The following is a 228168-nucleotide window of genomic DNA, read 5'->3' as shown; positions in this document are numbered from 1 at the left end:
ATGGGGCGTGCTCCTGACGCCGGCCGCGAGCCGGACATTGCCGTCGCAGCCCTGCGTCATGGGTGTCAGCGATCTGCTGCGCGCGCTCGTCAGGCGCGCTGCGGGTTGGACGAATGCGGATCGGCTGACGCCGGCGCAGACGCGCGTCGTGGCCGTGCTGCTCGACGAAATCCGCGGTGCGCCGCAGGAGCCGCTGCATCTGCCGATGCCGACGGATATCCGCGCCTTGCGTATCGCCAATGCGCTGATCCGGCGGCCGCATGACGCGCGCACGCTGCATGAGCTTGGCGAATGGGCTGGCCTGTCGGAACGAACGGCACGTCGCATCTTCATGACGGAGACCGGCATGGGCTTCACGCAGTGGCGGCAGCAGGCGCGTCTCACGCTGGCGTTGGAACGGCTGGCCGCCAATGAACCCGTCGCGGATGTCGCCGAAGCGCTCGGCTATGCCACGTCCAGCAACTTCATCGCGATGTTTCGTCGCGCCTTCGGCGAGCCGCCCGCGCGCTATTTTGCAAAACAGCGCAGGACGCGCGACGCCGGGTGAAGTCCGCGCACGTCTCACCGCACCGCAGCACCTTTCTCATCTTGTCAGCCCTCCCGGACACCCTCACACTCTCCGTAACTAAAAATAATCGAAGGGAGGGAGACACATGTCCGTTGCGGAAGCGGCCACGCTGGCCGATGTCATTCGCGTGCAAGCACAGACGCGCGGCGATTCAATTGCTCTGGTATTCGAGGGCCGCGAGACCAGCTACAGATCACTCGATCACAATGCCAACCGCGTCGCCAACGGGTTGATCGCGCTCGGCGTCAAGCCGAACGAACGTATCGCCTATCTCGGCAAGAACAGCGATCTGTTTATCGAACTTCTTGCCGGCGCCGTGAAGGCCAAGGTGGTGACGGCACCCGTAAACTGGCGGCTCGCCGGACCGGAGATCGCCTTCATTGTCGACGACGCCAAGGCAAGCGTCCTGTTCGTCGGACCGGAATTCGTCGATCTCGTCCGCAGCCTCAAGCCACAAATGCCGGGCGTGCGCATCGTCATGACCATGGAAGGCGGCGCAACCGAGTGGCAGGATTTTACGGCCTGGCGCGACGCACAGAGCGAGCGCGACCCGAACCTCACCATGACCAAGGACGATGTCGCGATCCAGCTCTACACGTCGGGCACGACAGGCAAGCCGAAAGGCGCGATGCTGTCGCATCAGAATTTCCTGTCACTGCTGCGCATCGGCGGCACCGACGAGAACCCTGACTGGAATGTCTGGACCGCCGACGACGTCTCGCTGGTGGCGATGCCGGTATTTCATATCGGCGGCGTCGGCTGGGCGGTGTTCGGCCTCTATCACGGCGCCAAGAGCGTGATCGCGCGGGAGTTCGATCCCAACAAGGTGCTCGATTTCTTCCGGGACTACGGCATCAGCAAACTGTTCCTGGTGCCGGCAGCGATGCAGTTCATCGTGCGGCAGCCGCGTGCGCGAGAGATGGATTTCAGCAAGTTGCGCTACATCATGTATGGCGCATCGCCGATCCCTGCCGCCCTGCTCAAGGAATGCATCAGCGTATTCGGCTGCGGCTTCGTGCAGATGTACGGGATGACCGAGACCACCGGTACCATCGTGGTGCTCGCCCCGGAAGATCACGTCGAGGGCCGCGACTGCATGCGTTCCGCCGGCAAGGCGCTACCGGGAATCGAAATCGCCATCCTCGATGTCGACGGCAAACAGCTGCCTATGGGCGAGGTCGGAGAGATCGCGACGCGCTCGGCGTCCAACATGGTCGGCTACTGGAATCTGCCGGACGCCACCGCGCGCACGCTCGGCCGCGACAACTGGCTGCGCACCGGCGACGCCGGCTATCTCGACAAAGACGGCTTCCTCTACATCCACGACCGTATCAAGGACATGATCATCTCCGGCGGCGAGAACATCTATCCCGCCGAAGTGGAGAGCGCGATCTGCGATCATCCGGATGTCGCCGAAGTTGCCGTCATCGGTATTCCCGACGATACATGGGGCGAAGCGGTGAAGGCCGTGGTGGTGCTGAAGCCCGGCAAGGAGCTCGGCGCAACCGAACTGATGAAGTTCACGCGCGAGCGCATCGCGGGATTCAAGGCGCCGAAGACCATCGACTTCATCGCAGCATTGCCACGCAATGCGTCGGGCAAGATCCTGCGACGACAGTTGCGCGATCCCTATTGGGTCGGGAAAGAGCGGCAGGTGAACTGAGAACCTGTGTAGCTACCGCCTTATTCTATCGGCGCCGGGTATATCGATACAGCGAATGCGAGGAACGTCGTCATCTCGCTACCGCGCGGCTCCTCCGGGATCAGCCAATTTGCGTTTTCAGCTAATTGTCTGACGGAGACGTTGAGCGTAGCGTCATGACGGTCGGCCGAACGGCTAGTGAACCTCGTGTGTCCGTTGTAGAGGCGCGAAGTCATGCGCGGCGAGATTCGTGACATCAGTTCAGGCAGGGGTAAGGACCCCGCCGCCCCGCGCGTCGGAACGCCGCGTCGCCTTGCGGCGATCGTTGTGGGGGACATCTGCGGATATAGCCGCCTCATGGAACTCGATGAGGAAGAAACGCATGCGCGCGTCAAACGCATCGAGCGTGACCTCATCGAGCCGAGCATTGCCGAGCACGACGGCAAACTCGTCAAAAGGACTGGCGATGGGTTCATTGCGATATTCGACAGTCCGGTCGAAGCCGTTCGGTGCGGCATCGTCATCCAGCAAAGCATGATCGGGCGCAACGCTGCGCTGCCAAAGAGCTCCTGGATCGAATATCGCATTGGGGTCAATCTGGGAGACGTGATCATCGAGCCCAATGATGTCTTCGGCGATGGCGTCAATATCGCCGCGCGCCTCGAGGGGATCGCCGACCCCGGCCAAGTGTACATCTCGGGTGGCATCTACGAGCAGATCAAGCACAAGCTCGTCTGCGGTTACGAGTCGCTTGGAGACCGCAAGATCAAGAACATTACCGATCCTGTGCGCGTTTACCGGGTGCTTCCTGATCCCGCGGCATTCAACAAGGCGCGGAAGCGGCGTGAACATGTTCTGATCATTTCGTTTTGCGCAATCCTGCTGGCTCTCGCAGGCGCCGGCGTCTGGTACATGAGGGCTTACCCGCGCGGTGAAATCGGCAATCAGGCGTCAGCTCCCGCGGCGCCTCCGCAAGAGACAGGAAATGCAAGCACCCGATCAGCGCCCGCGCCCGCCGCCAAGCAAGCCCGGCCTGAACCTGCGCCGGCGGTAACGCCTGCCCCGCCCCCGCCGCCAGCACCACCAAAGCCGGTCATAGAGCCCATCATGGTCCCTCTCCCCGGCGGGACCTTCGCGATGGGCAGCAATGACGACATATCGGAAAAGCCGGTCCATCAGGTCACGATCAAGCCTTTCGCTATCAGCAAGTATCCGGTCTCGGTTCGGGAATGGAACGCGTGCGCTGCTGCGAATGCATGCGCGTTTCTGGTGACAGGGCGGGACGACATTCCGGTCACGGATGTGAGCTGGACCGATGCCAAGCAGTTTGTCGCATGGCTCGCGAAGGAAACGCAAAAAGCCTTCCGGCTCCCGAGCGAAGCTGAATGGGAGTATGCCGCGCGTGGCGGCACGCAAACGAAATACTGGTGGGGCGATCAGCTCCAGCCCGGCATGGCCAATTGCAAGAACTGCACGGACGCCGCCGCCGAACAGCCGCTCAAGCTCGGCAGCCTGAAGCCAAATCCATTCGGGCTCTACGATATGGGTGGCGGCGTCAATCAATGGACAGAGGATTGCTGGCACAAGAACTATCAGGGTGCCCCGCAGAACGGCGCGCCATGGGTCGAGAACGACTGCGTCTCGCACGTCATTCGATCCGGCTCCTGGAAAAACGATGCGCGTTACGTCCGACCCGCAAGCCGCGATGGCTACGACACCAATGTGCGATATCCGACCCACGGCTTCCGGATTGCCATTTCGTCCTGAGACCGCCCCCGAAGGAAAGGCTGCTTCATGAGGATCACCGGGCTCATCGTGTTGTCCGCCATGCTGTCAACGGCGCCCCTTGCAGTCCATGCGCAAGGAAAGTCCGCACCGAAGGATGCGGTCCTCTATTTCGTGTGGCCGCAGGACAAAGCGGTGATCAAGGGCGGGTTCTGGTGTCGTTTCGGTTTGCGCAATATGGGTGTCACTCATGCAGGCGATAATTTCCAGAACAGCGGCCATCATCATTTGCTGATCGATGTGAATGACCCGCTCGATCCCAAGGAGCCGATCCCGCAGGACAAGTCGCATCTCCATTTCGGAGCCGGCCAGACCGAAGCACGCATCGAATTGCCCCCCGGCAAACATACGCTCCAGCTCGTGCTGGGAGACGGCGCTCACTATCCCTTCAACCCGCCCATCGTCTCGAACAAGATCACCGTGACAATCAAGTGAGCGTGCTTCCGACGCCGGGACGTGCGGCCTGCTCTGCCAGAACAAAAAAAGGCCCGCTTGCGCGGGCCTTTCGAATTCATGTCGCTTGATCGCGTGTGGATCAGGCGGTCTTAGCGAACGACGTCGCCTTCGAGAAGTTGTCCTGCGCGCTCTTGGCGCCTTCCGACACGAGCTTGCCGAGATATTCGGTCGACGCCTTGGCGCGCGAGCTCAAAACTTCGCCATGGGCACGCACGAGATCGGTCTGCACCTGGAAGGCTTCGGTCAGCGATTTCGCCGAAGCGAGCTTGTCGATACCAGCGAAGAACGACTGGACGTCGGCATAGAACGCGTCCTGAACGTTGCGGCTGATCTTGGTCGCCTCGGAGACCGAGTTCGACACAGCGGTTTCGATGGCGGAGGTCACCTTTTCGGAATTGGCCTGGAAGTCGGCGGCCTTGTCCTTGGCAGTGCCGGCAGCGCGCTTGACGAAGTCACGGGTCGCTTCGGGCACTTCCAGATTCTGCAGCTTGGTGAACGCCTCGGTGACGGGCGCGAAAGCCTGCTTGACGTTGTTCAGCACGGAATTGGTTTCGGTTTCGATCGTCATGTTCGTCTCCATCCTCGGGTTGGGCCGCCTCTGCAAAGCTCATGCTTGCACTCAGGCTCGGCTCACCCCGTCCCGCCGTTGTGGGCCCGGGGTGCAACTTCTATGACATAGTAAATAATGCACCGCAACATCGATGGTGCATCGCAACATCACAAACCCGTGATCTGCCCTGTAATCAGGCGGCGCCTGATGCATTAACGGGCTACCGCCAGAGCCCAGAAGAGAAAGATCAACCGACGTGTTGATTTAGCTTTATAATTTAGCCTTTCGAGCCACGGATTCTCCGGATATCCAACTGGGCAAGGCAAATGGCATCTGCCCTTTAAGTCGGCAAACCGACTTCCCAGCGCCTCGACGACCCCAGCCTTAAGTCGTGGGCCTAGCCGGTCTCCGGCCTCGCCTTTGCCATTGCATATTCGCCCCGCGCGCAGGCACACTCATCGGTAGAGCGCCGCAAAGGCGTCGGTGACCATGCGAGGGAGGGACGTATCATGGCGGAAGCCAGCAGGAAGCTGTCCTCAATGGACGCGTCGTTTCTGTATCTGGAAACGCCGGAGATGCCGATGCATGTCGGCAGCATGGCGATCTTTCGCCTGCCCGACGACTACAAGGGCGACTTCTTCGAGGACTTCAAGGCGATGATCGCCTCGCGCCTGCATGTGGCGCCGATCCTCAAGGCCCGGCTGGAAAAGGCCCCGCTGGATATCGATCACCCCTCCTGGGTCGAGGACGACCAGTTCGACATCGACCGTCATATTTTTCGCGGCAGCCTGCCCGCGCCCCATGACCGTCCCACGCTGGAGCGCATCGTCGGCTGGATGCATGCCAAGCTGCTGAACCGCGCCCGGCCGCTGTGGGAGTTCTATGTTTTCGAGGGCATGAAGGACAACGAGATCGGCCTGTATTCGAAGATGCACCATGCCTGCATCGATGGCGGCGCAGGCGCCGCACTCACCAGCATGATCTATGACGTGACACCGATCCCGCGCGAGATCGAAAAGCCGGAAGTGCGCGCCAAGCAGCGTCAGGAGCCGCGCGATATCGCAGCGAGCTTCATTGACTCCTACCAGCAGCTCTGGCGTCAGCCGCTGGAGAATTCCGGAAAAGGCATCGAACTGCCCCGCTCCGGAAAGAGCGATATCGGCTCGATCCTGTTCGACAACGCCATGTTCCAGATCGAGAGCGCGGTGAAATTCGCCGGCTCGATCCCGACCATGGTGAAGAGCGCCTCCGACGTGATGGCCAAAATCGCCGATCCGAAATCGCGCGACAGTCTCAACAGCATGTTGTCGCCGCCGACGCTGCTCAACAAAACCATCTCCTCGGAGCGCAGCTTTGCCGGCGTGTCGGTGCCGCTGTCAGCCGCGAAGGCCGTTGCCAAACAAGCCGGCGGCAAACTGAACGACGTTGTGCTGGCGCTCTCATCAGGCGTGGTCCGGCGCTACCTCAAGGAAAAAGGCGCCCTGCCCGCCAAGTCCCTGACTGCCGCGGTGCCGATCTCGCTGCGCGAGGAAGGCAACACCGATTCCAACAATCAGGTGTTCGGCATGATCTGCTCGATCGCCACTAATATCGAGGACCCAAAGGAGCGGCTGGAAGCGATCATCGCGCAATCGACCAAGTCCAAGGAGATGTCGCATCCGCTACGCGCATTGATGCCGCAGGTCTCCAACATCTCCATGCTGGGCGCACCGATCATGGTGCAGATCCTGGCGCTGCTCTACAGCCGCACCAACCTCTCCGACGTGTTGCCGCCGGCGGCCAACATCACGGTGTCCAACGTGCCCGGTCCGCGGCAGACACTCTATGCGGCCGGCGCCGAGCTGCTGCACATCTTCCCGGTGTCCATCGCCACCCATGGGCTGGCGCTGAACATCACCGTGCAGAGTTATCGCGACCAACTCGATTTCGGCTTCATCGCCGGCGCCAACATCATCCCGCATGTGCAAGTGCTCGCCGACATGATGCCAGATGAATTCGCGCTGCTGCAGGCGGCCTTCGCGTCACCCGATGCTCTCAAGACCGCCAGCTAAGGACTTATCATGATTGAAATGCCTCCCTTGCAGTTCGCCAAGCTGAACGGCATTCGCATGGGATATTACGACGCCGGCCCCATGAGCGACACACCGCCTGTGGTGCTGTGCCATGGCTGGCCGGAAATGGCGTTCTCCTGGCGGCATCAGATCAAGGCACTGGCTGCCGCCGGCATCCGCGTGATCGCGCCGGACCAGCGCGGCTATGGCGCGACGTCGCGGCCTGACGCGGTCGAGGACTACAGCATCGAACATCTCACCGGCGATCTCGTCGCATTGCTCGATCATCTCAAGATCGACAAGGCGATCTTCGTCGGCCACGACTGGGGCGGCTTCATCGTCTGGCAGATGCCGCTGCGGCATCGCGATCGCGTCGCCGGCGTGGTCGGCGTGAATACGCCGCATACCGATCGCGCACCGGTGGATCCCTTGCTGATCTACAAGAAGCGCTTCGGCGAGACGATGTATATCGTCCAGTTTCAGGATCCCGCACACGAGCCGGACCGCATCTTCGGCGAGAATGTCGACAAGGCCTTCGACTTCTTCATGCGCAAGCCGATGCCGCGCAAGCACGCCAATGTTGGCGAAGCGCCGGTCGGCGGCATCGGCGCGTCGTCAAAGACCAATCTGGCGTTTCCGCAGATGGTCGCTGCTTACGATCCCGGGAAGGACCCGCGCCAGAAGATTCTCTCCGACGAGGAAAAGAAGATCTTCGTCGATGCCTTCAAGGAATCCGGCTTCACCGGCGGCATCAACTGGTATCGCAACATGAGCGCCAACTGGGCGCGCGCCGAAGGGCTCGATCACACCGTGCGCGTGCCCTCGCTGATGATCATGGCGGAGAACGACGCGGTGCTGCCGCCCTCCTCCGCAGATGGCATGGAAAACATCATTCCCGATCTGGAGAAATATCTGGTGAAGGACAGCGGTCACTGGACCCAGCAGGAAAAGCCCGACGAGGTCAGCCAGGTGCTGATCGACTGGCGGCGAAGACGGTTTGGGTAAGAATGAAACCTTTCAACGTCATTGCGAGCGCAGCGAAGCAATCCAGAAAGCAACAAAGAAAAACTGGATTGCTTCGTCGCCAAGAGGCTCCTCGCAATGACGAAAGAGACGAAGCGACAGCGGGGAGAAGACGACCACATGCCATCCACCAACAAACTCGCCCCGATCCCGCATCCGCCGAAGAAGCCGGTGGTGGGCAACATGCTGTCGCTGGACGCCAATGCGCCGGTGCAGGATCTGGCGCGGCTAGCCAAGGAGCTCGGGCCGATCTTCTGGCTGGACATGATGGGCTCACCCATCGTGATCGTCGGCGGCCACGATCTGGTGGACGAACTCAGCGACGAGAAGCGCTTCGACAAGGCGGTGCGCGGCGCGCTGCGCCGGGTCCGCGCCGTTGGCGGTGACGGACTGTTCACGGCGGATACCAAGGAGCCGAACTGGACCAAGGCCCACAACATCCTGCTGCAGCCCTTCGGCAACCGCGCGATGCAGTCCTATCACCCGAGCATGGTGGATATCGCCGAGCAGCTGGTGAAGAAATGGGAACGCCTCAACACCGACGAGGAGATCGACGTCGTCCATGACATGACGGCGCTGACGCTCGATACGATCGGGCTGTGCGGTTTCGACTATCGCTTCAACTCGTTCTATCGCAGCGACTATCACCCGTTCGTGGAATCGCTGGTGCGCTCGCTCGAGACCATCATGATGACCCGCGGCCTGCCGCTGGAGAGCCTGTGGATGCAGAAGCGTCGCCGCGATCTCGCCGGCGACGTCGCCTTCATGAACTCCATGGTCGACGAGATCATTGCCGAACGCCGCAAGGCCGCCGAGGCGGCGGACGGCAAGAAGGACATGCTGGCGGCGATGATGACAGGCGTTGACCGCGCCACTGGAGAACAACTCGACGACGTCAACATCCGCTACCAGATCAACACTTTCCTGATCGCCGGCCACGAGACCACGTCGGGTCTGCTGTCATGCGCGATCTACGCGATGCTGAAACATCCGGAGGTGCTGAAGAAGGCCTATGAGGAAGTCGACCGCGTCTTCGGCCCCGATGTAAACGCCAAGCCGACCTATCAGCAGGTCTCGCAACTTCACTACATCACGCAGATCCTCAAGGAGTCGCTGCGGCTGTGGCCGCCGGCACCGGCCTATGGCATCGCGCCGGTGCAGGACGAGACCATCGGCGGCGGCAAATACAAGCTCCGCAAGGGCACCTTCGTCACCATCCTGGTGCTGGCGCTGCATCGCGATCCCTCGGTCTGGGGACCGAATCCGGATGCCTTCGATCCCGAGAATTTTTCGAAGGAAGCCGAAGCCGCACGGCCGATCAACGCCTGGAAGCCGTTCGGCAACGGCCAGCGTGCCTGTATCGGCCGCGGCTTCGCCATGCACGAAGCCGCGCTGGCGCTCGGCATGATCCTGCAGCGCTTCAAGATGACGGACCACAAGCGCTACCAGATGGTGCTGAAGGAAACGCTGACCATCAAGCCCGATGGTTTCAAGATCAAGGTGCGCCCGCGCCACGATCACGAGCGCGGCGCCTATGCCGGACAGACGGCTGCTGCCACCTCTGCTGCTACGCCCCTCGCGCCTGTCGCCACCGGTCGCGCGCGGCCCAGCCACAACACGCCGCTGCTGGTGCTATACGGCTCCAATCTCGGCACCGCCGAGGAACTGGCGACGCGCGTCGCCGATCTCGCCGAAGTCAATGGCTTCGCCACCAAACTCGCGCCGCTGGATGACTTTGTCGGCAAACTGCCGACCGAGGGCGGCGTTCTCATTTTCTGCGCGTCCTATAACGGCGCGGCACCCGATAACGCCACGCAATTCGTCAACTGGCTCGGCACCGACCTGCCGAAGGACGCCTTTGCCAAGGTGCGCTACGCCGTGTTCGGCTGCGGCAACAGCGACTGGCTGGCGACCTATCAATCGATCCCGCGCACTATCGACGACAGACTGCGTGAACATGGCGCGACCAACGCCTATGTGCGCGGTGAAGGCGATGCGCGCGACGATCTCGACGGCCAGTTCGAGGACTGGTTTGCGAAACTGCGTCCGCTCGCGGTGAAGGAATTCGGCCTCGATACCGGCTTCGAGCGCAGCGCCGACGATGCGCCGCTCTATCAGATCGAACCTGTCGCGCCGAGCGCGGTGAACACCGTCGTGGCGCTCGGCGGCGTGGTCCCGATGAAAGTGCTGGGCAATCGCGAACTGCAGAACGGCGCATCCGATCGCTCGACGCGGCATATCGAGATCGAGCTTCCTGCCGGGACCAGCTACCGCGTCGGCGATCACCTCAGCGTGGTGCCGCGCAACGATCCCGCGCTGGTCGATGCGGTGGCGCGCCGCTTCGGCTTCCTGCCGGATGACCAGATCCGGCTGCAGGTCGCGGAAGGCCGCCGCGCGCAACTGCCGGTCGGCGATATCGTCTCTGTCGGCCGATTGCTGACGGAGTTCGTCGAGCTGCAGCAGGTCGCCACCCGCAAGCAGATCCAGATCATGGCAGAGAACACCCGCTGCCCGATGACCAAACCGAAACTGCTCGGTTATGTCGGCGACGATCCCGCTGCAAGCGAGCGCTATCGCAGTGACATCCTCGCCAAACGCAAATCGGTGTTCGATCTGCTCGAGGAACATCCGGCCTGCGAATTGCCGTTCCACACCTATCTGGAAATGCTGTCGCTGCTGGCGCCGCGCTATTACTCGATCTCGTCGTCACCGCAAGGCGAGACGTCACGCTGCAGCGTCACCACAGCCGTCGTTCAAGGCCCGGCGCATTCGGGCCGCGGGATCTATCGAGGCGTCTGCTCCAACTATCTCAGCGGCCGCCGCGCCGGCGATACCGTGCATGCCATCGTGCGCGAGACCAAGGCCGGCTTCCGCCTGCCCGCCGATCCCCTTGTGCCGCTCATCATGATCGGACCCGGAACAGGTCTCGCGCCGTTCCGCGGCTTCCTGCAGGAACGCGCCGCACTCAAGGCGCAAGGTGCGACGCTTGGCCCCGCGCTGCTGTTCTTCGGCTGCCGCCATCCCGATCAGGACTTTCTCTATGCCGAGGAGCTGAAGGGTTTCGCCGCCGATGGTATCTGTGAACTACACACCGCCTTCTCGCGTGGCGATGCGCCGAAGACTTATGTGCAGCACCTCATCACCCAGCAGAAGGACCGCGTCTGGGATCTGATCCAGCAGGGCGCCATTACTTATGTCTGCGGCGACGGCGGCAAGATGGAGCCGGACGTGAAAGCGGCGCTGATGATGATCCAGCGCGAGCGCAGCGGCGGCGATGAGACTGCGGCGCTGACCTGGATCGACGACCTCGGCACACGTAATCGCTACGTGCTCGACGTCTGGGCCGGGAGCTAGCGAGAGGCTGATACCAGTTCCATTGTCACAATCGCTGTCACAAAAGCCCGCGCGCACTGTCACAATTGCCATACGCGCAATCTCTCATTAATCGCTGCGACGATTTGTTTGGCGCATGACGCGGTTGTCACTTTTTCGCAGGGACTTTCCGTGTCATATGTTTGACATGAGCCCACGTTCCGCCCGATCCCCCGAACCGATTGATGTTCCGTACGAGCCGCCACAGCTGGCGCGCGCGAACGGGATCGATATCTGTTACGACATCTTCGGATACTCGGACGCGGAACCGATGGTGATGATCATGGGCCTCGGCGCCCAGATGATCCACTGGGACGACGACTTCTGCCGCGAATTGGCCAGCAATGGCTTTCGGGTGATCCGCTTCGACAACCGCGACATCGGCCTGTCCTCCAAGATGGCCGGCGGCAAGCCGTTCACTCTGTACGAACTGGCCAAGCTGCGCTTCCTCGGTACGCCCGTCTCGGCCCCCTACAAGCTAAGCGACATGGCGACCGATGTGGTCGCCCTGCTCGACGTGCTGCGCATCCGCTCCGCGCATGTGGTTGGCGCCTCCATGGGCGGCATGATCGCGCAGGAAATGGCGATCACCTATCCGGAACGCCTGCGCTCGCTGACCTCGATCATGTCGACCACAGGCAATCCACGCCTGCCGCAGCCGAGCCGCGCGGTGTCACTGCTGCTACTGAAGCCGCAGCCGACCGGTTATGAGGCGTTCCTCGAACGCTTCAAGCAGACCTGGCTGTTCCTGCGCGTCGGCAGCTTCCCCGACGACGAAGCCAGGGATCTCGACCGCGCCGAGCGAACCTATGCGCGTGGCCTGAGCCCGGCCGGCGTCGGCCGGCAACTCCGCGCCATCCTCGCTTCGGGCAGCCGTAAAGAGAGGCTCGCCACAGTCACCGCGCCGACGCTGGTGATCCACGGCAAGATCGATCCTCTGGTGCATCCGGCCGCCGGCCGCGACACGGCGGCGTCGATTCCCGGCGCAAAGCTGATGATGGTCGACCGGATGGGCCACGCTCTGCCGATCTCGATGTGGTCCCTAGTGATCGACGCCATCTCCCGGCATGCGCATGGGGCGAAACTGCAGCAGTCGCTGCAGGTCAATGCGCGCCGCGCGGGCTGAGCGCGCGCCTACTTCTTGTCCTTCGGCCGTGCAGCGCCGAGGCCCGCCATGTTGGCGAACATCTCCTGGAAGCGCTCGCCCATCTTCGGGTCGAACGAGAACCAGCTCTGCATGATCGACTCCGGCGAGAACTTGTCGATGTTGTCCATCATCTTCTTCTGCATCTGATCCATCATCGCCGACTGCATCGGCTGCACATCAGGCAGCCCCAGGAATTCGCGCGCCTCAAGCGGCGTACAGTCCACGGTGACGATCACTTTCATTATCAGCTCCTGAGGCAAACCGGCCGCTCACGCGAACATGGCGGCGCAGCGGCAGTATCGCCGCTGACGCCTGCCCGATGCAAGCGATGTGACATCTACATTGCAGTTGCGAGATGTCAGCCGAAGCGTTCGGCCGCGAAGGCCTTGGGATCGGTGAAGGGCGTGACGCCCGTCACCATGTCCGCAATCAGACGGCCGGTCACCGGCCCGAGCGTGAAGCCATGATGCTGGTGGCCGAAATCGAACCACAGGCCCTTGTGGCGTGGCGCCTTGCCGATCACCGGCAGCATGTCCGGCAGGCATGGCCGCGCGCCCATCCAGGGCTTCGCCTCGACGGGATTACCGAGCGGGAAGGTCTGCCGTGCGATCGGCAGCGCCCGTTCGATCTGCGCCGGCGTCGGCGGCGCATCGCGGAGCGCGAATTCGGCGCCGGTGGTCAGCCGGATGCCGCGATTCATCGGCGCCAGCAGATAGCCGCGATCGGCATCGAGAACCGGATGGCGCAGCACCGCATTGCCGGATGGCGCCAGATGGATGTGATAGCCGCGCTTGCTCTTGAGCGGGATGTTGTAGCCGAGCGGCCGAAACACCTGATCCGACCATGGCCCGAGCGCGACCACGACATCGCGCGCGACCAGCGCCCCGTTCGGCCCGGCCACGCGCCATTTGCCGTCGCTCTGCTCCAGCGTACGCGCATCGGCGGCGATGAAGCGACCTCCCTTGCGGATGAACAGTGCGGCATAGGCTTTGGCGAGGCCGCCCGGATCGGGCACGAAGCCCGGCGACGTCCAGTGGATGGCACCCGCAAAATCGGTAGACAGGTTCGGCTCCTGCTCCGCAATGGCGGCGGCGTCCAGAACGTCGCCCGGTACGCCATAGGCGCGATGGCGTTCGAGATCCGCGATGCCTTTCGCCAGCGTAGCCTCGGAGCGAAACGCGTTGATCCAACCCATCCGGCGCAGCAACTCCGGCACGCCGGCCTCCGCGATCAGGGCCTCGTGCTCGATCAGGCTGCGCTGGATGAGCGGCAGCGCCGCCATCGCACTGCGGAGCGCTCCCTCAGGCGACGAGTTCAGGAAATATCTGACGATCCACGGCAGCATGCCGGGCAGCGCGTTGAGATGATAGTGCACCTCCGGCGCGCGGTTCAGCGCATATTTAAACAGCTTGCTGAGGTCGCGCGGCAGCATATAGGGGAAAACCGAACAGCACTGGATCAGCCCGGCATTGCCATAGCTGGTTTCCTCGCCGGCCTTCTCATGCCGGTCGACCAGCACCACATTGCGGCCGCGCGCCTGCAGATGCAGCGCCGCCGACACACCGACCATACCTGCGCCGAGCACAAGCACATCAGCCTTGAGTTCCGCCATTCCTGCTCCGAAATCTTGCCGTTCTGGCGGTCCTGTTAGCGCTGTGTCGTGACCGAATGATGCACGCACACAATGCGTAGAATTGCTTATACCCAATCCTAGCAAGGATTGCGCCAGCCACTTCATTGTGCAGCGCATGCCTGCCAAATGCCGCTTGCGTGGCGTGCAATCTCCGCCAACAATGTGACACTCGCTCAACTGTCGGGCGGCCGCGTGGTGATGCAATCGCGGTTATGCAATGGAGAAGCTCAGTATGTCGATCCGCCAGACTTTCATTGCCGCCGCTGCATCGCTGATCGCCTTCGCCACACTTTCTGCCCCCATACTGCCCGCCTCCGCACAAACGCTGCGCTATGCCAATCAGGGCGACCTGAAATCGCTCGATCCCTATACGCTGCGCGAGACCACGACGATCGCTCATCACGGCCAGGTCTATGAAGGCCTTGTCGGGCGCGGCAAGGATCTGCAGATCATCCCCGCACTCGCCGAGAGCTGGGAAACACCGGAGCCGACACGCTGGCGCTTCCATCTGCGCAAGGGTGTCAAATTCCACAATGGCGACCCCTTCACCGCCGATGATGTCGTGTTCTCCGCCGACCGCGTGCGCGCCAAGGGCTCCGACTTCACCACCGTCATTCCGGCCGATGCCAAGGTGCTCAAGATCGACGACTACACCGTCGATTTCGTGCTGACCAAGCCCAATCCCATCCTGACGTCGCAATGGGACGTCTGGTACATCATGGACAAGAAATGGGCGGAGACGAACAATGCGAACGCGCCGACACCCGCCGCGGCGACCTCGCCAAGCTTCGCGTCGTTGAATGCGAATGGCACGGGGCCCTTCACCATCGAAAGCCATCAGCCGGGCGTGAAGACAGTCTTCAAGGTCAACCCGAACTGGTGGGGCAAGCCCGAGCATAATCTCAAGGAGATCATCTTTACGCCGATCGCCTCCGACGCCACCCGCGTCGCGGCGCTGCTGTCCGGCGAAGTCGATATCATCGAGCCGGTGCCGGTGCAGGACATCGCCCGCGTCAACGGATCAGCCAACGCCGCCGTGATGGCCGGGCCGGAGCTGCGCACCATCTTCCTCGGCATGGACCAGATTCGCGACGAGCTTCTTTTCTCGAATATCAAGGGCAAGAACCCGTTCAAGGACATCCGCGTCCGCGAGGCCTTCTACAAGGCCATCGACATCGAACTGATCAAGAGCCGCGTCATGCGTGGCCTGTCGACACCATCCGCCTTGATGATCGCGCCGCCGCTGTTCAAGCTCTCCGGCGACTTCACGCGGCCGAAATACGACGCCGACGGCGCCAAGAAACTGCTGGCCGATGCCGGCTATCCCGACGGCTTCGAAGTCGGCATGGATTGCCCGAATGATCGCTATGTCAATGACGCCGCGATCTGCCAGGCGGTGGTCGGCATGCTCGCGCGCATCGGCGTCAAGGTCACGCTGAACGCGCAGCCGAAAGCGCTGTATTTTGCCAAGGTGTTCAAGACCGGCGGATTCAACACCTCATTCTATCTGCTCGGCTGGACACCGGGCACGCAGGATTCGCACAATGTGATGCATGACATCATGGGCTGCCGCGACGATCCCGCGAGCCCGCGCGGCGCCACCAATCTCGGCGGCTATTGCAACAAGGATTTCGACGCCCTCACCGACAAGGTGCTGCAGGAGACCGACACCGCCAAGCGCGACCAGCTCATCAAACAGGCCTATGAGATCGCCGCCAAGGACTGGGCCTATATCCCGCTGCATCAGCAGGCGCTGGCCTGGGGCGTCTCCAAGAAGGTGAAAATCGTGCAGCGCCCAGACAATCAGGTCCTGCCATACTGGGCGGTGAAGTCGGAATAGGTTTGGCATCCGCGTGGAAGGCCAGGTCGCCCCGATCTCAGTCCTCATCCTGAGTAGCGGCGCCTTCGCCGCGTCTCGAAGGATAGTGGCCTGCATTATCTCATGGTTCGAGACGGCGCTGAAGAAGCGCCTCCTCACCATGAGGTCCCAGATGTTTCAATAACAGAAAGCGAAATAGTCCATGCTCGCTTTCATCCTGCGCCGCGCCTTGCAGTCCATTGGTGTGATGATCGCCGTCGGCATCATCGCCTTCACCATGTTCCGCTTCGCCGGCGATCCCGTGAACCAGATGGTGGCCATCGACACCACCCCGGCGCAGCGCGCCGAGGTGCGCGCGTCGCTTGGCCTCGACGACCCCGTCCCGGTGCAATTCGCGCGCTACTTCATCAATGCCGTGCAGTTCAAGTTCGGCGTCTCCTACCAGTTTCGTCAGCCGGTCTCGGCGCTGCTGAAGGAGCGCATGCCGGCGACGCTGGAGCTCGCCACCTGCGCCACCGTGATCGCCATGGTGTTCGGCATCCTGATGGGCATCTATTCGGCGCTACGCAGGGATTCGTTCTTCGCCAAGGTGCTGCAGGCAGTGTCGCTGATCGGCATCTCGCTGCCGACCTTCCTGATCGGCATTCTGCTGATCTATCTCTTCGCGGTCACTCTGGGCTGGCTGCCCTCCTTCGGGCGCGGCGACGTCGTCAAGTTCGGCTGGTGGACCACCGGTCTGCTGACGATCTCCGGCCTGAAGGCGCTGATCATGCCGTCGGTGACGCTCGGCCTGTTCCAGATGACGCTGATCATGCGCCTCGTCCGCGCCGAAATGCTGGAAGTGCTGCGCACCGACTATATCCGCTTCGCCCGCGCCCGCGGATTGACCACGCGGGCAATCCATTTCGGTCATGCGCTCAAGAATACGCTGGTGCCGGTCATCACCGTCGCCGGGTTGCAATTCGGCTCGGTCATCGCCTTCGCCATCATTACCGAGACGGTGTTCCAGTGGCCGGGTATGGGGCTGTTGTTCGTGCAGGCCGTGCAGAATGTCGATATCCCGATCATGGCGGCCTATCTCCTGGTGGTGTCGCTGATCTTCGTCACCATCAACCTGATTGTGGACATCCTCTACACCATCGTCGATCCGCGCCTGCGCGCGACGATCAACCGGCCGGCATGAGGGGGGGGGAACGCATGACTCAAGCACGTTGCAACCTCATCCCTCGCGTTCGCGCAAGTTCTCTCAGTCTGTCGTCCCCGCGAAGGCGGGGACCCATAACCACGATAAACGTGATTGAAATGCTGCGGCGGCCACAGCGCATCACCGCGAATTCAGTGTGTATGGATCCCCGCCTTCGCGGGGATGACGTGGAGAGGTTGGGCGCTAATCCGCAAGCTACGATTTCGCGGAGTACCCGATGACCGACACCCCCATCCCCCGTACACCCTCCCTCCTCGCCCGCACCATCGACAGCGACATCTTCTATTCGTTCCGCCGCTCCAGGCTCACAATGGTCGCCGCCGTGATCGTGTTCGTGCTGCTGATGATGGCGCTGTTTGCGCCTTTACTCGTCGTGCAGAATCCGTTCGACCCGGCGCAGCTCGAACTGATCAACTCGCGCATTTCGCCGCTCTGGACGGCGGAGGGCCAGAGGCCGTTCCTGCTCGGCACCGATGAACAGGGTCGCGATATCTATTCGGCGATCCTCTACGGCATGCGGATCTCGCTGGTGGTTGGCGTGCTCGGCGTCAGTTTCGCGGCGGTGCTCGGCATCGGGCTCGGCCTGATCGCCGGCTATGTCGGCGGTGCCGTGGACAGCCTGATCATGCGCATCGCCGATGTGCAGCTCACCTTTCCAGCGATCCTGATCGCGCTCTTGATCGACGGCGTCGTGAAGTCGGCGCTCGGCAATCATCTCGATGCCTCGACCACGTTGATCGTGCTGGTGGTGGCCATCGGGCTGAGTTTCTGGGTGCAATATGCCCGCACCGTGCGCGGCTCGGTGATGGTCGAGAAGAACAAGGACTATGTCGCGGCAGCGCAGCTGATCGGCCTGCCCGCCCGCGTGATCATGATCCGTCACGTGTTGCCCAACACGATGGGGCCGATCCTGGTGATCGCCACCATCAATCTCGCGCTCGCCATCATCACCGAGGCGACGCTGTCGTTTCTGGGCTCCGGCATGCCGGACACGATGCCGTCGCTGGGCACGCTGATCCGCATCGGCAACAATTATCTGTTCTCCGGCGAATGGTGGGTGATCGCCTTTCCCGGACTCGCGCTGGCCTCGCTGATCCTGTCGATCAATCTGCTCGGCGACTGGCTGCGCGACGCGCTGAACCCGAAGCTGCAATGATGCCTCACCTCAAGCAGTGCCCGACATGAGCGTACCCGTTCTCTCCGTGCGCAATCTGCGCGTCGAATTCGCCAGCCGGCGCGGCGCGCTGCGCGCCATCGACGGCGTGTCCTTCGATATCGCCAAGGGCGAGGTGCTGGGCGTGGTCGGCGAATCCGGCGCCGGTAAATCGGTGACAGGGCTCGCAGCCATCGGCCTGATCGATCCGCCCGGGCGCATCTCAGGCGGCGAGATTCTGCTATCCGGACTGCGCATCGACAATCTGCCGGCGGAGGCGATGCGCCGGATTCGCGGCAAGCGCATCGCGATGATCTTTCAGGATCCGCTGACCAGCCTCAATCCGCTGTATCGCATTGGCGACCAGCTGGTGGAGACGATCCGCACCCATCTCAACATGAACGAGACGCAGGCGCGGAGGCGCGCGGTGGATCTGCTCGCCGAGGTCGGCATTCCCGCGCCGGACAAGCGCGTCGATGCCTATCCGCATGAATTTTCCGGCGGCATGCGGCAGCGGGTGGTGATCGCACTGGCGATCGCGGCCGAGCCCGAACTGATCATCGCGGACGAGCCGACCACCGCGCTCGATGTCTCCGTGCAGGCGCAGATCATCGCGCTGATCAAGCGGCTCGGCCGCGACCATGGCACCGCGGTGATGCTGGTCACCCACGATATGGGCGTCATCGCTGAGACATCCGACCGCGTCGCCGTGATGTATTCCGGGCGCATCGCCGAGATCGGCCCAGTGCGCGACGTGGTGCAGACCCCGCTGCATCCCTATGCCAAGGGATTGATGGGCGCGATCCCGACGCTGACCGGCGATGCCTCGCAGCGGCTGGTGCAGATTCCAGGCTCGATGCCACGGCTGTCGGCCATTCCGCAGGGCTGTGCGTTTAATCCGCGCTGCAGTTTCGCGTTCGACCGCTGTCGCGTGGAGCGGCCGGAGCCGATCAACGTGGGCACGCAGCAGGTCGCCTGTCATCTCTATGACCCCCTCCATCTCCATGACCACGCCCCTGCGGAGAGCGCGGCATGACGGCGCTGGTGCAGGCACGCAATCTCAAACGGGCCTTCGACGTCTCGAAGCCCTGGCTCAACCGCGTCATCGAGCGCAGCCCGATGGAGTTTTTGAAAGCGGTCGACGGCGTGTCGTTCGAGATCAGGCGCGGCGAAACCTTTGCGCTGGTCGGCGAATCCGGCTCGGGCAAGAGCACGGTGGCGCGGATGGTGGTCGGACTGCTGCCGCCGACATCCGGCGACGTCATCATCGACGGCGTCTCGATGAGCCATCCCGGCCAAGCCGCCGCGCGAAGACTGCTGCGCAAGCGCATCCAGATGATCTTTCAGGATCCCTATGCGAGCCTCAATCCGCGGCTGCGCGTCGATGCCATCATCGCCGAGCCGATCCGCGCCTTCGATCTCATTCAGGGCGAGCGCGACATTCGCGCCCGCATTGGCGAATTGCTGACTTTGGTGGGCCTGCATCCCGACGACGGGCAGAAATATCCGCACCAGTTCTCCGGCGGCCAGCGCCAGCGTATCGCGATTGCCCGCGCACTTGCATCGGAGGCGGAGTTCATCGTCTGCGACGAGCCGACCTCGGCGCTGGATGTCTCGGTGCAGGCACAGATTCTCAACCTGATGCGCGAGCTGCAGGACAAATTCGGCCTGACCTATCTGTTCATCAGTCACAACCTTGCTGTGGTCAGGCACATGGCTGACCGGATCGGCGTGATGTATCTCGGCCGCATCGTGGAGATTGCGGAAGGGCGCGAACTCTTCCGCGCGCCGCGCATGCCCTATACGCGCATGCTGCTGGGCGCTGTGCCGGATCTGGCCATGTCAGGCCGCGCACGCATCGCGGTCTCCGGCGAGATTCCCAATCCGATCGATCCGCCCTCCGGCTGCACGTTTCATCCGCGCTGCCCGGAAGTGTTCGATCTCTGTCGCAAGGTGGTGCCGGATCTGGTCGACGGCGTCGCCTGTCATGCGGTCAACAAACTGATCGCACCGCCGGCCGAGGCCGTTCCCGCCGCGCGGCGATAGTTGCGATCAGCGCGCACTCAGATCAACATGCCCTGAAACGACAACGCGGCAGGCACCGCAGGGTATCGGCAACAGACCCCCACAGCACCCACCGCGAAATCATTCAGCCGAAAATCTCGGCTGCAAGATCGGCCCGGCAAGATCACTGCGCATGAACGTCAGTGCGTCTCCGGACCCGATCCGATCAATCTTCTGCCGGCTCCTCGCCGTCACCACCGTCTTCGTCGCGCTCGATGGGACCGGCGAGAATCTGTTCGGCGATCAGGCCGGAATTCTGCCGGATCGAGGCTTCGATCTTGGCGGTCATGTCCGGATTGGCCTTCAGGAAGGCCTTGGAATTCTCACGGCCCTGGCCGAGACGCTGGCTGTCATAGGAGAACCAGGCGCCGGACTTCTCGACGATTCCCGCTTTCACGCCGAGATCGAGGATCTCGCCCATCTTGGAGACGCCTTCGCCATACATGATGTCGAATTCGACCTGCTTGAAGGGCGGTGCCAGCTTGTTTTTCACGACCTTGACGCGGGTCGAATTGCCGACCACTTCGTCGCGCTCCTTGATCGCGCCGATGCGGCGGATGTCGAGACGGACCGAGGCGTAGAATTTCAACGCATTACCGCCGGTAGTGGTTTCCGGCGAGCCATACATCACACCGATCTTCATGCGGATCTGGTTGATGAAGATCACCATCGTATTGGATTTGTTGATCGAGGCAGTCAGCTTGCGCAGCGCCTGGCTCATCAGACGGGCCTGCAGGCCGGGCAGCGCGTCGCCCATTTCGCCTTCGAGTTCGGCGCGCGGCACCAGCGCTGCCACGGAGTCGATGATCAGCACGTCCACCGCGCCGGAGCGCACCAGCGTGTCGGCGATTTCCAGCGCCTGTTCGCCGTGGTCCGGCTGCGAGATCAGGAGTTCATCGACATTGACCCCCAGCTTGCGGGCATAGACCGGGTCGAGCGCGTGTTCAGCGTCGATGAAGGCGCAGATGCCGCCCTTCTTCTGGGCTTCCGCGGCGCAATGCAGCGCCAAAGTCGTCTTGCCCGAGGATTCCGGTCCGTAAATCTCGATCACCCGGCCCTTTGGCAGGCCACCGACGCCGAGCGCGATATCGAGGCCGAGCGAGCCGGACGAAATCACCTCGATATCCATCGACCGGTCGTTCTTGCCGAGCTTCATCACCGAGCCCTTGCCGAACTGGCGCTCGATCTGGGAGAGCGCGGCCGACAGGGCCTTGGTCTTGTCCATGGAGGATCCTTCAACGATACGCAGGGCAGTCGGAGTGGTAGCCATTGATCTAGCTCCTTATGAAGGGATTCGCGACAGGACAAACGGCAAGCGCCAAAGGATGGCGGGCTGTTCGGGTTGAAAACAATGTACCCTATCTGTTCTATGTTCGCAATATGTTCTTTTGAGAATTTGGGTACTGGCCTGTTTTTCGGCTGCCGTGGCCTGGTTTGATTTGAGCAGTGGCCTGATTTGATTTCGCCGCAATTATAAAGTTCCGTTAACGCAACCAGAGGAGGTTGCATTGAACAACGACACTCCAGTTTTCCACGCATTCAAACACGGTATCTGGATGGGTATAGGCACTCGCGCTGCAATTGCTGCGCGAGGTTATGATTGCGATGGCATCGTTCATTGGTGCCCGAACAACCTGTTGATAGGCGGCTGGCGCGATCGGTGATTGATCATGACCAACGACAACCCGACAAGTCTTCGTATGGGGTTCGGCTACCATCAGGCTCGAAAATCCGGCCTAGGCGGCATCCGCGCCGATCGATCTCCCAACCAAGTAAACCGGGACACGCGCGAAAATAAAGCTGCGAGGCAGTTGCGCGAGGAAGCCGAAGCCGATCCCGACTGGGGCCCGTTTATAGAGCATTGGATTTTGGACGGTATCAGCGCAGAGGTCACGCTGAATGCTCTGTGGCGCAGCCAAGCTTATATGAGCTTTAAGAGTCGGGGCTATTCCCGCAAAACAACGTCTCGTTATTGGTGGTAAGGTCGCCTTAGTGGGCGGCCTCTTTCATTTTTTGCTTTCCGGCGGCATAGGCCATCAGTGTCGCAGATCAGGCTTGGAGCATTGCGCAGTTAGCGGATATCACACTCGCTGTAGCGCCCTCGATGCAAAAAGAGACGCCGCCGGACCGGCGCCGAGAGTTCTTGGTAATTCAAGGCGGCAAACAATAGCGTCCCCAATGCAATTGCCGTAGCCTCACCCTGCAACTAGGGGGAGGCTTTGCCATGGCCGCAGGAGAAATCGCCGCTGCCGTTACTGGCATCCGCGCGGCGCTTGATATCACTAAGGCAATGGTAGGTTTGCGCGACGCTGAGGCTTTTCGCGCCAAGTCCATTGAGCTTCAAGCTGTTGTCTTGGACGCTTTCGAGAAGGCCATAGAAGCCCGCGAGACTTATTCCACGCAGGCTGATCGCATACGCTCGCTTGAAGCAGAAGTGGCGAATCTTGCAACATGGGACGCTGAGAAGCAGCGCTATGAACTTAAGACTGTCGGGCATGGGGCGGTGGCTTACATGTTGAAGCCAGATGCACGGGGCACCGAAACACCGCATTGGCTCTGTCCTAACTGCTTCGCGAAAGGTCAAAAGGCTTTTTTCCAGCCGGACGGAAGAAAAGTTGGTCGCGATAGCATCTACCTTTGCGCGGGATGCAGAGGGCAAATGATCGTCACATATGCCGCTACATGGGATCCGACTTAGTGGCCCATTTTGATTTTCAGAGTGGCTAATTTCGGCCAGTACCAGAATTTGGATACTGGCCTAATTGGAATATGCGAGTGGCGATGACAAACCCGAGAATAGCCATGGCTTGTTTGATTATTGTCGTCCTGACGGCAGCCTTTTTCGTCGTCGATGCGCGCACCTCTTGCCAGCAACAGCATGGGCCGGACTATCGCTGCGTTCCTAGCGGCCGGAATCTGGTCAGGTAATTATCGCCTGAAGTTGCCCCTTTTGCTTCGGGTGCCGGATTGATGAAGAAACTCACGACCATCATTCACTTCATCTGGGCATTCTCTGCGGTTACGTTGGGTACGACAATCGGCGCTCTGTACGGGTGGGAGCATCATGGGTGGATTGGTGTCATCGCCCTTGGCTTCGTTGGATTCTGTTTCGGCGCGCTTGCTGCGGCTTCCCCTCAAATGGTCATGCAACTCCTTCGCTAGCCTCAGTGGCCTGGTTCAAAAACGACAGCCACCCGATTTGGACTAATCGAGCCACTTTTGAACCTTCCTGCACGTTTCCCGCACAACAGGATGTCCGCATCGCTCATGCGTTCAATCCGACATGGGAAGGTCACACGCCGTGAAGACGATCGCACTGCTCTCCGCCGCTGCCCTGTTGCTCGTCGAACTCAGTGGCGCGATGCCCAGGTCGAGCGTGGGTGGCCCGCTGACCATCATGCTGATCATGGTTATCGCCATGCTGGCGGTGGGAATTCACGAGGCCTGGACAAAGAAGCGCGGCCCGCTTGGATGGATCGCGAGTATTGTCGCGTCGGTCATCGGCGGCTTCGTGGCGGCGAGCCTGGTCGGTATGGTCATGGACATGATCCGCCCGCACCTGCACCTCAACGGGTCGCTCGTATCCTCGCAACATCCTCTGCTCTATATCTCGCTCGCGGGCATGGCGATCCTCACGGTGCTCGGATCATGGATCACGCTGCAGATCCCAGGCTGGTTCCTGACGCGCAGCGAAGCACCCCATAGCGGTGCATGAGGCGGATCACCCTTCATTGAACCTTCTTGCAGCTTTCCTGCACAACAGGGGGTGAAGCCAGCGAGTAAAATCCGATGAATAGAAATCAGCGCATGGTAGTGGCAACAGCACTCTGCGTGATCGCAACCGTGCTGGCATTTACATTTCTCGTGTGGTCACACGGGCACATATCCAACGCCGCAAAATTTGTCGTCTTCTATACGAACACCGATTCCCGTTACCCCGGCCTCGTCAACTATTGGGGCATCTACATTCGACACGGCCTTGCCGGATACCTGCTCGGTCTGATTGCGCCCATCTGCCTTCTGGCAGTCGCAGCATTCGTTGCCCTGGGCAGGCCTTCATCGAGCGATCTGGGAACATTGCCAAGGTAAGGCCGCCTCGGGGCGCGGCCTCTTTTGGTCAGTGCAGCGGTTGAACCGGCCGGACGCCCGGGTCACCCCAAGACAGGCAAGTCGGGTCACACAAATTGCGAGCCCGGCACGCTCTGGACAGTTCCCTGCCACCACTTTAGAACGCTTCTAGCCAGGGAGCGTGGATGCCCAAGCCAAAGAAAACCGCCGCCGAACTTCAGAAGATCATTCGAGAAGCCGCCGCCATCGCCGGGCCATGGCCCAAGAACATGAGCGTGATCATCTATTCGCTGGATGACAGCTGGCGCGTCATCGTCAGCTACTCGGATCCGGCCCAGACCCCCTTTCGAGACCGGTTGATGGAGATCTGCCGGGGGCTCGCCCATTTCTACGATCTGGACGAGCCAGCCTAGAGGCGCCCGGCGCCGCGCACCGGCCCATGTCACCTGTGCCTTATCCCGCGAGATGCGTTTCGCGCGTGGCGATCAGGTCGCGGATCGGTTGCGCGATCGGCACCGGGCGATGGGTCTTCTGATCGGTATTGACCCAGACGATCTCGCCGGTGGCAAACAGATCGTCGGCTGCGCGCGCGAAGATGCCGAGTTCGAACACCAGACTGGAATTGCCGATTCGCGCCACGCGCGCGGCGACGTCCAGCTCCTGATCGAACAGGATCGGCGCCTTGTATTCGATCACCGATTTGCCGACGTGAAAGTCGACGCCGCTCGCCTTGGCATCGGCAAACTGGTCATAGCCGAGCGCACGAAAATATTCGGTGATGGTCGTGTCGAAGTAAGTGAGATAGTGCGCGTTGAACACGACGCCCTGGCCGTCGATCTCGGAATAGCGCACCCGAAACGGGTGGAAGAACCAGAACCGGTCGCGTGACATATGCCCCTCGCCTATGACGGCGGCTTCGTTCTCCGCCCTGATGCTCCCCTAGCCTCTCTTGCGCGGCGAAGCCAGCCGCCGCAGGGAGACGTCATGCCGCAACTCAGGTCCGCTTGATTGCTTTCAGCACAATGAAAATGTGCGACGCTGCGATGATCACCGACGCCAACATGAGTCCGAGATTGGCGCCGTGAACCTTCTCCGGTGCGAAGGTCGTCGCCGTCCAGATGATCAGGCGCACCGTCAGCATAAAAACGACCATGCCCCACAGTGCAATCCGCTTCGGCGCATCCCATGTCGGCTTGCCGTCGAAGCCCCACTGCATCGCAACGCGCTCACCTGCAATCCGCGGCTCGCCATAGAGGTTGCACCCGATCATCACGACCAGAGCACACGCAAAGACGATATCGGCCGACAACATGATGGCCCCTATGTGAAACTGCGGCCGGATGACGCCTGCATCTCACCTAATCATACCGCAACGATCTATGGCGCCCGATACCATGGCCGCCTTCGATGACGACCCAGAGATGCATCACGGTTCCGAAAGCGGATCCCTGCACGAGAACTGCCTGCCAAAAAAAACCGTTTATTTGCCGCAAATTTTGCACATTTCTATCGACGCACGGAACAAGTTGGTTTAGCGGTATCATTGTCTTACAGCAACCTCAGGTGCTGCAAGCCATTTACACGCGCGCCAGATGTGGTCGTTTCCCGTGCCTCGATTTTTCTTTCATATTATCGCCGAAAACACGTTCCTCGACGATGAAGGGACGAGCTTCAAGGACGATCAGGAAGCGATGCTGCACGCACGTCAGCTTGCATCGGAGATGGTGCGCAGTATCGGCGTCGTGAAGGGCGCGATCGTCGTCGAGAACGAAGACAGCGGCGGATTGTTCGAAGTGCCGCTGTCCTGGAGCAACTGACACAGGCGCATATGTCAGTGGCCGCGCGCGGGCTTCAGTCCATTTGCGCGCCGGCGGCACGGGCCGCCGATGCCACGGTCATCACCTGATCAATTCGCAGCGCTGCCGGTCTTGGTGCGCGGCTGTTTCGCGGGTGCAGCCGCCTTCGGCGCATCGCTGCGCACATTGCCCCATGGATCGGCCGCGGCCTTGGTGTCGGGAATCTTGCGCAGCGACTCGCGATACGCCTTCTCGGTGATCGCGTCCTGCTCCTTCTCCTCCGCCGACTTGGACTTCACCTCCGGCATCAGGTTCATCATCTGCGCGGCGGCCGGGCCGGTCAAAAGCGCGAGCACTGCGACGACGCTGAATAGTTTGCTGGATCGTTTCATGGCACCAAAGCTCCGTGAATTTCGGAGGCGTTATACCACTGGCCATTCGGGCACGCCAAGCGCCTGACGCAAGGCACCCCGTCGTGCCTCACGCAGGTTGAAACCTTCGGAAACCGGGAAACCCGGGCGCTGGCCCGGACTGGAGCCTAGTCGCCCAGCACTTTCTCCGCGGCCGTCACGATGCTGATGGTCGGGTGCGCCGCGCAATAGGTACCGAATTTCTTGGCGTTCTCGACGAACACCTCGGTGTCGATGATCGCATCGTCCGAGTCGCCCTTGTACCAGCCGTCCATCCAGGTCAGCACCATCTTGATCTCGTCGGGACCGGATTCGACGAATTGCTTGCAGGACATGGTGGACAGATCGAGCACGACGGCCTGGGCCGGCGCGGCAGAGAACATGGCAGCGGCAGTCAGAAACGCGCAGGCGAATTTCATCATGGTCCCCTTCCCCGAAAAATGACGCCGGCCGATGACTGGCTGAGCGTCCAACGGCCAGACGGTATCATGGAGTCCATTTCCTTGATTTGATATTTTTATGAAATCTTCTGATCCTCCAGAACTTCACGAAGGATGAACAGGCGGGTCCGGATTTCTGCGATCGGCTTTATCGGCCGGCAAGATCGCGGTGCTAGGCATGGCGCGTGCAGACGATGCGGACGACGACCATGATCGAGAAACGAACGGCTCCACGACACCGGGTTCTGAAGCGCGGCACGCTGGCCTTTGGCGGCGGCGGTATCGATTGCACCGTCCGCAACCTCTCGGCCTCTGGCGCGCGTGTCGATATCGCGAGCCCGCTCGGCTTGCCGTCGAATTTCATGCTGGTGATCGAGGCGGATCACTTCATCCGCCGCTGCCGTCCGGTCTGGAATAACGACCGCCAGCTTGGCGTGGCGTTCGAGTAGACGCCCGTCAGTAGCGCCCGCGGCCGCCATAGTTGCCGCCGCCGTAACCGCCATAGCCTCCACCGCCGTAATAGACGCGCGGTACCGGCTCGTAATAGACCGGCGGCGCACGGCGGATGATGACCTCTTCCTCCACGATCTCGCGGCCGCGCCGCGGTGGTGGCGATGGCTTGTCGGCGCGCTTCTTCGTGGACTCGGTGGTTTTCTCCGCTTTCTTCGATGCAGGCGCTGCTGCGGGCGGCGTGCCGCACGGGCATGTCGGGCCCGGTCCGGCCAACGCGACATTGGTCGGCGCGTTCGCTGCCGCAACCGGCACCGGCTTGTTGCGCGTGCGCTCCTCGAGCTTCTGCGCGGTCGACGTCAGATCGCTGTCGGGATATTTCGCCAGGAAGTCGCGATAGGACGGCGCGGTGTTGGTGATGACGGCGTTATTCCACGCCACCATCTTGTAGTGACGGTCGAGCCATTCTTTCGCCTGCGGGCCGAGCGGCGGCTCGGCATAGAGGCCGACAAAGGCCTCATAGGCTTCCACCGAACCGTCCGACACGATCAGATTGTTGGCGTCCTGCACCGGCTTGCCCTGCAGCTCCTTGCGCCATTGATCGACGGTCTTCTTCGTCACGGCCGGCTTGGCGCCTGCATCAGTGCCAAAGAAGCGAAAATCATTGACCAGCGACGAGCTCTCCCACGGCGTTTGCCGCCCTTCGGTGGCCTGATTGACCGACAGCCGCACGCGCTTGAACGCATCCTCGATCGGCAGGCCCGGCTCGCGGCCGGCCTTCAGCAGCGCCGTCGTATAGGGGCTATTGCCGTCTTTGCCGTCTTCGGCTTCGGCGCCCGGCGACGTCGAGAATGATAACAGCGTGCCGGGCGTACCGAATTTCACGTCGACCTGGGCGAGCCCGCGGCCGGTGGTCTTGCTGATGGCTGGAAACGGATTGTTACGGCAGGCATCGAGCAGGATGATGCGGCTCTTGCTCGGCACGGATGTCAGCGTGTTCAGGATGTCGTTGAGGCGCACCGCCTGCAGCGGAATATCGGCTTCGCGCTTCGGATCGATATCGACCGGCACCAGATAGTTCTCGCCGTCGATCTGCAGACCGTGGCCGGCATAGAACACCAGCGCCACCGTGTCGGGCCCCTTGGCGGACACATTGGCGGCGAAGCCGGCGATCCTGGCGCGCAGATCGTTCTGCGACAGGTCCGTCGCCGACTGCACCTCGAAGCCGGCATCGCCGAGCATCTGCGCCATGGCCTTGGCGTCATTGACAGGATTGGGCAGCGGCGCGATGGACCGATAGGAGGATTGCCCGATCACCAGCGCCAGCCGACTCTCCGCCCATGCGGCTTGCGAGCCGAGCATTACCGTGGCTGCAACGATCGCGCTGCGAATGACAGGACGAACCATCGAACAGTCTCCCCGGCCTGGGCCGGCTCGCGCGACGGATAATTCCCCGCCTGATTCAACTGAAATCAGGATGGCCGCACGCCAACAATGCGACGGCCTGCCGCTGCCCAATTTGGTCGCTGTCAACGCAAGCGCGGTTCACGGGAACTGCGTGCGACGTATACAGTAGAAGATTACTTTTTCTTCGCCGCCGTTGTGGGCGCGGGTGCAGGCGCGACGCCGCCCCACGGATCGTATTTTTCCTTGGGAGTCGGAACGCGTTCCAAGGCGGCCTTGTAGGCCTTCTCGTCGATCTTCGGCTTTTCGGGCGCGGGCGCATGATCGCTACCGCCGCGTTTGCCGCCGCCCACCTGTGCGTTCGCCGGCGCAGCCAGAAGCGCCACTGCCGCGATCGCCAATACCAATGCTCTCATCATGGGTCCCTCCGGCGCCTTGATAGCCTGACGTAGAGGCCATTTTCCAGCCCCAACATGGCGAGGCCGCGACCATCGACCGCAGGTCCGCCCGTCCGCGGAAACGCGCGAATACTCCGGCACCCGTCACCCCGGCCGGCCCATATCCACTGAAAACACAGGCTTTTCAGCGACCGTTTGGTGAACGATCGGTTGCACATTCCCGTCAAATTTCGCGTCCGGAAAAACCGGATCTTGGAATGTTTCTCCTAGTCTCCGCAGACAGCAATGGAGAAGCGGCCTGCGCCGCCTTCCTTGCGACGGGGATCGGGGACGTGGTCGACATTGCGAACTCAGCCGGCATGCATGGCAGCAGAGCAACGGGCGCCGGGATGACCGCAGCGAGCCGCCCAGCGTCTGCGCCCAATGCGCTTGTGCCGCTCTCGGCAATCGCGCCGGAGCTATGGCGTGCTCTCGCGCAGCAGGCCGTCGAGCCGAACGGCTATTACCTCGCCGACTGGGAACTGGCCGTAAATGCATCAGCGCGCGACCGCACCGATGTCGCCGCGCTCAGCGCCTGGGCGAGCGACACCGGAACGCCCCGCTTGATCGGGCTGCTGCCGGTGATCACCGCGCGGCGCGCCTATCGCATTCCTCTCCCCGTACTGGTCAGCGCCGATCCCTATGGCACGCTGTCCACGCCGCTGCTCGATCGCGACATGGCGCCGGACGCCGTCACGCGCCTGCTGGAACAGGCCCGCAAGGCCGGCGCTCATGCGCTGATCCTCGAAAACGTCTCGCTCGACGGCGCCGCAATGCAGACGATCCGCAAGTCGCTCGCCATGCAGGATCTTGTGCCGCGCATCCTGCAATCCCACGCCCGCGCCTGCCTCGATGCCACGCGCGATGCCGATGACCTGCTGCGCGATGCGCTCGGCGCGAAGAAGCTGAAAGAACTGCGCCGCCAGCGCAATCGTCTCGCCGAACATGGCGGCGTGACTTTCCATGTCGCGCGTACGCCGGCCGAAATCGCGGCGACCATCGACACCTTCCTGACGCTGGAAGCAAGCGGATGGAAGGGCAAACGCGGCACCGCCCTGATGCAGGACGCCGGCGACAATGCCTTCATCCGCAGCGCCACCAAGGCGCTCGCCGAACACGGCCAATGCGAGATCGTCACGCTGCGCGCCGGCGACACACCGGTCGCTTCCGGCGTGCTGCTCAGGCATCTCGATCGTGCCTTCTACTTCAAGCTCGGCGTCGACGAGCGCTTCGCCAAACTGTCCCCCGGCGTGCAACTCACGCTCGACGTGACGCGGCATCTCTGCGCCGATCCCGTGATTGCAAGCGCCGACTCCACGGCCAATGCCGGTCACCCGATGATCGACCCGATCTGGCGCGGCCGCCTTGCCATCGGCGACGTGCTGATTCCGCTGCGCAAGCACGATCCGCTGGTATCGCTGATCCACGGCGCGCTCACCTTGCGTCGCTCGATCCGCGAGCCGCTGCGGCACGTCGCCCGCTCCATCCGCAACCGCCTCCGATAGATATCCAGGGGTTCAACCATGAACGCTGCAACTGACGTCGCGCCGGTGATCTCGGCCGCCAATCAATCGCTCAAGAACGATTTTCCGCTGAAGCCGTTCGCCATCAAGCACAAGCTCGCCGGACATCCGCTGCTGACGCTGCAGCGTATCGCGCAACTCGCATCCGAACTGCCGCGCGATCTCATCGAATACAATTCGGGCAAGGTCGCGATCAGCCAGGACCCCGACGCGATCCCGTCGGTGGATCTCGACCCGGTCGAAGTGGTCAAGCGCATCGAGACCGCTGGTGCGTGGATGGTGCTGAAGCGGATCGAGAACTCGCCGGAGTATCGCCAACTGCTCGAAGACACGTTGCTGTCGGTGGCGCGCGCCCGCGGCTTCAACAGCCTGCTCGATGCCGGTTTCGAACAGCTCGAAGGCTTCCTGTTCGTGTCGTCGCCGAATTCGACCACGCCGTTCCATCTCGACAGCGAGGATAATTTCTTCGTCCAGATCCATGGCGAGAAGTTTTTCACGATCTATGACAACAGCGACCGCGCCATCGTTTCCGACGACGAGATCGAACGCTCGATGACCAAGCATCGCAATCTCAAATTCGACGACAGTTTCGCACCGCGCGCCGTCGAGTTTCACATGTTCGATGGCGATGGCTGCTACGTGCCCTATCAGTGGCCACACTGGGTGCGCACCGCCGGCTCGTTCTCGATCTCGATGGCGATCACCTGGAAGACCAAGGAAGTGCGCCGCGTCAACGACCTGCACTTCTTCAACTCGATGCTGCGCGGCATTGGCTTCCCGCAGAAGCCGCCGGGACAGCAGCCGATGCTGGACACGTTGAAGCTCGCCTTCTACCGGACGGTGACCACGGCGATCAAACCGCTGCGTAGCTCACTGGCCATGCGCAAACTGCTGCGCCGCATCGCGCTCGGCAAGAAGGCGAATTATTATTTGAAGGGCGCGTAAGGCGCGCCCTACTCCGCCGCCTCGGCGTTCACTTCCGCCGATACCTGACGGATCGCGCGCGCGAGCTTCTCCGCATCCTGCGCGCCAGAGACGGCATATTTGCCGGCGAACACGAAAGTCGGCACGCCGGAGATGCCTTTGTCCGCGGCTTCCTTGGCGTTGCCGGAAATCAGTTCGACATCCTCGTCGGTGGCGAGGCGCTTGCGGATATCGTCCGCATCGAGCCCGACATCGGCTGCGGCCTGCACCAGCGTCTCGCTTTGCGTGAGATCGCCGCCATCGCGGAAATACAATTCCATCAGACGCTGCTTGACCTCGGCCGACTTGCCGGAGACTTCGGCCCAATGGATCAGCCGGTGGCAATCGATGGTGTTCGGCTGGCGCTTCACGCTGTCCGGGCGATAGGTCAAGCCTTCCTGCTCTGCCGCATCGACCACCCGGCCGGCGATGCCTTTGTAGGCTTCCACCGATCCGAATTTGGTCTCCAGATAGGTCGAGCGATCGATGCCCTCGCGCGGGATCCACGGATTGAGGAAGAACGGCCGCCAATTGACATGCACTGGCACGTCGGGGACCAGCGCCAGCGCATTCTCGATCCGGCGCTTGCCGATATAGCACCATGGGCACACGACGTCGGAGACGATATCGATCTGAAGCGGCTTGATGGTGCTCATGGGCGGGCTCCCTGTATTTGTTCCGCCCACAAATAGGCGTCATGGACATCACGGACAAGGCCGTTAGTTCCCGTTTGAAGCGATCTCGCGGAGCCTGTTCGCCGTGACCTCATCTGCCGGAAAGAACGTCTCGATGGCGATTTCGGACAGGGTGATATCCAGCGGCGTACCGAAAGTCATGGTCGTCGACATGAAGCTCAGCACATCGTCGCCCAGCCTCATCCGGAACGGCACCACGACGCTGTCAGCCGCGATCGGCGCCGACCGCGCCGGCACCGGATAGGTCTTCAATTCCTGATACAGTTTGAGCAATTCAGGATCGGCCGTCGCCTCGCATTGTCGATGCAGACGTTCCAGCAGATGCGCGCACCATTCGCCGAGATTGACAGTGCGCGAGGCCAACGCCTCCGGATGAAAGCTCAGCCGCAGCACGTTGAAGGGCTGCCCGAGCAAGCGCGGCGCGATGCCTTCCAGCAGCGGCATCACCATGCGGTTGGCCGTGACCAGATTCCAGTGCCGATCGACCGCCAGCGCCGGATTGGGCTCATGGGCCTTCAGCACGAGGTCGATGGCCTGTCGCGCTGAATTCAGCGCGGGATCGTCCAGTTCACGCTGCGGAAAGGCCGGCGCGAAGCCTGCGGCCACCAGCAAGACGTTGCGCTCGCGCAGCGGCACGTCGAGCCGCTCGGCCAGCCGCAACACCATCTCGCGCGACGGCGAGGCGCGGCCGGTCTCCAGGAAACTCAGATGACGCGTGGAAATCTCGGCATCGCCGGCCAGATCGAGCTGGCTCAGGCGGCGGCGCTGCCGCCATTCGCGCAAATGATGGCCGATCCCGGCGGGCCGGGATGTTGCGGAGGACGCTGCAAGCTGTGTGTTCATGGCAAAAAGCTAACACGCGAATTTCGCAGCTTCCATGACCTCACAGGTAATCGATTTGGCTCTGCGGCGTCGTCATTGTCGGGACATCCACAACGACCAACCGAAGGACGACGACCATGATCAATCCCTCTCTGTTGCTCCGCCGCGCCATCCAGATCGACGCCGTCGTCAGCGGCGCCATGGCGCTGCTGCTGACCTTTGCCGCGGCCATGCTGGCGCCGCTGCTGCATCTGCCTGAAGCGCTGCTGCTGGAATCCGGCCTGTTTCTGATCGCCTATGCGGCGCTGGTTGGCTGGCTCGGCACCCGCGCGACCATGCCGAAGCTGCTGGTGCTGGTGATCGTCGTCGGCAACGCGCTGTGGACGCTGGGCAGCATCGGCCTGCTGTTTTCGGGCGCGGTGACGCCGAACCTGCTCGGCCAGATCTTCGTGGCCGCGCAGGCGATCGCAGTCGGCGTGTTCGCGGAGCTGCAATATATCGGGCTGCGCCGAAGCGCAGCGGCACAGGCGGCTTAAGCCGCCTTGCTCTTGACCTTGCCGGCCTTTGCCTTGCTAGCCTTGGCCGACCTGGAGTTAGTTGACTTGGCCTTAACAGACTTGGCCTTGGTCGCTGCGGAGGTCTTCTCCGCGGCGGCCTTGGTCGTTTTGGCTTTGCCCGAAGCCGCTTTGCCCGAAGACTTGGCCTTCTTGGCCTTATCTTTGGCCCTCTTGGCCTTCGCCTTTTCTTCCTTCTTCAGCGCCTTGCGCTCGGCCTTCTCCTTGGCCTTGAGCTTCTCGGCACGTGCCTCGGCGCGCTTCTTCTTGCGCTTCTTCTCGCAGGAATCGCACTTGCAGCCGATCGGCTTCAGGTATTCCTTGAAATACTCCGTGCCGTAATCGTAGTTGATCTCTTCGCCCGGCTCGATCTTCTTGATCGAGCGGATGATGATCTTCTTCTTCGCCGCATTGACGTCGGACTCAGCGTTCGGCTTGCAGGCGTGGTTGATATAGCGCGCGATGTTCTTGCGGATCGAACCATCGACGGTCCAGCGCTTGCTGATCTGGAACAGATACTTGTTCTCGATCGCGTCGTGCTTCTCGTTCTTCGAATCCAGCAGGGGCCCGAAGTATTGGACGATCTTGACGCCCTTCTTGATCGGCTGGGTGGCGAAAAGACCGAGACCGGTTTTGGAACGGCCGATGCGATATGGCTTAGCGGAAGTCGAGGCGGGCATGGGATGAGGAACTGACGCTGCTGGAGACAAAATGAAGGCTGACCAAGCTGTCTAGCGCGATTCAACCAGCCCTGTCAGCCGCTTCGGTTGAACCTTCCCCAGCTTGTGAACGTCAAAGCAGCACCTTTCCCGTGCTGGATGCCCTGAAATGCCCCGCCTGCCCGCCCTCGCTGTCGCCACACTGACGATCCTGCTCGGCGCGCCCTCGCTCGCCGCGGCCAACACTATCGGCAGCGTCTACACGTCGACGACCGACAACGACTGCCGCAAAGCGTCCAACCTCAAAATCGATGGCGATGACTACGCCGCGGAACGGACTTGCCGCGGCCCAGCTGGTCTCGTCGTGGTGAAGAACGAGGACGACCTGCGCGAGACCATCACGGTCGGACGCAGCGCCAGCGCCGCTGACAAGGAGCCGGCGGCATCGCAAGGCTTCGGTCCGTTCAACTCCACCACCAACACGATCGAATGGCGCGTCATTGGCGGCAAACCATTCGCGATGATCCAGCGCTGGCACATCGCCGACAACGACGATCCCGAGAAAAATGGCCGGCCAAAATCCAAACAGATGCTGGTGGTCACGCGGTTGCCGCCGGGCGCCGTGTGCCATGTCGCCTATATCGACGTGACGGCCAATCCGGAGGCCAACGAGCTGGCCCGCAAAGCCGCTGACGAACTCGCCCGCGGCTTCGATTGCAAGACGGACAAGGTCAGCGTGATCGGCATCGGCGGCCGGGCTACGGCACTGGCGATGGCATCGCGCAACATCCCGGGCCCGGCCAAGTAGGTTCAGATCGATCGTGCGGTCAAAGTTTCGGTATTTTCGCCGCGTCGATCACCGCCGTCCATCGCGCGATTTCCGACGTGACCAATTCGCGCATTTCCGGCGGCGTGCTTCCCCGCACCTCGCCACCGATCGCCGCTTCCAGCCGCGCCCTGATCCCCGGGTCGGCCAAAGACTTCAGAACGGCCGCGTTGAGTTGGGCGATGATCCCCGGTGGCGTCCCCTTCGGCGCCAGCAGCCCGGCCCACGTCCTGACATCGAACCCCTTCAGACCTGCCTCGCGGGCCGATGGAACATTCGGCAGCAAAGCACTCCGGGTCGATGATGTGACGGCGAGGCCGCGCTCCGCACCACTCTCGATCTGCGGCGCAACAAGCACGCTGGTGCCAACGATCAGGGGCACATCGCCCGCGAGCAACGCGGTAATCGCCTGAGAGTCGCCGCGGTAGGGCACGTGCAACACGTCGATGCCGGCTGCTACTTTCAACAATTCGCCAGCAAGGTGATGCGTGCTGCCGAAGCCGACCGATCCGAAGCTCAACGATCCCGGCTTGGCCTTTGCGAGCGCAATGAGCTCTCCCAGCGTCTTTGCTTCATAGTCGCTGCGGGTAGCGACGACGAGCGCATAATAGACGATCGTGGAGATCATCTCGAAACTATCGACGGGTTGATAGGACAACGATTTGTAAAGCCCTGCCGAAATCGCATGGCCTCCGGTTACAAGGCCGAGCGTGTATCCGTCAGGCGCTGCCTTGGCGACCGCGTCCGATGCGAGATTGCCGCCTGCGCCAGGCTTCGCTTCGACGATGACGGTCTCATTGAGCTGTTTCGCCAGCCCGTCGGCAACGACGCGGGAGAGCGTGTCCGCCGCCCCCCCCGATGCGAAACCGTGAACGATACGAATGACACGATTTGGGTATACTTGCGCTGAGGCGCCAGGCACGTCGATCGACGAGACTATAAATATAGACACCGCGAGGCATGCGAGAACTCTGCCCCGAATAGATTTCGACAGCTGGCTCATTATTTCCTCCCCTTTTATTTCTTCAGCACTGATCGCCGTGGTGCCGATCTGTCGCTTCATGGCGGCGACTTTGTCGGCAGCGATGTCATGTCGCCTTGCGTTTGAACTCCGCGAGCTCCGGCGATGGAGCCGGCCCCCAGATATCTCGGGGGAGACCTACCCAGACCTTGGGGCGCTGCGGACGATCCCGGTGCCATGGGCGTGGTTCGAAATAGCCGAGATCTTCATCGATCATCTGATCGAGATCGAAGAACAGTTCGATGAGATGGCCATCGGGGTCGCGGTGATAGATCGCAACATTGTGGCCCGGGCCATGACGCACCGGCCCCCACAGGATCTGTATCTTCTTGCGCCCGAGCAGGTCGCAGGCGCGATGCATGTGCGAGGCATCACGGAGCTCGAACGCCGCGTGATGCAATCGCCGACCCGGGCCGCGCGCGAAATTGACGGAGTGATGATCAAAACCACACCGCATGAAGACGAAGGCGTCCTCGATCCAGTCCGACACCCGGAAATTCAGCACGTCACCATAAAACTTCGACGCCTTCAGCGGGTCTTGCGTGTAGAGCGCGATATGGCCGAGGCGGTCGGCTGCAATGCCGCCGACAGGCTGCTCCGCGACAGCGAATGTCGGCCCCGCAAGCAGCTCGATCTCCATTTCCTCGAAGTCGCGGAACAGCACCGAACGGGACACGCCAGGAAGCGGATCGGACTGGATCTCAGCCGCAATTCCAGCGCGCGACAGTGTAGCCACCAGGTCTGCGAAATCCAAATCGAGCGCCACTTCGAAGGTCAATCGCCGACAGGCCGCCTGATCGCCACGCTGCAGGACGACGGCGAGTTCATCCGAGTCGGTGGCCAGCGATGCGCGACTGGCGTCACGCGTCACCACACCGAGTCCGACCACCGTTTGATAGTAGTCGATCTGCCTGTCGATATCAGGCGTAACGAACGTCACATGCCTGATGCGTTTTACCTTGATCATGTGGTCCTCCGTATCTCGTTCCAGACCGATAGCCGTTCGCCTACGGGGTCATGATGATCTTGCCGAGCGCGCCTCCGGACTCCAGCAGCGTGTGCGCCTGCCGGACCTCGGATAATTTCAGCCGCGCGGAGATTGCGGGCTTGATCTCCCCGCGCCCAAGCAGCGAGATCAACTTCCCCATGATGGCGCGGCGCGCATCGCGGTCATGATCGTAGATGTGAAAGGAGAAGCAGCGCACGGCCGGACAGACGTCGAGATACTTCCGCATCTCTCCCATCAGGTTTTCTTCAGGAAGGCCGGCGAAGGCGTTGTAGGAAACCAGCGTTCCCCATTTGCCGAGCACGCCGAGATAGGAGACGAATTCGGGACCGCAAACATGGTCGAGCACGAGGCCGACACCGCTCCCCTCGGTCAATTCGCGCGTCCGCGCGACGACGTCCTCGTCACGATAGAAGATCACGTGATCCGCACCGTTGGATTTCGCGAATTGGGCTTTTTCCGTCGTGCTGACCGTACCGATCACCGTCATGCCTGCCAGCTTCGCCAATTGCACGATCGACGTGCCGACACCGCCAGCAGCACCAATCACAAGCACACTGCCTGCGGGATTACGCCCACCGCATTCATGCAGCAGCGCCCAGGCCACCTGATAGTTGGCGAGACAGACGGCGTCCTGAAGATCGACGGCATCAGGCAACAGATGAATGGCATCGGCCGGCGCCACCACATATTCGGCGTAACAGCCGCCGCGCTGTGACAGATCGCGGGCGCTCAGCAAAACCTTCTGCCCAACCGAGATACCGACAACACCGTGACCGACCGCGGAGATGCGCCCGGCGACATCATTCCCCGGATTGGCCGGTAGTGGCGGCATCCACTTGTAAACGCCGCGCCGGATCAAGGCGTCCGGCTGGCCGACGCCAAAGGCCTCAGCCTTGATCTGCACCTCTTTCGGGCCCGGAGCCGGAATGGCGACATCGACATAATCGAGCGCGTCGGGACCACCGGGACGATGAACCAGCACAGCCTTCATGAATCCACCCTGCAGAACTTATTTTCGAAAATATGTCCTATTACGAAAATTATTGCAATAGCGGTCATGCGCCGGCATTCTGCAACCAGCCGACGCCATCAGCCGGCGGAATCTGAGGTCCATTCCATGACTGCTTCGGCCGTCAAATCGCGCAAAGAATTCGGCAAAACACTCGCAGTCGATATCACGCACCGACTGCGTCAGGATATCGTCGCTTGCCGGCTCAAGCCTGGCGAACCGCTAAAATTCGATGCCTTGAAGCTCGCTTTCGGCGCAAGCTTCACGACCCTGCGCGAGGCGCTGACATCGCTGACGGCGGACGGCCTAGTCGTTGCCGAGGAGCAGCGCGGCTTTCGCGTGGCGCCCGTTACGAGCGACGACCTGATCGACATCACCCAGACCCGGATCCTGATCGAGATCGAACTGCTCAGCCGCTCCATCGTAAATGGCGAAGATGACTGGGAAATAGCGGTTATGTCGACCCTGCACAGGCTGGGACGCATTGAGGAAAGGCTTCCCGGTAATCACGTCGAGAACCCGGAATGGCAGATCGCCCACCGCCAGTTTCACGAGGCGCTGGTGTCGTGCGGGCGCTCCCCGACATTGTTCGGCATTCGGGCTTCGCTGTTCGAGCGCGCCGAACGCTATCGAAACCTGTCCGCCATGTTTCGCCCGCAACCACGCGACAAGGTCGGTGAGCATCGCGCCATCATGCAGGCCGCGATCGCCCGCGACACGGCACTGGCCACATCCCTGATCGACCGGCACATCCGCAGCACCTCCGACAATGTCGTGAAATACGCATCTCATCTGCTGACTGAATCCTGAGACGGGATCGCCGGCTAGTCGGCGAAGAAACAGACGGCAGGCCCAACATCCCACGTTGAAAGTCGCCGCAGGCGCCGCCAGCCCTCTTGTCAGGCATTATTTTCGAAAATATAATAGATTTACGAAATTTCGATATCAGGGATTACATAGGAAGGCCTCATCATGAAGCTCTTGTCTTTCAGCCATCAGCAGCGCGAGAGCTGGGGAGCCGTCGTCAACGACGCGATCGTCGATCTCGGCAAGGCGCTCCCGCACTATCCGACGCTCGCCGATTTCATCGCCAGCCCCGACTTCGCCAAGCGCGACCAGATCGTTGGCGGACACAAGCCAGACCTGAAGCTGTCGGACATCAGCTACCTGCCGGTAATCCCCCGCCCCGAAAAGATCGTCTGCGCGGTGCGCAACTATCTCGACCACCACAAGGAAGCGGTGGCTCATGGCATGGACCGCCAGATCACCGAATTCCCGCCGATCTTTCTGCGGGTCTGGCGCTCACAGGTTGGCCACAACCAGCCGGTGATCCGGCCGAAAGTCTCCACGCACCTGGACTGGGAAGGTGAACTCGCCGTCGTGATCGGTAAAGGCGGCCGCCATATTCCCGAAAGCGAGGCGATGAACCACATCGCCGGCTATTCGATTTATAACGATGTCAGCGTCCGCGATTATCAGCGACACGCGCAGCAGATCGCGGCCGGCAAGAATTTCGTCGGTACCGGACCGTTCGGCCCGTGGCTGGTGACCACCGACGAATTGCCGGATCCCACCAAGCTCAAGCTCGAAACCCGCGTGAATGGTGACGTCGTCCAATCCTCGGACACATCCTTTTTGATCTTCTCGATTCCCCGGCTGATCAACTACGCGTCGGAAATCTTCGACCTCGTCCCGGGTGACGTCATTGCAACGGGAACGCCTGCCGGCGTCGGCTTTACGCGGAAGCCTCCGATCTTCCTGAAGGCCGGCGACGTCGTCGAAGTCGAGATCGAGAAACTCGGCATCCTCAGCAATCCCGTCATCGACGAGTAGTCGGCGGACGGCTCCCTCACAACGCTCGCAAAACACGGACTGGGTCAGCCATGACATCCTATGACATTCGCAAGACCCAGACTTCCGTCGAAACGATCTGGCACGAACGCGGGCCACGCCTGGCACAACCGCTTCGCGTCGGCACAGCACTGGCGATTATCCGCAATCCTTTTGCTGGTCGATACGAGCCGGACCTGATGGCCTTCCAGGCCGAACTACGCGAACTTGGACGCACACTTGCGGTCGAGCTCGTTCAGGCGCTCGGCGGCAAGGAACGCATCGAAGCTTACGGCAAGGGCATGATCGTGGGCGACGACGGCGAGCTTGAGCACGCGGCCGTATGGCACGAGGCTGGCGGCTGGGCGATGCGCGAGATTCTCGGCCAGCCCAAAGCCATCGTGCCAGCTGCGAAGACCGTTGGCGGAATCGGCACACGGCTGATGGTCCCGCTGGGCCATATCGAAGCGGCCTATGTCCGCAGTCATTTCAGCACCGCTGAAATGACTGTCTGGGATGGCCCGCGTCGCGACGAGATCGCCTTCGGCCTGGTGATGGCCACCGGCGGAAGGCCGCATGCACGTATTGGCGGGCTGGCCGCGTCCGATATCTCGGTGCATGACGGACAGCGATAGCTACCGCAAACGGCGCCTGCGCACGACGCCGGCGCTTCGCGAAGAGTTTCGCTACTTCGGCGTCTCCATCGCCCTGGCGACGGTGATCTTCAACATCTCGACGAACAGCTTCTCTGCGTCGGTGCCATCAGGCAAGCGGCGCAGGATATCAGTGAGCCGGCCATCGAGGGTCAGCATGGTGAAACCATGCACCAGCGACCACGTCCGCGCGATCTGTGCGGCCTGTTCGATGGTCAGCGCATCGGTGGCGACATTGCCCGGATGATGTGCGCCGACCACGCTGGCAAGACCGGCGAAGGATGCATTGGCGGCCTCGCGCAGATTCGGCCGCGTCATGTCGAGCCGCTCGGTACGAAACATCAGTTGATACATGCCGGGCTGCGCACGTGCATAAGCGAGATAGGCCTTGGCGCGGGCGAGCGCGCTTTCGAGCGGCGTCGTGCCACTCGCACCAGCCGCAGTCATTGTGGCGTTGAAGTTGCGGAAGCCGATGGCGGCCAGTTCGCTGACGAGGCCGGTGAGATCACCGAAGTGATGTGTCGGAGCCGCATGCGAGACGCCGGCCTCACGGGCGACGGCGCGCAGCGTCAGGCCAGATAGTCCATCGCGCTCCAGCACGATTTCCGCGGCTTTCAGCAGCGCGCCGTGCAAGTCCCCATGATGATAGGGAGATTCGGCGCCGGCGGTTTTTTTGACCGCGCCCTTCGCTTGCGAATTTCCTGCGACCTTCTTGCGGCGGTCTTGCGGCACGGCGCGCGGTTTCGCGGTCTTGGTCTGCTTCGTCATGGTGATGTTATAGGTCGTCATTTTTACACTGTAAAGATTTTGCTTGACGGGCCGACCGCTCACATCTAGCAATCTAGACAACGTAAAGATAACAGCATGGGAGACGACGATGGCGCTGCTGGACCCGATCGAGGCTGCTCATGACAATCTTGCGCCGATCCCGATGGAGTGCGACGCGCCGTTCCTGATAGTCGTCGGCGAACTGCCACGTGAGCTCAACGGCACGCTCTACCGCAACGGCCCCAATCCTCAATTCGAAACCAAAGGCTCGCACTGGTTTGTCGGCGACGGCATGCTGCATGCCTTTCACATCGAGAACGGCCGCGCGAGCTATCGCAATCGCTGGATCCACACGCCGAAATTTCTCGCCGAGCACGATGCCGGCCGCGCGCTCTATCGCGGCTTCGGCCAGAAAATGCCGGATGCGCCGGCTTCACTTGGCAATGACTCAGGCGCGGCCAATACCAACATCGTCTTTCATGCCGGCCGCCTGCTCGCGCTGGAGGAAGGCCATGCGCCAACCGAGATCGAACCGGGCACGCTGAAGACGCTCGGCTACCAGAACTATAGCGGGCGCATCGGCGGACCATTCACCGCGCATCCGAAGATCGATCCCGTCACCGCCGAAATGAATTTCTTCGGCTATAACGCCCGCGGTATCTTCAGTCCGACGATCTCGTTCGGCGCGATCGATTCATCGGGCATCGTCACGCGTTTCGAACGTTTCGATGCGCCCTATGCCAGCATGGTGCATGACTTCATCGTCACCGAGAACCACCTACTGTTTCCGATCCTGCCCATTACTGGCAGCATGGATCGCGCCCGGTCTGGCCGCCCGCCCTATGCGTGGGAGCCGGACAAGGGGTCTTACGTCGGCGTGATGAAACGCGGCGGCAGTGCAGATGATATCAAGTGGTTTCGCGCCGAGGCCTGCTACGTCTTCCATGTGATGAATGCGTGGGAGGAAGGCGACCGCATCATCGCCGACGTCATGCAGTCCGAGGAAGCGCCGCTGTTCACGCATCCCGACGGCTCGCCGACAGATCCTGCGAAATCCAACGCGCGACTTTGTCGCTGGACCTTCGATCTGGCCGCCAATACCGATCGTTTCACCCGCACCTATCTCGACGACGTCACCGGCGAATTCCCGCGCATCGACGAGCGCCGCTCCGGCCTTGTCAGCACGCAAGGCTGGTACGCCTGCGATAATCCGGCACCAGGCGCCAGCAACGCCTTTTCCGGGATCACACATGTCTGGCGTGACGGCGTCAGGCTCGGCCAATACATGCTGCCACTCGGCGACAGCATCTCCGAACCCGTCTTCGTCGCGCGCGGCAAGGATGCAGCCGAAGGCGACGGCTGGCTGCTCGCGGTGGTGTGGCGCGCCCGGCAGAACCGCAGCGATCTGGCAGTGTTCAACGCCACCGATGTCGCCGCGGGGCCGATCGCTCTCGTCCAACTCGGTCACCGGGTACCGGCGGGCTTTCACGGCAACTGGGTCGATTCCTTCTAAGCCATTGATCCAACGACAGTTATAGACCTCGCCTCAAATAATTTTGACAGTGTAAAGATTTTTGTTGACGAGCCCGTTGGGAAGACCTAAAAGAAATCTTGACAACGTAAAGATGGAGAGACCGGAAAACAGCATGGCGTCCTTTCTCATGATCGACGTGGCTGCCACCGCCTCCTGAAGCACAACGACAAAAGTACTCACTCGACAACAAGCGCGCGGAACCACGCCATGATCAATGTCCTCGCCAAGCTGGCCATCGGCTTCCTTTCCACCATCGCCTTTTTCACGACCTTTGCGGTCGCCGGAGACGTGCTGATCGCGACTGCCGTCGCCATCGCAAGTGCTGCGACACAGTTCGTCCTCACACGAACCGCATATCGCAGGCCGGACATAATGACCCGGGCAGCAAGCTGGAGCAGCCTGGCCCTCGTGCTGGTTGTAACCGGCACTACGCTCATTGGCATCGAACCATCCGACGCGGCCGCCTCGGCCTCTCATGACGTTTTCACGCCGGTCGGCAATGTCTGCCCGCTCTCACAGCAAGACATATGATCGCAGGCTGCTGCACAGCGACGCAACGACTTCATAAGCGAGCCCGCAACGCACCTTCACAACGTCAAGATAGCCCGAACTGGAAACGTCATGGCTTCCTTTCTCATCATCGCCCCGTTCGGTGCTTTCGCCATACTGATGATGGTGTCATCGGTCGCGATCAGCCTCTTCGCCGCAGCCGCGCTGTCGCTCGGCATCGTGGTCTGGGACGTGATCCGCGGCGGCTCGCTGAAGATGCTCGCAGCAGGCTCGGTGCTGATCTTCAGCGCGCTCGGCTGCTACATCACGCTGGTCGACGGCAATTGGAGCGCGGTGGCCGTCCGCCTCGCCGTCGATGTCGGCCTGCTCTCAATCGTGCTGCTGTCGCTCGCGATCCGCCTGCCCTTCACGCTGCAATATGCCCGCGAGATGGTCGACGCCGAAACCTCGAAGCTGCCCGGCTTCATGAAGGCGAACTACATCCTCACCTGGGCCTGGGCCGGCGCATTTGTGCTGATGCTGGTGGCGGACATGCTGATCATCTACATGCCCTCGCTGCCACTGTGGATCGGCTTTGCGGTGGCCTTTGCCGCGCGCAACTCTGCCGTTGCCTTCACCAAATGGTACCCACAGTATCGTCGCGCGAAATATGGTGCAGTGAAACCGGCTGAACCGCTGAAGCCCTGATCCACTTCGCCTGCAAATCGACGCCTGACCATCTCGACTGCATTGGGAGCACTGCGATGAAGGACGTATTCGCCAAACTTGGCCAGGATTTCTTCTCCACCATCGTCTTCCTGGTGCTCTACCTCGTCACCGGTGACGTCCTGCTGGCAACCTGCGTGGCGATTGCGGGTGCCGTCGCACAGTTCGTCTATGCCCGCGTCAAGGGCTCGAGGCTCGACGTAATGACCTATGCCAGTCTCGCGCTGGTTGTCGTCCTCGGCGGCGCGACGCTGCTGACCAAGGATCCGCGCTTCGTGCTGGCCAAGCCCAGCATTGGACATTTCGCCATCGGCGCGATCATGCTGCGCAAGGGTTGGATGCTGCGCTACCTGCCACCCATCGTCAGCGAGACGATCCCTGAATATGTGACCGTTGCGGGCTATGCCTGGGCTGCGCTGATGTTCGCGCTTGGCGCCGGTGTCATCGCTGTGGCCATGACCGGCGATATGAAACTGTGGGCTTTCTATGTGTCGGTCGTCGCCATTGGCGCCAAGGTGCTGGCTTTCGCGATTCAGTATGTCGTGTTCCGGATGATCGTCGGCCGCAAGCTGCGCGCAGCAGCAGCGACGTCGCCGCAGATGGGCACCTAGTCGCCGGCGTGCAACTGCGAGCTTCGCAGACGGGTCACTCCGACATCCACCGTCAGCGGGGGCGATGCCGCGGGCGCATGAACCGTGTCGCCCTCATATTCAGCCGTGATCCAGCGCGTGCCATCCGCCAGCGCCGAGGTGGTGAACGACGCCGTGCCGGCGCGATCGAGGCCGACATGGGTCGCAAGAACCTGCTCGCCATCGCGAAAGGTGACGGCACCTTTCGGAATGCCAACACCGCCGGCAATCGCGGCCGTCAACGTGACCACCGCTCCAGACGGACAAGGATTCTCGGACGACGACAGCGCCACCGCCGGCGTGACGCGTATGGTTTCCTCCACCACCGCGGATTGGCTCGGCTGCACCACGACAGGCAGATAGTTGGACGTCCCCATATAATCCGCACGGAAGCGATGCGGACCCGGCGGCAGTCGCTGGACCACCAGCGACGGATGGGCCACATCGACCCAGCCAAGCACCATGAGCGTCGTCTCATCGACAAAGCGGACGATGCCGCCCGGGACGCCCCCACCGCGTTCACTGGTCACGGACGCCGTCAGTGTCGTGCGGCCGGCTACATCGATGGATGATGCCAGCGTGGTCCGGGTCAGTTCGGAGTGAATGATGGATTGGGCGCGGGCCGCGGCCGGACTTGCGAGCATAACTGCAGTGACGACGACCAGATGAAAATTGTTCACCTGTTACACTCCGGTTTGCCACCCCTGGGATGAGGCGCGCGGCCGGCGAAAAGGTTCAACGCAAAACCGGATGCGGAGAGGCCGCATGCCGATGTGAACAATTCGTCACAGATACTGATAAAACATGATCCCGTTGACGGCACTGGCTGCGGCCAACAACGTCACCACCGTCGCATTCAGCTTCAGAGCATCCAACATGGCGCGGCCTCGAATTCGTCTGCAGTCTGATCGCTATTGGAACAGCGCCGCCTGAGTCGTCACCGCTTTTCTTTTTCCTCCGCATCCTTGCGAGTCACCGGAGAATCGAGTCCCGCGCACAGATCGAAATTCAGCGGGGTTGCTGCAAGCCTGAGTCGCGTTTTGTCGAACCAAATCGCTGGTGCCGCGACACAAAACCATGACCCGAATCGCCATCCTGATCGCCGGCCTCATCACCGCCGGCACCGCCTTTGCACAACCCGTGACGCCGCCGCCGGAGCTGCTATCGCAGGAGACACCGGAGTGGTTTGCGAGCGCCCGTGCCTTCGTGCCGCCGGACCGCGTGGCCGGTCAGGCGTTTCATGTCGACATGTCCGATCCGCAAGCGCCGGTCGGATATGTCGCGACCTATCCAGCCGGTGCTAACGATCCCAAGACAGCGGCAAGCGCCTTCGATGCCGGTGAGATGCTGGTCGCAAAACTCGTGCGCAGAGACGGCAAGCTGACCACCCTGTCAGCCGAGCTGCGCCCGCGTGACGTCACGCTGAACAGCAACATCCCGCGTGTACTGAGCGCCGCGCATGACGATGCGGAATATCGCCAACTCCACGCCGAATTGCTGAAGACGCGCGGCACGCTGCCGGATGGCGCCGTTCCCTGCGATATCCATGGCTGGTCAACCGAGCGCGATCCCAACGGATTGAACGTGCGCGCCGGGCCATCGACGAAGGCCAAGGTGCTCGGCACACTGCCGCCGCCCTACAAATTCAAGAGCAAAGGTGAGAACGTGCCTGACGGAGGCTGGCTGACGGAATTTTCCATCATCGGCTTCAAGGATGGCTGGTTCCTGATCGAAGGCGCAACGCCGCCCGGGAAGGACTACGAAGACGCGAGCGTCTATCCGCGCAATCATCCAAAACCCTATGGCGGCCGCGGCTGGGTCTCAGCCAGCAGGGTCGGCGCGCAATATGCCAATGGCGACACGCGGATGGGCGGACTGTTCCAGGCGCCGCATGTGGACGCGCAGTGGACGCCGGCCAAAGGCGAAGGTGGCAGCGAGATCAGCGCCGACGGCGGCCCCAAGCGCGTTCTCGCCTGCAGCGGCTTTTGGGCGCTGGTGGAGAGCCACGACGGCGTCCGCGGCTGGTGGCGACGGCTGTGCTCGAGCCAGGTGACGAATTGCAGTTGAGCTAGAACCAGATTTGCTGTGGCATGCCTAGCGCATCGCGCGGTGCATTGCCTTCCGGCAGACAGCCCACGCAATCGCGCGCGGCCAGCGCCACCGCGCAGGCATCGAGCACATCATCCCGCTTTGCGCCGGTGCGCGTGCGCCTGGCAGTGAGCCAGTCGTCAAGGTCGCTGAAGCCATTCGCCAGCAACAGATGACGGCGGAGCGCCAGCCCCTCCTCAGTGTTTTTGGACGGCAGCGGTTGATTGTCGTTCAGGCGGAGAAAGACAAGTTCGGGATGGGCTTCGCGGATATCGAGATCGCGCTGTTCCCGCACGAAGCCGTCGACCTCCATGATCTTCGGTCCGAGATGCCAGAGCTGGCGCGAGACTTTCTTCTGCCCGCGCCTCTCGGCCTCCGCGTTGGCGAGGTCGGGATCGGTGAAGTCCTGCCACAGCCAGCGACGTCCGCCGGAAAAGACGCGTGAGCCATGCGGACTGAGCTTCTTGCGCGCGAGTTGATCGCAGCAGCGCACACCGTCATCGCCGAGACCGATGGGAATATCGATGGCCGCACGGGCAAAGCGCTGCGTCGCAAGCCAGGAGATATCGCTGATGAAATCGATGGAGCGGTGGTCGCCGTCGAGTGTGACGGCGACCCAGCCTTTGCTGAAGCCATCGAGGCCAATGAAGGTCACGACATCCTCTCAGCCGTCATCGCGAGGAGCATCTTGCGACGAAGCAATCCGGTCTTCGCTTGTAGCTTTCTGGATTGCTTCGCTGCGCTCGCAATGATGCCAAGAGGTCGCAGCATCAACCGAGGTTCAATTCCTTGAAGAAGTCGTTGCCCTTGTCATCGATAATGATGAAGGCCGGGAAATCCACGACGTCGATGCGCCAGATCGCTTCCATGCCGAGTTCGGGATACTCGACCACCTCGACTTTCTTGATGCAGTGTTCGGCGAGGTTTGCCGCCGAGCCGCCGATCGAGCCGAGATAGAAGCCGCCATGCTTCTTGCAGGCCTCGCGCACCGCAACGGCGCGATTGCCCTTGGCAACCATCACCATCGAACCGCCCGCCGCCTGGAACTGGTCGACGAAGCTATCCATGCGGCCGGCCGTGGTCGGGCCGAATGCGCCGGAGGCATAGCCTTCCGGGGTCTTGGCGGGGCCGGCGTAATAGACCGGGTGGTTCTTGAAGTAATCCGGCAGCGGCTCGCCCTTCTCAAGGCGATCGCGCAGCTTGGCATGCGCCGAGTCGCGCGCGACGATCATGGTGCCGGTCAGCGACAGGCGCGTCTTGGTCGGATAGTTCGACAGCGTGGCGAGAATGTCCTTCATCGGCTGGTTGAGATCGATCTTCACAACCTCGCCGCCGAGCGCCTGCTCCACCTGCGGCAGATACTGTGCGGGGTTATGCTCGAGCTCTTCGAGATAGACGCCGTCCTTGGTGATCTTGCCGAGCACCTGACGATCCGCCGAGCACGACACGCCGAGCCCGATGGGCAGCGACGCGCCGTGGCGCGGCAAGCGGATGACGCGGACATCGTGGCAGAAATACTTGCCGCCGAACTGCGCGCCGACGCCGGACGACTGCGTCATCTTGAGGATTTCCTGCTCCATCTCGAGATCGCGGAAGGCGTTGCCATCCGGCGAGCCCTGGGTCGGCAGCGCGTCGAGATAGCGGGCCGAAGCGAGCTTCACGGTCTTCATGCAGAGCTCAGCGGAGGTGCCGCCGATGACGATGGCGAGGTGATATGGCGGGCACGCGGCGGTGCCCAGCGTCATGATCTTTTCCTTCAGGAAGGCCAGCAGGCGATCCTTCGTCAGAACGGATGGCGTCGCCTGGAACAGAAAACTCTTGTTGGCGGAGCCGCCGCCCTTGGCCATGAACATGAACTTGTAGGCGTCGTCGCCCTCGGCATAGATCTCGCACTGTGCCGGCATGTTGTTGGCGGTGTTCTTCTCTTCATACATGGTCAGCGGCGCGACCTGCGAATAGCGCAGGTTGCGGCGCAGATAGGCGTCGCGGGCGCCTTCCGAGAGTGCCGCCTCATCGTCGCCATCGGTGATGACGTTACAGCCCTTCTTGCCCATGATGATCGCGGTGCCGGTGTCCTGGCACATCGGCAGCACGCCGCCTGCGGCGATGTTCGCATTCTTGAGGAAGTCGAAGGCCACGAACTTGTCATTCGGGCTGGCTTCGCTGTCGTCCAGGATGTTGCGCAGCTGCTGCAGATGGCCGGGGCGCAGATAGTGGTTGATGTCGCCGAACGCGGCCTCCGAGAGCGCCTTCAGTGCGTCGCGGGAGACCACCAGCATGTCCCTGCCCAGCACTTTCTCGACCCGCACGCCCTCGGTGGTCACCTTCTTGTAGGGGGTGGTGTCCGCGCCCAGCGGAAACAGCGGGGTGTGCTTGTAGGGCGGGACGGGCTTTGGATCAGGGAAAGCGGTGGGAGCGTTCATGGGTGTGGCCTCAAAAAGGGAGGGGATTTGAGGCCCTTGTAGGCGGTTTCCGGACAGTTTTGAAGGGTTCAAAACAGAGGGACAGGCCCGCAATCGCGGGGATAATCCCCCCGTTCCAGCAGTAACCGGCTGCGCCCGCCGCGCCTTGCATAAAGTGGCGTCCCGCGTTTCAGTGCGGCCGGGGATTGAGGAGAATTCTGGAATGTCCATCGACCGCCTGCGCGGCATTTTTTCGGCTGTGGCGCTGCTCGCCACCGTGACCCTTGTCGCCTCGCCTGCCCGCGCCGACCGCTGCGATGATCTCGCGCGGCAGCTCAAGAGCCAGATCGACGGGCTCAGCGTCGGGCGCACCGCAGCCAATGTGATCTACCTGTCGCATCCGGCGGCCAAACAATTGCGGCTTGGCTGCGCCAGTCGCAATTTCAGCAACGAGCTCTATGCGGCGTCCGCGACCCGCAAGCCGGCGCCGGCGTTCACGGACCTCGTCGCCAGTGCGGCAGCCGTCATCTTCACGATCCCCAAACCGGATACGGTGAAGGGCACCACGCGATGTCTCGGCCGCATGGGGATTTTCCGCGGCGATGACGTGAAGCTCCGCTATCGCCGGCTCGACCTGCGCTGCACCCGCAACAAAACATCGGCGAACATCACGATCTCCCGCGGCAAGGACGAATGAGGAATTCGTTTCAATTGTAGTGAAGTCCTGGACGGCGCGTTTACCACCGTTTCCAATCCGCCCCGATTGCCGCAAATTGCAGCGCCTGATTTACCAACTCCTTGTTGGCGCATGCGCCATGGTTCGACTGCAAGTGTTGGAAACAGGGAATTTGAAATGAGCGTTTCAAGCGTCAGCAGCGCACCGCCGGTCGCTGAGGTAAAGCAGATCGAGGCAAAGCCGCCGGAGCCGAAGAAGAACGACGACAACGACAGCCGCACCGCGCCGCCCCCACCGCGTGCAGCACTGCCGCCCGGCCAGGGCACCCGGATCGATCAGCTCGCTTAGCTCGGCACCGTCGGACAGAGACCAACCGCCGGTCGCGTTGACGCGAGGCCTGCCCCATCACTGCCGCGAATCTGGTATCGGATGCGGGCCGAAGGAGGCCCGACATGATCGTTCGTCTCGTGATACGGACGCTGGTCTGGTTCGGCGTGATCGGCGCCGTTTTGTTCACCGCCGCCGGGACCTTGCAATGGCCGGCGGCGTGGTCATTTCTGCTCTTCATGATCCTGCTCGGCCTTGGCGGCGGCCTGTGGCTGATCCAGATCGATCCCGCGCTGTTTGAAGAACGCATGCGCCCCGTCGTACAGCAGGGGCAGCCCACAGCGGACCGCGTCTTCATGGTGGCGTTCTTTACCGTAGCACTGGTCTGGCTGATCGTTGCGGGGCTGGATCAGCGCTTCGGTCTTTCGCAAATGACCGTTGGCGTCCAGGTCGCGGGTACGGCACTCGCAATCACGGGAATAGCAATCTCATTCTGGGTACTGCGCGAAAACAGTTTCGCCGCACCGGTCATCAAGCTTCAACGCGACCGCGGCCAGCACGTCATCGATACCGGTCCGTATCATCTCGTGCGTCATCCCATGTATAGCGGCGCCATCCTGTTTTTCCTCGGCACATCCCTCTGGCTTGGCTCGTGGTGGAGTACCGCGCTAACGCTGATCCTAGCCGTGCTGCTCGCATGGCGCACGACGGCCGAAGAGCATACCTTGCGGGACGGTCTCCCCGGCTACACCGACTATACGACGCGCGTCCGCTATCGTCTGTGTCCGGGGCTCTGGTAACCTCGCCACGCGAGCTGCGCGGCGCTATTTGTCCAGCGCCTTGTAGTGCCGGAAGATGCCGTCCTTGTTGAAGGCAATGCGGCGGTCGCTGTCGAGATAGGCCTTGATGTTCGGGCGAGCCGCCACGCGGTCATGCAAATCGATCAGGCCCGGGATCTCCCGCTCGAATTTTTTCATGCGTTTCGGAAATGCGTAGCGCAGTCCTTCGACGATCTGGAACAATGACAGATCCACATAGGTCGCCTTGCGGCCAGTGACATAGGCGCCCTCGCCAGCCTTCAATATCCGCTCGAAATAGCCGAGATATTTCGGCACGCGCTCTTTCAGGAATTCCGCGCTGCGCTTTCTGGCGGGACCTTTCTGATCCTCATAGTAGAGCGACACGCCGATCGGGTGATGGGTATCGTGCACCTCGGCGACGAAATCGGTGATGGTAAGCTGGAGTTCATGCAGTTGCAGCCGCGCCGCTTCCGACTTCGGCGCCAGACCGTGACGTGGGCCGAGATAGAACAGGATGTTCGCTGTCTGGCCGATCATCGTGGCACCCGCCTTGAGAAATGGCGGCGCAAATGGCGGAATGCCTTTCTTGCTGTCGAGCATCCTGGTCATTGCGGCCATGCCGCCCTTGCCGCGCGCCATGTCTCGGTAGTCCGCGCCTGCATCTTCGAGCGCCAGGCGCACGAATTCGCCGCGGCCCTGGATCGTCGGCCAGTAATACAGCTCATATCGCATGCGAACCTCGCCAAATGTCGCGTCAGGGGTGCCAGGGTAACTGCTCACCGCGGAATTCGTTCGCCGCGCTGGTCCGGCGAGAATTCCGCGCCGTCGTCCAGCTAGCGCCGCAAAACGCGCCATGGCCGGGACAGGCCCGGCCATGGCTGAGTGTATTGCTACTTGTTTGCCGCAACAGACCTCAATTCGACGCGAAGCAATACAGCAGCCCGTCGCCGCCGGTGCTCTTCAGGTCGTTCTGCGAGCAGCCACCATCGGGGCCGCGCGACGGATGCGAGGTGTTCCATGACTTGGACGGCGGCTCTTCGTTCAGCCCCGTACGATCGATATGACCGACCATGGCGGCCCCCTGGGTGCTGCTCGTCCAGTTCTTGCAGGTGCGATCCTCGCCGGCGGCAAAGGCTGTGCCGTCGGTCTGCGAGCCGGTCAGCACGTCATGGCGATTCGGCGTATCGCCGCGGCCATTGATGACCTCGCCCTTCTCGCTGAGCGAGGTCTGCTTGGAGAGGTTGTTGCTGGCGCCATGCAGATCGGCGACATCCTTGGCAACGACGACGCCCTTGGCATTCTTCCACGGCCCGTTGCCGATCCGGTCCTTGGCATTGATCGCAGGCTTGCCGTCGGCGGCTTGCGTCGAGAGATAAGCGCGCCATGTCTTGGCGCCCGCGCCTGCAGCCTGCGCCAGCGTCTGGCAGTGATTGTCAGCACCGGCGAGGCCACCGAGATTGCCGCCATTGCCGATGCCATTGCTGGTGACGAAGAAGCTGGTATCCGCGCCCTGCGCGAACGATGGCGACGTTGCTGCAAGCGAGACGGCAACAGCACCGGCACATAGGCCGAAACGGGTCATGGTCGAGAGAATAGTGGGCATCGATTCCTCCAATTTGTTTTTGTAGCCACGCAACGCCAGTCGCGATGGGACGCAACTGACCAACACGTCATCCGGCGGATTATTCCCGCTCTCTTATTGAGATCATCGCCTGGCAATGCACACGCATGAGGCCAACAAAAAGCGCCGCGGAATGATCCGCGGCGCTTGTTCGATTTCAATGACGCAAAGCTTACGCCTGCTGGATCGCCGACAGTTCCCAAGCGGCGCCGCGCGGGCGCACGAAGGTCCAGATCTCGGTCGCTTCGATCGGCGTTTCACTACCAGCCACCAAGCGATTGGTGCCACGCTCCAGCGTCTTGTCGACCAGCGAGAAGCGCATTGCGACGCTCGCATAGTCGGTGTCGCCTTCGCGCCAGGCTTCCGCCAGGTCGCCCTGCAGCAGCTTCACATCCGACACCTTGTTGATGTCGTTGCGGGCCTTGTTCTCGGCGAGGTCCTTGGCGAAGTACGACACCATTTCCGGCGTCGACAGCTTGCCGAGCTTCTCGACATCTTCGTTCGACCAGGCAGCCTGCACGTCGCTGAGCAGCTTCTCGAAAGCTTCATAGTCCTGCGGTGCGATCTCGATCGGCTTGTCATTGTTCGAGCCGCCGAAACCGAAGCCACCGAGACCACTGCGCTGCGTCGGCTGTGCGCCATAACCCTGCTGCGCCTGGTTCATGTGTGCCTGGTTCTGGTCGGGACCATTGGCCGGGCCGGTATAGGCCGAGTTGGCCGGACCGGCATAGGCCGACGCCGTCTGGTTGCGACGTTGCCACCAGGACATTGCGAGGCGGACGACGATGATGATCAGGCCGACCTGCAGCAGCAGGCCGATGATCGACGAGATACCGCCGAGGCCGCTGAACAAACCGCCGCCGAACAGCATGCCGAGCAGGCCTGCGCCGAGGAAGCCGGCAGCGAGGCCGCCGAGCATGCCCATGCCCGGACGGTTGAAGAAACCGCCCTTGCTGGCTGCGCCCGTGGTCGCGCTGTTCATGCCGGGCGACCCCGGCTGTTGCATGGTGCGGTTGAACGGCTGAGCTGCGTTAGGCGCCGTCGACGTGCTCGGCGGGGCCGAGAACGTGCGGTTGCCGCGCGAGCCCGAGCTGCTGCCACCGCCAACGCGGGCGTCGGCAGAGGAGATTGCAATTGTGAGCGGCATCGCCAGCGAAAGGACGACGGCCATCGTCTTGACGACGCCGCGCATGCTGAACGTGAAAGTCATGGTCATTCCCTCAATCCCCGGCAGGGGGAAAACACCCCTAACATGGCTACCCCAGCCTAAAAGGGAAGCACCGTTCGAGGGTAAACGCTGCGGCCCTCGGTCGCGGCTCATCATTGAACCTTTGGCGCAAGAGTCATCTTGCTTTCAAACACTTATGCTGCATTGCGGGGTGAATGCGCATTAGAAGGCAGGATGGTATTGCCAGCGGCGCTCCGTTAATTCGGTGCCATGGTTTCCTTGACCTTGGCGATCAGCGCGCTCAGGGCGAACGGCTTGGCCAGGAAGGCGAATTGCTGGTTTTCCGGCAGGCTCTTTTCGAAGGCTTCCTCGGCGTAACCTGACACGAAGATGATGCGAATATCCGCATTGCGGGCGCGCATCTCCTTCAGCAGCGTCGGTCCATCCATCTCCGGCATCACCACGTCGGAGACCACGAGATCGATGGCGCCGTTCTGCTCGTCGAACAGCTCCATCGCTTCGACGCCGTTGCCGGCTTCGACCACCGTGTAACCGCGCGAGCGCAGACCGCGGGCGTTCAGCGCGCGCAGGCCCTCTTCGTCCTCGACCAGCAGGATGGTGCCCTGCCCGGTCAGATCCGCACGTGGCTTGGCGTCGGCAGCGGCTTCCTTGGCGGCGACGGCGGCCGCAATCGCCGGATCGGGAGCGACTTCCTTTTCCTGATGATGGCGCGGCAGGAAGATGCGGAACGTGGTGCCTTTACCTGGCTCTGAATCGACATAGACGAAACCGCCGGTCTGCTTGACGATGCCGTACACTGTGGAGAGGCCGAGGCCGGTGCCCTTGCCGACATCCTTGGTGGAGAAGAACGGTTCGAAGATCTTCTCGACGATGTCGGCGGGAATGCCGGTGCCGGTATCGCTGACATCGATACGCACATAGTCCGATGGCGGCATGCCCTTATAGGACAGCCGCCCGGCTTCCTCGGCCGAGACATTGACGGTCCGCACAGTCAACGCGCCGCCGTCCGGCATCGCGTCCCGCGCATTGACCGCGAGATTCACGATCACTTGCTCGAATTGCGAGATGTCGACCTTCACCGGCCACAGATCGCGGCCGTGCACGACTTCGAGTTTGACCTTCTCGCCGATCAGGCGCTTCAGCAGCAGATCGATATCGGACAGCGCGTCACCGAGATTGAGAACCGTCGGGCGCAGCGTCTGGCGGCGCGAGAATGCGAGCAACTGGCGCACCAGTGTCGCCGCGCGCGTCGCGTTCTGCTTGATCTGCATGATGTCCTGGAACGACGGATCTGTCGGCTTGTGCGCGTTCAGCAGGAAGTCGTTGGCCATCATGATGGCGGAAAGCACGTTGTTGAAATCGTGCGCAATGCCGCCGGCCAGCTGGCCGATGGTGTCCATCTTCTGCGCCTGGTTGACCTGGTTCTCGAGCGTGCGGCGCTCGGTGGTCTCCAGCATGTAGACGATGGCCGCTTCGGTCTCGCGCTCGTTCTCCTCCACAGCGGTGACGAAGAACTGTCCCCAGCGCTCCTTGGCACCTTCCAGCAGCGCTTCCACCGGCGGGATATCGCCCTGCCCCTGCGCGGCGTGGCCGATGGCCGCGACGAGCTGGTTGCGGTCGCGGTCGCTGACGGCGGCCAGGATCGACTTGTTGACGGCGCCCGATGTGTTGAGGCTCTGCGCCAGCTTGGCGAAACGGGCATTGCCCCGCACCACGGTGCCGTCGCGATCCACCGTCGCAATCGCCATCGGCGTATGATCGAAGAAGCGCATGAAGCGCACTTCGGCGGCGCGTTGCGGATCCGAGCGCTCGTCGCGGGCGCGGCTGATGACAAGGGTGCGCGACGCACCCGGCACGCCGTCGGCGCCGAAAGCGAGCTTGTGATAGAGCCGCACCGGCATGGTCTTGCCGTTGCGCATGCGCAGGTCGATGTCGAAGACTTCGGTTTTGACCTCGCCGGGCATCGGCACAATGGATGTCAGCAACGAGGCACCGTCGCCAGAGACGATGTCGGTCAGCTTCAGGCCGCCGGAGCCGATCTCGGCAAGATCGTGATCGAGCCAGTTCGCCAGCGTGGCGTTGACGTAGACCAGCTCGCCCTTTGGATTGACCGAGAAGAAACCGCAAGGCGCGTGATCGAGATATTCGATGGCGTGCTGCAATTCCTGGAACACGTCTTCCTGGCGTTGCCGATCGCGGGAAATATCGGCCACCGACCACACCGTGGATTTGGCCTCGCGCTTGCCCTCACCCAGTGGACGCACGCGCATGCGCAGCCAGCGGCCATGACTGCCGTCGGGCGCTGCGACACGGACCTCCTCCTGCTGACGCTTGCCCTCGCGGGCAGCCTTGAGCAGACGGAAGACGGCTTCGGAGACATCGGGATTTCCGATGAAGACGCGCTCGACCGGTCGCGCATCCTGTGCGGAGGCCGCGCCGGTCAATGTGAGATAGGCAGCATTGGCATAGACCACATGGCCCCGCGCATCGGTGACCGCGATACCGTCAAAGGCGTGATCGGCCACGGTCCGCATAATCGGATCGTCGGAGGCACGATCGGCAAAGCGGACAATACCGGCGGCAAAGGCGAACAACACGAACAGGCCGACCATCGCCAGCAGCGCCAGCAGGCCCAGAATATAAGGCTGCGCCTGGGCGCGGCCGAGAGTCATGAATGCCACGGCGCAGGCGATGATCGCGGCGGCAATCAGCAGCACCAGCACGATGCTGCCGCTGCGCCGGGCCGGCTCGTGCAGAACCGGATTCTGCGCCGTCATCGATTGGCGATCGTGGTCGGTCTCGGCAGTCATCGGACGGTTCGTCGCCTGTTGGCAGTTGCGGCAGCGCGGGTTTGCGCGCCTCCTGAGTGCATCAATCGGCTGGCCTTACGCAAGCGCCGCGTCGGCCTATTCGCTTCCAATCCGCCGATTCGCAACACGTTCCCGGCCCCTTGCCCGGCCCTTTGCCAGGCGCTTTCCCGAATCATGGCGTACGCCCGGACAGGCCACGCTTCAGGCCCATGACGTAGCCAATGACTTCGGCCACCGCATGGTAGTGTTCGCCCGGAATTTCCTCGTCGATCTCGACGGTGGCGTAAAGCGCGCGCGCCAGCGGCACGTTCTCGACGATCGGAATATCGTGCTTGCCGGCAACCTCCCTGATCTTCAGCGCGATGTTGTCGACGCCCTTGGCGACGCAGATCGGCGCGGTCATGCCGCGCTCATAAGACAGCGCCACGGCGTAGTGCGTCGGGTTAGTGATGATCACCGACGCCTTCGGCACCGCTGCCATCATGCGCTTCTTCATGTTCTGCTGACGCAGCTGCTTGATCTTGCCCTTGATGTGGGGGTCGCCCTCGGACTGCTTGTATTCTTCCTTCACTTCCTGCAGCGACATCTTCAGCTTCTCGTACCAGGTGCGGTACTGGAAGAAGAAGTCGGCAATGGCGACGAAGGCGAGCATCGCCACCACCGAACCCATCAGCTGCAGTGTCAGCGATGTGGTGATGCCGAGGATCGCCGACGGATCGATATGGATCAGCGCATCCAGACGAAACCGCTCGGGCCACAGCACCGCGCACATCACGGCGCCGAGCAGGACGAGCTTGAACAGCCCCTTCAGGAAATTGGCCAGCGCCTGCTTGCCGAAGACGCGCTTGGCGCCTTCCATCGGCGACAGCTTGCTGAACTTGGGCACCAGACCTTCGGTGGAGAACACGAGCCGGTGCTGGATCAGATTGCCCGCAAGCGCGGCGATCACGAGAAACAGGATCGGCATGCCCATGGTGGACAAGATGGACATGCAGAGGCTCTTGGCCAGCATCAAAAGTCCGGGCCCGTCAGTCCGTATCATCCAGGAATTTTGCAGAAGGTTTTTGAGCGGCGTCTGCAGCCCGCCGCCGACCGAGCCGTTGAAGGTCGACAAGACCAGCGTCGCGCCCGCCAGCAGGAACCAGGTATTGACCTCCTGGCTTTTGGCTACGTCACCGCGTTCGTGAGCATCGTCGAGCTTTTTTTGCGTGGGGTCATGTGTCTTCTCGGAATCGTCGTCGGCCATCCGCGCGCCCCTATATCCGCGGCATCATTTGTTGCATGACGCCGGTGACGTATTCGAGGTAGGTCCCCATCATGGTCGCGAGCACAACGGCGAAGATCAGGAATCCGATCATGATCGAAAGCGGTACACCGACGAAATAGACCTGCATCTGCGGCATCAGCCGTGCCAGCACGCCAAGCCCCATGTTGAAGACGAGGCCGAACACCAGGAAAGGCGCAGCAAGCTGCGTGCCGATCTTGAAGGCCGCCGCGAAGGCATTGGTCGCGAGCTTCGCCACATCGCCCGTCGACATGATCTCGCCGGGCGCGAAAATCTTGTAGCTGTCATTGATGGCGGCGATCACGAGGTGATGCGTATCGGTGGCGAACAGCATCGTGATGCCGAGCATCGTGAGAAAATTGCCGATCAGCACGCCCTGCTGACCCTGCGTCGGATCCACCGAGGTGACGAAGCCGAGACCGAGTTGCTGCGCGATGATTGATCCGGCGACCTGCAGCGCCGACAGCGTGACGCGCGCGGTGGCGCCGAGCACGACGCCGATGATGATCTCATGCACCAGCAGAACCAGCATCGGCACGATCGATCCCATATCGACGTTATAAGCGCCGCGATGCGCCGGCAGCATGAGAAGGGTCAGTCCCAATGCGATCGACAGCTTGGCCCGTGCGGGAATGTTGGTTTCGCCAAAGCCCGGCATCAACATCACCATCGTGCCGATGCGGGCGAAGGCCAGCATGAAGGCAGCGGCGAGAGCGGGCAGAAGCGAGACATCGATGCGCATACGGGATTGTGCATCACCCCCCGATGATTCGCGACGATATCCGCAACATGTAGCTCGACAATGCGTCCCCCATGAACGGGAGCGTCAGCATCATGGTGGCAAAGACCGCGAGAATCTTCGGCACGAAGACCAGCGACTGTTCCTGGATCTGGGTCAGCGCCTGCACCAGCGACACGACGACGCCCACCAGGAGGCCCACGACCATCAGCGGACCGGACACGATCACAATCGTCCAGATCGCATCGCGGGCAACGTCGAGAGTTTCGGGGCCGGTCATTGCGGTAATCCTTGTGTTACGCGGTGTTCGTGATGAGGAGGATCAGATCGGCATCTTCATGATGTCTTCGTAGGACTGGATGACGCGATCGCGCACCGAGACCAGCGTCGACACGGCGACGTCGGTTTCCGCAACTGCCGTGACCACGTCCATCACATTGGCCTTGCCGTTTGCCATTGCGATGGTCTGCGCATCCGACTTGCGACCGGAATCGAGCACGCTGCCCAGCGCGTCCTTGAGGACCGCGCCGAACGACTGACCACCACCGGCGTCCGCCGCCTTGTTGAGACCGCCACCGACGCCGCCGGCGTCCATGATGCGCGAGAGGGCCGAGTAAGCATTGGCGGCGACAGAGGGAGTTGCCATGGTTCAGCTGTCCTGTTCAGGCCTTGAGGATGTCGAGCGTGCGTTGGATCATCCGGCGCGTGGCGCTGATGATGTTGAGATTGGCTTCGTAGGAGCGCTGCGCTTCCTTCATGTCCGTCATTTCCACCAGCGAGTTCACGTTGGGGTACTTGACGTTGCCGGCGGCATCCGCCGCGGGATTGCCGGGCTCGTAGCGCGTGGGAAATGCAGATTGATCCGGCCTGATGCGGCCGAGGCCGACGATGCGGGCATCCAGCGAGCGGTCCAGCTCCGATTTGAAGGTCGGCACCTTGCGGCGATAGGGGTCACCGCCCGAAGTCTGCGCTGTGGACTGCGCATTCGCGATGTTTTCCGAAATCACCCGCATGCGGCCCGCCTGGGCGCGCAGACCGGAGGTCGCGATGCCCATGGAACGCGAGAAGTCGCTGATATCGTCTGCCATGATGAGCTCCCTTTATGCGCGCGGCGGCGTCAGCGCTTGCCGATAGCGGTCTTCAACAGACCGAGGCTGCGGGTGTAGAGCGAGGTCGCGGCGGCATAGTCCATCTGGTTGGCCGAGACCTTGAGCATCTCGTCTTCCAGATTGACGGCATTGCCGGCGGGGCGGGTCTCGTAGCCGACCCGGTTGTTCTGGTTGAAGGAGGCCGAGCCCCCGGTCGGCAGGATATTGGTGCCGGAGGCGCGCATCATCGGCAGCGAGCCCATGCCGCCGGCGGTGACGGACGTGTTCCCGGCCTTGTCGAATTTCGGTTCCACGAGATCGCGTGGGCGGAAGTTCGGAGTGTCCGAATTGGAGATATTTTCGGCCAGCACACGCTGGCGCTCCTGATGCCACTGCATCTTGGTGCGCAGCGCCGACAACATCGGCATGTCGCTGATCGCCATCGGCCTTCTCCGCCCGCCCGGACGGAGTGTCCTGAGCTAGGCAGAATTTGCCGCCTGCATGGTTAATACGAAGTTAATTTCCGGCGGTACTTGTTACCGAACCGTAAATGAATGCTGCAAAATTGACGTTTTTCGCAACTGCCAACGCTTTTTCGCCTGAATTGGCCGATTAACCATCCCCATCGGCCATACGACGGGGCGGCAGAAGTCGTTTTGGCTGCGGCGATTCATAGTTTATTATTAACCAACGGCAGGTTCTGCCGTGGGGCGTTAACAGATGGGGCGTGATTCACGCTGCGTGCGGGGCGTGCGGGGGTATGACACCTCCAGCTCTGGACGTGGACGTTGCAGCCACCCTGTCTGGCTGGGGACTTTATGATGCAATCATCGGTGCAATTTATCTTGGCCTTCGTTGTCGTGCTGGCGCTGATCGGGCTTACCGCCTGGCTGGTGCGCCGATTCGCTGGCAACCGGCTGGGCAACAACACCAGCCGCGGGCGCTTGCCGCGACTCGCGGTGATCGATGCCGCCGCCGTGGACGGCCGCCGCCGCCTGGTGCTGGTCCGCCGCGACAATGTCGAACACCTGCTGATGATCGGTGGCCCGTCGGACATTGTCGTCGAGCCCAATATCGTCCGCGCCATGCCCGGCCGCGAGCAGGCCCCGCAGCGCGGCGGCCTCGCCGCCGATGTGGCAAGCCGTGGCCCATCGCTGCCTGAAGCCCCGAGCTGGGCAGAGAGCAACGACTCCGGCTTCGATTCCGAACCGCATGTGCCGGAGCCGGCGCCGCGCCCCGCGCGCCCCTCCTTTATCGAAGAGCCACGCCGCCCGGCCGCGCCTTTGCCGGAGCGTCGACCCGATCCGGTAGCCAGCCTCGCGCCGGAACCTGCACCGCGCCCCGAACCGGGGCCACGCAACGAACTTTTCCCGCAGCGGCCGATTCCGCGAAGTGAAATGCCACGTGCCGAGATGCCACGTAGCGAGCCGATGATGCCGCGCCCGATGCGTGCCGATCCGCCGATCCGCACCATGCCGCAACCCCGCACGCCGGACCGTCCCGTCGCAGCAGCACCGACCCCGCCTGCTCCGGTTGTTACTGCCCCGGCTCCCGCCCCGGTCGTTGCGCCGCCCGTACCGACGCAAGCCCCTACGCCTCCTGCTCCGGCAGTCGCCGTGTCGTCTGCCGATCAGAACCTTGCCGATATGGCGCAGCGCCTCGAAGCAGCCTTGCGCCGTCCTGCCGGCGAAACCCGTCAGGATGCGCCTGAGCCCCGGGTCGGCGCTCCGTCGGTGGCGCCTGAGGCACCATCGATCCGTCCGGCTTCGCGGTCGCCGGAAGTCTCGATCGCCAGCCCTGCCCGTGCGGAGGCGCCGCCCGTCGTCCCGCCGGTCAAATCGGGTTTTGAAAATCTCGAAGACGAGATGGCCTCCCTGCTGGGACGGCCAAAGTCCAGTTCGTGAGTTCGGCGAACCTCCCGCGTAGAGTATTTTTCCTTTCTGTTCTAATCGCCGCCGGGACCTTCGCAGGTCCCGCGATGGCGCAGGACATCAGCATCAATCTCGGCGGCGGTGGCGGCGGCGTCACCGAACGTGCGGTGCAGATGATTGCGTTGTTGACGGTGCTGTCGATCGCACCGTCGATCCTGATCATGATGACGTCATTCACACGCATCGTGGTCGTGCTGTCGCTGCTGCGCACCGCATTGGGTACAGCGACGGCTCCGCCGAACTCGGTGATCATCGCGCTGGCGATGTTCCTTACGGCTTTCGTGATGGGACCGGTGCTACAACGTTCCTATGACGACGGTATCAAGCCGCTGATCTCCAACGACATCACCGTCGAACAAGCCCTGGTGCGTGCATCCATTCCGCTGCGCGGCTTCATGCAGAAGAACGTGCGCGAGAAGGATCTCAAGCTGTTCATGGATTTGTCGGGCGAGCCAATTCCAGCGACGCCTGACGACCTGTCGCTCCGCATCCTTGTGCCGGCCTTCATGATCTCCGAGCTGAAGCGCGCTTTCGAGATCGGCTTCCTGCTGTTCCTGCCCTTCCTGATCATCGATCTCGTGGTCGCCTCGGTCTTGATGGCGATGGGCATGATGATGCTGCCACCGGCGGTGGTGTCACTGCCGTTCAAGCTGATCTTCTTCGTGCTGGTGGATGGCTGGTCGCTGGTCGCGGGCAGTCTGGTGCAGAGTTACGGGCAGTAGCGAAGCTCGCCCCTACCGCGTCATCTCGATCTTGCGGACATTGACCACCGGCTGCGGCTTCAGCGAGCCGGTCGGCATCGGATCGGCACTGGCGCCGGGCAGGATCGCCTTGGCGCTGCTTTCAGGGAAACGCGTCTTCATCTCGCGCAGGAAGCCGTCGAGCGTATCGACGGACGCGGCCATCTTGGCAATGGCGGCGAATTCCGAAGAGTTGGTCGAAGTCGGCTTGCTCGCGGTGTCGAAGGCGATCTTGTCGGCACCGACATTCATCAGCGGCGCATACTTTTCGCGGAAACGCGCGAGACCGAGGGCGTCTTCCGCCAGCGCATAACCCACGACAGCACGGATGATGTCGCTCTTTTCGCTTGGCGTCAGCGGCGAGAAATCTCGCCAGCGGTCGCCATAATAGAGTTCGATCTGTTCGGAGGCCTCGCGCCAGCGCCGCGACGACCAGTAGATATCCGAGCGGAGCCGGATCGCTTCGCGTCCGCTGACATGAGAGATGATGTCGAGCGCCAGCTCGCGGCGGCCGATGTCACTCTGCGCCCGCGCCTCGAGCAGCAGCCGCTGTTGACGCAGCTCGCCATTGAGATCGGCGATCCGCGTAGTGCGCAGCGCGGCGATGGCGCGGTCGGGCTTGCGGCTCATCAGATAGACCATCGCTAGACGCGCAGCGACCTGCGAGCGTGCAGCGCCCTCGAGACGGTGATCGACCTGATACTGCAGAAGCTCGGCGGCCTGATCGAGCAGATCGACGGCCACGAGACGATCTGCAAGACGGCGGATCATTTCGTCGCCGCGGCGGCCGATCGGGGTCAGCTCGCGAAACTCGTAGAACATCGCCAACGCATCGACCGGCGGCAGGCTGTCGCCCTTTGGCGACAGATAAATTTGCGAGAACAGCGCTTGCGCCTCGTCCTGCACCTGGCGCGCGGCTTCGCTGTTGGCCTGGCGCTCGGTGGCTGTACGGGCGGCCAGCAGCGAGTCATTGTAGCGGCCGAGTTCGGCATACATGCGCGACAGGATCTGCAGCACCTGCACTTCCGTGCCGTCGCCTCGCCAGGTCACTGCCAGCACTTCGAGATCATGCAGCGCGTCCTCGCTGCTGATCTCGTTGCGCTTCTGGCGCAAATTGATTTCGCGCAGCTTGGCTTCCGCTGCGGATTGACGATCCACCGACCCGGTGACGTCCTGATACTTCGACAGCGCATCCTTCTCGCGGCCGAGCGCCTCATCGAGCCAGCCGCTGAGCAGCATGGCCGCGGGCTTGATCTCCGGCGAGATGCCGACCGTTTCGAGCTCACTGCCGCGCGACGACGCGCCGGCATAGTCCTTGACCTCGAGCGAGGCCCGCAGCGCGAGCATCAGGGCCGCACGCTGCAGATCGGCCGGCAGCGCGGCGAGCGTGAACTCGGCATTCTTGAAACGCTCGCGCGCCTCGACCCATTTTTCCTGTTTGGCGTAGGCGAGCGCCTTCCACAATTCACCATCGTAACCCGGCCCGAGCACCGGATTGGCGATATCCTTCAGGGTCTGTTCGGGACGCCCCATCATCGCGCTGGCCACCGCATGAACGATCAGCGCGACAGGGCTTTCCTCGCCGACCTTGGTGTCCGCGATCGCGAGATCGGCGACGCCCTTGGCCTCGTGATACATGCCGCGCGCCATGTAGAATTTGGCCAGATCCATTCGTGCCTGCGGCAGCGAGCTGGCTTCGGCTGATGACATCGCGTCGATCAACTCGTCGAAGCGTGCGTTGAATGGGCCTTCCTGATCCTTGCGCCATTGGCCGACATCGAAGATCGGCCGGGCGACCGTCGAGGCGCGCTGCGGCGCGGCATCGGCGGCAGACAGTGTCAGGCCGCCGGGCTTGGTGAGCATCACCTTGTCGATACTGGCTTCAACGGACACGTCGTCGGAGTTCACCTGAACCACCACGCCGTGAATCGATTCCAGCAACGAGAATTCAACGAAGTCCTGGCGACGGATGAAGCCGCGCGATGGTGGCAGCGCGGTGATGATATTGAGCGTATCGCCGGCATCCGGATCAACCAGGCGATGCTTGAGACCGGGCTTGGCCAACGGCACCTGCACGCTGGCGCGCGAGGGATCGGCAATGTTGCGCACGGCGGACAGCGGCTGCGACGGCGTCTGACGTGTATCGGCCAGCATCAGCGACCAGGCCTGTCCCGCGCCGGCAGGATCGTCGGTCGTGAGCGAAGCCAGTTGTGGGCGATTAAGGCGGATGCGGATCGCCTGCCCCTTCTCCAGCGGGATCGTGCTCACATCGGCAATGATCGATCCGCTGTCGCGGCGGATCGGCGCGGTGTCGATGGGCCGCGTCGAATCTGCCACCAGCCACAGGATATCGCCGCGGCGAAACAGGGCGGCCGGCGTTGGCGATGGAAAAGCAAAGGCTATGCGCACGCCGTCGCTGCTGCGCTTGACCTCAACCGGCATGCCCGCCGGTTCGGTCGGCGCAGCAGCAACGGGTGCAGCAGCAGGGGCCGCCGCAACGACAAGCGCAGGCGGCGGTGTTTCTTTGGCAGGAGCTACGACAACAGGCTCGGCTGCCGGCGCAGGTTTGGGTGATTCAGCGACCTTGGCCGCCTCGGGCTTTGGCTCTTCCGGCTTCGCTGCCGCGACGGGCGCTGCCGGTGCAGCCGTCGCAACCTCGACCTTCTTCTCCGGAACGATCTCTCTTGCGATCGTCTCGGAGGTCGGCGGCACGATCTCGCCGGAGCGCTGTGCCGGAACGCTGGCGGGCTTCTCGACCTCGGGAGGCTTCGCCGCGACCGGCGGTTTCTCGTCCGCAGGAGCGGCCACCGGCAGCTTGGCCAGCGGCGACGGCTTTTCATTCTGCTGGAAGCCGATGTCGACGACGTAGCTCTTGTCCTCGCGGAACGACTTCACATCGACGTCGCCGATCAAGCCGATCTCAACGGCGGTCCGGTTGCCGTCCATCGCCTGACCGATCGATGCGACATTGGCGGGTGCAGACAGTTTGGCATCGGCGAGATCGAACACCAGACCGGCATTGAAGGTCAGCGTCAGCGTCTTCTCGTTCAGCACCGACGACACACCGACGCCGCCGGTCTCGAACACGAAACGCACGAAGGTCGGCTGCACGGATGCGCGCACGCGGATCGGCGGCTTCTTCTGGCTTTCCGCGGCAGCGCGTTGCTGTCGCAAGGCGCGCTCTGCCGCGCGCGCACGCTCCGACAATTCCTTGACCACATCCTGCGGCAGACCGGGCGGCATGCCCTTCCAGGTGTCGGGCAACAGATCGATGAAAATGCGCTCGCCCGCCGTCATCGAATTGACGGTCACCCTGCGTGACAAAGCGAGGCGGATCGCCGTGCCATCGGGATCGCGGCGTGCGGAGCCGATATAGTCTGGAGCGGCGTCGCCGAGAATCTCGACAGGAATATCGACCGGCCGCTTGAAGCGAATGACGAGAATGGTGCCGGCCTGCGTCACCTCGGACTCCACGTCCTCGGCAAGCTTCAGCACGATGCGGCCATAGCCGCCCGACGTGCCCATGCTCGCGGTGCCCCTCACCGCTTGCGCAGATGCGGCATCCGGGAACGACAGGGCAAGACAGACAATGCCCGCGAGGACCGCACAACGTCGAACGGCCCGCGTCCATGCGCGAGCTTGCGTCCAACATGCAACGGCAGCCGTCCGTGCCATTCAGAAGTGTCTCTCAGCCCGATGCTCGAAGGACGACCGGTCGTTCGCCCTGTGTCGAATCTAGATTCCGCGCTCTAAGGATTTGTTAATTAATTTCTTTAATTCCGGCCCTGCTGGATCGGCCTGCCTTCGATCTTGGGCAGTTCGACCGCCGCGGCAGATCGTTCGCCGCCCGAGGCGCGGCGCGCCAGTTCAACGGTGAGGCGTTCAGCGGCCTCCGGCTGCATCAGACCGAGAATGTCGGACATCTTCCGAGGCGCAATCTGCGAGGCGATCTCGAACAGCACCGGCATTTCCAGCCGGTCGAAGATCTTCGCCGCGTCCTTCGGCTTCATGCTTTCATACATGGTGACGATACCCTTGAAGCGGGCGGCATCGACTTCGCTCTTCTGGTCGTTCGCCGTCTTGATACCGGCTTCGACGCCCTTCAATTCATCGACGCGGGTTTCGATGCGCTTTTCCGCGGCCTTCAGCAGGCTCTCGCGAATGTCGATCTCGCGTGCACGCGCCTCCAGCTCCTGACGGCGCGCTTGCAGCCGTTCGAGGATCGCCCGTTCGGCCGGCGAGATTTGAGGAGACAGTTCGACAGGTGGGTTGCTGGTCGGTTCGATCGCTGCAGGCGCTGCTACCGCGGGCTTCTGCTCTTCCTTCTTGGCTGACACCGAGCCGGTAATGTCGCCGTCCGCTGGCTTGCCGCCCGGGAAGTTGAACATCTCCTGCGCCCACGAACCTTTCGTAGGCTGAGGCTGCGGATCGTAGTTGAACACGTAGCCGCCATCGATCACCAGGCCGGCGATCTTGAGAATCGCGAGCCCGAAAACCGCCACCAAGACGACAGGAAGAATACGAACGTCCCGAAAAGCTTTCATGCAGCGATGCCGTCAGGCCTCCTCCGCTCGGCAAACGCCTGCGCTGCCGCGGCATTGGCCCGCGCTGCGGACACCCGCGGCGCATCAGGGTCGGTTTCGGTGAGCGGCCGTGCCGCCACCGCGATCTTCGATAGCCGGCGCACGACAGCGTCGCTCTCGGCGAGCTGGGCTTTCAGTTGATCGGCCAGCGCCGTTGCCGCCGAAATCTGGCTGCCGAGATTCTCGTTAACGTCGCGCACGGTAAGCTTGAGTCCGCCGATCGCACGCTCGGCGATCTCGGTCACGGTGATGAGCTCGCCGATCGTGGCCTTCAACGATTGCTCGTCCGCCTTGAGGCGCTTCAGGCGCTTATTGAGCAACATGCAATAGGCGATGGTCAGGATCAGAAGCACCGCAACCAGGCTCTCGATCACAATTCCTAATGAATGACTCATTGTGCCTCCATCAATTTAGTTTGCTCATCAGCCTTCTCAAACATGGCGAAGGTTGTGTTAGGCTTGCGTAATTGTTTCGTGACTCTAATGGCAACGCGGTCGCCGACACGGCCCATGCGACCTTCAGTCAAGGTCACGGCTCCGCAACGCACGGCAACAAGGGCATCCGCCCGCATTTCCAGCGGCAGCGTATCGCCCACTTTGAGAAGCATCAGCTGCTTCAATGGGATCTCCGCCTCATACAGCACGGCGTCGACGGCGATCTCGGCCTGAGCAATTTCAGTGGCGAGATGGCTTTCCCAGATCGGATCACGGCCGAATTTTTCGCCCATGAACATCTGCATGAGCACGGCGCGGATCGGCTCGATCGTCGCATAGGGCAGCAGCAATTCGATATTGCCGCCGCGATCTTCCATGTCGATATGCAGGCGCACCAGGATTGCGGCATTGGCTGGACGGCTGATGGCGGCGAAGCGCGGATTGGTCTCAAGCCGATCGATGTTGAAGCTCACCGGCGACAGCGGCCGGAACGCCTGTTCAGCGTCGGCCAGCACGACTTCGATCAGGCGCTTCACCAGATTGGTTTCGATGGTGGTGTAGGGGCGGCCCTCGATGCGCAACGAAGCCTGGCCGCGGCGACCGCCGAGCAACACGTCGATCATCGAATAGATCAGGCTGGAATCGACGGTAGCGAGGCCAAAATTCTCCCACTCCTCTGCCTTGAACACGCACAGCACGGCTGGCAGCGGAATCGAATTCATATAGTCGCCGAAACGCACCGAAGTGATGCGATCGAGCGAGACTTCGACGTTGTCGGAGGTGAAATTGCGCAGGCTCGTGGTCATCAACCGCACCAGACGGTCGAACACGATTTCGAGCATCGGCAGACGCTCATACGACACCATCGAGGAATCGATGATGGCGCGAATGCCGGAATTCTCGTCGAGATGAACTTCGTTGACGCTGAAGCCGAGGAGGTTGTCGATTTCTTCCTGCGAGAGAACGCGCTCGCCGCCGTTCTTGCCGCCGCCGATATCGCGACCGCCATCCTCGACCATGGCGGCCCATTGCTCCGCCATGGTGCCGGTGAGTTCGTTTTCGGCAGCCGCTTTCGCCGCCTCAACGGGATCCTCTGAATCCAGAGACGCTTCCCATTCGGCGGCAATTGCGTCCTGATCGACCTGTTCGGTAGACATCAGCCTAAATCCAATTCCTCACTGAATGAGGATTTCCTTGAACAGCACAGCGTTCACGTGATGAGGAGAGATCGCGGCATTGACGCGCCGCGTCAGCTCTTCCTTCAGCCGGAACATGCCAACGGAGCCGTTCAGATCGGTGGTGCGCAGTTCGCGCAGGTAAACCTGGAACATGTCGGTGATGCGCGGCATCGACGGCGTGATCTGCGCCACGAGCGGCGCTTCCTTTACCTCGAGCACGATCTTGGCCTTGAGATATTGCACGCGCTCGCCGGGCTGACCGGCAAGGTTCACCAGAATCTCCGGTACATCGATGAAGGCGAGCGGCTTCGCAGCCGGCGCGGCCTCTTTCTTCTCTTCCTTGGGATGTCCCTTCAGGAAGAACCAGCCGCCACCGCCCGCTGCAAGCACCAGCACGCCCACGACGATTGCGATCAGCTTGAATTTGCTCTTGGGAGCTGCCGCCTCGTCCCCAGTCGGGGTGCTTTCTGAAGTTTCCGTATCCGCCATCGCCTGCCCGTCCGGGGTTGGGATGAGCTCGATGCTGCAAAGCAGGCAATAAAGACGCGATACAAATGCTGCCAGCGCCCAAGGCCCTGTGTGATCGTGACGCTAGGTCGCAATGGTTAACGGAATCTTTCTTTTGACGCTCAACTAGGAAAATTCTGCCGGCAATTATGGTCAACAAGACCTTTCTGCCGCCTGCTTTCGCGCCCTGAAAACCACCAACAAATTGAAAAATATCAGCTTTTTGACTTGGCACGGCTTTCGCTAAGTAGTCTGCGAACCGCGGCTTGGGAGAGCTGTGCGGTTTACGGGATCCGCGGCGAGCTTGGGAGAGCGATCCGCGCGAACTTAGGGGAGAACCACCGATGGAGAATATGCTTCTCGTCGGACTGTCACGGCAGATGACGCTTCGGCGTCAGATGGACGTCGTGGCGAACAACATTGCGAATATCAACACGAGCGGCTTCAAGGCCGAGCGGACGATTTTCGAGGAATATCTGAGCCCGGCCGCCCGCGAAGACAACTTCGTCGGCCGCGACCGCCGCGTGTCCTTCGTGCAGGACCGCGCCACGATGCATGATTTCACCGGCGGCGCGACCGAGCAGACCAAGAATCCGCTGGATGTCGCCATCGATGGCAACGCCTTCCTCGCGGTGCAGACCCCGAACGGCGAGCGCTACACCCGCGACGGCGGCATGCAGATCAATTCGCAGGGCCAGCTCGTGACAGCGTCGGGCGCACCGGTGCTCGGCGCCAACGGCCCGATCGTGTTCCAGCAGACCGACCACGACATCAACATCTCGCAGGACGGCACGGTCACGGTGCTCGAAGGCATCAACCGCATCGACTCCGTGCGCGGCAAAATTCGCATGGTCAACTTCGCGCAGCCCCAGCGGCTGGTGAAGGAAGGCTCCAACCTGTTCTCGGCCGGTCCCGGCGCCAATCCGCAGCCATCCACCACGTCGAAGCTCAACCAGGGCTTCATCGAAAAGTCGAACGTCAGCTCGGTCGTCGAAATGACCCGGATGATCGACGTCACCCGCGCCTATACCGAGCTGTCCAACATGCTGCAGTCGCAAGGCGATGCGCGGCGCTCCGCCATCGAAAAACTTGCCGACGTTCCGGCTTAAGGAATCTGACCCATGCGCGCTCTTTACACTGCAGCGACCGGGATGGCGGCCCAGGAACTCAACGTCCAGGTCATCTCGAATAATATCGCCAACATGCGCACGACCGGCTTCAAGAAGCAGCGCGCCGCATTCCAGGACCTCATCTACGATCACGTCCGCCGCGTCGGTGCGCAAGCATCGGATCAGGGCACGGTCATTCCTGTCGGCGTCGACATCGGCGGCGGTGTGAAGACCGTCGGCACTCCGCGCATGATGACCCAGGGCACGCTGTCGGCAACCGGCGGCGATCTCGATATCGCGGTCCGCGGCGAAGGCTTCTTCAAGATCCAGCTCACCGATGGCACCTTCGCCTATACTCGCGATGGCACGTTTTCCACCGACCAGCAGGGCCGCATCGTCAACCCGCAGGGCAACCTGCTGCAGCCAACGATCTCGATTCCCCAGGCATCGTCGCAACTCTCGATCAATGCGCAGGGCCAGGTCTCGGTCATCGTACCGGGCTCGACGACCCCGACCGTTCTCGGCCAGATCAGCCTCACGCGCTTCATCAACAAGGCCGGTCTCAATTCGATCGGTGACAACCTGTTCACCGAAACACCGGCCTCCGGCCCACCGCAGGACGGCGTCGCCAATGCCGACGGCTTCGGCGACATGCAGCAGCGCAACCTCGAAATGGCCAATGTCGAAGTGGTCACCGAAATCTCGGACCTGATCGCCGCGCAGCGCGCCTATGAGATGAACGCCAAGGTCATCAGCGCTGCCGACCAGATGCTGCAATCCACCGCCGGCATGTTCCGCTGAGGAGAATGATCATGACATCAGCCATGCGTTCGCTTCTCCTCGCCACCGCCCTGCTCGCTGCAGCGGCCACTGCTGCGCTCGGCCAGGCGCAGCGCGACGAGGTCATCGCATCGCCAACGCTGCGCGCCAACGTCACGGTCTCCAGCGACGTGGTGCGGATTGGCGATGTCATCGACAATGCCGGCCCCACCGCGCAGATCGCAATCTATCGGGCACCCGATCTCGGGACCGTCGGCACGCTGTCAACCGCGCAGGTCATCGCGGCGTTGCGGCAGCATCAGGTGATTGGCGTTGATACACGCGAGCTCAAGTCCATCACGGTGACGCGGCTGTCGCGCAGCATCGACAGCAAGGATATCGAGAACCAGGTCGCGCAAGCGCTGGAGAACCGCCACGGCCTTGGTGCCGCTGCCAATCTCAGCCTCACTTTCGACCGCGAAGTCCAGGGCCTGCAGCTCGACGCCAGCAATACCGGCGCGTTGCAGCCCGTCGCGGCCCGGTTCGACGCGCGCAGCGGCCGTTTCGACGTCACCTTTGCGATCGGCAACGACACCAACGTGTCTGCCACCAAGCTGCGCTTCACCGGCAGTGCCGTTGAGACCGTGGAAGCGGCGGTGCTGGTCCGCGGCGTCGAACGCAACGAAGTGCTGAAGTCCTCCGACGTCGTCGTCGAGCGTCGCCCGAAAGCCGAAGTCGGCAACGATGGCGTAACGCGCGACCGCGCCGTGGGCATGCAGAGCCGCCGCCAATTGCGCGCCGGTCAGGCAATCCGCAATGCCGACCTCGCCAAGCCAGACCTGGTCACCCGCGATCAGGCAGTAACGCTGATCTACGAAACTGCCGGCCTCTATCTCACGCTGCGCGGCAAGGCCATCGAAGGCGGCACCGAAGGCGACGTGGTCAATGTGATCAACCTGCAGTCCAAGCGCACCGTCTCCGGCGTCGTGGTCGGCCGCGGCCAGGTCGCCGTCTCCGCTCCGTCGCCGCGTCTTCCCGCACAAGTCGAAACTCCAGCACCAACTCCTGTCCCAACCCGCGAGTCTCTCCCGTCTGAAAAAATCTCCCAGGCCAGACCTCCCCTGGCCAACTCTCCCGCTGCCACCTCTCCCGTCGCTCTCGCTGCCAACGACCACGTGCCTGTTTCTCGAAAAGCTGAGTAAAGTTGATGTTCCAGTTCCATCGTCCCTTCGCCACCGGCGCTGCGCTTCTGACGGTCGGCCTTGCTGCCAGCGGCTGTTCATCGATCGACCGTCTCGCGTCCATCGGCGAGAAACCGGCGCTCACGGCGATCGAAAACCCAACGACACAGCCCGGCTACAAGCCGGTGCAGATGCCGATGCCGAAGCCGGAGGTCGCATCCTACAACGCCAACTCCCTGTGGCGTAGCGGATCGCGCGCGTTCTTCAAGGATCAGCGCGCGCGCCAGATCGGCGACATTCTGACGGTGACCGTGAACTTCACCGACAAGGCCAATATCGCCAACGAGACCCAGCGCAGCCGCACCAATACGGAAAACTCGGGGATCACCGACTTTGCGGGCAGCAAGCTGCTGACAGGTTCGGCTGCCTCGGTCCTGCCCGGCCGTCTGCTGACGGCTGACGGATCGTCGTCGAGCGACGGCAAGGGATCAGTCGCACGACAGGAAGCGTTGCAAACCAGCGTTGCCGCCGTGGTCACGCAATTGCTGCCGAACGGCAATCTCGTGGTCGAGGGCAAGCAGGAAATCCGCGTCAACTACGAGATCCGCGAACTGATCGTCGCCGGCATCGTGCGTCCGGAAGACATTCAGAGCGACAACACCATCGACAGCGCCAAGATCGCCCAGGCCCGCATCGCCTATGGCGGCCGCGGTCAGATTTCGGACGTCCAGCAGCCGCGCTACGGCCAGCAAGTGATGGACGTGCTGCTGCCCTTCTAACGTTACGAGCTCCCACATCTCATCGTGCTCCCACGCGATGAGGTGTTCACGCACGGCCTTCCGTCAGCTCCCCTGGCGGAAGGCCGTCGTCGTTCTGGACAGACTGGAAACGCGGCGCAATCATTCGTCAGCTCTTGAAATCCACCTCGACGCTGCCCAGTCCGAGCAATTCCATTCGGACGTGATCTCCGGGATTGAGCCACGCCGTCTGCACGAGACTGCCCGTCAGTACGAAGTCTCCGGCGCGCAATATCTTGTCTCGAGCCGCGAGATGGTTGGCAAGCCAGGCCAGTGCATGATGTGGATGACCAAGAACATCGGCGCCATTGCCGCGCCCCACTTCCGTGCCGTTAACGACGGCACGTCCAATCACCGACAGAAGATCAGGCGCCTTGCCACGAGTAACAGGCGCACCCAGAACACATCCTGCCGCAAAGAAATCATCTGCGATCAGTGTCGGCGCATCCATACTGCGCCAGTCCGCATAACGATCATCGACGATCTCGATAGCCGGATGGTAGGCATCGATCGCTGTCGCTACATCATCAGCTGCGAACAGCTCGCCCGACGGCATCAGATCGCTCGCGAGCTGGACCGCAATTTCACACTCCACGCCGACATGTACATAATCGTTGTAGCGCAGCGACGTTCCGGCGGCATGAACACCACTCATATAGAGTCCGCCGGCGCAAGGGTGCGAAATACCGAGATAATGCTGCATCACCGCGCTTGTGCAGCCGATCTTGTAACCGACCTGCAAGCCGAAATCGGGCGACAGCAAATTGTGAAGCGCGTCCTGCACGCGATAGCCATCAGCTTCGTCATGCGGGACCACGTCTGGCGGCAACACGGCGAGCGGCGTGCGGTTATGGCGGACGTAAGCCAGGATTTCGGCGATCGCGAGATACTTTTCCATCGGCGGTCCCTTCGCTCGTCACACGGCTCATGCCGACATATGACTAACGGGTAGCGACCACCATCCTGCTTGGCAACGGTGCGCAGCGTTGCTAGCGCGAACCGACGCTCGCGCCACTGCAACTCCTCGATTCTGGAGTTCAGCCGAAGACCCTGGTCAGGTCTTCATGAAGTCGCCTCATCCCGGCTGGTCCGGTGAATATCTCCTTCACCTCGGCCAGAGCTTCCGTCGTCAGGACATCTTCGGAACGCCGGCCCTGCGCCGCAGTCGCCAGGATGCGCGAGGCGATCGCGGCCTGATTGCAGGAGGTGCGGTGCTGCTCCGGCACCCTTGCGACGACCTTCTGAAGAACATTCCGCATCAGCGCGATCGTATCGGGATCATAAGAGGCAGGCGCAGCCATTGTTCATCCTCCCGTTTTTTCTGGATCCAGCCTACGTCCTATCGGCAAATGATGACGTTCATATTCCCGTGTTTAAGAATGTCGCCGTGCTGCAGTGCAGTCATCGCAGATCACTGCATCGCACAGCATGCGTGGTTGCCAACCAGAACACCGAAATGAAAAACGGCCGCCCGATGGGCGGCCGTTTGGTATCGGAAAGACTATTCGTCGCGATAGACCTTTTCGCGCTTCTCGTGGCGCTCCTGAGCTTCCACGGAGAGTGTTGCGATCGGGCGGGCTTCTAGCCGCTTGAGCGAGATCGGCTCGCCGGTCTCCTCGCAATAGCCGTAGGTATTATCCTCGATGCGCAGCAGCGCGGCGTCGATCTTGGAGATCAGCTTGCGCTGCCGATCACGTGCCCGCAGTTCGATGGCGCGGTCGGTTTCCGACGATGCACGGTCGGCGAGGTCGGGGTGATTGACGTTCTCCTCCTGCAAAGCCTGCAGGGTGAGTTTCGATTCACGGAGGATTTCTTCCTTCCAGGCCAGCAATTTCGCGCGGAAATAGTCGCGCTGCCGGTCGTTCATGAAAGGCTCTTTTTCGGAGGGGCGATAGCTTTTCAACTTGTCCAAGGCCAATCCATCTATGCGTGCAAGGCGCCGGAAATGACCGGCCGCGCCGCAGCTTATATAGCTAGGTCATGTGACAGACAATAACGTCAGGATACCTCCGGAACGACCATCCACCGCCGGGTTTCAGGGTCGGAACCGTGCTGCTGCAGCATGTAGCAGGCCCCGGCCCGGTCTTTGGTCAAAGGGCTGTGGAAGGGATAAACGGCACTTTGATACGGGCGCCAGCCAGCCTTGGGCCGCTCCGGGGGGATCAGACCTGGCCAGCCTTGGCCAGCTCTACTTCGACCCGGAGCTCGATCTCGGACAGCACGGCGTCCAGACCGGGCTCGCCGGATGATTCCTTGAGGTTGGCTGCCGCACTGCGCAACCGCGCCACCATGGCCGGATTGATCGAGCCCGTGAGCAGGCCGATCTTGAGTTCATCGAGGACATCGAGCGCGCCACGGCCGCGCTTCACCGAGCGCTTGCGGCGCTCCATGGGATCTTCGACGCTCTGCATGGCCAGAAGCGCATCGATGCTGTTGGCCGCCCGGGGCGCTACGGTCGGTTTGGTCTCGGAGGTGGGTGTCGCATCAGGCAACGAAAACCCGGTCGAACTGGTTTTCTTCGCTCCTGACGACGGGGCTCCGAATGTGGTGCCGTTCGGTCCGTAAATGCGCATCGGCGTGTCCAGCAAGGGTAATGGCCGATCCCGGCCCACGGCGGCTTGCCGTTCGCTCAGTACCATCGCGAGCGTAAACGGACCTCCAACCGGAAAGGTCGTCTTTTATGGTTAATCAATCGTAAACGGCCCGGCAAAATCTGCCGCGGGCGGCACTTTCGCCGGAGCGCAAGCCGCTTGTCTAGCCCCAGAGCCTTTATCATTCACATTATAAATCAACATCTTATACCGATTTAGAACGCTGGCACGGCACTCGCATAGTGAAGGCTGGATCGTCGTCATGGGAGTGGCGAGCGGTCCAGTGAAGACCTCAGCGGGGAGCAGAGGATGCCGAGCCTACCATCGATCCGATTCTGTCAGACGGCCTGTGCGGTGCTGCTCGTGCTGCTCGTGCAGGCGGTGTCGGCACATGCGACGTCGCGGATCAAGGATCTCGCCAATATCGAAGGCGTCCGGCAGAACCAGCTGATCGGCTACGGCCTCGTGGTCGGCCTCAACGGCACCGGCGACACCCTCAACAACATCCCGTTCACCCGCCAGTCGCTGCAGGCGATGCTGGAACGCATGGGCGTCAACATTCGTGGCCAGACGCTGCGCACCGGCAACGTCGCCGCCGTCATGGTCACCGGCAACCTGCCCGCCTTCGGCACCCAGGGCACCCGCATGGACGTCACCGTCTCGGCGCTCGGCGATGCCAAGAACCTGACCGGCGGTACCCTGCTGGTCACCCCCCTGCTCGGCGCTGACGGCAACGTCTACGCCGTCGCCCAGGGCTCCCTCGCCATCAATGGCTTTGCCGCCGAAGGTGCCGCAGCCAGCATCACCCGCGGCGTGCCCACCGTTGGCCGCATCGCCAATGGCGCCATCATCGAGCGCGAGATCGAATTCGCGCTGAACCGCCTGCCCAATGTGCGCCTCGCTTTGCGCAACCCTGACTTCACCACGGCCAAGCGTATTGCCGCCGCCGTCAACGACTTCCTGGGATCCAAGACCGCCGAACCGATCGATCCCTCCACCGTGCAGCTGTCGATCCCGCCGGAGTTTAAGGGCAACGTCGTCGCGCTGCTCACCGAGATCGAGCAGCTGCAGGTCGAACCGGATCTGGCCGCCAAGATCATCATCGACGAACGTTCCGGCATCATCGTGATGGGCCGCGACGTGCGCGTCGCCACTGTCGCCGTGGCGCAAGGCAATCTCACCGTGACGATTTCGGAGAGCGCCAATGTCAGCCAACCCAATGCATTCTCCAACGGCCGCACTGTCGTCACGCCAAGTACGCGTGTCGGCGTGACCGAGGACGGCAAGAAATTCGCTCTGGTGAAGGACGGTGTGTCGCTGCAGCAGCTCGTCGACGGTCTCAATGGCCTCGGCATCGGCCCGCGCGACCTGATCGGCATCCTGCAGGCCATCAAGGCCGCAGGCGCCATCCAGGCCGACATCGAGGTGATGTGATGAACGTCAACACCGCCGTCGCCGCCTATCAGGCCAAGCACCCGACCATCAATGGCCGCCCCGATCAGAACCTGATCGATGCGCTGCAGAAAGTATCGCCGCAAGCTCAGGCCAAGACGCGCAAGCAGTCCGAAGATTTCGAGGCGATGTTCATCAACACGATGTTCTCGCAGATGACATCGGGCATCAAGGGCGAAGGCCCGTTCGGCGACACCACCGGCACCGGCGCATGGCGCTCAATGCTGACCGACGAATATTCGAAGTCCTTCGCCAAGGCCGGCGGCGTCGGCATCTCCAACGAAGTTTTTCGTTCACTTATCATCCAGCAAGCCAATCGCGCCAGCTGATCGCAGAGGACACCGCCATGAACAATGCGCAACGCCAGCAAGCCGCCCCGATCGCCGCACCGCGTTCGGTCGCGACGCTGATGGAAGCCCGTCAGCTCGCCGACGAACTCATGAAGGTGATGAACGAGCTGCTCGCCGTCATCGAACAGGAGACCACGCTGGTCCGCAACGGCCATATCCGCGAGGCTATCAAGCTCGAAGCGCCGAAGGCGGATATTTCGCGTCGTTACATTGCGATGATCTCGCTGCTCAAGATCAGCCAGACATATCTCGCGCAGACGACGCCCGACCTGCTCTCCGCCTTGCGCAAGCACCATGACGTGTTCCGTGCGATGCTGCAGGTCAATCTGACCGTGCTCGCCACCGCGCATGCAGTATCGGAAGGTATCGTCCGCGGCGTCAATGCCGAGGTTCAGAAGCGTAATATCCCGCAGACCTATACGGCGGCCGGTCGGCAGGCTCAGCCGGGCCGGGTCAACATGACGCCCATTGTCGTCAGTCGGTCACTTTGATCGTATAATTGGTCATGCGACCGTTGGCCCGTTTGACGCGCCGCGGCATTGTTATCTTTTGACTTAAATTGCAGCGCGCCAGTAAGCACCGGATTCAGCCGTCCGGTGCATAATGTCGTTTGGGAACGGGTCGGGATTTATCGAATGGAGCCAGGAGGGCTGCCATGGGTGCCGACTTCAATATCAAACCGGTGGGGGCACCGGTTGCCACGCCAGTGATACGACCCGCACCAGAAGCGGTGCGTGAAGCTGTGCCTACGCAACTGCCCCCCGACAAGACCGTGTCAGCAGCGCCCCGTGTACTGCAGCCGAACATTTCTGCGGCGAACTATCAGCAGGTCGATAGCGATCGGATTTCGAAGGAAGTCATCATCGACAAGGGCGCAGGCGAGATCGTCTTCGTGTCTGTGGACAAGAAGTCCAACCAGGTGATCGACCAGTATCCTGAGGAATCGCGACTGCGTTCCCGCGCCTATCTGCGCGCCATGGACACGCTGAAGCAGGATGCAAAGTTGCTTGATCGACGTATGGAAACGGATCGCAGCGTCTAACTGCGCCGATCACGTATCGCGCGTAGCGTAGGCCGTATCAAGATAGGTGCTGCCCGTCGCGGCGTCGGTCACGACGGTCTTGATGATTGCCTTGTTGTCGCCGTTGAGCTGGAACTTGGTATCACCCACCCGGAACGCACTGTCCTTGATTAGCACCTGCTGATACTTGACGGTTCCCTCGCTTTTGTACTTCACCTGAGCACGAAAGCCGTCGACCTGCGAGATGGCTATTTCGAACTTCTTGCCGTTGGCGTATTTGCCTTCCCAGCTACCCTTATAGGTTTCGGGATCCACCGCCACATACTTACCTGCCGTGACCGGCACGGTGGTCTTGTAAGCCGTCGAAAGAATGCTCAGAACGTCTGCCATCTCAGCCCCGTCGCGCGCGGTTTCGAATCGCCCGCTGATCCGGCGCTATTAGGCATCGCCGATCATTAAGCTATCGTTACGGATTTCAGGGAGGCTCACGGACGCCCGGACAGACCTGCGGCGATATTGCGATTGATATCGATCAGCGACTGCAGATGTTCGACCTGGCGAACATGCTGCAAGGCGGTGCACTGCGTCAGCACGAAGATGCCGATATTGGCGATATTCTGGCGAATCTCAATCGATTCCGGATTCTGGTCATTGATGGCATCGCCAACGAAGATCGACCAGAGCTTGCGATTGAACAGAAGAGCTTCGTCGAGACCAGCATCGGTATGGTCCCAGTTTGCCACAACGTCCTGCAGCTTGCGCGCTGCTTTCAGAAGGGCTTGCGCTTCGATGTCTCTCGGTGTCGCCGTGGTCTGGGCAGTACGCGCGTAGGCTTGAGCACCGATCGACATTCGCTACCTCAAAAACTCTTCTTCCCGCTTGATCAGCGGACGCAATTCCTTGAGTGCTTTGTAAAGCGCGCCGCTTAAAATAAGCTTACTGACGTCCTCGATCGTCTCGCGAAAACTCGGAACCGCTTCGATCAATTCCTTGATGAAGCCGAGATATAGCTCCTGATAGGCCGGGATATCGTTCTCCAGATACATCATCTGCACGCAGAGATAGACTCGTTTGACCGGCGTCGTGGCAGTCTCCGCCGTGAGAATGTCCTTCTCACGCATGATCGGTGCATCGCCATCAATCAGGAACGCCGTGCGCGTATCGGAATTGGTGATCACGCTCTGACCGATGATGATTCGCTCACCCGGCTTCAGTTCGACTCGCAAAGGCATTCAGCTCTCCTCCCCCGCAGCGGCCGTGAGGCCACATGCAAAGCCAACGGTATCTGGTGCCACGTTTCGGGCGGGCATGCACTATCCAGGAACCCCGAAAATACGCCTGCGATTCGAATAATACCAGCGTTCCGCGACCGGCGTCTTCAGTCTGGGGAAAGCCAGGATGCCGCGCGACACGCCGCTGACTACCCCCGACCAACGAAAAACGGCGGAGTTTCCCCCGCCGTTCGATAATCTTGGTGCGGCCGCCAGACTTACTGGAGCAGCTTGAGTACGCTCTGCTGCGACTGGTTGGCCAGCGCCAGCGCTGAGACGGCGATCGACTGCCGGGTCGACAGCGCCTGGCTGTTGGCGGCTTCCTCGTTGGTGTCGGCCAGCGTCAGGTTGGAAGATCCGGTCTGCAGCACGTTGATCAGGTTCTTGGCGAAGTCCTGACGGATCTGCACGATCGAGAGATTCGAGCCGAGCGCCGAAGCCAGCGAGCGCAACTGCGTGCTGGCCATATTGAGCTGGCTCAGTGTCTGGTTCGTCGACGCGTTGTCGATGAAGTCGCTGCCTGAAATGAGCGTCGGCAGGCCCAGACCGGCGGGCGTCAATTCCGAGCCGGTGATGTTCAGCGTCGACTTGCCGGTTTCGTTGAACACCAGCTTCAGCGTATCGCCGGCCAGCAGGTTGACGCCGTTGAAGGATGCATCCTGCGACGTCGTGGTAATCTGGGTGATGAGGTTATTGTACTGCGCAACCAAGTTGGCGCGGGTCGACTGTGACGGCAGATCGACAAGCGGCGGCGCAGCGCTGGTGAAGCTCAGCGCCGACGTCACGGTGCCGCCCATGGTGCCGCCATCGAGCACCGAGCCCATGGTCGACGACGCGTAGTCGTTGCCCGCCGCGATCACCAGCTTGCCGGTCGCATCGACCGTGGCTGCCAGATTGTTGGCGGCCAGTGCGACGTTCAGCTGCGCGAGCGTCTTGACGGTGCCGTTGGAGCCGTCGCCGAATGTAATATTGACCGGCGTGCCACCCTTGAACGACGTGAAGGTCAGCGTCGTGCCGCTGATGCCACCGGGACCTGCGGCGCGTGCCGCAGTAAACACGGTCGACGTGCCAGTGTTGCCGGCGAGGCCGAGTGCCGAGAGAGCATTGCCGCTGCCGCTGATCGACAGGTCCTGGATCGTGCCGGTGCTGATCTTGAACGTGCCGTTGGCGGCAACGGTCGATGCGGTAGAACCCTGCGTGGTGGTCAGAGCGGCGACGCCAGTCGCGGCGTTATTGACCGCAGTCTGCACGCCGGTAGCGAGATCAATGGCCGTGAGAACGTCGGAGATCTTGCCGCCCTGGAGATAGACCGTCGTGTTGCCACTACCGTCCGTGACGAGGTTGGAGCCGACCGGCGAGCCGGAGCCGGCCGGGATGTTGGCCGCTGCCGGAACGGACGCATCCTTGAACGTGATGGTCTTGCCATTGACGTAAAGTGTCGAGCCGCTCTGGATCAGATTTCCGATGGTGCCCGGAGCCGTCGTGCGCGATTGCGAGACGGAAACCGTTCCGGCGCCGACCGATGTCGTCAGGCCGAGCTGCTTCAGCAAATCCGCCTTTCCACTGATGTTGAGATCCGAACCCGTGGACGTCGACAGCGTGAGGACGCCGGCGGCAATCGATGCGACGGTGCCGGACGACGCTGAAGCCGTCGCGACGCCGTTGGAAATGACGGCTTTCTGCACACCGCTAGCGAGATCAATGGCCTTGGTCAGGTCGGCCACGCTACCGGTCGGGGCGCCCGCCGTACCGAGATAGACCGTAGAGTTGCCGTTGCCATCGGTAACCACGTTAGTATTGACGCTATCGACGCCAAGCCCCACGGGAGCGGTGGCCGCGGTAGGTGCCGGCCCGGTTCGGAAGGTGATCGTCTTGCCGTTCACCATCATGGTGTCGCCGTCGTTCGGCTGTGCCGTGGCGCCGATGGTCGCCGCGCCGGCAGGCGTACCGATCAGTTTCAACGTGCCGGACAGCGACGCCGCAGTACCGGCGCCGTCAGGCGCGGCCGTACCGATCAGCGATGCCGCCACGCCGCCCAGCGTGGTGCCTCCAGTGACCGGCGTCGTACCGCCGGCCGTGCCGTTATACACCGCGTTGCTGGTAGCCGTCGCGCTGGCGAAAGTCTGGGTGCCGCGCAGATCGTCCGGTGTTGCGCCCGCGATGGTGGTGGAGACGTTCGACTTGGTTGAATAGCCCACGGGGGTCTGCAGCGCCTGATTCGCGAGCGACTTCGCGGTATCCACGAGCTTCTGCAGCGAGGTGATGCCGGTATTGGCCGCCTGCAGGATCTGCACGCCATTGCCGATGCCGTCGAGAAGATTATTGATGTCACTGGCGCGGCTATCGAGGCCTGCAGCCGTGAAGAAGTTGGTCGGGTTGTCGAGGGCCGTATTGACCTTCTTGCCGCTCGCCAACCGGTTCTGGGTGGTCGACAACAGATCAGCGGTGGATTGCAGCGAAAGCAGATTCTGACGAACTGACGCCGAGAGAACGACTGACATGTTGTAACCTTCCTGTTCCCCGCGCATGCCGACCTTCGGGTCGCATTGCGCATGGTACGTCTGGGACGAGACTCGGTCTCGCCGCGACGCTGCCGGTGAAGTTTGACGCCCTTCTGGAAGAGGAATCTCGGCCCGCCTGATGGCGATCCCGGATTAAACGCGGTCGATTCTCGACCTACCTGCTTCCTACACGGGCCGAATATGACCGACGACCATTTAAGATATGGTTAACAGCGGATTAAGGCTTTCGTAAAACTGTCCCAAAATGGCAAAGGCCCGAAAAGCGTAAGCTTTTCGGGCCTTTGAGCAGCGATTATGACAACGAAAAACGGCGGGGCTTTCTGCCCCGCCGCCTGGTTTTCGTATGATCAGTGCGCCGTTATTAACGGAGCAGCTGGAGAACGCCCTGCTGCGACTGGTTAGCCAGCGACAGCGCGGAGACGGCGATCGACTGGCGGGTCGACAGCGCCTGGCTATTTGCCGCTTCCTCGTTCGTGTCGGCCAGGGTCAGGTTCGACGCACCGGTCTGCAGCACGTTGATCAGGTTCTTCGAGAAGTCCTGACGGGTCTGCACGATCGAGAGGTTCGAACCGAAAGCCGAAGCCTGGGCACGCAGCGAGCTCGACGCGACGTTCAGGGTGGAGAGCACCTTGTTGGTCGCAGCGTTGTCCAGGAAGTCCGTTCCCGAGGTCAGGTTGGACAGGCCGAGGCCGGCCGGTCCGAAGTCGACGCCGGTGATGTTCAGCGTGGACTTGCCGGTTTCGTTGAACGTCAGCTTCAGCGTATCGCCGCCGAGCAAGTTGACGCCGTTGAACGACGCGTCCTGAGCGGTGGTGGCAATCTGGGTCAAGATGCCGTTGAACTGGTTCACGAAGTTGGCGCGAGTTGCCTGGGCAGTCGCGTCTGCAACCGGAGCTGTTGCGGTCGAGAACGACAGCAGGGTGGTTGCCGTGCCGGCAATGACACCGCCGGCCGTACCGCCCAGCGTCGACGAAGCGTAGTCGTTGCTCGCCGAGATGGTCAGCTTGCCCGAAGCGTCGATCGTCGCCGTCTGGTTGTTCGCCTGCAGCTTGGTGTTCAGCTGGTCGAGCGTCTTGACCGTGCCGTTGGTGCCGTCGCCGAAGGTGACGTCAACCGCGGTACCGCCGTTGAACGACGTGAAGCTCAGCGTCTTGCCGTCCACGCTGCCCGGGGTCGAACCACGGTTAGCCGTGAAGTTCAGCGCGCTGCCGGTGTTGCCACCGAGACCGAGTGCCTTCAGAGCGTTGCCGGTGCCGGAGATGCTGAGGTCGGACGTGATACCCGTGCTCAGCTTCAGCGTACCATCAGCGCCGATCGACGAGTTCGTCGTGCCGGCCGTTGTCGCGAGGGTAGCACCGCCCGCAGCAAGCGTTGCAGTCTGAGTGCCGGTGGCGAGGTCGACAGCCTTCAGGATGTCCGCAACAGTCGCGTCACCCAGATAAACAGTCGAGTTGCCCTTGCCGTCGGTTTCCAGCTTGCCGGACACGCCGGTGTGGGTTGCCGAAGCTGTCGGAGCATTGCCGGCCGCAAACGTGATGGTCTTGCCGTTCACGTTCAAGGTCGAACCAGCTTCGATCAGCGTGCCGAGCGTAGCAGCCGAGGTCGAGCGATAGGCCGTAACAGACGCATTGCCCGAACCGCTCGAAGAGGTCAGACCGAGCGACTTCAGCAGGTCGGCCTTGCCGTCGATCTGCAGGTTGGCGCCGGTGGTCGTCGTCAGAGCGATCGAACCACCAGTGATGGTCGCAGCCGCGCCGCTCAAAGTCGCAACACCGTTGGCAACCGAGCTAACGGTACGAACACCGCTCGCAAGGTCGATAGCGTTGGTGACATCGGCCACGTTCGTCGTGGCGTTCAGGAGGACGGTCTGGTTGCCCGAACCATCGGTTACCGTGTTGCCACTATAGCTAGATCCGGTCGGGATCGTGCCGGCGGTCGGGGCCGCGCCCGTCTTGAAGGTGATGGACTTGCCATTCACTGTCAGAACGTCGCCGTCCTTGAACGCCGAAGCGGTTGCGTCAGCCGCGAGAGCACCGGTCGCACCGTAGAGCAGTGTAGCGCCGGTGATGTTCGCCGGGGTACCCGCGTTGTCCTGGACAACCGAGCCGTTGAACGTACCAGCCACGCCACCGAGCGTGTCGGCGATCGTCGCAACAGTCGTGCCGCCAGCGGTACCGTCGACCAGCACGTTGCTGGAAGCAACAGCGTTGCTGAACGAGGCCGTGCCACGGAGATCAGACGCAGTCGCGCCGGTGATCGTGGTGGAGACGTTCGACTTGGTGGAGTAGCCGCCGGTGGTCTGCAGCGCCTGGTTGGCGATCGACTTCGCAGAGTCGACGAGCTTCTGCAGCGAGGTGATGCCGGTGTTGGCAGCCTGGATGATCTGGACGCCGTTGCCGATGCCATCAAGCAGGTTGTTGATGTCGCTGGCGCGGTTGTTCAGGCCCTGGGCCGTGAAGAAGTTGGTGGGATTGTCGAGCGCCGAGTTGACCTTGTTACCGGTCGAGAGGCGGTTCTGGGTGGTGGAGAGAAGGTCCGCGGTCGACTGCAGTGAGAGCAGGTTCTGACGGACGGAGGACGAGAGTGTAATGCCGGACATGTTTGGTTACCTTCCTGGTAGACACAACGAGCGACCTTCTTGGTCGACGAAGGGAAGATGACGCTGAGGTTCTAAAATTGCGTAAAGGGAATTGTGCGGATTTAGCGCTCCCTGTGCGTGTGTTTGACTACCTGCACCCGTCCCCCAAAACGACAAAGCCCGACTCGTAAAAGTCGGGCTTTGTCGTTTGTTATCAGTGCTTTTGTATCGTTGGGAGGTTGGCTTCCCGGATTTTGACGAGGCGACCAAAACCCGGCGAAGTTGTAAACACGAAGCAATTCGTTAAAGAAACTTAACCAGGCTCATCTGATAAAGATTTGACGTTGTCTGGTACGAAGCCTGCAAAGCGGTCTGCAGCGCCAGGATCTTCGTCGCGACCTCGTCGTCGTTGATGCCCTCGATGGAGTCGAGCATCGTCTGGGCCATGGCCTTGGTCTGCACCTGCCGATCCGTAGTCGATTTGATCGATGCCTGCGCGCCGGCGAAGTCGGCCTGGATGTCCTGAATCGTCTGCTGGCCGGGGATATCCGCCAGGTTCTGCGCCACGCGCTGGTTCAGCGCCGCGATCTGCGCACTGGCGTTCTTGGCATAGGTCGCATTGCCGAGTTGTGCCGGATCGACGGCCACGGCCGCGAACACGGCGACTGTCTGCAATTGCGAGCGCAGGGCCTGCTCATCGGCGCGTGCGCCATATTGCACCGTGATCGATGTATCGACCTGGGAGACTGCCGATCCGCGGGCCGAGCCGTTGGCGGCCGTGTCCTGCTCGCCCTGATACCAGATCACGGTATTGTCGGCCGTGCCGGCAACGAGCGTGGTTGCAGAGCCGAGCGGCGTCGACCCGACGCGCAGCGGCGGCTGGTCGAAGAAATTGTCGCCAGCCTCGATCGCAGAGGCCGCCACCATCGGCCCGTTGGCGAGATCCTTCATGGCTGTGCCGAGCGCGGTATTGAGGTTCGCTGCGGTTGCCGTCGATGACGGCGCCACCGGCGGAACGGCGTTCGGCTGACCGGGATCGATCAAGAACGAATTGGCTGGCAGGGGTGTCTTATCCGATGCGGTCAGGACGATGTCTTCCTTCGTGCCATCCGGCATCGTGAAGGTGAACTTGACCTGATCGCCGACATTCGGGTTGGTCGCCCCAAGATCGATCGACATCGATTTTGCCACCGGCGTTGCCGGCGGCGTCGGCGGAACGGTCGCCGGTAAATCGACGGGCTGGGTGACCGTCGCACCGGCAATCGTGGTGGACACACCGGTGACCTTCATGCCGAAGGGCTGCGCCACAGCCGGCGGTGCCGGTGTCGCGTCCTCTTCGGAGATCACCACCGAGGTCACCGGGGTTCCGACTGCGCTGCCAACGCGCCCGTTTGCGTTGACACCGAGATCGGCCGTCTTGCGCTCGGCGATCACCTGCTTGAGGCCGGCGACGAGCGCACCATTGCCGTTCATGATCTGGTCGGCGGGCGCGACCGGCGCCGTATCGGTGGCGCGGCCGGAAAACAGGTAGCGGTCACCGGACCGCGCATTCAGCATATCGACGGAATCGAAGAAGCCGAGCGAAGCCGTCTTCTGCCCCGGCGTCTGACCGGTATTGTCGAAATTGCTGCCGGCGCTGACGGCGGCGCCTTTGACATCCGATCCGATCGCCACGAGGCGCTGCAGCGACAGGTTCGCCACGCCGATGCGCGTGTTTAGATTGACGGCAGTATCGGCATAGGCCGCGACATTGCTGATCTGCGCGCGCAGCGCGATCGCGAGACTGCGACCGCTGCCCTGCCCTGCATAGGTGTTGGAAATCTTGCCGCTCGACAGCTGCTGCGTCAGCGCGTCGAGCTGATCGCGCAGATTGGTAATTCCGGATCCGATATAGGATGTGCGTGAGCCGACACCACTGATCGTCATGACTACCTCAGAATGCCTGCATCAGGGTTTTGTACAATTCGTTGACCGTCGACATCACGCGCGCATTGGCCGAATAGGCGTTCTGCAGCGACAGCAGATGCGCCATCTCGTCATCCATATTCACGCCGGACGCGTCTGCCATCTTCTTGTCGAGTGTGTTGAGAACGACGTTCTGGCCATCCGCGAGTTGCTTGGCGGAATCCGCCGCAGCGCCCTGTTGCCCGACGAACTGGCGCATATAGCTCGACAGCGTCCCCTTGAACGGCGCCGTATCACTGCCCGTTCCCGTCGCCGGCGAGTAAGTGAAACTGGCATTGTTCAACTGGTTGAGCAGGAGGGCCGACCGCGTCGTGTCGCCTGCTGCCGTCGACCCGCTATAAACCACCAGCTTGGAGGGGTCGGCGACGATCGCATTGTTTATCGTCAGCCGGCCGGCGAGACCGGTCATCTGCGAACCGTTCTTGCTTATGCCACCGCTATAGGCGGCGCCGTTATCGGTGAACAACGCCAGCTCCGGGCTCCCGTTGCTTAGATCAGTGGGACCTTGCGTAACCGTCACCGACGCTGCGTTGATGTTGGCGAATGCGGGATTGTTGACGACGGTGAGCGCGCCAGCCGTGCCGGAGAACGTAGCCTGGCCGCCAAGCGCCGCGTTCAACTGATTCAGAACCGAGCCGAAGCCCGAAGAAAAATCGAGGCCGATGACGGTATCATTCGGATTGGTTGTTGCCGTGTTCGGCAGCGGCAGCACGCTGGGATCATCGACCCGCATGAACGAAATTTCGCGCTGCGTGTTGGTCGCCGTATCCGTATACGTGAAGTGAATGACATTGCCCGGCTTCATTTGCGATACGTCGAGCGTGAAGCCGGTCGGCGTTCCCGGCGGCAGCGTCGTCGGCGGCACCGTCGGCACGGGAAAGACGCTTCCCGCCGTCGTCTTGTCCGAGAGCGCGCTCGAGATCGACGCTGCGAACTGATCGAGCTGGTTCTGCGCCTCGACAAGCGTCTTGTCGCGAAGTTCGGTATATGCGGCGATCGTGCCCGACTTGATAGCGCCGGCAGCAGTCAGGTCGATCGATCCACCGTTCGGAAATTCGATCACCACCGAGCCGAGATTGCTCTTGCTGGGATCCGCGCTCCACGTCGTGCCGGCCGATACTGTGCCTTGGGCATTAAACGCCAGTGTCGCCGCTTCGTTGCCCACCAGCTGCACACCGGAACCGGTGAAGATAGTGACCTGATTGGCGCCATTGGTGGTGACGCGGATATCCATCAGCTGCGATAGCTGCGTGACATATTGATCGCGCTGATCGAGCAGCGCGGCGGTGTTGGAATCCGTCGATGTTCCGCCTTGCGGATTGGCCGTCAACTGATTGTTGATCTTGGCAATCTGCTTCATCAGCGTGTTGGCGGTCGTCACGGAATCCTTGATGCCGCTTTCCGCCGCGCTGCGCAGGCTCTGAATGCCCTGCGTCATCGAATTCAATTGTTGCGCGAGTGTTTGCGCGGCGTTGAGCACGCCGATCCGCGCCGACTGACTGTCCGCGCTCGTTGACAGCGCCTGCACTGCTGTCGTCAGGGCATTGAAGGAATATTCGAGCGAGCCGACTGAACCAGGATCGCCGTAGAGGCTCTGCATCTGCTGCAGGAAGCTCGACCGGAGCGAGGCATAGCCCGCGCCCGACGTTTCGGTACGGAGCTGCGCCTGGATATACTGATCGAGTTCGCGATTGACGCCGACGGTGCGGACGCTGCTGCCGTTGCCGGAATTGACTGCGACCTGATCCGTCGACTTGCGAATGTAGCCAGGCGTTTCCGCATTGGCCACATTCGAGGAGACCAGCGACATCGCGGCCTGATTGGCGCGCAGGCCGGACATGGCGATGGAGAGTGCGTCGTTCAGACTCATAACTAACTGTCGCTCTCAAGGTTGACGCGGGAAGAAGGCCGCAGATGCGACCCTCCGATTAACGCATCACGTTCAGCAGATCCTGAACCATGGTGTTGGTGGTCGTGATCACCTTGGTATTGGCCGAATATGCCTGCTGGGTCACGATGAGCTTGGTGAATTCGTCGGCGATATCGGTGTTCGACGACTCCAGCGACGAGCCGGAAATACTGCCACCCTTGCCGTACAGCGCTTCGCCGGATTCGTTGGTGGTCTCGAACGCGCCGCCATCGATGCGCTTGAGGAAGTTGGCGCCGTTGAAGGTGGCAATGCTGACTTCGGCAAGATCGATGTTGCGGCCGTTGGAGTAGCTGCCGACCACACGGCCTTCATTGCTGACCGACACGCTCTGAAGCTGACCCGCAGCGTAGCCGTCCTGCTCGAGCTGATTGACCTGGACGTTGCCATTGGTGTCGGCGAATTGGGTGAGACCGCCCGTGCCGAACGCCATGGTGACATTGCCAAGGCTCTTGCCGCTGACGGTCAGGCCGGTCAGCGTGATCTGGCCGACAACGGGCTGCATCTGGCCGTTCGGGCCGAACTTGAAGTCGGTGCCGACATTCTGCCAGGCAGGGCTTGCACCCGTGGCCGCTGGATCGGTCTGGTAGAACAGGTTCCAGGTATCCGTTCCGCCCTGCGTGGCGGACTCGACCTTCGCCCACCTGAATTGCAGGCTGACCGGTGCACCGTTGCCATCATAGACCGTCTTGGCGCCACCGCTGATCGATTCATCGAGGAAGGTCTGGGAGTCACTGCCGATCACGACGCCGGTGCCCGCCGTGCCGCCGCCCGAACGAAGGCCGGTAACGGTGCCGGTGAAACCCAAGGCCTGGAATGCGGCGACCGCCGTGGTCGTCGAACCTGCCGCCAGCGTAAAGTCGTTCGCCGTACCGGAGTTCAACGTGATCACGCCGGTGGCGGACACGCTCGATAGCGGCGACGCATTGCCGGTCGCGGTGTCGATGGCGGTGAGCACGTCGCCGACAGTGGCCGTATCGATAGGGATAAAGGTCGTGCCTGGTACGGCCGCAGGAGCAACGGCGCCCGTGTAGAACGAAAGCGTCTTGGTCGTGGTGACACCGGCACTGGTGGTCTTCAGCACGAGCGTATCGCCGTTTGCGAAGCCGACCGGCAGCGTATCGCTGCCGGATACGGGCGCGAGTTTGGTATTCGCCGAGATCGGCGCCGGCGTCGTCGCGAAATTGTTGCGCGCGTTGCCCGGAACAGCAGTATTCCCGAAGGGCGTTGCCGCAGTGCCCAGCACGCGCGGGTTCGACACGAAGTCGGCCGATCGTAGCAATTCGGAACCAGGCACCGACGTCTGATGCTTGGTGGTCAGCGGATAGCTGGCGAGGTTGGCGCGGTAGTCGATCTTGGTGGTGGCCTGCGACGGCAGGAAGTCGTTCTGGAAGCGCAGCACTTCCGGCGTGCTGCCGGCCGGATTGCCGGTCGAGGGATCAATCTTGACGCCCTGCAGATAGTAGCCGGCGCCGTTGACGAGATAGCCGTTCTTGTCGAGCGAGAAATCGCCGCGACGGGTGTATTTGTTGACGCCGTCAAAGATCGGCGTGGAGTCGGAGACGTTGCCCGGCTTCTGCACCGCAAAGAAACCGTCGCCGTTGATCGCCATGTAAGTCGCCACCGAAGACGACTGCACCGAACCCGCGATGGTGTTGGTGCTGCGCGATTGCGCCGTCACGCTGCCGGCCACCTGTGCGGATGTGCCGGCATCGGGAATGAGGTCGAGGAAGCTGGTATCGATCCGCTTGAAGGCGGTGGTCTGCGAGTTCGCGATGTTGCCGGAAATGTTTTCCAGCGCATAGGAGTTCGCCCGCAGGCCCGCAACGGACGTGGTGAGAGCGCCGAAGATACCCATTACATCGTCTCCAACTTCGATCCGGGCGGCCCGCCGGATGGTGCCAAATTCACAGCCGCTGTCGGAGGAGATGTCGCAAGCCCCGTGCCAAGGGGATAAATTCAACGAATTCAACGCACTAAACAAAGAACCCCGGTCCACGGACCGGGGCACAATTGCCTAGCAGGGAAATAATTGCCGGATCGGCGCCTGATTTCGCCGGGTTCTGCGTAGTTGCTCAGGTCGCCGACGGCGCGGCCGGTTTGAAGATCATCGCGAAGCCGTCCATGCAGTAGCGCAGGCCGGTCGGCTTCGGGCCGTCATCGAAGACGTGACCAAGATGGCCGCCGCAGCGACGGCAATGGATCTCGGTGCGGACCATGCCGAGCGTCGAATCCTTGCGCTCGCCTACGGCATTCTGCAGCGGCTGCCAGAAACTCGGCCAGCCGGTGCCGCTCTCGAACTTGGTCTCCGACGAGAACAGCGGATTGTCGCAGCCGGCGCAGGCGAAGGTGCCCTTGCGCTTTTCCTTGTTCAGCGGGCTCGAATACGGCCGCTCGGTGCCTTCCTTGCGCAGGATCTCGTATTGCTGCGGCGTCAGCTGCTTGCGCCATTCCTCATCGGTCTTCACGACTTCGAACTTCTCGTCCGAGGCAGCCCGCGCCGGCGAAGCCGTCAGCCATTTCAGCGACAGCAATCCTCCCAGGCCAGCAGCGGTCGTCAACAGAAAGCGGCGGTCGATCATGGTTGGTCTCCCTGACAATCGAGACAATCATCTCGTTCGCTTGAAATACGGGCGGACGAGCCGGAAGTTACACGCCGGTTCCGAAATATTACTCACGTTTTGTTGCGCGGGAACCGGGCGGATCGCCTAACCCGCCCGCGGGCCTCGCGTTCCCGCGCGCAGATTGGCCTCGGCCAGCCGGGCCTCGCGGATCCGCTCCCGCGCCCGGGCCCGTTCGCGATACCGCGCCAGCGTGCCGGCCAGCGCCGAACCCTGCCGCTCCCATAGCCCGACCGCGTAGCCGACGGCCCGCCCGGTCGTGCCACCAGCCCAGACCAGTTCGAACGGCGCGAACAGCTTGAAGCGATCGTCATAGGCATACATGCCACGGGCGATCAGTTGCCCGGCCATGGCCGTCGTGTTGAGGCCCCGATGGCTGAAGCCGCTGGCGACCCACAATCCCTGACGGAGTTGCCCGATCTGCGGCATGCCGTGCACGGTCTGGCCGAGCGCGCCGCCGAAGGTCTCGGCCATGGCAACCTTGCCCAGCACCGGAAACACGGTGCGGATGCGGCGCGCGATGGCGCCGGCATAGCGCTCCGGCGGCCCGGCCCAGGTTGTTTCCGGGCTCGACCACATCAGCCGATCACCATCGACAATACGAAAATGGTCGACGCCGTCGCTATCGCTCACCGAGCCCTGAAACGTCACCGCCTCGGCGAGGCGCTCACCGAGCGGCTCGGTGATGCCGGCATAGCGCCACACCGGCAACAGCGTGTCCGACAGCTTTTGCGCAGGCGCGCCGAGATGGATATTGCCGGCCAGCACGATGTGTGTGGCACGCATCCGCGCCGACGGGGTCACGATGCGTTTGCGGATGCCGCCGGCATCGATGCTGACCACCGGCGTGTCCTCGAAGATCCGCACACCAGCCTGTTTCGCCAGCGCTGCGAGACCCAGCAGATATTTGCGGCCATCGATCTGAAACGCCTTCGGATAGTGCACGCCGTGAAAGTAGCGTTTGGTTTTCAGCACGTCGCGGACGCGGTCGATCTGCCAGCCGTCCACTTCAGTATCGAAATCTTCGCCGAGCATCTGCAGGCGGGCGATCAGGCGATCGCCGACATCGACATTGGAGACTTCCAGCGCGCCCTCGGACAGGCCGAGACCGGGGATCAGGTCGTCCGAGGCCTGGGTCCGGACATACTCTGCGCCCTGCTTCGACAGCGCCCACAACTCACGAGCGTCCTCCAGGCCAACACGCGCAATCAGATCGGCGAGCGGCAGGCCAAAGCCCGGCATCACGGTTCCCAGCTGGTTGCCGGACGCGTTCCAGCCGACATAGCGCCCTTCGAGCACCGCGACGCTCGCACCCAGACGCGCCGCTTCCAGCGCAATGCTGAGCCCGGCGAGCCCGGCCCCGACCACGCAGACATCGACATCGAGGCTGAAGGTCAGCCGCGCGCGGTCGGCGTCGGCGACCTCAGGTCCAAATGTCACGCTTGCGGAAGGGGCAGTCATAACGTTTTCTTACGGACAGGTGGGGCGCTTGTCACCTTGTCCTCACGGTTCATGTCCATTAATCCGCAGACCTGACGTCTGGCGCGACCGCGCCGCTCGCCTCGCTACTACCTCTTGCTCTTGCCGAATCGAGATCGCGCCATGCGCCGTTTACTGCTGCTGCGTCACGCCAAGACTGAAACGGACGCGCCGAGCGGCAAGGATTTCGATCGCAGGCTGGATGACCGCGGCCGGCTGGATGCGGCTCTCATGGGCGCCTGGCTCAGCAGAAATCCGCCCCTGCCCGACCTGGTGTGCGTCTCCACGGCGGTACGCGCGCAGCAGACCTGGAGCCTCGTGGCCGCGGCGATGCCGGCGGCGAAACCGACAGTCGCCAGCCTTGATGAACTCTATGGCGCCGGCCTCTCCGAATTGCTGGGGGTGATCCGCGGCGCCGCCGTGGAAGATCCAGAGCAGCTGATGCTGGTCGGCCACAATCCCGGCCTGCATGAAATGGCGCTCAGCCTGATTGGCGGCGGCGATGCCGCAGGCAGGAAAGCCGTCGCCGACAACCTGCCAACCGGCAGCATCGTGGTGATCGACTTTCCCATCGAGGACTGGAACGACGTTGCCTTCCGCGATGGAAAACTCGTGCAATTCGTCAGCCCGAAACTGCTGAAGGGCGCCGCGGGCGAATAAGCCGCGCCCATCGGAACCGGTTTGTGCTATCCTTCTCCGGACGACGATGGAGGTGCGCATGTACAAATCCATTCTGGTCCCGATCGATCTGGCCGAAACCGATGTGGCCAAACCCGCGATTGCCCAGGCCGCGACGCTGTCGCAAACCTTCGGTGCCACCGTCCGGCTGCTCAACATAATGCCGATGACGCCGGTGATGCTGGCCGAATATGTCCCGGCGGATTTCGATACTCAGCAACTGGAATCGTCGCAGGCCGCTCTTGCGGCGGTGGCACGCGATTGCGGCATCGACAGTACCCGCGTCTCCAGCGTGGTGCGACAGGGCGGCATCTATCACGAGATTCTCGAAGAAGCCTCGGCGATCAAGGCCGATCTCATTGTGATGACCTCGCACCGCCCGGCGATGCGCACTTACTTTCTCGGCTCCAATGCCGGCCATGTGGTGCGCTATGCGAAATGTTCGGTGCTGGTGGTGCGGCCATGACTACGGCAACAGCTCGGCGGGTACACTGCTGAATGTGTAGTTGCGCGGTTTGTTGCGGCGGATGAAGCCGCTGATCTGCCAGCCGAAGAATACTGAGAAGCCAATGATGAAGACCACGCCGGCAAACTCGCCGGTGAGCAGCGCACGCAGGAGCAGCGCTGTCATTGCGAGACCGACAAAGGCCAGTGCAGCAACGATCATTGTGTAGATGCCTGGTCGCAGGCCGGAGCTCAGCCTGGCCAGACTACCTGCCGCAGCGAGACGTCGATGTAGCTCCAGGATAAACGCGCTGTAGCCCGACTGCGGCTCCATCAGCGCGACGGTTTGTTTCGACGTCGAGAAGATCGTGATGTGACGACCGTCGGCATGATCGATATCGGCGCGAAAGCGGCGGTGCTGCATACCCATCGGCCGATAGGACAACCGGATCGCCGCGATATCCGCATAGGCCCAGACACCAGAGCGCCGACCTGTGCGCCATAACAAACCTTCATCTGTCAATTCATAACGATGCGCGGCGCCAATCAGGGAGGCCTTGTAGGCATAAGTGTGCCCGGGCCCTGCCGCTTCTGCGGCAGACGATGCGTCCCTGCGCCTGAAGAGGGTCTTGAGCAAACAGAAGTCCCCTGCACTGTTCGACCTCGCTTGCTTGCGCGATCGCCTGCATGTCCCTTACAAGCTTGCCATGGCCGAGACGACCACTTTTCCGCGCCGCCTGATTCTGGCCGGCGCGATGATTTCAGGATTGCTGCTGGCGCTGGCCGTACACATGCTCGGCCAGCGATTCGGCCTCGACCTCGGTGGCCTCTGGCGCAACGATCCCGACAATTTCATGCCGATCGGATCGGCCTTCGCCTGGTGGCTGATAGCGGCGATGGCCTTTGTCGGCGGCTATGTGACCGCTAACCTGCTGCACAGCGCAGCATCCGGTCGCATCCCGCAGCGCATGCGGCAATTTTTGATCACCATCGGCGTGCTGTTTCTGGCCGGCGCCGGTCAGGCGGCCTCGGCGCCCAACGCTATACCGACGGCATCGGGTGTTCTGGCCAGTCTTGCCGCCCTCGGCCTCGGCGGCGTCATGGCGTTCTGCGGTGCCCATTTTGCGCTGCGAAAGGCATAGGGCAAAGCCCAAAAAAATCGCGCAGGCTTTCGCCCGCGCGATTGCTCTATGCCGTGTGATCGCTGGTACCGCGATCAGCTTGCGGCGCGCATATTGACCTTGCCTTCGGCCAATGACGTCAGCTTCTTGTCGGTGGTCTTTTCCTCATCGAGCGTCTTCTGCAGCACGGCCGCGCAATCGTTGCGGCCAAGCTGGCGCGCCCACGCGATCAGGCTGCCGTAACGCGCGATCTCGTAGTGCTCGGCGGCCTGAGCCGCATTGATCAGCGCGGCGTCGAGTACCTTCTTGTCCTCGACCTCCCCGGCGGTCTCGTCGGCTTCCTTGATGATACCGTCGATTGCCGGGCAGGTAACCGCCTTCACCTCGGCGCCGTGCATGGCGAAGACCTGCTCAAGCCGCTGCACATGCACTTCGGTTTCTTGCAAATGCGTCTTGAAAGCCTGCTTCAACAGTGGTTCTGCAGCCTTGTCAGCCATCTTCGGCAGCGCCTTCAGAAGTTGCTTCTCCGCGTAATAAATGTCCTGCAGCTGGTGCACAAACAGGTCATCCATCGTCTTGATGTCCTTGGTGAACAGTCCCATCGTTTCAATCCCGGTGTTCTGGAACGGGGTGGCCGCTGCGGCGCATTGTCCCGCTCGGTTGCGATAGGCCGGTAACCATCGATATTGGGACGTGTTCCGGGACCGTCTTGATTTGCCGCATGGAACATTCGACTTGCCCGCCTATATGAAATGCGGGACGAATGGCTCGGAATTGTCTGTGCGATTGTCGTGCAGGGTCAGGGCTTTGCAGCCGGCGCGGGTATGTGGCGACCTTGCGGCGCGGTATTAACGCTGGCGCTGTCAAGGACTGCACAACGAAACGTTTTTGCCGTAAGGGTTTGGGCTTGATGAGTGAACTTCGCGTATGAGTGAATTGGTCGCCGCTTGCCGCCTGTTACCCCGATCGGCTTTCCACCTGTTCGCGCTCCGCCGGGAGGACGAATGCAACGATTGCTGACCGCGCTCGGGCGCGGCTTCAAGCAACACGTCGGCTGGAAACGGCTGGGTGTTGTCGCAAGCCTGATCGTCATCGCCCTCGCCATCTCTCATCTGGTGCATACGCTGAAGGGCCTCGATACCGCCAAGATCCTGGCGGCGATGGCCGCAAAATCGACGATGCAAATCGCCATGGCGACGCTGTGCGTGATCGGCGCCTTCTGCACCCTCACCTTCTACGATTACTTCGCGCTCAGAACGATCGGCAAGAAGCATGTGCCGTATCGGATCGCGGCACTCTCGGGCTTCACCAGCTACACCATCGGCCACAATATCGGGGCCACCGTGTTCACTGGCGGCGCCATCCGCTTCCGCATCTATTCGGACTACGGATTGAATGCCATTGACGTCGCCAAGATCTGCTTCATCTCCGGACTGACCTTCTGGCTCGGCAATCTGTTCGTGCTGGGCATCGGCATGGTCTGGCATCCGCAGGCCGCCTCGGCCATCGATCTCCTGCCCAATGCCATCAATCGGCTGATCGGGTTCGGCTGTCTGGCCGGCATCATCGGCTATCTGATCTGGCTGTCGATCGGCAAGCAACGCCGCGAGCTCGGTCAGAACGGCTGGAAGGTCGTCCTGCCCTCCGCCCAGTTGACGCTGCTGCAGATCGCCATCGGCGTTGTCGATCTCGGCTTCTGCGCGCTGGCTATGTATCTGCTGATGCCAGATCAGCCCACTATCGATTTCGTCTCACTGGCCGTAGTGTTCATCCTGGCCACCCTGCTGGGCTTCGCCAGCCATGCGCCGGGCAGCCTTGGCGTATTCGACGCAGCCTTGCTGGTGGCGCTGCCGCAGTTCCGCCAGGAGGAGCTGGTCGCCACTGTGGTCATGTTCCGGATCCTGTATTTCATGATCCCGTTCGCCATCTCGATCTGCATCATGGGCACCCGCGAAATCTGGCTCAGTGTCATCCAGCCGTGGCACAGGCGCCGCCTGGATGACCGCAATGAACGTAGCGAGACGGAGCCCGCCCCGGTCGTGGTGCATGAGCAGCCATTGAAGCGTCAGTCACAGGGTTGAATCAGTCGCGGGCGCGCCACATCGCGCGTCCGGCCAATCGATTTCTTACTTCCGCCCCATACGTGACGTTCAACACCGCCATGGCCCCCATTTATTTCAGACGTTCATTGATCAACTTCGCCTTGCTGCTCGGCATGCTGGGCGCGCTGCCGGTTGAACCGGCCGCCGCGCAGGGCGTGGCCAACAGTTCGATCCAGATTTCCTGGGAAGTGCGCAACCGCTTTCGACTGTTCCGCGAAGAACGTGACTTCCAGCTCCATGTCGACGCCATGCGCAACCGCAGCGTGCTGGCCGCCGAACAGGCTTTGGGCGTGCAGAGCGATGGCCGCGGCTGGGCGCGCAACACCGTCAACCGGCTGTGCATCGATCTGGCCGGAAAGGTCAGCGAGCCCTGCACCCGCGACACCGTCAAGGAAAGCTACCTGACACCGACCGAACATCCGATCACCGTCCGCCTTAGCGGCGAAGTGCCGGTCGGTGCGATCTGCGCCTGGACCTTCGAGGACGGCGAAGGCCCGCGTCAATCCACCCTCGACTGCGCCGAGCCGATCAATTTCCGCGCCATCTATGGTCGCCGCACGGTCGCGACTGTGGAGGTTACCAGCGGCGCCGAGGCTCCTGTGCGGGTCAGCGCCGACATCGCCGTCCGCGACATCCTGATTGCGGGCCTCGGCGATTCCATTGCTTCGGGTGAAGGCAATCCGGATCGTCCGGTTGCGCTGTCCGATGACGGTTTCTGCTTCCGCTCTTATCTCGGCGGCCCCAGCGGGCAGTTCTATCGGCCGAGCCGTGCCGGCTTCAAAGGTGGCCGTTCCTGCGACTCCTATGAGTCGCTGCAGGCCTGGCAGCGCGCGGGCGCGCAGTGGTTCAACGCCGCGTGCCACCGCTCGCTTTATAGCTACCAGACACGCGCCGCACTGGCGCTCGCCGTGCAGTATCCGCACATCGCCGTCACCTATCTGCCGCTGGCCTGTTCGGGCGCGACCATCGCCGACGGATTGCTGGGTGGACAGCGCGCGCGTGAGTGCCTCACCACGAAGAATGCGAGCACCTGTGCGGGCAGCGTCAACGCGCAGATCGCCGAACTGCGCGAAGCCATCACTGCCGCCAAGCGCCGTCAGCCGGCACGCCGGCTCGATCTCGTGCTGCTGTCGATCGGCGCCAACGACATCAACTTCTCCGGGCTCGTTGCCGACGTCATCGTCGAGAACGCCACCGAACGTGCGCTGTTCAAGCGCGGCGGCATTCTCGGCTCGGTCGAGGACTCCCGCAGCGCGCTGGTCCGCGAACTGCCCTCCAGCTTCGGCAAGGTACGGGAAGCCCTGAAACCGCTGCTCGGCGGAGACATGTCGCGCGTGGTGTTTGCCGCTTACGCCAACCCGACTTTCGCCAATGGCGCGCCCTGCCCCGGCGGTCCGGCCGGCTTCGACGTGCATCCATCCTTCAGCGCCGATCCGCAGCGGCTGGCCAATGTCGCGAATTTCGTCGAGTCCGAATTCCTGCCGCAACTGAAGTCCATCGCACTGTGCCAGGGCGGCGTACTGTGCCGCAATCCCGAAGCCGATCGCATGACCTTCGTCGATCAGCATCAGGCGAGTTTCGCTAATCACGGCTTCTGCGCACGCTCCTCATCCGATCCCGAATTCGATCGCGCCTGCTTCTCGCCCAAGGGCGAAAGCTTCGAGACCAGTCTCGTCGAAGCGGCGGCGCAGCCGATGGTGTGCGGTCGCGGCGCCAGCGAATTCCGCCCCTATTTGCCGCGTGGCCGCTGGATCCGCGACGCCAATGACAGCTACTTCGCGGCGATGACCTATCCGCAGGGCTATTCGGCGGCGATCCAGCCGGCCGATATCCACGATGCGACCTGGGGCATTCTCTCGGCCGTTTATGGCGGCGCGATCCATCCCACCGGCGAAGGTCATGCAGCAATGGCCGATGCCGTCGTGCCGGCAGCGGCGAGCGTATTGCGGCTGGGCGCGGAAGCTGATGTCACGCAGGAGCCGCTGGCACCGATGGTGCTGCAGCCAGCCGCCCGATAGGACGATCAGCTCAGCTATCCATCGCGGTCCCGGCAGAAGCGAAGCGGTCCGGACTACGCCCGACCGTCGCCTTCGACACAGCTTTGACCATGTGGCGCGCGTCTCGGCAGTCCATGGCCGAAGACAACAAAGCTGATGCCCGCGAGAATCCACACGCTCATTCCGCCATAGAGCATGACCCAGCCGAACCCTTGGGTCAGGGCGTCTTGAATGACGGCTCCGCCGGGATTGTATTCGGACGCGAGCGCCGTGCCGGCGGCGACGCTCTCTGCCAGCGAGCGTAAGAGCTCGACACTGGTACCGCTTGGTAGCGCGGCCTTCAAAGACGCACGAACTCCCTCGACGAGAATGAGGCCCATGAGCGCGATGTTGATGGCAAGCGCAATCATGCGGGCGCTCATATCGATGCCTGACGCCATGCCCGCGCGTTCCTGCGGCACTGATCCGGTCGTCGTGTTGGTCACGGGCGTATTGGTCAGCCCCAATCCGATGCCGGCAAGGACGCATCCCGGCAGCATCGTCAGCCAGCTCGCATTCGCGACCGAGCTGCCGATCTTCATGGCGAAGAACCCTGTTCCGATCGTGAACAGGCCGAGCGGGATGACCAGACCCGGATGGAAACGTAGCACGAGCCGTTCGGCCACCGGCGGCACGACCAGCGTCGGCAACGTATAGGCCAGAAGCGATAGTCCGGCGCCGACGCTGCCATAACCCAATCCTGCCTGGAAATAGATCGGCAGATAAATCATGAACGGCCAGAAGCTGAAGTTCATGGCCATCGAGCCGACCAGGGCGCCGGAAAAATTACGGATCCGGAAGACGGTGAAGTCGAACATCGGTCTCGGGCTGAGACGCTCGGCGAAGACAAAGCCGATCAGGCTTGCAACGAACACGCCGACGACCGCAAACGCCGTCCAGCTGTCGAATCCGATATCCGGGCCTTGCGTAATGAAGAATGCGAGGCAGAAGACCGCAAGCGAAAGAGTGATGATCCCTGCAAGATCGAGGCTGCTGGCCTCCGGATCGCGCGACTCGCGAACTCCGTTCCCGGCGAGGATCAGGGCGATCACCGCAAGCGGGACATGGATGAGGAAGGCCCATTCCCAGCTCGACAAAGCCACGATAGCACCACCGATGATCGGGCCGAAGCCCAGACCGATGCCAAAGATGATCCCCCACCAGCCGAATGCAACGGCGCGTTGCCGCCCTTCCGGAAATTGATGGGATAGCACCGCGACCTGGCAGATCAGCATCGCCCCGCCGCTCATGCCCTGGAGAAATCTGGCAACGATCAGCACCAATATATTTTCGGTCAGGCCGCAAAGCAGCGATGCAGCGGCAAACGCGACGATCGCAATCAGATAGACGCACTTGCGCCCATAGCGATCCGCGAGCGTGCCGGTTGCCATCAGCACCGTCGTCACCGCGATCGTATACGCATTCATGACCCATTGGAGCTGTTTGAAATCGGCATGAAGCACCCGCTCCAGTGTCGGCAGGACCGCGGGAATGCTGGAAATCTCCAGACCGAACATCAGGGAGGTGAGACAGGCAGCCGCCAAAGCCAATGTGCTTTGTCGTGTCGATTCGGAGAGCATGGGAGCCTTTCGGGATAATAACGCGCCACAGTGAAGCCCGACGACAGAGGATGAGGTCCACCCGGTCTGCGTTGTGATGAACGCAACATAGGCAGAGGTTGACCATTTCAGAATTGGATGATTGATTATTTCAGAGACAACAAATCTGGATAATTCAAATGAGCGCCCTGGACGTAGATGCCGTGCAGGCATTCGTGACCATCGCCAATCTTCAGAGCTTCACGCGTGCGGCGGAAGCGCTTGGCACGACCCAGGGCGCGATCAGCGTGAAGCTGAAGCGGCTGGAAGACCGCCTCGGCCATAAATTGATCGAACGAACCCCGCGAATGGTGCGCCTCTCGGCGCAAGGCGCGCTATTCGTCGATTCAGCCCGCGACTTCCTGGCCGCGCACGATCGCGCTGTCGCAGCTTTGTCTGCGACCCGTCGCCGTTTCGCACTCGGCATTGCGGCCCATGTGGCCGGGCCGGAGGTTCCGACGCTGCTGGCTCGCCTGAATGCCCATGACCCCACGCTCACGATCGAGGTTCGCCTCGATAATTCACGCAATTTGCTGGACGCCTTCGACCGCGGCGAAATCGATGCGGCCATCGTCCGGCGTGAGGATGACCGACGCGACGGCGAAGTGCTTGCGCCCGAGCATTTCGGCTGGTTCGCAGCACCAGGCTTTGTGCACCGGCCGGGCGAGGCATTGCGACTGGCGGCGCTAACGCCAGTATGTGGCGTGCACGACGTTGCCATTCATGCGCTGGACGCGGCTGGCATCGCATGGACGGAGGTGTTTCTCGGTGGCGGCTCTTCAGTCGTATCGGACGCTGTCTCGGCGGGCCTTGCCACCGCGGTCTTCTCCTGCCGGCTTGCACCGGCCGGCACCATCGAAGTCAGCCAGAAGTTTGGCCTGCCACCGCTGGCGTCGTCGGAAATTGTACTTCTCTCGACACTGTCGGATATGCAGTCTCGCCAAGCGCTGCGAACCCTCGCGGCTGCGTTCCGCGAACACCGCGCGCATACGAGCTAGGTAGCGTATGGAAGGCGATCCAGCAGCGGCTGCGCCAGATGCAGGATCTGGTAGCAAGCGCCAGCATCGGTGCATTCATTCTCCGAGAGCAGGACGCGGGTGAAGACCCACGTCTCGGCATCCAATCCGATCACGGCTGCAACAATTCCGGCGCGCGCCGAGAGATCGGCGTTGCGCTCGATCTCCCCTCTTATCGTTGTTTCAAGATCGGCATCGGGCGGAATGGCGATGTCTTGCCGATAGGCGAAGCGAGCTTTCCGGCCACGCCCCTTCCGGGCATCGAGGGCAACGCGTGTTTCGATCCGCGCCCGACCGAACATATCGACGACGATCTTGTATCCGCCGTTCACGAGAAAATCGCGAAACGCCTCGTCGTGCCGCCACAGATAAAGCGAGGAATAGCTAGACGTCGTTGCGCCGAAGCATCCGCTCTCTCGCAAGAGAAATCCCTTGAAATAAAGCTCCGGCTTTGCATCCCAGAGCGACCCACGCTCCTGTGCGCGTGAGCGGATCAAGCCGAGATCATAGTCGGCGGGCAAGCGATGCTCGTAATGCGCAACGATCATCGTGATGGGCTCCTTCAGCAGCCATTGTCATTGAATCGATGCACGATATCGATCGACGGGCCGCGAAGAACAGACGTGGGATCATATTTCTATGATCCGGCATTCAAATGAATGACGTCCGGTGAGAGCCGATAAGCAACGTTGGAAGCTGGCGCGCCACGACTGAATTGGCAACGAAATGGCCGACGCGCCATGGCGTCGGCTTCCAGAATGCGGGGTGTTAGACAGTCTTCGCTTGTGGGGGAGCCACAATCAAGTTAGCGGCGATCAGCGCGCGACGTTGCTACCCGGGGTCACGTTGCTGGCCTTCTTCATCGGCGCGACGGGGGCCTTCGCGGCGGCATTACCGACGGTTGGCGGCTTCACGGCTGCTGCCGCGAGGGTCGGCACATATTTCGCGATCACGGTTGGATCGAGCGAAGCCATTTCAGTGTCGGGCAGACGGTACCAGGTCTCGTCCTTGCCGAGCAGCGCGATGCCCCAATAGCCACGCACGGTGAGCGCTCGACCATCGGCGCTGACGCTCATCTTGGCCTTGTAGACCTTGCCGTCGCGCGGATCGAGAATGTTGCCGTTCTCGTATTTCAGTCCCTGCTGCTGCATGTTGCGGATGAAGGAGATGCCCAGCACTGGCTGGCCCTTCCGGTCATCGACGCACTTGCCGCAGAAGTCGTCGCCCGGCTTGTCATCGGGGCTCGGGAACGTCTTGGCGATCGCACCTTCAAATACGCCGCCGCCATGATCAACCACCAGAACCCAGACGACAGGCTTGTTGTTCTCGACCTTCTGCCAGAGCCCGGCAGCAGTCGGCTCAGCGGCGCGGAGAGGGCCGGCGAACATTGCGCACGCGGCCAGACCTGAAGCGGCTGTGAGCGCCAGACGTCGGGATCTAAGTTGTGCCATCGCCTTCCCCAGTGCAGTTCGTCGTCCAGGCATCCGCCGAGTATCCGCACTCGATCCGATTGCATAGACTATCAATCTTCCGCGACGAGAGAGTGACTGCGGTTGATGGCTTTTGCAAGATTGCCGATCGCGCGCCGGATGTCCGATTGTGTCAGCGGCCACAGCTTTGCCACAAGCTGCCCCACCGAACCCGACGCGGTTACCGGCGATCCGAACCGCCTTTGCATCTCCGTCATACAAGATGATTCCAACAACTAGCCGAAGTTAGTTAACGCCGAGCTTCTTCTGCAGGCTAGAGGAGGACGTCGTGTATTGAAACACCAGTCGCTTGTCCGGATAGACGTAGTGATACGCCTTCTGTGCCATCAGCGCGCCCTCGTGGAAGCCGGACAGGATGAGTTTCAGCTTGCCGGGATACGTATTGATATCGCCGATGGCGAAGACGCCGGGGACATTGGTCTCGAACGACGCCGTCTCCACCGGGATCAGGTTGTTCTCCAGCGTGACGCCCCAGTTGGCGACCGGACCGAGCTTCATGGTCAGGCCGAAGAACGGCAGGATCGTATTGCAGTCGATCCGGACACTTTCGTTGTCATTGCCCTTGATGACAGCCCCAGTGAGATGGCCTCCCTCGCCTTCGAGCGCTGTGACCTGACCGATCTGCAGGTCCATCTGACCGGCTGCCACGAGCTTGCGCATCTGCTCGACACTGTGAGGCGCAGCACGAAAATCATCGCGCCGATGCAACAGCGTGACGCGCCGCGCGACCGGATGCAGGTTGAGCGTCCAGTCCAGCGCACTATCGCCACCGCCGACAATCAGCAGATCCTTATCGCGGAATTGCTCCATCTTGCGCACCGCGTAGAACACCGACGTGCCTTCATAGGCCTCGATGCCCGGCACCGGCGGACGCTTCGGCTGGAACGAGCCGCCGCCGGCGGAGATCACCACCACCTTGGTTTCGAACACCTGGCCGGCATCCGTCGTGACACGAAACAAGGGATCGCCGATCTTCTCGATGGTCTCGATCATTTCATTCAGATGAAAGGTCGGCTTGAACGGCTTGATCTGCTCCAGCAGTGCTTCGGTCAGCCCCTGACCGGTGACCAGCGGAATCGCAGGAATGTCGTAGATCGGTTTTTCAGGATAGAGCTCGGCGCATTGGCCACCGATCTTGTCCAAGATATCGACGAGGTGGACCTTCATATCGAGCAGACCAAGTTCAAAAACGGCGAACAGTCCGCAGGGGCCGGCGCCGATGATCAGCACGTCCGTCTTGATCGTTTCGCCCATAGTGTTTTGTCTCGGTTGAACCAGCCCTGCGAGATCGCAGAGCCCGGCGCCATCCGGCTGTTGCGTCCAGCCTAGCGGCGCCACACGGGGAAAGCCACAGCGGCTCGGCCTGAAATCAGCATGTGCCCCGCCCTTGCCTGGGCTGTGCAACTGCGCTGTAACAGGCGCAAACCTGCCAAGCATTGCTGGAGATCAATTTCGTGAACGCCCCTGCCCGCGCTCCGGCGCCTGTCCTCGACGACTATCCCTATCGCCTGTCGGACAATGTGCGCTTTGCGGATCTCGATCCGAACAATCACGTCAACAACGCGGTGTATTCGAGCTATTTCGAGACCAGCCGCGTGTTGCTGATGCGGGACCCGGCGTGCGGGCTGATCGCGCCTGGCCAAAGCTGGGTGCTGGCGCGGCTCGATATTCACTTTCGCGCCGAATTGCACTGGCCCGGCAAGATCGAACTCGGGCTCGGCGTCACCAAGATCGGCCGGACCTCGGTGACCTATTCGCAGGTCGTGTTTTCGGAAGGCAAGTGCATGGCCTCGGCGATCGCAACGACCGTGATGGTTGGCCTCACCAGCCGTCAACCAACGCCGATCCCGCCCGACGTCGTCGACCGGTTTCAGCCATGGATGCTGCGCGGCTTGAACGCGCAGTAGATAACAAGGCTTGGAAAGCTCAGAACAAGTCTTGGAAAGCTCAGGCCTGGCGTTCCGGCGTGATCACGACAAGCCCATCGAGCGCATCGGTGATCTTGATCTGGCACGACAGCCGGGAGTTCGGCTTGATGTCGTAACCGAAGTCCAGCATGTCCTCTTCCATCGGCGTCGGCGCACCGACGCGCTCCTGCCAGGCTTCGTCGACATAGACGTGGCAGGTGGCACAGGCGCAGGCGCCGCCACATTCGGCTTCGATACCCGGAATGGCATTGCGAATGGCCGCCTCCATCACCGTGGAGCCGATCTCGGCGTCAATGCTGCGGGTCTCACCGGAGTGATCGACAAAGTTTATCTTGGCCATGATGCTCGCGCTGCCGAAAGGAAGATACCGGCTGTCCTATAACGGGTCGATCCGGATCGCGCCAGCGCTCCGCAGCAAAACCGTCATCTGGAAAAGCAGGGCCAAGCATGACCCCTTTGGGGGATCAAAAAAGATCCCTTTGGGATCAAAGCTGATCCCTTGGGGATCAGGACCGTTTCAGAAGGACGTCGATCTCCGCCCGCGCCTCGAGAACGGCGTCGGTGAGCGTCATCAGGGCCTCAGCGGTATCGCTGCTGTCGCGCAGCGTCGTTTCCAGCCATTCGGCGGCTTCCGTGATGCGGAACGCGCCGACCGCCTGCGCGGAGCCCTTCAGCTTGTGCGTGAGTTCAGCCGCATCCGCCGGCATTTTGACGATCTTCTCGATCAACTCGCTCGACTGGGCCGCGAACATCGCCAGAACTTCACGTTCCAGGCTGCTATCGCCCATCGTCATACGTTGAAGGTGGGGGAAATCGATCGGTCCGTCATCGGGAACCAGCGGCGGTGACGGCATCCATTGAACCCGTTCGAGGTGAAGCGGCATTGATGATGGCCCAAATTCCCGCCAACCGAACGATCCGGCCGCGATTTTTTGCAGCCAAACACGGAATTGGTTAACGGAACGTTCTAGGTACAATCCGCTGGGTTGACGCAGTTTTGACGCAAACTCGCCACGATTGAGGGGCCATTCCGTTTATTTGAGGCGCTACAAGAAGTTACCGGGGGAAGCCGTTAACTATCATTAAGAATGTCTTAACCAGAACCATTTCATTCGCGCGACCAAGCCAATAGGATGTTTGCGGAAGTAGCGGACAAGCCGAGCGACCGGCAGTCCGAAATTCGTCCCGCGGGGTGCACATGGCCAGTCGCCATGCTGCAGGCGGGAACGAATCGTGGGGACTTCTGTGTCAGTTGCGTAATCAGGGGGCGTGGAACGAGCATGGCAAACAACACCAAAAAGGCCAAGGATCCGACCGAAGTCGCGCTCTCTGCCATCCAGGAAGCACTCAATATCAGCGACCCCGCGCATGTCGATCGCGATCAACCCGCGATCCGTGCCGACAACGCCCCCACCAATCCATCTTCCCCCGTCGACCTCGACGACAACGCCTTCGACGCACGCATCGCCAATGATCGCCCGAGCTTCGAGCCGCAGGACGATCAGCGCTTTGCGCGCCGTCCCGCGAACGATGACCGCGAAACCATCGGCCAGATCCTGCAGGCGCTGCAGAAGAACCGCCCCGCTCGCAACGTCTATACACTCGCCACCCTGTTCGCCGGCTTGTGGATCGTCGGCGCAGGCCTGTTGACCGTTGCGTTCCTGCCGTCGCTGCAGGCCCTGATCGGTCAGGGTTCCGGCGGCACGCTGGCGCTGGCTGGCCTTGCTGCGCTGCTGTTCGCCCCCATTTTGCTGTTTTACTTCCTCGCCAGTCTTGCCTGGCGCGGCCAGGAAATGCGCCTGATCGCCCAGTCGATGGCACAGGTTGCGATCCGCTTCTCCGAGCCCGAAAGCACGGCCAGCGACTCGATGGTCACGGTCGGCCAGGCGATCCGCCGCGAAGTCGCCGCGATGGGCGACGGCGTCGAGCGCGCGATTGCACGTGCCGGCGAACTCGAAACCCTCGTCGCCAATGAAGTTTCCGCGCTCGAGCGCGCTTACTCTGACAATGAAGTCCGCATCCGCGCGCTGCTGCAGGACATCGCGCATCAGCGCGACAACCTGGTCGGTCAGGCCGAGCAGGTTCGCTCCGCCATTTCGGGCGTGCAGATCGATCTCCGCCACGACATCGCACTGATTTCGGACGCCATCGCATCACGCGTCGATGAAGTCGCCAAGAGCATCACCGGCGCCCTCGAAGAGCGCGGCGAACACATCACCCGCGCGCTCGGCAATGCCGGCGACAACATGATCCTCGCGCTCGGCGAGCGTGGCGGCGACCTGCTCGACCGCCTCGAAGAGGCCAGCGCCGAGACCACCCGCGCGGTGCTCGACGCCAGCGAGCGTCTGACGACCAGCCTCAACTTCAAGACCGGCCACGTACACGACGAGTTCGTCGATCTCGCCGACCGCGTCCACGAAATGCTCAACGAGCGTATCGACCGCATCACCAGCGAATTCGAACAGCGTTCGTCCACGATTGTCGATCGCGTGTCGGACCGCACCGAGCAGGTCCACGACTCGCTTAAGAATTCCAGCGATAGCCTGCTGCTCGAACTCGAGCTGCGTAGCGGCGACCTCGTCAGCAAGATCGACGATGCCGGCAACCGCCTGGCCAACCAGATCCTCACGTCAGGCGACAAGGCGGGCGAGTCCCTCGACGCCACCGTCAACGCGCTGGTGGCCAAGGTCGCGAGCCAGACCGAAACCGCGCACGACACCCTCAGCCTGCAGATGAACGCCTTCGACGAACTGGTGAAGGAACAGGGCTCTGAGCTCGCCGAGCGCTTCTCGCGCGACAGCGGCACGCTGGGCGCACTGATCACCAAGCACATCTCGGAATTCGACCGCACCGTGAAGACCTTCGGCGGCGAAGTCGTCGATCGCCTGGGTCAGCGCACGCAGGACATCTCGGAAACGCTGAAGACCTATGTCGATAATTTCGACACCCGCGTTGCGTCCAATGTCGGCGGCATCACGTCGTCGCTCGACACCCGCCTCGCAGAATTCGAGACCAAATTCGAAGGCCGCGTCGTCAATCTCGATGCGTCGCTCGACACCAGGATCAAGTCGTTCGACGAGACCGTCGATGGGCGTCTCAAGAGCCTTGAAGAAACGTTTGACGCTCGGGCGCAGTCGGTCACCGCGACCATCGATACGCGTCTTGAAAACCTCGCATCGACGCTCTCGGAAGGTGCCAATCAGGCCGTCCAGTCGGTAGACGCGCGCCTGACGCATCTGACCACCGCCCTGACCGAAGGCGCGAATCTCGCAGTCAGCTCGGTCGACGGCCGCCTGACCCACCTGACGACCGCGCTCACGGAAGGCGCCGTGCAGGCGATCCACTCGATCGACGACCGCCTTTCCTACTTCACGAGCTCTCTCACGGAAGGCACGACGCAGGCGATCACGGCCATCGACAGCCGCATCAACAACGTCACCGATGCCATCGACAGCCGCAGCACACAGTTCGCTGATACCATCACTGCGCGCTTCCAGACGATCCACGAAGGCATGGAAGGTCGTATCGGCATCGTCGCCGGCGGCATCGAAACCCGCGTCGAACAGTTCGAGGAGCTGCTCGGCTCGCGCATTGAGGCTGTTGCCGGCCGTATTGAAACGTCCGGCCGCACGGCCAGCGACTCGCTCATGGCCCGCGCCGAAGAACTCTCGATCGGCATCAAGACCAATGTCGAGGACGCCGAGCGTTCGCTCACGCATCTCATGGTCAATACGAGCGAGACCATTCAGGCCGGCGCCCGCGCCGCGCAGGAATCCCTCGTGTCGGTCTCGACCGATGTCGGCGCGCAGCTCAAGCTGACGGCGTCCGATATCGAGAACTCGCTGACCGCTGTCGGCACCACTGCCGCCACGGCCATCGTCAACAGTGCCCGCGATGCGCAGGCCACGCTGGTCAATGCGTCTTCGGAAGCCTCGCTACAGGTGAAGTCACTGTCGGCCGATGTCGAGCGCACCCTCACCGCGGCCGGCTCCGCCACCGCAGCCTCGATGCTCTCAGGTGCCCGCGACGCCCAGTCGACCCTGGTCGCCACCTCCTCGGAAGTGGCTACCCAGATCCAGTCGCTCTCAGCCGATATCGAACGCACGCTCACTGCCGCCGGCACGGCGACGGCCGACTCGGTCCTGTCCGGCGCCCGCGCCGCGCAGAGCACGCTGGTCGCCGCATCGACCGACGCCTCGCAGCAGGTCCGCACCCTTGCGGCCGACGTGGAGCGCACGCTGATCGCCGCCGGCACCGCCAGCGCGGACTCGATCCTGGCCAGCACGCGCAACGTCCAGTCCTCGCTGATCGACGCCTCGACCGAAGCGTCGAACCACGTCCGCAACCTCGCGGCCGACATGGAGCGCAGCCTGACCACCGCCGGCACGGCAACTGCTGAGTCGATCGTCGCCGGCGCCCGCGAAGCCCAGAGCACGCTGGTCACCGCGTCTTCCGAGGCATCAAGCCATGTGAAGTCGCTCTCGATCGACGTGCAGCGCACGCTCACCGCGGTCGGTGCCGATACGGCGGCTGCGATTCTCTCGAGCGCTCGCGAAGTGCAAACCTCGCTGGCAACCTCCTCGGCGGATGCCGCGAACCAGATCAAGGTGATCTCCGCCGACATCGAGCGTTCGCTCTCGAACGTCACTGCCAACACCACCGACAACATCCAGACCAGTGCGCAGAATGCGCACAACTCGCTGGTCGCCGCCTCGAACGAGATCACCACCAAGATCAAGACCACCTCGTCGGAGATCGAGCGGTCGGTGTTCGCCGCTTCGGGCAGCTTCGGCACCACGATGACCGGCAAGACGGACGAAATCGTCACCTATGTGCAGCAGCAGACCGACCGTCTGTCGCAGATGGTCGACGCCAAGCGCGGTTCGCTGGTCGATGCGCTGGGCGCCAAGGCCAATCAGCTCACGGTCGATATCGATCGCGTCACCGCCGACGCGCTCAAGGCGATCGAGAGCCGCGGCCAGACCTTCTCGCAGACCATGGTCACCAACAGCACGGACGTGGCTCGCGCGATCACCACGGCTGGCGAACTCGCCACCGGTGCGGTCAACAAGTCGCTGAAGGATCTCGAGCAGAGCTCGCGCACCGCCATCGAGCAGTCGCGTCAGGTCTCGATCACTGCGGTCACGGAGATGCAGGAAACCAGCAAGATCCTGCGCACCGATACCGTGGCGCTGTTCGAACGCCTGCGTGAAGGCAACATCCTGCTGCAGGAAGTCCTCACCGGCGCCCACGACAATCTCAACTCGCTGGAGCGCGCTCTGGTCACCCGCGTGGCGGACTTCGTGTCCACCATGAACGACGTGACGTCGCGCAACGGCCTGGCTACCCAGACGCTGGAAGAACAGCTCACCGTGTTCACCTCCAAGACCTCCAAGGCCCTGGAAGATCTCGGCTCACTCTCGGGCCAGTTCGAAACCCATGGCCATGCCCTCGTGGATGCCGCGGCTCTGGTCGAACAGAGCAACCGCACCACGATGTCGTCGGTCGGCGAACGCAAGGCGGCGCTGGAATCGCTGGTCACCACCATCGATCTGCGCACCACCGATCTCGATCAGCGCCTCACCCGCTTCACCGGCCTGCTCGATGAATCGCTGGCAGCCGCCGAAGAACGGGCCCGTGACATCGCCCGCGTCGTCGCGGAGACCGCAGGTCAGGGCTCGGCAGCGATCAGCCGGCAGTTCGAAGCCGTCCGCACCGCGGCGGAAGAAGAACGCCGCGCGACAACGCAAGCCATGAGCGAAATCTACCAGCAGGGCACGCAGGAAGCCGATGCCATGTTCAAGCAGTCGGCCGACAAGTTCTCGTCGATGGTCGCCAGCATGAAGCAGATGGCTGCCGAAATGCACAACGAGCTCGAGAGCACCCGCACCGAACTGCGCCGTGGCGTTCTCGACATGCCGCAGGAAGCCGCCGAGAGCACTGCGCAGATGCGCAAGGTGATCGTCGACCAGATCGAGGCGCTCGCCGAGCTCAACCGCATCGTCGCCCGCCACGGCCGCGGCCTTGACGTGGTCTCGACCAGCCGCACCACCAGCGTGCAGCGTGACGAGGAGCCGGCGATGGCGATCGCCAGCAGCCGTAGTGAAGCGCGCCACGAGGCTCCGCGTCCGGCCCCGCGCCGCGAGGAGCCGCCTGCCCGTAGCGCAACGAACTTGCCGATGCCCGATATCGGTGGCCCTGCGCCGCGTCGCACCGAAGCGCCGTCGGTCGCTCCGGCCAACTCCGACCAGGGCCGTGACGGCTGGCTGTCGGATCTGCTCGGCCGCGCCGATCACGTCGAGGAAGATCGCACGCCGCCGCGCCGCGCACCGGCTCCGCAGCAGCCTGCAGCCTCGGCCAATCCGCTGGAGTCGCTGTCGCTCGATATCGGCCGCCTGATGGATCGGACACTGGCTGCCGAAATGTGGGATCGCTATCAGCGCGGCGAGAGCAAGGCCTTCAGCAAGCGGCTCTATACGCCCGCCGGCCAGAAGGCTTTCGATGAGGTCGCCCGCAAGTATCGGTCGGACCGCAACTTCAAGGGCACGGTGGATCGCTACATCACCGAATTCGAACGCCTGCTTGACGAAGTCGCCCGCGATGAACGCGGCCCGGCAGCGCTGCGCAGCCATCTGACCTCGGAAACGGGTCTGGTCTACACCCTGCTCGCTCATGCAGCGGGTCGGCTGGGCTAAGCAAGATTAAATACGAACGCGAAAAGCGGAGGCAGCGATGCCTCCGCTTTTTTGTTGGGCCTGCTGTTGTGCCGGAGCGCTAGACGCGGGGCCAGGCCGGTGCCGTCATCACGCGGGATCCTTGTCGTGAATGTTGACGCCGAACGGCAAGGACACCCAGGCATGCCGCCGGCAATGATAGACGGAGATCTCCGGAGGCGGAAAATCCGGATCGGCAAAGCAGCCGACCGCCACCGCTACGGAACGCGCTTCATATCCTTCTTCGGTATGGAAGAGATTGGTGCCGCAGACGGGGCAGAACCGGAATCGGAAGCGCGCTCCCTGATCTCCCGTGCGGACATACTCGGTCGCGATGCCGCTCACATGGTAATCTGGCCCGAAGCCCGCGAGCGCGGCAAAGACGCTGCCGGTCCGACGCTGGCAGGCGAAACAGTGGCATATACCGACGCCCCTCGGCTCGCCTTCGAGCACGATGGACAGCTGACCGCACGAACAGGACGCAGTTCTCGACATGACGGAGCTCCTCGATGCAGCGGTCTGCTGGATCACGGGCCGTGACAGTTACCTTATGCGAACCCGATGCGTTGAGTGAAGCTGCGCGTCTCGCCCACCGCGATATGCATCACGCCCGGCTTGTCGGCGAACTCGCCGTCAAAATCCACCGGGCTGGCATAGCCGTACCACGGTTCGATGCAGAGGAATGCAGCGCCGGATGGTTTCGACCAGATACCAAGTTCGCGAAAGCCTTCCCAGGCGAAGGTGATCGTCGGTCCGCCAGGCGCGCTATAGCTCAGCGACCTGCTGGCGAGATGATCGAAGATCATAGCATCCTTGACGAACAGCGATTCGGACAGCGCCAGTGCGCCGCCCTGCACCGGCGACGGTTCCGCCTCCCTCAGCAACAGTCCACCCTCGAGCCGTCTGATCGGCGCCGGTTCAGCATCGGAGAAGATGATCGTATGCGTGCGCTTGTCGGCGCCGTCCGTCAGCGGCCAGTGAAATGCCGGATGCGCGCCGATCGAGGCCGGTAGCATCTCGTCGCCAGTGTTGGTGACGGCATAACCGATCACCAGTTCATCGCCCTCGATCACATAGGTGACGTCAAGCCGAAACGCGAACGGATATTTCGCCCGGCTGGCGTCATTGTCCGCCAGCGACAGCGCACAGGACGCAGGTCCCTGCCCTGTCCAGCTGAAGCGCTGGTCGCGCGCAAAACCGTGTTGGGTCATTGCATAGACCTGGCCGCGATGGCGCAGCACATCGTCCTTTAGCTTACCGATAATCGGAAACAGCAGCGGCGCGTGGCGAGGCCATTCCTCACCAGCCTGCCAGAGCACCTCATGCCCATGCGCATCCTTCAATGAGCAGAGTTCGGCGCCATCGGCCTTGATCGTCGCCGTGACGCGGCCATTGCTGATGGTGAAGCTATCTTGGGTCTCCATCAGCGCTCTCCCTGTATATTCAGACTGGTGTCTATTGAGCCTGCTGGCGACGACGCGGCGGAGCGACAGATGCCGGAGGCGCCGCCGGTGCGGGCGCAGCCGCGGGTGTGCCGCTGCTGGCGCCAAACAACAGGCGCGTCGGGTTGCGGTCAAGATTGTTCACCGCACGGCTGATATCGGCGAGGGTACGGCGGCCATCGAGCATCAATGCGCCGGAACGCTTGTCGAGGTTCTCGGTCAGCTCATGGAACGACTTCACGGCCGCAGTCAGCTCACCGCCGTCCTTGCCCCCCGCGAGCGCATCAAGGCCGAGCAGGATATTGTCGGTTCGCGCAACAACGCTGTCGGCCTTGCCCATGACACCATCGGCTTTGCCCATCACGCTGTCGATCTTCAGCATGATGCCGTCGATTACTTCCGAATTTTTCGCCAGCGTCGCCGTGAAGGTTTCGACATTCTTCATGGCGCCCTTGAGAGTATCCTGATTGTCGGCGACCAGACGATTGACGTTGTTCAGCGTTGCCCGGATCGATTCAGAGATATCCCGCAACAGCTCCGGATCGGCCGTCAGGACCGGCACGCCGTCGGTGTCCAGCGGGACCGCGGGCGCAGCTTCATCGCCGCCCTTCAGCGCGATCGCCGCTACACCCGTGAGCCCCTGAAATTCCAGACCGACCTGCGTGTCCTTGCGAATGGGCGCGATGTTCTCGACCATCGCCAGCGCAACGACGCGCTTGGGATTGTCGAGCTTCACAGAGACGACCTCGCCGACCCTGATACCATTGAAGTTGACATTGCCGCCGTTGCGCAGGCCCGACGCCGCGCCTTCGAAAATGATGCGCAGCGGCGTGCGCTGCGTGGTCGAATGCAGATTCTGGAACCACAACACGAAGCCGAACGCTGCGGCGATCACCGCCAGCGTGAAAATTCCGATCAGGACGAAGTTCGCCCGCGTTTCCATCAAACCAACTCCAGTACAACTAGCCGATAACAGCGCGTGCGCGCTTGCCGTGGAAATATTCCCGAAGCCAGGGATGCTGCGAGGCCAGCATGTCGGCCATCGTTCCCTGCGCGATGATCTTGCCATTACCGAGAACGGCGATCCGGTCGCAGGCTGTATGCAGGCTGTCGAGATCATGAGTTACCATGAAAACGGTCAGCCCCAAAGTTCGCTGCAGCGTGCGCACCAATTCGTCGAAATCGCCAGCGCCGATCGGATCGAGACCCGATGTTGGCTCGTCCAGGAACACGATCTCCGGATCGAGCGCGAGCGCCCGCGCCAGCGCCACGCGCTTGATCATGCCGCCCGAGAGTTCCGACGGATAGCGATCGGCGACCTCCGGCTTGAGACCAACCATGGTAAGCTTGGCCATGGTGATCTCGTCGAGCAGACGTTCCGAGACCTTGAGATATTCGCGCACCGGAAACTGGATGTTCTGTCGCACGTTGAGCGACGAGAACAGCGCCCCGTGTTGAAACAGGATACCCCAACGCCGCTCGACTTCGCGGCGTTCCTTGTCGCCGCTGTCGAGATCGGTGCCGAACACTTCGATCGTGCCGGAGACCTTTGGGACGAGGCCAATGATCGTGCGCATCAGCACGGACTTGCCGGCGCCGGACGCGCCGACGAAACCGAGGATTTCGCCGCGCGCCACGTTCAGGTTGAGGCCGTCGAGCACCCGACGGCTGCCGAATGCCACGGTAAGATCGCGCACGCTGATGATCGCATCGGCAGAGGTGGAGGCGGCAGCCGTCGGCGTCTCAGTAATGGGCATCGCAGTCGTCGAGGTCATGGCCGTCAGATCCCGATCGTTGCGAAGAAGATCGCGAATACGCCATCCATCACGATCACAAAGAAGATCCCCTTCACCACGGACGAGGTTGTGTGCTGCCCCAGCGACTCCGCGCTGCCCTGCACGGCAAGGCCTTCGACGCAGGCCACGATGCCGATCACCATGGCCATCACAGGCGCTTTCACCATGCCGACGATGAAGTGGTTGATCGAAATCGCCTCGCGCAGCCGCGACAGGAATGACGATGGATCGACGCCCCCATAGAGCCAGGCGACCAGACCGCCGCCATAGAGCGCAGCCATAGCGCCGAGAAATGCGAGAATGGGCAGCGCCAGCACCAGCGCCACCATGCGCGGCAGGATCAGAACTTCGATGGCATCGAAACCCATAGTGCGGAGCGCATCGATCTCCTCGCGCATCTTCATGGAGCCGAGTTCGGCGGTATAGGCGCTGCCGGAGCGCCCGGCGACCATGATCGCCACCAAGAGCACGCCAAGCTCGCGCAGCACCAGCACGCCGAGCATGTCGACCACGAAGACGTCGGCGCCAAAGCGGCGGAAATGGAACAGGCCCTGCTGGGCAACGATACAGCCGATCAGGAACGTAATCAGGACCACGATCGGTACTGCGTTCCAGCACACCTGCTCCAGGTGATGCACCACCGAGGTGAGCCGGAATTTCGACGGATGCCGCCAGACGCGGAACCAGGCCGCGATCACGGCACCGATCATATCGACCAGCGCGACGAGGGTTTCCCCGATGCCATAGATATTGCGACCGATGCCATCGAGCACGGCAGTCAGGGCGCTACCGCTTGCCGGTAACGGGACCGCGGGCTTCACGCGGCGGACCTCGTCGACCAGGGTCGCGTAATTCGCCGAAAGGCCCGCGATCTGCGCCTCGTGGCCGCCATTGGTCAGCGCCCGACGCAACCGCTCGATCAGCCAGGCGCCGAATGTGTCCAGCTTGGAGACCTGCGACACGTCGATGAAGATGTTGGGGCGGCTACCGGTCAGCTTTTCGGCCTCGCCGACGAGTTTTTCGAGCGCGGGGGCAAAACGCGCCGTCCACGACCCAGCCGCGCACAGCGCCAAGCCGTCGCCTTTCGCGATCTGTTCCAAGGTCGGGCCGCTCAAAACAGGCTCCCGCGGGCGTTCAGTCTGTGCATGAACAAAGTATTAACACGCCCAAATACGTTTCTGAGAAGCCAAGTGAAGCCAACACGTTGCTATGGTTAATATAGCCTTAATCCGCCCTGTCAGACACCGGCATTGCGTCGCAAACAAGTTCACGGCGATCACGTAAACTTATAGACACGTCATTACCCGCCGTTGCCGGCACAGCCCGAAAGACGCCGCATTGTCCGCATCCGACGCTGCCCCCGCCCTAATGACCGCCCGGATCGAGCAATGGCCGATCGCTGGCGCCTTCACCATCAGCCGCGGCGCCAAGACCGAGGCCGTCGTCGTGGTCGCCGAGATCAGCCGCGGCGGCGTAACCGGCCGCGGCGAATGCGTGCCCTATGCGCGCTATGGCGAGACCCCTGAGGCTACGCTGGCGGCCATTCTGGCGATGCAGGACCGATTTGCCGCAGGCCTCGGCCGTGACGCCTTGCAATCGGCCATGCCTGCCGGTGCCGCCCGTAACGCCGTGGATTGCGCCCTGCTCGATCTTGAAGCCAAGAGCCAGGGCCAGCGCGTCTGGGACTTGCTGCAGCGGCCGGCTCCCCGCGCCTGCACCACCGCCTATACGATCTCGCTTGGTACGCCCGAGGCGATGGCCTCCGCCACCGCAAAGGCCGCCTACCGACCGTTGCTGAAGATCAAGCTCGGCAGTGATGACGACATCAGCCGCATCGCGGCCGTGCGCCAGGCTGCACCGGAATCCGAATTGATCGTCGATGCCAATGAGGCGTGGACACCGGACAACCTGAAAGCCAATCTCGACGCCTGCCATAACGCCGGCGTCACGTTGATCGAGCAGCCGTTGCCGGCAGGCAAGGATGACGCGCTGATGCATGTGCATCGGCCGATCATGGTCTGCGCCGACGAGAGCGTGCATGGCCTCGCTTCGCTCGAGGCGCTGCGCGGGCGCTATGATGCGATCAATATCAAGCTCGACAAGGCCGGTGGCCTGACCGAAGCGCTGGCGATGGCCGATGCCGCGCGCGCCATGAATCTCGACATCATGGTCGGTTGCATGGTGGCGACGTCGCTGGCGATGGCGCCCGCGATGCTGATTGCGCAATATGCACGCTTCGTCGATCTCGATGGCCCGCTATTGCTCGCCGGGGATCGCGACGGCGGTTTGCGCTATGACGAAAGCACGGTCTATCCGCCCGACGCGGCACTCTGGGGCTGATCGCCCGCAACGCCCGGCGGCTGCCCGGCGCGATGCCGGCCGAACCATATGACGGTCGCCCCGGCAAGGCCAAGCACGGCCATCACGTAGTAAACGCCCTCGCCGTAACGCGCATAGATCGCGCCTGACAGAACTGCCATGCTGCTCATCACGAGGCCGGTGCAGGCGGTGACGTAGCCCTGCGCCCGCGCCATCACATGCGGCGGCACGTGATGCAGCAACAGGCCCACTGTGCCGAGTTGCGTCAGACCGTAGGTCGCGCCGTGCAGCAATTGCACGACCACGAGAATCGGGAGCGGAAGCGTTTGCGCGGTCAGCGTCCAGCGCAGCAATGCGCCAAGGCCACCAAGGATGACCATGGTCGCAGGTGCTAATGTCAGGCGCGGCGACACCGCGAACAGGACAATCTCGGCGAGCACGCCGAGCGTCCATAGACCAGCGATGGTGAGGCCGTCGAGGCCGGACGCCTGCCAGGTGATCGACGCGAAGGTGTAATAGCCGGCATGGCTGCCCTGGATCAGTGCGGCGGACATCGCGATGGCGAGAAAGCCGGGATCGCGTAGCAGTGCGCTTGCCTTCGAGAGCACCGTGCCGTCGCCTGTCGGCGCGCCCAATGGCTGCAGACCAAGGCTGACGACAGCCGACAGCACCATCGCTGCAACAATCACCCAGATCAGATGCTCGCCATCGAGCCAGTTGACCACCAGACCGCAGGCAAGCGCACCAACCACGAAAGCCGCCGAGCCCCACAGCCGTAGCGGACCGTAACTGAAGCCGAAGCGCACCACACCTTTCAGCGCATAGCCATCGGTCAGCGCCGTGAGCGGCGTCCAGACCACTGCCGTCAGCGCGAACACCAGGAGCACGCCGAGCGGTTCGCGTAGCATGCCCACTGTCGCAAAGCCGATCATGGTGAGGAAGGCACAGACAATCATCGTCTGGCGCAGAGCATGACGGCGCTCTGCGAAAGCGGTGATGAACGGCAGCGTGGTGAAGCGCGTCATCGACGGCACAGCAAGGATGGCGCCGATCCAGGTCGGGTCGATACCGATCGCCTTCAGCCAGACGGGGAAGAACGGCAGATAGAAGCCGCTGGAGCCGAACACCGTGCCGTAGAACATCGCCAGCCGCTGCGCGAATTTGCGGCGGATTTGCGGGGCGCTATGGGTGGCAGATTCGGCTATCATGAGGTGAACTGCGATTCGCCACGGGATCGTGGAGATGGTTACATACCGCGCATCCCTGTGCGCGCCACGAGTTATCATGATGGCCGAAGAAGCATTTGCCCTGTCGCCGATCTCCGCCCGCCCCACCCTGCCGGGCGAGGCAGACTATGACGCGATCCGCGAAGCCTTCATGGAGACCGCGCGCGGCCGCTGGTTTCTCGCCGAATATGCCAAGCGCAACCGCACGGCCGATACCAGCCTGGTGCTCGAAGCCGTCACGCGGCTGGAAGCCAATCTCGCCGCCCAGAAGCAGGCGCCGGCGCTCAGCCTGATCGCCGCGCTCGGCGCGATCCGTTCTGCCGTCCGTCAGGCCAAGGCCAGCGCCATAGAGGCGATGCCGCGCGTCGACGCCGACGAGGTTTTGACCGGCGCCCGTAACGGCACCCGCATCATCCGCGAGATCGCCTGGACGCTGCGTGAATGCGGCGCCGACACGCGGATCTGCGATCTGCTCGACACGCAGGTCAAGGCTATCGAGGCCGGCCAGCAGGCTCTCAATGGTAATGGCCGTGAGGATGTGCTGGCGAGCTACGACTTGCTGATGCAGCGGGTCGAGCAGATGGTCGATGGCAGCGCGGCGACGACTGCGCAGGCCGAACCGACTCCGGCTGCCGAAAAGGTCGAGCCCGTTGTCGCCGAAGCACGCGAAGCATCCGTGACGCCGTTGTTCAAGTCGCAGGCGAGCGAAGTACTCGCTGAAACGGTCACGATCTCAAGCGTCGAACCGCCGCGCGCCGCTGTACAGCCGGCCCCCGCAGAGACGGTTGCCGCAGAGACCGTCGCTGAAACGGCCGCCCCCATCGCAGAAGCTACCGTGGAGCTCGCCGCGACGATGGCCGAGGCCTCCTTGGCTATCGCCGCAGACGATGTCCCGCAGGCGTCTGAAACGGCGGGGATTGCAGAGGACGAACATGACCTCGCCGTGCTCGATATGGTCGCCGCCGAGATGGGCGCGCTCGATCTGAGCGAGCCCGACGTTATTGAGCCTCAGCTTGCCGAGCCTCAATACCTTGAGCCTGAGGTGATGCAGGTTGAAGCTGTCGCTGTTCAGCCAGCCGAGCCCGAAGCCCTCAATCCCGATCTGATGACGCTCGCGCAGATCGCCGAGGTTGCACTGGCACCCGAGCCGCCGCAGCCAGATCTGGTACCTCAGGTGGAAGCCGCCGCGCCATCACTCGGCGCAGCGCTGATTGCTGGCGGCGTGATCGCGGATCCGAACGCGCCGGCATCGGACCCGCTGGCTCCGATCCGCAAGATGACGCAGGCCGAGAAGATCGCGTTCTTCTCGTAAGCGCTTCAGCTCAGGCGTTGATGATCCTGGCGTAGAGATCCGCATCAACATTGCCGCCGGACAAAACGATCACCACCGTCTTGCCGCGCGCGTCGAAACGCCCGTGCATCAGCGCAGCCAGCGCCACGGCGCCGCCGGGCTCGACCACCAGCTTCAAATCGCGGAACGCAAAACCCATCGCCTTGCGGACTTCGTCGTCGGTGGCCGTGACGCCCCCCGACAGCAGATGCTGATTGACGGCGAAGGTGATTTCGCCGGGCGTCAGAGCCATCAGCGCGTCGCAGATCGTGCGGCTGGAATTGCTGTGGGCGACACGTTTGCCGGCGCGCAAAGAGAGCCCATGGTCGTCAAAGCCTGCGGGTTCAGCGACTATGATCGAGGTCTCGGGGAATCGCGCCTTCACGGCCGTGGCAATGCCGCCGATCAGGCCGCCGCCGGACGCCTGCGCAGATACGATGTCCGGCACGGTGCCCAAGGCGGCCATGTCTTCGGCGATCTCGCGGCCGACAGTGCCCTGCCCGGCCATCACGAACGGATCATCATAGGGCGGCACGACCGTGGCGCCGCTCTTGCCGGCGATGTCGCGAGCGATGGCTTCGCGGTCTTCCTTGTCGCGATCATAGAGCACGACCTCGGCGCCATAACCCCTGGTGCGCTCGACCTTCGACACCGGCGCATCGGACGGCATCACGATGGTCGCCTTCATGCCGAGGATCTGCGCTGCAGCGGCTACGCCCTGCGCATGATTGCCGGACGAGAATGCGACGACGCCCCTGCCGCGCTCACCCTCGGGGATCGAGGAAATCTTGTTGAAGGCGCCGCGAAACTTGAACGAGCCGGTTCGCTGCAGCACTTCGGGCTTCAAGAACACTTTCGCGCCGGTCAGCGCATCGAGCGCAGGCGACCGGAGCAACGGCGTTCGCGCTGCATAAGGGGCGATGACGCGCGCGGCGGCATCGATATCGGCGGATGTGATCGGCAATGGGGTGTTTGTCATGCGCGCATTTTATCGCGCGGCACAACCAGCGGGCAAGCTATACCAATCGCAGATCAAGCAGCAAAACGCGGATGCTTCGCTGCGGACGGTGCACGGGCGGCGATTTCGGCCCGCACATGGCTGATATTGTTGACGAAAGCGCGTGCCGACGCTTCCCAGGTGTGACCGGCAGCAAACTTGAGACAATCCTGCGGCGAAATCTCGAGCGCCTTGAGACAGGCTTGCCGCAAGTCATCCGACAACACACCGACCGGCGACGCGCCGATCACGTCCTTCGGACCCGTTACCGGGAACGCTGCCACCGGCACGCCACTCGCCAGCGCCTCGAGCAGGACGAGACCATAGGTGTCGGTCTTGCTCGGAAACACGAAGACATCGGCTGAGGCATAGGCAACGGCCAGAGCCTCGCCCTGCAACGCGCCCGTGAACAACGCCTCGGGATATTTCGCTTCGAGCGCGGTACGCGCCGGGCCGTCGCCGACCACAACCTTGGTGCCGGGCAGGTCGAGATCGAGGAAGGCTTCGAGGTTCTTCTCGACGGCGACGCGACCGACCGAGAGGAAAATGGGCTTCGGCTTGCCGAGATCGACCTGGCGCGGATGAAACAGATTGGCGTCGACGCCGCGCGGCCACAGCACGACATTGCGGAAGCCGCGGTCACGTAGCTCGCTCGCCAGTGCCGGCGTAGCCGCCATCACCGCGGAGCTCGCGCCATGGAAGCGGCGTAGGCCGGCCCAGACCCAGGATTCCGGAATCGGAAAACGTGCCGAGATGTATTCGGGAAAGCGCGTGTGGAAACTGGTGGTGAAGGGAATGCTCCGGCGGCGGCAATAGGCACGCACCGAAAATCCGATCGGGCCTTCGGTCGCGATGTGGATGTTGTCGGGCTTCGCCTCGTCGATCAGTTGCGCGATCTTGCGGCGGCTCGGGATCGCGACGCGCAAATCAGCGTAACTCGGCAGCCCGACCGTACGAAACGATTCCGGCGTGAGAAAACTCACATCGACACCAAAGCCCTTCGCCGCCTCCGCCATCATCGTCAGCGTGCGCACGACGCCGTTGACTTGGGGATGCCAGGCATCGGTAGCGACGAGAATGCGCATCAGGCCGCCATCCTTCACGCCGCCTTGGCCGGTGCGAGCGCCTGCACCGGCATGCCGCGGCGGACCGGATCGGTCCAGGTAATGATCTCGAAGCGGCCATCCTCGTGTTCGACCAGCGCCGTACAGCTTTCGACCCAGTCGCCGCAATTCATGTAACGGATGCCGTGCTCGTCACGGATCGTCGCGTAGTGGATATGACCGCAGATCACGCCATCAGCGCCGTGACGCCGTGCCTCGCCGGCCAGCGTCTCTTCGAACGCGCCGATATAGTTGACGGCGTTCTTCACCTTCATCTTGGCCCATTTCGACAGCGACCAGTAAGGGAAGCCGAACAATTTGCGCAGCGCATTGACCAGACGGTTCATCTGGATCGCGAAATCATAGGCCTTGTCGCCCAGATGGGCGAGCCAGCGCGCGTTCTGCACCACGAGGTCGAAAATGTCGCCATGGATGACGAGGTATTTCTTGCCGTCCGCGCCTTCATGCGTCGCGGTCTCGACGACCTCGATACCGCCGAAATGCGTGCCGTAATAGCTGCGCAGGAACTCGTCGTGATTGCCAGGAATGTAAACGACCTTGGCGCCCTTGCGCACCTTGCGCAGCATCTTCTGGACGAAGTCGTTATGAGACTGCGGCCAGTGCCAGCCGGATTTCAGCGCCCAGCCATCGACGATGTCGCCAACGAGATAGATGGTATCGGCATCATGGGTACGGAGGAAGTCCAGCAGCCGGTCAGCCTGCGATCCGCGGGCGCCAAGGTGGACGTCGGAGATAAACAAGGTGCGAAAGCGCTTTTCGTTGCCTTCACTCATCACGTCTCTTTCCATGTCGAGCAGCTAACTGATTTGCATGACACGGCGATGACGATTTACGCCGCCAGCGCCGCCGCGGTTCGCTCAAAAGTAACCAATGTGTAGATGCCGAACGGCGCCACCTTGCGGCGTTCGATGAGGATCGATTCAGCATTCGCTTGCGACCACGCCTGCAGCCGCGCGAACGGGAATTCCGGGCGCAGACCGAGGGAACGGGTCTTCACCGCGGCCCAGCGCTCGACCGCGGCTGCCAGACCAGTCTCCGAATACAGATGATTGACGAGAATGATGCGGCCGCCCGGCTTCACCACGCGGTGGCATTCCGACAGCACCTGCTCGGGATTTTCGACCAGCGTAATAACGAACTGCGCCACGACGCAGTCGAAACTGGCGTCGGCAAAGGTCATCGCATGAGCGTCCATCTCCTGGACATCCTTCACCCATGGATAGCGGCCGGTTGCCATCTTGGCGCGCGCCTTGGCGAGCATGGGCGCGCTCAGATCGATACCGGTGATCTCGGTTGTCGCATCATAGTCATCGAATGACAGGCCGGTGCCGACGCCGACTTCGAGCACCTTGCCGCCCACGGCACGCGCCGCTTCCGCCGCCGCACGACGGCCTTTCAGCATCACCGGACCGCACACCGCATCATAGATCGGAGCCCAGCGCGCATAGGCCGTTTCAACAATGGATTTTTCGAGATCCAGCGTCGTCATCGAAGGTTCCGTCCAGCGTGTCCAGAAGAATCGGACAACCCATTTGCTGTTCGGCTGATATCAAGCCGGGATGACAGATCGACGACAGAGTGTCGCAGGAACAAGTATCTGAGTGCTGTGGACACACCCTGTGTCACCCATCCTGAGAAGCTCGCTCCTGGGAGGCTCGAAGGATGAGGCTATGGGTGCCTCGGCGCATCCAGGGCCCTAAGACGTTGACGGCGATGGCTAAGAACCATGCCACCCGCAGAACCATTCGTATTTATTAACAGCCACTAAAGGTTTTCCACGCAGGATTCGACGATGGGCACGCTCAGAATCATCCTCGCGATTTCCGTTGCATTCGCGCATTTCGGGCTGCCTTTCGGCATTCTCACCAGCGATATCGCCGTACAGAGCTTCTTTGTTATTTCTGGGTTCTATATGGCCCTGGTGCTGAACGAGAAATACGCGCCTGGTTCCTATCGGCTGTTCATCTCCAACCGCCTGCTGCGCCTGTTTCCGGCATACCTGCTCGTGCTGGCTCTGTCTCTCGTCGTGACCGGGCACTGGAAGCAACTGATGTCTCTGGACCCGTTTGGCGCCGCATATTTCGTCGTCTCCCAATTAGTGATCATTGGTCAGGAGACGTATTTTTTTCTGGTCGTTCGAGATGGTGGGCTGGCGCTCGCCTTGCAGCCGGCCGGTGTACCCGACCTGCTCTACACATTCGCCCCGATTCCGCAGGCATGGACTCTGGCACTGGAGATCTACTTCTATCTGCTCGCGCCGTTGCTGGTGAGACGAGGACCGATCGCGATTGCCTCAGTTATCGCTGCAAGCCTTGTCTTCCGGATGGGAGTTCAATGGCTATTCGGCTTCAGTGGAGACCCGTGGTCCTATCGCATATTTCCTTCCGAGATGGCGTTGTTCTGCACGGGAGCGCTAGGCTACCAAGTATACGCATCCAGAGATGACAGCAGGCGAGCGCGCCTGAATGGATTGCTCGTACTGGCTTCGGCGCTGATATTCGTTTGCCTCACGATCAACAAGTCGAAAGGATTCGAGACGCTGCCGTCGATCCTGTTCCTCGCCATTGTGATCGTCGCAGTTCCCAGACTGTTCGAGCTAAGCAAGAACATAGGATGGGACAGATACCTCGGCGAGCTGTCCTATCCAATCTATATCTGCCATTTTCTATTTGGATGGATATTGCTGCCGGAGACGCTTCTAGCGTCCTATGGCGCGCTATTCCTCACCGTGACGACGTCGATACTGATCTATCATCTTGTCGATCAGCCGATCGATCGCTGGCGACAAAAGCGCTTTGCCCGAATTCAACGCAAGGTGAGCGAGCGCGGCCCATTAAGCAGCCGCGTAACGGTGCGACCGATTTAATAGAACGCGTAGAAATGCTGCACCGGGCCGGTCCCGTAGCCGCCCTTGATCAGCACAGCCTTGCAGCCGAGCCCGAGCGCTTCGCGGACGTGCGTCTCTCCGGCTTCGGCATCAAGCTTCAAGACGGGTCGCTAGATCGCAGAGCCGCTACAGCGCCTGGATCGCGAATCCGGCGCTGACGCGCGCGGAATTTGCAAGACGAAGCCCTTCCTGAACGCGTTCGACACGCCTGGCCGCCTTTTCGCGGCGCCTTGAGCGAAAATAACGCTGCTCTGACGCCCGACTGACGTCGGCACGACGTCGACAGGCTTCAATGGCTGTCACGCAGCGATGTGCCGGGATATCCCGGTCGCAAAAATCGGAGCACCACCATGCGCGCCTACGCACAGTTTGTATCAGGCGACGATCATCTGCGTCTCGGTGCGATCTTCAGCCTGCCTGCCACGTGGCGTCAGCGAGCCCGTTTCAGGGCAGAGTTGCACGCGGATATCAGAGACAGGCCCGATTTTCTCCACGATATCGGCATCGGCCTGCACGAAGCGCATGCCGAAGCGTCACGGTTTTTTTGGGAGCCTTGGCTACTGAAGCGCCGCTAGTCCAAAATCATACGTTGCTGCGGCGGACCTGCGCTCGACCAAGAGCATAACATTCGTCTTTCCAACAACGGTTGATCGGACGATGTAACGCTCATACTGCGCCGATCTCTCAACAACGCTTCTGTAGCGCCCAACTAACGCCGGTGATGACGTCGACAGGCTTCAATGGGTGTCACGCGAGTCCTGCGGCCGCACATTCGGATCGCAAGGGTCTTTACCAGATAGCTACCGATTTCGGACCGATGCAATTCCAATAATTGCGATCGCGATTGCTTCGCATTCCGCGGAGCACTTGAGAGGCCCGCCAGGGCAAATACGTAACCAGGCAAGGGGTGCGCATGCAGATGGTTGGCAGGCTATTGTCCGCACTTGGCGGACAAGGACCAGCGCTTTTGGTGATCTCGCTTTGTGCAGGGCTCTTGATCCAACCTTTCGCTCATTTCGGCTACGATCTTTTGCCGTTCTCGGCATTTCTCCTGACACTAGGCTCGTTTCTCACAGCCGGTCTCGCGCCATCCGAAGCCAGGATTCGTCTGCCTCTGATGGCCCTGGTGGTTGCCTGGGTTGGCCTGGCGCTTCCGCTGGCCGCTGCGGTTCTACTGTCCTTCCTTCCGCTTGATCCTGCGCTGCGGGCCGGTGTTCTGCTTTCTCTCCTGGCGCCGCCGGTCGGAAGCGCGGCCGCGATCGCTGGAATGCTTGGTCTGCGAACACGTCTCGCTTTACTCGTATCCATCGCACTCACCCTCCTCACGCCGATTTCAATTCCGTGTTTTGCCACAGTGCTCGGACTTGGAATTGAATTCGACATGGGCGCGCTGGCTATCCGATTGTTCAGCATCATCGGCGCTGCAGGCTTGGTTGCCTTTCTGGCAATACGGTTTCGCCGCAATCTGATGCCCGTTCTGCCCGACCAACACGCTGCCACCGGGGTCGCCGTTATCGGACTCATCATCGTCGGACTGGCAACCTCGCAGGGCATACGGACCCACTGGATCAGCAATCCGCTAGGTTTCGACGTCATGCTCGCCGCGGCGGTCGTCTCCAACTTCGGACTGTGCGTACTCGCAACTTTGACATTCGCGAGAATGGGGTTACAGACCGCTGGAACGATAGGCCTCGTGAGCGGAAACCGTAATGTCACTCTCGTGTGGGCAGCGGCCAGCTTTGGTCTGCCATCTCTCGCGGAGGGTTATGTCGCTGCGTGCGTCATCCCTGTCCTCGCGCTCCCTCTCATCGTCAAGCTTTGCCTCAAACTACCCTCCTTCAGCCGTCTCCTCCCGCAAAACTGATGACCAAGAGGCGACAGCCCCCGATCAGCACTCGTACGGGGGGCCAAATCCCGCGTAAACAGACACAGACATTGTATTTCGCTGGGAAACGCGCTGGGCCATAGATACGATCTATGGCCCATAGGGGACGGCACATTGGACAAACTCACACTGAACGATCCGCTATTCGCTACCTACGTCATTGCTGCGAGCCTGACGATCCTCAAGGCTGCGGCGATGTCGTGGCTGACTGTAGTCCGTATGGTCGACGTCAAAGGCGGCTACCGTTCACCCGAGGATATCAAGAAGACGCCCATGAACCCCGCGCCCGACCCGGCGCAACTCTTGCCCAACGAGCGCGTCGAGCGGATTCGCCGGATCCAAATGAACGACCTCGAGAGCCTGCCCTACTTCCTGGTCGCGGGTTTGCTCTACATTCTCACGCAACCGTCCCTGCTGCTCGCCCAATGGCTGCTATACGGTTACGTCGCCTCACGTCTGCTTCACTTCATCGCCTATCTCACCGGACAGATTCATGAGATACGCGCGACCTTCTGGACTGTGGGCTCGCTCATCCTGATCTTCATGACCGTCCGTACGTTGATATCTGCAGTCGGCGCGTGAAGTTCAAGCCGTAACGCCGGCTTCGCGCTGGGCCGATAGGTAACGTTCAAGATCGTCGTCCTGCTTGAAAAAGCGCATGGCACGAAGCTCTGCGATAGTTGTCTTTTGCACGGCATCGCGCTGGCGCGTCACGTCGCGGGCCTCTTCCAATCGCCTGGCGGCTACAAGATTGGCTACCAGCATGCGATGGCCCGTACCGTTGGCCGGATTTTGCTGGATCGAGTTGCGCGCCCACAAGACACCATCCTCAGGGCGCCCGAGCGCAAAGCATGATGCAGCCAGGCCCGTCATCCAAAAATGGAGCATATTGTCGTAGGGGCTGAGGGCGATCGACCGGTGAAGGCATGTGACAGCATGCTCATAGTCGCCCCCCATGCTGTCGATCATTCCAAGAATGCCCCAGGCGAAGGCGGAGCTTGGATTGAGGCGCACAGCTTCCTTGCAGTGGATGCGCCCCTGATCGTTGTTGCCGACCGGACCAAACAATGTGAAGCCATAGACCGCATGGGCGAAAGCATCTGCGCCATCTTGCTCGACGGCACGGCGCGCCAAGACGAGGGCTTCGACCAACGTTTCCGGCAACGCCGCCGCCCCCAGAGGCGACGCCATGACAAGTGCCCAAGCAAGGGACGCCAGCGTGGCTGGGCGCAGCTGATCGCGGTTGAGAGACTGTCGCAACAATACGATCGCCCTCGTGATCCCGTCACGGGTTCCGTTCCATAGATGGGGAAGCGCTCGCAGGTAGATGTCGTAAGCCGAAAGATCAGAGAGCGGCTTGCGCCTTGCGCGCTCGACCTCGGCGCTCCGCACGGCCGGATCAATCACTGCAGCGACGCTCGCGCTGATGTCATCCTGCAGATCGAAAACATCGACGATGGCGCGATCGTAGCGATCAGACCAGACCTGAACCTCATCGCGGGCATGGGTCAGTTCGGCCGATACACGAATGCGGTTGCCCGCTTTGCGGATGTTGCCGCTCAGGACGTATTGAACACCGAGTTGTTGCGCGATTTGCCGGCTGGTCAGCCTTCTATCCTTGAAGGCGAAGCTCGATCCGCGTGCGATGACCACGAATTCGCGAAAGCGCGACAAAGCGGTGATGATGTCCTCGGTGACACCGTCAGCGAAGTATTCCTGCTCCGGGTCGTCGCTCATGTTCCGAAACGGCAGAACCACGATGGATGGTTGATCCGCGACCATCATCAGAGCGGGCGCAAGTGGAGTCGATATCTCGATCTCACTGACAGCCGTCGATTCGATCAGTGTCTGGGCTCTGCGTAGTTCGGCAACGAGCGCTCTGGTTGCCTCGTCCGGCTCTGTGTTGAGCTCTCGCTTCAGAAGCGTAACGACCTCTTGATAGTATTTGAGCGCTTCAGCTTTACGCCCAGTTGCAGACAGAGCTTGCATGATCAGCCGGTGCGCATCCTCACGCATGTTGTTCAGTGCGCTGGCACGGTGCCCGGCCTTCAATGCGTGATCGGCGCGACCGGCGACCAGTTCTTTTTCGCCGAGCCCGACCATCGCAGTCAGAGCCAGCTCCTGAAATCGCTGGCGTTCGCCAGCCAGCCAATCGCTCCAGCCTTCTTCGCTAACACCGATGTCATCGACGAAGCGCCCTCGATAGAGATCCGCTGCCTCACCCAGCGCATCGCGGCCGCCTTCCCGCACCAAGGCCTCGAACCGGCTGATATCGCACAGGATCACCGTCGTATTCAGCGATACGAACTCGCCATCGCTCTTGAGAGCATCCCGACCCAGAATTTGACGTAGCTTGAACAGTGACTGACGGAGGTTCTGCCTTGCTTGCGCGTCGAAATAAGACCCCCAGAACAGTGTCGACAGTTTTTCGCGCGGCTGAGGCTCCGGTGCCGTGCAAGCCAGATAAGCAAGCAATCCCGAGAGCTTCTTGTTTGGCAAGCCGACCGCGCCGTTCGGCCCGGTGAGCACGACGCGTCCCAAAAGCGAAAGATTAAATTTTGGGCACACTGTCGGCTACTTCCAAGTTTTGAACAAATGCGTCCTCTGAATATACATTTAACTCAGATTGGCAACTTTGCGAGCAGTATTAACGCAGCGATGACGGCTGACTAACGCCGGTGAGACGGCGGCGGGTTCAAGTCAAAATGCGACGAGATGCGAATGGCATTCGGCGCAGAGCAACTTCACCCGGAAGCCGTCATGCGCACGCGTCACATCATTGCAGTCGTCGCTACCCTGACCGTGATCCTCGCCGGAGTTGATGTGGCGCTGACTTCCCTGGCTGCTCCGAAAGCCAGGGCGGCTTCGCACGCCACGCCTCCCGTCTCACCCCTCCTTTTCGGAGGCGACTGATCTCGGTTCGATTTCGAAGTAGCCATCAAGCAGGAGGTCGCATTGACCAATACCGCGCAACTACGAGCGCGATCGTATGCCTTTCTCTCAACCGACGACGAACGACGAGTCGTCGCGAGATGGAGAACTGGAGTGATCGCGTTCTATGGCTCGATTTTGTTGATTGCTTTGGCTGCAACGAGCCAAAGGCCCCAAGCCGATCAGCCTGACCTCGCTTCCGATGATTTCGTCACATACCACATGTCGAGCTTGCCGCTACCGTAGGCGAACAAAGCCAACGCCGCGGTAGCATCGCTGCCAATGCCAGCAAGCACAGCGAAGTTTCAATGCAAATCTTAAGAGTGTCAGGCGATCGAGCGGTCAGCAAGCTCACCTGCATCATCCCGTGAAGCATCAGGAAAAGAGCGATGAAGACCGACTTTCCGGCACCATCTCCAACACCTGTGCGGGCTTCGATGATCGTCAGCGCACTTCATGAATCCCGTCGTCGACAGGCAATCAACGTCATTCATCGCTACCAGCATCTCATCTCCGACCGCATCGAAACCAATCCTGGCAAGCCCATTCCATCGCGGGACACGCGCGTTCGTCAGATACAGAACAGTGAAGGGAAAAGAAACGTGAGGCGACTGAGCGAAACACACCTGATCATCCTAATCCTTATCGGCTTCGGCATTGTGCACGTGATTGGCGGCGCCCTGCTGGCACGGGCGGCGCCCGAGCATAGTCGCCCTGTGAATATAGCAGCCTGGGGCGACTGATCGCGGCAGGCGAAGACGGCATCAATCATCAATGGATGGCAACAATCGTGAGGCTGACATGACTGCAATCGCGAGCGCGATGTCCCGCGCGATTCGTTCGATCACCGGTGCCGATGTGCTCAAGCATTTTCTGTTTTTCTGCGGAGCCGGAATTCTGGTGTTCGTGCTCTCGCTCACTTACGGCCTGGATCTGAGTCCGGGACTTTTCTGATCCGCGCCTCGGTTGCGCAAACTGAAGCGTCCAATTCCCCGCAGGCCATATCCGCATGAGGTCACTACGTGAACGCTCTGATCGCCACCTATATCGCATGGATCGTCGCCCAAACCGGCTTCGCCCCTCCGGCTCACCCGCCAATCCATTTCGCGACGTCAGCAGAAATGGCTGCGCTAAGTGGTGCGCCGGAAAATAGCGGGCTCGAATTTCAAGCCCTCTACAGCCGCGAACAAGGCACGATCTACCTTCCCCACGAATGGCAACCGGTCAATTTGCGGCAGAAGAGCGCGCTGCTGCATGAGCTCGTGCATCACGTGCAACGAGCCAACAACGTCGAAGCTCCGTGTGTGGCAGCCCACGAACGCCAGGCCTATGACCTTCAGATGACATGGCTCCGCGAACAGGGAGTCGAGGATCCCTACGGCCTCGTCGGCACGAATGAGCTCACAATCTACATGGTAAGCGTCTGTCGCGACGGTTCGTAATCGGCACGCGACGTTCGTCATATGCCATAAGATGCAACGGGCTCGTGCGCGGACCGATGCTCAGGCGATTGGAGCGCGCCGAGGTTGGTTTGAGCCGATCTTGATACGCCTAATAGAATGCGTGGAAGTGGTGCACCGGGCCGTGGCCGTGCCCGACCGTAAACCGATCAGCGGCGCCGATCGCCGCTGTGACATACGCTTTCGCTGAACGCACCGCGGCTTCAAGCGTCTCGCCTTTGGCAAGCCCTGCGGCGATCGCTGACGATAGCGTGCAGCCTGTACCGTGCGTGTTCTTCGTCGCCACGCGCGGCGCAGGCAATGCGATGGCGCGATCGGCGGTGATAAAATAGTCGGTGCTCTCCGGGCCGGTCCCGTGGCCGCCCTTGATCAGCACAGCCTTGCAGCCAAGCGCAAGCAGCCGCTTGCCCTGCGCCTCGATGGCCGCATCGCCCTCTGCCATCGGCTCATCCAGCAGCGCGGCTGCCTCTGGCAGGTTTGGCGTGATGATCTGGGCCAATGGGATCAACGTGCTGCGTAGCGCTTCGATGGCCTCCGGCGCCAGCAGGCGATCGCCTGACGTGGCCACCATCACGGGATCGAGCACCACATGTTTCGGCTGCCATGTCGCGAGGCCCGCAGCGATGGCCTCGATCACATCACGCTGCGCGACCATGCCGACCTTCACCGCGCCGACCGCGAGATCGACGAACACGGCATTGATCTGCTCGCTCACGAACTCTGCAGGCACCTGATGGATGCCGGTGACGCCCTTGGTGTTCTGCGCGGTCAGCGCGGCGATCACCGAGGCGCCGTAGACGCCCAGCGCCGCGAAGGTCTTGAGGTCGGCCTGGATGCCGGCGCCGCCTGAGGAATCCGACCCGGCAATGGTCAGGGCAATGGGTGTGGGCATCGGAAAAACTCGCGCGAGATCAAGGGATAAGCGGGCACCTCAGTCCTAGCCCTCTATTGCCGGACCGACAAGGTGGCGACATGCTGGCGGCTTGCGCCGCCCCCTGTTTTGGGCTTGATGATCTCTAAAATCGCCCGTTTCCGGAGAATCCCGATGGTCCCCTTCTTTGTCCAGTTCAAGTGCAAGCTTGGCCAGTCCTACGCCGTCGCCAACGCGCTGGCCGAAGCCGAAATCGCCTCGGAGATCTATTCCACCGCCGGGCATTACGACCTGCTGGTGAAGTTCTACGTCGATAACGCCACCGACATCGGCCATTTCGTGAACGAGAAGGTGCAGACCATCCCGGGCATCCAGGACACGCATACGATCATCACGTTCAAGGCGTTTTGAGAAACGCACCGGCCGTGCGCTCCTTCTCCCCGCTCTGCGCGGGGAGAAGGGTGGGATGAGAGGGGCGAGGCACAATAGCCGTTCCAATTCACCCTGGGCATGTCGCACAGATTCCGATCCGCGAATTGCGAGTATATGGCGACGTCGTGCCATGCCCCTCACCCGCCGCGAAGACGCGGCGACCTCTCCCCGCAAGCGGGGAGAGGTTAAGAGACCTACACCGCCATCTTCCGATGCAGCACGGGCACGCCGCTCAGCTCCTCCGCCGCATCGACGATAGCATTCGCGTCGATGCCGTGGTGGCGATAGAGGTCGTCGATGGTGCCGGTCTGGCCGAATTGCTCGACACCCAGCGCTTCCATGCGATGACCGCACACGCTACCGATCCATCCGAGTGTCGCCGGATGGCCATCGAGCACGGTGACGATGCCGCAGTCGCGCGGCAGCGGCTGCAGCAGCTTCTCGATATGGCTCAGATGCTGCGGATTACGCCTGTCGCGGCGGATTTTCCGCGCTGACGTCCAGCCGGCATGGAGACGGTCGGCTGACGTGATCGCCAGCAGGCCGATGTCGCGATGACTGTCGCCGAGCAATCCCGTTGCCTCGATCGCTTCCGGCGCCAGCGTGCCGGTATAGGCGATTACCAGATCGCAATTGGCGCCGGGCTTGCGCAGCCAATAGGCGCCATCGGTGATGCCCTGCTGCAGCTCCGGCGTCATCATGCGCTGCGGCTGCTCGATGGTGCGCGTGGAGAGCCGCAGATAGACCGAGCCGCCGGCACGCTGGCCGCTGTCATCAGTGCCCGCGTCGCGCTGCATGTGCTGGAAGCCCCAGCCCATGATCACTGCGAGCTCATCGACGAAAGCCGGCTCGAATGATGCGAGCCCGTCTTGCGCCATGCCGATTAGCGGCGTCGCGATCGACTGATGAGCACCGCCTTCCGGCGCAAGCGTGATGCCCGACGGCGTCGCCGCCACCATGAAACGGGCATCCTGATAGCAGGCATAGTTGAGCTGATCGAGACCACGCTCGATGAAGGGATCGTACAGCGTCGCGACCGGCAGCAGGCGGACGCCGTTGATGCTGCTCGACAGGCCCAAGGCCGACATCAGGATGAACAGGTTCGCCTCGGCGATGCCGAGTTCGAGATGCTGGCCCTTCGGCGAAAAGTCCCAGTTGAAGGTGGACGGAATCTTCTCGCTGCGGAAGTGATCGGCCTTCTCGGCGCGCGCGAACAGCCCGCGGCGATTGACCCAGGCGCCGAGATTAGTGGACACGGTGACATCGGGAGACGCGGTCACGATGCGCGACGCCAGTTCGGTATCGCCCCGCGCTAACTCGTGGAGCACCAGGCCGAAACCCTGCTGCGTCGACATTTCCGGCGACGGCTTGAACGACAGATGCGCGGGAACATCGATCACGTCGGCGCTGAGGCGCCGCGTGCCCTGCTGCACGAAGGGCACGTCCTTGAGGAACGCATCGAGCATCAAAGCGTCCTGCGTCAGGCCCTCATATCTGTCCCATTCATGGCCGGGCCGGATGTTCTGCGCCGCGCGCCAGGTCTCCATCTGCGTCGGCGTCATCAGGCCGGCGTGGTTGTCCTTGTGACCCTGGAACGGGAGGCCGACGCCCTTGATGGTGTAGGCGATGAAGCAGACCGGACGATCGTGATCGATCGCCTCGAAAGCCTCGACCATGCTGGCCATATCGTGGCCGCCCAAATTGGACATCAGTGCGAGCAGCTCCTCGTCGCTGCGCGCTTCGATCAAGCGCGACACCGGACCCTGATCGCCGATCTCGTCGTTGAGCCGCTTGCGGAACGCAGCACCGCCCTGGAAGCACAGCGCCGAATAGATCTGGTTCGGACAATTGTCGATCCAGGTCTTCAATGCAGCTCCGCCGGGCTCGGCAAAAGCCGTCTGCATCAGCCGGCCGTACTTCACGATCACCACGTCCCAGCCAAAGTTGCGGAACATGGATTCGAACTTCTCCCACAGACCCTCGCGCACCACGGCATCGAGGCTCTGGCGGTTGTAGTCGACGATCCACCAGGTGTTGCGCAGCCCGTGCTTCCAGCCTTCAAGCAAGGCTTCGAAGATATTGCCCTCGTCCATCTCGGCATCGCCGACCAGCGCGATCATGCGGCCTTCGCGGCGGTCCTTCATCCAGCCGTGAGCCGAGACGTAGTCCTGCACCAGCGACGAGAACAGCGTCTGCGCGACGCCGAGGCCGACCGAGCCGGTGGAGAAATCGACATCGTCGATGTCCTTGGTGCGCGACGGATAACTCTGCGCGCCCTTGAAGCCGCGAAAGTTCTCGAGCTTCTCGCGCGTCTGGTTGCCGAACAGATACTGAATGGCGTGGAACACCGGACTCGCATGCGGCTTCACAGCAACGCGGTCTTCCGGCTTCAGCACGGCGAAATACAACGCCGACATGATCGTCGCCAGCGACGCCGACGAGGCTTGATGGCCGCCGACCTTGAGGCCGTCGGTATTGGGGCGGATGTGATTGGCGTTATGGATGGTCCATGACGAGAGCCAGAGCACCTTGCGCGCCAATGCGGTCAGGGTCTGCAGGCGATTATGATCGATCGGCATGGTGGGCTCCCGCGTCGGCCAGCTGCGCTGGTTCGTGATGAGGTCGCCATTCTAGCAGGCGCCCCAAAGGGATTTTCTCAATTCATCGCGACAACCACGGTCATATTGGGATAAACGAATTGTTCTGGCTCCAATATCATGGAATTTTCCCAATGTCAGCCCTCGATGCAATCGACCGCAAGATTCTCGCCGCGCTGCAGATCGACAGCCGCATCACCATGCAGGAGCTCGCCGAGAAGGTCGGGCTCTCGATCTCGCCGTGCCATCGCAGGGTGAAATTGCTGGAAGAGCGCGGCGTCATCACCCGCTACATGGCGCTGGTCGATCAGAAATCGATCGGGCTGCCAGTCAGCGTCTTCATCTCCATCAAGCTTGTCAGGCAGAAGGAGGAAGACCTCAACCGTTTCGCGAAAGCGATCTCGAAATGGGAGGAAGTACTGGAATGCTATCTGATGACTGGCAACCGCGACTATCTCTTACGCGTCGTCGCGGCGGATCTGTCGTCCTATGAGGCATTCCTGAAGAACAAGCTGACGCGGCTCGACGGCATCGCCTCGATCGAATCCAGCTTCGCCCTCAGCCAGGTGAAGTATTCGATCGCACTGCCGGTGTGAGGGCCCAGAGCTAGCTGGCTCGCTTCACCGCGGCGACGGTACCACCCGGGGCGCTGACGACGCTCTGGTAGTGCGCAATCGGCTGCGGGCGGCCGATCAGGAAACCCTGGATCTCCGCACAGCCTTCGCTCGCAAGAAACGACATTTGGGCGACGGTCTCGACGCCCTCGGCGATCACCGGCAGCTTCAACGAGCGGCCGAGCCCGATGATGGCATGGACAATAGCCGCGGACTGCGGATTGTCCTCGAGATTGGCCACGAAGGTCTGGTCGATCTTGATCTTGTCGAAGGGGAAAGCCTGCAGATAGCTCAGGCTCGAATAACCCGTGCCGAAATCGTCCATGGCGACGCGAACGCCCAGTTCCTTGACGGCGTGCAGGATTGCGATGGCACCAGCAAAATCGTCAATCAGCACGCCTTCGGTGATCTCGATCTCGACACGCTTCGGGCAGAGACCGGTTTCCGCCAGAACGGCGGCGAGCATCCCGGGCACATCGCCGCGCTGAAAATTGACCGGCGACAGGTTAATGGCGATCGACAGCGGATTGACCCAGGTTGCCGCCTCGCGACAGGCCTCGCGCGCCACCCACTCGTCGATGGCGCCTATCAGACCGCTCTCCTCCGCCAGCGGAATGAACACCGTCGGCGAGATGATGCCGCGCTCGGGATGCCGCCAGCGCAGCAGAACCTCGAAGGCGACGACAGCGCCCTCGGTGGTCGCCTGCGGCTGAAAATAGAGTTGGAATTGCTTGTTCTCGACCGCCACCACGAGATCACGCTGCAGCAGTCGCTTCTCGCGGATGTGCTGATCCATCGCAGCCTCGAAGAAGCGGATGGTGCCGCGTTCCTCGGCCTTGGCGCGGTCGAGCGCCAGATCCGCATGCGCAATGAGAGCTTCGATATCCTGGCCGTCCTGCGGATAGACGGAGATGCCGATGCTACAGCGAACATTGACGTGCTGGCCGTCGATCTGAAACGTATTATCGAGAATGCTCGACAACCGCGCACAGAGATCTTCCGCTGTTTGCGGCTCCGCGCCGAGATGAGACACGATCGAGAAGATATCGCCACTCGGCCGTGCCAGAAATGCGCCGTTGCAGGCTTGCGCCAGCCGCTTCGCCAGTTCGGCCAGTACGGCGTCTCCGGTGGCCTGGCCGTATACATCATTTGTCTCTCTGAAGCGGTCGATATCGATCCGCGCGATCGCAAACGAGCCGTGTCCCGCCGAGGCCTCTTTGAAGACGCGGGCCAGATGTTCGTTGAAGGCAACACGATTGGGCAGATCGGTGATCGGATCGTGCCGCGCGAGATGCACGATCCGCGCTTCGCTGAGTTTGCGGTCGGTGATGTCGGCGTGGGTCGCGACCCAGCCGCCATTCTTCATCGGCCGGTAGCGCACATTGATGGCGCGTCCATCCGGCAGCTCGGCGGTCTGGCTGCTCGGCACGCGATCCGCGAGCGCCGTCCGCATCTTCATCTCATAACTATCCATATCGACGAACAGCGTGCCAGCCGCCGCACGAATTGCCAGCACCTGATCCTCAGTCGTGCCGGCGAACATTTTCGCCGGCGGGATGTTGTACATGCGCATGTAGCTTTCGTTCCACAATTCGAGCAGGCCATCGGCGCTATACATGCACAGGCCCTGCTCCATATTGTTGAGCGCCGCATCGAGCTGGAGATTGCGCTTGCTCATGCTGCGGCGGGTGCGCTGATCTGTTACGGCAACGACGAGGCCCGCGATCACCACGGCGGCGGTAAAGGCCGCAATGGCCAGCGACAGTTCGATCGGGGACAGCAGACTTTGGTTCTCAGCGGCTGCGGCATTGTAGGTCAGATCGATCGCGCCCATGGCGACGAAGTGATGTACGCAGATCGCGAGCGTCAGAAGCAATGCGGCAACGAGCAGCTTGCCGGGCCGGTCGGCGGTCTGGGCGACGAGGATCGCCAACGCGGCAATCACCATGCCGCCAACGACCGACGCCGTCACGAGGTCCGGCATCCACTGGATGATGGCGGGGATGCGCAGCGACGCCATGCCCATATAGTGCATGCAGGCGATGCCGAGGCCGATCACCGCGCCGCCGGCCAGCGCGTTCCGTTTGGTTCGATTGAACAGCGCGATGGCGAATCCGGCCGTGGTCATCACTGCAGAGGCGACGAGCGAACAGGCGGTGATGATGAGGTCGTAGTGGAGTTCGAAACCAGGCGTGTATGCGAGCATCGCGATGAAATGCGTCGCCCATGTGCCGAATCCGGTGACCGCGCCTGCGGTAATCAACCACGCAAGGCGCGTGTCGGGCAATGCGGTGCGAGCACGCGTGAACAGGTTGACGGCGGCAAGGCTGGAGAGAAAACACACCGCCGCCGCCAGCAGGATCTGCCGCCAGTCATGCTGCAACTCGATGCAATTCCAGACTCGTAGCATAAAGATACCAACATATGACGAGATATCGAAGCATAGCGCGTGCAATGTTCGGAATGTTTAAAACTCACGGAAAAATTGCACAGAAGAGCTGTTATTCTTAAGCCGCGATAAAGCCCGAAATATGCCGGGTATCATCGTCCATGTTTGCGGAAAAATATGCAACACATTCGGATGTACCCACCGCAAGCGCCATGGCTCAGGGGAAATCGAGCTATGGGGACGACCTGTCTCGATCAACAGCTCATCGTTAGGCGCTCGGATAAGGTTCCGCCGGCGCGGTGACCTGCGCGCGGCGCACGCGTTCGCGATGTGCGGTGTAGACACCGCTGGCGATGATGATTGCAGCACCGGCGAAAGTGACAGCATCGGGCACTTCGCCAAACAGGAAGAAGCCGATCAGCGTCACCCACACCAGCTGCACATAGGAGAACGGTGCCAGTACCGATGCATCCGCATAGCGGAAGGCCAATACGACAATCCAGTGGCCGACAGTAGCGGCGACGCCAATACCAACGCCGAGCGCGATCTGCGTCCAGCTCGGCACGATCCAGTAGAACGGCACGATGACACTGAGCACGAGAAAGCCGGTGATCGCCGAAAACGCCATCGTGGTGATGGCGCGGTCGGCCCCGCTGATTTTGCGTGTCAGCACCAGCGCAGTCGCCCAGCCCAGCGCCGAAATAATCGGAAAGATCGTACCGGGCTGAAACGCCGCGGTGCCCGGCCGCACGATGATCAATACGCCCAGAAGCCCTGCGATGGTGGCGGTCCAGCGGCGCAGACCGACCTTTTCGCCGAGGAAGAGAACCGATAGCCCGGTGACGAATAGCGGCGAGATGAAGCCAGTCGCAGTCGCTTCCGCGATCGGCAGATAACCGAGCGCCATGATGAAGAAGATCGACGAACACAACAGGCCCAGCCCGCGAAATACCTGCAGCAGCGGCCGCGTCGAGCGCATCGGATTGCCCGAGGCCGGCGCCAACACGATCGGCAGCAGGATCACGACGAACACCAGAAAGCGGATCCAGGCGATCTCCACCGATGGCATGCCCGTGCGCGACAGATACTTCGCCATCGCGTCCGATGACGCTAGAAACGCCGTCGAGCAAATGATCATCAGAATGCCGCGCAGCGGCCGGTCGGTATGGCGATGAGCCGATACACGGGCAGCAGTCTTCGGCGGCGGAACATGGCTTGTCACGAGCGGGGACCAATATGCAGGCTCGTCGGTGCATGCGAGCCGAATCGAATACGGCTCACAAAACGACGATCACGAAGCCGGGACAACTGCCGATATCAGGACACGGATATGCAGGCAGGCAAAAAAGCCTATGCCGGCCGATGCATCAGCGGCCAGCGTGCAGCGCAGCATCGATTTTACCGCATCCCTACAGCATCGGTAGACTGGAAGGCTCCCGGCCGAGCGGGAATACCTTTCCAATATCAGCCAGTTCGGCCGCGCTGAGCGTCAATGCACTCGCCGCCGCGTTGTCCACCGCATGGGCGGCCGAAGACGCCTTCGGAATTGCGAAGACCGTTGGCTGACGGATCAGGAAAGCCAGCGCCACCTGCCGCGGCGTGGCCAGATGGGCATCGGCGATCTGCTGCAGGATTTTGCCGCCCGGCGAGCGCGTCGACGGGAAATCATTATGACCGAACGGCGAATAGGCCACGACGGCGACGCCATGGCTCTCGCACCACGGGATCACGCGATGTTCGATGGCGCGCTCCTGCAAATGATAGAGCACCTGATTGCAGGCGATAGCGCCCTTACCTGCAAGTTTCGACAGCTCGTTGAGATCGTCGACATCGAAATTGCTGACACCCCAGGAGGCAATCTTGCCGGCCGCCTTCAACTCTCCGAAGGCGGCGACAGTCTCGGCAAGCGGAACCTGACCGCGCCAGTGCAGCAGGTAGCAATCGAGCCGATCAGTCCCCAGCCGCTTCAGCGAGCGCTCGCAGGCGGCAATGGTGCCCTTCCGCGACGCGTTGCTCGGCAGCACCTTGGAGACCAGGAACACCTCGTCGCGACGGCGAGCCATGGCCTCTGCAATCACGAGTTCCGCGTCACCATACATTTCGGCCGTGTCGATATGGGTCATGCCGGCATCGAGGCCGGCCTGCAGCGCCCTGACCGCCGCAGCGCGGTCACTGTGGTCGATATACCAGGTGCCCTGCCCGATGACTGAGACGTCGCGCTTGGTTTGGCCGAATGGATTGTGTCGCATGCTGCGCCTCCGCCTCCCGCGGCAATGAGGCACACGGGAGTGGACTTTAGCGCATCAATTCAGAGGAGTCAGTGGCTGATCATCCACGGCCGCGCTGTCGGGAAGCTCTTGGCGCCCGAGCGGGTCTGCTTCACCAGCCGCGACGGCTTCTTGCCGGAGCAGCAGCCGCAACCGGCCCCGTGCGCGGCCTTGTACTCCGCCGATGTTTTCGGCGCATTGCGGCTGCGCTCGTTGGTGGCGTGGGCCTTGCGCTTGTCGGAGGGCATGCAGAAGAAGGCAGGCGCAGTCAGGATCACGCGCGGCGCCTGCGTCGCGCAATGCGGACAGTTCTGCGGGTCATCGCATTCGGCCATCGGCCGCATGTCGGTGAACGGACCGCAATCGTCGCAGAGATATTCATAGACCGGCATGGGATGATCCATTGTGAGACAATGCCCTCTCCCCGTCATTGCGAGCGAAGCGAAGCAATCCAGAAAGCCGCAAGCGAGGGAAGACTGGATTGCTTCGTCGCTTCGCTCCTCGCAATGACGGCGGAGAGTGAGCGAAAGAAAAAGGGGCTGCGGGGTCGTGACGCCAACCCCGCAGCCGAGTTGACCGCGTTACTTGTCCGGCGAGAGCGGCATCTGGATGTCGCCCTTGATGTGCTTGATCGGGCCCGCCGACGACGGGTTGATGTCGAAGTCGAAGATCTGCGTCGGCAGCCACAGCGTGGCGCAGGCATTGGGCACGTCGACGACGCCGGAGATGTGGCCCTGCACCGGCGCGGTGCCGAGGATCGAATAGGCCTGGGCGCCGGAATAGCCGAACTTCTTCAGATATTCGATGGCGTTCAGACAGGCCTGACGATAAGCGATATGCACGTCGAGATAATGCTGCTTGCCCTGCTCGTCGACAGAGATGCCTTCGAAGATCAGGAAGTCATTATAGTTCGGCGTCATCGGTGACGGCTTGAACACGGGGTTCTTGATACCGTATTTCGACACGCCGTCCTTGATGACATCGACCTTGATGTGCAGCCAGCCGGCCATCTCGATGGCGCCGCAGAAGGTGATTTCGCCGTCGCCCTGCGAGAAGTGCAGGTCGCCCATGGAGAGACCGCCGCCAGGGACATAGACCGGGAAATAGACCTTGGAGCCGCGCGACAGGTCCTTGATGTCGCAATTGCCGCCATGCTCGCGCGGCGGAACGGTGCGCGCGCCTTCGGCCGCAGCCTTCTCCTTCGCCTCACCCTTCAGCCGACCCATATGGGCAGTCGGGCCGAACGGCGGGTTGGCAAGGCCGGGCACGCGGGTCGGGTTCGTCGCGATCAGTGCAGTCTCGCGCTCGTTCCAGGTGGCGAGCAGTTTCGGATCTGGCAGACAGCCGATCAGGCCGGGATGGATCAGGCCGGCGAAGTTCACGCCCGGGATGTGACGCGACGAGGTGTACATGCCCTTGAAGTCCCAGATCGACTTCTGCGCTTCCGGGAAGTGATCGGTCAGGAAGCCGCCGCCATTCTGCTTGGAGAAGAAGCCGTTGAAGCCCCACAGCGAATCTTTCATCGGGCCGACATCGAGGAGATCGACCACGAGCAGATCGCCGGGCTCCGCGCCCTTGACGCCGATCGGGCCGGACAGGAAGTGCACAATCGACAGATCGATATCGCGCACGTCATCGGCACTGTCGTTGTTCTTGATGAAGCCGCCGGTCCAGTCATAGGTCTCGACGATAAAGTCATCGCCGGGATTGACCCATGCGACCATGGGAATGTCCGAATGCCAGCGGTTATGAATCATGTCGTTGTCGTAGGCCGACTGCGTAAGGTCGACCTTGATCAGTGTATCTGGCATTCAATGCTCCCCTTCGGTTACTGGTCTTGGTGGTTGGACGTAAGACTGGTCAGACGGACAGGTATTTGGCGATCTGCGCGGCATCGATGCCCTCGCGGGCTTCGTCGCGAACGATCTCACCATTCTCGATCACCAGCACGCGGTCGGCGACGTCGAGCGCGAAGCTCAACACCTGTTCGGAGACGATGATCGACAGGCCCTTGGTGTCGCGGATGTGCTTCAGCGTGCGGGCCATATCCTTGATGATCGACGGCTGGATGCCTTCGGTGGGCTCATCGAGCAGCAGCACCTTCGGCTTGGTGGCGAGCGCGCGGGCTATGGCAAGCTGCTGCTGCTGGCCGCCGGACAGATTGCCGCCGCGGCGGCCTTTCATTTCGAGCAGCACCGGGAACAGCTCATAGAGATCGCCGGGCACTTCCTTCTCGCCGGAGGCGACAAGGCCGGTCTCGATATTCTCCTTCACTGTCATGTGGGAGAAGATCATCCGGCCCTGCGGGACATAGGCGAGGCCGCGCGCCACGCGCTCATAGCTCTTCAGCGCACCGAGCTCCTTGCCTTCCATGGTCACCGAGCCCGACTTGGTCGGCACGATGCCCATCAGCGACTTCATCAGCGTGGTCTTGCCCATGCCGTTGCGGCCCATGATGGCCACGATTTCGTTGGGCTGCACCGAGACATTCAGGCCATGCAGGACTTCGCTCTGGCCGTAAGCGACGTGGAGATCGTTGATCGCGAGCATGATGATCTCCTCAATGACCCAGATAGACTTCGATGACCTTGGGATCGTTCTGAACCTTCTCCATGGTGCCTTCGGACAGGATCTGTCCCTGATGCAGCACGGTCACCTTGTGGGCGATGTCCTCGACGAATTTCATGTCGTGCTCGATCACCAGTACCGAACGGTTCTTGATGATCGTGTTCAGCAGCTCCGCCGTCTTGACGCGCTCGCTGACGCTCATGCCGGCGACGGGCTCGTCGAGCATCAAGAGATCCGGATCCTGGATCAGCAGCATGCCGATCTCGAGCCACTGCTTCTGGCCGTGCGAGAGCACATCGGCATACATGTTGAGACGATCCTTCAGGAAGATCATCTCGGCGACCTCCTCGACGCGCTCGCGCACCGCGGCATCGCGCTTGAACATCAGCGAGCCGAACACCGAGCGCCCGCGTGGATAGGAGATCTCCAGATTCTCGAACACTGTCAGATCGTCATAAACCGACGGCGTCTGGAATTTGCGGCCGACGCCGGCCTGCACGATCTGGTTTTCCTTCAGCTTGGTCAGCTCCGTGCCACGAAACTGTACCGAGCCCGAGGTGGCTTTGGTCTTGCCGCAGATCAGATCGAGGACGGTCGTCTTGCCGGCGCCGTTGGGGCCGATAATGACGCGGATCTCGTTCTCCTCGACGTAGAAGGAGAGATCGTTGACCGCCTTGAAGCCATCGAAGGAGACGGTGAGCCCTTCCACCGCCAGCAGGAATTCTTTGGGCTGATGTCCGACGAGCATGACGTGTCCCCTATTCTGCCGGTGCGCCATCGGCGGCGGATTTGATGGCCCAGGCCTTCTTGGATTTCGACGAGCGCATGGCGATCAGGCGGTCGATGTGGCGCGCCACGTGATCGCGCCAGATGCCGGACAGGCCGTTCGGGAAGAACAGCACCACGGCAATGAACAGACCGCCGAGGCCGAACAGCCAGAGCTCGGGGAAGGATTCCGACAGCATCGTCTTGGCGTAGTTCACCAGCAGCGTGCCGTAGACCGCGCCGAAGATGGACATGCGGCCGCCCACGGCCGTGTAGATCACCATCTCGATCGACGGCACGATGCCGACGAAGGAGGGCGACATGAAACCGATCTGCAGCGTGAACATGGCGCCACCGATCGCGGCGAACATTGCCGCGGCGCAGAAGGCGAATATCTTGAAGTTGGCGACGCTGTAACCGGAGAAACGGACGCGGTCCTCCTGTTCGCGCATCGCCACCAGGATGCGACCGAGCTTGGTCAGCCGGATGAACTGAGCGGTGATGATGCAGGCGAACAGCACGAAGACTTCGAAGAAGTAGAGGATGACCTTGGCGTGATCGGTGCGGATGTCCCAGCCGTTCAGCGTGCGCAGATCAGTCATGCCGTTGATGCCGCCGGTATAACCCTGCTGGCCGATGATCAGGATCGTCGCAATCGCCGCGATGGCCTGGGTGATAATGGCGAAATAGACGCCGCCGACACGCCGCTTGAACATCGCCGCGCCAATGATGAAGGCCAGCAGCGTGGGCACCACGAGAATGGCGATGATGGTCAGCGTCAGCGAGTGAAACGGCTTCCAGAACATCGGCAGCGCCGTGATCTGATTCCAGTCCATGAAATCCGGAATGCCGGGCGTCGACTGGATCTTGGTGTTGGCGACGCTGGAGGCTTCCAGCTTCAGGAACATCGCCATGCAATAGCCGCCGAGGCCGAAGAACACACCCTGCCCGAGGCTGAGGATACCGCCATAGCCCCAGCACATCACCAGACCGATCGCGACGAAGGCGTAGGTCAGATATTTGGCGACAAGGTTGAGACGAAACACATCCAGAAACAGCGGCAGAATGACTGCGAGCAGCAGCAGCAGCGACAGGAAACCGAGAAGCTCCGAGCGGTTGAAGAAGCGTGTATTGATCATGGTGATGATGCCCTGCTCTGTCTGTACTGCGCGCTTACTTGCGGACCTTGAGGGCGAACAGGCCCTGCGGCCGGATCATCAGGATTCCCACGATGGTGAGCAGCGTCAGCACCTTGGCCATCGAGCCGGACATGAAGAACTCCATGGTCGACTGCGCCTGGGAGATGGTGAAGGCCGAAGCGATGGTGCCAAAGAGACTGGCCGCGCCGCCGAACACCACGACGAGGAACGTGTCGACGATGTAGAGCTGGCCGGAGGTCGGGCCGGTCGAACCAATCATGGTGAAGGCGGAGCCCGCGATCCCCGCAATCCCGCAGCCGAGGCCGAAGGTGTAGCGGTCGACCTTCTCGGTATTGATGCCGACGGCGCCCGCCATCACGCGGTTCTGCACCACGGCACGGACCTGACGACCCCAGCGCGACTTGTACATGATGTAGGCGACCACCATGGTGATCCCCAGCGTCAGCACCATCACGAAGATGCCGTTGATCGGCACTTCGATCGTGTCGGTGACCTGCTTGGAGCCCATCATCCATTGCGGCAGTTCGACACCGACTTCGCGCGCACCGAACACCGAACGATAGGCCTGCTGCAGGATCAGGCTGAGACCCCAGGTCGCCAGCAGCGTATCGAGCGGGCGCTTGTAGAGATGCCGTATCAGCCCCCATTCGACCAACATCCCCAGCGCACCGGAGGCGATGAAGGCGAGGATCATGGCGACGAAGAAGTAGCCGGAGAACAGCGACGGCAGATGCGACTGGAAGAAGCTCGAGGTCAGCCAGGTAACGTAGGCGCCGAGGATCATGAATTCGCCATGCGCCATGTTGATGACGCCCATCTGGCCGAAGATGATTGCGAGGCCGAGTGCCATCAGCACATAGACCGAGAACAGGATCAGGCCGGCAAAGCCCTGCATTGCAAAGATGGCGCCAAGATCGCCAATCGAATAGTCGCCGAACATCGATCCGTCCTCCGTCAGGGAAAGGGTCCCGCGCCGCGCGATGAGACGCGACGCGGGGTTGTCGTGCGCGGATAGGTCGTCCGCGCCAGGGAGAAGCTGCGCGGAGCTACGCTCCGCACTTGACGAGCAAGGCTTACTGGTAGCCCTTCGGGAACGGATCCGGCTCGATCAGTTCGGGCGTCTCGTAGACGACCTTGAACTGGCCATCGAGCTGGGCCTGGCCGACGCGGGCCTTGGACCACAGATGGTGGTTCGTATGGATCTTGACGTAGCCTTCCGGCGCCTTGGTGAATTCGATACCGGCAGACGCAGGTGCGATCTTGTCGATATCGAAGGAGCCGGCCTTTTCGACCGTCATTTTCCAGAGCCACGGGCCGAGATAGGCGGCCTGCGTCACGTCGCCGATCACGGTCTTCTCGCCCCACATCTTCTTGAAGGCGGCGACGAATTCCTTGTTGTTCGGATTATCCAGCGACTGGAAGTACTTCATACAGGCATAGGCGCCCGCGATGTTCTCGCCGCCGATACCGTCGATCTCGTCCTCGGTGACCGAGATGGTCAGCATGGTCTGCTTCGACAGGTCGATACCGGCCGCCTTGAGCTGCTTGTAGAAGGCGACGTTGGAGCCGCCGACCACGGCCGCATAGATCACGTCGGGCTTGGTCAGCTTGATCTTGTTGATCACCGAGTTGAACTGGGTGTGGCCGAGCGGGAAGTATTCTTCGCCCGACACCTTGCCGCCGAGCTTGCCCTCGATGTGCTTGCGGGCGATCTTCATCGACGTGCGCGGCCAGATATAGTCCGAGCCGATCAGATAGAAGCTCTTGCCGTTCTTGGTCTTGGAGACCCAATCGAGGCCGGCGAGGATCTGCTGGGTGGCTTCCTGACCGGTGTAGATGACATTCTTGGACTGCTCGAGGCCTTCATAGAAGGTCGGGTAGTAAAGCATGCCGTTGTACTGCTCCATGACCGGCAGCACCGCCTTGCGGGAGGCCGAAGTCCAGCAGCCCATGATGGCGGCGACCTTGTCGTTGACCAGCAGCTTCTTGGCCTTTTCAGCGAAGGTCGGCCAGTCCGAGGCACCGTCTTCCTGGATGAACTTGATCTTGCGGCCGAGCACGCCGCCCATGGCGTTGATCTGCTCGATGGCGAGCTTTTCAGCCTGAACCGAGCCGGTTTCCGAGATCGCCATCGTACCGGTGACGGAATGCAGAATGCCGACGGTAACTTCCGTATCGGTAACCGCAAGGCCGGTGGTATTGATGGCTGAGGTGGCCGGCGCCTGCGCAAAAGATGTGCGCGGAAGCAGCGACATTGCCGGCAAAGCCGCCATGCCCATCAGCAGTTTACGCCGCAATGGCGAGTGCAAGCCCGGTTTCTTCTCGTCTGACATTTCAACCCCACTGGTTCGAGTACGCCTATTGGTGAGGCAAGCATTGCTGAACTTGTGCGGTGCACGGATACGCGAGATCGCGTATACTGCACCGCAAAATGCCGACGTAGGTTTTTGCATCACGCAAACATGCGTAGTTTGACAGGGTCAGGAGCGGAGTAGTGGCAGGGCGGCAGCGTATCGACCGCGTGAGACGCCAGTACAATCAATGGGTCGCCAACCAGACCCTGGAGGATTACGCACTCCGCTTTACGGCGAAGAGCGCCAGGCGCTGGTCCGCCGCGCGGGTCGCCAACACGGCATTGGGCGCCATTTCGTTTCTCGCCCTTGAGGCCATCGGCGGCACCATCACCATCAATTACGGCATGACCAACGCCACGGCAGCGATCCTGGTGGTCAGCGTCATCATCTTCTGCTGCGGATTGCCGATCGCGTATTATGCCGCAAAATGCGGCATTGATATCGATCTCCTCACCCGCGGTGCCGGTTTCGGCTATATCGGCTCGACTGTTACCTCGCTGATTTATGCGTCTTTCACCTTCATCTTCTTCGCCATCGAGGCGGTCATTCTCGCCTCGGCGCTGGAGATGTGTTTCGATATTCCACGCCCCATCGGCTACCTGATATCGGCCGTGGTCATCATCCCGCTCGTGACCCATGGCATCACGCTAATCAGCCGTTTTCAGCTCTGGACCCAGCCGATCTGGCTGGTGCTCAACCTGCTGCCTTTCGCGGCCATCGCCTATGCCAGCCGCGACTCCTTCGTGGCCTGGACCAAATTTCCGGGCGACCACGGCAGCGCCGCCGGTCATCTCGATCTCCTGCTGTTTGGCACGGCCGCTTCGGTCGTATTCTCGCTGGTCGCGCAGATCGGCGAACAGGTTGACTTCCTGCGCTTCCTGCCGCGCGACCGCCGCAGCTCGCGTGCGAGCTGGTGGGTGGCGCTGCTGTGCGCGGGCCCGGGCTGGATCATTGTCGGCGCGATCAAGCTGCTGGCCGGCTCGTTCCTCGCCTATTTCGCACTGACCCACGGCGTTTCGACCGAGCACGCCGCCGAGCCCGCGCATATGTATCTCGAAGCGTTTCGCTATGTGCTGTCGCAGCCTGATCTGGCGCTGGCTTTGACAGGAACCTTCGTGATCCTGTCGCAGCTCAAGATCAACGTCACCAACGCCTATGCGGGCTCCATCGCCTGGTCGAACTTCTTCTCGCGCCTCACCCACAGTCATCCCGGCCGCGTGGTCTGGCTGGTGTTCAACGTACTGGTTGCGCTGCTACTGATGGAAATCGGCGTCTACAAGGCGCTGGAGCAGACGCTGGCGCTGTATTCCAACGTTGCGATTGCCTGGGTCGGCGCACTCGTTGCTGACTTGGTCATCAACAAGCCGCTCGGGCTGCGCCCGCGGCAGATGGAGTTCAAGCGCGCGCATCTCTACGACATCAACCCGGTCGGCGTCGGCGCGATGCTGGCAGCAACCGTGATGTCGGTCAGCGCCTTCTATGGATTGTTCGGGCCCACGGCCAAGGCGCTGTCGCCGTTCGTAGCCTTGCTTACCGCGCTTGTGACCGCCCCCATCATCGCCTTCGCGACTGGCGGGAAATACTACATTGCCCGCAAGCCGAAGCGCGCCTGGCAGAACATGGCAGCGATCCAATGCTGTATCTGCGAACATTCGTTCGAGCCCGAGGACATGGCCCACTGCCCGGCCTATGCCGGCCCGATCTGCTCACTGTGCTGCTCGCTCGACGCGCGTTGCCACGATCTCTGCAAGCCGCATGCGCGGATCGACGCACAGATGTCGGCGACGTTCGGCAAATTGCTGCCGGAGCCGATCCTGGCCCGGCTCAATTCGCAGCTCGGCCATTATCTTGGCGTGTTCATGATCGCTGCCGGTCTCGTCGGCCTGACGCTCGGACTGATCTATCTGCAGACCTCCGCCGCATCGCCGGGAGACAGTGCGCAGGTCTCGGAAGTGCTGTGGAAAGTGTTCTTCGCGCTGGCGATCATCATCGGCGTGGTGGCATGGCTATTCGTGCTGGCCAAGCAAAGCCGTCGCGCGGCGGAGGCCGAAACCAAGCGGCAGACCACCCTGCTGATGCAGGAAATCGACGCGCACAAGCGCACCGACGCCGAATTGCAGCGCGCCAAGGAAGTCGCCGAATCCGCCAATCTCGCCAAGAGCCGCTATGTGGTCGGCCTCAGCCACGAGCTCCGATCGCCGCTCAATGCGATCAGCGGCTATGCGCAGCTATTGGAACAGGACGAGAGCCTACAGACCCGCCCGCGCGATCAGGTGCGTGTCGTTAAGCGCAGCGCCGATCATCTCTCGGGGCTGATCGACGGCATTCTGGATATTTCCAAGATCGAGGCGGGGCGCCTTTATCTCTCGCGCGACGAAGTTCGTCTCACCGATTTCCTCGATCAGCTGGTCGGCATGTTCCGCCTGCAGGCCGCAGCCAAGGGCATCGACTTCGTATTCCGACGGCCGAACATCCTGCCGACCGTCGTCTATGCCGACGAGAAGCGGCTGCGCCAGATCCTGATCAATCTGCTTTCCAACGCGATCAAGTTCACACAGGCCGGCAGCGTGCAGTTCGTGATCCACTATCGCAGCCCGGTCGCCGAATTCGAGATCATCGATACCGGACCTGGCATTCGTCCCGACGATCTCGAACGCATCTTCGCACCCTTCGAACGCGGCGCGCTTGGCGCTGCGCAGCCGCACACGGGCACCGGCCTCGGCCTCACGATTTCCAAACTGCTCGCCGGCGTCATGGGCGGCGATATCCGTGTTAGCAGCGAGGTCGGCACCGGCAGCACCTTCCGCGTCAAGATGCTGCTCTCCGAGGTGACCAATCCCACCCGCATCGCGCCGGTGGATGCGCCGATCTATGGCTATCACGGTATCAGAAAGACCATTCTCGTGACCGACGACGATCCCACCCAGCGCGACCTCTTGCGTCAGGTGCTGACGCCGCTGGGCTTCATCCTGCTCAGCGCGCCGGATGGCCAGGCCTGCCTCAGCCTCGCCCAGCATTGCCGCCCGGACCTGTTCCTGCTGGATATTTCCATGGCCGGTATGGACGGCTGGACCGTCGCGGAGAAGCTACGGTCGTCGGGCCACCATCAAGCGCGTATCCTGATGGTCTCGGCCAGTGCGCTGGAAGCCCATGGCACGCCGCTCGCCCAGCCATTCCATGACGGCTATCTGATGAAGCCCATCGAACTGCCGCGCCTGCTCGAACAGATCGGACAACTCCTGAAGATCGAATGGCAATACGAACGCGACGAAGTGGCACCGCTACCGCAATGGACACCCACCAGCGGCACACGGCCGCCCGTGCATCATGTAGAGGAACTCATTAGCCTCGGGCAGATGGGGCACATTCGCGCCATCCAGTTGAAGCTCGACGAGATCGGCAATGAGCACCCCGAACATGCCGACTTCGTCGCCCAGATGCGTTCGCTGATCGACCGCTTCGACCTCGATCAATACATGGCCACCTTGAAGACGCTGTACACCTATGACCACTGAATCGAAAAAACGCGACGTCGCGCTGGTGGTCGATGACTCGCCGGAAACATTGCGGCTACTGACCGACGCGCTCGATGGCGCCGGCATGACCGTGATGGTCGCCATGGACGGCGCCGCCGCCATGCGCATTGTCGAGCAGATCACGCCGGACATCATCCTGCTGGATGCCGTCATGCCCGGGATCGACGGCTTCGAAACCTGTCGCCGGCTGAAGCGCGACGCGGGCCTCGGCGACGTGCCCGTGATTTTCATGACCGGTCTGTCCGAGACCGAACACATCGTGCGCGGGCTCGAGGCCGGCGGCGTCGACTACGTCACCAAACCGATCATCATCGAGGAAATGCTGGCGCGTATCCGCGTGCATCTCGCCAATGCACGGCTCACGCAAAGTGCACGCACGGCGCTGGATGTCTCCGGGCGTTTCCTTCTCGCGGTGAGCGGCAAGGGCAATATCCTGTGGGCGACGCCGCAGGCGCAGAAATTGCTCAGCGATCACCTGATCGCCGCCCCCAATGATGAATTGCTGCTGCCACCAGTCATGATGCAGTGGCTCGAACAGATGCAGCGGTCGGGCGCCAAGCCGGCACCGTCATCGGGCTTTCCGAGCAACGAGCTGCTGCGTCTGCAATATATGGGGAAAGTCGGCTCCGACGAATTCTTGCTGCGTCTCGCCAAGGAGAACGCACCAACCGCTCCCGCCGAATTCAGCAAGGAGCTTGGCCTCACGGGCCGCGAGGGCGAAGTGCTATCCTGGCTCAGCAAGGGCAAGAGCAACCGCGATATCGCGCAGATACTCGGCCTCTCACCGCGCACCGTCGACAAGCATCTTGAGCAGATCTACGCCAAACTTGGCGTCGAGAACCGTACCGCGGCTGCGGCAATTGCGGTGAATGCGAGCCACAGGCGGCAATAGCTTCAACCCGTCATTCGGATAGTTCGGTTCCCTCTTCAATTGATTTGATGCTGCGCCGCACGAGCGGCATCGCCGCGCATGCCGATACGTGCGCATTCACACATTCGCCATTGACAAACCTTTTCGCCAATATCTAATTTGTCGAAAACATAGAATGAATGGCCCGACACGAGGCCGCATTGGGGAGAGAAACAGATGACACGCCAGTTCCTGGTGTGCGCAGCCGCGCTCACGCTTTGGACATCCACTGCCTCCGCTCAGGTCTCCGACGACGTCGTTCGCATCGGTGTCCTTACCGATCTCTCAAGCTGGGGGCGCGACAACAGCGGCCCTGGATCGGTTGAAGCCGCGAAGATGGCGCTCGAGGAATTCGGCCCAACCGTTCTCGGGAAACCGATCGAGATCATCAGCGCCGATCATCAGATGAAGTCTGACGTCGGCATCCAGATCGCGCGCAACTGGTTCGACGCCGGCAAGGTCGATGCCGTTGTCGATATCCCGAACTCCGCCATCGCCATCGCAGTTCATAATCTGGCGAAGGACCGCAACAAGATCGCGCTGCTGTCCGGCCCCGGCGCAAGCACGCTCACGGATGAGCTGTGCAGCCCCAACACGGTCCACTTCACCTACGACACCTATGCGCTTGCGAAGGTGACTGCCTCTGCTGTGGTCGCCGGCGGTGGAAAGTCATGGTTCTTCATCACCGCCGACTACGCCTTCGGCAATCAGCTTGAACAGGACGCAACGCGCTTCATCAAGGCGAGCGGCGGCACGGTGCTGGGCGGCGTTCGCCATCCGACCAATACCGCCGATTTCTCGTCCTTCGCGCTGCAGGCGCAGAACTCGAAGGCCGAAGTCGTCGCCTTCGCCAATGCCGGCCAGGACACTGACAATTCGATCAAGCAGTCCGGCGAGTTCGGTCTCGTCAAGGGCGGCCAGAAACTGGTCGGCCTGTTGATGTTCGACACGGACGTGCATGCCATCGGGCTGGAAGCGGCTCAGGGCACATACCTGACAACCGCGTCCTACTGGAACATGGACGACAAGACGCGCGCCTGGTCGAAGAAGTTCTTCGACCGCACCAAGGTGATGCCGACCATGATCCAGACCGGCGTTTATGGCTCGGTGCTGCACTATCTCCAGGCCATCAAGGCTGCCGGCACCGACGATCCGGCCAAGGTGATGGCCAAGATGCGCGAACTGCCCATCGAGGACACCTTCGTGCATGGCGGCAAGCTGCGCGAGGACGGCCGCGTCATTCGCGACATGTATCTGGCCCGCGTCAAGAAGCCGTCGGAATCCAAAGAGCCGTGGGACTATCTCGACATCGTCAAGACCGTGAAGGGCGATGACGCGTTCCGGCCCGTCACTGAATCGAAATGCCCATTGCTGAAGAAGTAAGGTCTCATGGCTGCTGATCCCAAAGCGAATATCGAGCTCTATGAATGCGACGTACTGGTCGCCGGCTCCGGCTGCTCCGGCATGTCGGCGGCGATCACCGCTAAACATAGCGGGCTCGATGTCCTAATCGTCGAAAAGGAGCCGCGGTTCGGTGGCACGACCGCGCGCTCCGGCGGCTGGCTCTGGATTCCCGGCACGTCGCTGGCGCGCGCCTGGGGCATCAATGAGGGCCCCGACGAGGCACGCACCTATCTGCGCCATGAAGCCGGCAACAGCTACGATGCCGCACGCGTGGATGCGTTTCTCGCCGCAGGCCCTGAGGCGATCGACTTCTTCACCTCCAAAACGGCGGTGCGCTTCGACATGCCGCTGACTTTTCCCGACTACGACGCCGAAGCGCCCGGCGGCAAACAGGGCGGCCGTTCCATGGTGGCCCGGCCGTTCGACGGGCGTGAGCTCGGCGAACATATCAAAGATATCGGCGCGCCCCTGCCCGAACTGACGGTGTTCGGAATCATGCTTGGCTCCGGCAAGGACATCATCCACTTCATGCGCGCGACGAAGTCACTGACCTCGGCGATCTATGTAGCCAAGCGGCTGTCGAAGCATTTCATGAACGTGCTGCGCTATGGCCGCGGCATGACACTGACCAACGGCAACGCACTCGCCGGCCGGCTCGCCAAATCCGCCTTCGACCTCAAGATCCCGCTCTGGCTATCGTCCCCGGTGCGTGAACTGATCATCGAGAACGGCGCGGTCCGCGGCGCCATCATCGAGCGCAACGGCAAGCGCATCCGCATCTTCGCACGCCGCGGCGTAGTGCTCGCATGCGGCGGCTTCCCGCATGACACCGAACGGCGCAAGGCGATGTTCCCGCATGCGCCGACTGGCCGAGAGCACTATTCGCCCGGCCCGATCGGCAATACCGGCGACGGTCTTCGTCTGGCCGAGTCCGTCGGCGGCCGTGTCGAAGATTCATTGCCGAATGCCGCTGCCTGGGTGCCTGTCTCAGTCACCCACCGCAAGGATGGCAGCAAGGGTGTGATGCCTCATTTCATTGACCGCGCCAAACCGGGTGTGATTGCCGTGATGCGCGATGGCGCCCGCTTCGCCAACGAAGGCAATTCCTATCACGCCTTCGTCCAGCAGATGATGAAGGCGGCGAAGCCCGGCGAGGAAATCGCGGCCTGGCTCGTTTGCGACCACCGCGCCTTGCGCCAATACGGGCTCGGCGCCGTGCCGCCCTTCCCGATGCCGATCGGCCAGTATCTGAATTCCGGTTATCTCATCAAGGGCAACACGCTCGAAGAGCTCGCGGGCAAGGCGGGCATCGACGCTGCTGGATTCGTCACCACCGTCGCCAAATTCAACAACACCGCAGCCGAAGGCCGCGATCCCGCCTATGGCAAGGGCTCCCGCGCCTATAACCGCTATCAGGGCGACGCCAACCACGGGCCCAACCCCTGCGTCGCGCCGATCGAACAGGGGCCGTTCTATGCCATCAAAATGGTGATCGGCGATCTCGGCACTTATGCCGGCATCAGGACCGATGCGCAGGCACGCGCGCTCGATGCCGGCGGTCAGGTCATCAACGGCCTCTATGCGGCCGGCAACGACATGGCGAGCATCATGGGCGGCAATTATCCCGGCGCGGGTATCACGCTCGGCCCCGCGCTCACCTTCGGCTATATCGCCGGCCGCCACCTCGCCGGCACACCGGTAAAGGCGGCATGATGGCCAGCTTCGCACCCGATCTGCTGAAGGGGCAATTGGCGCTTGTAACGGGCGCTGCCGCTGGCAACGGTCATGCGATTGCGCTGGGTCTGGCTGCACATGGCGCCGATGTCGTTGTCACCGACATCGACCGCGACGGTGTTGCGCGCACCGCGAACGATATTGCGGCCACAGGGCGGCGATCGTGGCATCACCATCTCGACGTCACGGACGTCGATGCCTGCCGACAGCTCGCACAATCCGTCAAGGCGAGCGCCGGCGACATTTCGATCCTGATCAATAATGCCGGCATCATCATTCGCGAGGGCATCGATTCTGAGCGCGCGGTAGAGAACTGGCGGCGCGTACTCGACGTCAACCTCAACGGCGTGTTTAACGTCACCCATGCCTTCCTGCCCGCCTTGCGCGCGCGACGCGGCAGCGTGATCAATCTTGCTTCCATCGCCTCTTTTGTCGGGGTCGCCGATACGCTCGGCTATTCGCCCTCCAAGGGCGGCGTGAAGCTTCTGACGCAAGCGCTGGCGCGCGAAGTCGCCGAGGACGGCGTGCGCGTCAACGCCATTGCGCCGGGCGTGATCGAGACGGCCATGACCGAAGCGACGCGCAACGATCCGGCGCGGCTGGCCGGCTTCCTCGGCCGCACGCCAATGGGGCGCGTTGGCCAGCCTGATGAGCTGATCGGCCCCGTGGTCTTCCTTGCCTCCCCCATGGCGTCCTATGTCACGGGCGTGACCTTGCCAGTGGATGGAGGCTTCCTGGCCGTGTAGTGTCCGCGGCACTGGTTTGGGGCAAGCATGGCTAAAGAGAGTCGCGGTATTCAGTCGATCGAGGTCGGGGGTGAATTGCTGCAAGCGCTGGTGCGCAATGGGGAACCGATGATGCTGCGGGATCTGGCCCGCGAGGCCGGCATGTCGCCAGCCAAGGCCCATCCCTATCTTGCCAGTTTCTCCCGCATCGGCCTGATCGAGCAGGACCCGTCCACCGGCCGTTATGAATTCGGCGCACTTGCCCTTGAGCTCGGCATCGTGACGCTGCGTCGCCTGTCGGCCGTCCGCGTTGCAACGCCGGCCATCACGGCATTGGCCGGCACCATCGACCACGCCGTCTCGCTGGCGATCTGGGGTACCCATGGACCGACCGTGGTGCGCATGGAGGAGCCCAGCCACCCTGTGCATATCGCCATGCGTGTGGGCTCCACGGTGTCGCTGCTCGAGACTGCGACAGGGCGGATATTCGCGGCATTCATGCCACCTGCAACCATCAATGCCGCGCTCACCGAGAATCTCGATCGGCTCTCGATCGGCTACGACCCGAACCGGAAGATAAAAGGCCCGGCCATCGACAAGATCCTCGCCGACATTCGCACGCGCGGGCTGGCCCGCGCCGTTGGCGAACCCCTGCGCGGCGTTAATGCCTTCTCCGCACCGGTGTTCGATCATAGCGGCGCGGTGGTTCTCGCCGTGACCGCCATGGGCGCGGTGGGCACCTTCGACGTCAACTGGAACAGCCCAATCGCCAAGGCTCTGCTCGATTGCACCAATGCGATCTCGCGTCGGCTCGGCCGCGACGTCAAGGACTGAGCAGCGCAGCGGACGGCCTTGCAAAATATCTCAAATTGAGATATTTTGCAGCTGCATGCGGGTTATCTCAAACAGCGCATTGGTGAGCTTCTCCGCCACGCATTCCGCGGCATCGATACCGCTGCAGGCGTGGCGCAAGATCGTGGAATCGCGCTTATTCAAGAATTTCGCTGAGATGAAGGCGACTTTCAACGCCATCGATCGTGTCGGCCCGTATTACGTTTTCGATATCGGGGGCAATAAATTCCGTATCGTTGCCGCCATCCATTTCGATAAACAACGCCTGTATGTCAGGCACGTGTTCACACACAAGGAGTACGACGCATGGAAACCATGACGCTGACCCGTGCGGACGTCGATGATCTCGCCGAGCATCTGAGCGCCATTTCAGCGCGCATTCCGCTTCAAACGATCAGATCAAAGCGTGCCTGCAAGACAGCGACGGCTGCGATGAATGCACTCCTCGATGCAGGCGGCGCCGATGAGGGCAATCCGCTGTCGGCACTCGTTAGCCTCCTCGGCGAACTGATTGCCGATTATGAAGACGCGCATTCTTCGCCCAAAACAATATCGCCAGCCGACATGTTGCGTTTTCTGATGGATCAGCACGGCCTCAGCCAGGGCGACTTGCCCGAAGTTGGAAGCCAGGGCGTTGTGTCAGAAATCCTCAGTGGGAAACGTGACCTGAATGTGCGTCAGATCAGGCTCCTATCCGAGCGTTTTGGCGTTGGACCGCAGGCATTCGTCTAACGACTGAGGTATCACGTCCTGCCTCGCCGTCACCACCCTGCCTTGAGCCAGCGCGTCGGTGCCGACCGGGAACGCAGATCAAGCCGGCGAGGACAACGGGTGCAAAGTTGTCTGACAACCCGACGCGTGGCCTTGTCGCCCCAGTCCATCGTGTTACGATCCCTCAGGCGCATCTCCGGTCCACGGGGAGCGACCATAAAATCACCGCCGGTCAAGGCGGCTCGAGGGAGGATGACACATGGCTCTTTACGGCCCGACACGTCGTGCCTTTGTGCAGGGGGCGCTCGCCACCAGCGCGCTTGGCCTCACCGGCATTCCAGCTTTCGCCGATCCCGCCTGGAAGAAGTACGCAGGCACCACGATTGAAGCCAATCTGATCAAGGGTCCGCGCGGCGAACTGCTGCAGAAATACGCCTCCGAATTCACGGAACTGACCGGCATCAAGGTCGAATCCGAAGTGATCCCGGAGCAACAGCAGCGCCAGAAGGCCGTGATCGAGCTCACCTCCGGCAAGCCTAGCTTCGACGTCGTGCATGTCAGCTACCACGTCCAGAAGCGCCAGTTCGAAAAGGCCGGCTGGCTCGCCGATCTCACCGGCTTCATGAAGGATCCGAACCTGACGGCGCCGGACCTGAAGGTGGAAGACTTCTCCGCCGGCGGCCTGCAATTCGCCCAGAACGACAAGGGCGAGATGCACTCGCTGCCGTGGTCGGTCGACTATTTCATCCTGTACTACAACAAGGAAATGTTCGCCAAGAAGGGCGTCGCAGTTCCGAAGACCATGGATGAGATGGCGGTAGCTGCAGAAAAACTCAACGATCCCGCCAACGGCATCTACGGCTTCACCGGCCGGGGGCTCCGCAACGCCAACATGACGCTGTGGACCAACTTCTTCCTGAACTATGGCGGCGAATTTCTCGACGCCAAGGGCAACATCCTGACCGATGGGCCCGAGGCGATCGAAGCGACCAAGATGTATCAACGCCTCCTCACCAAGACGGCGCCTCCCGGCGTCGCCGGCTTCAACTGGATGGAGTCGATGGCGTCGCTGACGCAGGGCCGCGCGGCCATGTGGATCGACGGCGTCGGCTGGGCACCGCCGATCGAGGATCCCAATGCGTCGCGCGTGGTCGGCAAGATCGGTTACACCGTCGTGCCCGCCGGACCGAAAGGGCAATTCTCCGCCGCCTATGGCGACGGCATCGGCATCGCCAAGACCTCGACCAAGAAGGAAGCCGCCTATCTCTATTGCCAGTGGGCGGTGTCGAAGACCATGGGCGCCCGGCTGTTGCAGAGCGGCGGCGGCGTGCCGTTCCGCAACTCGATCCTCAATGACGAGACGGTGCGCAAGGGCGTGAAGAACCAGGAGTGGCTGGATTCGGTGATCGCCTCGGCCAAGATCAGCAAGCTCGGCCTGCCGGTCATCGTACCCGTCGCCGAATTCCGCGATCTTGTCGGTGCCGCCGTCACCGCGACCCTGGCAGGCGCAGATCCGGCTACCGAGCTGAAGAAAGCCCACGAACAGTTCCGGCCGATTCTGGAGCGCAGCGAAAAATCGTGAGTGAACTGACAGCGGGAAAGGCAGTCGCCAAAACGACCGCAACGGTCGCGGCCGAAACGGCGACTGCGAAGAAGAACGAGTGGCGGCCAATTTCCTATTGGCCGTTCGTGATTCCAGCGATGATCGTCGTCATGGCGGTCATCATCTTCCCGTGGGTCTATACGATCTGGATGAGCCTGCACGAATGGAAGGTCGGCCAAGCGCCGACCTTCGTCGGCTTCGCCAATTATCTCAGGCTGCCAAGCGATGCGCGTTTCGTGGAATCCGTGGGGCACACCCTGGTCTATACGGCGCTGTCAGTCGCGCTGCCGCTGATCCTCGGCACATTGGCGGCAGTGATCTTCAACAACAAGTTTCCACTGCGCGGCTTCTTCCGCGGGCTCTTCATCCTGCCGATGATGGCGACACCGGTTGCCATCGCACTGGTGTGGACGATGATGTTCCACCCGCAGCTCGGCGTGCTGAACTATCTGCTGTCGCTGTTCGGCCTGCCGCCATCGCTCTGGGTGTTCCATCCCGCCACCGCGATCCCGTCGCTGGTGCTGGTGGAGACGTGGCAATGGACGCCGCTGGTCATGTTGATCGTGCTCGGCGGCCTCAGCGCCATTCCGACCGAGCCCTATGAAAGCGCCCAGATCGACGGCGCGACACCGTGGCAGACCTTCCGATACATCTCGCTGCCGATGATCATGCCCTTCCTGTTCATCGCGGCGATGATCCGCATGATCGACGCCGTGAAGAGTTTCGACATCATCTTCGCGATCACGCAAGGCGGCCCCGGCAGCGCCTCGGAAACCATCAACCTGTATCTCTACAGCGTCGCTTTCGTCTATTACGACGTCGGCTACGCCTCCGCGATCGTGGTCGTATTCTTCGCGCTTATCGTCGCGCTCGCCGGCGCGCTCTTGCATTTGCGCCAGCGCACTCACTGGAACGAAGCCGGAGGCAGTGCCTGATCATGCGGGACTTTCTCAACAAACTCGGCCTGACTTTCGCCTTCATCGTCATCGTCTCACCGGCGGTGCTGTTCTTCCTCTGGATGTTGTCGCTGTCACTGAAATTCGAGATCGACAACGCCTCCTATCCGCCGGTCTTCATCCCCGACCGCATCAATTGGGGCAATTACGCCGCCGTCATCGAATCCAAGCGGTTCATGACCTATTTCTTCAACACGCTGATTGTTACCGGCTCGGCGACCTTGTTTGCTCTCATCATCGGCGTGCCTGCCGGTTACGGCATCGCGCGCATGCGCGCGCGCAAATCCGCCATCGTGATCCTCATCGCGCGCATCACGCCCGGCCTGTCCTACCTGATCCCGCTATTCCTGCTGTTCCAATGGCTCGGCCTGCTCGGCACGTTGTGGCCGCAGATCATCATCCACCTCGTGGTGACAGTGCCGATCGTGATCTGGATCATGATCGGCTATTTCGAGACGACACCGATGGAGCTCGAGGAATCCGCCATCATCGACGGTGCCACCCGCTGGCAGGTGTTCCGTCACGTCGCGCTGCCGATCGCGCGCTCCGGCATCGCCGTTGCCTTCATCCTCTCGGTGATTTTCTCCTGGAACAATTTCGTGTTCGGCATCGTGCTGGCGGGGCGGGAAACGCGGACACTGCCGGTCGCGGTCTACAACATGATCTCGTTCGATCAGTTGAGTTGGGGACCGCTGGCGGCGGCCGCCCTCATCGTCACGCTGCCGGTGCTGCTGCTGACGATGTTTGCACAAAGGCAGATTGTTGCCGGACTGACCGCGGGCGCGGTGAAGTGACGCAAGGGCCCCTCCACGTCATTGCGAGGAGCCCTTGCGACGAAGCAATCCAGTCTTCGCTTGCGGCCCTCTGGATTGCCGCGTCGCTTCGCTCCTCGCAATGACGGCTGAAAGGCCCACGCTCAATTCGCAGCCGCCACCTTCCTCTGCTCATCCGGTGCCGTTTCGCTCGCGGCAATCAGGCGCTTCAGCTCCGGTATACACGAGCCGCAATTGGTGCCCGCTTTGAGCCTAGTTCCGATCTCGGCGGCAGTTCCAGCCCCTGCTGCAATTGTGTCGCAGATGGTGTTGCGGCCGACGCCGAAGCAGGCACAGACGATGGGTCCTGCACTCGCAGCACCATCTGCGGACTTTCCAGAGAGCAGCGTACGGCGCTGGTCGTCGCTGACGGTCTCGGCGGCGAACAATTCCTTCACGGCGTCCCAGGAGAGCGCCCCCTGCGTCGGGCCGATGAACAGACAGGTCTCGATACGGTCATCCTTGAACGACACCGCGCGATACACACCTTGGCCCGCGTCTTCGTATTCAGCGGCATCATCGCCCAGCAACGGCTTCAGCCAATTCTGCCAGGTCTCGACATCGGTATTGTCCGAGAGCAGATAGCCGACGCCGCCCGTGACCGCGACACGCGCCCATTGCACACCGAACGGCATCTCCAGCGGACTACGCGACAGCACGAAGCCACGCTGCGCAAACACCGCAGGTGCGATCGCCACCGGCGTCGCCTTGTTCTCGGGCTGACCGGAGAACGGGTCGGTGATCGGCGCGACAAGCCCGCCGACACGCGCGAAGCCCGCGGTCTCGTCGTTCCAGTGGATTGGCGCGAACAGCATGCCGCGCTGCTGGCGTTCGCTGACAAGGACTTTCAGCACGCATTCGCCATAATCGGTGGTCAGCCGCGCATGGCCGCCATCGACGACGGCGAACTGCGCAGCATCGTCGGGATGGATCTCGACGAAGGGCTCCGGAATATGCTGGCCGAGCCGCGGGCTGAGACCCGTGCGCGTCATCGTGTGCCACTGATCGCGAACGCGGCCAGTGTTCAAACGTAGCGGGCGCTCGATCGACACCTGCGTGCGCAGCTCCGGCGCCTCCGGCGCGATGAAACGCGCGCGCCGGTCATTGGCGTAGAATTGGCCATCGGCAAAGAAACGCGCCTGCGGCTTCGTGGTCCCCTCGCGCACCGGCCATTGCACCGGGGCCATGGTGTCGAAGGCCTCATCCGAGACCTTCATCAATCCGCCGATATCGAAATCGCGGTTGCCATTGTTCTCGAAGGCCGAAAGGGCCGCGTGCTCGCGAAAAATCTCGGCAGCCGATGTGTAGGCAAAAGACGCGCCATAACCCAGGCGCTTGGCGACTTCGCTCAGCGCCCACCAGTCCGGCCGTGCCTCGCCAGGCGCGCGCAGAAACGAGCGCTGCCGCGACACGCGGCGTTCGGAATTCGTCACCGTGCCGGACTTCTCGCCCCAGGCCAGTGCGGGCAGCAACACATGCGCACCGGCATTCACGGTGTCATTGGAGCGCACATTCTCCGACACCACGAACAGATCGAGCTTGCTCAGCGCCGCGCGCACGGCATCGGCATCCGGGAGCGACACCGCGGGATTGGTGCCCATCACCCACAACGCCCGAATCTCGCCGCGACCGATGGCTTCGAACATCTGCACGGCCTTGAGGCCTTCATGGGTGGCGATATGCGGCGCCTTCCAGAAGCGGCGCACACGGTCGATATCGACAGGCGTGAAGCCCATATGGGCTGCAAGCTGATTGGCGAGGCCGCCGACCTCGCGGCCGCCCATGGCATTCGGCTGGCCGGTCAGCGAGAACGGCGACGCGCCGGGCTTACCGATGCGGCCGGTGGCCAGATGGCAGTTGAGGATCGCATTGACCTTGTCGGTGCCCTGCGCCGACTGGTTGACGCCCTGCGAATACAGCGTGACTACACGCGGCGTCGCCTTGAACATCTGAAAGAAGGTCGCGACATCGATCTCGTCGAGTCCGGTCGCCTTTGCTGTCGCCGCCACACTGCCGGCGATGGCTCTAGCCCGCGCCAGCGCGTCGTCAAAGCCTGACGTATGCCCATCGATATAGCTGCGATCGAGCGCCCCGTTATCGGCAAGATAGGCGAACAGCCCGCTGAACAACGCGGTATCAGTGCCGGGCTTCAGGCCGAGAAACAGATCGTCATCGCCAACCGTGTCGGTGCGGCGCGGATCGATCACGACGATGCGCGCGCCGCGGTTGTTCTTGTTGGCCAGCATGCGCTGATACAGCACCGGGTGGCACCAGGCGGCATTGGAGCCAACCAGCACCAGCAGATCGGCCTGGTCGAGATCCTCATAGCACCCCGGCACCGTATCGGCGCCGAACGCGCGCTTGTGGCCAGCCACGGACGACGCCATGCAGAGCCGCGAATTGGTATCGACATTGGCGCTGCCGAGAAAACCCTTCATCAGCTTGTTGGCGACGTAGTAATCCTCGGTCAGCAACTGGCCGGAAAGATAAAACGCCACGGCACCGGGGCCATGTTCGGCGACGACCTTCCGAAATCCCTCGGCGACATGATCCAGCGCATCGCCCCAGGCGACCTGCACCATCTCGCCGTCGTCGCCGCGCATCATCGGATGCAGCAGGCGCTCGTCGAGGCTCAGCGTTTCGCCGAGCGCCGATCCTTTCGAGCAGAGCCGGCCGAGATTGGCGGGATGCGCGGGATCGCCCGCAATCGCTGCGCCGCCGTTGCCGTCCGGCGTCGCCAGCACACCGCAACCGACGCCGCAGTACGGGCATGTGGTGCGCGTGGCGTGCAAATGCGGATCGACCGCGTTCATCACGCCGCCTCCGCGCGGACGGCGAATGCGCGACCGAACATCATCTCGGCGCGGATATCGGAAATATCAGCGGCGCTGCGGATCAGTTCGAGATACCACAGCGCATCCTGCGTATCGCCGACCAGCACGGCGCCAGTGAGCGCGCCATCTGCGATCACCAGCTTCTTATAGGTGCCACGGCGGACATCGTTGAGCAGCAGCGTCTCGCTGCCTTCGCCCGCCATGAAATCTCCAGCGGAGAAAACGCTGACGCCGGAGACCTTGAGATTGGTAGAGAGCACACTGCCCGTATAGGTAGCGGCCTTGCCCGCGAGATGGCGCGCCAAAACCCTGGCCTGTTCGTAAGCGGGTTCGACGAGGCCATAGCAGGTGCCGCGATGCTCGGCGCATTCGCCGAGTGCGAAGACGTTGTCGGTGCCGGTTGCCATCTGGTCGTTGACGACAATGCCGCGATTGACCGGGATTTCCGCTTCCTTGGCGAGCGACGTGTTGGGCCGGATACCGGCCGCAAAGATCACCGCATCCGCATCAAGCGTGCGGCCATCGGCCAGTTCGACGCTCTCGACACAATCGCTGCCATGAATACGCGCCGTATTGGCATTGAGCAAAATCCTGACGCCCTTGCGCTCGACCAGCGTTTTCAGGAGGTTCGCTGCAGGTGCATCGAGCTGGCGTTCCATCAGCCGGTCCATCAGATGGATCAGTGTGACATCAGCGCCCGCCTTGGCGAGACCATAGGCAGCTTCGAGACCCAGCAGGCCGCCACCGACCACGACGACACGCTTCTTCTGCGCAGCGAGTTCGAGCAGCAGGTCCACGTCGCGGCTGTCGCGGAACACATGCACGCCCTTGAGATCACCACCGGGCACCGGCAGACGCAGTGCAGATGAACCGGTGGCGATGACGAGTTTTGAGAACGGCACATGTTTGCCGGTGGATGTCGTGACCTCGCGCGCGGCCATATCGATGGCGGTCGCCGTTGCGCCGTATTTCAGCGTGACGCCGCGGTCGCGCCACCAGGCAGCGGGCTTCAGCTCGATCTCCTGGGATGTTGCCTCACCAGCCAGCACCGACGACAGCAACACGCGATTGTAGGCGAGCCGCGGTTCGTCTCCGATGACGGCGATGGCGTATCGACCGAGCGCGCATTTCGCCAGCTCGTCGACAAGCCGAGCCGCTGCCATTCCGTTACCAATGATGACCAGCGGCTCGCTCACGTCATATCCTTACTCGGCCGCCTGCGCTGTGCCGTAGGCTTCAGAAATCATGTAGCCGGACAGCGTGCCATAGGCCGCGGTCCAGGCTGCTGCGAGTTCGGGCGTCCAGGCGTCGCCGAGGCCCTTCTCCAGGGTCCACAGCAGCGCACCGCCAACGATCGGATAGTGTTCGGCCTTTACGCCATAGGCCACGTGCTGCTTGGCGAGCGCGCTCGCTGCAGGCAATACAGTTTCGAGTCGCGTCAGGCCGATGACGACGACGCCAAGCGTCGCCATCAATTTGCGACCCTGCTCCTTCATGTCGCCGCGAAACATCGGTCTCACTTGCGGAGCAACCTCGAAGAGACGGCCGTAGAACAATTCCGCAGCCACATCGGAAATCGGCGCGACTTTCTTGAAACTATCCTGAACCAGGGCGACGTCGGACGCATTCATGCTAACTCTCCTTGCAGTGGAAGGTGAGCTTGTGTGTCGCGCCGCGTGAGCAAATGTTCAGCGCGCGATAAAATGCGATGCGGTTCTAGTGATAGGCCGCAGAAATCATGCGCGCCGCCAGGAAATTGTAGACCTTGTGCCACGAGGCTTCGACCTCGGGCGTCCAGCGCTCGCCAAGCCCCTGCCCCAGACTCCAGAACAGTGCCTCGCCGACAGACTCGTAGTGCGCGGCTTCCACGCCATAATGCACATGGTCTTTCGCGAGCTTGCCGATCACCGACAACAGACCTGTGATATTGTCGAGACTGCCGACGATCACTGCAAGCGTTGCGATGAACTTGTGCTTGAGCTGCGCCATGTCGCCGCGAAACAGCGGGCGCGTTTCCGGCAATGTCTCGAACAGCCGGGCATAAAACAGATCCACCATGACCGAGGAGTTCGGCCACATCTGATCGAATGACGATTGCACGCGCATGATTTCTTCGCGCGTCAGGCCTATCGAACGACTCATGATTTGCAGCTATCCGGAAAGTCTGAGCCGCATTCATTCGGTTTATCCTCGGAAGTCAAGAGGTAACAAGATGCTTACGCGGCTTCGACGAACTTGTGGCGCTCATACAGGAATTCGAGCACGCGCTTGCGGCAGTCGAGATAGACCGGGTTACTCGCCAGTTCGAGACGCTGACGCGGTCGTGCGAGCGGCACATCGAGCACTTCGCCGATGGTCGCTGATGGCCCGTTGGTCATCATCACGATGCGGTCCGACAGCAGCACGGCTTCGTCCACGTCATGGGTGATCATGACGATGGTGTTGCCGAGCTTCTGATGCAGCGCCATCACGGAGTCCTGCAGATGCGCGCGGGTCAGCGCGTCCAATGCACCGAACGGCTCGTCAAGCAGCAAAACCTTCGGCTCCATCGCGAGCGCGCGGGCAATGCCGACGCGCTGCTTCATGCCGCCGGAGATTTCCGAGGGGCGCTTGTCCTTGGCATGCGTCATCTGCACGAGATTGAGATTGTGCATCGTCCATTCGTCGCGCTCGGCGCGGGACTTGGTCTTGGCAAACACCTTGTCCACGCCAAGACGGACGTTCTGATAAACCGTCAGCCACGGCAGCAGACTGTGGTTCTGGAACACGACGGCGCGATCGGGCCCGGGCGAATTGACTTCGCGATCCTCAAGGATCACCCCGCCGATCGTTGCACGTGTCAGGCCGGCAATGATGTTGAGCATCGTCGACTTGCCGCAACCGGAATGGCCGATGATCGAGATATACTCACCCTTGCCGAGGCTGAGGTTGATGTCCTTCAAGACTTCGGACGAGACCTTGCCGCGGGTGAACACCTTGTCGACGTGGTCGAGCTTCAGATATGCCTTCATGATATCTCTCCTTAGCTGACCCAGCTGTTAGCTAACTGAAGTGCCGTGGGTGACGAGCTTGCCGAGGGCGGCGATCAGGCGATCAAGCACGAAGCCGACGATGCCGACGTAGAACAGCGCCAGAATGATCTCGCTCATATGCGAGGAATTCCAGGCGTCCCAGATGAAGAAGCCGATGCCGACGCCACCGATCAGCATTTCAGCCGCGATGATTGCGAGCCATGACAGGCCGATACCAATGCGCAGACCGGTGAAAATATAGGGCGCAGCCGCCGGCAGCATGACTTTCCAGAAAAATTCCACCGGATTGAGCTGCACGACGGCGGCGACGTTGCGATAGTCCTGCGGGATGTTGCGAATGCCGACCGCGGTATTGATGATGATCGGCCAGATCGAGGTGATGAAAATCACGAAGATCGCCGACGGCTGACCATCCCGGAAGGCCGCGAGTGCCAGCGGCAGCCAGGCCAGCGGCGGAATGGTGCGCAACACTTGGAAGATCGGATCGAGACCACGCATGGCCCAGACCGACTGGCCGACCAGCGTGCCAAGCGCGATGCCGACGACGGCAGCGAGCGAGTAGCCGTAAGCCACGCGCAGGAGACTCGCCGAGATATGCCAGAACAGCCCCTTGTCCAGACCACCATGGTCGAAGAACGGATCGAAGATCAGTTCCTTGGTGTCCTTGTAGACCTTCGAGGGCGGCGGGAGCGTTGAGCCAGTGCGCCGGCACAAGAGCTCCCACATCACACCGAGCAGGAGGACGACGATCAGCGGCGGGATGACCCGCGCCGCTGTCTCTTTCGCCATCTTGGCGTATCTGTCGAAACTTACCGGCTGCTTGGGAGACAGTGCGACGCTCGCCACCGGCGGCTTCGCCAGTGCCGTTGCCGGCTCCGTCTTGATAGCTTGCATGTTCATCGCACTGTCTCCGTCATTTCAGCTAGTCCGCATCGGTCCCAAACGTGTGTCTCAGGCTTCGACGCGCTTGATGGCGAGCGACTTAAGGTAGGCTGCCGGATTTTCGGGATCGAAGACCTTACCGTCGAAGAAGGTCTCCTTGCCGCGCGAGGTCGAGGTCGGGATTTCGGCGGCAGCGACGCCCATGGTCTTCGCCGCGTCACGCCAGATATCCTCGCGGTTGACCTTGGCGATCAGCGCCTTCGAGTCGAAGCCGGGCTCGTATTTGCCCCAGCGGATGTCCTCGGTCATGAACCAGAGGTCGTGGCTCTGGAACGGATAGGACGCGAAGTCCTTCCAGTACTTCATGATGTGCGGCGAGTTCTCGACCACCTTGCCGGTGCCGTAGTCGAACTTGCCGCGGGCGCGATCGAGGATGTCCTCCACCGGACAGTTGATCCACTGCCGCTTGCCCATGATGGTGGCGAGCTCTTCCTTGTTCTCCATCTTGTCGGCCCACTGCTGGGCTTCCATGATGGCCATGGTAATGGCCTTCGCCGCCTTCGGGTTCTTGTCGACCCAGGCCGCGCGCATGCCGAGCGACTTCTCCGGATGCTTGTTCCAGATCTCGCCGGTGTTCACCGCGGTGTAGCCGATCTTCTGGTGCACGAGCTGGCCGGGCCACGGCTCACCGACGCAGAACGCGTCCATGGTACCGACCTTCATATTCGCCACCATCTGCGGCGGCGGCACGGTGATGGTCTCGACATCCTTGTCGGGATCGATGCCGCCGGCGGCCAGCCAGTAGCGGATCCACAGGTCATGCGTGCCGCCTGGGAAGGTCATCGCCACCTTCACCGACTTGCCCGCAGCCTTCTTCTTCTCGAACGCGGCTTTCAGCGGCGCGACATCGAGGCCGACCTTCAGATCGGCATATTCATTGCCGACCGAAATGCACTGCGCATCGAGATTGAGACGCGCGAGGATATACATCGGCGTCGGCTGATTGTTCTGGGTGACCTTGCCGGACGAGATCAGGTAGGGCATCGGCGTCAGGATATGCGCGCCATCGATGCCGTTGCCTTCGGAGCCGAGCACCATGTTGTCGCGCAGCGTGCCCCACGAGGCCTGCTTCGACACTTCCACATCGGGCATGCCGTATTTGGCAAACATGCCCTTGTCCTTGGCGACGAATAGCGGGCCGGCATCGCTTAATGCGATGAAGCCGAGCTTGGCGCCTTTCACTTCGGGCCCGGCATCCTGCGCGAAAGCGCCGCCGGGGAAGTTCAGTCGGGCGGCCGCGAGCAAGGCAGCGGTTCCCGCGCCGGCTTTCAGAAGCTGACGGCGGCTGATCTTGCGGCCCGGCTTGTTGGTCTCTGACTTCGTCATGTGCTGCTGTCGTCCTTTCGCGCCTCGGATGCCTGCACCGTCATCGGCCCCTCGTCACAGCGCACCTCGGTCGAAGGCGTACGGACATAGCGGCGCGTCTGGGGGAAGCCCCATGATGGCAATGCTGGCTGGTGATTGATTGTGACGGCTACAATGGCGTCGCTAAGAACTATTCAAAGTTCGTGCCAACCGCTGCCTGATGGAAATTTCGATAAATTGCAGTCACTTACCTAAAGGCAACAAGACCAGCGCGGAGAACCACGCGCATCGAAAATTTGCGGGACGCTCATTTATTGTGCGACGCACGCGGAATAGGCAGCGAATGATGAGGTATTATTTTGCCCACTTCGTCGGCGTGCCGGCCCGTGGATCGGTGCTATCAACCGGGTCCAATTTCTAACGAACGGACCGCTTCATGCCGACCATTTCGGTGATCACCGAACCTGCCCTCTCGTCGCTGCGAAAGGCAATCAGCACCCTGAAGGCAGCGACCGTGGTCTCCGCGGCGGCGATCCTGTCTCAGGGCAAAAGCGATCTCGAAGCGAATGCAGCAGCAGCGTTCGGTCATTTCGAGGATGTCGCACGGCAACTTCATATGTTCCGAAAAGCTGTCCTTGAGGACGCGCTGATACCGACCAAAGACAACACTGCCACTGTGGATGTCGATATCGATGCTCTCGATCGTGTCGTCGACGATGTCGATCTACAGATCGCACAAACCAAAGGCGCACTCCACGCAGTCGTCGAGAGTTCTGATCGCAGCGGGCTCGAGGCCTTTGCCGAGCGCATCGGCGAACTCGGCCGCGCGCTGTTAGGCATGGTCACCCTCATCGCGCCATCGGCCGCACACGGCGATACACCGTTCCTGTTCGATCAGTTCTTCCTGGAGTCGCTGCAGGAACTCTCGCAACGCGACTGGAGCGCGACCTGACCGCAGATCGCAGATGGCTGGGATCGCTTACGCCTCGGCCTTTTCCGGCATCATCGGCTGCGGCACCGTGCCCTCGCCCGGCTTCATCCGGAAATTATAGGTCATCAGATGCCACGGCCCCGTGGCAGGCTGACCATCAGGCATAAAGGCATCGCTGCGGTTCTCGACGGTGGCGATCAGATCGTCCTTCACGCCGAACACGACATCGGAGTCGAGATATTCGTCACCCTCGATGAAGACATGAGTGATCAGCGGTTCGTAGCCGGGAGCCGCGACGAGAAAGTGCACATGCGCCGGACGCATTGGATGACGTCCCGTTTTCAGCACCAGATCGCCCACCGGTCCGTCGGTCGGGATCGGATAGCTGCAGGGCAGAATGGTGCGGAAGAACAGCCGGCCATCACTGTCGGTGATGAAGCGCGCACGCGACGAAGGACCCTGCGTGGCATAGCTGGCCTTCTGCGAGTCGTAGAAACCGTCATCATCGGCATGCCAGATATCGACGGGCACGCCGGCCAGCGGCTTGCCACCGAGATCGGTGACGCGGCTCTGCACGAACATGCGCTCACCCGTGAGGCCCGGAGAGATATCAGCGCCATGCGCCATGACGGGATGCTCGCCGACATAGAACGGTCCGAGCACCGTCGTCTGTGTGGCCCCCTCACGCTCCCTGTGGTTGACGGCATCGACCAGCATCGAGACGCCCAGCACGTCAGAGAGCAAAATGAACTCCTGCCGGATCGGCGTGCATTTCTGGCCCGTGCGGGTCAGGAAGTCGATCGCCACTTCCCATTCACCGAAGGTGAGATCGGTCTTGCGAACATAGTCGTGCAAAGACTTCACGAGTTCTTGCAGCAGGAATTTCGTGCGCGGATCGGACGTCTTGTCGAAACTCTGGATGACGGCCGCAGTGAGTTCAGTGTCATTGAATTGGGTCATAATTCCATCCTGAGCAACGCGACGCGATTACATCTTTAAGGATACACCAAACAGAGCTTCACGTAAGCTCGCCGCGCTACAAACCCATATGGACAACCGCTGATTTTCATCCATAGAAACGAGCCGCGTCCACACATCGGAGTGATGTTGCAATGCCGTCGTCCCAAAGTCTGAGCCCTTCGTCTGCGTCACCCGAACAGGTCGGCATGTCGACCATGGCACTGGCCCGCGTCGAAGCGCATCTCAAGCAGCGCTATGTCGATGCCGGCCGCTTGCCCGGCACACGGCTGCTGGTCTATCGCCGCGGCGAGATCGTGCACAGCACGGCGCAGGGCTTTGCCGATGTGGAGCGCAAAGCCCCCGTCAAGGACGATACGATCTTCCGCATCTATTCGATGACCAAGCCGATCACGACAGTCGCCTTCATGATGCTGGTGGAGGAAGGGCGTGTCGCGCTCGATGAACCCGTTCATAAATATATTCCCGAATGGGCAAATCTCGGCGTATTTCAGGCTGGCGTGACGGCACCATTCCTGACGAAGCCACCGGCCCGTCCGATGCAGATCATCGACCTGCTACGGCACACATCCGGACTCACATACGGATTCCAGCAACGTACCAATGTCGATGCCGCCTATCGTGCGCTCAAGATCGGCGAGGTCGAGAAATCCGGTACGCTGGCGTCAATGATTTCAGATCTCGCCAAAATCCCTCTGGAGTTCTCGCCAGGCGACGCGTGGAACTATTCGGTCTCGACCGATGTGGTCGGCTATCTCATCGAGAAGATCGGCGGGAAACCGTTCGAACAATTTCTGCAGGAGCGCATCTTCAATCCGCTCGGCATGACTGACACCAGCTTCTTTGTGCCTTCCGACAAGGCGCATCGCTTCGCCGCCTGCTACGCCGCCGATGGCAAGGGCGGTCTCACTTTGCAGGACGATCCCGCGACGAGTTCATTCTTGTCCCCGCCGTCGATGATCTCCGGCGGAGGCGGCCTGTGTTCGACGACCGCTGACTATCTCACCTTCTGCCGCGCACTGCTCAATGGCGGCGCGCTTGGCGACGTGCGCTTGCTGTCCCCAAAGACCATCGCATTGATGACCAGCAACCACCTGCCCGGCGGCCGCGATCTCACCGAAATGTCGAAGTCGATGTTTAGCGAAGCGAGCTATGCCGGCATCGGCTTCGGACTCGGATTTTCGGTGACGATGAATCCGGCCAAGACCATGATCCCCGGCAGCGCCGGTGAGTATGCATGGGGCGGCGCGGCGAGCACGGCATTCTGGATAGATCCGGCCGAACAGCTGATCGCAATCTTTATGACGCAACTGTTGCCATCGAGCGCCTATCCGATCCGGCGCGAGCTGCGTACCATGATCTACTCCGCGATTACCGACAGCAATGTTTAGTAACGAACGGTATGATCAATATTGCTCAGTCGGAGCGCACCACCAGGCACCGGTCGCGCTCAGCACGAATCAAATGAAATTCTCTCTCAGTGAGAATTTGGAATGAAACTTCCGGTGCGCGTGGGACGTAGCAACAACCACCCACGGAATTGTGATATTACGTCGGTGCTACACAGGAGATCGTAAAGTGCGAAATTGCAGCTGGAAATCGCATGGAATGCTGCATGCCAGAGATTTGCAGCTTACGAATGCGAACGACTCTCAGTTATCCTGCGTGCGTCAGGCAAGTCACATGTGTATAGCATGATGACCAACTTGTACTTTCGCTTCCGCTGCAAGGCCCGTATCGATAGAAATTGAGTTCCGGTATTCGTTGGAAGTTTTGCAAGAAAATGCGAAGTAGCAACAGAATACCGCAAGGTTTTTTGTACGATTGGATGACCCTCGCGATTACGTGTCGATCAATTCGAGTATCGCGACGATTTCAGCCATCCCAATCGTCATGACGATGTGTATAACAGAGATGCCTTTGAAAGTTAGCTTTAAGGGCTCTCGGGCTAAGAAGCTCTAACAAGAAAATAAAACCAAACTCCCTTATTCAAACAAACTGAATGGTGACGAATGAAGCAACGTAGCGCCGGCAAACCCGACATTGAGATGGGCAAGAGGATCCGTCTGCGTCGTGTTGAGCAGAAAATTTCGCAGGCGGATTTAGGCGAAAAGCTGGGCGTCAGCTTCCAGCAGGTTCAGAAGTACGAGAAAGGTGTCAATCGCGTTGGCGCTGCGCGTCTTCAGCAGATTGCGACGGCGCTCGATGTGCCGGTCACCTTCTTCTACGATGGCGATGGCAAGAGCCGCGAAGTGGAAAGCTTGCTGTTCCTCGATAGCGCTTTCAGCCTCCGCTTGCTTCGTGCCTACAGCCGCATCAAGAGCCAGACGGTCCAGCGCCAGATGGTCGTCCTGATGGAAGCGATCGCTGACGAAGAGAAGTAATCGTCGCATGGCCGCCGGAGCGACCCGGCCGCTGATCGGCTCGATTTCAATCCCCCTCAACACGAAAAGAACTCGCCGTAACCGCGGCGAGATTTTACACATCTGCACCTAGCGGTGGCACGGTTGTTGCTGGAATATTCGTGAACCTCAGGGGGAGCGAACCATGTCTACAGCTACGATTACCGCCGTCGAACCAATCCGCAAGCCTCTCTATCAGTCGCTCTTCGTGCAGGTGCTCGTCGCCCTGCTGCTCGGCATCGTCCTTGGCATCGCCGTGCCGGACTTCGCCGTCGGCCTGAAGGTCTTCAGCGACGCCTTCCTCAAACTCATCTCCATGATTGTGGCCCCCATCGTGTTCTGTGTGGTGGTGCATGGCATTGCGGGTGCCGGCGACCTCAAGAAGGTCGGCAGGGTTGGCGTCAAGGCGCTGATCTATTTCGAGGCCATGACCACGCTGGCGCTCGTTGTCGGCCTGGTGCTGGCCTATCTGTTCGGCCCGGGCCACGGTATGAACATCAATCCGGCCTCGCTCGACGGCAAGGCACTCACGACGGTCGCCGACAACGCTCACAAGCTGCAGGGCGGCGGCATCGGCAGCTTCCTGCTCAACATCATTCCGACCACCTCGTTCGACGCTCTGGCGCGCAACGACGTGTTGCAGGTGCTGTTCTTCGCCATCCTCTTCGGCACCAGCCTGGCGCTGGTCGGCGGCGAGAAGGGCGAGCGGATTTCGAGCTTCATCGAAGCCGTATCGACCGTTCTGTTCCGCGCCATGGGATTGATCGTTCGCCTCGCCCCGATCGGCGTGCTCGGCGCTGTCGCCTATACGGTCGGACGCTACGGTGTCGGATCGCTGAAGCAACTCGTCTCGCTGGTGGTGCTGTTCTATGTCTCGGTGGCGATCTTCGTGTTCGGCGTACTCGGCGGCGTCATGGCGCTGGCCGGACTCAACATCATCAAATTCCTGAACTACCTGCGCGAGGAACTCACCATCGTGCTCGCCACCGCGTCCTCGGATGCGGTGCTGCCACAGATCATGCGCAAGCTCGAACGGCTCGGCGTCAAGGACAACGTGGTCGGCCTCGTGATCCCGACAGGCTACTCGTTCAATCTCGATGCGTTCTCGATCTATCTGACGCTGGCCGTGGTGTTCATCGCGCAGGCCACGAATACACCGCTGTCCTTCGGCGATCTGATGCTGGTGCTGGGCGTCTCGCTGGTGACGTCGAAGGGCGCCCACGGCGTACCGGGCTCAGCGATCGTGATCCTCGCCGCGACGCTGAATGCCGTGCCGAGCATTCCTGCCATCGGTCTCGTGCTGGTGCTGTCGGTAGACTGGTTCATCGGCATGGCCCGCGCGCTCGGCAACCTGATCGGCAACTGCGTTGCCACCGTCGTGGTCGGCGCATGGGAAGGCGATCTCGACCATGCCAAGGCGAAGCGTGTGTTGGATGGTGAAGAGCTCGTGGATGTAACGGCCGGCTAATTGCCTTCGGGACAAAAAAGAAGCGGCCCGAAGGCCGCTTCTCGATATCGGAACGAATGCTTCAACCTTACGCCGGCGTGAGGATCGCGCGGCCGACCAGCTTGCCGTCTTTCAGATCGTTCAGCGCCGCATTGGCCTTTGCAAGCGGCATCGGGCTCGTCGGGATCGGCTGCACCTTCTTGGTGCGCACCAGCTCCAACAGTTCCTTGGTCTCGCGGAGATTGCCGACATAGCTGCCCTGGATGGTGAGTGCCTTCATGGCTATCAGCGGCAGCGCCCAGGTGGCGCCGCCACCGAACAGGCCGACCATGATCAACTTGCCGCCCTTGGAGAGCACGTCAAAGCCGAGCTGCGTCGTCGACGGAGTGCCGACCAGATCGATCACCGACAGGATCGGCTGACCGGCGGCCTTGGCAAGCTGCTCAAGCGCGTCGGGCGCATTGCCGTCCACGGCCGCCAGAGCGCCGGCCTTGATCGCCGCCTCGCGCTTTCGCGCATCGATATCGACAACGATGGCGCCCTTGCCGCCCATCGCCTTCAACAGTTCAAGCGCCATCAGGCCGAGGCCACCGGCGCCGAAGATCACGATGGGATTGCCGAGATCACTCTCGATCTTCTTCAGCGCGCTATAGGTGGTGACGCCCGAGCAGGCGTAAGGCGCGGCGATGACCGGATCCATGCCCTTGAGGTCGATCAGGTAGCGCGGATGCGGCACCAAAAGGTGATCGGAGTAACCACCGTCGCAATGTACGCCGAGGCAGCGCGGCGCGAGGCAGAGATTCTCGTCACCGGCGAGACAGACCGCACATTTGCCGCAGCCGATCCACGGATAGGCCAGCGCGATATCGCCGATCTTGACGCCGCCGGCTTCCTGCTGCGCATCCGGACCGAAGGCAATGACTTCGCCGACGGTCTCGTGACCCATGGTGCGCGGCAGCGTGATGCCGCGATCCTTCAGCGACAGCTTCTTGCGGCCATGACCGAGTTCATAGCCGCCTTCCCAGATGTGCAGGTCGCTATGGCAGACGCCAGCAGCCTTCACGCGGATCAGCACCTGCGTGCCGGTCGGCTGCGGGGTCTGCTCGTCGACCTCGCCGAGCGGTTCGTTGAATTCGAGAACCTTAAAGCTCTTCATTGTGTTTTCTCTCCCGGTTGAAGTTTCTTGTTATCCGCAGGATGGGTAGAAGCGAAACCCATCGCATAGAACCCGATCATGATGGGTTTCGCGACGACGCTCTACCCATCCTGCAGGGTCTCAGCCATGCGCTGCGCTTGCGCTCCTGATCGCTTCCCATACCTTGATGGGCGACAGCGGCGTATTGAGCTGCGTGATGCCCAGTGGTTGCAGAGCATCCAGCACGCCATTGACGATGCAGGGCGGACCACCGATCGCGCCGGATTCTCCGCAGCCCTTCGAGCCGATCGGGTTGGTGACGCAGGGTGCCGAACCATCCAATGTCACTGACAGGGGTGGCAGGTCACCCGCGCGCGGAATGCAATAGTCCTGATAGCTGGCCGTGATGAGCTGGCCATCCTCGTCGTAATGAACGTTCTCGAACAGCGCCTGGCCGATGCCCTGCGCCACGCCGCCGTGGATCTGGCCGGTCACCAGCATCGGATTCACCGCCACGCCGACATCGTCGACCGTGGTGTAACGAACGACATTGGTGATGCCGGTCTCCGGATCGATCTCGACCTCGCAGATATGCGTTCCGTTCGGCCAGGTCGGGCCGTCCGCCACGCCGGTGGACTCGACGCTAAGCTGCTCGCCGTCTTCGGCCTTCGCGATTTCGAACAGGCCGACGCGCTTGTCGGTGCCGACGACGGTGAGGAAGCCCGCGGAATACTCGATGTCCTCCACCGAGGCTTCGAGCATGTTGGCCGCCTTCTCGCGTGCCTTGGCGATCATGTCGGCGGCCGACACCACCGCGGCAGTGCCGCCAACGAACAGCGAACGCGAACCGACACTACCCATGCCGACGATGACGTCGGTATCGCCCTGGATCACATCGATCTTGTCGATGCCGATGCCGAGCGCTTCAGAGACGAGCTGCGAATAGGCGGTCTGCAGGCCCTGCCCCATTGCCATGGTGCCGGAATGCAGGATGACGCGGCCATTGGCCGTGGCGCGCAGGCGAACCTTCTCGGTGGTGCCCGGACCGCCAGTCCATTCGATGTAGCTGGTGAGCCCGCGGCCGTAGAGCAGACCTTTCTTCTTCGCCGCCTTCTTGCGCGCGGCGAAGCCGTCCCAATCCGACAATTCGGTGGCGCGGTCGAGCATGTGCGCGAAGGCGCCGCTGTCATAGGTCTGACCGACGGCGTTCTTGTAAGGAAACTGCGTCGGCTTGATGTAATTCACCTTGCGGATGGCGCGCGGATCCATGCCCATCTGCCGTGCGGCGGCATCCATCAGACGCTCGATGATGAAAACGGCTTCCGGACGTCCGGCACCGCGATAGGCGCCCACCGGCGCGGTGTTCGTGATGACCGCCTTGATATCGTAATGCACGTTCTGCAGGTCGTAGACGCCGGTCTGCACGAACGGTCCCAACACCAACGGAATGATGACAGCGGTCGCCGACATATAGGCACCAGTGCCGCCGATCGAACGGACGCGATACGCCAAGATCCGACCTTTGGCATCGAGCGCGAGTTCTGCCGTCGAGGTCAGATCGCGGCCATGCGTCCCGCCAACGAATTCGTCCGTGCGATCGCCGCGCCAGCGGATCGTCTTGTTCAGCTTCACGGCTACATAGGCGACGACGCCGTCTTCCGGATACAGGCTCGTCTTCTGGCCGAAACCGCCGCCGATATCGCCCACCACCACGCGGATCGATTCCTTCGGACGCTTGAGCACCGCGTCGGCAAGGATATCGCGGGTTGATGCCGGGGTCTGCGACTGCACGTACAGGGTCAGCTTGCCGGACTTCTTGTCGACTTCAGCGATGGTCGAGCGCGGCTCCATGGCCGATGGCACGAGACGCTGACTCACGATGTCCAGCGACACCGTATGCTTGGCAGCGGCAAAAGCAGCCTCCACCTTGGCAGGATCGCCATAGCTGGTGGCCGCGACAATATTGTCCGGCGCATCCGGCCAGACCACCGCCGCACCGGGCTTCATCGCCTCGACGGGATCGACCACCGCCGGCAGGACGTCATAGCTGATGTCGATCGCCTCGGCCGCGAGCTGGGCAGCGGCGCGCGACGTGGCGACGATCGAAGCCACTGCTTCGCCGGCGAACCGCACGACCTCATGCGCGAGCAGCCGGCGCGGCGGAAAGGTCGCTGCGGAGCCGTCAGGACGCTTGAAGATCGGCAGCGTCGGCAGCGTGCCGACATCGTCGGCCACGAGATCCGCGCCGGTGTAGATCGCCTCGACACCGGGCATCGCCTTGGCGGCGGCCACGTCAATCGCGGTGATCTTCGCATGGGCATGCGGCGAGCGCAGCAGATGCAGCCACAGCGCGCCGTCTTCCGGCTTGTCGTCGATGAATTTGCCCTGCCCGGTGAGAAGTCTTTGATCTTCAAGGCGCTTGGGAGAAAGACCGGCGCCGAAGCGCAGATTGCCGGGCAGAATGTTCATCAGACGTCCTTCAATGGCGAGCCTTACGGGCGGGCTGTATGGTTTCTAGCCCAGAAAGACCGCGTGAGCCAACAGGCCAGCCGCACAAGGCTGAGCGACAGAATGTGCATGAGCGCTGCTCGTTTGCGCGTCTGGCGGCAACGACATCGATCAGCCGACATCCTGCAAAACGGCCTCGATCACCTTGCGCTCGTCCGCGGTCAAAGCCGGCTGGGGCGCCACGGGGTCGCCGACGTCATAGCCCTGGATCGCGAGGCCTGTCTTGATGCAGGCCGCCAGATTATAGCGCGCAAAGGCCTCGTTGAGCCGCCACATCCGCCGTTGCAGGACCATGGCCTCGTCCCAGCGATGCGCCTTGCAGAGATTGTAGAGTTCGACGCTCTGCTTCGGCACGACGCAGGCAGGTCCCGCCATCCAGCCAACGCCGCCGATCAGCATGACGGCTGATGGAATATGCGCCGAGGCGGCAAACACTTTCAGTTTGTCGCCGCAGCGGTTGATGATCGACAACAGCCGGCCGGTATTGGTGGAGGCATCCTTGATATACTGAATGCGCGGATGTTCGGCGAGCCGCGCCACAACGTCGAGCGTCAGATCCGAACGCTGGAATTGCGGATTGGTATAGATCACCACGGGAATATCGACGGCATCGGCGATGGCGCGGAAATAGGATTCGATCTGCGCATCCTTGAGCGGGAAATACGCTTCGAGAATGGCCAGGATGCCGTTAGCACCGAGCTTCTGATACGACTTAGCCTGCGCCACCGCATCCACCGTCGAGGTCGAGGCCACGCCCGCCACCACCGGCACGCGCCCGCCTGCCGCATCGATCGTGGCCTGCACCACCGTCCTGCGCTGCTCGCGATTGAGATAGGCGAATTCGCCGGTCGAGCCGAGCGGCGTCAGGCCATGCACACCTGAAGTGATGAGATCATCGCACAAGCGGCCCAGCACATCGGTGCGGATACGCCCCTCGTCGTCGGCGGGCGAGACGAGATAGGGAAACACGCCGTGGAAATCTGCCATCGCATCAGGCCTTCGGCTGGAAATTCTCGATCACGCGCAGCAGCACACGCGCACCGACCTCGACATCCGCATCCTCGACATGCTCGGCAGGATTGTGGCTGATGCCGCCGCGACAGCGCACGAACAGCATCGCCACATCGGCAATATCGGTCATCGCCATGCCATCGTGGCCGGCGCCGCTCGGCAGCTCGAACGCGCGATAACCCTCGGCAGTAATTGCATCGGCGATCTGCTTCTGCAGCCAGGGCGCACAAGGCACCGTGCGATTCTCATGGGTGATGTTGATCTGCAGATCGAGCTTGCGCGCTTTGGCGATCGACTCGATCTCGCGCACCATGTCGGTGATGGCGAGCTTGCGATAGGAATCCTTCGGCGATCGGATATCCATGGTGAACGATACCAGCCCGGGAATGACATTGGTCGCCCCCGGCATCGCATTGATATAACCCACGGTGCCGACAAGGCCGCCGCGGTCCGACTGGCAGAACTCCTCGATCGCAACGATACATTCGGCAGCGCCCACCAGTGCATCGCGTCGCATCGCCATCGGCACCGTGCCGGCATGACCGGCCATGCCGTGCAACTCGACAGCAAGCCGCGTCGCACCCGAAATGGCAGTCACGACCCCTACCGGAAGCTTCTGCGCTTCAAGCACGGGCCCCTGCTCGATATGCAATTCGAGATAGGCCAGCAATTCGCCGGGCGCGCGCGCTGCGGCGCCGACGTGATCGGGATCGAGGCCGAAGGTGATCATCGCCTCGCGCATCGAAATGCCCGCTTTGTCGCGGCCGCCGAGTACGCTCTCGACAAACGTCCCGGCCACCGCGCGGCTGCCGAGCAGCGTCGAGGCGAAGCGCACGCCCTCCTCGTCGGCGAAGGCGGCGATCTCGATGGCGAATGGCAGACGCAGACCACGGCGATTGAGATCGCTAACGCAGGAAATCGCCGTGATGATCCCGAGCGGTCCGTCCCAGCGGCCGGCATCGCGCACGGTGTCGTAATGTGAGCCCAGCATCAGGCACGGCAGACCGGGCCGGTCGCCTTCATAGCGTCCGCAGACATTCCCGATCGCATCGATACGCGCCCGCATGCCGGCTGCCTGCATCCATCCGATGATCAGTTCGGCGGCAGCACGATGTTCCGGTGTAAGGAATATTCGCGTTATGTTGTCCGGCGCTTCCGAAATAGCAGCCAGCGCGTTGATGCGTTCGACGATCTCGCCGCCGAGCGATTGGCCGGAAGCTCCGACGACTTTCTCTTCCATCGCAATCATGCTTCTTTGTTCAGACCACAGACCCGGCTGGGACTTGAACGATTTAGATCGTCAATACTAGTGCGGCCAGCGGGCCAAAGCGAATCCGCGCCTAGCCTCGCGGGAAACTAGCAGATTTCGACGCGCCGACGACAGGAGCCCCCTGATGCCAAAACAAGACTCGTCGAGTAGGGATGAGGCCTTTCTCAGGCTTTCTTTCGACGCTGCACGCAAAGCCGTGGAGCGCGGCAACCATCCGTTCGGCGCGATCCTGGTCGATGCACACGGCAAGGTCCTGATGGAAGCCGGTAACGCCTTCATGCCCTCTCATGACGGCACCGCCCATGCAGAGCGGCTGCTGTGCAGCGAAGCCTCGATTGCCTATGACGAGACCGAGCTGAAGACCTTCACGCTGTATTCCTCGGCAGAACCCTGCGCCATGTGCGCCGGCGCGATCTACTGGGTCGGCATTGGCCGACTGGTTTATGGGCTTGGCGAAGCAAGGCTCAAGGCGATCACCGGCGACCATCCGGAGAATCCCACGCTGGATCTGCCTTGCCGCGACGTGTTTGCAGCAGGACAGAAGAACATCGAGGTCGTCGGACCACTGCTGGAAGACGAGGCAGCTGCTCAGCATGAGGGGTTCTGGGCGCAGCTGCGCTAGTGGCACGCTCGGAGGATCCTGCAAAAAGCTGATGGCGCCGCAAGGACATCGCGACGCCATCAGCCTGGAGATTGGCCTTGGAGAATTAGCCCCGGAAGTCAGCTCAGATCAGAACTTGACGGTGACGCCGGAATAGAGCGAGTCCTCGCGGCACGATCCCGGCGCAAACGTGGTGCACGGCAGGCTGGCATTCTCATCCAAGCCGAACTTGTTCCGCCAGAGCCGATAGGCCACCCACACGTCGACATTGTGGGTGTATTTCGGTCCCCAGATCGCCTTGCTGGCGTCGAAGGTCAGACGGATCGGTTCGGCGTTGATCTCCATCTTGGTTGCCGTGCCGATGATCTGGCCGTTCTCCGAACCTTTCGGCCCGTAGAAGCCGGCCCGGCCGCTGATCGCGAAATAGTCCATGCTCGGGGGCAGGAAGCCGAGATCCATGTAGTAATTGAGTTCGACGGCCCAGGTCGGGTTGAACTGGCGGTTGCCGTCGATGTTACAGGAGACGCCGGGAATCTGGCCGGGAGCGCCGGCATAGCCGCACTGCGTGAACGTGCTGCGATTGGCGAATTCGTAGTAGAACAACGGATTGACGTTGAAGAAGCCCTTGTAGGGAAGATCGAAAGCGAATTGCAGACCGGTCACGACGTCGCGCTTGGATGCGGAGAAGAACCGATTTTCAGTGCTGCCATCCGCACCGATGACGAACGACACGTTGCGCAGCGGCCCCATCGAGAAGGCCTTGGTGTTGAAGACCTCGTTGAAGCCGATCGTGCTACGGATCAGGCCGTAGATTTCTGTTGCGCCTTCGCAGCCCGTGATTGGACGCAGCGGATCGGCGCACGGATTAGCCGGGCTGCTCTTGCCCGCCTTCTCGAGGCCGATGTTGAAGAAGTTGGTGCCGTAGGTCCAGACGTCGAAGTGGGTGAAGGCGAAGACCTGTTTGGTGGTCTTGTTGGTCACGCCGGGATCGACCGCCCCCCACTGATAGGCATAGGTGAAGCGGTTATCGATCAACAGGAAGAACGGAAGATCTGGGATCGGCTTTGCCTTGACCGGCATGGCCGCCATGTCGGCGGCGCTTGCCGAGCCTGTCGGCACCATGGCTGTTAGCGACAGCAACGTCGCGGCTGCGATTGCGCGGAAACGATTGGCCATTGGATTTACCCCCACCTGTTGACAATGATTGCGTGCCTCTCGCGAGAGAGTTGTTGCAATCAGTCCGGGTGAGAAGCCTCAACTTTTTCCAATAGTTGCCACGGATTTCATCAGGGATGCCCAGTGAAATCAGTATTTTATGCTTGAAGCATCGTGTTTTCGGGATGGTGAAATGACACCATGCGAGCGCGTGTAAGATACGCGCTTAGAGACTGTAAAGATTGGTATTTTGCGACGTTCTGTCGCAGGTTTCTGAGCGAAGCTCCGATGTGAATTCACACTGTGATTCCGTGTTTGCACCGCAAGAAAATCACTGCCCAACTTCTCAACACACGAGAAAATCCGGATTCCGAATTCGTTGCACATGTACCAGAACTGCAACACTTCAGACCAAGTATACAATGCGAAAGTCGAATAAACGTCATTCAATCAATGAAAAGCCCGAGCCTTACGCGATTGCGTCGACAGGAATCGCCCAAGAAAGCGATCCAGTCCAAAAATAAGGCAGACGCTGGCGCTTATTCGAGATTTACGCTGCATTCCAATCCGGCACACACTTGCCGCAAACCTCCTTTTCACGCGTGAGTAGCGAATGTTGGATTCGGGATCGGGACACGCGCGTTCGGGGACGGTGCTTCTGCAGACCATCGGTCTGACCAAGCGCTATGGCAGTTTCCTTGCCAATGACGCCATCGACATCGCGATCCGTCCGCAGGAAATTCACGCGCTGCTCGGCGAGAACGGCGCCGGCAAATCCACACTCGTCAAAACTATTTACGGCCTGATCCAGCCGAGCGAAGGCGAGATGCTCTGGCAGGGCGAGAAGATGGTGCTCGCCGGCCCGCATGATGCGCGCGCGCGCGGCATCGGCATGGTGTTCCAGCATTTCTCGCTGTTCGACAATCTCACTGTCGCCGAGAACGTTGCGCTCGGTCTCGACGGCAAGGAATCCTTCAAAGCGATGTCGGCGCGGCTCGAACAGGTGTCGCAGCAATATGGCCTGCCGCTCGATCCCAAGCGCGAGGTCTGGCAACTCTCGGTCGGCGAACGTCAGCGCATCGAGATCGTGCGCGTGCTGATGCAGAATCCGAAATTCCTGATCCTCGACGAGCCCACCGCCGTGCTGACGCCGCAGGAGGCTGATCAGCTCTTCGTCGTGCTGGAGCGCCTGAAGTCGGAAGGCCGCGCGATCCTTTACATCAGCCACAAGCTCGACGAGGTGAAGCGGCTCTGCGACACCGCCACCATCCTGCGCGGCGGCAAGAAGATCTCGACCTGCCTGCCGCGCGAAGAAACTGCCGCATCACTGGCGCGCATGATGGTCGGCACCGAGATCAAGCAGGTGAAAGCCGCCGCCAACAGGCAAACCACTGTGCCGCGGCTCGTGGTCAACGATCTCAGCCTCGCGCCCGACGAACCACATGGCGTGCATCTGAAAAACATCTCGCTGGAGCTGAAGGGCGGCGAGATCCTGGGGATCGCCGGCGTCGCTGGCAACGGCCAGGACGAGTTCTTCGCGGCGCTCTCCGGCGAGCGTCTCGCCAAGGATCCCGGCACCATCGTCATCGACGGCCACGCCGCCGGACATCTGTCGATCACCGCACGCCGCAAGCTTGGTGCGGCCTTCGTGCCCGAGGAACGACTAGGCCACGGCACCGCGCCGCGCATGCGCCTGTCGGAGAACGCGCTGCTCACCGGCCACGCCGCATCGGGCATGGTGCACAACGGTTTCATCAATACGGCGGCGACGCTTGCGACCGTCGATCGTGCCACCGCGAGTTTTGATGTGCGGAAGGCCAAGCGCGATCCGGAAGCCGCCAGCCTTTCCGGCGGCAACCTGCAGAAATTCATCGTCGGCCGCGAGATTCTGCGTAACCCCATCGTGCTCGTGGTCAGCCAGCCGACATGGGGCGTCGATGCGGGTGCAGCCGCCGTCATCCGTCAGGCGCTGCTCGATCTTGCCGCGGCTGGTGCGGCCATCCTCGTTACCAGCCAGGACCTTGACGAACTCGCTGACATTGCCGATCGCATCGCTGTGATGTTCCACGGTCGTCTGTCCGAGCCGTTAATGACGGCGGATGCCGACAGGGAAACGCTGGGCTTGCTGATGGGCGGCAGCGCACTCACGCCAAAGGACGTGCCCGATGCAGTTGGTGCTTGAGAAGCGCGCGGAACGATCGACCGTCATCGCGCTGGTATCGCCTGTTATCGCCATCGGGCTGACCATCGTGACCATGAGCATCCTGTTCGTGATCATCGGCAAGAATCCGATCGCGGCGCTCAACGTCTATTTCATCACGCCGCTGACCGACGCCTATTCGCTGCAGGAGCTTGCGGTGAAGGCGGCGCCGCTGGTGATGATCGCCATCGGCCTGTCGCTTTGTTACCTCGCCAATGTCTGGAACATCGGCGCGGAGGGACAGTTCCTCGTCGGTGCCGTGGCGGGCAGTTGGCTTGCGGTGAAGACCAACGGCACCGATGCCGGCGTCTGGGTGTTGCCGGCGATGCTGCTGCTCGGTGCCATCGCGGGCGCGCTCTATGCGTTGATCCCGGCCTTCTGCAAGGTGCGCTTCGGCGCCAGTGAAATTCTGGTCAGCCTGATGCTGGTCTATGTGGCCGACCTGCTGCTGGACTATCTCGTCCGCGGCCCGTGGCGCGATCCCAAAGGGTTCAACTTCCCGACCACGGCCGAATTCGATCCGGTCGCCACCGTGCCCCTGCTGTTCGAGGGTGGACGGCTGCATCTCGGCGCGGTCATCGCGCTGGTGATCGTTGTTGCCGCTGCCGTCCTGCTCGGCCGCACCATCAAGGGCTTTGAAATCCGCGTGGTCGGCGCGGCACCGCGCGCCGCGCGCTTCGGCGGCTTCTCATCCGACCAGCTGGTGCTGCTGACTTTCGCGATATCCGGCGCACTGGCCGGCCTCGCGGGGATCATCGAGGTCGCCGGCCCCGTTGGTCATCTGCAGCCCGGCATCTCGCCCGGCTATGGCTTCACCGCGATCATCGTTGCATTTCTCGGACGGCTCAACCCGGTTGGAATACTAATTGCAGGGCTTTTCCTGGCGCTAACATTTATCGGCGGGGAGCAAGCGCAGATCGCCATGAAGATCCCACTCGATATCACCAAGGTGTTTCAGGGCATCCTGCTGTTCTATGTGCTCGCCTGCGACAGCCTGATCCTGTACCGGATCAAGCTCATCATGCCGCAGCGGAAGGTCGCCGATGGAGCTGCTTGAAGCCATCATCCTTGCCGTACTCGCGGCGTCGACACCGCTGCTGCTCGCCGCCTCTGGCGAGTTGCTGGTGGAGCGCGCTGGCGTGCTCAATCTCGGCGTCGAAGGCATGATGATCGTCGGCGCCGCCTGCGGCTTTGCCGGCGCCTGGGCCACCGGCTCGACCTTCATCGGAGCGCTGTGCGGCATTCTCGCCGGCGTCGCGCTATCGCTGGTGTTTGCACTGATGACGCTCGGCCTCGCCGTCAATCAGGTCGCCACCGGTCTCGCGCTAACAATCCTGGGCATCGGCGTGTCCGGCCTGATCGGCGCCGGCTTCGTCGGCGAGCGTATCGCCACCGCGCCGCGGCTGTACATTCCCGGCCTGACCACGCTCCCCTTCGTCGGCAAGATCCTGTTCGGCGAAGACGCCTTCGTCTATGTCTCGCTTGCGCTGATCATCGGCATGTCCTGGTTCCTCTATCGCACCCGGGCGGGGCTGGTCCTCCGCGCCATCGGCGACAATCACGTCTCCGCCCATGCGCTCGGTTATCCCGTGCTCAAGATCCGCATGTTCGCCGTGATGTTCGGCGGCGGCTGCGCGGGTCTGGCCGGCGCCTATCTGCCCCTGGCCTACACGCCCTTCTTCGTCCCCGGCATGACTGCCGGCCGCGGCTGGATCGCGCTGGCGCTGGTGGTGTTCGCCTCATGGCTGCCGGGGCGCCTCGTGATCGGCGCCTATCTGTTCGGCGCGGTCTCGATCTTGCAACTGCACGCACAAGGCTGGGGCGTCGGCGTGCCCTCGCAACTGATGTCCGCACTGCCCTATCTCGCAACGGTCGTCGTGCTGGTGCTGATCTCGCGCACCCGCAGTGGCGGCTCCACGGCACCGGCAGCATTGGGCACGGTATTCGTGCCCGACCGCTAAAGACATTCTCGCAAGACTATCTCGCAAACAGGAGACGCGTATGAACAGGAAAGCACTTGCAGCCGCCGCCCTACTGCTGGCCACCGGCCTCGGATTGGGTGCAGCCGTCGCCGCCGACAAACTCAAGGTCGGTTTCGTCTATATCGGCCCGGTCGGCGATTTCGGCTGGACCTATCAGCACGAAGTCGGCCGCCAGATGATCGTCAAAGAATTTGGCGACAAGATCGAGACCACCTATCTCGAAAACGTCAGCGAAGGCCCGGACTCCGAGCGCTCCATCGAACAGCTCGCGCGGGCCGGCAATCAGCTGATCTTCACCACGTCGTTCGGCTATATGGATCCGACGCTGAAAGTCGCCAAGCGCAATCCCAAGGTGATGTTCGAACACGCCACCGGCTTCAAGCGCGACAAGAACATGTCGAGCTATTCCGGCCGGTTCTTTGAAGGCCGCTACATCCAGGGCCTGATCGCCGCCAAGATGTCGAAGAAGGGCGTGCTCGGCTATATCGGCTCGTTCCCGATTCCGGAAGTGATCTCGGGCATCAATGCCACCATGCTGGCCGCGCAGAAGATCAATCCGGATATCAAGATTAAGATCATCTGGGTCAACACCTGGTTCGATCCCGGCAAGGAAGCCGACGCCGCCAAGGCGCTGCTCGATCAGGGCGCCGACGTGATCATGCAGCACACGGATTCACCGGCCGCCATGCAGGTTGCCTCCGAGCGCGGCGCCCTCGCCTTCGGCCAGGACTCCGACATGATCAAGTTCGGTCCCAAGACCCAGCTTACCGCGGTCACCAACAACTGGGGCCCGTATTACGTCGAGCGCGTCAAGGCGGCACTCGACGGCACCTGGAAGTCGGAAGACACCTGGGCCGGCCTGAAAGAGAAGATGGTCGTGATGGCGCCCTATACCAACATGCCGGATGACGTGAAGAAGATGGCGATGGACACCGAAGCCGCCATCATCGCCGGCACGCTGAAGCCGTTCAAATGCCCGATCTTGGGACAGGACGGCAAGGAAGTGGAATGCAAGGGCGGCGACGCCCTCGATCCCGGCCAGGTGCTCGGGATGAACTTCTATGTGAAGGGGATCGACGACAAGATTCCGGGGAAGTAACCGGCGCCGGCCCCTCGCGAGATATCCGGACGACAGCGTCCGGATATCTCGTTGATGACCGTCGGAGATTCGCTCCGACGCATCACATCTTCTGAACCCAGAACTGATACATCGAAATGAACGTATAGGGGTTCTCGGTTTCGAACACATGCCACGACCCAAGATCGGTCATGGCAATGTCTGCAGGAAATCGCTGACGATATTTTCGCTTCGTCGCGACGTCGACATCGAAGCCGAGAAACCGCAGATCGTTATCCTTCAGGAACCGCTCGATCTGCGGCAGCGTCATGCGATGTTCCTGCCCGTGAAACAGCAGGTCGCGGCAGTCGCTCAGGCTGAAGAAATCCGATGTCAATGTCACGTTCTTGAGCGGCATGCCGTCCTCGCAGGCGAGCAATTCTTGCCGACAGAGACGAATGTCCGCGGGTACGGGCCGATAGCCACGCTCCGCGATGAATGCGCGCGCGGCGATGATGTCCCGTCTGGCCATCTCGCTATAGAGCGCGATCTGCATCACCCCACCGGGCTTCAACAGCGACACCAATATGCGCCATGCAGCGAATGGATCGGCGAGATGGTGCAGCACACCGCTCGATTCGATCATCTCGAACGTGTGGCCGATCAACGACAACTTCATAATGTCGGCATGGGCATGGCGCAGATTGCGGATGCCGAGCGCACGCGTCTGCCGCCGCGCATAACTCAGCGATTTCAAACTGAGATCGATGGCGAGGACCTGCGCGTCACGGAATCTCTGTGCCGCGTGGATAGCCGAGCGGCCCGTGCCGCAACCAGCCACGAGGATGTTGACCGATCCCTCCTTGCCAACGGGTACGAAGGACGAGTCAGGAAATTGTTCGGAGAGAAACGCATCGAGCGTCGTTGATGGACCAATCGGCTCCGCAGCGAGCCACTGCGGATAGGGATGCTCCTCATAGTGGCTGCGGACCTGCAACGACACGTCGTCATCGACCGGCGTCAAGGCCGGCATGAGGGAGCTGAGCCGCCGTTCCTCTTGCCAGGCGCGGATCTGCTGATCCAGCACGGCGCCGACGCTATCCGGCCAACGGCGATCGAGAAGGCGCTCCGGATTGGCGAGAGCATGGAGCGGCATATAGCTGGCAATCGCCAGGAGCGACAAAGCTGACACGGACGCTCCCGACGCTAGTCTGGCAGCAACGTCGCTCCGCAACGACTCGACGTGCTCTGCCTCGATTGCGGATAGCGCAAAGACATAGCTGTTGATGAAGCACTGCCGTGCGACGGCAGAGAACAGCGTCAGCACGGGTGCTGGCACCGCAGCGCCGGATAGGCCTTGCGCAGTACTCAGAAGAACGAAGCGAAGCTCGGTCGCGAATTTTTCCAGCAACGGGTTCGACACGGGTGTCGCCTGCAGCACGGCGCGCAGCAGTGAATCCCCGGCAAACGCTGCTATTCCCGACGAAGCCAGTATCGCCTCTGCCGGCTGCGACCGAAAATCCGGATCGGCAAGCCGCGCCATGCCCGATCTCAATGCATCACTGAGCACGAGAAAGGTCGCGCAGGCAGGCGCAAGGGTGGACGGCCTCACCCACGCCTCGGAGATCGCACGCTCCAGGATCGATCTGATATCGCCGGCATCGGGCCGAAGCAGCGGCGACTGCAGGCAAGCAGCCACCGTTGCTTTCGTCTCAAAGGTCTCCTGTACGGCCAGTGCCCGACACGACAGCCGCAGCGCCTGTGCGATATCCCCATTCTGCAACAACAGCCTTGCCAGGGCGCACAAGGCCTCCGGCCAGTCCGGCTTCAGCGCCAGCGCATGACGATAAGCCTCCTCGGCGTCCCGTTCACGCGCCAGTTCGATGAACGCCCATCCACGACCAAGCCATGCTTCGGCAAGACGCGAATTGATTGCGAGTGCCTGATCGTAAGTCGCGCACGCATCACCGTATTGTCGGAGCCCGAGCAAGGCACTTGCCTTGTTGACGATGACCTCCGCATAGTTCGGACGCAGTGCGATGGCCCTGTCGAAAGCAATGATGGCTTCGGCGTATCGCTTGAGGTCGTTGAGAACAGTCCCTCGGCCATTCCAGGTATCGGCAACGGCAGGATTGATCGCCAGCGCTCCGTCAAAGCGCTGCAAAGCCTCCGCCGGACGCTTCAATGCCTTCAGAACGAGACCGTAATTGTAGAAAGTCGCATCCGACGACGCATCGAGCTGGAGAGCTGTCTTGATAAATGGCTCCGCCTCGGCATGGCGTTTCAACTGGCTGAGAACGACGCTCAGGAGGTTGAGCGTGGCAATGTGTCTGGGCTGCTGCCGGAGGACTTTCCTTAGTCCTCGCTCCGCATCCTCAAGCCGGCCCGACTGCAAGAACGCAATAGCTTCCCGAAAACTGAACTCGACCGGTGCCGACATGAGTGTGCCGAAAGAACCTGAGAAAAATCTGCAATATTTCTCTCAATTACCAGCACAGCCTGCGACTTTAAAGCGCACTTTTCTCTCACCCCCTACCTTGACACCGCAGTTTTCTTAATGGGTCTGCATCGCCTTCGCCGCCGCGCTGTGTCGGCGGATCAGATCCGCGATATCCAGCCCCGGGATCGCACCGTCGATCACGCGCCATGCGCCGCCCACCATCACGCGGTCCGCACGATGCGCACCGCACAGCACCAGCGCCGCCAGGGGATCGCCATGGCCGGAGAAGCGCAGCTCGTCGAGTTTGAACAACGCCAGATCCGCCATCTTCCCCACAGCGATCTCACCCAGCTCTGGCCGCCCCACACAGGCCGCCGAGCCTTTCGTCGCCCAGCGCAGCGCGTCCTTGTGGCTGACGCGCCCGACGCCGTAACGCGCCCGCTGCAGCAGAAATGCCGCGCGCACCTCCTGGATCAAATTCGATCCGTCATTCGACGCCGAACCATCGACGCCGAGGCCGATACCGACGCCCGCATCCTCCATCTCGCAGACTGGGCAGCAGCCCGACGCCAGCAACTGATTACTGCACGAGCAGTGACTGATGGTGGTGCCTGCCTTGCCGAGCCGCAGCATCTCCGCCCCGCTGAAATGAATGCCATGCGCCAGCCAGGTCCGTCCGTTCAGCCAGCCGGTCTGCTCCAGATAATCCAGCGGGCGGCAGCCATAGATCTCCTCGCAATAGCGGTTCTCGTCCTCGGTCTCGCCGAGATGCGTATGCAGGCGGACGCCGAGCTTGTCCGCCAGCGCCGCGGTGCTCGCCATCAATGACGTCGTCACCGAGAATGGCGAACACGGCGCCAGCGCGATCTGCACCATGGCGTCTTCGCCGCGCTGGTGGAATTTCGCCACCACACGTTCGCTATCGGCGAGGATCGTGTCCTCGTCCTGCACCACCGAGTCCGGCGGCAGACCGCCGTCGCGCTGCGAGCGGTTCATCGATCCCCGCGTCAGCAGCACGCGCATGCCGAGCCGCTGCGCCACCGCGACCTCGATATCGACCGACTGTTCGAGGCCGGCAGGAAACACATAGTGGTGATCGGTGGTCGTGGTGCAGCCCGACAGCAGCAATTCCGACATCGCCACGCTGACGCCGAGATGGAGATTCTCGGGCGTCAGCCGCGCCCAGACCGGATAGAGCGCCTGCAGCCAGGGAAACAGCTCGCGATCCAGCGCCGCCGGCAAGGCGCGCGTGAGCGTCTGATAGAAATGATGGTGCGTATTGATCAGCCCCGGCAGCACCACATGGGTGCTGGCATCATAGGTCGCGATATCCGCCGTGGCCGGCTGGCCGCCGGCCGGCACCAGTTCGACAATCCGGCCATTCCTGACGACAATGCCGCGCTCGGCACCCTCGGCGAAAATGCCGAGGGGATCCTTGATCCACGTGGCCTGCGTTTCTGTCATGGCTCATCTCCTTCGGTCATGGACTCGACCTTGCAATTCAGGGACCAGCCACGAATACTTCAATTTGTTCTGCAATTGTCGGCGACTTGGCGTCGGTCTTGCAAGGTTCACAATGATACTTCAAGGGGTCATTGCCGAGTGAAAGCATAACCGCCCTATGGATTTGAATACGGTCACGTCCGTTGCCCGCCCTACGACGCGGGAACAGCTGCCGACATGGAGTGCCGGGGATGCATGGCTCGCCGGGGGCACCTGGCTTTTCTCCGAACCGCAGACCCATCTGACGCGGCTGATCGATCTCACCGATCTCAAATGGCCGGCCCTCACCGTTACCGACAGCGAATTGCAGATTGCCGCGACCTGCACGGTGGCACAGCTCGACGCGCAGCCCTGCCCGCCCGACTGGATCGCGTCGCCGCTCATCAATCAATGTTGCCGCGCCTTTCTCGCTTCCTTCAAGATCTGGAAGACCGCAACGGTCGGCGGCAATCTCTGCATGTCGCTGCCGGCGGGCCCGATGATCGCGCTCACCGCCGCGCTCGATGGGGTCTGCACGATCTGGAAGGCCGATGGCAGCGCAAACACGATCGACGTCGTGGACTTCGTCACCGGCGATCAAAGCAATGTGCTGATGCCGGGTGATCTCCTGCGCAGCATTGCCATTCCGCTTGCAGCCTTCAAACGACGCTCTGCATTCAGGCAGATCTCGCTGACGCCGGTCGGGCGATCTGCTGCGCTGTTGATAGGAAGCCTTGATGAGGATGGCTGGCGGCTGACGATCACGGCCTCGACGAAGCGGCCTGTCCGTATCGCGCTCTCAACACTTCCCGATGCCGATGCGCTCGAAGAAGCGATCCTCGACCGGATTCCGGACAACCTCTATCACGACGACGTTCACGGCAAGCCGGCCTGGCGCAAGCAGATGACGCTGCGGCTCGCGGAAGACATCCGTGCCGAGCTGCGGGGCTTCAAGCCATGAGTTTCGAGATCAACGGCCACAGCTTTTCGCAGCAGCCGCAAGCCGGCCAATGCCTGCGCGCCTTCCTGCGCGAGCTCGGCCATTTCGGCGTCAAGAAGGGCTGCGATGCCGGCGACTGCGGCGCCTGCACGGTGCTGCTCGATGGCGAGCCGGTGCATAGCTGCATCATTCCGGCCTTTCGTGCCGACGGCCATGCGGTCACAACGATCGAAGGTCTCGCGTCCGAAGGCGGCATCCATCCGATGCAGCAGGCGTTCCTGGACGCACAGGGATTCCAGTGCGGCTTCTGCACATCCGGCATGATCGTGACCTGCGCGTCGCTCAATCAGGCACAGCGCGCCGATCTCGGAGCGTCATTGAAAGGCAATCTGTGTCGCTGCACAGGCTATCGCACGATCGAAGACGCACTCGATGGCAAGTCCAATGTGGAAGAGGCCGAGCCCGGCGCCGCCTTCGGCCGCAGCCTGCCCGCGCCCGCTGGTCCCCAGGTGGTGACGGGCAAGGCGCGCTATACATTCGACGTCGCCATGGACGGCTTGCTGCATATCAAGATGCTGCGCTCGCCGCATCCGCATGCCCGCATCATATCGATTGATTCATCAGCAGCACGGGCGATGCCGGGCGTGCATGCGGTGCTGACGCATGCGGATACTCCGACAACGTTGTTCTCGACGGCGCGCCACGAGATCGATGCAATGGATCCCGAGGATACACGGATCCTCGACGACACCGTGCGCTTCATCGGCCAGAAAGTCGCCGCCGTGGTCGCGGACAGCGAAGCGATCGCGGAGGAAGCCTGCCGCCGCATCGACATTGTCTATGACATCCTGCCCGCGGTGTTCGATCCCGCAGCCGCCATTGCGCCCGGCGCGCCGGTCATTCACCCCGACAAGACGCCGGTGCATCGCGTCAGCAATGCTATCAGAAACATCATCGCCGAAACACACGGCGAATTCGGCGATGTCGCGGCAGCGCTGGCGTCGTCGGCCGTCACCTATGAGGGCACCTTCACCACGCAACGCGTGCAGCACGGCCATCTCGAGACCCATGGCGGCATGGCCTGGCTGGATGCAGACGGCGTGTTGAACGTACGCTCCAGCACGCAGACGCCATTCCTGACACGCCGCGCGCTGGCTCAATTGTATGACCTCCCCTCCGACAAGGTCCGCGTGTTCTGCGAACGCGTCGGCGGCGGGTTCGGTGGCAAGCAGGAAATGTTCGTCGAGGACATTCTCGCACTGGCCGCACTCAAGACCGGCCGCCCGGTGAAATGGGAACTGACCCGCGAGGAGCAATTCATCGCCACATCGACGCGGCATCCGATGCGCGTCACGGTCAATGCCGGCGCCGACAAGCACGGCAAGCTCACCGCGCTGCAGCTCGACGTGCTGTCCAACACCGGCGCCTATGGCAATCATGCGGGTCCAGTGCTGTTTCACGCCTGCGGTGAATCGCTCGGCGTCTATAACTGTGCCAACAAGAAGGTCGATGCGGTCGTCGCCTATACTAACACGGTGCCTGCGGGCGCCTTTCGGGGCTATGGCTTGCCGCAGACGCTGTTCGCCGTAGAAGCTGCCATCGACGATCTCGCCGCGCAGCTCGGTATCAGCCCGTATGACTTCCGCCGCTGCAACGCAATCAAGCCCGGTGATGCGATGGTATCGCCAGCCGGCACGCATTATGACGACGTGACAATCGGCAGCTACGGCCTCGACCAGTGCCTCGATCTGGTCGAACAGGCGATGCAGGTGAAGACGAAGCACGATCTCGATGACGACTGGCTGATCGGCGACGGCATCGCGCTCACCATGATCGACACCGTGCCGCCGCAGGGCCACATCGCCGAAGTCGTCATCGCCAAACGCGACGACGGCGGTTACGATCTCACGGTCGGCACCGCCGAATTCGGCAATGGCACCGCGACGGTGCATCGGCAGATCGCGGCCACGACGCTTGGCTGTACCGTCGAGCAGATTCATCTGCGCCAGTCCGATACGGCGAACGGCGGCCACGACACCGGCGCCTATGGCAGCGCCGGCACATTCGTCGCTGGCAAAGCCACCCATGACGCCGCGCAAAGACTGGTGGCGGCGATGCAGGCGGACAGCAGCGTACGCAGCGCTACTGGAACTTCAGGCGGCACCCCGCGTTCGGTCGCCTTCAACGTCCAGGGATTTCGCGTGGCGGTGAACAAGGGGACCGGCGCGATCAAGGTTCTCAAGAGCGTGCAGGCTGCGGACGCTGGCGCCGTCGCCAATCCGATGCAGCTCCGCGGCCAGATCGAAGGCGGCGTCGCGCAATCGCTGGGAGCCACGCTGTATGAGGAGATGGTGATCGACGACCGCGGCCGCGTCGTCAATCCGAAATTCCGCGACTATCATCTGCCATCCTTCGCCGATCTGCCGCGTACCGACGTGTATTTCGCCGACACCTATGATGCGATCGGGCCATTGGGTGCGAAGTCGATGAGCGAAAGCCCGTATAATCCCGTTGCGGCCGCCATGGGCAACGCGCTGTTCGACGCAACGGGGATTCGATTCACGCAAGTGCCGTTCAAGCCCGATCGGATTTTTCCGGAGTTGCAGAAGAAGTTCGGGAAGTAGTCGACGTCAGTAGAGGTGTCGTCCCCGCGAAGGCGGGGACCCATAGCCACGATCATCAAGGTAAGAGCGGCAGAGCCACGACCACATCGCTTTAAACAGATCCCTAGTGTTTATGGATCCCCGCCCCGCGCACGCCTTCGGCGTGCTAGGCGGGGATGACATCCGGACATGTGCCCCGCCCCTCACCCGCCGCGAAGGCGCGGCGACCTCTCCCCGCCTAGCGAAGCTTCGCTTCGCGTGGGGGCGGGGAGAGGTTAAGAACGCTCGGCGCTCTTGTCTTCGCCGCGAACTACCCCCGCCCCACCGTGCATTCGATCTGCCCATGTGGCTCGTCGGTCGGCAGAAACACGTCGTTGTTGTTATCGAGACCGAACGCCGAGAGATTCATCAGGATGTAGTGGATGTTCGGACAGGCCATGCTGATCTCGGAAATCTCCGGCACGGCGGCCAGCACTTTCTCGCCCATGCGATACAGGCTGTTCTGCACGCTCGGACTGTAGGTCGTCGCGAATTCCTTCAGCAGCGTGTCCAGAATTTTCTTGTTGGTCGCGGTATAGCTCGCCGGCTTGCCGGACCATGTCCACGATGCCACCATCGATGTCGCGCAGATGCGGTCGTTGGTCGGCTGGATCGTCGAATATTTGTCGGTGTAGTAATTCTCCCAGCCCGACTGGGTCGACTTCATGAAAGTGAAACCGTCGAGGCCCGAGCTCATGGTCATGCCATCGCGCGTCGCGACAATCTCGACAGTGGGCTTGCCGTTGCTGTCGAGCAGGAACGCATGCGGATGCAACTCGCCATCGACGGCGAGGCGCGCCCATTTGGTCTCATGCGCAGTGATGCTGACGGAACTGGCCTGCGGATACAGGTCGAGATAGCGCTTCGCCAGCACCTGGCAGAACTCCTCCGTCGACAGCGCAGTATTCTCCCGCGCCACCACATTGACGATGTTCTTGATGGTGTCCGTGGATGTCGAGGTGGAGTTGTCGGCGTCGGTATAGGCCCGGCCGAAATCACCTTCCAGCATCGCCCTGATGCTGAGCTGGCTGACATCCTGCTTGTCGCCGTCGCGATGGATCCGCATGATGCGGACACGGCCTTTTCCATATCTGTTCTTGATGAGCGGCACGCGCGACCTCCAGTCTGTGTTGGCGACCAGCCTTGTTGACGACCAAGAAACCCCGGTCGCCGGGCAATATATTGAGCAATGCTCACTTTTGAGCAACCTTCGTGCCACCGGTCGCCACACCACCGGGGCGAAATGGCTTTCAGCGGCGTCTGGCACGAGGTTTGTATCTGACGATCATAATGCCACGATATTTCATCACCTAAGCAAGGGGCTAGATCAATGACAGAGAGCGTCCATCCCGTCGACGAGGTCCTCCCGACCCCGCGCCTGCTCGCGCTGGGCCTGCAGCATGTGCTGGTGATGTATGCCGGCGCGGTCGCGGTGCCGCTCATTATCGGCCGTGCCCTGAAGCTGCCGCCGCAGGACGTCGCCTTCCTGATCTCCGCCGACCTGTTCGCCTGCGGCCTGGCCACGCTGGTCCAGTGTATCGGCTTTCCCGGCGTCGGCATCCGCCTGCCTGTCATGATGGGCGTCACTTTCGCCTCGGTCGGCCCGATGCTGTCGATGGCCACCGCCCCGGAGATCGGCCTGCTCGGCATCTATGGCTCGGTCATCGCTGCCGGAATCTTCGGCATCCTTGTCGCGCCTTTCATCAGCCGGCTGCTGCCGCTGTTTCCACCGGTGGTCACCGGCACCATCATCATGGTGATCGGCATCTCCCTGATGCGCGTTGGTATCAACTGGGCTGGTGGCGGACTACCCATGTTCACAAAGATGATCGATGGCGTTCCGCACACGTTCCCCAATCCGGCTTACGGCCAGTTGCAGGGGCTCGGCATCGCGCTGTTCGTGCTGGTCGTGATCCTTGCTTTGATCAAATGGGGCACCGGCTTTCTGTCCAACGTCTCGGTGCTGCTCGGCATCATCGCGGGCGCGATCCTTGCCAGCGTGCTCGGCGTGATGCATTTCGACAAGGTCGGCACTGCCGGCTGGGTCGACATCGTGCTGCCGTTCCATTTCGGCATGCCGCAATTCCATCTCGTGCCCATCGTCACCATGTGCATCGTGATGATCGTGGTGATGATCGAGTCCCTCGGCATGTTTCTGGCGCTCGGTGAAATGACCGACAGCAAGGTCGACCGCGATGCGCTCACCAAGGGCTTGCGCGCCGATGGCGTCGGCACCTTCCTTGGCGGCATCTTCAACACCTTCCCCTACACCTCGTTCTCGCAGAATGTCGGCCTTGTCGGCGTCACCGGCGTGCGCTCGCGCTGGGTCACCATCGCCGGCGGCGGCATCATGCTGGTGCTCGGCCTGCTGCCGAAGATGGCAGCCTTGGTGGAGTCGGTGCCGCAGGTGGTGCTTGGCGGCGCCGGCCTCGTGATGTTCGGCATGGTCGCCGCGACCGGCGCGCGCATCCTCACCGCGGTGGACTTCAAGACCAACCAGCGCAACCTGTTCGTGGTCGCCATCTCCGTCGGCTTCGGCATGATCCCGCTGGTGTCGCCGAATTTCTTCAAGGCGCTGCCGCACGACCTGCATCCGCTGCTGGAGTCGGGCATCCTGCTTTGCGCGCTGGTGGCCGTGATCCTGAACGCGTTCTTCAATGGCGTCAGCAGTGCCGAGACCGCAAAGGCGGAAGCGGCGGGCGTGGCTGCGGCGGCGACGCATTAGTTTGCCTCTTAACCTCTCCCCGCTTGCGGGGAGAGGTCGACGTCCGCATGCGAAGCATGTGGGCGTCGGGTGAGGGGGACTCTCCGCGAACGCCACGGCTCGTGGAGAGTCCCCCTCATTCGTCGTCGCTTCGCGACGCCACCTTCTCCCCGCAAGCGGGGAGAAGGCAAACAGCCGCCTCACTTCACCTTCGGCTCGAGCCCGCTGGCCACGATCACCGGCGCGGCCTGCTTCGAGGACAGAAACGCGATCAGCGCCTTGCCGGCATCGGGCTGCGGCGCGTTGCTCGCGAGCCCCGCAGAGAACACGGTGATCTTCTGCAGCTCCGCCGGCAGGGGGCCGACGATCTCGATGCCCTTGACCGGCTTCAATTCGCTGATCTGCTGAAAGCCGATCTCGGCCTCACCCCTCGCGACGATCTCGCCCACCGGCGTCGCCGGGATCTTGCGCGCCTTGTCCTTCATGGCGTCGGCAATGCCGAGCTTCTCGAACATCTCCTTGCTGACATACACACCGCTGGCGCTATCCGAATAGGCCACAGTCCTGGTCTTCAGCAGCGCAACCTTCAGCGTATCCGCCGAGGACAGGTCCGGCTTCGGCGCGCCCTCCTTCACGGCAACGCCAATGGGCGAATCCGCGAGATCGACGCGGCTGTCGGCGATCACCTTGCCCTTGCTGACGAGATCGCCGAGCGCATAGCCCACCATGATCAGCACATCGGCCGGCTCGCCGCGCGCCAGTCGCATCGGGATCGCCTGCGGCGTCTCGCCCATCGACGGCCCATAGGCCGTGACGACCGTATTGCCCGTTGCCTTCTCGAATTGCGGCACCAGTTCCTTGTAGGCTGCCGTGAAGCCGCCGGAGATCATCACATGGACTTCGGAGGCGAAGGCGCTGACTGTGGCCATGGATGTGAATGCCGCGACCAGCAGCAGGCGGTTAATGCCACGCATAACGTTCTCCCTGATTTTTGTTTTGTTATGAGACGACCTGTTTGGGTCGAATGTAGGATGGATACCGCACTTACCTCTCCACCGTCATTGCGAGCGAAACGAAGCAATCCAGTCTTACTCTGTGGCCTTCTGGATTGCTTCGTCGCTTCGCTCCTCGCAATGACGACGGAGTGAGGAGTCCCCCTCAGCTTCCCCGATAGGTCCCATAGCTCCACGGCGTCACCAGCAGCGGCACGTGGAGATGGCCTTCGGGTTCATAGACCGAAAAGCGCAGCGGGATCTCGTCGAGGAACGGCGGATCGGACATCGGCACGCCCCGCTCCGCAAAATAGCTGCCGACCTTGAAGGTCAGTTCATAGCGTCCGATCGGCACCGGGCGGCCGCCGATCAGCGGCATATCGGTGCGGCCGTCGTGATTGGTCAGCGTGCGCGCAATTACGCGGCTGACGCCGAGCTTCGACAATTCGACAAGCTCGACCGAAATCCCGGCCGCAGGTCTGCCGCTATGGGTATCGAGCACATGGGTCGAGAGCCGGCCATGCACCTGCAGGCGATCCAGCCCGTCGACCAGCAGATCGGTGCGCAGCGCCGCGATCTTGCAGATTTCGGCGACCGATGCGGTGACCTCGGCGGCCGGGTCGTTGGGCAACCGCTTCTCGAAATCCGCCAGGATCGAATCCTTGGTGTGGCGGCGAACGCAGACGATATAGGGGAAGCCGAATTTTGCGCGATAGGCATTGTTGACGCGATCGAAGGCGGCGTATTCGGCTTCCGAGAGCCGGTCGAGCCCGACGCTGTTCTGCTCGGCATTGGATTCCGCCGTCAGGAGATCGCCGCGTTGCGTTTTATCGGCAAGGTCTGGATGCGCCTTGATCAGCGCCAGCCGCTGGCCTGCAGCTGCCTCCTCGACCACCCCACGCATCGCGGCGAACAACTGCTTCACGCCCGCGAAAGGCCGGCTGTCCGCGGCCTTCTCCGCAATCCACGGCGAATATTCGAAGATATTCGCCAGCGCTGCGACGAAATCCGCTTTGCTGCAGGCGTTGAGTTCGTCGAGCGTCTTCTCTGTCATGACAGGGCTTATCCCAATCCTGGTCTATCCGATGGCACGGGCGTCGGCGGCGAGATGTTTCAGATTGGCGTGCCAGTGCTCGGCGATATCAAGACGCGTCGGCACCCAAACGCGCTCGTGGCTCGCGATGTAATCGAGGAACCGCATCAGCGACGCCGCACGTCCGGGCCGCCCGACGACGCGGCAATGTAGGCCCACGGTCATCATCTTCGGCGACGTCGCGCCTTCGGCATACAGCACATCGAACGAATCCTTCAGGTAGGTGAAGAACTCGTCACCGCCACCAAAGCCCTGCGGGTTGACGAAACGCATGTCATTGGCATCGAGCGTATAGGGAATGATGAGCTGCGGTTCGCTCGGCCCCTTGATCCAGTATGGCAGATCGTCGGCATATGAGTCGCACAGATACTTGAAGCCACCGGCTTCCATCAGCAGGCGAATGGTGTTGATCGAACTGCGGCCGGTGTACCAGCCGGTCGGGCGCGCCCCCGTGGCCTCGGTATGCACGCGGATCGCCTCGGCGATCTCGAAGCGCTCCTCGGGCTCCGACATATCCTTGTGCTCGATCCACTTCAGACTGTGGCTGGCGATGTCCCATTTCGCCTCCTGCATGGCGGCGACGATTTCGGGATTGCGATGCAGCGCTGTCGCGACACCGAACACCGTGGTCGGCATATTGCGTTCGGTGAACATCCGCCACAGCCGCCAGAAGCCGGCGCGCGAGCCATATTCGAACATGGATTCGATATTGGCATGACGCTGGCCCGGCCAGGGCTGCGCCCCCAGTACGTCCGAGAGGAACGCTTCCGAGGCGCGGTCGCCATGCAGGATGTTGTTCTCGCCGCCCTCTTCGAAATTGACCACGAATTGCACCGCGACGCGGGCGCCATCCGGCCATTTCGGATCGGGCGGTGTGCGGCCGTAGCCGCGGAGATCGCGGGGATACTGGCCTGAGGTCATCACACCATCTCGAAACGGACGGGTTGCGCACCCTTCCAGAGCACGGTCTTACCCATCTCTTTCAGATTTTCGAGATTCGAGGTCAGCGTAATGAAATGGTTGCCGGCCAGTTGGCCCATCTTGCTGGCAAAATGTACGCCGCTATAGGCCAGCAGGATCTCGGTCTCGCTGATACCGCCCGGATACAGGATGATGTGGCCCGGCGCCGGAAAGCTGGTGTGGTTCTCATACGGCACGCCGAAATCGAGATCGCCAAGCGGCATCCAGACGCCCTCGCCGCTCCAGCGCACATGGATCGCCTGGCTGACGAACGGCATCGCCTTCTTGAAGGCGGCGACGGTCTTGGGGGCGTCCTTCTCCTCGAACTTCGCGTCGAAGGTGAAGTCGCCGACATGGACTTTGAGCTGGCTCATCCGTGGAATCTCGTAATTGGAGTGACTGACAGTGATCCATCCAGATTGCAGCAGAGGGCGAAAGAAGCAAGCCGCAGTTTTCGGCGGTCCAACACCGTCATTCCGGGGCACGCCAATTGGCGTGTCGGAGGGCGAGGTTTCGGCGCAGCCGAGAGTGCGAACTTGGCCTCCCGACCCACTCTCGTCATTCCGGGGCGCGGCCGGCACTTGCCGGACGCGAACCCGGAATCTCAGAGAGTTTTGCGCTGAACTGGTCGAGATTCCCCGCCACTCCAATTGGAGTGGCTGAGGTTCGTCTGCGCGACGGCGCGCATCCACCCCGGAATGACAGTTTGGAGCGGCAAGACAGCGCCAAACATATTTTCCTATCTTCCATTGACAACATCCCTTCTTGGATTCTATTCCTTCGCGTCCGGCCCCGATGAGAGGGGCGAGCGCGATCGTCACGTTCGCGGGGCTGGATGCGGTGGACGCCGGAGATGCGGCGTTACGCGGTTTGGGGGTGACGTCTGTCTTCGGGCAGGACGGATCTGCGCCAGCACTGCCACCGGCATGGAGACGGCCGGGTTTGAGATAGAAAGACTCCCTGGACAGTGTAATGGACGACCAAATCGAAACGCGTCCGGCCAACTGTCTGAGGCCCCCTGTCCCTTCGTGGACACTAATAGTGGCAACGGATCGATCGCCACGGCGAAGCGCAGACAAGCCGAAAAAACACCGTATGCGGAACGCCGGGCACTATCTTTGCCCCGCGCCTTCCGAAAGTCCTGATGCACTAACTTGCGGAAGACCGCATTCGCATCAGGCCCAAGGGTGCAACGGGCACCCGGCGTTCCGCACGCCCTCTCATGGGGGGCGAGGTGGGAATGCTCATAGCTCGGACGCGCAAGCGCCGCGAGAATGCGAACGCATGTTTTCAGGACAGTGGCTGTTTGAAATTTGAATCCTGCAATGATGCGCTGCCGCTATCGTTCATCACTCAGCGGTGGCTTGAACGTCAGCGGTGATTCCATCGCACGCTGCCTGGCGCGCTCGACGGCCTGTGCAAAATCCTGCGCATCGAACCATGGCTCATCGCGCATCAACGCATCCAGATCCTCGTTCCAGATCTGCGACACCTCGATATCGAACTTCATATTGTATTTCTGGCTGACAGCCTGAATCCCGTAACCGGTAACGGCCCATTGCTTGCCGAGCCAAAACACATCCCGATGCAGCACCACGTCTACGCCCAATCTCGTCCGGTATCGTACAGAGACGAAAAGAACCCCAACCTGATGAGGGTGAGGCTCTACTGAACCGGTCTAGTCCATCAAATTTTAGCAACATCGTCCAGCGTTGAGACAAACGCCGATCTAGATGCGACCATTCTCGTTCGGTGGCTGTGGATGCTGCGCCTTCTGCGCCCGTTCCGCATCGGCCTTGTTGGCCTCGTGGCGTCCGATCACGCACCCCGCAACGACGCCGACCTTGCCATGTCCTGCATAGTGGCCGGCGATTCCGCCAATGATCGCGCCTTTGATACAGCCTTTCGCCTCGGCCGCAACCGATGAAAACGCGAGACCCGCAATCGCAGTGCACAGCAGCAATTTCTTCATGATAACTCTCCCGCGTGATCGACCTCCTACAAGTCGCCGCTCCGCATTTCGTTCCACCAGTTGAAATATCGCCGACTCACACTCGCATCCGATTCGTGCCATAGATGTCGCAAATCGTGCCCAGGGATAAAACGACCATGCCAGCACCCAAACCGCCTGCTTTTGAAACGCTGAGTCTGCATGCCGGCCAGCATCCGGACGCGATCACCGGCGCGCGCGCCGTGCCGATCTACCAGACCACATCCTATGTGTTTCAGGATTCGGATCACGCTGCTGCGCTGTTCAATCTCGAACGTGCCGGCCACATCTATACGCGCATTTCAAATCCGACGACGGCGGTGCTGGAAGAGCGACTCGCCGCACTCGAAAACGGCGTCGGCGCCGTGTGCACCGCGTCAGGCATGGCGGCACTGCATCTCGCCATCGCCACATTGCTCAATGCCGGCGATCACATCGTGGCGTCGTCCTCGCTCTATGGCGGCACCATCAACTTGCTGGCCCACACGCTGCCGCGCTTCGGCATCACCACGAGTTTCGTCAAGCCGCGCGATCTCGACGCCTTCAAGGGGGCGATCAAGCCGAACACGAGACTGGTCATCGGCGAGACCATCGGCAATCCCGGCCTCGAAGTGCTCGACATACCCGCCGTCGCCGACATCGCCCATGCCGCGAAGATTCCGCTGCTGATCGACAATACTTTCGCGACGCCATTCCTGTCGCGGCCGATCGAGCTCGGCGCCGACATCGTGATGAACTCCGCCACCAAATGGATCGGCGGCCACGGCATCGCTATCGGCGGCGTGATCGTCGATGGCGGCCGCTTCGACTGGCACGCCTCCGGCAAATTCCCGCAACTCACCGAACCCTATGCCGGCTATCACGGCATCGTTTTCGACGAGCAATTCGGCACTGCCGCCTTCATCATGCGCGCCCGCACGGAAGGATTGCGCGATTTCGGCGCCTGTCTCTCGCCGACCAATGCGTTCCAGCTTCTGCAAGGCGTCGAGACACTGGGCATTCGCATGGAGCGCCATATGGCCAATACACATGCGGTGCTCGCAGCGCTCACGGCCAACAAGGCCGTCGACTGGGTGCTGCATCCGTCGCTGGAGAGCCATCCGGATTACGAACTCGCAAAACGCTTGCTGCCGCGCGGCGCCGGCTCCATCGTCTCGTTTGGTATCAAGGGCGGCCGCAATGCCGGCCGCAAATTCATCGAAGCGCTGAAACTCACCAGCCATCTCGCCAATGTCGGCGACGCCAAAACACTGGTCATTCATCCCGGAAGCACCACGCATCAGCAGATGGACGCCGAGCAACTCAAGGCCGCCGGTATCGGCGAGGAGCTGATCCGTCTTTCCATCGGCATCGAAGCCGCCGATGACATCATCGATGACCTCGCGCAGGCGCTGCGCATCTCGCAGAAGGGCTGAGCGATGCAACTCACCGTCAACGGTCACGAGACCTATATCGCGAATGGCGGCCGCACGTTCGATCCTTCCCTGCCGGTGGTCGTGATGATCCACGGCGCCGGCTTCGATCACTCGACCTGGGCGCTGCATACGCGCTGGTTCGCGCATCATGGCTTCGCCGTGCTGGCGCCGGATCTGCCCGGCCATGGTCGCTCAAAGGGTGAAGCGCTCACGACCATCGCCGATCTCGCAGACTGGACCGCAGCATTGATCGAGGCTGCAGGCGCAAAGACTGCGCGACTGATCGGCCATTCCATGGGCTCGCTGATCGCGCTGGAGGCTGCAGCGCGGCATCCCGGTAAAGTCACGCGCCTCGATCTGATGGGCACGGCAGGAACGATGACCGTCGGCCCGGATCTGCTCAAGGACGCCGAAGCCAATCAGCATTCCGCCATCGACATGGTGTCGATCTGGGGGCTCGGCTTTCGCGCCGAACTCGGCGGCAGCCTCGCGCCGGGGTTGTGGATGCATAGCGGTGCACAGCGCGTGCTCGAAGCCACAAAGCCGGGCGTGTTGTTCGCCGATCTCAACGCCTGCAATACATACCAGAATGCGCTGACCGCTGCGGGCCAGCTTGAAATCCCGGTCACGCTCATCCTCGGCGAACGGGACATGATGACTCCTGCCAAGGCCGGCAAGACCCTGGCCGCCGCATTGAAAAACGCCCGCACGGTGATTCTGCCGGGTACGGGCCACATGATGATGGTCGAGCGCCCCGACGACGTGCTCGCCGCGCTACAGCACGAGCAATAGAGTCCACAACGCGGTGATGGCTGTTGCACCGCGCGGCGCGCTGTGCTTCCTGTCTGTCGTTATCGGTGCCTCCGCGAGGAGGTGAAACGGGAATGCGGTGCGGGGAAATATCCCCTATGCCGCGGCTGCCCCCGCAACTGTAAGCGGCCATTCCGGGTCCACAAAGCCACTGAATTTGCATCGCAGATTCGGGAAGGCGGACCGGGAGACCACCGCGAGCCAGGAGACCGGCCGGTAACGAGTTTCACACTCGTTCGACGGTGGGTCGACGGAAGGGGTTAAATGACTATCCGGAATTTGGCCGCAGGCACTGCGGCCGTTGTTGTTCTGTCGTGCTCTCACAGTGCTGCGTATGCGCAGTCCAGTGCCGAGCAGCTCTCCGAAATCGTAGTGACGGCGGACAGAGCACCCGAACAACTCAATCGCACTGGCAGTTCGATCAGCGTGGTGTCAGGCGAGACCATTGCGACCAGCAATCCCGGCTCGCTGGTCGATGCGCTGCGCACCGTGCCTGGTCTTGACATCACCGAAACCGGCGGCCCAGGCGGCACCACCAATGTCCGCTTGCGCGGCGGCAACACCGGCCAGACGCTGGTGATGATCGACGGCATCCGCGTCAACGATCCCACGGCGGCGTCCGGCGATTTCGAATTCGCCATGTTCACGCCTTCGGCGATGGAGCGCATCGAAGTCCTGAAGGGCCCGCAGAGCGCACTCTATGGATCAGACGCCATGGGCGGCGTGATCAATATCATTACCAAGAAGGGCTCTGGCCCTGCGCAAGTTAACGTACGCACCGAAGCCGGCAGCTATGGCACTGTCATGACGCAGGGATCGCTGACCGGCTCCAACGGTCCGTGGTCCTATGCCTTCACCGGCGGCGGCCAGCACTCGAACGGTTTCTCGCGCTTCGGCTATCGCATCCCTCAGTTTGAAGCGCTGTACCCCAATCTCGAACGCGACGGCTTTGATCGCGTCGGCGGATCGGCCAGGATCGGCTACGATGCCGGCGAAGGCATCCGGCTGGAATCCGGCTTCGTGTCATCCTTCACGCGAGCCGCCTATGACGGCACTTTCAGTCCGACGTCGAGAGCCGTGCAGCTTCCCGACACGCCTTCAAATGTCACGCGCCTGCTGCAAACCGTTTACGGCCGCGTCTCACTGGATTCATTCGGCGGCATTCTCACGCATAGTGTCACCGTGTCGAACACGCATACCGAGCGTTCGAACTATGACGTAACCTATCGCACCAACATGCTGCCGCAGAACACCACGACCAATATTCTCGACTACAATGGTGACAGCCTCGGCGCAGAATATCAGGCAAACCTGAAGCTCGGCGCATTTGGCTCGCTGATCTACGGCGCCAAGACGCAGAGCGAGACAGCCAAGACCTACACGACCGCCATCCTGCCGATACCGGCCGCTATCACACCCGCGCTGGCGAAACGCCAAGATACCAATTCGATCTTCGCGCTGTGGTCGGTCCCCGTAGGCGAACGTCTCAACATCACATTGGGCGGCCGCGTGGACGACGTCGTGGATGTCGGGCGCTTCGAGACATGGCGTGCCACGGCCGCCTATACGATTACAGAAACCAGCACTAAGTTCCACGCCAGCGCAGGTACCGGCGCGAAGGCACCGACACTGTTCCAGCTGTATTCAACGGCAAACGGCACGCCGACGCTCAGCCCGGAGCAAAGCTTCGGCTACGACGCCGGCGTCGATCAGAGCCTTTTCAACGGCCGCGTGGTGGTCTCGCTGACGGGCTTCTCGAACGACTACAGCAATCTGATCAACTTCGTGACGCCGACGGGAAGCCCCGGTTCGTGTCCCGTTGCCCAAACCACAGGCTGCTACATCAACGTCGCACGCGCCGAAACGAATGGTCTCGAAGTTGGTGCCAATGTGGACGTTATTCCAGGCCTGATGAAGTTCAACGCAGCCTACACCTACCTGCACGCGCAAGATCTCGGCAATGATACAGTGCTGGCACGTCGGCCGAAGAACTTCGCCCGCTTCGCACTCACGATCACCCCGACCGACAAGTGGATGATCGAGCCGCGTGTCACCACGGTGTCGAAGCGCTTCAGCAGTGCCAATCAGGTCGGTCAGGTGGATGCCTATACCCGCGTCGATCTCTATACCGAGTACAAGATCGATGCGAACTGGAAGGTCTTCGCCCGCGGCGAGAACATCCTGAATGAGCATTATCAGGAAGTGCTGAACTTCGGCACCACGGGGCCTGCGGCTTACGCAGGCTTCAACGCCACATGGTGAGCATAGCGCCAGCAGCACGGCGCCGGACGATCGCGACCATCGCGCTCGTCGGCCTCGTCACGCTGCTGGCACTGGGCTCGCTCGGCACGGGACCTGTCAAACTCTCGCCGCTGACGGTGCTCGATGCACTGTTCGGCGGCGGCAGCGACGTGCAGCAGATCATCGTGCGCGAAATCCGCTTGCCGCGCGCGATCCTCGCACTGGCCATCGGCGCGATTCTCGGCCTGTCCGGTGCCGCGCTACAGGGCTTGCTGCGCAATCCCCTCGCCTCGCCGTCGCTGTTCGGCGCGCCACAATCGGCGGCCTTCGGCGCGGTGCTGATGATCTCGCTCGGCTGGGCCGATGTTCGCTCATGGGCGCTGCCTGTTGCCGGCATCATGATGGCGTTCCTGTCGGTCTTCGTGCTGCTCGGCATCGCCGGTCGCAATGCGGGTCTGCTGTTGCTGATCCTCGCCGGTCTCGCGATCTCCAGTCTTGCGGGTGCCGCGACGGCGCTGGTGATGAACCTGTCGCCCAATCCCTTCGCCGCGCTCGAAATTGCATTCTGGCTGCTCGGTTCACTGGAAGACCGCAGCTTCCGTCACGTCACGTTGGCGCTACCATTCATTGTTGCCGGCGCAATCATTTTGATGAGCCAGCGCTCGGCCTTTCGTGCATTGAGCCTCGGCGAAGAGACCGCACAAAGCCTCGGTGTCCATGTGAGCCGCCTGCGCCTGCTGGTGATTCTTGGCGTCGCGCTCGGCGTTGGCGGCGCCGTCGCAGTCACCGGCACTATCGGCTTCATCGGCCTCATCGCACCGCATCTGATGCGCCCGATCATCGGTCACGATCCCGCACGATTGCTGATTCCGAGCGCCCTGACCGGCTCGGCGCTGTTGCTGGCCGCGGATATCGCCGTGCGCGTCATCCCGTCGACCACCGACATCAAGGTCGGCGTCCTGACCTCGATCATCGGCGTGCCGTTCTTCCTCTATCTCATCATGCGCGAGCGGCGCGCTCTGGGCGGAGGCGTCGCATGACCGATCAGGCGCTGCTGACAGCGAGCAATCTGAGCGTCACGCTCTCCGGCCGTCCGGTGCTGCACGAGGTCTCGCTTTCGCTGCAACGCAGGCATCTGGTCGCTCTGGTCGGCCCGAATGGCGCCGGCAAGACGACGCTGCTGCGTGCGCTGGCAGGCTTGCAGTCCTCAACGGGCACGATCCACGTCGCCGGCGATGCGCTGGCATCCCTGTCGCTGCGCGAGCGCGCAAAACGCTTCGGCTATCTGCCGCAAGGTCATGTTGTGCACTGGCCGCTCGACGTGAAGGACGTTGTCGCCCTCGGCCGCTATCCGCATGGCGCGACCGATCCGGCGCGGCTGACATCATCGGACAAGGCTGCGGTCGAGCGCGCAATGCTGGCAACGGACGTCGTCGCCTTTGCCGATCGCCGCGTGACTGAGCTTTCGGGTGGCGAGCGCAGCCGCGTCGCATTGGCCCGCGTTCTCGCCGTCGAGGCACCGATCGTGCTGGCCGATGAGCCGACCGCGTCGCTCGATCCACGCTACCAGATCGACGTCATGAAGAATTTGCGCGATGTCGCTGACAGCGGCGTGCTGGTGATCGTGGTCACCCACGATCTCGGCCTCGCCGCGCGCTTCGCCGATACGGTGCTGGTGATGTCCGACGGGCGCCTCGCTGCGCAGGGCGCGCCGCGACAGGCGCTGTCCGATGACATCGTCGCCAATGTGTTCCGCATCAGCACCTATCGCGCCGAACACCAAAACGAAACGATTATCCTGCCTTGGGCGGGAGTCTGAGCGATGTGGCGGCTATTTCGCCAGCGCAGCAGCAAGCCGGCTCAGAGCAGCCGCATCGGACGGCAGGCCGAACCGCAGCAGCTCATGGCTCCAGTCGAAGTGGCGACACCAGATCTGCTCCCGGGCCAATGCGGCATGCCATTTCAAGGCGTCGACATGTCGCGCCAGCCTGTACAGCGGCGTGCCGCCGACAATTTCGAAACCGGCATCGGCCAACACGGTGTCGAGCTTGATGGCCTGGGCGACCAGCGCGACGCGAGTCTGCGTGGCCCAGCGCTCGTCGCGCAAGGCGGCCGCACCGATAACCTGTGCGGGACCGGAACAAGCCCATGGACCAATAGCGGTCGCGATACGCTGCGCGATCAGCGGCGCCGCGAGCGCGAAGCCGAGACGTACGCCTGCGAGACCGTAGAATTTTCCGAACGAGCGCAGGATTGCTACCGGCAGTGTCGCACACAGGCCGGCCGCGCTGATCGCGGGATCGACATCGGCGAAGGCCTCATCGATCACCAGCCAGCCTCCGCGCCGTTGCAGGATCGCCGCAACATCGGCGAGTTCATCGCGCTTGGCGATCCGCCCATCGGGATTGTTGGGATTGACGATCACCACATGCTTGGCATGATCAGGCAATGCGCTGAGGCTGCCGATCACGCCAACCTCATGTCCGCCGGCACGCCAAGCCGCGACATGCTCGTTATAGGTCGGCCCAACGACGGCAACGGCTCCGGGCGCGGCGAGATGCGGCAGCCACTGGATCAGAGCTTGCGTACCGGCAGCGGCAACGACATCGACGTTATCGGGCACGTGGTAAGCGCTGCGCGCGGCGGACAGCAGCGACTGTTCGTCGGCGCGCGTCGGCAAGCGCTCCCAAAGATGGCTCGGCAGGTTGGCAGGAATTGGCCACGGCCATGGATTGATCCCGGTCGAGAGATCGAGCCATTGGTCCGGCGCACCGCCGAATTCCGCCATCGCCTGCGTGAGATCGCCACCATGTTTCATGCCTGTGTCATGCCATCATATCGGGCGAAGCGCGAGAGGCTTTGGCCGCTCGCGGCTACGACACTCGCGCTGCTCGCATGGGCGCCGCTGCAGGCCAGTGCGGCCGATCTGCCGCGCATCGCCTCGATCAACCTCTGCACCGATCAACTGCTCGTCACCCTCGCCGATCCCGAGCAGATTTTGGGCCTCAGCCCCTATGCGCGCGATCCGTTCCGCTCATGGGACAAGGACAAGGCGAAGGCGTTCCGCCTGCTGTCCGGCGAGGCTGAGGACGTGCTGGCGCTGAAGCCGGATGTCGTCGTCGCCGGCCGCTTCACCAAGCGCGCGACCCGCGAACTCCTGAAGGACAAGGGGTTGAAGGTCACCGAATTCGATCCCGCCCGCTCGCTCGACGACGTCAAGAAACAGCTCCGCCAGATGGGCGCGCTGGTCAAGCATCCGGAGCGTGCTGAAGCCGAAATAGCGAAACTGGATACTGCAATCGCGCAGGCCCACGCCGCCGTACAGCGCAAGCCGTTGCGCGTGCTGGCGGTGTCGCGGCGCGGCTGGGTGTCCGGCGGCGAAAATCTGACCACGTCGTTGCTATCAGCGGTCGGGCTGCGCAATGCCGGCGGCGAGCTCGGCCTCAAGGCTGGCGGCTTCGCCTCCTTGGAGGCGATCGTCACACTGAGGCCCGATCTGCTGCTGGTCACCGACAATACCGATTTTGCCGAAGACGAAGGCCGCGCCTTCCTGCTGCATCCCGCACTGGAGAAATTCTATCCGGCATCGAAGCGACTGGTGCTGCCCGAGCGCCTCACCGCCTGCGGCGGTCCGACCATGGTCGAGGCGCTCGATCGACTGACTACCGAAATCAGTCGCGTGGCGCCCTGATGCTGGTGCATGGCGACGCGCTCCTGCTGGTGGTCGCGGCGCTGCTGCTCGATGCCGTGATCGGCGATCCCGACTGGCTGTGGCGCCGCGCACCGCATCCCGTGGTCTGGATCGGCAACGGCATCGGCTGGCTGGAACACCGGCTCAACCTCGAGAGCTGGTCGCGTCGGCAGCGCAAGCTGGCAGGCGTCGTCACTATCATCGCGCTGGTCAGTGTCGCAATACTTGTCGGCGGACTGCTCACCGATCTTCTCAACGACAACTGGATCGGTTTCGGCGTCGAAGCCCTGATTGCCTCGACGCTGATCGCCCAACGCAGCCTGTATCAGCATGTGGCCCGCGTGCGTCGCGCTTTCACCGAGGGCGGATTGCCCGCAGCACGCCAGGCCGTCGCAATGATCGTCGGCCGCGATCCGGAGCGGCTTGATGAAGGCGGCGTCGCGCGCGCGGCGATCGAATCCACCGCCGAAAATTTCTCCGACGGCATCGTCGCGCCGGTGTTCTGGCTGGCATTGCTCGGATTGCCCGGCCTGATCGCCTACAAGGCCATCAACACGGCCGACTCCATGATCGGCCATCGCAGCACGCGCTATATCGATTTCGGCTGGGCTGCAGCGCGGCTCGACGATCTCGTCAACCTGATCCCGGCGCGCTTGTCGGGAATATTGGTCGCGCTTGCCGCGCCAGTGTCACGCGGATCAATCATCGCGTCATTGAAGATCATGATGCGCGACGCTTCCAAGCATCGTTCGCCCAATGCCGGCTGGCCGGAAAGTGCCATGGCTGGCGCGCTCAGGATCGCAATAGCTGGACCCCGCGTCTATGCCGAGGGCGCTGTCAACGATCCCTATCTCAATGCCGAAGGCCGAACCGCAGCGCCTGACGACATCGGCCGGGCACTTCGCGTGTTCGTCGCAGCTTGCGTTTCGCAAACCACAATCTATGCTGCGCTGGCGCTGTTGCTGTGACGGCTGCGGGCAATCTCGATTAGTCGATCGATATCCAGATGCTTTTCGCAATGATCGGCCAACGCATCGAGCGCGGCTTCGATCTGCGCATCATAGGCCAGCGACGACGCGATGCCCAGATTGGCCAGCCATGCCTTGCGGAACGCATCGCCGGTGAACAGCCCATGGACATAAGTGCCCTGCACCCGTCCATCGACGGACGCAGCACCATCAGGTCGTCCATCGATCATCACGAGCGGCCGCGCGCAGTCGTCACCCTCGCTGCGACCGAGATGAATTTCGTAGCCTTCGATTGCGGCGCCAGTCGCACAATGCGTACCGGTGACCAGCGTCGTGGATTTATCCGCGCTCATCAGCGTCGCGATATCGAGCAGGCCGAGCCCTTCCACAGTGCCTGGTGAACCATCGACGCCATCGGGATCGGCGATCGTACGGCCGAGCATCTGGTAGCCTCCACACAGGCCGAGCACATGACCACCGCGGCGCACATGCGCCTTGATGTCGATGTCCCAGCCCTGCGCACGCAGGAAGGCGAGATCGCCGATGGTAGATTTACTGCCGGGAATGATGATCACGTCGGCATTGCCCGGAATGGCTTCGCCCGGCCTGATGAAGACCAGCTTCGCGCCGGGCTCCATGCCAAGCGGATCGAGATCGTCGAAATTGGCGATCCGCGCCAGCACCGGCACGGCGATGACACGGGTCGATGACGAGGCATGGGTGCGATCGAGATCGACAGCATCCTCGGCAGGCAGGAACGCCGCCTGCGGCAACCAGGGCAACACACCGATGGATGGCCACCCCGTCAGCCGCGTGATCGCCGTGAGGCCGTTGTCGAACAGGCTGGGATCACCGCGAAACTTGTTGACGATGAAGCCGTGGATGCGCGCACGTTCTTCCGCCTCAAGCACCAGATACGTGCCGGCGAGGCTCGCAATGACGCCGCCGCGATCGATATCGCCGGTGAGCACGACGGGAATATTGGCTGCAGCAGCAAAACCCATATTGGCGATGTCGCCGGCGCGCAGATTGATCTCGGCCGGGCTGCCGGCGCCCTCGATGAGAACGATGTCCGCCTGATCGGCGAGCAGCGAAAAACTTTCGAGCACGGCGGGCAGCAATGCGGCCTTCTTCTCCAAATAGTTCTTCGCCCGCAGCGTGCCCCAGCGCTTGCCTTGCACGATCACCTGCGCGCCGGTATCCGTCTCAGGCTTCAGCAGTACCGGATTCATATGTACGGACGGAGAAAGTTTCGCAGCCCGCGCCTGCACCGCCTGCGCACGACCGATCTCGCCGCCCTCGACCGCGACAGCGGCATTGTTCGACATGTTCTGCGGCTTGAACGGTGCCACCTTCAAGCCACGCCGCACCAGCGCCCGCGCAAGGCCAGCGACGATCGTCGACTTGCCGGCATTGGAGCCGGTCGCCTGGATCATCAGCGCAGGCGTATTCAGGTTCATCAGAACTCGATGCCCTTCTGGCCCTTGATGCCAGCGCGGAACGGATGCTTGATCAGCGTCATCTCGGTGACCAGATCGGCCATCTCGATCAGCTCGGGCTTGGCGTTCCGGCCGGTGATGACCACGTGCTTGTCGGCCGGCTTCTCGTCGCGCAGGAAGGTCAGCACCTCATTGAGGTCGAGATAGTCGTAACGCAGCACGATGTTGAGTTCATCGAGCAGCACCAGACGATGGCGGTCATCGCGGATCATTTCCTTGGCGCGCTCCCAGCCCGCGGTCGCGGCAGCAATGTCGCGTTCGCGGTCCTGCGTGATCCAGGTGAAGCCCTCGCCCATGATGTGCAGCGTGACGAGATCCGGGAAGGTCTTCAGCAGCCGCGCTTCGCCAGTGTCCCATTCCGGCGACTTGGTGAATTGGACGATACCGACCGGATAGCCGTGACCGATATGGCGGAACACCATGCCGAGCGCCGCAGAAGTCTTGCCCTTGCCGGTACCGGTGTGAACGATCAAGAGGCCCTTCTCGCCGACCTTGGTCGCCATGATCTTGTCCTTCGCCGCCTTGTGCTTGGCGGCCTTGATCTTGTGGCGGGCATTTTCTTCATCGTCGTGGGCGGTTCCGGTCATGCGATTTCCTTTGCGATCTCTTTGTGTACCTGCGGCAGAAGTTCGGCAATCAGATCGGCAGCGCGATTGGAACGCGGTGTCCACAGATCCCGGCGAATGGCTTCGGCAAAGCGTGCCGCCGTCTCGCGCAACGCCGCCGGATTGGCGGACGCCATGAAGCTCCGAACCTCGTCATTTTCCAAATAGGAGGTGAACAGCTGATCGAAATGGTGATTGGCGACCGCATTGGTGGAGGCCGCGAAACCGAACAGATAATCAACCGTGGCCGCGATCTCGAACGCACCTTTGTAGCCATGGCGCATCACGCCGGCGATCCATTTCGGATTGGCGCCGCGGCCGCGCACCACGCGCGAGATCTCATGCGCCAGCGGCCGGGCAATCGGCGCTTCGGGGCGCGACGTATCGATATGGGCGATGCGCGGCGCCGAGCCACGCAGCGTCTGCACCGTCGCCGCGAGGCCGCCGATGAACTGGTAATAGTCGTCGGAATCCAGAATGTCGTGCTCGCGATTGTCCTGCGCCTGCGCGACGAGATCGACGCCCCTCAGCCGTTCGGCGAATTCGCCTCGTGCGTCCTCGCCATCGGTTCCGCCGCCATAGGCATAGCCGCCCCAATCGAGATAGACGTCGGAGATATCAGCGCGATTACTCCAGCCACCCTCATCCATCAGCGCCTGCAGGCCCGCACCATAAGCGCCAGGCTTGGAGCCGAACACACGGCGCGTCGCCTGTCGCCGTGCGATCTCGCAGGTCATGCCACCGGCTTCGAGCGCGCGGGCACGCGCGCGGACATTGGCGGCAATAGGATTGGCGTCGTCGGGTTCGTCAAGTTCGGCCACGGCACTCACGGCGGAGCCGATGATGTCCATCTGGGTCGGGAACGCATCGCGGAACAGGCCGGAGACACGGAAGGTCACATCCACGCGTGGGCGCTTCAGCTCGGACAGCGGCGTAATGGCAAAGCCGGTGACACGGCCGGAGGTTTCCTCCCACAGCGGGCGCGCGCCAATCAGCGCCAATGCCTGCGCGACATCGTCACCGCCGGTGCGCATATTGGCGGTGCCCCAGGCCGACAGCGCAATCGCGCGCGGCCATTCGCCTGCCTCCTGCCAATAGCTCTCGACCAGCCGTTCGGCCGCCAGTTGCCCGATGCGCCAGGCGGATGGCGTTGGCACGGCGCGAACGTCGACGGCGAAAAAATTGCGCCCGGTCGGCAGCACATCGGGGCGTCCACGCGTCGGCGCGCCAGATGGACCGGGCCGCACGAACTGACCGTCGAGTCCTTTGAGGAATGCGGCCGTCTCCGCGCCACCGCAAGCATCGATGGCGGGTCGCAGTTTCGCATCGATCCAGTGAAGTACATCGGTGGCGCGCGTCCAGGTGGGATCGCAGGGCAGCTCGCCGGAGACCAGTTGCAGCGCCAGCCCTTCGATTCGTTCGACGGTGTCACCTGTGGTGCGCCACACTGCATCGCTGACATTGGCAAGAACGCCGGGGCGCGGGCCGAGATAGTCATCGGCCATATCACGGGTGAGCGGGTCGAACGTGCCAAGACCGAGATCGGCAGCCAATGCGCGATGCAGTGACGCATCCTGCGGCTTGATGTCGGAGCGTGGCAGGCGCGCGATGGACACCAGGAGCTCATTGCGCTGCGCGTCCTCGGGCGCGCGGCCAAAGATGTGCAGTCCGTCGCGGATCTGCATCTCCTTGAGATCGCAGAGGTGGGCGTCGAGCGCGCGCAGCGCCTCGCCCGTCGGCGTGTCGCGAGTGACATTGACGTCGGCATCGATCTGCTGCGCGCGGGCGAGCGACAGGATGTCTTCGGCGATCACGGCAGCGCGCTTGGGATCGAGATCGGTCGCCATGGCATATTCGTCGACCAGATTCTCCAGCCGCGCCAGATCGTCATGCAGCTCGGCTCGTGTCATCGGCGGCGTCAGGTGGTCGATGATCACGGCGGAGGCACGGCGCTTGGCCTGAATGCCCTCGCCGGGATCGTTGACGATGAACGGATAGAGATGCGGCAGCGGACCGAGTACGGCATCGGGCAAACAATCGGCCGACAGGCCTGCGCTTTTCCCCGGCAGCCATTCGAGATTGCCGTGCTTGCCGAGATGCACCACTGCATGGCTATCGAAGTCGCGGCGCAGCCAGAGATAAAAGGCGAGATAGTGATGCGGCGGCACCAGATCGGGATCGTGATAGGTGCTCTTGGGATCGATATTGTAGCCGCGCGCTGGCTGCACGCCGACGGTGATGTTGCCGAAGCGATGCAGGCCGAGGCGGAAGGCGCCATCGACGACATGCGGATCGTTCTCAGCTTTGCCCCAGCGTGACTCAATAGCCAGCCGCACATTGGTCGGCAGCGTCGCAAAGGCCGCGTGATAGTCAGCCAGCGGCCACGTCACGCCACCGCTTCGCTCGGCGCGATCGGCAAGCGCATTCGTTGGACCCTGTTGCAACAGCTGCATCATGGCGGTCGTCGTGTCAGGCGCGTCACCAGTGCCGTAGCCGACTTCGCGCATCGCGGCGATCACATCGATCAAGCTCTGCGGCGTATCGAGGCCGACGCCATTGGCAAGGCGTCCATCGCGATTGGGATAATTGGCCAGAATCAGCGCGACGCGTCGTTCGCACGCCGCAGCGCGGCGCAAGCGCACCCAGGCGCGCGCCAGATCAGCGGTCGCATCAATCCGATCCTGCACCGGCTGCAATGTTGTCGGCGCAAAGCCGCCGTCGCTGGCGCCACGTTCCTTGAAGGCGATGGCATTGGCGAAGATGCGGCCATCGACTTCCGGCAACACCACATGCATCGCCAGATCGCGCGGCGTCAGGCCGCGAGTAGAGGCTTCCCAGCTGGCGCGCGAGATGCCGGCCTGCGCGACCTGCAGAATCGGACAGCCTGACGCCGACAACACGCCGGCATCGTCATGCGCGGTCGCGGTAGCAAAGGCCGTGGCGTTGATGATGATATCGGGCGGATAGGCCGCAAGCGCGGCACGCAGGAAAGCCGCGGAGCGCTCATCCTTCAGGCTCGTGACGTAGAGACAGGCCGCGTTGAGGCCGCGCGCGTCGAGCGAACGACGCAATGCATCGATTGCCGCCGTATCGCCGCCGGCCACCAGCGCGCGGTAGAAGATCACGATCGCATTCGGCCGGTTATCCCCCGCGGGCTCACCCGGCCAGAAGCCGGCCGAAGGCATCGGCCGCGCAACAGGCGGCTCCTCTCCATGACCGATCAGATGCGCGGCATAGCGCAGTGCCAGCTGTGCGTTGTCGACGCCGCCCTCGCTGCAATAGCGCCACAACGCATGGGTTTCGTCGCTGCTGACCGTGCCGCGGGCGGCCAGTTCGGCATTCCAGTCCATCTCGCCGGGCAGGCAGGCGAACTTGCTACCGCGGCTCAGCGCGTCGCTGCGCAGACTCTCCACACCATGGGGCCAATAGCTGATGCCGCCGAGCATGCGCAGCACCACGATCTTCGCCTCAGCCAGCGTGCGCTCGACATAGAGATCGACCGACGCGGGATGACCGAGCGCCAGCATGTTGGTGAAGCGCACGCTGGGAAAGTCGCCCGGCAGCATCGCATGTGCGGCGCCGAACGCCGCCAGATCGCTGTCCGCCGCCGACAGCACGACGATATCGGCGGTGTCCTGCCCGAGATCGCGGGCGACGTCGCCGTCGTCAATGCTGCCGGAGGTATCGAGCTTCAGATGCATGCGGGTGAACCTGCGTTACCCGGCGAGTGCCTTTCGCACGGCGTCGCCGTCGAATCCCTTAAGGCCGATGACCACCAGATGCTCGGCCTGCATCACGTCCGGCCGGGCGAAGGCGAGTTCAACGCGAGCGCCAACGGCCTGCACGACGATCGGCGCAGATTTATCGGCGATGCGTGCATGACCCTTCACGCGCAGCACGCCATCGAGGCCAAGCGCGTCGCTAATGCGTGCGCGCATCGCGCCGATGCTGGCCGCAGCGGTCGGTTTGACGACGATGCTGTCGAAATCGTCATGGTCGTGTTCTTCTTCCTCGCCGTGATGACCGACGCGGGCGGCCATGTCGTCTTCGGCGGCTGCGTTGAGGCCGATCAGCACCGACGGCGCGAGATCGCCCTTGGAGCGCACGATGCTCACGCCGGGACGCAACACGGCCTTGAGCTTGGCTTCGATCTCGGCGAGCCTTTCCGGGGCGACGAGATCGCTCTTCGAGAGAACCACAAGGTCGGCGCAAGCGAGCTGGTCCTCGAACACTTCCTCGATCGGATCGTCGTGCTCGATACCCTCGTCCCTGGCGCGTTGCTCGGCAACGGCATCCTCATCGAGTGTGACGCGGCCCTCGGACAGCGCCAGCGCATCGACAATGGTGACGACGCCATCGACGGTGGCGCGGGTCTTCACCGCCGGCCAGGCAAAGGCCTTCAACAGCGGCTGCGGCAGCGCGAGGCCGGAGGTCTCGATGACGATGGCGTCGAGCGGGCGTTCACGGGACAGCAGCTTATCCATGGTCGGCACGAAATCGTCAGCGACCGTGCAGCAGATGCAGCCATTGGTGAGTTCTACGATATCGCCGGGCGCGCAGGCTTTCGCAGCACATTCTTCGACAAGACCGCCATCGAAACCGGCATCGCCGAATTCATTAACGATCACCGCGATGCGACGGCCATCGGCCTGGGTCAGCAGCGAGCGCAGCAGCGTGGTCTTGCCGGCGCCGAGAAATCCGGTGAGGACGGTGACGGGAACGCGGGACATTCAATTCTCCTGGGAACGCTTGAGCCAGAGCGGAAGCCCGGCTGCGATGAAAGCAACATTCGGCACGGCGGCCGCGATGATCTGGTTGAGGCGGCCCTGCGCATCGCGAAAGGCACGGCCGAGCGGCGTTTCCGGCACGAGGCCGAGGCCGACCTCGTTGGACACGAAGACGATTGGATAGCGTGAGACATCGAGAAAACGCACGAGGCGCTTCGCTTCAATCTCTGGATCGCGCTCAGCGAACATCAGGTTCGACAGCCATAGCGTCAGGCAATCCACCAACACGACGCGGCCGACCGTCGCCTCGCGCGTCAGCGCATCGACCAGCGCCAGCGGCTCTTCCACGGTGATCCAGCCTTCTCCGCGCTGCCTGCGATGCTGCGCGATGCGGGCATGCATCTCGTCGTCACCGGCCGTTGCAGTCGCAAGATAGACTTTGGTCAGGCCGATGCCATCGACCAGCTTCTCGGCAAAAGTTGACTTGCCGGACCGCGCACCGCCCAGCACCAACGTGGTGGAGACCGCGGTCATTTCGGCGCACGCCCATCTTCAGGTGACCAACGCATCGGCGGCACGCGCGCGACCATGCCCTTGCGCAGCACCTCGGCGCGCTCGCGCCATGGCACCAGGCCGTAGTCGGCCTTCTGATAGGACTCGACGAAAGACATCAGCGCCGCGCTGCCGCTATCGGTCTGCAGATCGCCGAACAAGAACGTGTAGCCATCAGGGCTCGTCACCGCGACGGTTGCTGGCCGCTTGCAGACGCTGAGACACTGCACCGGACGCACCATGACGGCGGCATCGCCATCGCCGAGCGCGGCCTTCACCGCATCGAACATGTCCGGCCCGACGATCGTGCCGGTTTCGGCGGCCTTGCAGCTGATGCACACACTCACGACAACGGGACCAGCCGGCACGGGGCGCGGCGGTTCGACCGAAATTTGTTCGCCAGAGATATCGGCGCTGTCGTGATCCATTACATGCTCAGTTCATGCCCTCGCGGGCCTACGAGCTTTGTTGGATCGCGCCGACAGCATGGCCGTCAGTTCGCTCCCGTCCGGTGCACCCCGCCCCGACGACGCCTCCAAAGCACAGTTCGTGATGGCAGGTCTCCTGGCTTGCGAGTCACAGCCTGTTGCCGCCTTCCCAAGAATTCTGAAGAATTCCCAGTGGCACCGGCGCGGGCTCGTCGCTTACAGTTGCGGGGGCAGCGCCGGCCTCAAACCGGCTTCCCTATTCACCTTCCACGCGGAAGGACCATCGCAAAAGACGCTATCTGCCGGGTGCGCCGGGGTCAACCGCGCCGACGGACTGTAGCCCGGACCTGTTGACCTTGCAGGTCGTCTTGCGTCAGTTAGGCCGCGAAAAGGAACCCTATGTCCGCCCATTCCCAGCCCTTGTGGCAACCGCCCGCCATTGCGCCTGTTGACCCGCAGATCGCGGCAGGCATCCGCGCCGTCATCGACGGCAAGGCCAAACCGCCGGGATCGCTGGGGAGAATCGAGGACCTGGCGCTGCAGCTCGGCATGATCCGGCATCCGGGCGAGCCCCGCGGCGACAATGCCGTGCTGCTGATCTTCGCGGGGGATCACGGACTCGTAGCCGAAGGCGTGTCGCAATATCCGTCGGCGGTCACGGTCGCGATGGTGACGACCTATCTGGCCGGCCGCGCCACGGCCAATGCTTTCGCCGCGGCCAATGACATCGGTGTGCGCGTGATCGACATCGGCGTCGCCGCCGAGCTGCCGGTGCACCCGAAGCTGGTCGATGCAAAGGTTCGCATGGGTACGGCGAATGCCGCGCGCGAGCCAGCGATGACGGCAGAGCACGCGGCCGATGCGCTGACGCGCGGCTTCAGAATCGCCGTCGGTGAGATCAAGGCCGGCGCAGACATCATCGCGCTCGGCGAGATGGGAATTGGCAACACGGCCTCATCGGCACTGGTGGTTCATCGACTCGCGCCGGCCCCCCTGGATGATTGTATCGGCGTTGGCGCCGGGCAGGATGATGCCGGCATGGCGCGCAAGCGCGCGGCGATCACGAAGGCGGCAGCACGCAGCGACGCAACTGCGCCGCTGGATGTGCTTGCCGAATTCGGCGGACTGGAAATCGCAGGCATGGCCGGAGCGATCCTCGGCGCAGCTTCGCAACGACGGCCGGTGATCATCGACGGCTTCATCTCCAGCGCCGCGGCACTGCTCGCCGTTCGCCTGTCCCCGGCTGCACGCGACTACTGCGTCTTCGCGCACCGCTCGGCCGAACGCGGCCACGACATGGTGCTCGATGCGCTCGATGCCCAGCCGCTACTCGATCTCGGCTTGCGGCTCGGTGAAGGCACCGGCGCGCTGCTTGCGGTGCCGTTGGTCCGCGCCGCCGCGCGCATGCTGACCGACGTTGCGAGCCTCAACGACGTGCTGGCCGGAAATATCTAGATGAGACCGGATCCGCATCTTTTGAATGCGATCCGTTTCCTGACGGTGCTGCCGGTACCGGCAACTGTCGACGCGCAAGGGCCTGACTGGCTTGCGCGTGCAATGAAGTATTTTCCGGTGGTCGGCGCCGGCATCGGCGCTGCATCCGCAATCGTGTTTCTCGTTGCCGGCGAATTCTGGTCACCGCTGATTTCCGCCCTGCTGGCGATCACGACAAGCATCGCTCTGACCAGCGCGCTGCATGAAGACGGCCTCGCCGACACAGCCGACAGCTTCGGCGGGGGCTGGACCGTCGAGAAGCGTCTTGCAATCATGAAGGACAGCCGCATCGGCACTTACGGCGCCCTGGCACTTTGCCTGGGCACGGCGCTGCGCATTGCGGCGCTCGCCATATTGCCGATGTGGGCAGGTGCGGCGGCGCTGATCGCCGTCAACGCCGCAGCCCGCGCCATGCCGGCCTTCGTGATGAACCGCCTGCCCTATAGCGGCGATACCAGTGCGATGAAGGTCACTTACGCCGAGGCGCCCGTGCGATTTGAGGAATCGTTGTTTGCACTTGGTGTGGTTGTGCTTGCAGCAATCCCGCTTGCGCTCGTCTCGGTCGCATCGCTTTTTGCGGGTCTTCTGCTCGGCGCAGCGCTCGCCGCACTGCTCGCACTCTGGTCGCGTCGTCTGATCGGTGGTTACACCGGCGACGTGCTCGGTGCCGTCGAGCAACTCTTCGAGATCGGATTTCTTCTCGGCGTTGCGGCCCTGATCAAATAGGCCAGTTCAGCGGCAATCGATAAGGCTCACCTTCAAAGGCATCCGCGCCGCGGCCGATGCGCGCAATGGCTTCGATCATGCGTCCATCGCGGCCAAGCTGTTCGTCAGCCAACTGCACCATCAATTTGTTCGGCGTCACATAAGGCGAACGTTTGCGTAGTTCATCTGCAATCGCCGTCTCATAGCCGGGATTGCGATCGCAGGCGATGGCGTAAGCCGCAGCGCTGGAACGGCTGATACCGGCCCAACAGTGAATGAGCATCGGGCGATCGGCGGTGCTGCCGCGGCCAAAGTCAAGAATGGCATCCACGGCGTCGGCATCGGGAGCGATCAGGTCCGGCGTCACCTCGACGATATCGTGGAAGGTCAGCTCCACATGACGCTCACGCGCCAACCCGCTCCAGTCGCGCTCGCTCGCTGCGGGCGAGAGAAGTGTCAGCAGATCGAAGGACGGCAGTGAGTCTGCCACAGCAGCAAGGCCTCCGAGCGAGCTCACATAGATCATTCGAACACCCTGCTCGCTGTCGTCATGTCCTTCCTCTCACCCACGGCGAATGGACCTTCTTCAACCTCATGCCGCTCCGATGTCGCTGATGCAGGGTCGGTTTCTTAATACCACCCCCGACCTTTTCGCACCTGCACCATCGCAAACAGAAGAAAATATACTAATCAGAACAATCGGTTACCTGCTCGAACTTTAGACAACCGAGGCAGGCCAATCTTAAAGAAGTTGCGATAGGTATCTGACTTACCAGTGCAGAGTCCAGGACGGTACGATGCTGAACTACTTCGAAATGGCGGCATCACAAATCGGAACGATCTTCCGCGTGCCGCGCGAAAACCCCGAACTGGTGGAAGCGAAACTCGCTGCCTTCACCCGTCAGGTGCCGATGATGTATGCGCTGGTGGTCGTCAACACGACGGCACTTGCAATCACCTTTTATGGTACTGCGCCACATCTGCTTACCGTCTATCTCCCTGCTGCATTCGATGCAATCTGTGTGATCCGGATACTGAGCTGGTTGAGAGCGCGGAACACCACACTGTCGCTCAACCAGGCCGTAGAGAAGCTCACCGGCTCGATCATCTTTGCAGGCATTCTCGGCGTCGCGTTCACTGCCTGGAGCCTCAGCCTGTTTCCCTATGGCGACGCCTATAGCAAAAGCCACGTTGCGTTCTTTATGGCCGTGACATCGATCGGCTGCGGTTTCTGCCTCATGCATCTGCGCGCGGCAGCGCTGATCGTGATGGCGCTGGTTGTCGTGCCTTTCGCGTTCTTTTTCGGCTCCAGCGACAATGTCGTCTTCGTCTCCATCGCCTTCAACTTCGTCGTGGTTATCGGGGCCGTTCTCTTCATGCTGCTCGGCAATTACTCCGACTTCGAGAAGCGGGTGAATTCGGAGAAGGCGCTGCGTATCAAGCAGGCTGAACTGCAGGTACTGAGCGACAAGAATTTCCGGAATTCGAATATCGACAGCCTCACTGGTCTCCCCAATCGCCGGAACTTCTTTGCCGAGCTTGAGCGCGGCATTGTCAACACTGAGCACAGTAGCGGCGGCCTGCTGCTCGGTATCCTGGATCTGGATGGCTTCAAGCCGATCAACGACATCCACGGACACCACACGGGTGATCGCTTGCTGGTCGAAGTCGCAGACAGACTGCGCGCACATCTCGCCCCTCACGTGTTTCTGGGCAGACTGGGCGGCGACGAATTCGTCATGTTCAGCGACCAATTGCTCGACCCGGATGCAATTGTTGAGGCGGAAGAGAGCATCGAGAACCTGTTCGACATCCCGTTCGAGATTGATGACATTACAGTCAGCATCAGCTGCTCGATCGGATATGCGGAATTTCCGGACACAGCCAGGACCGCGCAGGATCTGTTCGAGCGCGCCGATTATGCGCTGTTCTTTGCCAAGCAGCACAAGCGTGGCAAGGCCGTCCGGTTTTCCGCAGAACACGAAGCCGATATCCGCGAGGCCTCCTCTGTGAGTCGGGCCCTGGCCAGTGCCGACCTCGAACGGGAATTGTGGATCGCCTACCAGCCGATCATCGACGCAGAAACACAACAGCCCGCGAGCTTCGAAGCCCTGGCGCGCTGGAAGAGCCCGGAGCTCGGCAATGTTCCACCGATGAGCTTCATTGTCGCCGCCGAGCGCTCAGGCATGATCGGCCAGTTGACCCCGTTGCTGCTGCGCAAGGCCCTTGAAGGTGCAGCGACATGGCCGGAGCATGTCCGGATTTCGTTCAACCTCTCTGCGGTGGACGTCGCCTCTCCCCTGTCGATCCTCAAGATCATTGCTGTTGTCCAGCAAAGCATGGTGAAGGCCAGCCGCATCGACTTCGAGATTACCGAGACGGCCGTGATGGGCAATCTCGCACAGGCGACCGAAGCATTGAATGCCCTGAAGGCTCTGGGCGCCCGCATCTCGCTGGACGATTTCGGCACCGGCTATTCGAGCCTAAGCTGCATCCGCGAATTGCCGCTGGACAAGGTCAAGATCGATCGCAGCTTCATCAGTAAGATCGAGACGGATTCTGCTGCGCGCCTGATCCTGCGCACCATGCTCGGACTGTGCAACGGCCTCGGTCACGACTGCATCGTCGAAGGCGTCGAGAGCGACGAACAGGTCGACTTCCTGCGCAAGGAGCACTGCCGTTTCATGCAGGGTTACTTCTTCGCCAAACCCATGGGCATCGAGCAGGTCGGCGATTATCTGGCTTCTGTTCAACACGGCGTGCTGGCCGAACGCACCGCCAGCTAGTCGTTCTGTCCGTCGAGCAGCCGCACCGCCTCGAACAGCGTCGCCGCGCCGACGGCCAGTTGCTCGGGCTCCGACCATTCCTCCGGGCAATGGCTCTTGCCGTCCTTTGACGGAATGAACAGCATCGCGCTGCGGCCGATATGCGACATGAAAGCCGCGTCGTGACCGGCGCCCGACGCCAGCCGCGTCGTGGAATAGCCGAGCTTGGCAGCGCTACGTCCGAGAACATCGAGCAGGTGATCGTCGCAAGGCGCGGGAGGATTTTGCGAAATCAACGCGAAACGTTCGCGTTCGACCTTAGCGCGTTTGGCGATGGCGAGGCTCTCGCGGTCGAGCAGTGCCACGAATTCATCGACCAGCGCGGCCTTCTCTGCGCGAATATCGAGGATCATGCGCGCACCGCCGGGGACGACATTCGCAGCGTTCGGGCTGATCTCAAGGATCCCCGTGGTGGCGACGAAGTGGCCCTGCTTGCGCGCCGCAAACGCATTGGCCTGCTGAGCGACGAGCAGCACGAGTTCGGCCGCGGGCAAGCTTGCATCCCTACGATATTCCATCAGCGTCGAGCCGGCGTGATCGGCGGCGCCCTTCAGCACGATCTCGACGCGGGTGATGCCGGCGATCCCGGTGACGAGACCGAGATCGAGCTTCTTGCTTTCCAACACGACGCCCTGCTCGATATGCAATTCGAGATAGCCGACAAATTCCGGCTTCGGCATGGTGGCGACGGCCGCCGGATCGCCGCCGACGCGCTTGATGGCATCGGCCAGCGTTTCACCGGCCGCGTTGGTGTAGGTCAGCATTTTCGCATCAAGTTCGCCGACCATGGCGCGGCTGCCGACGCATGACAGGCCGTATTCGCTGGGCTCCTCGGCGAGGAAATCCACGATCTCGATTGGGTGCCGCGATTTGTAGCCGGACGCCTGCAGCGCACGCACGGCCTCCAGCGCCGTGAGGATACCGGAAATGCCGTCAAAGCGGCCGCCGGATGGCACCGTGTCGGAATGCGAGCCGAGCATGATCGGCGGCAGGCCCGGAACGCTGCCTTCCAGCCGGGCGATCATGTTGGCGCCGGCATCCATGCGCACCGTCATGCCCGCGGCGATGAATTGCTCACGCAGCCAGGCGCGCCCATCGAGAAAGCGCTGCGAGAACGATCGCCGCGTCCACGGCTTGTCGGGATCGGTGATGGCGGCAAGCGCCATATGGTCGTCCCAGAGGCGGTTCTGATCGATGGGCAGTTTGGTGTCGGTCGGCATGATCGGCATGAGGCTCATGAGTTGGCGGCACTGGCGCCGGCACGATTATTGTTGAACACTTTGGCCATCGTGAAGCAAGACGATGGACATCGCGAAGCAAGAAACGATCAGGGAGAAAATCGTGAGCAGCAAGACCAGGATCGCATGGGTGACCGGCGGCGGCACCGGAATCGGCAAGGCGGGCGCAGCGGCGCTGCTGGCCGACGGCTGGACGGTGGTTATTTCCGGCCGCCGGGCCGATGTGCTGAAGGGCGTCGCCGATGAACTCGGCGCCGGCGGCAAGCCCGTGGAGGCAATGGCGCTGGATGTCAGTAATGCCGACGACGTCAACAAGGTGGCACAGGCCATCCTCGCCAAACATGGCCGTATCGACCTTCTGGTCAACAGCGCCGGCGTCAACCTGCCGAAGCGCAGCTGGGAGGATGTCACGCAGGACGGCTGGGACCTGATCGTCGACATCAATCTCAACGGCGTGATGTATTGCATGCGCGCGGTGCTGCCCGCGATGCGCGCGCAGAAAGACGGCTGCATCATCAATGTCTCCTCGTGGGCCGGGCGCATCGTGTCGAAAATGACCGGGCCGGCCTATACGGCCACCAAACATGCCGTGCTGGCGCTGACCCATTCCTTCAACATGGACGAATGCGTCAACGGCTTGCGCGCCTGCTGTCTCTCGCCCGGCGAGGTCGCCACTGACATCATGAAGAACCGTCCGGTGCCGCCGAGCGACGAGGTGATGGCGCGGATGCTGCAGCCGGACGATCTCGGCAAGACCATCGCCTTCATCGCCAGCATGCCGCCGCATGTCTGTATCAATGAGGTGCTGATCAGCCCGACCTGGAATCGCTCGTTCCTAGCCATGTGAGCGTCGTGACAGTGGTCTGATTTGATTGTCAAACAGCCACGACCCTTCAGACATGCGTCATCACCCCTGTTATTTGCGGCGCGGGGGCGCCGTCGTTGCTTGCATTCCCGCCCCTTGTGAGAGGGCGTGCGGAACGCCGGGTGCCCGTTGCACCCTTGGGCCTGATGCGAATGCGGTCTTCCGCAGGTTAGTGTGCATCAGGACTTTCGGAGGCGCCGAGCGATTGCCCGGCGTTCCGCATGCGGTGTTTTTTCGGTTGCTTGCACTTTGCCTCGACGAACGCTCCGATCGCGAATTAAAGTCCCAAGGCGATGGGAAGGGAGCCTCAAGCGAGTAAGCCGAACGCGTTTTGACTTGGTCGTCCGTCACACTGTCCAGGGGTCTGTCCATCCGAAGGTCGGCCGTCTCCTTGCCAGTGGCAGTGCTGGCGCAGATCCGTCCTGCCCGAAGACAGACGTCCCCCCAAACCGCGTGACGCCGCATCTCCGGCGTCCACCGCATCCTGCCCCGCGAACGTGACGATCGCGATCGCCCCTCTCGGTGGGGCAGGACATAGGGGAATATAAACCTGATGGGGATATTGTCAACGGGAGATAGGAAAAAATGTTTCGGTACTGTCCTGCCGTCTCCCACCCGTCATTCCGGGGCGTGGCCGGCACTTGCCGGACGCGAACCCGGAATCTCGGCATGGAAGTCTTCAACCGCGCCAAACATCTCGGGATTCCCCGCCACTCCAATTGGAGTGGCTGAGGTTCGCGCTATGCCGGCTTGGCCGGCGACGCGCGCCCCGGAATGACGAGCCAAGGCGCACGTCCCGAAATGACGGCGTGAAAACCTCACCCGTTCTTCGCAAACAACTCCCGCCCGATCAGCATCCGCCTGATCTCGCTGGTGCCGGCGCCGATCTCGTACAGTTTGGCGTCGCGCAGCAGGCGGCCGGTGGGATAGTCGTTGATATAGCCATTGCCGCCGAGCAGCTGGATCGCGTCCAGCGCGCATTGCGTGGCGCGTTCCGATGCGTAGAGGATGGCGCCGGCGGCATCCTCGCGGGTGGTTTCGCCGCGGTCGCAGGCTTTCGCGACTGCATAGACGTAAGCGCGCGCC

At 62.0% G+C, this 228168-nt stretch carries 213 protein-coding genes and 2 riboswitches (2 of these 215 running past the window's edge); of the genes, 99 read left to right on the top strand and 114 right to left on the bottom strand.

The features are described from left to right. From LPB73_RS06000 to LPB73_RS05985, 4 genes are all read left to right on the top strand, one after another. Positions 1 to 547, top strand: partial view of an AraC family transcriptional regulator gene (locus LPB73_RS06000; RefSeq protein WP_210291562.1) — the 3' portion only. The gene continues 257 nt to the left of window position 1, outside the view; the window shows 547 of its 804 coding nt (coding positions 258-804); its start codon lies beyond the left edge, outside the window; it ends in the stop codon at positions 545 to 547. A gap of 106 nt (positions 548 to 653) precedes the next feature. Then, the gene (locus LPB73_RS05995; RefSeq protein WP_231079959.1) at positions 654 to 2231 is read left to right on the top strand and encodes a fatty acid--CoA ligase; all 1578 of its coding nucleotides are present in this window, start codon (positions 654 to 656) and stop codon (positions 2229 to 2231) included. Between the two features lie 213 nt (positions 2232 to 2444). Next, complete coding sequence (locus LPB73_RS05990) at positions 2445 to 3977, top strand: SUMF1/EgtB/PvdO family nonheme iron enzyme (protein ID WP_414716867.1); 1533 nt, start codon at positions 2445 to 2447, stop codon at positions 3975 to 3977. 27 nt (positions 3978 to 4004) lie between these two features. Continuing rightward, positions 4005 to 4430, top strand: coding sequence for a DUF4399 domain-containing protein (locus LPB73_RS05985; RefSeq protein ID WP_089265122.1), 426 nt, complete (start codon positions 4005 to 4007; stop codon positions 4428 to 4430). Positions 4431 to 4530: 100 nt separating this feature from the next. Here the strand turns inward: LPB73_RS05985 and LPB73_RS05980 are convergent, their stop codons facing one another. After that, positions 4531 to 5019 (bottom strand): phasin family protein, encoded by a 489-nt coding sequence (locus LPB73_RS05980; RefSeq protein ID WP_231079957.1) that lies wholly within the window; start codon positions 5017 to 5019, stop codon positions 4531 to 4533. A 491-nt stretch (positions 5020 to 5510) separates the two neighbouring features. Between LPB73_RS05980 and LPB73_RS05975 the strand changes: the two genes are divergently transcribed. The 4 genes from LPB73_RS05975 (at position 5511) to LPB73_RS05960 (ending at position 12573) form a co-directional block, all read left to right on the top strand. Next, positions 5511 to 7052, top strand: coding sequence for a WS/DGAT/MGAT family O-acyltransferase (locus LPB73_RS05975; protein WP_231079956.1), 1542 nt, complete (start codon positions 5511 to 5513; stop codon positions 7050 to 7052). Positions 7053 to 7061: 9 nt separating this feature from the next. After that, the gene (locus LPB73_RS05970; protein ID WP_175366519.1) at positions 7062 to 8057 is read left to right on the top strand and encodes an alpha/beta fold hydrolase; all 996 of its coding nucleotides are present in this window, start codon (positions 7062 to 7064) and stop codon (positions 8055 to 8057) included. A 138-nt stretch (positions 8058 to 8195) separates the two neighbouring features. Next, positions 8196 to 11429, top strand: coding sequence for a bifunctional cytochrome P450/NADPH--P450 reductase (locus LPB73_RS05965; protein WP_231079955.1), 3234 nt, complete (start codon positions 8196 to 8198; stop codon positions 11427 to 11429). Positions 11430 to 11595: 166 nt separating this feature from the next. Then, the gene (locus LPB73_RS05960; protein WP_231079954.1) at positions 11596 to 12573 is read left to right on the top strand and encodes an alpha/beta hydrolase; all 978 of its coding nucleotides are present in this window, start codon (positions 11596 to 11598) and stop codon (positions 12571 to 12573) included. Positions 12574 to 12581: 8 nt separating this feature from the next. Here the strand turns inward: LPB73_RS05960 and LPB73_RS05955 are convergent, their stop codons facing one another. Both LPB73_RS05955 and LPB73_RS05950 read right to left on the bottom strand, forming a co-directional pair. After that, positions 12582 to 12836, bottom strand: coding sequence for a DUF6489 family protein (locus LPB73_RS05955; protein WP_089265127.1), 255 nt, complete (start codon positions 12834 to 12836; stop codon positions 12582 to 12584). A gap of 116 nt (positions 12837 to 12952) precedes the next feature. Then, positions 12953 to 14206 carry an NAD(P)/FAD-dependent oxidoreductase gene (locus LPB73_RS05950; RefSeq protein WP_231079953.1) on the bottom strand — a complete coding sequence of 418 codons (1254 nt, stop codon included), beginning with the start codon at positions 14204 to 14206 and terminating at the stop codon, positions 12953 to 12955. Between the two features lie 253 nt (positions 14207 to 14459). On the opposite strand from LPB73_RS05950, the gene LPB73_RS05945 reads away from it, so the two are divergent. The 5 genes from LPB73_RS05945 to LPB73_RS05925 all read left to right on the top strand — a co-directional run bounded on the left by LPB73_RS05945 (position 14460) and on the right by LPB73_RS05925 (position 20449). Next, on the top strand, positions 14460 to 16067 hold the full coding sequence (locus tag LPB73_RS05945) for an ABC transporter substrate-binding protein (RefSeq protein ID WP_231081084.1): 1608 nt from the start codon (positions 14460 to 14462) through the stop codon (positions 16065 to 16067). 181 nt (positions 16068 to 16248) lie between these two features. Then, entirely contained in the window at positions 16249 to 17229 is a 981-nt protein-coding gene (locus LPB73_RS05940; RefSeq protein WP_231079952.1) for an ABC transporter permease, read from the top strand. 238 nt (positions 17230 to 17467) lie between these two features. Next, positions 17468 to 18406 carry an ABC transporter permease gene (locus LPB73_RS05935; protein ID WP_231079951.1) on the top strand — a complete coding sequence of 313 codons (939 nt, stop codon included), beginning with the start codon at positions 17468 to 17470 and terminating at the stop codon, positions 18404 to 18406. A gap of 25 nt (positions 18407 to 18431) precedes the next feature. Then, positions 18432 to 19439 (top strand): ABC transporter ATP-binding protein, encoded by a 1008-nt coding sequence (locus tag LPB73_RS05930; RefSeq protein WP_231079950.1) that lies wholly within the window; start codon positions 18432 to 18434, stop codon positions 19437 to 19439. Beyond that, positions 19436 to 20449 (top strand): ABC transporter ATP-binding protein, encoded by a 1014-nt coding sequence (locus tag LPB73_RS05925; protein WP_231079949.1) that lies wholly within the window; start codon positions 19436 to 19438, stop codon positions 20447 to 20449. Before LPB73_RS05930 ends, LPB73_RS05925 begins: the two co-directional genes overlap by 4 nt. A 184-nt stretch (positions 20450 to 20633) precedes the next feature. On the opposite strand, the gene recA is transcribed toward LPB73_RS05925, so the two are convergent. After that, the gene (gene recA, locus LPB73_RS05920; RefSeq protein WP_089265133.1) at positions 20634 to 21737 is read right to left on the bottom strand and encodes a recombinase RecA; all 1104 of its coding nucleotides are present in this window, start codon (positions 21735 to 21737) and stop codon (positions 20634 to 20636) included. 400 nt (positions 21738 to 22137) lie between these two features. On the opposite strand from recA, the gene LPB73_RS05915 reads away from it, so the two are divergent. From LPB73_RS05915 to LPB73_RS05895, 5 genes are all read left to right on the top strand, one after another. Next, a complete protein-coding gene (locus LPB73_RS05915) occupies positions 22138 to 22449 on the top strand; it encodes a hypothetical protein (RefSeq protein WP_231079948.1) in 312 nt (103 codons plus the stop codon). 242 nt (positions 22450 to 22691) lie between these two features. Continuing rightward, positions 22692 to 23165, top strand: a complete 474-nt coding sequence (locus LPB73_RS05910; RefSeq protein WP_231079947.1) for a hypothetical protein — start codon at positions 22692 to 22694, stop codon at positions 23163 to 23165. A gap of 603 nt (positions 23166 to 23768) precedes the next feature. Next, on the top strand, positions 23769 to 24182 hold the full coding sequence (locus LPB73_RS05905; protein ID WP_231079946.1) for a hypothetical protein: 414 nt from the start codon (positions 23769 to 23771) through the stop codon (positions 24180 to 24182). A gap of 92 nt (positions 24183 to 24274) precedes the next feature. Continuing rightward, positions 24275 to 24556 carry a hypothetical protein gene (locus tag LPB73_RS05900; RefSeq protein ID WP_231079945.1) on the top strand — a complete coding sequence of 94 codons (282 nt, stop codon included), beginning with the start codon at positions 24275 to 24277 and terminating at the stop codon, positions 24554 to 24556. A 164-nt stretch (positions 24557 to 24720) separates the two neighbouring features. Further along, complete coding sequence (locus LPB73_RS05895; RefSeq protein ID WP_068735728.1) at positions 24721 to 24948, top strand: hypothetical protein; 228 nt, start codon at positions 24721 to 24723, stop codon at positions 24946 to 24948. Positions 24949 to 24988: 40 nt separating this feature from the next. Here LPB73_RS05895 and LPB73_RS05890 read toward each other — a convergent pair whose 3' ends face one another. Both LPB73_RS05890 and LPB73_RS05885 read right to left on the bottom strand, forming a co-directional pair. Further along, positions 24989 to 25426, bottom strand: coding sequence for an acyl-CoA thioesterase (locus LPB73_RS05890; protein WP_231079944.1), 438 nt, complete (start codon positions 25424 to 25426; stop codon positions 24989 to 24991). A 103-nt stretch (positions 25427 to 25529) separates the two neighbouring features. Continuing rightward, positions 25530 to 25847 carry a hypothetical protein gene (locus tag LPB73_RS05885; protein WP_231079943.1) on the bottom strand — a complete coding sequence of 106 codons (318 nt, stop codon included), beginning with the start codon at positions 25845 to 25847 and terminating at the stop codon, positions 25530 to 25532. Positions 25848 to 26142: 295 nt separating this feature from the next. On the opposite strand from LPB73_RS05885, the gene LPB73_RS05880 reads away from it, so the two are divergent. Beyond that, positions 26143 to 26352 carry a DUF6894 family protein gene (locus LPB73_RS05880; protein ID WP_068735723.1) on the top strand — a complete coding sequence of 70 codons (210 nt, stop codon included), beginning with the start codon at positions 26143 to 26145 and terminating at the stop codon, positions 26350 to 26352. Between the two features lie 89 nt (positions 26353 to 26441). On the opposite strand, the gene LPB73_RS05875 is transcribed toward LPB73_RS05880, so the two are convergent. Together LPB73_RS05875 and LPB73_RS05870 are read right to left on the bottom strand one after the other, a co-directional pair. Beyond that, positions 26442 to 26723: a hypothetical protein gene (locus LPB73_RS05875; RefSeq protein ID WP_120291323.1), complete on the bottom strand. Its 282-nt coding sequence runs from the start codon at positions 26721 to 26723 to the stop codon at positions 26442 to 26444. Between the two features lie 146 nt (positions 26724 to 26869). Beyond that, positions 26870 to 27163: an HdeA/HdeB family chaperone gene (locus LPB73_RS05870; RefSeq protein WP_414716866.1), complete on the bottom strand. Its 294-nt coding sequence runs from the start codon at positions 27161 to 27163 to the stop codon at positions 26870 to 26872. Between the two features lie 227 nt (positions 27164 to 27390). Between LPB73_RS05870 and LPB73_RS05865 the strand changes: the two genes are divergently transcribed. Continuing rightward, entirely contained in the window at positions 27391 to 27630 is a 240-nt protein-coding gene (locus tag LPB73_RS05865) for a PilZ domain-containing protein (protein ID WP_089265685.1), read from the top strand. Between the two features lie 7 nt (positions 27631 to 27637). Here LPB73_RS05865 and LPB73_RS05860 read toward each other — a convergent pair whose 3' ends face one another. Both LPB73_RS05860 and LPB73_RS05855 read right to left on the bottom strand, forming a co-directional pair. Beyond that, positions 27638 to 29038, bottom strand: coding sequence for a caspase family protein (locus LPB73_RS05860; protein WP_231079942.1), 1401 nt, complete (start codon positions 29036 to 29038; stop codon positions 27638 to 27640). 173 nt (positions 29039 to 29211) lie between these two features. Then, complete coding sequence (locus LPB73_RS05855; RefSeq protein ID WP_120291859.1) at positions 29212 to 29451, bottom strand: hypothetical protein; 240 nt, start codon at positions 29449 to 29451, stop codon at positions 29212 to 29214. 314 nt (positions 29452 to 29765) lie between these two features. On the opposite strand from LPB73_RS05855, the gene LPB73_RS05850 reads away from it, so the two are divergent. Both LPB73_RS05850 and LPB73_RS05845 read left to right on the top strand, forming a co-directional pair. Next, positions 29766 to 30977, top strand: coding sequence for a GNAT family N-acetyltransferase (locus LPB73_RS05850; protein WP_414716901.1), 1212 nt, complete (start codon positions 29766 to 29768; stop codon positions 30975 to 30977). Positions 30978 to 30995: 18 nt separating this feature from the next. After that, complete coding sequence (locus LPB73_RS05845; protein WP_231079941.1) at positions 30996 to 31940, top strand: JmjC domain-containing protein; 945 nt, start codon at positions 30996 to 30998, stop codon at positions 31938 to 31940. 8 nt (positions 31941 to 31948) lie between these two features. Here the strand turns inward: LPB73_RS05845 and LPB73_RS05840 are convergent, their stop codons facing one another. Next, positions 31949 to 32614 carry a DsbA family oxidoreductase gene (locus LPB73_RS05840; protein WP_231079940.1) on the bottom strand — a complete coding sequence of 222 codons (666 nt, stop codon included), beginning with the start codon at positions 32612 to 32614 and terminating at the stop codon, positions 31949 to 31951. A gap of 63 nt (positions 32615 to 32677) precedes the next feature. Then, entirely contained in the window at positions 32678 to 33496 is an 819-nt protein-coding gene (locus tag LPB73_RS05835) for a helix-turn-helix domain-containing protein (protein WP_231079939.1), read from the bottom strand. Between the two features lie 116 nt (positions 33497 to 33612). Here LPB73_RS05835 and LPB73_RS05830 point away from each other — a divergent pair, with 116 nt between their 5' ends. Further along, positions 33613 to 34011, top strand: a complete 399-nt coding sequence (locus LPB73_RS05830; protein WP_231079938.1) for a hypothetical protein — start codon at positions 33613 to 33615, stop codon at positions 34009 to 34011. Here the strand turns inward: LPB73_RS05830 and LPB73_RS05825 are convergent. After that, positions 34008 to 34709 carry an SET domain-containing protein gene (locus LPB73_RS05825; RefSeq protein WP_231079937.1) on the bottom strand — a complete coding sequence of 234 codons (702 nt, stop codon included), beginning with the start codon at positions 34707 to 34709 and terminating at the stop codon, positions 34008 to 34010. The two genes, LPB73_RS05830 and LPB73_RS05825, sit on opposite strands and share 4 nt — an antisense overlap. 148 nt (positions 34710 to 34857) lie before the next feature. Here LPB73_RS05825 and LPB73_RS05820 point away from each other — a divergent pair, with 148 nt between their 5' ends. After that, positions 34858 to 35496, top strand: a complete 639-nt coding sequence (locus LPB73_RS05820; RefSeq protein ID WP_231079936.1) for a hypothetical protein — start codon at positions 34858 to 34860, stop codon at positions 35494 to 35496. Between the two features lie 19 nt (positions 35497 to 35515). Here LPB73_RS05820 and LPB73_RS05815 read toward each other — a convergent pair whose 3' ends face one another. The 3 genes from LPB73_RS05815 to LPB73_RS05805 all read right to left on the bottom strand — a co-directional run bounded on the left by LPB73_RS05815 (position 35516) and on the right by LPB73_RS05805 (position 38535). Continuing rightward, on the bottom strand, positions 35516 to 36466 hold the full coding sequence (locus tag LPB73_RS05815; protein ID WP_231079935.1) for a tripartite tricarboxylate transporter substrate binding protein: 951 nt from the start codon (positions 36464 to 36466) through the stop codon (positions 35516 to 35518). A 136-nt stretch (positions 36467 to 36602) separates the two neighbouring features. Next, on the bottom strand, positions 36603 to 37502 hold the full coding sequence (locus tag LPB73_RS05810) for a VOC family protein (protein WP_231079934.1): 900 nt from the start codon (positions 37500 to 37502) through the stop codon (positions 36603 to 36605). 40 nt (positions 37503 to 37542) lie between these two features. Then, a complete protein-coding gene (locus LPB73_RS05805) occupies positions 37543 to 38535 on the bottom strand; it encodes a zinc-dependent alcohol dehydrogenase family protein (RefSeq protein ID WP_231079933.1) in 993 nt (330 codons plus the stop codon). On the opposite strand from LPB73_RS05805, the gene LPB73_RS05800 reads away from it, so the two are divergent. From LPB73_RS05800 to LPB73_RS05790, 3 genes are all read left to right on the top strand, one after another. Then, the gene (locus LPB73_RS05800) at positions 38515 to 39363 is read left to right on the top strand and encodes a GntR family transcriptional regulator (RefSeq protein WP_374725711.1); all 849 of its coding nucleotides are present in this window, start codon (positions 38515 to 38517) and stop codon (positions 39361 to 39363) included. The genes LPB73_RS05805 and LPB73_RS05800 overlap by 21 nt on opposite strands. A gap of 162 nt (positions 39364 to 39525) precedes the next feature. Then, a complete protein-coding gene (locus LPB73_RS05795; RefSeq protein ID WP_231079932.1) occupies positions 39526 to 40386 on the top strand; it encodes a fumarylacetoacetate hydrolase family protein in 861 nt (286 codons plus the stop codon). 50 nt (positions 40387 to 40436) lie between these two features. Next, entirely contained in the window at positions 40437 to 41018 is a 582-nt protein-coding gene (locus LPB73_RS05790; RefSeq protein WP_231079929.1) for an amino acid synthesis family protein, read from the top strand. A 51-nt stretch (positions 41019 to 41069) separates the two neighbouring features. Here LPB73_RS05790 and LPB73_RS05785 read toward each other — a convergent pair whose 3' ends face one another. Next, positions 41070 to 41825, bottom strand: coding sequence for a TetR/AcrR family transcriptional regulator (locus LPB73_RS05785; protein ID WP_231079928.1), 756 nt, complete (start codon positions 41823 to 41825; stop codon positions 41070 to 41072). 88 nt (positions 41826 to 41913) lie between these two features. On the opposite strand from LPB73_RS05785, the gene LPB73_RS05780 reads away from it, so the two are divergent. The 4 genes from LPB73_RS05780 to LPB73_RS05765 all read left to right on the top strand — a co-directional run bounded on the left by LPB73_RS05780 (position 41914) and on the right by LPB73_RS05765 (position 45164). Next, the gene (locus tag LPB73_RS05780) at positions 41914 to 43317 is read left to right on the top strand and encodes a carotenoid oxygenase family protein (protein ID WP_231079926.1); all 1404 of its coding nucleotides are present in this window, start codon (positions 41914 to 41916) and stop codon (positions 43315 to 43317) included. A 228-nt stretch (positions 43318 to 43545) separates the two neighbouring features. Next, positions 43546 to 43869, top strand: a complete 324-nt coding sequence (locus LPB73_RS05775; RefSeq protein ID WP_231079924.1) for a hypothetical protein — start codon at positions 43546 to 43548, stop codon at positions 43867 to 43869. A 90-nt stretch (positions 43870 to 43959) separates the two neighbouring features. Beyond that, positions 43960 to 44535 (top strand): hypothetical protein, encoded by a 576-nt coding sequence (locus LPB73_RS05770; protein ID WP_093756607.1) that lies wholly within the window; start codon positions 43960 to 43962, stop codon positions 44533 to 44535. A 56-nt stretch (positions 44536 to 44591) separates the two neighbouring features. Next, the gene (locus LPB73_RS05765) at positions 44592 to 45164 is read left to right on the top strand and encodes an inner membrane-spanning protein YciB (RefSeq protein WP_231079923.1); all 573 of its coding nucleotides are present in this window, start codon (positions 44592 to 44594) and stop codon (positions 45162 to 45164) included. Here LPB73_RS05765 and LPB73_RS05760 read toward each other — a convergent pair. Continuing rightward, positions 45161 to 45862 (bottom strand): Ig-like domain-containing protein, encoded by a 702-nt coding sequence (locus LPB73_RS05760; protein ID WP_231079922.1) that lies wholly within the window; start codon positions 45860 to 45862, stop codon positions 45161 to 45163. The two genes, LPB73_RS05765 and LPB73_RS05760, sit on opposite strands and share 4 nt — an antisense overlap. Before the next feature lie 397 nt (positions 45863 to 46259). Between LPB73_RS05760 and LPB73_RS05755 the strand changes: the two genes are divergently transcribed. Then, a complete protein-coding gene (locus LPB73_RS05755; RefSeq protein WP_231079920.1) occupies positions 46260 to 47249 on the top strand; it encodes an SH3 domain-containing protein in 990 nt (329 codons plus the stop codon). A gap of 1 nt (position 47250) precedes the next feature. On the opposite strand, the gene LPB73_RS05750 is transcribed toward LPB73_RS05755, so the two are convergent. Then, positions 47251 to 47925 carry a DUF429 domain-containing protein gene (locus tag LPB73_RS05750; protein ID WP_231079919.1) on the bottom strand — a complete coding sequence of 225 codons (675 nt, stop codon included), beginning with the start codon at positions 47923 to 47925 and terminating at the stop codon, positions 47251 to 47253. Between the two features lie 115 nt (positions 47926 to 48040). Further along, entirely contained in the window at positions 48041 to 49693 is a 1653-nt protein-coding gene (locus LPB73_RS05745) for a fumarate hydratase (protein WP_089265165.1), read from the bottom strand. 202 nt (positions 49694 to 49895) lie between these two features. Here LPB73_RS05745 and LPB73_RS05740 point away from each other — a divergent pair, with 202 nt between their 5' ends. The 3 genes from LPB73_RS05740 (at position 49896) to LPB73_RS05730 (ending at position 51475) form a co-directional block, all read left to right on the top strand. Further along, positions 49896 to 50369, top strand: a complete 474-nt coding sequence (locus LPB73_RS05740) for a hypothetical protein (RefSeq protein ID WP_231079917.1) — start codon at positions 49896 to 49898, stop codon at positions 50367 to 50369. 156 nt (positions 50370 to 50525) lie between these two features. Next, positions 50526 to 50696, top strand: a complete 171-nt coding sequence (locus LPB73_RS05735; RefSeq protein ID WP_231079916.1) for a hypothetical protein — start codon at positions 50526 to 50528, stop codon at positions 50694 to 50696. 104 nt (positions 50697 to 50800) lie between these two features. Next, positions 50801 to 51475: a methyltransferase family protein gene (locus LPB73_RS05730; protein WP_231079915.1), complete on the top strand. Its 675-nt coding sequence runs from the start codon at positions 50801 to 50803 to the stop codon at positions 51473 to 51475. A 24-nt stretch (positions 51476 to 51499) separates the two neighbouring features. On the opposite strand, the gene LPB73_RS05725 is transcribed toward LPB73_RS05730, so the two are convergent. The 10 genes from LPB73_RS05725 to flgB all read right to left on the bottom strand — a co-directional run bounded on the left by LPB73_RS05725 (position 51500) and on the right by flgB (position 60650). Next, entirely contained in the window at positions 51500 to 52207 is a 708-nt protein-coding gene (locus LPB73_RS05725; RefSeq protein WP_231079914.1) for a glutathione S-transferase, read from the bottom strand. A 181-nt stretch (positions 52208 to 52388) separates the two neighbouring features. Continuing rightward, positions 52389 to 53057: a lectin gene (locus LPB73_RS05720; RefSeq protein WP_231081082.1), complete on the bottom strand. Its 669-nt coding sequence runs from the start codon at positions 53055 to 53057 to the stop codon at positions 52389 to 52391. 211 nt (positions 53058 to 53268) lie between these two features. Further along, the gene (locus LPB73_RS05715) at positions 53269 to 54306 is read right to left on the bottom strand and encodes a Tim44 domain-containing protein (protein WP_231081081.1); all 1038 of its coding nucleotides are present in this window, start codon (positions 54304 to 54306) and stop codon (positions 53269 to 53271) included. 215 nt (positions 54307 to 54521) lie between these two features. Further along, on the bottom strand, positions 54522 to 57095 hold the full coding sequence (gene cckA / locus LPB73_RS05710; RefSeq protein ID WP_231079913.1) for a cell cycle histidine kinase CckA: 2574 nt from the start codon (positions 57093 to 57095) through the stop codon (positions 54522 to 54524). A 172-nt stretch (positions 57096 to 57267) separates the two neighbouring features. Beyond that, entirely contained in the window at positions 57268 to 58341 is a 1074-nt protein-coding gene (flhB, locus tag LPB73_RS05705) for a flagellar biosynthesis protein FlhB (RefSeq protein WP_231079912.1), read from the bottom strand. A gap of 10 nt (positions 58342 to 58351) precedes the next feature. Continuing rightward, positions 58352 to 59122: a flagellar biosynthetic protein FliR gene (gene fliR, locus LPB73_RS05700; RefSeq protein ID WP_068735671.1), complete on the bottom strand. Its 771-nt coding sequence runs from the start codon at positions 59120 to 59122 to the stop codon at positions 58352 to 58354. Positions 59123 to 59135: 13 nt separating this feature from the next. After that, positions 59136 to 59399 carry a flagellar biosynthesis protein FliQ gene (gene fliQ, locus LPB73_RS05695; protein ID WP_068735669.1) on the bottom strand — a complete coding sequence of 88 codons (264 nt, stop codon included), beginning with the start codon at positions 59397 to 59399 and terminating at the stop codon, positions 59136 to 59138. Positions 59400 to 59441: 42 nt separating this feature from the next. Further along, positions 59442 to 59765 carry a flagellar hook-basal body complex protein FliE gene (gene fliE / locus LPB73_RS05690; RefSeq protein ID WP_231079911.1) on the bottom strand — a complete coding sequence of 108 codons (324 nt, stop codon included), beginning with the start codon at positions 59763 to 59765 and terminating at the stop codon, positions 59442 to 59444. Between the two features lie 16 nt (positions 59766 to 59781). After that, positions 59782 to 60207 carry a flagellar basal body rod protein FlgC gene (flgC, locus tag LPB73_RS05685; protein ID WP_089265171.1) on the bottom strand — a complete coding sequence of 142 codons (426 nt, stop codon included), beginning with the start codon at positions 60205 to 60207 and terminating at the stop codon, positions 59782 to 59784. 29 nt (positions 60208 to 60236) lie between these two features. Continuing rightward, entirely contained in the window at positions 60237 to 60650 is a 414-nt protein-coding gene (flgB, locus tag LPB73_RS05680) for a flagellar basal body rod protein FlgB (protein WP_231079909.1), read from the bottom strand. A gap of 375 nt (positions 60651 to 61025) precedes the next feature. On the opposite strand from flgB, the gene LPB73_RS05675 reads away from it, so the two are divergent. Then, a complete protein-coding gene (locus tag LPB73_RS05675) occupies positions 61026 to 62111 on the top strand; it encodes a flagellar biosynthetic protein FliO (protein WP_414716865.1) in 1086 nt (361 codons plus the stop codon). Then, positions 62108 to 62860 carry a flagellar type III secretion system pore protein FliP gene (gene fliP, locus LPB73_RS05670; protein ID WP_092146430.1) on the top strand — a complete coding sequence of 251 codons (753 nt, stop codon included), beginning with the start codon at positions 62108 to 62110 and terminating at the stop codon, positions 62858 to 62860. The genes LPB73_RS05675 and fliP overlap by 4 nt, the downstream gene beginning before the upstream one ends. 12 nt (positions 62861 to 62872) lie before the next feature. Here the strand turns inward: fliP and LPB73_RS05665 are convergent, their stop codons facing one another. The 5 genes from LPB73_RS05665 to fliL all read right to left on the bottom strand — a co-directional run bounded on the left by LPB73_RS05665 (position 62873) and on the right by fliL (position 69562). After that, positions 62873 to 66403: a tetratricopeptide repeat protein gene (locus LPB73_RS05665; protein WP_349768802.1), complete on the bottom strand. Its 3531-nt coding sequence runs from the start codon at positions 66401 to 66403 to the stop codon at positions 62873 to 62875. A 248-nt stretch (positions 66404 to 66651) separates the two neighbouring features. After that, complete coding sequence (locus LPB73_RS05660) at positions 66652 to 67422, bottom strand: MotE family protein (RefSeq protein WP_231079906.1); 771 nt, start codon at positions 67420 to 67422, stop codon at positions 66652 to 66654. Then, positions 67419 to 67856 (bottom strand): DUF6468 domain-containing protein, encoded by a 438-nt coding sequence (locus tag LPB73_RS05655; protein ID WP_089265176.1) that lies wholly within the window; start codon positions 67854 to 67856, stop codon positions 67419 to 67421. Before LPB73_RS05655 ends, LPB73_RS05660 begins: the two co-directional genes overlap by 4 nt. Continuing rightward, on the bottom strand, positions 67853 to 69052 hold the full coding sequence (gene fliM / locus LPB73_RS05650) for a flagellar motor switch protein FliM (protein ID WP_374725713.1): 1200 nt from the start codon (positions 69050 to 69052) through the stop codon (positions 67853 to 67855). Before fliM ends, LPB73_RS05655 begins: the two co-directional genes overlap by 4 nt. Before the next feature lie 18 nt (positions 69053 to 69070). Then, positions 69071 to 69562 carry a flagellar basal body-associated protein FliL gene (fliL, locus tag LPB73_RS05645; protein WP_175366556.1) on the bottom strand — a complete coding sequence of 164 codons (492 nt, stop codon included), beginning with the start codon at positions 69560 to 69562 and terminating at the stop codon, positions 69071 to 69073. A gap of 362 nt (positions 69563 to 69924) precedes the next feature. On the opposite strand from fliL, the gene flgF reads away from it, so the two are divergent. Genes flgF through flgH form a run of 4 tightly spaced genes read left to right on the top strand, consistent with a single transcriptional unit; the run spans position 69925 to position 73408 of the window. Then, positions 69925 to 70689 (top strand): flagellar basal-body rod protein FlgF, encoded by a 765-nt coding sequence (gene flgF, locus LPB73_RS05640; RefSeq protein ID WP_089265179.1) that lies wholly within the window; start codon positions 69925 to 69927, stop codon positions 70687 to 70689. Positions 70690 to 70701: 12 nt separating this feature from the next. Continuing rightward, positions 70702 to 71490 carry a flagellar basal-body rod protein FlgG gene (flgG, locus tag LPB73_RS05635; RefSeq protein WP_089265180.1) on the top strand — a complete coding sequence of 263 codons (789 nt, stop codon included), beginning with the start codon at positions 70702 to 70704 and terminating at the stop codon, positions 71488 to 71490. Positions 71491 to 71501: 11 nt separating this feature from the next. Then, the gene (gene flgA / locus LPB73_RS05630) at positions 71502 to 72650 is read left to right on the top strand and encodes a flagellar basal body P-ring formation chaperone FlgA (protein WP_414716864.1); all 1149 of its coding nucleotides are present in this window, start codon (positions 71502 to 71504) and stop codon (positions 72648 to 72650) included. Between the two features lie 5 nt (positions 72651 to 72655). Then, a complete protein-coding gene (gene flgH, locus LPB73_RS05625; protein WP_068736258.1) occupies positions 72656 to 73408 on the top strand; it encodes a flagellar basal body L-ring protein FlgH in 753 nt (250 codons plus the stop codon). A gap of 127 nt (positions 73409 to 73535) precedes the next feature. On the opposite strand, the gene LPB73_RS05620 is transcribed toward flgH, so the two are convergent. The 4 genes from LPB73_RS05620 to LPB73_RS05605 all read right to left on the bottom strand — a co-directional run bounded on the left by LPB73_RS05620 (position 73536) and on the right by LPB73_RS05605 (position 75999). Next, positions 73536 to 74324 carry a 2-keto-4-pentenoate hydratase gene (locus LPB73_RS05620; RefSeq protein WP_231079902.1) on the bottom strand — a complete coding sequence of 263 codons (789 nt, stop codon included), beginning with the start codon at positions 74322 to 74324 and terminating at the stop codon, positions 73536 to 73538. A 139-nt stretch (positions 74325 to 74463) separates the two neighbouring features. Then, positions 74464 to 74727 (bottom strand): hypothetical protein, encoded by a 264-nt coding sequence (locus tag LPB73_RS05615; RefSeq protein ID WP_120291376.1) that lies wholly within the window; start codon positions 74725 to 74727, stop codon positions 74464 to 74466. Positions 74728 to 74927: 200 nt separating this feature from the next. After that, complete coding sequence (gene dksA, locus LPB73_RS05610) at positions 74928 to 75338, bottom strand: RNA polymerase-binding protein DksA (protein ID WP_068735634.1); 411 nt, start codon at positions 75336 to 75338, stop codon at positions 74928 to 74930. A 250-nt stretch (positions 75339 to 75588) separates the two neighbouring features. After that, positions 75589 to 75999, bottom strand: a complete 411-nt coding sequence (locus LPB73_RS05605; RefSeq protein WP_089265694.1) for a flagellar assembly protein FliX — start codon at positions 75997 to 75999, stop codon at positions 75589 to 75591. 327 nt (positions 76000 to 76326) lie between these two features. On the opposite strand from LPB73_RS05605, the gene LPB73_RS05600 reads away from it, so the two are divergent. The 4 genes from LPB73_RS05600 (at position 76327) to LPB73_RS05585 (ending at position 78861) form a co-directional block, all read left to right on the top strand. Continuing rightward, on the top strand, positions 76327 to 77451 hold the full coding sequence (locus LPB73_RS05600; RefSeq protein ID WP_089265184.1) for a flagellar basal body P-ring protein FlgI: 1125 nt from the start codon (positions 76327 to 76329) through the stop codon (positions 77449 to 77451). Then, positions 77451 to 77798 (top strand): flagellar assembly peptidoglycan hydrolase FlgJ, encoded by a 348-nt coding sequence (gene flgJ, locus LPB73_RS05595; protein ID WP_089265185.1) that lies wholly within the window; start codon positions 77451 to 77453, stop codon positions 77796 to 77798. Before LPB73_RS05600 ends, flgJ begins: the two co-directional genes overlap by 1 nt. Positions 77799 to 77815: 17 nt before the next feature. Then, positions 77816 to 78310, top strand: a complete 495-nt coding sequence (locus tag LPB73_RS05590) for a hypothetical protein (protein WP_175366560.1) — start codon at positions 77816 to 77818, stop codon at positions 78308 to 78310. A 164-nt stretch (positions 78311 to 78474) separates the two neighbouring features. Further along, the gene (locus LPB73_RS05585) at positions 78475 to 78861 is read left to right on the top strand and encodes a hypothetical protein (protein WP_089265187.1); all 387 of its coding nucleotides are present in this window, start codon (positions 78475 to 78477) and stop codon (positions 78859 to 78861) included. Positions 78862 to 78870: 9 nt separating this feature from the next. Here LPB73_RS05585 and LPB73_RS05580 read toward each other — a convergent pair whose 3' ends face one another. The 10 genes from LPB73_RS05580 to LPB73_RS05535 form a co-directional block, all read right to left on the bottom strand. After that, positions 78871 to 79230, bottom strand: coding sequence for a hypothetical protein (locus LPB73_RS05580; protein WP_231079900.1), 360 nt, complete (start codon positions 79228 to 79230; stop codon positions 78871 to 78873). Positions 79231 to 79325: 95 nt separating this feature from the next. After that, entirely contained in the window at positions 79326 to 79691 is a 366-nt protein-coding gene (flaF, locus tag LPB73_RS05575; protein ID WP_089265189.1) for a flagellar biosynthesis regulator FlaF, read from the bottom strand. A 3-nt stretch (positions 79692 to 79694) separates the two neighbouring features. Then, entirely contained in the window at positions 79695 to 80072 is a 378-nt protein-coding gene (gene flbT, locus LPB73_RS05570; RefSeq protein ID WP_089265190.1) for a flagellar biosynthesis repressor FlbT, read from the bottom strand. Positions 80073 to 80329: 257 nt separating this feature from the next. Continuing rightward, on the bottom strand, positions 80330 to 82612 hold the full coding sequence (locus LPB73_RS05565) for a DUF1522 domain-containing protein (protein ID WP_231079898.1): 2283 nt from the start codon (positions 82610 to 82612) through the stop codon (positions 80330 to 80332). A 382-nt stretch (positions 82613 to 82994) separates the two neighbouring features. After that, entirely contained in the window at positions 82995 to 85232 is a 2238-nt protein-coding gene (locus LPB73_RS05560) for a DUF1522 domain-containing protein (protein ID WP_120291378.1), read from the bottom strand. 282 nt (positions 85233 to 85514) lie between these two features. Then, positions 85515 to 87137, bottom strand: a complete 1623-nt coding sequence (locus LPB73_RS05555) for a flagellar biosynthesis protein FlgL (RefSeq protein ID WP_231079897.1) — start codon at positions 87135 to 87137, stop codon at positions 85515 to 85517. Between the two features lie 7 nt (positions 87138 to 87144). After that, positions 87145 to 89046: a flagellar hook-associated protein FlgK gene (gene flgK / locus LPB73_RS05550; RefSeq protein ID WP_231079895.1), complete on the bottom strand. Its 1902-nt coding sequence runs from the start codon at positions 89044 to 89046 to the stop codon at positions 87145 to 87147. Between the two features lie 58 nt (positions 89047 to 89104). Continuing rightward, positions 89105 to 90961, bottom strand: a complete 1857-nt coding sequence (locus LPB73_RS05545) for a flagellar hook-basal body complex protein (protein WP_175366566.1) — start codon at positions 90959 to 90961, stop codon at positions 89105 to 89107. A gap of 217 nt (positions 90962 to 91178) precedes the next feature. Then, entirely contained in the window at positions 91179 to 91685 is a 507-nt protein-coding gene (gene msrB, locus LPB73_RS05540) for a peptide-methionine (R)-S-oxide reductase MsrB (protein WP_231079893.1), read from the bottom strand. Positions 91686 to 91811: 126 nt separating this feature from the next. After that, positions 91812 to 93185: an NAD(P)/FAD-dependent oxidoreductase gene (locus LPB73_RS05535; protein ID WP_231079892.1), complete on the bottom strand. Its 1374-nt coding sequence runs from the start codon at positions 93183 to 93185 to the stop codon at positions 91812 to 91814. A gap of 141 nt (positions 93186 to 93326) precedes the next feature. On the opposite strand from LPB73_RS05535, the gene LPB73_RS05530 reads away from it, so the two are divergent. Both LPB73_RS05530 and LPB73_RS05525 read left to right on the top strand, forming a co-directional pair. After that, positions 93327 to 93863 carry a SixA phosphatase family protein gene (locus LPB73_RS05530; RefSeq protein ID WP_231079891.1) on the top strand — a complete coding sequence of 179 codons (537 nt, stop codon included), beginning with the start codon at positions 93327 to 93329 and terminating at the stop codon, positions 93861 to 93863. Positions 93864 to 93921: 58 nt separating this feature from the next. Beyond that, positions 93922 to 94347 carry a universal stress protein gene (locus LPB73_RS05525; RefSeq protein ID WP_089265696.1) on the top strand — a complete coding sequence of 142 codons (426 nt, stop codon included), beginning with the start codon at positions 93922 to 93924 and terminating at the stop codon, positions 94345 to 94347. Here the strand turns inward: LPB73_RS05525 and LPB73_RS05520 are convergent, their stop codons facing one another. Next, a complete protein-coding gene (locus tag LPB73_RS05520; protein ID WP_231079887.1) occupies positions 94348 to 94833 on the bottom strand; it encodes a hypothetical protein in 486 nt (161 codons plus the stop codon). It abuts the gene before it with no gap. 199 nt (positions 94834 to 95032) lie between these two features. Between LPB73_RS05520 and LPB73_RS05515 the strand changes: the two genes are divergently transcribed. Beyond that, entirely contained in the window at positions 95033 to 95467 is a 435-nt protein-coding gene (locus LPB73_RS05515) for a hypothetical protein (RefSeq protein WP_089265199.1), read from the top strand. Between the two features lie 74 nt (positions 95468 to 95541). Here the strand turns inward: LPB73_RS05515 and LPB73_RS05510 are convergent, their stop codons facing one another. After that, positions 95542 to 96048, bottom strand: a complete 507-nt coding sequence (locus LPB73_RS05510; protein ID WP_068735594.1) for a ferritin-like domain-containing protein — start codon at positions 96046 to 96048, stop codon at positions 95542 to 95544. A gap of 402 nt (positions 96049 to 96450) precedes the next feature. Here LPB73_RS05510 and LPB73_RS05505 point away from each other — a divergent pair, with 402 nt between their 5' ends. Both LPB73_RS05505 and LPB73_RS05500 read left to right on the top strand, forming a co-directional pair. After that, complete coding sequence (locus LPB73_RS05505; protein WP_231079885.1) at positions 96451 to 97527, top strand: lysylphosphatidylglycerol synthase transmembrane domain-containing protein; 1077 nt, start codon at positions 96451 to 96453, stop codon at positions 97525 to 97527. An 80-nt stretch (positions 97528 to 97607) separates the two neighbouring features. Continuing rightward, positions 97608 to 99566: a hypothetical protein gene (locus LPB73_RS05500; RefSeq protein ID WP_414716863.1), complete on the top strand. Its 1959-nt coding sequence runs from the start codon at positions 97608 to 97610 to the stop codon at positions 99564 to 99566. Positions 99567 to 99619: 53 nt separating this feature from the next. Here LPB73_RS05500 and LPB73_RS05495 read toward each other — a convergent pair whose 3' ends face one another. After that, on the bottom strand, positions 99620 to 101164 hold the full coding sequence (locus LPB73_RS05495) for an MFS transporter (RefSeq protein WP_231081077.1): 1545 nt from the start codon (positions 101162 to 101164) through the stop codon (positions 99620 to 99622). A 158-nt stretch (positions 101165 to 101322) separates the two neighbouring features. Between LPB73_RS05495 and LPB73_RS05490 the strand changes: the two genes are divergently transcribed. After that, positions 101323 to 102180, top strand: a complete 858-nt coding sequence (locus LPB73_RS05490) for a LysR family transcriptional regulator (RefSeq protein ID WP_068735591.1) — start codon at positions 101323 to 101325, stop codon at positions 102178 to 102180. On the opposite strand, the gene LPB73_RS05485 is transcribed toward LPB73_RS05490, so the two are convergent. The 4 genes from LPB73_RS05485 to LPB73_RS05470 form a co-directional block, all read right to left on the bottom strand. Beyond that, positions 102177 to 102746, bottom strand: coding sequence for a DUF4865 family protein (locus LPB73_RS05485; RefSeq protein WP_231079883.1), 570 nt, complete (start codon positions 102744 to 102746; stop codon positions 102177 to 102179). The two genes, LPB73_RS05490 and LPB73_RS05485, sit on opposite strands and share 4 nt — an antisense overlap. Positions 102747 to 103013: 267 nt before the next feature. Then, on the bottom strand, positions 103014 to 103586 hold the full coding sequence (locus tag LPB73_RS05480; protein ID WP_231079882.1) for a DUF2147 domain-containing protein: 573 nt from the start codon (positions 103584 to 103586) through the stop codon (positions 103014 to 103016). A gap of 134 nt (positions 103587 to 103720) precedes the next feature. After that, the gene (locus tag LPB73_RS05475; RefSeq protein ID WP_175366574.1) at positions 103721 to 103885 is read right to left on the bottom strand and encodes a hypothetical protein; all 165 of its coding nucleotides are present in this window, start codon (positions 103883 to 103885) and stop codon (positions 103721 to 103723) included. A gap of 28 nt (positions 103886 to 103913) precedes the next feature. Next, complete coding sequence (locus tag LPB73_RS05470; RefSeq protein ID WP_231079880.1) at positions 103914 to 104942, bottom strand: NAD(P)/FAD-dependent oxidoreductase; 1029 nt, start codon at positions 104940 to 104942, stop codon at positions 103914 to 103916. 200 nt (positions 104943 to 105142) lie between these two features. Between LPB73_RS05470 and LPB73_RS05465 the strand changes: the two genes are divergently transcribed. Further along, positions 105143 to 105595: an acyl-CoA thioesterase gene (locus LPB73_RS05465; protein WP_092147107.1), complete on the top strand. Its 453-nt coding sequence runs from the start codon at positions 105143 to 105145 to the stop codon at positions 105593 to 105595. Between the two features lie 40 nt (positions 105596 to 105635). On the opposite strand, the gene LPB73_RS05460 is transcribed toward LPB73_RS05465, so the two are convergent. Beyond that, positions 105636 to 105956 (bottom strand): 2Fe-2S iron-sulfur cluster-binding protein, encoded by a 321-nt coding sequence (locus tag LPB73_RS05460; protein WP_089265206.1) that lies wholly within the window; start codon positions 105954 to 105956, stop codon positions 105636 to 105638. Between the two features lie 166 nt (positions 105957 to 106122). Continuing rightward, positions 106123 to 106470 (bottom strand): Hpt domain-containing protein, encoded by a 348-nt coding sequence (locus LPB73_RS05455; RefSeq protein ID WP_414716862.1) that lies wholly within the window; start codon positions 106468 to 106470, stop codon positions 106123 to 106125. 426 nt (positions 106471 to 106896) lie between these two features. Here LPB73_RS05455 and LPB73_RS05450 point away from each other — a divergent pair, with 426 nt between their 5' ends. Then, positions 106897 to 112311, top strand: a complete 5415-nt coding sequence (locus tag LPB73_RS05450) for a hypothetical protein (RefSeq protein WP_231079878.1) — start codon at positions 106897 to 106899, stop codon at positions 112309 to 112311. A gap of 108 nt (positions 112312 to 112419) precedes the next feature. Here the strand turns inward: LPB73_RS05450 and LPB73_RS05445 are convergent, their stop codons facing one another. The 5 genes from LPB73_RS05445 to LPB73_RS05425 are packed head-to-tail and all read right to left on the bottom strand — an operon-like array spanning position 112420 to position 116682. After that, positions 112420 to 112824 (bottom strand): GFA family protein, encoded by a 405-nt coding sequence (locus tag LPB73_RS05445; RefSeq protein ID WP_374725731.1) that lies wholly within the window; start codon positions 112822 to 112824, stop codon positions 112420 to 112422. A gap of 53 nt (positions 112825 to 112877) precedes the next feature. Continuing rightward, positions 112878 to 113753, bottom strand: coding sequence for an aldose 1-epimerase family protein (locus LPB73_RS05440; protein ID WP_231079876.1), 876 nt, complete (start codon positions 113751 to 113753; stop codon positions 112878 to 112880). A gap of 31 nt (positions 113754 to 113784) precedes the next feature. Then, positions 113785 to 114714, bottom strand: coding sequence for an MlaD family protein (locus LPB73_RS05435; RefSeq protein WP_120291412.1), 930 nt, complete (start codon positions 114712 to 114714; stop codon positions 113785 to 113787). A 19-nt stretch (positions 114715 to 114733) separates the two neighbouring features. Beyond that, positions 114734 to 115528 (bottom strand): ABC transporter ATP-binding protein, encoded by a 795-nt coding sequence (locus LPB73_RS05430; protein WP_175366653.1) that lies wholly within the window; start codon positions 115526 to 115528, stop codon positions 114734 to 114736. Positions 115529 to 115551: 23 nt separating this feature from the next. Beyond that, the gene (locus LPB73_RS05425; RefSeq protein ID WP_089265213.1) at positions 115552 to 116682 is read right to left on the bottom strand and encodes an ABC transporter permease; all 1131 of its coding nucleotides are present in this window, start codon (positions 116680 to 116682) and stop codon (positions 115552 to 115554) included. 253 nt (positions 116683 to 116935) lie between these two features. On the opposite strand from LPB73_RS05425, the gene dgcA reads away from it, so the two are divergent. Then, positions 116936 to 117907, top strand: coding sequence for an N-acetyl-D-Glu racemase DgcA (gene dgcA / locus LPB73_RS05420; protein WP_231081076.1), 972 nt, complete (start codon positions 116936 to 116938; stop codon positions 117905 to 117907). Here dgcA and LPB73_RS05415 read toward each other — a convergent pair. Further along, positions 117877 to 119094 carry an MFS transporter gene (locus tag LPB73_RS05415; protein ID WP_231079875.1) on the bottom strand — a complete coding sequence of 406 codons (1218 nt, stop codon included), beginning with the start codon at positions 119092 to 119094 and terminating at the stop codon, positions 117877 to 117879. The two genes, dgcA and LPB73_RS05415, sit on opposite strands and share 31 nt — an antisense overlap. 76 nt (positions 119095 to 119170) lie before the next feature. Between LPB73_RS05415 and LPB73_RS05410 the strand changes: the two genes are divergently transcribed. Beyond that, positions 119171 to 120424, top strand: a complete 1254-nt coding sequence (locus tag LPB73_RS05410) for a hypothetical protein (protein ID WP_231079873.1) — start codon at positions 119171 to 119173, stop codon at positions 120422 to 120424. Between the two features lie 10 nt (positions 120425 to 120434). On the opposite strand, the gene LPB73_RS05405 is transcribed toward LPB73_RS05410, so the two are convergent. Genes LPB73_RS05405 through LPB73_RS05390 form a run of 4 tightly spaced genes read right to left on the bottom strand, consistent with a single transcriptional unit; the run spans position 120435 to position 124052 of the window. Further along, positions 120435 to 121421, bottom strand: coding sequence for a threonine ammonia-lyase (locus LPB73_RS05405; RefSeq protein WP_231079871.1), 987 nt, complete (start codon positions 121419 to 121421; stop codon positions 120435 to 120437). A 53-nt stretch (positions 121422 to 121474) separates the two neighbouring features. After that, a complete protein-coding gene (locus tag LPB73_RS05400) occupies positions 121475 to 122524 on the bottom strand; it encodes a glycosyltransferase family 4 protein (RefSeq protein ID WP_305801700.1) in 1050 nt (349 codons plus the stop codon). Between the two features lie 14 nt (positions 122525 to 122538). Continuing rightward, a complete protein-coding gene (locus LPB73_RS05395; RefSeq protein WP_374725715.1) occupies positions 122539 to 123336 on the bottom strand; it encodes a UDP-2,3-diacylglucosamine diphosphatase in 798 nt (265 codons plus the stop codon). 56 nt (positions 123337 to 123392) lie between these two features. After that, positions 123393 to 124052, bottom strand: coding sequence for a class I SAM-dependent methyltransferase (locus LPB73_RS05390; protein WP_231079870.1), 660 nt, complete (start codon positions 124050 to 124052; stop codon positions 123393 to 123395). Positions 124053 to 124355: 303 nt separating this feature from the next. Between LPB73_RS05390 and LPB73_RS05385 the strand changes: the two genes are divergently transcribed. After that, the gene (locus LPB73_RS05385) at positions 124356 to 125429 is read left to right on the top strand and encodes an acyltransferase family protein (protein WP_231079868.1); all 1074 of its coding nucleotides are present in this window, start codon (positions 124356 to 124358) and stop codon (positions 125427 to 125429) included. On the opposite strand, the gene LPB73_RS29105 is transcribed toward LPB73_RS05385, so the two are convergent. Beyond that, entirely contained in the window at positions 125426 to 125551 is a 126-nt protein-coding gene (locus LPB73_RS29105) for a hypothetical protein (RefSeq protein WP_256461263.1), read from the bottom strand. The genes LPB73_RS05385 and LPB73_RS29105 overlap by 4 nt on opposite strands. Before the next feature lie 249 nt (positions 125552 to 125800). On the opposite strand from LPB73_RS29105, the gene LPB73_RS05380 reads away from it, so the two are divergent. The 3 genes from LPB73_RS05380 (at position 125801) to LPB73_RS05370 (ending at position 127917) form a co-directional block, all read left to right on the top strand. Further along, entirely contained in the window at positions 125801 to 126025 is a 225-nt protein-coding gene (locus LPB73_RS05380; RefSeq protein ID WP_231079867.1) for a DUF1127 domain-containing protein, read from the top strand. A 338-nt stretch (positions 126026 to 126363) separates the two neighbouring features. Next, positions 126364 to 127314 carry a hypothetical protein gene (locus LPB73_RS05375; protein WP_231079866.1) on the top strand — a complete coding sequence of 317 codons (951 nt, stop codon included), beginning with the start codon at positions 126364 to 126366 and terminating at the stop codon, positions 127312 to 127314. Between the two features lie 135 nt (positions 127315 to 127449). Beyond that, a complete protein-coding gene (locus LPB73_RS05370; protein ID WP_231079865.1) occupies positions 127450 to 127917 on the top strand; it encodes an MAPEG family protein in 468 nt (155 codons plus the stop codon). A gap of 3 nt (positions 127918 to 127920) precedes the next feature. Here LPB73_RS05370 and LPB73_RS05365 read toward each other — a convergent pair whose 3' ends face one another. Beyond that, complete coding sequence (locus tag LPB73_RS05365) at positions 127921 to 129864, bottom strand: BTAD domain-containing putative transcriptional regulator (RefSeq protein WP_231079864.1); 1944 nt, start codon at positions 129862 to 129864, stop codon at positions 127921 to 127923. A 192-nt stretch (positions 129865 to 130056) separates the two neighbouring features. Between LPB73_RS05365 and LPB73_RS05360 the strand changes: the two genes are divergently transcribed. The 4 genes from LPB73_RS05360 (at position 130057) to LPB73_RS05345 (ending at position 131708) form a co-directional block, all read left to right on the top strand. After that, positions 130057 to 130248: a hypothetical protein gene (locus LPB73_RS05360; RefSeq protein WP_120291429.1), complete on the top strand. Its 192-nt coding sequence runs from the start codon at positions 130057 to 130059 to the stop codon at positions 130246 to 130248. 407 nt (positions 130249 to 130655) lie between these two features. Beyond that, on the top strand, positions 130656 to 131009 hold the full coding sequence (locus LPB73_RS05355; protein WP_231079863.1) for a hypothetical protein: 354 nt from the start codon (positions 130656 to 130658) through the stop codon (positions 131007 to 131009). Between the two features lie 58 nt (positions 131010 to 131067). Then, positions 131068 to 131220 carry a hypothetical protein gene (locus tag LPB73_RS05350; protein ID WP_158596836.1) on the top strand — a complete coding sequence of 51 codons (153 nt, stop codon included), beginning with the start codon at positions 131068 to 131070 and terminating at the stop codon, positions 131218 to 131220. A gap of 68 nt (positions 131221 to 131288) precedes the next feature. Then, positions 131289 to 131708: a DUF6647 family protein gene (locus tag LPB73_RS05345; protein WP_231079862.1), complete on the top strand. Its 420-nt coding sequence runs from the start codon at positions 131289 to 131291 to the stop codon at positions 131706 to 131708. A gap of 109 nt (positions 131709 to 131817) precedes the next feature. Here the strand turns inward: LPB73_RS05345 and thiD are convergent, their stop codons facing one another. Next, on the bottom strand, positions 131818 to 132618 hold the full coding sequence (gene thiD / locus LPB73_RS05340) for a bifunctional hydroxymethylpyrimidine kinase/phosphomethylpyrimidine kinase (RefSeq protein ID WP_231079861.1): 801 nt from the start codon (positions 132616 to 132618) through the stop codon (positions 131818 to 131820). Positions 132619 to 132771: 153 nt separating this feature from the next. Between thiD and LPB73_RS05335 the strand changes: the two genes are divergently transcribed. Then, on the top strand, positions 132772 to 133008 hold the full coding sequence (locus LPB73_RS05335; RefSeq protein WP_068735543.1) for an Lrp/AsnC ligand binding domain-containing protein: 237 nt from the start codon (positions 132772 to 132774) through the stop codon (positions 133006 to 133008). 215 nt (positions 133009 to 133223) lie between these two features. On the opposite strand, the gene LPB73_RS05330 is transcribed toward LPB73_RS05335, so the two are convergent. After that, positions 133224 to 135608 carry a transketolase gene (locus LPB73_RS05330; protein ID WP_231079860.1) on the bottom strand — a complete coding sequence of 795 codons (2385 nt, stop codon included), beginning with the start codon at positions 135606 to 135608 and terminating at the stop codon, positions 133224 to 133226. A 152-nt stretch (positions 135609 to 135760) separates the two neighbouring features. On the opposite strand from LPB73_RS05330, the gene LPB73_RS05325 reads away from it, so the two are divergent. Beyond that, positions 135761 to 136222, top strand: a complete 462-nt coding sequence (locus tag LPB73_RS05325; RefSeq protein ID WP_175366591.1) for an Lrp/AsnC family transcriptional regulator — start codon at positions 135761 to 135763, stop codon at positions 136220 to 136222. 10 nt (positions 136223 to 136232) lie between these two features. On the opposite strand, the gene LPB73_RS05320 is transcribed toward LPB73_RS05325, so the two are convergent. The 10 genes from LPB73_RS05320 to urtA all read right to left on the bottom strand — a co-directional run bounded on the left by LPB73_RS05320 (position 136233) and on the right by urtA (position 147722). Then, complete coding sequence (locus LPB73_RS05320) at positions 136233 to 138650, bottom strand: bifunctional diguanylate cyclase/phosphodiesterase (RefSeq protein ID WP_231079859.1); 2418 nt, start codon at positions 138648 to 138650, stop codon at positions 136233 to 136235. Positions 138651 to 138897: 247 nt separating this feature from the next. Next, positions 138898 to 139851: a DMT family transporter gene (locus LPB73_RS05315; protein ID WP_414716861.1), complete on the bottom strand. Its 954-nt coding sequence runs from the start codon at positions 139849 to 139851 to the stop codon at positions 138898 to 138900. Positions 139852 to 140038: 187 nt separating this feature from the next. Then, positions 140039 to 140878, bottom strand: coding sequence for an aldo/keto reductase (locus LPB73_RS05310; protein ID WP_231079858.1), 840 nt, complete (start codon positions 140876 to 140878; stop codon positions 140039 to 140041). Between the two features lie 68 nt (positions 140879 to 140946). Next, positions 140947 to 141288: an FmdB family zinc ribbon protein gene (locus tag LPB73_RS05305; protein WP_184518863.1), complete on the bottom strand. Its 342-nt coding sequence runs from the start codon at positions 141286 to 141288 to the stop codon at positions 140947 to 140949. 189 nt (positions 141289 to 141477) lie between these two features. Further along, positions 141478 to 142707 carry a formamidase gene (fmdA, locus tag LPB73_RS05300; protein ID WP_093756657.1) on the bottom strand — a complete coding sequence of 410 codons (1230 nt, stop codon included), beginning with the start codon at positions 142705 to 142707 and terminating at the stop codon, positions 141478 to 141480. Between the two features lie 49 nt (positions 142708 to 142756). Beyond that, complete coding sequence (gene urtE / locus LPB73_RS05295) at positions 142757 to 143446, bottom strand: urea ABC transporter ATP-binding subunit UrtE (protein WP_068735526.1); 690 nt, start codon at positions 143444 to 143446, stop codon at positions 142757 to 142759. A gap of 10 nt (positions 143447 to 143456) precedes the next feature. Then, positions 143457 to 144212: an urea ABC transporter ATP-binding protein UrtD gene (gene urtD / locus LPB73_RS05290; protein WP_231079857.1), complete on the bottom strand. Its 756-nt coding sequence runs from the start codon at positions 144210 to 144212 to the stop codon at positions 143457 to 143459. 10 nt (positions 144213 to 144222) lie between these two features. Then, positions 144223 to 145368, bottom strand: a complete 1146-nt coding sequence (urtC, locus tag LPB73_RS05285; protein ID WP_231079856.1) for an urea ABC transporter permease subunit UrtC — start codon at positions 145366 to 145368, stop codon at positions 144223 to 144225. A 34-nt stretch (positions 145369 to 145402) separates the two neighbouring features. Further along, the gene (gene urtB / locus LPB73_RS05280) at positions 145403 to 146329 is read right to left on the bottom strand and encodes an urea ABC transporter permease subunit UrtB (protein ID WP_231079855.1); all 927 of its coding nucleotides are present in this window, start codon (positions 146327 to 146329) and stop codon (positions 145403 to 145405) included. A 133-nt stretch (positions 146330 to 146462) separates the two neighbouring features. Next, the gene (gene urtA / locus LPB73_RS05275) at positions 146463 to 147722 is read right to left on the bottom strand and encodes an urea ABC transporter substrate-binding protein (RefSeq protein ID WP_231079854.1); all 1260 of its coding nucleotides are present in this window, start codon (positions 147720 to 147722) and stop codon (positions 146463 to 146465) included. Between the two features lie 161 nt (positions 147723 to 147883). On the opposite strand from urtA, the gene LPB73_RS05270 reads away from it, so the two are divergent. The 11 genes from LPB73_RS05270 (at position 147884) to LPB73_RS05220 (ending at position 160968) form a co-directional block, all read left to right on the top strand. Continuing rightward, complete coding sequence (locus tag LPB73_RS05270; protein ID WP_231079853.1) at positions 147884 to 151258, top strand: hybrid sensor histidine kinase/response regulator; 3375 nt, start codon at positions 147884 to 147886, stop codon at positions 151256 to 151258. Beyond that, the gene (locus tag LPB73_RS05265; protein WP_231079852.1) at positions 151248 to 152171 is read left to right on the top strand and encodes a response regulator; all 924 of its coding nucleotides are present in this window, start codon (positions 151248 to 151250) and stop codon (positions 152169 to 152171) included. Before LPB73_RS05270 ends, LPB73_RS05265 begins: the two co-directional genes overlap by 11 nt. A gap of 195 nt (positions 152172 to 152366) precedes the next feature. Continuing rightward, positions 152367 to 153572, top strand: coding sequence for an ABC transporter substrate-binding protein (locus LPB73_RS05260; RefSeq protein ID WP_231079851.1), 1206 nt, complete (start codon positions 152367 to 152369; stop codon positions 153570 to 153572). Between the two features lie 6 nt (positions 153573 to 153578). After that, positions 153579 to 155306: an FAD-dependent oxidoreductase gene (locus tag LPB73_RS05255; protein WP_231079850.1), complete on the top strand. Its 1728-nt coding sequence runs from the start codon at positions 153579 to 153581 to the stop codon at positions 155304 to 155306. After that, the gene (locus tag LPB73_RS05250) at positions 155306 to 156073 is read left to right on the top strand and encodes an SDR family NAD(P)-dependent oxidoreductase (protein WP_231079849.1); all 768 of its coding nucleotides are present in this window, start codon (positions 155306 to 155308) and stop codon (positions 156071 to 156073) included. Before LPB73_RS05255 ends, LPB73_RS05250 begins: the two co-directional genes overlap by 1 nt. Before the next feature lie 27 nt (positions 156074 to 156100). After that, positions 156101 to 156886, top strand: a complete 786-nt coding sequence (locus LPB73_RS05245) for an IclR family transcriptional regulator (protein WP_231079848.1) — start codon at positions 156101 to 156103, stop codon at positions 156884 to 156886. 82 nt (positions 156887 to 156968) lie between these two features. Next, a complete protein-coding gene (locus LPB73_RS05240; RefSeq protein WP_231079847.1) occupies positions 156969 to 157223 on the top strand; it encodes a type II toxin-antitoxin system HigB family toxin in 255 nt (84 codons plus the stop codon). Continuing rightward, positions 157211 to 157636, top strand: a complete 426-nt coding sequence (locus LPB73_RS05235; protein ID WP_231079846.1) for a helix-turn-helix domain-containing protein — start codon at positions 157211 to 157213, stop codon at positions 157634 to 157636. Before LPB73_RS05240 ends, LPB73_RS05235 begins: the two co-directional genes overlap by 13 nt. Positions 157637 to 157874: 238 nt before the next feature. Next, positions 157875 to 159197 carry an ABC transporter substrate-binding protein gene (locus LPB73_RS05230; protein WP_231079845.1) on the top strand — a complete coding sequence of 441 codons (1323 nt, stop codon included), beginning with the start codon at positions 157875 to 157877 and terminating at the stop codon, positions 159195 to 159197. Further along, entirely contained in the window at positions 159194 to 160153 is a 960-nt protein-coding gene (locus LPB73_RS05225) for a carbohydrate ABC transporter permease (RefSeq protein WP_231079844.1), read from the top strand. The genes LPB73_RS05230 and LPB73_RS05225 overlap by 4 nt, the downstream gene beginning before the upstream one ends. A gap of 2 nt (positions 160154 to 160155) precedes the next feature. After that, positions 160156 to 160968: a carbohydrate ABC transporter permease gene (locus LPB73_RS05220; protein WP_172980293.1), complete on the top strand. Its 813-nt coding sequence runs from the start codon at positions 160156 to 160158 to the stop codon at positions 160966 to 160968. 122 nt (positions 160969 to 161090) lie between these two features. On the opposite strand, the gene LPB73_RS05215 is transcribed toward LPB73_RS05220, so the two are convergent. The 7 genes from LPB73_RS05215 to LPB73_RS05185 all read right to left on the bottom strand — a co-directional run bounded on the left by LPB73_RS05215 (position 161091) and on the right by LPB73_RS05185 (position 169120). After that, positions 161091 to 163799, bottom strand: coding sequence for a nitrate reductase (locus LPB73_RS05215; RefSeq protein ID WP_231079843.1), 2709 nt, complete (start codon positions 163797 to 163799; stop codon positions 161091 to 161093). Continuing rightward, positions 163799 to 165016, bottom strand: coding sequence for an NAD(P)/FAD-dependent oxidoreductase (locus tag LPB73_RS05210; protein WP_231079842.1), 1218 nt, complete (start codon positions 165014 to 165016; stop codon positions 163799 to 163801). Before LPB73_RS05210 ends, LPB73_RS05215 begins: the two co-directional genes overlap by 1 nt. Before the next feature lie 9 nt (positions 165017 to 165025). Beyond that, positions 165026 to 165451: a globin family protein gene (locus LPB73_RS05205; protein WP_231079841.1), complete on the bottom strand. Its 426-nt coding sequence runs from the start codon at positions 165449 to 165451 to the stop codon at positions 165026 to 165028. Positions 165452 to 165536: 85 nt separating this feature from the next. Then, positions 165537 to 165962 (bottom strand): globin family protein, encoded by a 426-nt coding sequence (locus LPB73_RS05200; protein ID WP_089265244.1) that lies wholly within the window; start codon positions 165960 to 165962, stop codon positions 165537 to 165539. Between the two features lie 74 nt (positions 165963 to 166036). Further along, the gene (locus LPB73_RS05195) at positions 166037 to 166831 is read right to left on the bottom strand and encodes an ABC transporter ATP-binding protein (protein ID WP_231079840.1); all 795 of its coding nucleotides are present in this window, start codon (positions 166829 to 166831) and stop codon (positions 166037 to 166039) included. Positions 166832 to 166858: 27 nt separating this feature from the next. Beyond that, the gene (gene ntrB, locus LPB73_RS05190; RefSeq protein ID WP_231079839.1) at positions 166859 to 167752 is read right to left on the bottom strand and encodes a nitrate ABC transporter permease; all 894 of its coding nucleotides are present in this window, start codon (positions 167750 to 167752) and stop codon (positions 166859 to 166861) included. Positions 167753 to 167803: 51 nt separating this feature from the next. Next, positions 167804 to 169120 (bottom strand): CmpA/NrtA family ABC transporter substrate-binding protein, encoded by a 1317-nt coding sequence (locus LPB73_RS05185; RefSeq protein WP_231079838.1) that lies wholly within the window; start codon positions 169118 to 169120, stop codon positions 167804 to 167806. A 415-nt stretch (positions 169121 to 169535) separates the two neighbouring features. Here LPB73_RS05185 and LPB73_RS05180 point away from each other — a divergent pair, with 415 nt between their 5' ends. After that, positions 169536 to 170051: a hypothetical protein gene (locus LPB73_RS05180; protein ID WP_231079837.1), complete on the top strand. Its 516-nt coding sequence runs from the start codon at positions 169536 to 169538 to the stop codon at positions 170049 to 170051. Positions 170052 to 170078: 27 nt separating this feature from the next. On the opposite strand, the gene LPB73_RS05175 is transcribed toward LPB73_RS05180, so the two are convergent. Next, a complete protein-coding gene (locus LPB73_RS05175; RefSeq protein ID WP_231079836.1) occupies positions 170079 to 170990 on the bottom strand; it encodes an intradiol ring-cleavage dioxygenase in 912 nt (303 codons plus the stop codon). Between the two features lie 152 nt (positions 170991 to 171142). On the opposite strand from LPB73_RS05175, the gene LPB73_RS05170 reads away from it, so the two are divergent. The 3 genes from LPB73_RS05170 to LPB73_RS05160 all read left to right on the top strand — a co-directional run bounded on the left by LPB73_RS05170 (position 171143) and on the right by LPB73_RS05160 (position 174878). Further along, positions 171143 to 172399: a serine hydrolase domain-containing protein gene (locus LPB73_RS05170; protein ID WP_231079835.1), complete on the top strand. Its 1257-nt coding sequence runs from the start codon at positions 171143 to 171145 to the stop codon at positions 172397 to 172399. 621 nt (positions 172400 to 173020) lie between these two features. Then, on the top strand, positions 173021 to 173392 hold the full coding sequence (locus LPB73_RS05165; RefSeq protein ID WP_089265251.1) for a helix-turn-helix domain-containing protein: 372 nt from the start codon (positions 173021 to 173023) through the stop codon (positions 173390 to 173392). Between the two features lie 163 nt (positions 173393 to 173555). Then, a complete protein-coding gene (locus LPB73_RS05160) occupies positions 173556 to 174878 on the top strand; it encodes a dicarboxylate/amino acid:cation symporter (RefSeq protein WP_120291465.1) in 1323 nt (440 codons plus the stop codon). Positions 174879 to 174945: 67 nt separating this feature from the next. Here the strand turns inward: LPB73_RS05160 and LPB73_RS05155 are convergent, their stop codons facing one another. From LPB73_RS05155 to LPB73_RS05140, 4 genes are all read right to left on the bottom strand, one after another. Continuing rightward, positions 174946 to 176013, bottom strand: a complete 1068-nt coding sequence (locus LPB73_RS05155; RefSeq protein WP_093756673.1) for an alcohol dehydrogenase — start codon at positions 176011 to 176013, stop codon at positions 174946 to 174948. Between the two features lie 120 nt (positions 176014 to 176133). Further along, positions 176134 to 178461 (bottom strand): xanthine dehydrogenase family protein molybdopterin-binding subunit, encoded by a 2328-nt coding sequence (locus tag LPB73_RS05150; protein WP_231079834.1) that lies wholly within the window; start codon positions 178459 to 178461, stop codon positions 176134 to 176136. A 150-nt stretch (positions 178462 to 178611) separates the two neighbouring features. After that, positions 178612 to 179487 carry a dihydrodipicolinate synthase family protein gene (locus tag LPB73_RS05145; protein ID WP_231079833.1) on the bottom strand — a complete coding sequence of 292 codons (876 nt, stop codon included), beginning with the start codon at positions 179485 to 179487 and terminating at the stop codon, positions 178612 to 178614. A gap of 4 nt (positions 179488 to 179491) precedes the next feature. Then, the gene (locus LPB73_RS05140; RefSeq protein WP_231079832.1) at positions 179492 to 180760 is read right to left on the bottom strand and encodes an allantoate amidohydrolase; all 1269 of its coding nucleotides are present in this window, start codon (positions 180758 to 180760) and stop codon (positions 179492 to 179494) included. Between the two features lie 145 nt (positions 180761 to 180905). Between LPB73_RS05140 and LPB73_RS05135 the strand changes: the two genes are divergently transcribed. After that, positions 180906 to 181403: a nucleoside deaminase gene (locus tag LPB73_RS05135; protein ID WP_231079831.1), complete on the top strand. Its 498-nt coding sequence runs from the start codon at positions 180906 to 180908 to the stop codon at positions 181401 to 181403. Positions 181404 to 181511: 108 nt separating this feature from the next. On the opposite strand, the gene LPB73_RS05130 is transcribed toward LPB73_RS05135, so the two are convergent. Further along, a complete protein-coding gene (locus tag LPB73_RS05130) occupies positions 181512 to 182558 on the bottom strand; it encodes a hypothetical protein (protein WP_175366613.1) in 1047 nt (348 codons plus the stop codon). Positions 182559 to 183150: 592 nt separating this feature from the next. On the opposite strand from LPB73_RS05130, the gene LPB73_RS05125 reads away from it, so the two are divergent. The 4 genes from LPB73_RS05125 to LPB73_RS05110 are packed head-to-tail and all read left to right on the top strand — an operon-like array spanning position 183151 to position 187818. Next, positions 183151 to 184719, top strand: coding sequence for an ABC transporter ATP-binding protein (locus tag LPB73_RS05125; RefSeq protein ID WP_231079830.1), 1569 nt, complete (start codon positions 183151 to 183153; stop codon positions 184717 to 184719). Next, complete coding sequence (locus tag LPB73_RS05120; RefSeq protein ID WP_231079829.1) at positions 184703 to 185794, top strand: ABC transporter permease; 1092 nt, start codon at positions 184703 to 184705, stop codon at positions 185792 to 185794. Before LPB73_RS05125 ends, LPB73_RS05120 begins: the two co-directional genes overlap by 17 nt. Next, positions 185781 to 186698 (top strand): ABC transporter permease, encoded by a 918-nt coding sequence (locus LPB73_RS05115; RefSeq protein WP_175366616.1) that lies wholly within the window; start codon positions 185781 to 185783, stop codon positions 186696 to 186698. The genes LPB73_RS05120 and LPB73_RS05115 overlap by 14 nt, the downstream gene beginning before the upstream one ends. 40 nt (positions 186699 to 186738) lie before the next feature. Next, complete coding sequence (locus LPB73_RS05110; RefSeq protein WP_089265262.1) at positions 186739 to 187818, top strand: BMP family ABC transporter substrate-binding protein; 1080 nt, start codon at positions 186739 to 186741, stop codon at positions 187816 to 187818. 82 nt (positions 187819 to 187900) lie between these two features. On the opposite strand, the gene LPB73_RS05105 is transcribed toward LPB73_RS05110, so the two are convergent. Together LPB73_RS05105 and LPB73_RS05100 are read right to left on the bottom strand one after the other, a co-directional pair. Next, positions 187901 to 190216, bottom strand: a complete 2316-nt coding sequence (locus tag LPB73_RS05105; protein ID WP_256461261.1) for a tetratricopeptide repeat protein — start codon at positions 190214 to 190216, stop codon at positions 187901 to 187903. 114 nt (positions 190217 to 190330) lie between these two features. Then, positions 190331 to 191680, bottom strand: a complete 1350-nt coding sequence (locus LPB73_RS05100) for an 8-oxoguanine deaminase (protein ID WP_231079827.1) — start codon at positions 191678 to 191680, stop codon at positions 190331 to 190333. A 157-nt stretch (positions 191681 to 191837) separates the two neighbouring features. Here LPB73_RS05100 and LPB73_RS05095 point away from each other — a divergent pair, with 157 nt between their 5' ends. Together LPB73_RS05095 and LPB73_RS05090 are read left to right on the top strand one after the other, a co-directional pair. Next, positions 191838 to 192659: an FAD binding domain-containing protein gene (locus LPB73_RS05095; RefSeq protein WP_231079826.1), complete on the top strand. Its 822-nt coding sequence runs from the start codon at positions 191838 to 191840 to the stop codon at positions 192657 to 192659. Continuing rightward, entirely contained in the window at positions 192656 to 195262 is a 2607-nt protein-coding gene (locus tag LPB73_RS05090) for a molybdopterin-dependent oxidoreductase (protein ID WP_231079825.1), read from the top strand. Before LPB73_RS05095 ends, LPB73_RS05090 begins: the two co-directional genes overlap by 4 nt. Before the next feature lie 289 nt (positions 195263 to 195551). On the opposite strand, the gene pucL is transcribed toward LPB73_RS05090, so the two are convergent. Beyond that, positions 195552 to 196391 carry a factor-independent urate hydroxylase gene (pucL, locus tag LPB73_RS05085; RefSeq protein ID WP_231079824.1) on the bottom strand — a complete coding sequence of 280 codons (840 nt, stop codon included), beginning with the start codon at positions 196389 to 196391 and terminating at the stop codon, positions 195552 to 195554. Positions 196392 to 196610: 219 nt separating this feature from the next. Here pucL and LPB73_RS05080 point away from each other — a divergent pair, with 219 nt between their 5' ends. Continuing rightward, positions 196611 to 198005 carry a nucleobase:cation symporter-2 family protein gene (locus LPB73_RS05080; protein ID WP_231079823.1) on the top strand — a complete coding sequence of 465 codons (1395 nt, stop codon included), beginning with the start codon at positions 196611 to 196613 and terminating at the stop codon, positions 198003 to 198005. 179 nt (positions 198006 to 198184) lie between these two features. Here LPB73_RS05080 and LPB73_RS05075 read toward each other — a convergent pair whose 3' ends face one another. The 6 genes from LPB73_RS05075 to LPB73_RS05050 form a co-directional block, all read right to left on the bottom strand. After that, a complete protein-coding gene (locus LPB73_RS05075) occupies positions 198185 to 198913 on the bottom strand; it encodes an extracellular solute-binding protein (protein WP_414716900.1) in 729 nt (242 codons plus the stop codon). Between the two features lie 229 nt (positions 198914 to 199142). Further along, on the bottom strand, positions 199143 to 200030 hold the full coding sequence (gene uraD / locus LPB73_RS05070; RefSeq protein ID WP_231079821.1) for a 2-oxo-4-hydroxy-4-carboxy-5-ureidoimidazoline decarboxylase: 888 nt from the start codon (positions 200028 to 200030) through the stop codon (positions 199143 to 199145). Between the two features lie 24 nt (positions 200031 to 200054). Further along, a complete protein-coding gene (gene puuE / locus LPB73_RS05065; RefSeq protein WP_231079820.1) occupies positions 200055 to 200990 on the bottom strand; it encodes an allantoinase PuuE in 936 nt (311 codons plus the stop codon). Further along, positions 200990 to 201403, bottom strand: a complete 414-nt coding sequence (locus LPB73_RS05060; protein WP_068735441.1) for a DUF3830 family protein — start codon at positions 201401 to 201403, stop codon at positions 200990 to 200992. The genes puuE and LPB73_RS05060 overlap by 1 nt, the downstream gene beginning before the upstream one ends. Positions 201404 to 202368: 965 nt before the next feature. Continuing rightward, positions 202369 to 202626 carry a hypothetical protein gene (locus LPB73_RS05055; protein WP_231079819.1) on the bottom strand — a complete coding sequence of 86 codons (258 nt, stop codon included), beginning with the start codon at positions 202624 to 202626 and terminating at the stop codon, positions 202369 to 202371. 132 nt (positions 202627 to 202758) lie between these two features. Beyond that, positions 202759 to 203001 (bottom strand): hypothetical protein, encoded by a 243-nt coding sequence (locus LPB73_RS05050; RefSeq protein WP_231079818.1) that lies wholly within the window; start codon positions 202999 to 203001, stop codon positions 202759 to 202761. 137 nt (positions 203002 to 203138) lie between these two features. On the opposite strand from LPB73_RS05050, the gene LPB73_RS05045 reads away from it, so the two are divergent. The 5 genes from LPB73_RS05045 (at position 203139) to LPB73_RS05025 (ending at position 209304) form a co-directional block, all read left to right on the top strand. Continuing rightward, positions 203139 to 204434 (top strand): O-acetylhomoserine aminocarboxypropyltransferase, encoded by a 1296-nt coding sequence (locus LPB73_RS05045; protein ID WP_231079817.1) that lies wholly within the window; start codon positions 203139 to 203141, stop codon positions 204432 to 204434. A gap of 3 nt (positions 204435 to 204437) precedes the next feature. After that, positions 204438 to 205226: an alpha/beta fold hydrolase gene (locus LPB73_RS05040; protein WP_093756692.1), complete on the top strand. Its 789-nt coding sequence runs from the start codon at positions 204438 to 204440 to the stop codon at positions 205224 to 205226. Between the two features lie 46 nt (positions 205227 to 205272). Then, positions 205273 to 205476, top strand: a riboswitch (cobalamin riboswitch). Between the two features lie 140 nt (positions 205477 to 205616). Further along, positions 205617 to 207506 carry a TonB-dependent receptor plug domain-containing protein gene (locus LPB73_RS05035; RefSeq protein ID WP_231079816.1) on the top strand — a complete coding sequence of 630 codons (1890 nt, stop codon included), beginning with the start codon at positions 205617 to 205619 and terminating at the stop codon, positions 207504 to 207506. After that, the gene (locus LPB73_RS05030; RefSeq protein ID WP_231079815.1) at positions 207500 to 208525 is read left to right on the top strand and encodes a FecCD family ABC transporter permease; all 1026 of its coding nucleotides are present in this window, start codon (positions 207500 to 207502) and stop codon (positions 208523 to 208525) included. The genes LPB73_RS05035 and LPB73_RS05030 overlap by 7 nt, the downstream gene beginning before the upstream one ends. Further along, positions 208522 to 209304: an ABC transporter ATP-binding protein gene (locus LPB73_RS05025; RefSeq protein WP_231079814.1), complete on the top strand. Its 783-nt coding sequence runs from the start codon at positions 208522 to 208524 to the stop codon at positions 209302 to 209304. Before LPB73_RS05030 ends, LPB73_RS05025 begins: the two co-directional genes overlap by 4 nt. A 12-nt stretch (positions 209305 to 209316) precedes the next feature. Here the strand turns inward: LPB73_RS05025 and cobD are convergent, their stop codons facing one another. Continuing rightward, complete coding sequence (gene cobD / locus LPB73_RS05020; RefSeq protein WP_231079813.1) at positions 209317 to 210303, bottom strand: threonine-phosphate decarboxylase CobD; 987 nt, start codon at positions 210301 to 210303, stop codon at positions 209317 to 209319. A 9-nt stretch (positions 210304 to 210312) separates the two neighbouring features. Between cobD and LPB73_RS05015 the strand changes: the two genes are divergently transcribed. After that, entirely contained in the window at positions 210313 to 211176 is an 864-nt protein-coding gene (locus LPB73_RS05015) for an ABC transporter substrate-binding protein (RefSeq protein WP_120291516.1), read from the top strand. Then, complete coding sequence (gene cbiB / locus LPB73_RS05010; protein ID WP_231079812.1) at positions 211176 to 212144, top strand: adenosylcobinamide-phosphate synthase CbiB; 969 nt, start codon at positions 211176 to 211178, stop codon at positions 212142 to 212144. The genes LPB73_RS05015 and cbiB overlap by 1 nt, the downstream gene beginning before the upstream one ends. Here cbiB and LPB73_RS05005 read toward each other — a convergent pair. Genes LPB73_RS05005 through LPB73_RS04980 form a run of 6 tightly spaced genes read right to left on the bottom strand, consistent with a single transcriptional unit; the run spans position 212117 to position 219955 of the window. Further along, positions 212117 to 213604 carry a cobyric acid synthase gene (locus LPB73_RS05005; RefSeq protein WP_231079811.1) on the bottom strand — a complete coding sequence of 496 codons (1488 nt, stop codon included), beginning with the start codon at positions 213602 to 213604 and terminating at the stop codon, positions 212117 to 212119. The two genes, cbiB and LPB73_RS05005, sit on opposite strands and share 28 nt — an antisense overlap. After that, entirely contained in the window at positions 213604 to 214230 is a 627-nt protein-coding gene (cobO, locus tag LPB73_RS05000) for a cob(I)yrinic acid a,c-diamide adenosyltransferase (protein ID WP_231079810.1), read from the bottom strand. The genes LPB73_RS05005 and cobO overlap by 1 nt, the downstream gene beginning before the upstream one ends. Beyond that, positions 214227 to 217949 (bottom strand): cobaltochelatase subunit CobN, encoded by a 3723-nt coding sequence (cobN, locus tag LPB73_RS04995; protein ID WP_231079809.1) that lies wholly within the window; start codon positions 217947 to 217949, stop codon positions 214227 to 214229. Before cobN ends, cobO begins: the two co-directional genes overlap by 4 nt. A 15-nt stretch (positions 217950 to 217964) precedes the next feature. After that, positions 217965 to 218978 carry a cobalamin biosynthesis protein CobW gene (gene cobW / locus LPB73_RS04990; protein ID WP_231079808.1) on the bottom strand — a complete coding sequence of 338 codons (1014 nt, stop codon included), beginning with the start codon at positions 218976 to 218978 and terminating at the stop codon, positions 217965 to 217967. Next, complete coding sequence (gene cobU, locus LPB73_RS04985; RefSeq protein ID WP_231079807.1) at positions 218979 to 219509, bottom strand: bifunctional adenosylcobinamide kinase/adenosylcobinamide-phosphate guanylyltransferase; 531 nt, start codon at positions 219507 to 219509, stop codon at positions 218979 to 218981. Next, a complete protein-coding gene (locus LPB73_RS04980) occupies positions 219506 to 219955 on the bottom strand; it encodes a DUF1636 domain-containing protein (protein ID WP_231079806.1) in 450 nt (149 codons plus the stop codon). Before LPB73_RS04980 ends, cobU begins: the two co-directional genes overlap by 4 nt. Positions 219956 to 220064: 109 nt before the next feature. Continuing rightward, positions 220065 to 220255, bottom strand: a riboswitch (cobalamin riboswitch). Positions 220256 to 220354: 99 nt separating this feature from the next. Here LPB73_RS04980 and cobT point away from each other — a divergent pair. Together cobT and cobS are read left to right on the top strand one after the other, a co-directional pair. Next, positions 220355 to 221410: a nicotinate-nucleotide--dimethylbenzimidazole phosphoribosyltransferase gene (gene cobT / locus LPB73_RS04975; RefSeq protein WP_231079805.1), complete on the top strand. Its 1056-nt coding sequence runs from the start codon at positions 220355 to 220357 to the stop codon at positions 221408 to 221410. Further along, positions 221411 to 222175: an adenosylcobinamide-GDP ribazoletransferase gene (cobS, locus tag LPB73_RS04970; protein WP_231079804.1), complete on the top strand. Its 765-nt coding sequence runs from the start codon at positions 221411 to 221413 to the stop codon at positions 222173 to 222175. Here cobS and LPB73_RS04965 read toward each other — a convergent pair. Further along, positions 222168 to 222680 (bottom strand): tyrosine phosphatase family protein, encoded by a 513-nt coding sequence (locus LPB73_RS04965; RefSeq protein ID WP_120291534.1) that lies wholly within the window; start codon positions 222678 to 222680, stop codon positions 222168 to 222170. The genes cobS and LPB73_RS04965 overlap by 8 nt on opposite strands. 271 nt (positions 222681 to 222951) lie before the next feature. Between LPB73_RS04965 and LPB73_RS04960 the strand changes: the two genes are divergently transcribed. Next, positions 222952 to 224940, top strand: coding sequence for a putative bifunctional diguanylate cyclase/phosphodiesterase (locus LPB73_RS04960; RefSeq protein WP_120291536.1), 1989 nt, complete (start codon positions 222952 to 222954; stop codon positions 224938 to 224940). Here LPB73_RS04960 and LPB73_RS04955 read toward each other — a convergent pair. Next, positions 224937 to 226217 carry a Zn-dependent hydrolase gene (locus LPB73_RS04955; protein ID WP_231079803.1) on the bottom strand — a complete coding sequence of 427 codons (1281 nt, stop codon included), beginning with the start codon at positions 226215 to 226217 and terminating at the stop codon, positions 224937 to 224939. The genes LPB73_RS04960 and LPB73_RS04955 overlap by 4 nt on opposite strands. Before the next feature lie 103 nt (positions 226218 to 226320). Between LPB73_RS04955 and LPB73_RS04950 the strand changes: the two genes are divergently transcribed. Further along, positions 226321 to 227064, top strand: coding sequence for an SDR family oxidoreductase (locus LPB73_RS04950; RefSeq protein WP_414716860.1), 744 nt, complete (start codon positions 226321 to 226323; stop codon positions 227062 to 227064). Between the two features lie 836 nt (positions 227065 to 227900). Here LPB73_RS04950 and LPB73_RS04945 read toward each other — a convergent pair. Then, positions 227901 to 228168, bottom strand: the 3' end of a protein-coding gene (locus tag LPB73_RS04945; protein ID WP_305801699.1) for an isovaleryl-CoA dehydrogenase. The gene runs 905 nt beyond the window's last position; the window shows 268 of its 1173 coding nt (coding positions 906-1173); its start codon lies off the right edge, out of view — the gene reads right to left on this strand; it ends in the stop codon at positions 227901 to 227903.

Source organism: Tardiphaga sp. 37S4 (assembly GCF_021044645.1).
Classification (GTDB): domain Bacteria; phylum Pseudomonadota; class Alphaproteobacteria; order Rhizobiales; family Xanthobacteraceae; genus Tardiphaga; species Tardiphaga robiniae.
This window is presented reverse-complemented; position numbering and strand designations above follow the sequence as displayed.

Bases quoted from the DNA above. Each gene is read 5' to 3' on its own strand.
- LPB73_RS05135 (WP_231079831.1), top strand. From the start codon at position 180,906: ATGCCAAAACAAGACTCGTCGAGTAGGGATGAGGCCTTTCTCAGGCTT.
- LPB73_RS05755 (WP_231079920.1), top strand. From the start codon at position 46,260: ATGACCCGAATCGCCATCCTGATCGCCGGCCTCATCACCGCCGGCACC.
- LPB73_RS05405 (WP_231079871.1), bottom strand. From the start codon at position 121,421: ATGACAAACACCCCATTGCCGATCACATCCGCCGATATCGATGCCGCC.
- LPB73_RS05165 (WP_089265251.1), top strand. From the start codon at position 173,021: ATGAAGCAACGTAGCGCCGGCAAACCCGACATTGAGATGGGCAAGAGG.
- fliQ (WP_068735669.1), bottom strand. From the start codon at position 59,399: ATGACCGGCCCCGAAACTCTCGACGTTGCCCGCGATGCGATCTGGACG.
- recA (WP_089265133.1), bottom strand. From the start codon at position 21,737: ATGGCTACCACTCCGACTGCCCTGCGTATCGTTGAAGGATCCTCCATG.
- LPB73_RS05375 (WP_231079866.1), top strand. From the start codon at position 126,364: ATGCAGATGGTTGGCAGGCTATTGTCCGCACTTGGCGGACAAGGACCA.
- LPB73_RS05260 (WP_231079851.1), top strand. From the start codon at position 152,367: ATGACACGCCAGTTCCTGGTGTGCGCAGCCGCGCTCACGCTTTGGACA.
- flgC (WP_089265171.1), bottom strand. From the start codon at position 60,207: ATGGCAGACGATATCAGCGACTTCTCGCGTTCCATGGGCATCGCGACC.
- LPB73_RS05475 (WP_175366574.1), bottom strand. From the start codon at position 103,885: ATGACGGAGATGCAAAGGCGGTTCGGATCGCCGGTAACCGCGTCGGGT.
- LPB73_RS05820 (WP_231079936.1), top strand. From the start codon at position 34,858: ATGCCCCGCCTGCCCGCCCTCGCTGTCGCCACACTGACGATCCTGCTC.
- LPB73_RS05885 (WP_231079943.1), bottom strand. From the start codon at position 25,847: ATGTTGTCGGCCGATATCGTCTTTGCGTGTGCTCTGGTCGTGATGATC.
- flgJ (WP_089265185.1), top strand. From the start codon at position 77,451: ATGAACGTCAACACCGCCGTCGCCGCCTATCAGGCCAAGCACCCGACC.
- LPB73_RS05440 (WP_231079876.1), bottom strand. From the start codon at position 113,753: ATGGAGACCCAAGATAGCTTCACCATCAGCAATGGCCGCGTCACGGCG.
- LPB73_RS05940 (WP_231079952.1), top strand. From the start codon at position 16,249: ATGCTCGCTTTCATCCTGCGCCGCGCCTTGCAGTCCATTGGTGTGATG.
- LPB73_RS05490 (WP_068735591.1), top strand. From the start codon at position 101,323: ATGAGCGCCCTGGACGTAGATGCCGTGCAGGCATTCGTGACCATCGCC.
- fmdA (WP_093756657.1), bottom strand. From the start codon at position 142,707: ATGCCAGATACACTGATCAAGGTCGACCTTACGCAGTCGGCCTACGAC.
- LPB73_RS05380 (WP_231079867.1), top strand. From the start codon at position 125,801: ATGCGCGCCTACGCACAGTTTGTATCAGGCGACGATCATCTGCGTCTC.
- LPB73_RS05890 (WP_231079944.1), bottom strand. From the start codon at position 25,426: ATGTCACGCGACCGGTTCTGGTTCTTCCACCCGTTTCGGGTGCGCTAT.
- LPB73_RS05825 (WP_231079937.1), bottom strand. From the start codon at position 34,709: ATGCCCGCCTCGACTTCCGCTAAGCCATATCGCATCGGCCGTTCCAAA.
- LPB73_RS05900 (WP_231079945.1), top strand. From the start codon at position 24,275: ATGGTAGTGGCAACAGCACTCTGCGTGATCGCAACCGTGCTGGCATTT.
- ntrB (WP_231079839.1), bottom strand. From the start codon at position 167,752: ATGAACATGCAAGCTATCAAGACGGAGCCGGCAACGGCACTGGCGAAG.
- LPB73_RS05930 (WP_231079950.1), top strand. From the start codon at position 18,432: ATGAGCGTACCCGTTCTCTCCGTGCGCAATCTGCGCGTCGAATTCGCC.
- LPB73_RS05720 (WP_231081082.1), bottom strand. From the start codon at position 53,057: ATGACCCGTTTCGGCCTATGTGCCGGTGCTGTTGCCGTCTCGCTTGCA.
- LPB73_RS05110 (WP_089265262.1), top strand. From the start codon at position 186,739: ATGAACAGGAAAGCACTTGCAGCCGCCGCCCTACTGCTGGCCACCGGC.
- flbT (WP_089265190.1), bottom strand. From the start codon at position 80,072: ATGCCTTTGCGAGTCGAACTGAAGCCGGGTGAGCGAATCATCATCGGT.
- LPB73_RS05130 (WP_175366613.1), bottom strand. From the start codon at position 182,558: ATGGCCAATCGTTTCCGCGCAATCGCAGCCGCGACGTTGCTGTCGCTA.
- LPB73_RS05480 (WP_231079882.1), bottom strand. From the start codon at position 103,586: ATGTTCGCCGGCCCTCTCCGCGCCGCTGAGCCGACTGCTGCCGGGCTC.
- flgK (WP_231079895.1), bottom strand. From the start codon at position 89,046: ATGAGTCTGAACGACGCACTCTCCATCGCCATGTCCGGCCTGCGCGCC.
- LPB73_RS05325 (WP_175366591.1), top strand. From the start codon at position 135,761: ATGTCAGCCCTCGATGCAATCGACCGCAAGATTCTCGCCGCGCTGCAG.
- LPB73_RS05620 (WP_231079902.1), bottom strand. From the start codon at position 74,324: ATGGAAAAGTATCTCGCGATCGCCGAAATCCTGGCTTACGTCCGCCAT.
- LPB73_RS05590 (WP_175366560.1), top strand. From the start codon at position 77,816: ATGAACAATGCGCAACGCCAGCAAGCCGCCCCGATCGCCGCACCGCGT.
- LPB73_RS05060 (WP_068735441.1), bottom strand. From the start codon at position 201,403: ATGAGCCAGCTCAAAGTCCATGTCGGCGACTTCACCTTCGACGCGAAG.
- flgG (WP_089265180.1), top strand. From the start codon at position 70,702: ATGCGCGCTCTTTACACTGCAGCGACCGGGATGGCGGCCCAGGAACTC.
- cobU (WP_231079807.1), bottom strand. From the start codon at position 219,509: ATGACCGCGGTCTCCACCACGTTGGTGCTGGGCGGTGCGCGGTCCGGC.
- LPB73_RS05105 (WP_256461261.1), bottom strand. From the start codon at position 190,216: ATGTCGGCACCGGTCGAGTTCAGTTTTCGGGAAGCTATTGCGTTCTTG.
- LPB73_RS05585 (WP_089265187.1), top strand. From the start codon at position 78,475: ATGGGTGCCGACTTCAATATCAAACCGGTGGGGGCACCGGTTGCCACG.
- flgA (WP_414716864.1), top strand. From the start codon at position 71,502: ATGACATCAGCCATGCGTTCGCTTCTCCTCGCCACCGCCCTGCTCGCT.
- LPB73_RS05875 (WP_120291323.1), bottom strand. From the start codon at position 26,723: ATGAAACGATCCAGCAAACTATTCAGCGTCGTCGCAGTGCTCGCGCTT.
- LPB73_RS05935 (WP_231079951.1), top strand. From the start codon at position 17,468: ATGACCGACACCCCCATCCCCCGTACACCCTCCCTCCTCGCCCGCACC.
- LPB73_RS05810 (WP_231079934.1), bottom strand. From the start codon at position 37,502: ATGATCAAGGTAAAACGCATCAGGCATGTGACGTTCGTTACGCCTGAT.
- LPB73_RS05145 (WP_231079833.1), bottom strand. From the start codon at position 179,487: ATGGCAGATTTCCACGGCGTGTTTCCCTATCTCGTCTCGCCCGCCGAC.
- LPB73_RS05970 (WP_175366519.1), top strand. From the start codon at position 7,062: ATGATTGAAATGCCTCCCTTGCAGTTCGCCAAGCTGAACGGCATTCGC.
- LPB73_RS05160 (WP_120291465.1), top strand. From the start codon at position 173,556: ATGTCTACAGCTACGATTACCGCCGTCGAACCAATCCGCAAGCCTCTC.
- LPB73_RS05170 (WP_231079835.1), top strand. From the start codon at position 171,143: ATGCCGTCGTCCCAAAGTCTGAGCCCTTCGTCTGCGTCACCCGAACAG.
- LPB73_RS05220 (WP_172980293.1), top strand. From the start codon at position 160,156: ATGCGGGACTTTCTCAACAAACTCGGCCTGACTTTCGCCTTCATCGTC.
- LPB73_RS05655 (WP_089265176.1), bottom strand. From the start codon at position 67,856: ATGAGTCATTCATTAGGAATTGTGATCGAGAGCCTGGTTGCGGTGCTT.
- LPB73_RS05090 (WP_231079825.1), top strand. From the start codon at position 192,656: ATGAGTTTCGAGATCAACGGCCACAGCTTTTCGCAGCAGCCGCAAGCC.
- LPB73_RS05860 (WP_231079942.1), bottom strand. From the start codon at position 29,038: ATGGTTCGTCCTGTCATTCGCAGCGCGATCGTTGCAGCCACGGTAATG.
- LPB73_RS05925 (WP_231079949.1), top strand. From the start codon at position 19,436: ATGACGGCGCTGGTGCAGGCACGCAATCTCAAACGGGCCTTCGACGTC.
- LPB73_RS05185 (WP_231079838.1), bottom strand. From the start codon at position 169,120: ATGACGAAGTCAGAGACCAACAAGCCGGGCCGCAAGATCAGCCGCCGT.
- LPB73_RS05675 (WP_414716865.1), top strand. From the start codon at position 61,026: ATGATGCAATCATCGGTGCAATTTATCTTGGCCTTCGTTGTCGTGCTG.
- LPB73_RS05265 (WP_231079852.1), top strand. From the start codon at position 151,248: ATGACCACTGAATCGAAAAAACGCGACGTCGCGCTGGTGGTCGATGAC.
- LPB73_RS05040 (WP_093756692.1), top strand. From the start codon at position 204,438: ATGCAACTCACCGTCAACGGTCACGAGACCTATATCGCGAATGGCGGC.
- LPB73_RS05735 (WP_231079916.1), top strand. From the start codon at position 50,526: ATGAGCGTTTCAAGCGTCAGCAGCGCACCGCCGGTCGCTGAGGTAAAG.
- LPB73_RS05915 (WP_231079948.1), top strand. From the start codon at position 22,138: ATGACCAACGACAACCCGACAAGTCTTCGTATGGGGTTCGGCTACCAT.
- LPB73_RS05715 (WP_231081081.1), bottom strand. From the start codon at position 54,306: ATGACTTTCACGTTCAGCATGCGCGGCGTCGTCAAGACGATGGCCGTC.
- LPB73_RS05245 (WP_231079848.1), top strand. From the start codon at position 156,101: ATGGCTAAAGAGAGTCGCGGTATTCAGTCGATCGAGGTCGGGGGTGAA.
- LPB73_RS05765 (WP_231079923.1), top strand. From the start codon at position 44,592: ATGAAGGACGTATTCGCCAAACTTGGCCAGGATTTCTTCTCCACCATC.
- LPB73_RS05515 (WP_089265199.1), top strand. From the start codon at position 95,033: ATGGCCGAGACGACCACTTTTCCGCGCCGCCTGATTCTGGCCGGCGCG.
- LPB73_RS05235 (WP_231079846.1), top strand. From the start codon at position 157,211: ATGGAAACCATGACGCTGACCCGTGCGGACGTCGATGATCTCGCCGAG.
- cobS (WP_231079804.1), top strand. From the start codon at position 221,411: ATGAGACCGGATCCGCATCTTTTGAATGCGATCCGTTTCCTGACGGTG.
- LPB73_RS05780 (WP_231079926.1), top strand. From the start codon at position 41,914: ATGGCGCTGCTGGACCCGATCGAGGCTGCTCATGACAATCTTGCGCCG.
- LPB73_RS05155 (WP_093756673.1), bottom strand. From the start codon at position 176,013: ATGAAGAGCTTTAAGGTTCTCGAATTCAACGAACCGCTCGGCGAGGTC.
- LPB73_RS05870 (WP_414716866.1), bottom strand. From the start codon at position 27,163: ATGATGAAATTCGCCTGCGCGTTTCTGACTGCCGCTGCCATGTTCTCT.
- LPB73_RS05215 (WP_231079843.1), bottom strand. From the start codon at position 163,799: ATGAACGCGGTCGATCCGCATTTGCACGCCACGCGCACCACATGCCCG.
- LPB73_RS05730 (WP_231079915.1), top strand. From the start codon at position 50,801: ATGATCGTTCGTCTCGTGATACGGACGCTGGTCTGGTTCGGCGTGATC.
- LPB73_RS05895 (WP_068735728.1), top strand. From the start codon at position 24,721: ATGCCCAAGCCAAAGAAAACCGCCGCCGAACTTCAGAAGATCATTCGA.
- LPB73_RS05005 (WP_231079811.1), bottom strand. From the start codon at position 213,604: ATGAACCTGAATACGCCTGCGCTGATGATCCAGGCGACCGGCTCCAAT.
- LPB73_RS05100 (WP_231079827.1), bottom strand. From the start codon at position 191,680: ATGACAGAAACGCAGGCCACGTGGATCAAGGATCCCCTCGGCATTTTC.
- LPB73_RS05795 (WP_231079932.1), top strand. From the start codon at position 39,526: ATGAAGCTCTTGTCTTTCAGCCATCAGCAGCGCGAGAGCTGGGGAGCC.
- LPB73_RS05495 (WP_231081077.1), bottom strand. From the start codon at position 101,164: ATGCTCTCCGAATCGACACGACAAAGCACATTGGCTTTGGCGGCTGCC.
- LPB73_RS05545 (WP_175366566.1), bottom strand. From the start codon at position 90,961: ATGGGTATCTTCGGCGCTCTCACCACGTCCGTTGCGGGCCTGCGGGCG.
- LPB73_RS05830 (WP_231079938.1), top strand. From the start codon at position 33,613: ATGATCAATCCCTCTCTGTTGCTCCGCCGCGCCATCCAGATCGACGCC.
- urtE (WP_068735526.1), bottom strand. From the start codon at position 143,446: ATGCTCGCGATCAACGATCTCCACGTCGCTTACGGCCAGAGCGAAGTC.
- LPB73_RS05665 (WP_349768802.1), bottom strand. From the start codon at position 66,403: ATGGGCACGTCGGGCGGCTATGGCCGCATCGTGCTGAAGCTTGCCGAG.
- LPB73_RS05335 (WP_068735543.1), top strand. From the start codon at position 132,772: ATGGTCCCCTTCTTTGTCCAGTTCAAGTGCAAGCTTGGCCAGTCCTAC.
- LPB73_RS05835 (WP_231079939.1), bottom strand. From the start codon at position 33,496: ATGAACACACAGCTTGCAGCGTCCTCCGCAACATCCCGGCCCGCCGGG.
- LPB73_RS05045 (WP_231079817.1), top strand. From the start codon at position 203,139: ATGCCAGCACCCAAACCGCCTGCTTTTGAAACGCTGAGTCTGCATGCC.
- LPB73_RS05180 (WP_231079837.1), top strand. From the start codon at position 169,536: ATGCCGACCATTTCGGTGATCACCGAACCTGCCCTCTCGTCGCTGCGA.
- LPB73_RS05470 (WP_231079880.1), bottom strand. From the start codon at position 104,942: ATGGGCGAAACGATCAAGACGGACGTGCTGATCATCGGCGCCGGCCCC.
- cobW (WP_231079808.1), bottom strand. From the start codon at position 218,978: ATGTCCCGCGTTCCCGTCACCGTCCTCACCGGATTTCTCGGCGCCGGC.
- LPB73_RS05845 (WP_231079941.1), top strand. From the start codon at position 30,996: ATGAACGCTGCAACTGACGTCGCGCCGGTGATCTCGGCCGCCAATCAA.
- LPB73_RS05785 (WP_231079928.1), bottom strand. From the start codon at position 41,825: ATGACGACCTATAACATCACCATGACGAAGCAGACCAAGACCGCGAAA.
- cobD (WP_231079813.1), bottom strand. From the start codon at position 210,303: ATGAAACATGGTGGCGATCTCACGCAGGCGATGGCGGAATTCGGCGGT.
- LPB73_RS05740 (WP_231079917.1), top strand. From the start codon at position 49,896: ATGTCCATCGACCGCCTGCGCGGCATTTTTTCGGCTGTGGCGCTGCTC.
- LPB73_RS05525 (WP_089265696.1), top strand. From the start codon at position 93,922: ATGTACAAATCCATTCTGGTCCCGATCGATCTGGCCGAAACCGATGTG.
- LPB73_RS05745 (WP_089265165.1), bottom strand. From the start codon at position 49,693: ATGAACGCTCCCACCGCTTTCCCTGATCCAAAGCCCGTCCCGCCCTAC.
- LPB73_RS05535 (WP_231079892.1), bottom strand. From the start codon at position 93,185: ATGACTGCCCCTTCCGCAAGCGTGACATTTGGACCTGAGGTCGCCGAC.
- LPB73_RS05615 (WP_120291376.1), bottom strand. From the start codon at position 74,727: ATGGCTGCGCCTGCCTCTTATGATCCCGATACGATCGCGCTGATGCGG.
- fliL (WP_175366556.1), bottom strand. From the start codon at position 69,562: ATGGCGGATACGGAAACTTCAGAAAGCACCCCGACTGGGGACGAGGCG.
- LPB73_RS05200 (WP_089265244.1), bottom strand. From the start codon at position 165,962: ATGAGTCGTTCGATAGGCCTGACGCGCGAAGAAATCATGCGCGTGCAA.
- LPB73_RS05080 (WP_231079823.1), top strand. From the start codon at position 196,611: ATGACAGAGAGCGTCCATCCCGTCGACGAGGTCCTCCCGACCCCGCGC.
- LPB73_RS05310 (WP_231079858.1), bottom strand. From the start codon at position 140,878: ATGCGACACAATCCATTCGGCCAAACCAAGCGCGACGTCTCAGTCATC.
- LPB73_RS05775 (WP_231079924.1), top strand. From the start codon at position 43,546: ATGATCAATGTCCTCGCCAAGCTGGCCATCGGCTTCCTTTCCACCATC.
- LPB73_RS04960 (WP_120291536.1), top strand. From the start codon at position 222,952: ATGCTGAACTACTTCGAAATGGCGGCATCACAAATCGGAACGATCTTC.
- LPB73_RS05430 (WP_175366653.1), bottom strand. From the start codon at position 115,528: ATGCCCATTACTGAGACGCCGACGGCTGCCGCCTCCACCTCTGCCGAT.
- urtD (WP_231079857.1), bottom strand. From the start codon at position 144,212: ATGCTCGTCGGACATCAGCCCAAAGAATTCCTGCTGGCGGTGGAAGGG.
- LPB73_RS05115 (WP_175366616.1), top strand. From the start codon at position 185,781: ATGGAGCTGCTTGAAGCCATCATCCTTGCCGTACTCGCGGCGTCGACA.
- flhB (WP_231079912.1), bottom strand. From the start codon at position 58,341: ATGGCCGACGACGATTCCGAGAAGACACATGACCCCACGCAAAAAAAG.
- LPB73_RS05660 (WP_231079906.1), bottom strand. From the start codon at position 67,422: ATGAAAGCTTTTCGGGACGTTCGTATTCTTCCTGTCGTCTTGGTGGCG.
- flaF (WP_089265189.1), bottom strand. From the start codon at position 79,691: ATGTCGATCGGTGCTCAAGCCTACGCGCGTACTGCCCAGACCACGGCG.
- LPB73_RS05435 (WP_120291412.1), bottom strand. From the start codon at position 114,714: ATGGAAACGCGGGCGAACTTCGTCCTGATCGGAATTTTCACGCTGGCG.
- LPB73_RS05410 (WP_231079873.1), top strand. From the start codon at position 119,171: ATGATGGCCGAAGAAGCATTTGCCCTGTCGCCGATCTCCGCCCGCCCC.
- LPB73_RS05255 (WP_231079850.1), top strand. From the start codon at position 153,579: ATGGCTGCTGATCCCAAAGCGAATATCGAGCTCTATGAATGCGACGTA.
- LPB73_RS04980 (WP_231079806.1), bottom strand. From the start codon at position 219,955: ATGGATCACGACAGCGCCGATATCTCTGGCGAACAAATTTCGGTCGAA.
- fliE (WP_231079911.1), bottom strand. From the start codon at position 59,765: ATGGCAACTCCCTCTGTCGCCGCCAATGCTTACTCGGCCCTCTCGCGC.
- LPB73_RS04955 (WP_231079803.1), bottom strand. From the start codon at position 226,217: ATGAGCCTCATGCCGATCATGCCGACCGACACCAAACTGCCCATCGAT.
- LPB73_RS05725 (WP_231079914.1), bottom strand. From the start codon at position 52,207: ATGCGATATGAGCTGTATTACTGGCCGACGATCCAGGGCCGCGGCGAA.
- urtA (WP_231079854.1), bottom strand. From the start codon at position 147,722: ATGTCAGACGAGAAGAAACCGGGCTTGCACTCGCCATTGCGGCGTAAA.
- LPB73_RS05600 (WP_089265184.1), top strand. From the start codon at position 76,327: ATGCCGAGCCTACCATCGATCCGATTCTGTCAGACGGCCTGTGCGGTG.
- fliR (WP_068735671.1), bottom strand. From the start codon at position 59,122: ATGCGCATCGATGTCTCGCTTCTGCCCGCTCTCGCCGCTGCCTTCATG.
- fliM (WP_374725713.1), bottom strand. From the start codon at position 69,052: ATGTCTACCGAACAGGTCGATCAGGACGCAATTGCCGCCGAATGGGAA.
- LPB73_RS05150 (WP_231079834.1), bottom strand. From the start codon at position 178,461: ATGAACATTCTGCCCGGCAATCTGCGCTTCGGCGCCGGTCTTTCTCCC.
- LPB73_RS05500 (WP_414716863.1), top strand. From the start codon at position 97,608: ATGGCCCCCATTTATTTCAGACGTTCATTGATCAACTTCGCCTTGCTG.
- cobT (WP_231079805.1), top strand. From the start codon at position 220,355: ATGTCCGCCCATTCCCAGCCCTTGTGGCAACCGCCCGCCATTGCGCCT.
- uraD (WP_231079821.1), bottom strand. From the start codon at position 200,030: ATGACAGAGAAGACGCTCGACGAACTCAACGCCTGCAGCAAAGCGGAT.
- LPB73_RS05415 (WP_231079875.1), bottom strand. From the start codon at position 119,094: ATGATAGCCGAATCTGCCACCCATAGCGCCCCGCAAATCCGCCGCAAA.
- LPB73_RS05360 (WP_120291429.1), top strand. From the start codon at position 130,057: ATGGCATTCGGCGCAGAGCAACTTCACCCGGAAGCCGTCATGCGCACG.
- LPB73_RS05995 (WP_231079959.1), top strand. From the start codon at position 654: ATGTCCGTTGCGGAAGCGGCCACGCTGGCCGATGTCATTCGCGTGCAA.
- puuE (WP_231079820.1), bottom strand. From the start codon at position 200,990: ATGACCTCAGGCCAGTATCCCCGCGATCTCCGCGGCTACGGCCGCACA.
- cobO (WP_231079810.1), bottom strand. From the start codon at position 214,230: ATGACCGGAACCGCCCACGACGATGAAGAAAATGCCCGCCACAAGATC.
- LPB73_RS05790 (WP_231079929.1), top strand. From the start codon at position 40,437: ATGACATCCTATGACATTCGCAAGACCCAGACTTCCGTCGAAACGATC.
- dgcA (WP_231081076.1), top strand. From the start codon at position 116,936: ATGACCGCCCGGATCGAGCAATGGCCGATCGCTGGCGCCTTCACCATC.
- LPB73_RS05250 (WP_231079849.1), top strand. From the start codon at position 155,306: ATGGCCAGCTTCGCACCCGATCTGCTGAAGGGGCAATTGGCGCTTGTA.
- LPB73_RS05855 (WP_120291859.1), bottom strand. From the start codon at position 29,451: ATGAGAGCATTGGTATTGGCGATCGCGGCAGTGGCGCTTCTGGCTGCG.
- LPB73_RS05605 (WP_089265694.1), bottom strand. From the start codon at position 75,999: ATGCGCATTTACGGACCGAACGGCACCACATTCGGAGCCCCGTCGTCA.
- LPB73_RS05305 (WP_184518863.1), bottom strand. From the start codon at position 141,288: ATGCCGGTCTATGAATATCTCTGCGACGATTGCGGTCCGTTCACCGAC.
- LPB73_RS05385 (WP_231079868.1), top strand. From the start codon at position 124,356: ATGGGCACGCTCAGAATCATCCTCGCGATTTCCGTTGCATTCGCGCAT.
- LPB73_RS05450 (WP_231079878.1), top strand. From the start codon at position 106,897: ATGGCAAACAACACCAAAAAGGCCAAGGATCCGACCGAAGTCGCGCTC.
- urtC (WP_231079856.1), bottom strand. From the start codon at position 145,368: ATGATCAATACACGCTTCTTCAACCGCTCGGAGCTTCTCGGTTTCCTG.
- LPB73_RS05800 (WP_374725711.1), top strand. From the start codon at position 38,515: ATGAACCAGCACAGCCTTCATGAATCCACCCTGCAGAACTTATTTTCG.
- LPB73_RS05950 (WP_231079953.1), bottom strand. From the start codon at position 14,206: ATGGCGGAACTCAAGGCTGATGTGCTTGTGCTCGGCGCAGGTATGGTC.
- LPB73_RS05445 (WP_374725731.1), bottom strand. From the start codon at position 112,824: ATGTCGAGAACTGCGTCCTGTTCGTGCGGTCAGCTGTCCATCGTGCTC.
- LPB73_RS05505 (WP_231079885.1), top strand. From the start codon at position 96,451: ATGCAACGATTGCTGACCGCGCTCGGGCGCGGCTTCAAGCAACACGTC.
- LPB73_RS05175 (WP_231079836.1), bottom strand. From the start codon at position 170,990: ATGACCCAATTCAATGACACTGAACTCACTGCGGCCGTCATCCAGAGT.
- LPB73_RS05015 (WP_120291516.1), top strand. From the start codon at position 210,313: ATGCCATCATATCGGGCGAAGCGCGAGAGGCTTTGGCCGCTCGCGGCT.
- LPB73_RS05840 (WP_231079940.1), bottom strand. From the start codon at position 32,614: ATGAGCACCATCAAGCCGCTTCAGATCGATATCGTCTCCGACGTCGTG.
- LPB73_RS05125 (WP_231079830.1), top strand. From the start codon at position 183,151: ATGTTGGATTCGGGATCGGGACACGCGCGTTCGGGGACGGTGCTTCTG.
- LPB73_RS05400 (WP_305801700.1), bottom strand. From the start codon at position 122,524: ATGCGCATTCTCGTCGCTACCGATGCCTGGCATCCCCAAGTCAACGGC.
- flgH (WP_068736258.1), top strand. From the start codon at position 72,656: ATGTTCCAGTTCCATCGTCCCTTCGCCACCGGCGCTGCGCTTCTGACG.
- LPB73_RS05140 (WP_231079832.1), bottom strand. From the start codon at position 180,760: ATGATTGCGATGGAAGAGAAAGTCGTCGGAGCTTCCGGCCAATCGCTC.
- LPB73_RS05865 (WP_089265685.1), top strand. From the start codon at position 27,391: ATGATCGAGAAACGAACGGCTCCACGACACCGGGTTCTGAAGCGCGGC.
- LPB73_RS05075 (WP_414716900.1), bottom strand. From the start codon at position 198,913: ATGGCCACAGTCAGCGCCTTCGCCTCCGAAGTCCATGTGATGATCTCC.
- LPB73_RS05960 (WP_231079954.1), top strand. From the start codon at position 11,596: ATGAGCCCACGTTCCGCCCGATCCCCCGAACCGATTGATGTTCCGTAC.
- flgB (WP_231079909.1), bottom strand. From the start codon at position 60,650: ATGGCGATCAGCGACATGCCGATGTTGTCGGCGCTGCGCACCAAGATG.
- LPB73_RS05980 (WP_231079957.1), bottom strand. From the start codon at position 5,019: ATGACGATCGAAACCGAAACCAATTCCGTGCTGAACAACGTCAAGCAG.
- cckA (WP_231079913.1), bottom strand. From the start codon at position 57,095: ATGACTGCCGAGACCGACCACGATCGCCAATCGATGACGGCGCAGAAT.
- LPB73_RS05990 (WP_414716867.1), top strand. From the start codon at position 2,445: ATGCGCGGCGAGATTCGTGACATCAGTTCAGGCAGGGGTAAGGACCCC.
- LPB73_RS05095 (WP_231079826.1), top strand. From the start codon at position 191,838: ATGGATTTGAATACGGTCACGTCCGTTGCCCGCCCTACGACGCGGGAA.
- LPB73_RS05120 (WP_231079829.1), top strand. From the start codon at position 184,703: ATGCAGTTGGTGCTTGAGAAGCGCGCGGAACGATCGACCGTCATCGCG.
- LPB73_RS05330 (WP_231079860.1), bottom strand. From the start codon at position 135,608: ATGCCGATCGATCATAATCGCCTGCAGACCCTGACCGCATTGGCGCGC.
- LPB73_RS05050 (WP_231079818.1), bottom strand. From the start codon at position 203,001: ATGAAGAAATTGCTGCTGTGCACTGCGATTGCGGGTCTCGCGTTTTCA.
- LPB73_RS05030 (WP_231079815.1), top strand. From the start codon at position 207,500: ATGGTGAGCATAGCGCCAGCAGCACGGCGCCGGACGATCGCGACCATC.
- LPB73_RS05395 (WP_374725715.1), bottom strand. From the start codon at position 123,336: ATGAGTGAAGGCAACGAAAAGCGCTTTCGCACCTTGTTTATCTCCGAC.
- LPB73_RS05580 (WP_231079900.1), bottom strand. From the start codon at position 79,230: ATGGCAGACGTTCTGAGCATTCTTTCGACGGCTTACAAGACCACCGTG.
- LPB73_RS05955 (WP_089265127.1), bottom strand. From the start codon at position 12,836: ATGAAAGTGATCGTCACCGTGGACTGTACGCCGCTTGAGGCGCGCGAA.
- LPB73_RS05965 (WP_231079955.1), top strand. From the start codon at position 8,196: ATGCCATCCACCAACAAACTCGCCCCGATCCCGCATCCGCCGAAGAAG.
- LPB73_RS05985 (WP_089265122.1), top strand. From the start codon at position 4,005: ATGAGGATCACCGGGCTCATCGTGTTGTCCGCCATGCTGTCAACGGCG.
- flgF (WP_089265179.1), top strand. From the start codon at position 69,925: ATGGAGAATATGCTTCTCGTCGGACTGTCACGGCAGATGACGCTTCGG.
- msrB (WP_231079893.1), bottom strand. From the start codon at position 91,685: ATGATCGACCGCCGCTTTCTGTTGACGACCGCTGCTGGCCTGGGAGGA.
- LPB73_RS05975 (WP_231079956.1), top strand. From the start codon at position 5,511: ATGGCGGAAGCCAGCAGGAAGCTGTCCTCAATGGACGCGTCGTTTCTG.
- LPB73_RS05770 (WP_093756607.1), top strand. From the start codon at position 43,960: ATGGCTTCCTTTCTCATCATCGCCCCGTTCGGTGCTTTCGCCATACTG.
- LPB73_RS05390 (WP_231079870.1), bottom strand. From the start codon at position 124,052: ATGACGACGCTGGATCTCGAAAAATCCATTGTTGAAACGGCCTATGCG.
- LPB73_RS05195 (WP_231079840.1), bottom strand. From the start codon at position 166,831: ATGAAGGCATATCTGAAGCTCGACCACGTCGACAAGGTGTTCACCCGC.
- LPB73_RS05530 (WP_231079891.1), top strand. From the start codon at position 93,327: ATGCGCCGTTTACTGCTGCTGCGTCACGCCAAGACTGAAACGGACGCG.
- cbiB (WP_231079812.1), top strand. From the start codon at position 211,176: ATGCTGGTGCATGGCGACGCGCTCCTGCTGGTGGTCGCGGCGCTGCTG.
- LPB73_RS05205 (WP_231079841.1), bottom strand. From the start codon at position 165,451: ATGAATGCGTCCGACGTCGCCCTGGTTCAGGATAGTTTCAAGAAAGTC.
- urtB (WP_231079855.1), bottom strand. From the start codon at position 146,329: ATGTTCGGCGACTATTCGATTGGCGATCTTGGCGCCATCTTTGCAATG.
- thiD (WP_231079861.1), bottom strand. From the start codon at position 132,618: ATGCCCACACCCATTGCCCTGACCATTGCCGGGTCGGATTCCTCAGGC.
- LPB73_RS04965 (WP_120291534.1), bottom strand. From the start codon at position 222,680: ATGATCTATGTGAGCTCGCTCGGAGGCCTTGCTGCTGTGGCAGACTCA.
- LPB73_RS05805 (WP_231079933.1), bottom strand. From the start codon at position 38,535: ATGAAGGCTGTGCTGGTTCATCGTCCCGGTGGTCCCGACGCGCTCGAT.
- LPB73_RS05350 (WP_158596836.1), top strand. From the start codon at position 131,068: ATGACTGCAATCGCGAGCGCGATGTCCCGCGCGATTCGTTCGATCACC.
- cobN (WP_231079809.1), bottom strand. From the start codon at position 217,949: ATGCATCTGAAGCTCGATACCTCCGGCAGCATTGACGACGGCGACGTC.
- LPB73_RS05555 (WP_231079897.1), bottom strand. From the start codon at position 87,137: ATGACGATCAGTGGTGTCGGCTCACGCACATCCTATATCGGATCCGGA.
- LPB73_RS05910 (WP_231079947.1), top strand. From the start codon at position 22,692: ATGGCCGCAGGAGAAATCGCCGCTGCCGTTACTGGCATCCGCGCGGCG.
- LPB73_RS05230 (WP_231079845.1), top strand. From the start codon at position 157,875: ATGGCTCTTTACGGCCCGACACGTCGTGCCTTTGTGCAGGGGGCGCTC.
- LPB73_RS05355 (WP_231079863.1), top strand. From the start codon at position 130,656: ATGAAGACCGACTTTCCGGCACCATCTCCAACACCTGTGCGGGCTTCG.
- LPB73_RS05565 (WP_231079898.1), bottom strand. From the start codon at position 82,612: ATGTCAGTCGTTCTCTCGGCGTCAGTTCGTCAGAATCTGCTTTCGCTG.
- LPB73_RS05025 (WP_231079814.1), top strand. From the start codon at position 208,522: ATGACCGATCAGGCGCTGCTGACAGCGAGCAATCTGAGCGTCACGCTC.
- LPB73_RS05485 (WP_231079883.1), bottom strand. From the start codon at position 102,746: ATGATCGTTGCGCATTACGAGCATCGCTTGCCCGCCGACTATGATCTC.
- LPB73_RS05945 (WP_231081084.1), top strand. From the start codon at position 14,460: ATGTCGATCCGCCAGACTTTCATTGCCGCCGCTGCATCGCTGATCGCC.
- LPB73_RS05455 (WP_414716862.1), bottom strand. From the start codon at position 106,470: ATGCCGTCACCGCCGCTGGTTCCCGATGACGGACCGATCGATTTCCCC.
- LPB73_RS05460 (WP_089265206.1), bottom strand. From the start codon at position 105,956: ATGGCCAAGATAAACTTTGTCGATCACTCCGGTGAGACCCGCAGCATT.
- LPB73_RS05560 (WP_120291378.1), bottom strand. From the start codon at position 85,232: ATGTCCGGCATTACACTCTCGTCCTCCGTCCGTCAGAACCTGCTCTCA.
- LPB73_RS05510 (WP_068735594.1), bottom strand. From the start codon at position 96,048: ATGGGACTGTTCACCAAGGACATCAAGACGATGGATGACCTGTTTGTG.
- LPB73_RS05320 (WP_231079859.1), bottom strand. From the start codon at position 138,650: ATGCTACGAGTCTGGAATTGCATCGAGTTGCAGCATGACTGGCGGCAG.